Source organism: Acidobacteriota bacterium, assembly GCA_039683095.1.
Taxonomy (GTDB): Bacteria; Acidobacteriota; Aminicenantia; order Aminicenantales; family Saccharicenantaceae; genus RBG-16-66-30.
The window spans coordinates 440,051-647,791 of record JBDKSB010000001.1; the positions used below are offsets into that span (position 1 = coordinate 440,051).

Annotated in this window: 163 protein-coding genes and 1 tRNA gene (1 of these 164 running past the window's edge); 58 read left to right on the top strand and 106 right to left on the bottom strand. The window is 66.9% G+C overall.

Annotation, left to right across the window (positions count from 1 at the left end):
- Both ABFD52_01960 and ABFD52_01965 read right to left on the bottom strand, forming a co-directional pair.
- Positions 1-291 carry the start of an ATP-binding protein gene (locus ABFD52_01960; protein ID MEN6559525.1) on the bottom strand. The gene continues 1,116 nt to the left of window position 1, outside the view, so the window shows 291 of its 1,407 coding nt (coding positions 1-291); its start codon is at positions 289-291; its stop codon lies off the left edge, out of view.
- The gene (locus ABFD52_01965) at positions 288-959 is read right to left on the bottom strand and encodes a response regulator transcription factor (GenBank protein MEN6559526.1); all 672 of its coding nucleotides are present in this window, start codon (positions 957-959) and stop codon (positions 288-290) included. Before ABFD52_01965 ends, ABFD52_01960 begins: the two co-directional genes overlap by 4 nt.
- A 216-nt stretch (positions 960-1,175) precedes the next feature.
- On the opposite strand from ABFD52_01965, the gene ABFD52_01970 reads away from it, so the two are divergent.
- A complete protein-coding gene (locus ABFD52_01970; GenBank protein ID MEN6559527.1) occupies positions 1,176-1,787 on the top strand; it encodes a LuxR family transcriptional regulator in 612 nt (203 codons plus the stop codon).
- Positions 1,788-1,932: 145 nt separating this feature from the next.
- On the opposite strand, the gene ABFD52_01975 is transcribed toward ABFD52_01970, so the two are convergent.
- Positions 1,933-2,553, bottom strand: a complete 621-nt coding sequence (locus ABFD52_01975) for a hypothetical protein (GenBank protein MEN6559528.1) — start codon at positions 2,551-2,553, stop codon at positions 1,933-1,935.
- A 179-nt stretch (positions 2,554-2,732) separates the two neighbouring features.
- On the opposite strand from ABFD52_01975, the gene ABFD52_01980 reads away from it, so the two are divergent.
- The gene (locus ABFD52_01980) at positions 2,733-3,710 is read left to right on the top strand and encodes a hypothetical protein (protein MEN6559529.1); all 978 of its coding nucleotides are present in this window, start codon (positions 2,733-2,735) and stop codon (positions 3,708-3,710) included.
- Between the two features lie 429 nt (positions 3,711-4,139).
- Here ABFD52_01980 and ABFD52_01985 read toward each other — a convergent pair whose 3' ends face one another.
- The 4 genes from ABFD52_01985 to ABFD52_02000 all read right to left on the bottom strand — a co-directional run bounded on the left by ABFD52_01985 (position 4,140) and on the right by ABFD52_02000 (position 13,351).
- Positions 4,140-4,913: a methylenetetrahydrofolate reductase gene (locus ABFD52_01985; GenBank protein ID MEN6559530.1), complete on the bottom strand. Its 774-nt coding sequence runs from the start codon at positions 4,911-4,913 to the stop codon at positions 4,140-4,142.
- Positions 4,906-5,781 carry a dihydropteroate synthase gene (locus ABFD52_01990; protein ID MEN6559531.1) on the bottom strand — a complete coding sequence of 292 codons (876 nt, stop codon included), beginning with the start codon at positions 5,779-5,781 and terminating at the stop codon, positions 4,906-4,908. The genes ABFD52_01985 and ABFD52_01990 overlap by 8 nt, the downstream gene beginning before the upstream one ends.
- A 76-nt stretch (positions 5,782-5,857) precedes the next feature.
- Positions 5,858-9,943 (bottom strand): hypothetical protein, encoded by a 4,086-nt coding sequence (locus ABFD52_01995; GenBank protein MEN6559532.1) that lies wholly within the window; start codon positions 9,941-9,943, stop codon positions 5,858-5,860.
- A 24-nt stretch (positions 9,944-9,967) separates the two neighbouring features.
- Positions 9,968-13,351 (bottom strand): hypothetical protein, encoded by a 3,384-nt coding sequence (locus ABFD52_02000; protein MEN6559533.1) that lies wholly within the window; start codon positions 13,349-13,351, stop codon positions 9,968-9,970.
- A 496-nt stretch (positions 13,352-13,847) separates the two neighbouring features.
- Between ABFD52_02000 and ABFD52_02005 the strand changes: the two genes are divergently transcribed.
- From ABFD52_02005 to ABFD52_02015, 3 genes are all read left to right on the top strand, one after another.
- The gene (locus tag ABFD52_02005; GenBank protein ID MEN6559534.1) at positions 13,848-14,138 is read left to right on the top strand and encodes an RNA-binding protein; all 291 of its coding nucleotides are present in this window, start codon (positions 13,848-13,850) and stop codon (positions 14,136-14,138) included.
- A gap of 276 nt (positions 14,139-14,414) precedes the next feature.
- A complete protein-coding gene (locus ABFD52_02010; protein MEN6559535.1) occupies positions 14,415-14,969 on the top strand; it encodes a hypothetical protein in 555 nt (184 codons plus the stop codon).
- Positions 14,966-17,773, top strand: a complete 2,808-nt coding sequence (locus ABFD52_02015) for a family 78 glycoside hydrolase catalytic domain (protein ID MEN6559536.1) — start codon at positions 14,966-14,968, stop codon at positions 17,771-17,773. Before ABFD52_02010 ends, ABFD52_02015 begins: the two co-directional genes overlap by 4 nt.
- 11 nt (positions 17,774-17,784) lie before the next feature.
- Here the strand turns inward: ABFD52_02015 and ABFD52_02020 are convergent, their stop codons facing one another.
- From ABFD52_02020 to ABFD52_02055, 8 genes are all read right to left on the bottom strand, one after another.
- Positions 17,785-18,801, bottom strand: a complete 1,017-nt coding sequence (locus tag ABFD52_02020) for a hypothetical protein (protein ID MEN6559537.1) — start codon at positions 18,799-18,801, stop codon at positions 17,785-17,787.
- 4 nt (positions 18,802-18,805) lie between these two features.
- Complete coding sequence (locus ABFD52_02025; protein ID MEN6559538.1) at positions 18,806-19,117, bottom strand: hypothetical protein; 312 nt, start codon at positions 19,115-19,117, stop codon at positions 18,806-18,808.
- A complete protein-coding gene (locus ABFD52_02030) occupies positions 19,114-19,674 on the bottom strand; it encodes an RNA polymerase sigma factor (protein ID MEN6559539.1) in 561 nt (186 codons plus the stop codon). Before ABFD52_02030 ends, ABFD52_02025 begins: the two co-directional genes overlap by 4 nt.
- Positions 19,675-19,763: 89 nt before the next feature.
- Positions 19,764-20,279, bottom strand: coding sequence for a hypothetical protein (locus ABFD52_02035; protein MEN6559540.1), 516 nt, complete (start codon positions 20,277-20,279; stop codon positions 19,764-19,766).
- Positions 20,280-20,483: 204 nt separating this feature from the next.
- Entirely contained in the window at positions 20,484-21,791 is a 1,308-nt protein-coding gene (locus tag ABFD52_02040) for a hypothetical protein (protein MEN6559541.1), read from the bottom strand.
- A gap of 176 nt (positions 21,792-21,967) precedes the next feature.
- Positions 21,968-23,371, bottom strand: a complete 1,404-nt coding sequence (locus ABFD52_02045; GenBank protein ID MEN6559542.1) for an outer membrane protein transport protein — start codon at positions 23,369-23,371, stop codon at positions 21,968-21,970.
- Positions 23,372-23,506: 135 nt separating this feature from the next.
- Positions 23,507-26,104, bottom strand: coding sequence for a glycoside hydrolase family 38 C-terminal domain-containing protein (locus tag ABFD52_02050; protein MEN6559543.1), 2,598 nt, complete (start codon positions 26,102-26,104; stop codon positions 23,507-23,509).
- Between the two features lie 16 nt (positions 26,105-26,120).
- The gene (locus ABFD52_02055) at positions 26,121-27,065 is read right to left on the bottom strand and encodes a hypothetical protein (protein MEN6559544.1); all 945 of its coding nucleotides are present in this window, start codon (positions 27,063-27,065) and stop codon (positions 26,121-26,123) included.
- A gap of 182 nt (positions 27,066-27,247) precedes the next feature.
- Here ABFD52_02055 and ABFD52_02060 point away from each other — a divergent pair, with 182 nt between their 5' ends.
- Positions 27,248-28,090 (top strand): carbohydrate-binding family 9-like protein, encoded by an 843-nt coding sequence (locus ABFD52_02060; protein MEN6559545.1) that lies wholly within the window; start codon positions 27,248-27,250, stop codon positions 28,088-28,090.
- A gap of 244 nt (positions 28,091-28,334) precedes the next feature.
- Positions 28,335-29,696, top strand: a complete 1,362-nt coding sequence (locus ABFD52_02065) for a M24 family metallopeptidase (protein ID MEN6559546.1) — start codon at positions 28,335-28,337, stop codon at positions 29,694-29,696.
- A 213-nt stretch (positions 29,697-29,909) separates the two neighbouring features.
- Here the strand turns inward: ABFD52_02065 and ABFD52_02070 are convergent, their stop codons facing one another.
- Positions 29,910-30,632, bottom strand: coding sequence for a lysophospholipid acyltransferase family protein (locus ABFD52_02070; protein ID MEN6559547.1), 723 nt, complete (start codon positions 30,630-30,632; stop codon positions 29,910-29,912).
- 11 nt (positions 30,633-30,643) lie between these two features.
- The gene (locus ABFD52_02075; GenBank protein MEN6559548.1) at positions 30,644-31,546 is read right to left on the bottom strand and encodes a diacylglycerol kinase family protein; all 903 of its coding nucleotides are present in this window, start codon (positions 31,544-31,546) and stop codon (positions 30,644-30,646) included.
- Between the two features lie 185 nt (positions 31,547-31,731).
- Between ABFD52_02075 and ABFD52_02080 the strand changes: the two genes are divergently transcribed.
- The 3 genes from ABFD52_02080 to ABFD52_02090 are packed head-to-tail and all read left to right on the top strand — an operon-like array spanning position 31,732 to position 36,300.
- Positions 31,732-33,783 (top strand): alpha-galactosidase, encoded by a 2,052-nt coding sequence (locus ABFD52_02080; protein ID MEN6559549.1) that lies wholly within the window; start codon positions 31,732-31,734, stop codon positions 33,781-33,783.
- A gap of 19 nt (positions 33,784-33,802) precedes the next feature.
- Positions 33,803-34,534, top strand: coding sequence for an ABC transporter ATP-binding protein (locus ABFD52_02085; protein MEN6559550.1), 732 nt, complete (start codon positions 33,803-33,805; stop codon positions 34,532-34,534).
- Positions 34,531-36,300, top strand: a complete 1,770-nt coding sequence (locus tag ABFD52_02090) for a hypothetical protein (protein ID MEN6559551.1) — start codon at positions 34,531-34,533, stop codon at positions 36,298-36,300. Before ABFD52_02085 ends, ABFD52_02090 begins: the two co-directional genes overlap by 4 nt.
- A 12-nt stretch (positions 36,301-36,312) precedes the next feature.
- Here the strand turns inward: ABFD52_02090 and ABFD52_02095 are convergent, their stop codons facing one another.
- The 3 genes from ABFD52_02095 to ABFD52_02105 are packed head-to-tail and all read right to left on the bottom strand — an operon-like array spanning position 36,313 to position 38,401.
- Positions 36,313-36,780: a DsrE/DsrF/DrsH-like family protein gene (locus ABFD52_02095; GenBank protein ID MEN6559552.1), complete on the bottom strand. Its 468-nt coding sequence runs from the start codon at positions 36,778-36,780 to the stop codon at positions 36,313-36,315.
- A 15-nt stretch (positions 36,781-36,795) separates the two neighbouring features.
- Positions 36,796-37,113, bottom strand: coding sequence for a TusE/DsrC/DsvC family sulfur relay protein (locus ABFD52_02100; GenBank protein MEN6559553.1), 318 nt, complete (start codon positions 37,111-37,113; stop codon positions 36,796-36,798).
- Between the two features lie 34 nt (positions 37,114-37,147).
- Positions 37,148-38,401: an FAD/NAD(P)-binding oxidoreductase gene (locus ABFD52_02105; protein MEN6559554.1), complete on the bottom strand. Its 1,254-nt coding sequence runs from the start codon at positions 38,399-38,401 to the stop codon at positions 37,148-37,150.
- Positions 38,402-38,658: 257 nt separating this feature from the next.
- Between ABFD52_02105 and ABFD52_02110 the strand changes: the two genes are divergently transcribed.
- Both ABFD52_02110 and ABFD52_02115 read left to right on the top strand, forming a co-directional pair.
- The gene (locus ABFD52_02110) at positions 38,659-39,183 is read left to right on the top strand and encodes a DNA-3-methyladenine glycosylase I (protein ID MEN6559555.1); all 525 of its coding nucleotides are present in this window, start codon (positions 38,659-38,661) and stop codon (positions 39,181-39,183) included.
- Between the two features lie 4 nt (positions 39,184-39,187).
- Entirely contained in the window at positions 39,188-40,465 is a 1,278-nt protein-coding gene (locus tag ABFD52_02115; protein MEN6559556.1) for an MFS transporter, read from the top strand.
- A 58-nt stretch (positions 40,466-40,523) separates the two neighbouring features.
- Here ABFD52_02115 and ABFD52_02120 read toward each other — a convergent pair whose 3' ends face one another.
- A complete protein-coding gene (locus tag ABFD52_02120; GenBank protein MEN6559557.1) occupies positions 40,524-43,274 on the bottom strand; it encodes a DUF5916 domain-containing protein in 2,751 nt (916 codons plus the stop codon).
- A 163-nt stretch (positions 43,275-43,437) separates the two neighbouring features.
- On the opposite strand from ABFD52_02120, the gene ABFD52_02125 reads away from it, so the two are divergent.
- Positions 43,438-44,442, top strand: a complete 1,005-nt coding sequence (locus tag ABFD52_02125) for a uroporphyrinogen decarboxylase family protein (GenBank protein MEN6559558.1) — start codon at positions 43,438-43,440, stop codon at positions 44,440-44,442.
- Between the two features lie 12 nt (positions 44,443-44,454).
- On the opposite strand, the gene ABFD52_02130 is transcribed toward ABFD52_02125, so the two are convergent.
- Positions 44,455-46,572, bottom strand: coding sequence for a glycoside hydrolase family 9 protein (locus tag ABFD52_02130; protein ID MEN6559559.1), 2,118 nt, complete (start codon positions 46,570-46,572; stop codon positions 44,455-44,457).
- Positions 46,573-46,643: 71 nt separating this feature from the next.
- The gene (locus tag ABFD52_02135) at positions 46,644-48,110 is read right to left on the bottom strand and encodes a C45 family peptidase (GenBank protein MEN6559560.1); all 1,467 of its coding nucleotides are present in this window, start codon (positions 48,108-48,110) and stop codon (positions 46,644-46,646) included.
- Positions 48,111-48,318: 208 nt separating this feature from the next.
- Between ABFD52_02135 and ABFD52_02140 the strand changes: the two genes are divergently transcribed.
- Entirely contained in the window at positions 48,319-49,212 is an 894-nt protein-coding gene (locus ABFD52_02140; protein ID MEN6559561.1) for a hypothetical protein, read from the top strand.
- A gap of 10 nt (positions 49,213-49,222) precedes the next feature.
- On the opposite strand, the gene ABFD52_02145 is transcribed toward ABFD52_02140, so the two are convergent.
- The 15 genes from ABFD52_02145 to ABFD52_02215 form a co-directional block, all read right to left on the bottom strand.
- Positions 49,223-50,122 carry an NAD(P)-dependent oxidoreductase gene (locus ABFD52_02145; protein ID MEN6559562.1) on the bottom strand — a complete coding sequence of 300 codons (900 nt, stop codon included), beginning with the start codon at positions 50,120-50,122 and terminating at the stop codon, positions 49,223-49,225.
- Positions 50,123-50,125: 3 nt separating this feature from the next.
- Positions 50,126-51,124 carry an NAD-dependent epimerase/dehydratase family protein gene (locus tag ABFD52_02150; protein ID MEN6559563.1) on the bottom strand — a complete coding sequence of 333 codons (999 nt, stop codon included), beginning with the start codon at positions 51,122-51,124 and terminating at the stop codon, positions 50,126-50,128.
- A 13-nt stretch (positions 51,125-51,137) separates the two neighbouring features.
- Entirely contained in the window at positions 51,138-53,387 is a 2,250-nt protein-coding gene (locus ABFD52_02155) for a polysaccharide biosynthesis tyrosine autokinase (protein ID MEN6559564.1), read from the bottom strand.
- A 27-nt stretch (positions 53,388-53,414) separates the two neighbouring features.
- Complete coding sequence (locus tag ABFD52_02160) at positions 53,415-54,293, bottom strand: polysaccharide biosynthesis/export family protein (GenBank protein ID MEN6559565.1); 879 nt, start codon at positions 54,291-54,293, stop codon at positions 53,415-53,417.
- Between the two features lie 45 nt (positions 54,294-54,338).
- Complete coding sequence (locus ABFD52_02165; GenBank protein ID MEN6559566.1) at positions 54,339-55,649, bottom strand: outer membrane beta-barrel protein; 1,311 nt, start codon at positions 55,647-55,649, stop codon at positions 54,339-54,341.
- Between the two features lie 45 nt (positions 55,650-55,694).
- The gene (locus ABFD52_02170; protein MEN6559567.1) at positions 55,695-57,101 is read right to left on the bottom strand and encodes a sugar transferase; all 1,407 of its coding nucleotides are present in this window, start codon (positions 57,099-57,101) and stop codon (positions 55,695-55,697) included.
- A 38-nt stretch (positions 57,102-57,139) separates the two neighbouring features.
- Positions 57,140-57,619 (bottom strand): acyltransferase, encoded by a 480-nt coding sequence (locus ABFD52_02175; GenBank protein ID MEN6559568.1) that lies wholly within the window; start codon positions 57,617-57,619, stop codon positions 57,140-57,142.
- Between the two features lie 10 nt (positions 57,620-57,629).
- On the bottom strand, positions 57,630-58,649 hold the full coding sequence (locus ABFD52_02180; protein MEN6559569.1) for a Gfo/Idh/MocA family oxidoreductase: 1,020 nt from the start codon (positions 58,647-58,649) through the stop codon (positions 57,630-57,632).
- Positions 58,642-59,745 carry a DegT/DnrJ/EryC1/StrS family aminotransferase gene (locus tag ABFD52_02185; GenBank protein ID MEN6559570.1) on the bottom strand — a complete coding sequence of 368 codons (1,104 nt, stop codon included), beginning with the start codon at positions 59,743-59,745 and terminating at the stop codon, positions 58,642-58,644. Before ABFD52_02185 ends, ABFD52_02180 begins: the two co-directional genes overlap by 8 nt.
- Before the next feature lie 164 nt (positions 59,746-59,909).
- Positions 59,910-61,322 carry an O-antigen ligase family protein gene (locus ABFD52_02190; protein MEN6559571.1) on the bottom strand — a complete coding sequence of 471 codons (1,413 nt, stop codon included), beginning with the start codon at positions 61,320-61,322 and terminating at the stop codon, positions 59,910-59,912.
- A 4-nt stretch (positions 61,323-61,326) separates the two neighbouring features.
- On the bottom strand, positions 61,327-62,538 hold the full coding sequence (locus ABFD52_02195; protein MEN6559572.1) for a hypothetical protein: 1,212 nt from the start codon (positions 62,536-62,538) through the stop codon (positions 61,327-61,329).
- Entirely contained in the window at positions 62,535-63,410 is an 876-nt protein-coding gene (locus ABFD52_02200; GenBank protein ID MEN6559573.1) for a glycosyltransferase family 2 protein, read from the bottom strand. Before ABFD52_02200 ends, ABFD52_02195 begins: the two co-directional genes overlap by 4 nt.
- Before the next feature lie 9 nt (positions 63,411-63,419).
- Positions 63,420-64,490 carry a GNAT family N-acetyltransferase gene (locus ABFD52_02205; protein ID MEN6559574.1) on the bottom strand — a complete coding sequence of 357 codons (1,071 nt, stop codon included), beginning with the start codon at positions 64,488-64,490 and terminating at the stop codon, positions 63,420-63,422.
- Entirely contained in the window at positions 64,487-65,476 is a 990-nt protein-coding gene (locus tag ABFD52_02210; protein ID MEN6559575.1) for a hypothetical protein, read from the bottom strand. The genes ABFD52_02205 and ABFD52_02210 overlap by 4 nt, the downstream gene beginning before the upstream one ends.
- A 9-nt stretch (positions 65,477-65,485) precedes the next feature.
- Positions 65,486-66,523, bottom strand: a complete 1,038-nt coding sequence (locus ABFD52_02215; protein ID MEN6559576.1) for a GNAT family N-acetyltransferase — start codon at positions 66,521-66,523, stop codon at positions 65,486-65,488.
- 278 nt (positions 66,524-66,801) lie between these two features.
- Here ABFD52_02215 and ABFD52_02220 point away from each other — a divergent pair, with 278 nt between their 5' ends.
- The 5 genes from ABFD52_02220 (at position 66,802) to ABFD52_02240 (ending at position 71,752) form a co-directional block, all read left to right on the top strand.
- The gene (locus ABFD52_02220; GenBank protein ID MEN6559577.1) at positions 66,802-67,080 is read left to right on the top strand and encodes an acyl carrier protein; all 279 of its coding nucleotides are present in this window, start codon (positions 66,802-66,804) and stop codon (positions 67,078-67,080) included.
- Positions 67,081-67,106: 26 nt separating this feature from the next.
- A complete protein-coding gene (nadE, locus tag ABFD52_02225; GenBank protein ID MEN6559578.1) occupies positions 67,107-68,078 on the top strand; it encodes an NAD(+) synthase in 972 nt (323 codons plus the stop codon).
- 11 nt (positions 68,079-68,089) lie between these two features.
- The gene (locus ABFD52_02230) at positions 68,090-69,037 is read left to right on the top strand and encodes a hypothetical protein (GenBank protein ID MEN6559579.1); all 948 of its coding nucleotides are present in this window, start codon (positions 68,090-68,092) and stop codon (positions 69,035-69,037) included.
- 115 nt (positions 69,038-69,152) lie between these two features.
- Positions 69,153-71,003, top strand: a complete 1,851-nt coding sequence (locus ABFD52_02235) for an asparagine synthase-related protein (protein MEN6559580.1) — start codon at positions 69,153-69,155, stop codon at positions 71,001-71,003.
- The gene (locus tag ABFD52_02240; protein MEN6559581.1) at positions 70,997-71,752 is read left to right on the top strand and encodes a ChbG/HpnK family deacetylase; all 756 of its coding nucleotides are present in this window, start codon (positions 70,997-70,999) and stop codon (positions 71,750-71,752) included. Before ABFD52_02235 ends, ABFD52_02240 begins: the two co-directional genes overlap by 7 nt.
- Positions 71,753-71,773: 21 nt before the next feature.
- Here ABFD52_02240 and ABFD52_02245 read toward each other — a convergent pair whose 3' ends face one another.
- Together ABFD52_02245 and ABFD52_02250 are read right to left on the bottom strand one after the other, a co-directional pair.
- A complete protein-coding gene (locus tag ABFD52_02245) occupies positions 71,774-72,907 on the bottom strand; it encodes a hypothetical protein (GenBank protein MEN6559582.1) in 1,134 nt (377 codons plus the stop codon).
- A gap of 78 nt (positions 72,908-72,985) precedes the next feature.
- On the bottom strand, positions 72,986-74,533 hold the full coding sequence (locus ABFD52_02250) for a lipopolysaccharide biosynthesis protein (protein ID MEN6559583.1): 1,548 nt from the start codon (positions 74,531-74,533) through the stop codon (positions 72,986-72,988).
- A 140-nt stretch (positions 74,534-74,673) separates the two neighbouring features.
- Here ABFD52_02250 and ABFD52_02255 point away from each other — a divergent pair, with 140 nt between their 5' ends.
- Together ABFD52_02255 and ABFD52_02260 are read left to right on the top strand one after the other, a co-directional pair.
- Positions 74,674-74,823, top strand: a complete 150-nt coding sequence (locus ABFD52_02255) for a hypothetical protein (GenBank protein MEN6559584.1) — start codon at positions 74,674-74,676, stop codon at positions 74,821-74,823.
- Between the two features lie 5 nt (positions 74,824-74,828).
- Positions 74,829-75,887 carry a hypothetical protein gene (locus tag ABFD52_02260; GenBank protein MEN6559585.1) on the top strand — a complete coding sequence of 353 codons (1,059 nt, stop codon included), beginning with the start codon at positions 74,829-74,831 and terminating at the stop codon, positions 75,885-75,887.
- 31 nt (positions 75,888-75,918) lie between these two features.
- On the opposite strand, the gene ABFD52_02265 is transcribed toward ABFD52_02260, so the two are convergent.
- Complete coding sequence (locus tag ABFD52_02265) at positions 75,919-76,830, bottom strand: glycosyltransferase (protein ID MEN6559586.1); 912 nt, start codon at positions 76,828-76,830, stop codon at positions 75,919-75,921.
- Positions 76,831-76,963: 133 nt separating this feature from the next.
- Here ABFD52_02265 and ABFD52_02270 point away from each other — a divergent pair, with 133 nt between their 5' ends.
- Together ABFD52_02270 and ABFD52_02275 are read left to right on the top strand one after the other, a co-directional pair.
- Positions 76,964-78,235: a glycosyltransferase family 4 protein gene (locus tag ABFD52_02270; protein MEN6559587.1), complete on the top strand. Its 1,272-nt coding sequence runs from the start codon at positions 76,964-76,966 to the stop codon at positions 78,233-78,235.
- A gap of 15 nt (positions 78,236-78,250) precedes the next feature.
- A complete protein-coding gene (locus ABFD52_02275; protein ID MEN6559588.1) occupies positions 78,251-79,381 on the top strand; it encodes a hypothetical protein in 1,131 nt (376 codons plus the stop codon).
- Here ABFD52_02275 and ABFD52_02280 read toward each other — a convergent pair.
- Positions 79,287-81,149, bottom strand: coding sequence for a right-handed parallel beta-helix repeat-containing protein (locus ABFD52_02280; GenBank protein MEN6559589.1), 1,863 nt, complete (start codon positions 81,147-81,149; stop codon positions 79,287-79,289). The genes ABFD52_02275 and ABFD52_02280 overlap by 95 nt on opposite strands.
- 41 nt (positions 81,150-81,190) lie before the next feature.
- Positions 81,191-82,453 (bottom strand): MBOAT family O-acyltransferase, encoded by a 1,263-nt coding sequence (locus ABFD52_02285; GenBank protein ID MEN6559590.1) that lies wholly within the window; start codon positions 82,451-82,453, stop codon positions 81,191-81,193.
- 268 nt (positions 82,454-82,721) lie between these two features.
- On the opposite strand from ABFD52_02285, the gene ABFD52_02290 reads away from it, so the two are divergent.
- The 3 genes from ABFD52_02290 to ABFD52_02300 all read left to right on the top strand — a co-directional run bounded on the left by ABFD52_02290 (position 82,722) and on the right by ABFD52_02300 (position 89,735).
- Entirely contained in the window at positions 82,722-83,837 is a 1,116-nt protein-coding gene (locus tag ABFD52_02290; GenBank protein MEN6559591.1) for a PKD domain-containing protein, read from the top strand.
- 10 nt (positions 83,838-83,847) lie between these two features.
- Positions 83,848-86,064 carry a PKD domain-containing protein gene (locus ABFD52_02295; GenBank protein ID MEN6559592.1) on the top strand — a complete coding sequence of 739 codons (2,217 nt, stop codon included), beginning with the start codon at positions 83,848-83,850 and terminating at the stop codon, positions 86,062-86,064.
- Between the two features lie 161 nt (positions 86,065-86,225).
- Entirely contained in the window at positions 86,226-89,735 is a 3,510-nt protein-coding gene (locus tag ABFD52_02300) for a PKD domain-containing protein (GenBank protein ID MEN6559593.1), read from the top strand.
- A gap of 6 nt (positions 89,736-89,741) precedes the next feature.
- On the opposite strand, the gene ABFD52_02305 is transcribed toward ABFD52_02300, so the two are convergent.
- The 5 genes from ABFD52_02305 to ABFD52_02325 all read right to left on the bottom strand — a co-directional run bounded on the left by ABFD52_02305 (position 89,742) and on the right by ABFD52_02325 (position 95,674).
- Positions 89,742-91,310, bottom strand: coding sequence for an AMP-binding protein (locus ABFD52_02305; protein MEN6559594.1), 1,569 nt, complete (start codon positions 91,308-91,310; stop codon positions 89,742-89,744).
- Between the two features lie 34 nt (positions 91,311-91,344).
- A complete protein-coding gene (gene nadE / locus ABFD52_02310) occupies positions 91,345-92,310 on the bottom strand; it encodes an NAD(+) synthase (GenBank protein MEN6559595.1) in 966 nt (321 codons plus the stop codon).
- Between the two features lie 101 nt (positions 92,311-92,411).
- Positions 92,412-93,242: an SGNH/GDSL hydrolase family protein gene (locus ABFD52_02315; GenBank protein MEN6559596.1), complete on the bottom strand. Its 831-nt coding sequence runs from the start codon at positions 93,240-93,242 to the stop codon at positions 92,412-92,414.
- A gap of 181 nt (positions 93,243-93,423) precedes the next feature.
- On the bottom strand, positions 93,424-94,497 hold the full coding sequence (locus ABFD52_02320; GenBank protein MEN6559597.1) for an ATPase: 1,074 nt from the start codon (positions 94,495-94,497) through the stop codon (positions 93,424-93,426).
- A gap of 13 nt (positions 94,498-94,510) precedes the next feature.
- The gene (locus ABFD52_02325; protein ID MEN6559598.1) at positions 94,511-95,674 is read right to left on the bottom strand and encodes a hypothetical protein; all 1,164 of its coding nucleotides are present in this window, start codon (positions 95,672-95,674) and stop codon (positions 94,511-94,513) included.
- Positions 95,675-95,810: 136 nt separating this feature from the next.
- On the opposite strand from ABFD52_02325, the gene ABFD52_02330 reads away from it, so the two are divergent.
- The 4 genes from ABFD52_02330 to ABFD52_02345 all read left to right on the top strand — a co-directional run bounded on the left by ABFD52_02330 (position 95,811) and on the right by ABFD52_02345 (position 98,254).
- Positions 95,811-95,886: transfer RNA gene (locus ABFD52_02330), tRNA-Val, on the top strand.
- A gap of 91 nt (positions 95,887-95,977) precedes the next feature.
- Positions 95,978-97,018: a DUF5009 domain-containing protein gene (locus ABFD52_02335; GenBank protein MEN6559599.1), complete on the top strand. Its 1,041-nt coding sequence runs from the start codon at positions 95,978-95,980 to the stop codon at positions 97,016-97,018.
- 93 nt (positions 97,019-97,111) lie between these two features.
- Positions 97,112-97,963, top strand: a complete 852-nt coding sequence (locus tag ABFD52_02340; GenBank protein ID MEN6559600.1) for an exosortase/archaeosortase family protein — start codon at positions 97,112-97,114, stop codon at positions 97,961-97,963.
- Positions 97,964-98,050: 87 nt separating this feature from the next.
- Entirely contained in the window at positions 98,051-98,254 is a 204-nt protein-coding gene (locus ABFD52_02345) for a PEP-CTERM sorting domain-containing protein (protein MEN6559601.1), read from the top strand.
- 112 nt (positions 98,255-98,366) lie between these two features.
- On the opposite strand, the gene ABFD52_02350 is transcribed toward ABFD52_02345, so the two are convergent.
- Positions 98,367-99,761 carry a UDP-glucose/GDP-mannose dehydrogenase family protein gene (locus ABFD52_02350; protein ID MEN6559602.1) on the bottom strand — a complete coding sequence of 465 codons (1,395 nt, stop codon included), beginning with the start codon at positions 99,759-99,761 and terminating at the stop codon, positions 98,367-98,369.
- Between the two features lie 126 nt (positions 99,762-99,887).
- Between ABFD52_02350 and ABFD52_02355 the strand changes: the two genes are divergently transcribed.
- Positions 99,888-100,625: a vitamin B12 dependent-methionine synthase activation domain-containing protein gene (locus tag ABFD52_02355; protein ID MEN6559603.1), complete on the top strand. Its 738-nt coding sequence runs from the start codon at positions 99,888-99,890 to the stop codon at positions 100,623-100,625.
- 19 nt (positions 100,626-100,644) lie between these two features.
- The gene (locus tag ABFD52_02360; GenBank protein MEN6559604.1) at positions 100,645-101,559 is read left to right on the top strand and encodes a M55 family metallopeptidase; all 915 of its coding nucleotides are present in this window, start codon (positions 100,645-100,647) and stop codon (positions 101,557-101,559) included.
- A 339-nt stretch (positions 101,560-101,898) separates the two neighbouring features.
- Here ABFD52_02360 and ABFD52_02365 read toward each other — a convergent pair whose 3' ends face one another.
- Positions 101,899-103,443: an aminopeptidase P N-terminal domain-containing protein gene (locus ABFD52_02365; protein MEN6559605.1), complete on the bottom strand. Its 1,545-nt coding sequence runs from the start codon at positions 103,441-103,443 to the stop codon at positions 101,899-101,901.
- A gap of 397 nt (positions 103,444-103,840) precedes the next feature.
- Here ABFD52_02365 and ABFD52_02370 point away from each other — a divergent pair, with 397 nt between their 5' ends.
- The 3 genes from ABFD52_02370 (at position 103,841) to ABFD52_02380 (ending at position 107,191) form a co-directional block, all read left to right on the top strand.
- Entirely contained in the window at positions 103,841-105,067 is a 1,227-nt protein-coding gene (locus ABFD52_02370) for a DUF362 domain-containing protein (GenBank protein MEN6559606.1), read from the top strand.
- Positions 105,068-105,132: 65 nt separating this feature from the next.
- The gene (locus tag ABFD52_02375) at positions 105,133-105,495 is read left to right on the top strand and encodes a hypothetical protein (protein ID MEN6559607.1); all 363 of its coding nucleotides are present in this window, start codon (positions 105,133-105,135) and stop codon (positions 105,493-105,495) included.
- 424 nt (positions 105,496-105,919) lie between these two features.
- Positions 105,920-107,191 (top strand): hypothetical protein, encoded by a 1,272-nt coding sequence (locus tag ABFD52_02380; protein MEN6559608.1) that lies wholly within the window; start codon positions 105,920-105,922, stop codon positions 107,189-107,191.
- A 13-nt stretch (positions 107,192-107,204) separates the two neighbouring features.
- Here the strand turns inward: ABFD52_02380 and ABFD52_02385 are convergent, their stop codons facing one another.
- The 8 genes from ABFD52_02385 to ABFD52_02420 all read right to left on the bottom strand — a co-directional run bounded on the left by ABFD52_02385 (position 107,205) and on the right by ABFD52_02420 (position 116,366).
- A complete protein-coding gene (locus ABFD52_02385) occupies positions 107,205-108,125 on the bottom strand; it encodes a CAP domain-containing protein (protein MEN6559609.1) in 921 nt (306 codons plus the stop codon).
- A 10-nt stretch (positions 108,126-108,135) separates the two neighbouring features.
- Positions 108,136-109,407, bottom strand: a complete 1,272-nt coding sequence (locus tag ABFD52_02390) for a thioredoxin domain-containing protein (protein MEN6559610.1) — start codon at positions 109,405-109,407, stop codon at positions 108,136-108,138.
- A 24-nt stretch (positions 109,408-109,431) separates the two neighbouring features.
- Positions 109,432-110,925 (bottom strand): hypothetical protein, encoded by a 1,494-nt coding sequence (locus ABFD52_02395; GenBank protein ID MEN6559611.1) that lies wholly within the window; start codon positions 110,923-110,925, stop codon positions 109,432-109,434.
- A gap of 114 nt (positions 110,926-111,039) precedes the next feature.
- Complete coding sequence (locus ABFD52_02400; protein MEN6559612.1) at positions 111,040-113,676, bottom strand: M20/M25/M40 family metallo-hydrolase; 2,637 nt, start codon at positions 113,674-113,676, stop codon at positions 111,040-111,042.
- 19 nt (positions 113,677-113,695) lie between these two features.
- Positions 113,696-114,412, bottom strand: a complete 717-nt coding sequence (locus tag ABFD52_02405; GenBank protein ID MEN6559613.1) for an RluA family pseudouridine synthase — start codon at positions 114,410-114,412, stop codon at positions 113,696-113,698.
- The gene (locus tag ABFD52_02410) at positions 114,409-115,176 is read right to left on the bottom strand and encodes a TRAP transporter TatT component family protein (protein MEN6559614.1); all 768 of its coding nucleotides are present in this window, start codon (positions 115,174-115,176) and stop codon (positions 114,409-114,411) included. Before ABFD52_02410 ends, ABFD52_02405 begins: the two co-directional genes overlap by 4 nt.
- A 147-nt stretch (positions 115,177-115,323) precedes the next feature.
- The gene (locus ABFD52_02415; GenBank protein ID MEN6559615.1) at positions 115,324-115,623 is read right to left on the bottom strand and encodes an antibiotic biosynthesis monooxygenase; all 300 of its coding nucleotides are present in this window, start codon (positions 115,621-115,623) and stop codon (positions 115,324-115,326) included.
- A 95-nt stretch (positions 115,624-115,718) separates the two neighbouring features.
- Positions 115,719-116,366: a hypothetical protein gene (locus tag ABFD52_02420; protein ID MEN6559616.1), complete on the bottom strand. Its 648-nt coding sequence runs from the start codon at positions 116,364-116,366 to the stop codon at positions 115,719-115,721.
- A 158-nt stretch (positions 116,367-116,524) separates the two neighbouring features.
- On the opposite strand from ABFD52_02420, the gene ABFD52_02425 reads away from it, so the two are divergent.
- A complete protein-coding gene (locus tag ABFD52_02425) occupies positions 116,525-117,538 on the top strand; it encodes a hypothetical protein (GenBank protein ID MEN6559617.1) in 1,014 nt (337 codons plus the stop codon).
- Here the strand turns inward: ABFD52_02425 and ABFD52_02430 are convergent.
- On the bottom strand, positions 117,535-119,382 hold the full coding sequence (locus ABFD52_02430) for a sodium:solute symporter family protein (protein MEN6559618.1): 1,848 nt from the start codon (positions 119,380-119,382) through the stop codon (positions 117,535-117,537). The genes ABFD52_02425 and ABFD52_02430 overlap by 4 nt on opposite strands.
- A gap of 225 nt (positions 119,383-119,607) precedes the next feature.
- On the opposite strand from ABFD52_02430, the gene ABFD52_02435 reads away from it, so the two are divergent.
- Both ABFD52_02435 and ABFD52_02440 read left to right on the top strand, forming a co-directional pair.
- Positions 119,608-120,894, top strand: coding sequence for a serine hydrolase domain-containing protein (locus ABFD52_02435; GenBank protein MEN6559619.1), 1,287 nt, complete (start codon positions 119,608-119,610; stop codon positions 120,892-120,894).
- A 33-nt stretch (positions 120,895-120,927) separates the two neighbouring features.
- The gene (locus ABFD52_02440) at positions 120,928-122,142 is read left to right on the top strand and encodes an MFS transporter (GenBank protein ID MEN6559620.1); all 1,215 of its coding nucleotides are present in this window, start codon (positions 120,928-120,930) and stop codon (positions 122,140-122,142) included.
- 3 nt (positions 122,143-122,145) lie between these two features.
- Here ABFD52_02440 and ABFD52_02445 read toward each other — a convergent pair whose 3' ends face one another.
- A complete protein-coding gene (locus ABFD52_02445; GenBank protein MEN6559621.1) occupies positions 122,146-123,912 on the bottom strand; it encodes a phosphoenolpyruvate carboxykinase (GTP) in 1,767 nt (588 codons plus the stop codon).
- A 54-nt stretch (positions 123,913-123,966) separates the two neighbouring features.
- Positions 123,967-124,293, bottom strand: a complete 327-nt coding sequence (locus ABFD52_02450) for a hypothetical protein (protein MEN6559622.1) — start codon at positions 124,291-124,293, stop codon at positions 123,967-123,969.
- A 157-nt stretch (positions 124,294-124,450) separates the two neighbouring features.
- Between ABFD52_02450 and ABFD52_02455 the strand changes: the two genes are divergently transcribed.
- Positions 124,451-125,383: an isocitrate lyase/PEP mutase family protein gene (locus tag ABFD52_02455; GenBank protein MEN6559623.1), complete on the top strand. Its 933-nt coding sequence runs from the start codon at positions 124,451-124,453 to the stop codon at positions 125,381-125,383.
- A 116-nt stretch (positions 125,384-125,499) separates the two neighbouring features.
- On the opposite strand, the gene ABFD52_02460 is transcribed toward ABFD52_02455, so the two are convergent.
- The 11 genes from ABFD52_02460 to ABFD52_02510 all read right to left on the bottom strand — a co-directional run bounded on the left by ABFD52_02460 (position 125,500) and on the right by ABFD52_02510 (position 141,833).
- The gene (locus ABFD52_02460) at positions 125,500-126,534 is read right to left on the bottom strand and encodes a BtrH N-terminal domain-containing protein (GenBank protein MEN6559624.1); all 1,035 of its coding nucleotides are present in this window, start codon (positions 126,532-126,534) and stop codon (positions 125,500-125,502) included.
- Positions 126,535-126,554: 20 nt separating this feature from the next.
- Positions 126,555-128,198, bottom strand: coding sequence for an L-lactate permease (locus ABFD52_02465; GenBank protein MEN6559625.1), 1,644 nt, complete (start codon positions 128,196-128,198; stop codon positions 126,555-126,557).
- A 1-nt stretch (position 128,199) separates the two neighbouring features.
- Positions 128,200-128,856, bottom strand: coding sequence for an HD domain-containing protein (locus tag ABFD52_02470; protein MEN6559626.1), 657 nt, complete (start codon positions 128,854-128,856; stop codon positions 128,200-128,202).
- Positions 128,853-130,094 carry a DUF1015 family protein gene (locus ABFD52_02475; GenBank protein ID MEN6559627.1) on the bottom strand — a complete coding sequence of 414 codons (1,242 nt, stop codon included), beginning with the start codon at positions 130,092-130,094 and terminating at the stop codon, positions 128,853-128,855. The genes ABFD52_02470 and ABFD52_02475 overlap by 4 nt, the downstream gene beginning before the upstream one ends.
- 55 nt (positions 130,095-130,149) lie before the next feature.
- Positions 130,150-132,213, bottom strand: a complete 2,064-nt coding sequence (locus ABFD52_02480) for a diguanylate cyclase (GenBank protein ID MEN6559628.1) — start codon at positions 132,211-132,213, stop codon at positions 130,150-130,152.
- Between the two features lie 51 nt (positions 132,214-132,264).
- Complete coding sequence (locus ABFD52_02485) at positions 132,265-134,832, bottom strand: HD domain-containing phosphohydrolase (GenBank protein MEN6559629.1); 2,568 nt, start codon at positions 134,830-134,832, stop codon at positions 132,265-132,267.
- Entirely contained in the window at positions 134,825-138,373 is a 3,549-nt protein-coding gene (locus ABFD52_02490) for a PilZ domain-containing protein (GenBank protein ID MEN6559630.1), read from the bottom strand. The genes ABFD52_02485 and ABFD52_02490 overlap by 8 nt, the downstream gene beginning before the upstream one ends.
- 196 nt (positions 138,374-138,569) lie before the next feature.
- A complete protein-coding gene (locus tag ABFD52_02495; protein ID MEN6559631.1) occupies positions 138,570-139,484 on the bottom strand; it encodes an alpha/beta hydrolase-fold protein in 915 nt (304 codons plus the stop codon).
- Between the two features lie 56 nt (positions 139,485-139,540).
- Entirely contained in the window at positions 139,541-140,194 is a 654-nt protein-coding gene (locus ABFD52_02500) for a class I SAM-dependent methyltransferase (protein MEN6559632.1), read from the bottom strand.
- Positions 140,195-140,279: 85 nt separating this feature from the next.
- Positions 140,280-141,278, bottom strand: coding sequence for a hypothetical protein (locus tag ABFD52_02505; GenBank protein MEN6559633.1), 999 nt, complete (start codon positions 141,276-141,278; stop codon positions 140,280-140,282).
- A gap of 399 nt (positions 141,279-141,677) precedes the next feature.
- The gene (locus ABFD52_02510) at positions 141,678-141,833 is read right to left on the bottom strand and encodes a hypothetical protein (protein ID MEN6559634.1); all 156 of its coding nucleotides are present in this window, start codon (positions 141,831-141,833) and stop codon (positions 141,678-141,680) included.
- Positions 141,834-142,027: 194 nt separating this feature from the next.
- Between ABFD52_02510 and ABFD52_02515 the strand changes: the two genes are divergently transcribed.
- The 3 genes from ABFD52_02515 (at position 142,028) to ABFD52_02525 (ending at position 144,831) form a co-directional block, all read left to right on the top strand.
- Positions 142,028-143,473 (top strand): cation-efflux pump, encoded by a 1,446-nt coding sequence (locus ABFD52_02515; protein ID MEN6559635.1) that lies wholly within the window; start codon positions 142,028-142,030, stop codon positions 143,471-143,473.
- Positions 143,460-143,945, top strand: a complete 486-nt coding sequence (gene ybaK / locus ABFD52_02520; protein MEN6559636.1) for a Cys-tRNA(Pro) deacylase — start codon at positions 143,460-143,462, stop codon at positions 143,943-143,945. Before ABFD52_02515 ends, ybaK begins: the two co-directional genes overlap by 14 nt.
- Before the next feature lie 97 nt (positions 143,946-144,042).
- Complete coding sequence (locus tag ABFD52_02525; protein ID MEN6559637.1) at positions 144,043-144,831, top strand: hypothetical protein; 789 nt, start codon at positions 144,043-144,045, stop codon at positions 144,829-144,831.
- A 10-nt stretch (positions 144,832-144,841) separates the two neighbouring features.
- Here ABFD52_02525 and ABFD52_02530 read toward each other — a convergent pair whose 3' ends face one another.
- The 8 genes from ABFD52_02530 to ABFD52_02565 form a co-directional block, all read right to left on the bottom strand.
- Positions 144,842-146,533 (bottom strand): PTS sugar transporter subunit IIA, encoded by a 1,692-nt coding sequence (locus ABFD52_02530; GenBank protein MEN6559638.1) that lies wholly within the window; start codon positions 146,531-146,533, stop codon positions 144,842-144,844.
- Complete coding sequence (gene kdpC, locus ABFD52_02535; GenBank protein MEN6559639.1) at positions 146,520-147,113, bottom strand: K(+)-transporting ATPase subunit C; 594 nt, start codon at positions 147,111-147,113, stop codon at positions 146,520-146,522. Before kdpC ends, ABFD52_02530 begins: the two co-directional genes overlap by 14 nt.
- Before the next feature lie 21 nt (positions 147,114-147,134).
- Complete coding sequence (kdpB, locus tag ABFD52_02540; protein MEN6559640.1) at positions 147,135-149,156, bottom strand: potassium-transporting ATPase subunit KdpB; 2,022 nt, start codon at positions 149,154-149,156, stop codon at positions 147,135-147,137.
- A 12-nt stretch (positions 149,157-149,168) separates the two neighbouring features.
- Positions 149,169-150,914, bottom strand: a complete 1,746-nt coding sequence (kdpA, locus tag ABFD52_02545; protein ID MEN6559641.1) for a potassium-transporting ATPase subunit KdpA — start codon at positions 150,912-150,914, stop codon at positions 149,169-149,171.
- 13 nt (positions 150,915-150,927) lie between these two features.
- Entirely contained in the window at positions 150,928-151,011 is an 84-nt protein-coding gene (gene kdpF / locus ABFD52_02550) for a K(+)-transporting ATPase subunit F (protein MEN6559642.1), read from the bottom strand.
- A gap of 78 nt (positions 151,012-151,089) precedes the next feature.
- The gene (locus tag ABFD52_02555; protein MEN6559643.1) at positions 151,090-152,934 is read right to left on the bottom strand and encodes an ATP-binding protein; all 1,845 of its coding nucleotides are present in this window, start codon (positions 152,932-152,934) and stop codon (positions 151,090-151,092) included.
- A gap of 193 nt (positions 152,935-153,127) precedes the next feature.
- Complete coding sequence (locus ABFD52_02560) at positions 153,128-154,495, bottom strand: sigma-54 dependent transcriptional regulator (GenBank protein MEN6559644.1); 1,368 nt, start codon at positions 154,493-154,495, stop codon at positions 153,128-153,130.
- A 78-nt stretch (positions 154,496-154,573) separates the two neighbouring features.
- Positions 154,574-155,371: a PhzF family phenazine biosynthesis protein gene (locus ABFD52_02565; protein ID MEN6559645.1), complete on the bottom strand. Its 798-nt coding sequence runs from the start codon at positions 155,369-155,371 to the stop codon at positions 154,574-154,576.
- 91 nt (positions 155,372-155,462) lie between these two features.
- Here ABFD52_02565 and ABFD52_02570 point away from each other — a divergent pair, with 91 nt between their 5' ends.
- Complete coding sequence (locus tag ABFD52_02570; GenBank protein ID MEN6559646.1) at positions 155,463-156,260, top strand: class I SAM-dependent methyltransferase; 798 nt, start codon at positions 155,463-155,465, stop codon at positions 156,258-156,260.
- Between the two features lie 27 nt (positions 156,261-156,287).
- Here the strand turns inward: ABFD52_02570 and ABFD52_02575 are convergent, their stop codons facing one another.
- From ABFD52_02575 to ABFD52_02600, 6 genes are all read right to left on the bottom strand, one after another.
- Positions 156,288-159,200: a prolyl oligopeptidase family serine peptidase gene (locus ABFD52_02575; GenBank protein ID MEN6559647.1), complete on the bottom strand. Its 2,913-nt coding sequence runs from the start codon at positions 159,198-159,200 to the stop codon at positions 156,288-156,290.
- 99 nt (positions 159,201-159,299) lie between these two features.
- Positions 159,300-161,054, bottom strand: coding sequence for a sodium:solute symporter (locus tag ABFD52_02580; GenBank protein MEN6559648.1), 1,755 nt, complete (start codon positions 161,052-161,054; stop codon positions 159,300-159,302).
- Between the two features lie 99 nt (positions 161,055-161,153).
- Positions 161,154-163,853, bottom strand: a complete 2,700-nt coding sequence (locus ABFD52_02585) for a beta-propeller fold lactonase family protein (protein ID MEN6559649.1) — start codon at positions 163,851-163,853, stop codon at positions 161,154-161,156.
- A gap of 21 nt (positions 163,854-163,874) precedes the next feature.
- Positions 163,875-164,642: an ABC transporter permease gene (locus ABFD52_02590; protein ID MEN6559650.1), complete on the bottom strand. Its 768-nt coding sequence runs from the start codon at positions 164,640-164,642 to the stop codon at positions 163,875-163,877.
- Positions 164,639-165,556, bottom strand: coding sequence for an ATP-binding cassette domain-containing protein (locus ABFD52_02595; protein MEN6559651.1), 918 nt, complete (start codon positions 165,554-165,556; stop codon positions 164,639-164,641). The genes ABFD52_02590 and ABFD52_02595 overlap by 4 nt, the downstream gene beginning before the upstream one ends.
- Positions 165,557-165,566: 10 nt before the next feature.
- Complete coding sequence (locus ABFD52_02600) at positions 165,567-167,720, bottom strand: protein kinase (protein ID MEN6559652.1); 2,154 nt, start codon at positions 167,718-167,720, stop codon at positions 165,567-165,569.
- 168 nt (positions 167,721-167,888) lie between these two features.
- On the opposite strand from ABFD52_02600, the gene ABFD52_02605 reads away from it, so the two are divergent.
- Positions 167,889-168,101, top strand: coding sequence for a hypothetical protein (locus ABFD52_02605; protein MEN6559653.1), 213 nt, complete (start codon positions 167,889-167,891; stop codon positions 168,099-168,101).
- A 25-nt stretch (positions 168,102-168,126) separates the two neighbouring features.
- Here ABFD52_02605 and ABFD52_02610 read toward each other — a convergent pair whose 3' ends face one another.
- The 6 genes from ABFD52_02610 to ABFD52_02635 all read right to left on the bottom strand — a co-directional run bounded on the left by ABFD52_02610 (position 168,127) and on the right by ABFD52_02635 (position 173,538).
- A complete protein-coding gene (locus ABFD52_02610) occupies positions 168,127-168,636 on the bottom strand; it encodes a hypothetical protein (GenBank protein ID MEN6559654.1) in 510 nt (169 codons plus the stop codon).
- A 14-nt stretch (positions 168,637-168,650) separates the two neighbouring features.
- Positions 168,651-169,661: an inorganic phosphate transporter gene (locus tag ABFD52_02615; protein ID MEN6559655.1), complete on the bottom strand. Its 1,011-nt coding sequence runs from the start codon at positions 169,659-169,661 to the stop codon at positions 168,651-168,653.
- 5 nt (positions 169,662-169,666) lie between these two features.
- Complete coding sequence (locus ABFD52_02620) at positions 169,667-170,293, bottom strand: DUF47 family protein (GenBank protein ID MEN6559656.1); 627 nt, start codon at positions 170,291-170,293, stop codon at positions 169,667-169,669.
- Between the two features lie 52 nt (positions 170,294-170,345).
- A complete protein-coding gene (locus ABFD52_02625; GenBank protein ID MEN6559657.1) occupies positions 170,346-171,296 on the bottom strand; it encodes a GWxTD domain-containing protein in 951 nt (316 codons plus the stop codon).
- Between the two features lie 131 nt (positions 171,297-171,427).
- On the bottom strand, positions 171,428-172,687 hold the full coding sequence (locus ABFD52_02630) for a DUF5009 domain-containing protein (protein MEN6559658.1): 1,260 nt from the start codon (positions 172,685-172,687) through the stop codon (positions 171,428-171,430).
- Positions 172,688-172,707: 20 nt separating this feature from the next.
- Entirely contained in the window at positions 172,708-173,538 is an 831-nt protein-coding gene (locus ABFD52_02635; GenBank protein ID MEN6559659.1) for a sugar phosphate isomerase/epimerase, read from the bottom strand.
- 162 nt (positions 173,539-173,700) lie between these two features.
- Here ABFD52_02635 and ABFD52_02640 point away from each other — a divergent pair, with 162 nt between their 5' ends.
- Positions 173,701-175,269, top strand: a complete 1,569-nt coding sequence (locus tag ABFD52_02640; protein ID MEN6559660.1) for a hypothetical protein — start codon at positions 173,701-173,703, stop codon at positions 175,267-175,269.
- Between the two features lie 107 nt (positions 175,270-175,376).
- Positions 175,377-176,231, top strand: a complete 855-nt coding sequence (locus ABFD52_02645; protein ID MEN6559661.1) for an NYN domain-containing protein — start codon at positions 175,377-175,379, stop codon at positions 176,229-176,231.
- 12 nt (positions 176,232-176,243) lie between these two features.
- On the opposite strand, the gene ABFD52_02650 is transcribed toward ABFD52_02645, so the two are convergent.
- The gene (locus ABFD52_02650) at positions 176,244-176,504 is read right to left on the bottom strand and encodes a hypothetical protein (GenBank protein ID MEN6559662.1); all 261 of its coding nucleotides are present in this window, start codon (positions 176,502-176,504) and stop codon (positions 176,244-176,246) included.
- 28 nt (positions 176,505-176,532) lie between these two features.
- Positions 176,533-178,152, bottom strand: a complete 1,620-nt coding sequence (locus ABFD52_02655) for a sodium:solute symporter family protein (GenBank protein MEN6559663.1) — start codon at positions 178,150-178,152, stop codon at positions 176,533-176,535.
- Between the two features lie 190 nt (positions 178,153-178,342).
- Here ABFD52_02655 and ABFD52_02660 point away from each other — a divergent pair, with 190 nt between their 5' ends.
- Positions 178,343-179,938: an alpha-L-fucosidase gene (locus ABFD52_02660; protein MEN6559664.1), complete on the top strand. Its 1,596-nt coding sequence runs from the start codon at positions 178,343-178,345 to the stop codon at positions 179,936-179,938.
- Positions 179,939-180,198: 260 nt separating this feature from the next.
- Here ABFD52_02660 and ABFD52_02665 read toward each other — a convergent pair whose 3' ends face one another.
- The 3 genes from ABFD52_02665 to ABFD52_02675 all read right to left on the bottom strand — a co-directional run bounded on the left by ABFD52_02665 (position 180,199) and on the right by ABFD52_02675 (position 181,848).
- Positions 180,199-180,498 carry a hypothetical protein gene (locus tag ABFD52_02665; GenBank protein MEN6559665.1) on the bottom strand — a complete coding sequence of 100 codons (300 nt, stop codon included), beginning with the start codon at positions 180,496-180,498 and terminating at the stop codon, positions 180,199-180,201.
- 127 nt (positions 180,499-180,625) lie between these two features.
- On the bottom strand, positions 180,626-181,426 hold the full coding sequence (locus tag ABFD52_02670) for an RHS repeat-associated core domain-containing protein (protein ID MEN6559666.1): 801 nt from the start codon (positions 181,424-181,426) through the stop codon (positions 180,626-180,628).
- Between the two features lie 149 nt (positions 181,427-181,575).
- Positions 181,576-181,848 (bottom strand): hypothetical protein, encoded by a 273-nt coding sequence (locus ABFD52_02675; protein ID MEN6559667.1) that lies wholly within the window; start codon positions 181,846-181,848, stop codon positions 181,576-181,578.
- 253 nt (positions 181,849-182,101) lie between these two features.
- Between ABFD52_02675 and ABFD52_02680 the strand changes: the two genes are divergently transcribed.
- Complete coding sequence (locus ABFD52_02680) at positions 182,102-183,508, top strand: ABC transporter permease subunit (protein ID MEN6559668.1); 1,407 nt, start codon at positions 182,102-182,104, stop codon at positions 183,506-183,508.
- Positions 183,509-183,518: 10 nt separating this feature from the next.
- A complete protein-coding gene (locus ABFD52_02685) occupies positions 183,519-184,262 on the top strand; it encodes an ABC transporter ATP-binding protein (protein ID MEN6559669.1) in 744 nt (247 codons plus the stop codon).
- A gap of 93 nt (positions 184,263-184,355) precedes the next feature.
- On the opposite strand, the gene ABFD52_02690 is transcribed toward ABFD52_02685, so the two are convergent.
- Positions 184,356-184,634, bottom strand: a complete 279-nt coding sequence (locus ABFD52_02690; protein MEN6559670.1) for a hypothetical protein — start codon at positions 184,632-184,634, stop codon at positions 184,356-184,358.
- Positions 184,635-184,690: 56 nt separating this feature from the next.
- A complete protein-coding gene (locus tag ABFD52_02695) occupies positions 184,691-185,299 on the bottom strand; it encodes a hypothetical protein (GenBank protein MEN6559671.1) in 609 nt (202 codons plus the stop codon).
- 140 nt (positions 185,300-185,439) lie between these two features.
- Here ABFD52_02695 and ABFD52_02700 point away from each other — a divergent pair, with 140 nt between their 5' ends.
- From ABFD52_02700 to ABFD52_02725, 6 genes are all read left to right on the top strand, one after another.
- Complete coding sequence (locus ABFD52_02700) at positions 185,440-186,681, top strand: aldo/keto reductase (protein MEN6559672.1); 1,242 nt, start codon at positions 185,440-185,442, stop codon at positions 186,679-186,681.
- Between the two features lie 129 nt (positions 186,682-186,810).
- Positions 186,811-187,698 carry an SPFH domain-containing protein gene (locus ABFD52_02705; GenBank protein MEN6559673.1) on the top strand — a complete coding sequence of 296 codons (888 nt, stop codon included), beginning with the start codon at positions 186,811-186,813 and terminating at the stop codon, positions 187,696-187,698.
- Positions 187,699-187,711: 13 nt separating this feature from the next.
- On the top strand, positions 187,712-187,882 hold the full coding sequence (locus tag ABFD52_02710) for a hypothetical protein (protein ID MEN6559674.1): 171 nt from the start codon (positions 187,712-187,714) through the stop codon (positions 187,880-187,882).
- Positions 187,883-188,030: 148 nt separating this feature from the next.
- Positions 188,031-188,936, top strand: coding sequence for a methyltransferase domain-containing protein (locus tag ABFD52_02715; protein ID MEN6559675.1), 906 nt, complete (start codon positions 188,031-188,033; stop codon positions 188,934-188,936).
- Positions 188,933-192,022 (top strand): PD-(D/E)XK nuclease family protein, encoded by a 3,090-nt coding sequence (locus ABFD52_02720; protein MEN6559676.1) that lies wholly within the window; start codon positions 188,933-188,935, stop codon positions 192,020-192,022. Before ABFD52_02715 ends, ABFD52_02720 begins: the two co-directional genes overlap by 4 nt.
- Positions 192,022-195,417 carry a UvrD-helicase domain-containing protein gene (locus tag ABFD52_02725; GenBank protein ID MEN6559677.1) on the top strand — a complete coding sequence of 1,132 codons (3,396 nt, stop codon included), beginning with the start codon at positions 192,022-192,024 and terminating at the stop codon, positions 195,415-195,417. The genes ABFD52_02720 and ABFD52_02725 overlap by 1 nt, the downstream gene beginning before the upstream one ends.
- 25 nt (positions 195,418-195,442) lie before the next feature.
- Here the strand turns inward: ABFD52_02725 and ABFD52_02730 are convergent, their stop codons facing one another.
- The 3 genes from ABFD52_02730 to ABFD52_02740 are packed head-to-tail and all read right to left on the bottom strand — an operon-like array spanning position 195,443 to position 199,100.
- On the bottom strand, positions 195,443-196,339 hold the full coding sequence (locus ABFD52_02730) for a hypothetical protein (GenBank protein MEN6559678.1): 897 nt from the start codon (positions 196,337-196,339) through the stop codon (positions 195,443-195,445).
- A gap of 35 nt (positions 196,340-196,374) precedes the next feature.
- Positions 196,375-197,778 carry a pitrilysin family protein gene (locus ABFD52_02735; GenBank protein MEN6559679.1) on the bottom strand — a complete coding sequence of 468 codons (1,404 nt, stop codon included), beginning with the start codon at positions 197,776-197,778 and terminating at the stop codon, positions 196,375-196,377.
- Positions 197,775-199,100, bottom strand: a complete 1,326-nt coding sequence (locus tag ABFD52_02740) for a pitrilysin family protein (GenBank protein ID MEN6559680.1) — start codon at positions 199,098-199,100, stop codon at positions 197,775-197,777. Before ABFD52_02740 ends, ABFD52_02735 begins: the two co-directional genes overlap by 4 nt.
- Before the next feature lie 280 nt (positions 199,101-199,380).
- Between ABFD52_02740 and ABFD52_02745 the strand changes: the two genes are divergently transcribed.
- Positions 199,381-200,070 carry a CDP-alcohol phosphatidyltransferase family protein gene (locus tag ABFD52_02745; GenBank protein ID MEN6559681.1) on the top strand — a complete coding sequence of 230 codons (690 nt, stop codon included), beginning with the start codon at positions 199,381-199,383 and terminating at the stop codon, positions 200,068-200,070.
- On the opposite strand, the gene ABFD52_02750 is transcribed toward ABFD52_02745, so the two are convergent.
- On the bottom strand, positions 200,012-201,097 hold the full coding sequence (locus tag ABFD52_02750; GenBank protein MEN6559682.1) for a lysylphosphatidylglycerol synthase transmembrane domain-containing protein: 1,086 nt from the start codon (positions 201,095-201,097) through the stop codon (positions 200,012-200,014). The genes ABFD52_02745 and ABFD52_02750 overlap by 59 nt on opposite strands.
- 67 nt (positions 201,098-201,164) lie before the next feature.
- Between ABFD52_02750 and ABFD52_02755 the strand changes: the two genes are divergently transcribed.
- Complete coding sequence (locus ABFD52_02755; protein ID MEN6559683.1) at positions 201,165-202,838, top strand: DUF3943 domain-containing protein; 1,674 nt, start codon at positions 201,165-201,167, stop codon at positions 202,836-202,838.
- Positions 202,839-202,966: 128 nt separating this feature from the next.
- Here the strand turns inward: ABFD52_02755 and ABFD52_02760 are convergent, their stop codons facing one another.
- From ABFD52_02760 to fusA, 3 genes are all read right to left on the bottom strand, one after another.
- Positions 202,967-203,644, bottom strand: coding sequence for a haloacid dehalogenase-like hydrolase (locus ABFD52_02760; protein ID MEN6559684.1), 678 nt, complete (start codon positions 203,642-203,644; stop codon positions 202,967-202,969).
- 360 nt (positions 203,645-204,004) lie between these two features.
- Positions 204,005-204,736, bottom strand: a complete 732-nt coding sequence (locus ABFD52_02765; GenBank protein MEN6559685.1) for a hypothetical protein — start codon at positions 204,734-204,736, stop codon at positions 204,005-204,007.
- Between the two features lie 13 nt (positions 204,737-204,749).
- The gene (gene fusA, locus ABFD52_02770; GenBank protein ID MEN6559686.1) at positions 204,750-206,843 is read right to left on the bottom strand and encodes an elongation factor G; all 2,094 of its coding nucleotides are present in this window, start codon (positions 206,841-206,843) and stop codon (positions 204,750-204,752) included.
- 391 nt (positions 206,844-207,234) lie between these two features.
- Here fusA and ABFD52_02775 point away from each other — a divergent pair.
- Positions 207,235-207,741 (top strand): class I SAM-dependent methyltransferase (locus ABFD52_02775; GenBank protein ID MEN6559687.1); only part of this gene is annotated, 507 nt, incomplete at its 3' end.

Here is a 207,741-nt window from a genome sequence, read left to right on the forward strand (position 1 = left end):
GATGTCCGAGATGTTGAGGTTGGCCGGGCCGAGCTGCTGCTGAAGCTTGCCGTCGGCGTCGTAGATCAGGACCAGCTCGTCGAGCTTCCGGTCGAAGACGATCCTGTCGCCCTCGAACCGGATGGTCCCCTTGAGCTCCAGGACCCGGGCCTTCAGCGATTCGTCCAGGTTGCGGTAGAGGTTCCTCGAGAGCATGTAATAGGCGACCGTGCCGAAGACCACGAGCAGCAGGGCGAAGGCCAGCAGGTACCAGACGGTCAGGCGGAACTTGATGCTCTTGTGGGCGATCATGGCATGCGCAGGCGGTAGCCGGCCCCCCGGACGGTCTGGATCAGGCTCGGCTGGCCCTCCCGGTCGATCTTCTTGCGGAGGCGCCGGACGTAGACGTCGATGATGTTCGAGAGGCCGTCGAACTCGTAGTCCCAGACGCTCTCGCCGAGCATGGTCCGCGTGACCACGGCGTTGGGGCGGCGCATGAAGTACTCGAGGATGGCGAATTCCTTGGCGGTCAGGTCGAGGCAGGCGCCGTCGTGCCAGACCTCCCGGCTCTGGGGTTCGAGGGTCAGGTCCCCGACCTGGACCTTCTGGGCCTTGGGCAGGACCTCGCGCCGGAGCAGGGCCCGCAGCCGGGCCAGGAGCTCGGAGAAGGCGAAGGGCTTGACCAGGTAATCGTCGGCGCCGGTGTCGAGCCCGGCGACCTTGTCCTCGACGCTGTCCTTGGCGGTGAGCATGAGGATCGGCGTGTGGACGTTCTTGGCCCGGAGGTCGCGGCAGACGGCCAGGCCATCCTTCTTGGGCAGCATGATGTCGAGGACGATCAGGTCGAAAGGCGTGGTCTCGGCCATGAACTCGGCTTCTTCGCCGTCGTAGGCATTGTCGACGGCATAACCTTCCTCGAGGAGGCCCCTCTTGATGATCCCCGCCAAGCGCCTCGAATCTTCGACCACCAGGACTCGCATGCTCTTCACTCCTGCCGCTGCTTAGAGACGCTCCCAGCATACTCCTTTCATGATGAATATATTATGAAAAACATATGAATTCTTCAATATCAATTTTAATCTAAAATTAATGTTTTATTAATTGGCGATTCATCTCTTGCTGGTACCCTGGACGTCCGGGGCACTGATACCGGCTCCCCCGGCCGGCGCCCCGCAATAACCATTCGGAGGAGCGGCATGAGCGACGTCCTGGAGAAACACAATTCCCTGATGGAGAGGATCATCCGGGATTACGGCGCCATGATAACCTTGACGGTCAACAAGGCCCTCGGCGGCGCGCCCCGCGTCGAGGACATCGTGGCCGAGGTCCATTTCGCCGTCTTCACAACCCTGCGGAAGCTCGGCGAGGGCTGGGCGCCGCCGCGGTCGTTCGTCTCGACCATCGTCAAGAACAAGGTCAACGATTTTGTCTGGCAGCACTACTGGGACAGCGACGACATCGACACGCTGAAGAAGCGCCAGGCCGAACAGATCTGCCAGAAGGAAGAGGTCATGGCCCAGATCCACACGCTGACCCAGTCGGAATTCAAGGTCTTCCGCCTGCTCGGGCTCGGGCTGACCAACCAGGAGATCGCCGAGACCCTCTTCATCTCGCCCCTGACGGTCCGGACCCACGTCAAGAGGATCCACGCCAAGTGCGACATCAAGGGCCGGGCCAAGCTGGCCCTGGCCGCCTATCAGACCTGCTACCACGAAGCGCCGGAAGGCCGGGGCCTCGACGCGGCGTCGGCCTGCGCCGATCCCGGCAGCTTCGTGCGCCCGAGCCTGACCGCCCACCAGGCCAACTGAGCGAACAGGGATCCCCGGTTCCCTCTGCGGGCTAGGAAGCCAAAGGGTTCAGTGTGCCGACTGAATTGCGAATCCCCGACCTGCGGACTTGAACTCCGTTGCTGATCATTGTTGTATTGCGCCCAATTATTGTCCCTACAATAAGTCAGCGATGATGACGGAATGGCGAACCGGGATGGCGATTCGGTCTTCGGTCATATTGAAGGCAACCCTTAGTCGATTCCTGTTTTTTGATTGATTGATATCCGTTCGTCGCCACATTCCCGGTCCCTGACAAGAGAACGTAGGCTACAGCCAGAAGTGCCAACGTGGGAATACCTAGTAAGACAATTGACAACGGAACGCGTATGAGCTTCCAGATTGGGGGGCCGACGTCAGTTTTAGGCGACGTCCTGCTAGTACCGAAGCTCCAACAAGAAGTTTCATAAGCATCGCCAACGGCACCTATTCTTTCATACTCGCTTCTCAACACTTTGAGGCTAAAAATCCCAAGAATTAGTCCCAAAAGAGGGAATGCGAGCGAAAACCAATTTAACATCGAAATGATGCTATTCTTTATGACTGGTAATGTACTGATGATCGCGGTTACAGAACTAACTAGGTAGAAGGCATTCCAAAAGTGAACGTGACGATATTTCCATTGTTCCCAGAGGAGTTTAGCCTCATCAATCGGCATCGGTTTTAGGTAGGGCGCCGAAGCTGAATCCGAAAGGGGCGTATCCTGGGGATTCTTGCGCTTAGAATTGAAAATATCGCCGATACCCATCGGCCCCTCCCTAAAAATTCTTATAAAGCCAATTGAGAGCTAGTGTCAACTCATTGTTCTCGCCAATTACATTAGTGACACCGTGGATTGAGGATGAAGTCTAGGTCAAGCCCGATGACCCCCTCGATGTTTTCCTGTGGAGAGATGGAAAACCTCGCCTCGCGGAAAAGAGCAACGTAATGGAATTACTGAGAGAAATCAACAAAAGAGAAATTAATAAATTGCTATCTCCAAAGATAAAGCGAATAGAGACCCGTCGCATCCAAATGAGGAAACTTAGGGATGACCTTGAGGGAATGTATATTACTTATAAGTACGATAAAAGCCCATTAACGGTGGGGGAAATCGTCGATTGGGATGTAATAAATGATGATTTTATTCGAGACGCTGCCCGGGACATCGTAAAACACAAAAAAGAATTTGAGGAGATAAACAAGAATTTTTTAAACGGTATTCATAAAGGGAATACTGTTTTTATTGCAAATGATTATCGTCCCAGAACCGAAGAATATGTGCTGAGATATTCCGCTCCCAGACTGACCTTCAAAGAACAATTCTTCAATTTGCTTCCTATAATTCCGGGAGCCGGCGAAAAGATCATTCTGGTTAACGGAGGCGGTTCGTTCTTATCGGAACTTGAAGAACGAATATATTATCCTACCATGGTATATGAGAACCTATCTCGGGACTTTGTTTTTCTTAAGATCCGCCCCGAATATGCAGAATGTTATAGCCTAAAATACTTAATAGCCTACTTCAAATCTGTAGCATTACTTTGGTATAGCTATAGTATTTATGATTCGGTTAATCTCTACAAAGCTAATATTCTAACCAAATTGCCCGCCCCGCCAGAATGCGACAAGAAGACTGAAGTAGAGAAGTTAGTATCCGAGATCCTTGATTTAGAGGGGAAGCACTTAAGAGATGAAGAAGAATTGAAGTTCGTTATAAGCAAACAGGGCCATGATATTGATAAGACAACAAAAAGGTTAACCGAAAAGATAGGTTATCACAATGATCTGGTTGGCGAAAAACAGCTAGCACTGGATGATATATTCTTCCAATTGTTTAATATTGACAAAGAGGAGATTAGCTTGATGTGCAGGGTTTTAAAGGGTAAACACATATTTACTAACGAAAAGCTAACCGGCCCGTAATGGCTCCTATCCTTGAAGGGCAGCATTATTTCCGAGCCAAATTGGGGCAGAGGATTAGCGGCACTGCGAAGCAACCCCGGATAGTACCGAGCTGAAAACGATAGGCAGTTTTTTTGTGACGTAAGCACTAAATTGGAAGAGGAAATCCCCTAAGGTCATAGCTAAGTTTGTAGTTTTTTTTTGCCCCAACTGAATAGCGCAAGGCCTCCCTTCCCAAGGTGAACCTCGACTGTCTATGATGTTTCCCATTGTGCAGTGGTTGTGCTGTAGAGCGGTTAAAATTGGCATAAAAGAGTAGAAAAGCGCGACTGCGCGAGGGCCTGTGCAGAATGTGAAAAACCGCAATCTTCTCGGGAAATATGGGGAAAAAGGAGAGCGCGCCTGGCCCGATTCGAACGGGCGACCTGCGGATTCGAAGGGCCCGGCGGCCTAGGCCCAGAGGCCCTGCAGCAGGGGGTATTGCGTCTTGAAGCCCAGGATGGCCAGGTACAGGCCGTAGTCGGGATAGTTCCGCCGCAGCTCGCGCAGGTTCTCCATCGGATCGTAGGGCGTACCCTCGGGGATCTCGTGGCCGACGCATTCCGACAGGAGATGGAGTTTTTTGGACATCCAGGCGTCAAGGATGACCGGCAGGCGGAAGGTAACGAGGCCGTCGAGCCGGGCGTCGCGGCCGAGGATGGGCTGGGTGATGATGAAAGACGCGCCGGCGCCGGCCTTGCGCTTCATCTTTTCGATCTCGGCGTCCTGCGGCTCGTAGGGATTGAAGGCCACGCCGCAGGTGAAGCGGCCCGGGTACTCGCGGTCGATGTAGCGCAGGAGCTCGACCGAGGTCACGGTCCGGCAGTCGATCCCGATCTCGTCCGGCTCGAGCCGGTGGAGCCGCTGGCTGCCGTCGCCGGAGACGACCAGGAGCTGCCGTCCGCCCGCCGCGGCGAACGACTGGAGGATGGCGTCGAGCTCGGCCCGGGGGTGGAACGTGTTGAGATGGACCATGAGCTGCTCCGGGCGGACGGGCAGGCCGAGGAGCTCGATCGTTTCCATCGACCCGTAGCTCAGCAACCCCATGGGGTTGTCGGTGATGCAGACGGACCAGCCGGCCTCGATGACCTTGCGGTACTTGTCCTCAAAAACCTGGAGGTCCTTCTCGACGTCCTCGGAGGAGCGCTTGGGGGTCTGGAGCTCGACGTGGAAGATCTTATCCATAGAATTCCTTCAGCCGCACGAGGGTTTCGATGCCCTCGAGCTTGAGTATGTCCTCGAGGCAGCAGAGGGCCGGATGGCCGGCCGGCAGGATCTCGTACTTGCGGACGGTCGAGCCGATGATCATGTCCAGGCCGCGGGGCATGGCCAGGGTCAGGAAGGCGCTCTCGAGCGGCCCCTTGACCGGCGCGCCGGCCTTCGTCTTCGACGGCAGCATGACCGTGAAGTTGCTCAGCCCGACCGACATGTGGACGCCGGCGAAGAACGGATCGTCATGGATGAGGGCCAGGGACTCGAGGACGCGCTTGAGCTGGCCCTCGCAGTCGCCGCCGACCGGGGCGATGCCCGGGTCGATGACGGCCTGGTCGTTGGCGAAGCCGGGGATGCGCCGCCTGGCCTCCTCTAGGAGCGCCCGGGCCGTCCGCCGCGTGTCCTCGGCCGTGCGGTTGGCGCTGGCGCAGCTCGCCCCGGGCTCGAACCGCTCCGAGGACATGAGGATGGGCATGAACGGCCGCGCCGCCCAGAGATCGAACATCGCCAGGCGCAGGGGGGAGATCGAGTTCAGGATGGGCGGCCGACCGCCGGCCCGGCCCGGGTCGTAGGCCCGCAGCCCGGCCTCGGCGATGGCCGGGTCGGGCGTGTCGATCGAAAGCGGCCTGGCCGTGACCGATTGGATCCGGCCGACGAGGTCGGCCATGAACTCCGGCGGCCGCGAGCCGACGTTGACGTCGATCCAGGCCGCGCCCTTCTCGTCCTGGCTCCGGGCCAGATCGAGCAGGCCGGGGATGTCGTTCCCGTCGAAGAGCGCCTTCGTCGAGGGCACGGAATCGTTGATGGACTCGCCGATGATCGTCAATCCCGGGATGGCCATGGCGGTAAAACTCCTCTCGGGCGGAAGATATAGCCGCCCGCCGTTCTTGTCAATAATCCGGCCGTCCGGCCGGGCCCTAGAGGTCGAAAAGCGGGAACGTCTCGGCGAAGACGAGGCGCCGGACCCGCTTGAGCGGCGCCGCGGCCGTGATCGTCGTCGTCCGGGCGGGCCGTTCGACCTGGTCCGAAGCGAAGATCTCGTACTCCCGGACCGCCACGCGACAGGCCTTGAGCTTGAGGTCGGACGGCAGGCCGAGCTTTCCGGACCAGAGGAAATTGCCCGGCTCGGCGCCGGCCACCCGTTGGGCCTTCAGGATCGTCGCCGCCCCCGGCACTGGCGTCCAGCCGATCTCCTCCGGCAGGGCGAGGCTGCGCGTCTCGACCGAGACCTCGATCTCGCCCGGACCGCTCCCGGCCGCCGCCTGAACGTAGGACGGGCCGCCGACCGTCACGGCGATCTCCTTCAGGTTCGAGCGGTTGAAGGCGACCGAGACCGTGCGGTCGGGCGCGAGCTGGATGAAATCCGCCGTGACCACCTTGGACAGGTGGGCGCCCGGCACCGAGATCGGCTGGAAGCGGGCCAGGGCCAGCCGGACGAACGGGAAATAGGCGTCGTGGGGATCGATGTCGATGTCGCAGAACCACAGGCCGCGCTCCTCGTCGAACTCGACCTTGTGGCCGGCCGCGCAGAAGCCGGCGACGCCCGGCAGATCGGGCAGGGCCAGGCCGCCGCGGACCTCCTCGGCCAGCCCGAAGTCGCCCGGCAGGGGATACTCCGGCGTGGCGATGGCCCCCGCCCTCCACAAGGGATCTGTGCCCCAGAGCGTGACATAGGGCCTCATGCCCTCGGGTACGGCCGGCGCGGCCAGCCCGGCCGCCGCGGCGAGCGCCGGCCTGGTCGCGGTCTTCGGCCGGATCTGTGTCGCCCTGACGTTCTGCGTCCGGGCGTCCGCCGCGCGCGTCGGCTCGGCGGCGGCCCGGAGCGCCGGCTCGGCCGGCACGCCGGGCGTCGGGGGCAGGACAACGCCGAGGAGCTCGCCGTCGCCGCTCGAGAACCACGGCCGTTCGAGATAAACGCGCAGGCCGCCGCCCTTGCGGCGGCTGGTGAACTTGCCCGGCTCGCGCTTCCGTTCCCAGCCGAAAGTCGGCACGATATAGACGACGCCGGGGATCGCCGGCGGCGCGGCGTTGGGCACGTCGATCGTGACCGGCTCGCTTTTCCGGATCAGGAGCTCCGGGCTCCCGGCGATCTCTTCGGGCATCTGCTCCCGGAAGCGCGTCGTCTCGGTCAGCTCGTAGGTGACGCGGCGGTACTTCGTGTCGCCGAACTCGTGGCGGTGGCCGGTCCGGGCGGTCATGGCGAAGGAGGTCAGGCCGCGGCCGAGCGGCTGTTCCAGGACGTGGGCCGCGCCGTCGAGCGTCCGCCAGGTCTTTTCCCGGACGTTGTCGACCGGCTCCTTCCAGACGGCGGCCAGGTCGAACTTCTGGCTGCTCGAGCCGTGGACGTTGAGCTCGGCTTCGAACACGGCGTGGGTCTCGCCCAGTCCCCTGCGGACCCCGAAGGCCTTCGCGCCCGGCCGGCCGAGCGGCTGCTGGACGGCGTGGACCAGGGTCACGGTCCGGGAGGGCGTCATCATCCAATGGGCGCCGTCGAGGGCGATCTTCCGGATCCGGGCCAGGTCGATCTTCGGCAGCTGGAAAACGGGCCCGAGCTCGACGGGCTTGATTTGCGGCTGCGCCGCCTGGGACTGGACCTTCGCCGCCTGGACGCGCGGGGCCTGGGCCCGGACGGCCTGGGGCGTTTCCGCCGCGGCGGCCGCCGGACGGACGGCCTCCCTCACGACGGCCGGCTTCAGCCCGGGCGGGGCGACGAGCAGCGGCGCCGTCGCCTGCGGCGCTTGGAGGATCTTCGGCGGCAGGACGAGCTCGGGCTTCTCGAGCCAGCGGTAGAGCCCGATGCCGGGGAGGACAGGCTGAGGGAACCAGCAGCTCAGCTGGAGCGTCACGACGTCGGACTTTTTCAAGGGCACGGTCAGAACGCGGGACGAGGCGTCCCACGCGGCCGGCTGGTCGCCCTCCTCGATCCGCAGGCGGAAGGGCCGCGTCGACGGCCAATCGCCGGAAAAGTCGATGCGCAGGGGCTTGCCGGCGGCGAAGCCGGGCAGGCCCCGGACGACGACGCCCTGGGCCCAGGGGTCGGGGAAGTAGGGCAGCTCGATCTCCTGGCCCGGCTCGACCTCCCGGAGCTGGCCGGGGTCCTTGGCGCAGAGGAGGCCGTAGACATCCTTGCGCAGTCCTCCGGCCGCGGCGTCGAACATGCCGTGGGTCTCGGCCGCGAGCTGGGAGGTCTTGGGCGGCACGATGTGGCGCTCGGCCGATTCGCCGGTCGCCGCCGCGTCCTTCTCGATCCGGTCGTTGAAGCTGCGGATGACGACGGCATCGACGGACTCGCCGCGCTTGGCCGCCTCGCGCGGCACGACGACCGGCGGCGGGACGGGATCGAAGCGGGAATAGACGTACGGCTCCCTGGGCGGGGCGGGGATGGCCTTGGACGCGTCGGCCGACTCCGGCCCGACGCTGTTGCCGGCCAGGTCCACGGCCCGGGCCCGGAGCCGGTAGCTCTGCCCGAAGCGCAGCCGGGGCAGCGAGCCGGCCGGCGGCGTGAACCGCGCCTCCAGCCGGAAGGCGGTGGCGGCCCGGCTCTGGATGTCCGCCGTCTTGTCGTCCTCGTCGATCGTCCGGCCCGGCCGCGGCGCGACCAGGCTCCAGCCGTTCCAGGTGAAGATGGATTCGTGGGTGAAGAGGTCGTCGGACGATCCGTCCGCGGCCTGGGTCACGCTCTCGGAGACGAAGCCCTCGTCCTCGAGGGTCACTTCCCGGCCGTTGCGGAGGAAGCCGTACGTCCCGACGCGGCGGCAGAGCGAGCGCCAGGTTCCGCCGGCCTGGTCCCAGACGTCGACGCGGTAGCCCTGGACGAGGTCCTCGCTGTACATCGTCAGCTCGCGCCGCTTTTCGAAGACCTGGTTGAGCTCGAGGGCCGCCCGGAAGGCCTCGGCGATGAAGACGGCGTTGCCCGTCCGGACGACCGAGAGCCCGCCCGAGCGAAGGGCTGCGAGCTCGCCCGCGTCGGAATCTTCCGCCTTGTCGGCCAGGTCGGCGGCCTTGAGCGCCGCGCCGTCCACGTCGAGCTCGACGATGTCGTAGCGCTCGTCGTCGGAGAGATCGAGGAAACCGTCGACGACGTCCGGCCTGGACTCCCGGGAGGCCGCCCGGAATACGCCCTTGGCGGGCTCGAGCGCGAACTTCGTCCAGGCGGCGCGGTCGTCCCGGCCCCGCGGCGCGACGCGGACCAGGCCGCTCGCCGGCAGCCGGCCGGCCGGCAGGTCGATCTCGAAGTCGATCGCCAGCCCCAGGAGCCTCATCAGGGCCGGGTAATTGGCCAGGTGCGAAACGGCCTGGTGGAAGTCGAGCTCCGGCGGCTTGATGGGCACGCGCGGCACGACCGGCCGCTTGGTCTTGGGATCGACGACGGCCTTGTTGTGGGGCTGGTGATAGAGGCGCAGCAGATAGAAGTCCTGGGGCGGGGAGGGCTTGGCCGACACGGGCACGGCCCGGGCCTTCTGGCCTTCGGCCTTGGTCCGGACGCTCTGGGCCAGGCCCTGCGGCGTCCCCTGGGTCTGGACAGCCCCGGCGAACCGAAGGTTCGAGATCGGCTTCAGCCGGATCTGGGCCAGGCCCTCGTTCCGGAACACGGTCTCCATGGCCGGCGGGGCCTCGGGCGACTCGGCGGCCACGTTGATGTATTGCTGGGCGAGGAAGGACCGGACGTGCCGGACCGGAAAGGCGAAGACCGGGCTCTTGGTCAGATCGGCGAAGCGATAGGGCAGGACCGGCGAATCCGGCTGGAAAATGGCCTGCCACAGCTCCGGGTCGGGGTCGGGGCTGGTCCGCCTGGCCGCGACCGGCGCGCCCTTCTCGAACTGGAGGTCGAAGGTCATCCCCTTGACCGCCGCGGCCCAGTCGAGGATCTCGGGGAAGAGCCCGAGGTTCGGCGCGGGGCCGGCCGCCTCGGGCAGGCGGATCGACACCGCCGCCGAGAACTTCAGCTTGCCGTCCTGGATGCCGTTCGGCAGGAAGGCCCAGAGGATCTCCGGTTTGGCCATGGCGTCTCTCCCTCTCCGCGGCCCTTAGGCGAAGGCCTCGCAGTAATCGAGCCAGTGGCTCTCGTCCATCATATCGGCGAACAGCGGCGCCGGCGAGTGGCCGAAGGACCGCTCGACCGAGAGCGTCACCTTGGTGCTGAAGAACAGGACCTTGACCTTGACCGTCAGCGAGGCCTGGCCCCAGACCCGGTTGGTGGCCTGCTCGTAGGTCAGGGACAGGTAGAACTCGGCCGAGATGCTGATGAGGCCGAGGACGTCCAGGCAGCCGACGCAGCGGACGTAGCCGCTGATGGTGACATTGTCGTTCTCGTACTTGAAGTAGATGCCGACCATGAGCGTCACGCCGCCGCTGGCGACGCCGAGGTTCATGGCGAACGAGCCGCCGAACTCGAGCGAGCCCTCGATGAGCTTGATGCCCTGGGGCTGGAGCTCGATGGCGAAGAAGCCGCCGCCGCCGAACAGCGACACGGTCAGCAGGAACGGGTTGGAGCGCTCGTTGAAGGCGAAGCGGAAGGTCAGCGGGTCGCCGGTGAAGGGCAGGGTCACGGCGGCCGTGAACTTCATGCTCTGCAGGCTGAACACGCCGAAGGCGACGGTCGGGATGTTGAAGGTGTAGCCTAGCTGCGCCCCGGTCGCCCCGATGTCGATGATGGGCCCGCCGAGCCCGCCGCCGTCCCCGCCCGAGCCGGGCAGCTGGATCGTGTCCAGGATCTCCTTGACGAATTCTAGCGGCCCGGCGAACTCGAGCTTGGCGATCTTGGGATCGAAGTCGGTCTTCTGGCCCTTCTTCGCGGTGAAGGCGAAGCGGTCGAACTTGATCCGGATCAGGCTGATGATGGGATTGACGAGATCGAGGGTGAAATCCTTCAGGACGCCCTTGAGCTCGTAGTCGGGCTCCCGGCCGTCGAGGTAGACGACGTTCTTGACGTCGATCGTCAGGCTGGCCTTGGTCCCGTCGCGGCCGGCGACGAAGATGGTGAAGTCCTGCAGGTCGGGCTTCCAGGTCATGTATGTGCGGACCGCGGACGGCAGGCCGGCGGCGTCCTGCTGGACCTCGTTCTTGATGGTCAGGGCGGCCTCGCCGCCGGACATGAAGTCGGCCACGGCCCGGACGATGTCCTTGAGCAGGATGCCGCCGAGCAGCTTGGCCTCGTCGTTGAAGAACTTGGCCGGGTCGAAGCGGCCGCCGATCGCGTCGCCGAGGGCGCTCTCGGCCGCGGCCAGGGGATCGCTCGCGCCCTCGGGCAGCAGGCCGCCGACCGGGCCCAGGGCCCGGGACAGCCCGACGATGGGGAAGCTCGGCGAGGCCACCCCGCCGGACTTGTCGCCCTGGCCGGCGAAGTCGAGGACGGGCGCCGCGGCGATGGCCGCGAAGACCTCGCCCTTGTTCGCCCCGCCCAGGCCGCTCTCGAGGTAGGCCTTGGGATAGCTGATGGCCGTGCCGCCCAGGCCGACCATGGCCTTCAGGGCCGGGATGGAGACGGCCGCTTCCTCCATGACCGGGAAGAAGAGCGGCTGGTCCTGGTCCCGCCACTCGGCCGGCGTGACGCGGCCGGCCGGCGTCCGGGCGGCGAAGGTGATGGACTCGACCTCAAGGTCCGTGTCGCCCTTCTTGTCGCTCGCGGCGAAGGCGACCGTCTGGCCGTGGAGGGCCGGCCGCCGGCGCCCGAGCTCGGACTTCCGGCTGTATGTCGGGGCGACCGACTGCATCTTGTCGGGGTCGAAGGCGTAGGTGGCGTCGACGAAGGCCATGGGCATGGCGAACTCGACGCGCTCGCCGGTCCAGTCCGCGGCCGCGCAGTGGAACAGGAAATCCCTGTTCTGGACGCGCGGCCAGAAGGCCGACTGGAGGGCGCCGGGCAGGATCTCGCTGGCGCCGGGGTCCTCGAGGGGCGGGGTCAGGAGCGTCGTGATGCGGACCTCCCGGAACGGGATCTCGCGCCCGCCGGAGGGCTGGAACGGCGCCGGGAAGGCCTTGTCCGGGTTGCGGACGACGATGTACATGCGCTGGAACAGATAGGCGATCTGCCGGCCGTCGGTGCCCTTGCGGAACTTCCGCTCGGTGACCTTGATGAGCGAGGCGGCGTGGCCGAACGGCATGAGGAAGCCCTTGTAGACGACCTTGACGTATTGGTCGCGGCCGAGGGTCGCCTTGTGGCGCCACTCCTCGACGGACAGGGGCGTCGGCAGCCATTCGCCCGAGGAATCGAGCCAGCCGCCGAGGGAGGTCAGCATCAGCCGGTCGACCTCGACGGGCTTGGGCTCCCACGGTTTCGTGCCGAGCTTGAGCGCGAAGTTGCTGGTCAGGTGGACGATCTCGTGGCGGTCCTGGCGGTCGAGCGACATCCGGAAAGGCGCGTTGGAATGGCCCGGGCCGGGCGCGGGCGCGTCGACCCTGCAGTCGGGCGACCAGACGGCCCGGACGGCCATGAGCGGGGTCCCCGCGTCGGCGATCGTCCCGTCCGGGTTGGCCGCGGCCAGGCGCGTATGCCAGAGCTCGGTCCGGCCGCCGCGGGTCACCGGCTCGACCGCGTGGGCCCAGACGTTGAGGGCATGGGGCGAGAGGAAGAGCCGGTAGGGCAGCTCGAGGGCGGTCTGATGGGCCGCCGGCTCGGCGATCTTGAGCAGGGCGGCGTTGATCTGGGCCGGGGTCAGGGCGGCGCGGGCCTGGTAGAGGTTCCGGTCCCTTGGGCCTCCGGGAAGGGCGACGGGACGGGAGTACGCCGTGAGGCGGGACGCCGAGCCGGCCGGACGGGCGCCGGCCGCGGCGGACCTGGCCTGGGCCCGGCTGACGATCTTCGGCGCCACGGCCACAGGCACGAGGCTCGGCTCGAGATCTTCCCAGGCCAGGAGCGATCGGAGCGTGAGCGGGATGGAATCTACGGCCTCGGGGACGAGGAAGGCCAGCCGGGAGGGGCCCGCGATCCGGGCCAGCACGGGCGGCGGCGCCGGCGTTTCGGCCGTCGTCGGCTCGGCCGGCGACTTGGGATCGGGCTTGAATTCGGGCGTGGTCTCGAAGAAGGCCTGCTCGGCGATGTGCTGCGGCGGGAAGTGGACGATGAGGTAGGCCGGGGCCGAGGCTTTCTGCCGGACGAGCCGCGGCGGCGCGCCGGGCTTGACCGTCAGGTTGACGCACTCGATGTCGAGGGCCAGGAGATCGTCGGGCCGCAGGATCGGGATGTGGAGGCTCGAGGCGGACGGCGTGGCCTTGCCGGAGAGCTTGGGCCGGACGGCCTGGGGCCTCGTCCGCGTGATCTGGTCCGGATCGAGCCCGCCGAAAACCGGGCTGACGCCGGCGATGCCCGCCAGGTACAGGAAAGTGCGGCGGGAAAGCTCGGCGGTCCGGCCGTTCTTCTCCGTCTCGTCCTGCGGCAGCGCGTCGTCCCGTTCTTCCTCGTCTTGGCTCATGACAACCCCCGTCCAAGCGGATGGAGCCCCGGTTCCGGGATGGATGCAAGGAGAAAAGATCCGGAAGCGATACGGCGGCCCGGTCGGAGACTCGCGCGCATGATTGTTCGTATCCTTATAAATGAATTGCCCGGCCGAGTCAACTGGGAGAAAGCCGAAGCTTTCCGCCCCGTTGTAATTGATTGAAAAACAGGCAGTAAGGCTCGAGCGGAAGAGGGAAGCGCCGGCGCGGGAACGGACGCGATGGCGCCGGTGACGCCGATGCGCCGGGGACAGGGCCGCTTTTCCGCTCCCGGCGAAAAATTTTTTTTATTTTGTTCGCGCCGGGTTTTATGGTAACCTATCGGTCCCCTCCCTAACGGGGGGCGCGGGTCGAATAAAGGCACGGAGGCCTGAGGCCCAAACAGCCGGCGATCTCCTCTCCTTTATTGCGATCGATTTTTTGGAAAGGGCCGTTCGCTTGCCAACGGACGGGCCCTTCGTCGAAGGAGACGAGATGAATATTTACGTCGGCAACCTCTCTTTTAACCTGTCCGAGGACGACCTTCGGGCGGCCTTCCAGGCCTACGGCACGGTCGAAAAGGCGGCCATCATCACTGATAAGATGAGCGGCCAGTCGCGCGGTTTCGGCTTCGTCGAGATGCCGAACAAGGAAGAAGCCGTCAAGGCCATCGAAAGCCTGAACGGCAAGGACCTCAAGGGCCGCAACCTCAAGGTCAACGAGGCCCAGCCTCGTCCGGCCGGCGGCAACAGGGGCGGGTTCGGCGGCGGCCGCGGCCGTTACTGAGCTCGGCTTAATCCCGTCCCGGGAACGGGGACGACCCGAGGGAAGGGTCCCTGGGGACCATTCCCTTAAGGCCGGCGCAGACCGCGTCGAGCGGTCCGCCCCGGCCGGAACGTTCCATTCTGTTCGCAGATGAAGGCGGACGCTCCCGCAAAGGAGCGTCCGCTTTTTTTTTGCCGCAGCATAAGCCGTGACCGGGCGGCCCGCCCCGGCGGTCGCATCGTCCGCCTTGACATGAAGTCCCGGGCCTCGCTAAAGTGAGGGGCAGGGAGGTTGGCCATGATCGCTCCGGCAGGTTTGTTGAGAGCCCTTGCGCTTACGGCTGCTGTCGCCGCGCTTGCGGCGGCCGCCGGCGCCGCCGACAAGATCTCCGACGATGCCAAGGCCTATCAGGCCGAGCTCGAGGCGATGAAAGGCCAGGCGCCGCCGAAGGTCCTGGACAAGCTCGCTTCCTGGAAATTCGAGCTCATGGACGCCTGGATGGCGGAGGGCGCCGCGTCCCCGGATCTCAAGATGCACAACAAGGGGAAGACGAAGTTCTCCAAGAAGGAGATGGCCGAACTCCTGACGCCGGCCGGAAAGTACAAGTTCGCGCTCTACGGGATCCAGGTCGCCGCGGATTCCGCCACCATGGGCACGATCGACGAGCTGGGCATGAGCTATCAGAAGGACGCCACGGTCGATCTGCGCGTCTTCACCGTCGTCCGCATCACCTTTCGGGACGACCAGCTGGTCGACGTCCGGACCTGGCCCAAGCTGGAAAGCTCCTCGATCGGCGGCGGCACCTGGTATCTTCGGCACGGGCCCGGGCAGCAGGGGCCCCTGTTTCAATGAGGCTCCGGGCCGCCGCCCTCGTCGCCGGGATCAGCATCGCCTCCGCGCTCGCCTGCGACGGCGGGATCTCCGTCCGCAACCTGACCTGTGACAACCGTCCGGAGGCCGCCGGCGTCGGCGTCGACCGGCCCGTTTTCGGCTGGGAGATCGCTTCCGGCGCCAGGGGAGAAGCGCAGCGGGCCTGCCGCATCCTCGTGGCCGCCTCTCCGGAGCTTTGCCAGCCCGGCCGGGCCGATGTTTGGGATTCCGGGCGGCTCGAGACGTCCGAAAGCCAATTCGTCCCCTACGGCGGGAAACGGCTCGACGGCGGCCGGGCTTATTTCTGGAAGGTCGGCGTCTGGGGCCGGCGGGGCCGGGCGGCGGCGTGGAGCGCGGCCGCCCGCTTCGTCACCGAGCTGGCCGGCCCAGGTGATTGGTCCGGGGCCCGCTGGATAGCCTACGAGGAGCTGCCGGAGGCCCTGAAGATCGTGCCCGGCGTTCACGGCGGCGGCGACGATCTCGGCGAGCGGGGCCGGCGGCGGGCGGTCGTCCCGGCCTTCCGCAGGGACTTCGTGGTCCGGAACGAGACCGTCGCCCGGGCCCTCGTTTTCGTCTCCGGGCTGGGCCATTACGAGCTGCGCCTGAATGGGCGGCCGGTCGGCGACTCCTTTCTCGCGCCGGGCTGGACCGATTACCGCAAGACCTGCCTTTACGACACGTATGACGTCACGGACCTCGTGAAGGCGGGGCGGAACGCGATCGGGGCCATCGTCGGCCCGGGCTTCTTCAACGTCAGCCGGGAGCGCTACCGGAAGCTCGTCATCGCCTACGGCTGGCCGATGCTCGTCGTCAAGCTCGACCTCGCCTATGCGTCCGGACGCCGGGAGACGATCACGAGCGGCCCGGATTGGCGGACGGCCCCGTCGCCCGTCGCCTTCAGCAGCATCTACGGCGGCGAGGACTACGACGCCCGGCTCGAAGCGGCCGGCTGGGACGCCGCGGGCTTCGACGACTCCGGCTGGCGCGCGGCCCGGCCCGTCGCCGGGCCGGAGGGCGCGCTCGAGCCGGAGCGGGACTTCCCTCTAAAGGTCGAGGAGCGGATCGAGGCCCGGCGGATCCTCGAGCCGCGGCCGGGCGTCTTCGTCTATGATTTCGGGCAGAACGCCTCGGGGATCGTGGCCCTGAAGGTCCGCGGCCGGCGCGGCGCGACGGTCACGATCTCGCCGGGCGAGCTGCTGAGCGGGGACGGCACGATCGATCAGCGGATGTCGGGCGCGCCCTACCGGCTCGTCTACACGCTCAAGGGCGAGGGGGACGAGGAATGGCGGCCCCGCTTCACCTACTACGGGTTCCGCTACGCCCAGGTCGAAGGGGCCGCGCCCGGAGGGACCGACGGGCCCGCCGATGCGCCCCGGATCCTCGGCCTGACGATGCTGCATACCCGGAACTCGGCGCCGTCCGCAGGGTCGTTCTCCTGCTCGAAAGAGCTCTTCAACCGGACCTTCGCCCTCATCGATTGGGCCATCCGCAGCAACCTGGCCAGCGTGCCCACGGATTGCCCTCACCGGGAGAAGCTCGGCTGGCTCGAGCAGACCCACCTCATGGGCGGCTCCATCCAGTACAACTACCGCATCCTGACGCTCTATCGGAAGCTGGTCAGGGACATGATGGAGGCCCAGCTCGACGACGGGCTCGTCCCGGACATCGCCCCGGAATTCGTGCCCTTCGTCGGCGGCTTCCGTGATTCGCCCGAGTGGGGGAGCGCCGCGGTCATCCTGCCCTGGCTCCTCTACGAATGGTACGGCGACCGCGAGACCATGGCCTCGGCCTTTCCGATGATGAGGCGCTACGTCGATTATCTCGACACGAAAGCCGACGGTCACATCCTGTCCCACGGGCTCGGCGACTGGTGCGACCTCGGGCCGCGGGGGCCGGGCGAGGCCCAGCTGACGCCCAAGGCGCTCACGGCGACGGCCATGTTCTATCGCGACCTCGACCTCCTGGCGCGGATGGCGTCGCTCCTCGGCAGGGCGGACGAGGCCGCCTCGTTCGCGCGCCGGGCGGAGGACGTCCGCCGGGCGTTCAACGGAAGGTTCTACGATGCCGCGGCCAAGGTCTACTCGACCGGCAGCCAGACGTCCTTCGCCATGCCGCTCCATTTTGGGATGGTCGAGCCGGCGGACAGGCCCGGGGTCTTCGCCAATCTCGTCCGCTCGATCCGCGCGGGCGGCGGCGCGCTGACCGCCGGCGACGTCGGCTTCGATTATCTCCTCAAGGCCCTCGAGGATGGCGGCGCCTCGGACCTCGTTTTCGAGATGAACGCCCGCGAGGACGTGCCCGGCTACGGCTATCAGCTGGCCCGGGGGGCGACGGCCCTGACCGAGTCCTGGGCCGCCCTCAGGGAAGTCTCCAACGATCACATGATGCTGGGCCACCTCATGGAGTGGTTCTACTCGGATCTCGCGGGCATCAGGCAGGCGGCCGGCTCGAAGGGCTTCGAAACGGTCGAGATCGCGCCCCGCCCCGTCGGGGACATCGCCTGGGTCAAGGCCCGTTATCATTCGATCCGGGGCGAGATCGCCTGCGACTGGCGGATGGAGAAAGGCCGCTTCTTCGCCGACATCGTCATCCCCGCGAATGCCAGGGCCCTCGTCCGCATCCCGGCCGCGTCCGCGTCGTCCGTCGAAGAGGGCGGCGTTCCGGCCCCGCGCGCCGCCGGCGTCGCTTTCCTCAAGATGGAGGACGGCCGGGCCGTTTTCGCCGTCGGCTCCGGGTCCTACCGCTTCGCTTCGAACGTCGGAACGGCCGCCCCCCGCCGCCCCTAGCGCCGGACGGCTTACTTGACCGTCCTCTCCATCGGCGTGACGACCATGATGAAGGTCAGGATGAGGAAAATGAAGGTCAGCAGGGGAAAGACGGCCCAGAAGAGCCGGCTGAGCTGGGAGGGCCGGTCCCTTCGGCCGTCCATGACCTCCCGGTCCTCGAGCGGCCCGGCCACGGCGACGAGCCCCAGGAGCGAGAGCGTGGACGCCGAGATGATGAAAGCGCACGCGGACGCGATCTCGGCGATCTCCCTGTGGACGAAGCCGAAGAGGGCCTGGATGAGGCCCATGAGCAGGCCGGCCAGGCCGGTCAGGGCGAAGCCGATGGTCCAGGCTCGGGCCCCGGCCCCGCCGCCCATGAAGAGCGCCAGGGCGACGGTCCCGCCGATGACCGCCAGGATCGCCGGCGGGTGGAACAGGACCTTGCCGAGGGGCAGCGGGCCGCCCGGCCGCTGACCTCCGACGAGCAGGAGAATGGTCAGGACGATCACGGCCGCGAAAAGAACGTAGCCCGCGATCCGGCCCAGGCTTGCGGTCCGGCCGGGCGCCGCCGCAGGCCCCGTCGGCCCGGCGCTTCCGGCCTTGCCGGAAAGCTTGATGGCCGGCACGAGACAAACGATGGCCGCGACCAGGCCGTAGAGCGTGACGATGAACGACCGGATCATCCGGCTGCCGGCATCCGCGATCCCCTCGCTGCCGGTCCCGAGGACGATGGTGAAATTGATGGCGCTGCCCATGGCGCCGAGGATCCAGGCGTTGCGGGCGGCCGCTTCCCAGAAATAGGCGGACCTGGCAAGGGCCGCCGCGGGACCGTCGTGCCCCGCCGCATGGCCGAAGGCCGCGGCGATCTCGCGGCCGGTGAAACCCATCAGGCAGGCCGCGGCGCCTCCGAACAGGACATAGAGCAACCCGGCTTTGTTCGTCAGGCCCGGAAAGAGCCCGGAGGCGACGATGGCGACGATCAGGGCGGCGGCGAAGACCCAGCGCCCGGCGGCCAGGCCCTTGGCGGAACGGCTTCCGGCTTTTGTCATGGTCCTATCTCCTTGTCGTATCGAGGATCGCATACGCCGCCTTGAGCGACGAGATCCGCTCGGCCAGTGGGGTCGAGGGCTTTTTGCCCTGGAGGAGGATGCCCGCGAGGAGCATCAGGATCGAGACGGCGGCCCAGACGGGCTTGCGGGCATACCAGGCCCGGGCCGCTGCCCGCCCCGCCGGCGCCCGGTTTTCGGCGAGAACGCGATCGATCCGTTCGCGCATCCCGGCCTGGGCCTCGGGCGGAAGGTCGTCGGCCAGGGCCTTTCGCAGCAAGTCATCAACGCCGGCCTCTTCGCGCCTTTGTTCGATCATGATCTCGACTCCCTGCCGGCCCGATCCGGCCTCCCGGCGCAGCCGGGGAACTGGCGGGACAGCCGCCGGGCCAGGCCGGCCCGGCCGCGCATGACGTGGACCCGGGCCGTCGATTCCGAGCAGCCCATGGCCCGGGCGATATCCTCATAGGAGCGTTCCTCGATGACATGAAGGAGGAGCGCCGTCGCCTGCCGCCGGGGCAGCCGGCCGATGGCGGCGAGGACAGCCGCCCGGAGTTCCCGGTCTTCGAGCCCCTTTTCGGCCGTAGCCGAAACCCCGTCGTCCCCGGGATCGGTCAGGCCGTGGACCTCGTGGCGGAGGAAGCGCCGGCTCTTGCGCACGGCGTCGTAGGCCGAGGAGACGGCGATCCGCAGGATCAGGGCCTCGGGCCGTGGATGCCGGGCGATCGCCTCCCGCTTCTTCCAGACGACCGTCAGGGCGTCCTGGAGGGCGTCCTCGGCCGCCTCCCTCTGGCGGACGATCCGCCAGATCGAACGCATCATCCGCGGCTCGAGCGGCCGGACCAGGGCGTCGTAATCGAATTCCCGGCTCTCCACCGCGTCCGCCCTTTCGGGGACAATGTAATCCATGGACGCGGGAGAATCAAACCCCGGCCCGGGCGCGGCGCCATCTCCGTTTGCCGGCCTCACTTCTCGATGGGTGTGACGACCAGGATGACCATGCCGAGAAGGTCGCGGACGGCCTCCTGGCTCCGGCCCGCTTTGTGCGCGGCCAAGGCGGAATCGAGAAGCCGGCCGCAGATCTTGACGGCCAGATCGATGCCCTTCGCCGGCTCCTTGACGGACTTGAGCTCCTCGGGGATCGTCCAGGCCGTGCCGCCCGAGACCGATCCGTAGGCCAGGCCGAGGTCCCGGTACGCTTCGTCGGAGAAGAGCCCGTCCGCCTCGACGATCTTTTTGACACCCTCGATCCGCGACCGGGTTCCTCCGGCCTGGTCGGTCCGGGGAAGGATCAGGAGCGAGGCGTCCAGGGCGTCGACCAGGGCCCTGGTGATGGCCTCGCGGCCGGGGTCGGGGGTCATGACGACGGACCGGGCCCGGGCGATGAGGGCCTCCGGCCCGGTCTGCGCGCTTCCGGCGGCGGGGATCGCGGCGAGAAGAGCGATGATCGCGATGAGAACGGACGTGCGCTGCCTTTTCATTGCGGCCTCCCGGAAAAAGGTTGACGGTCTTTCATATCCACCCGATAACCGTCCGCCCCCCCGTTATTGTTTACAAAATGGGGGACACGATACCTATTTCCGATTTTCCTGCCTGATTAAAATGCGGGACATGATATCCACTTCTCTTTTCCTGGCCCATATCGGGGGAGAGGCACCCGCCGCCCGAAAAATAGGAAATAGGTATCATATCCCCCATTTCAGGATGGAGACGCTTGTGAGATACCCGGCCGTGAGCGCCGGCCCGACGGCCAGGGCTCCGACTATCTTCAGGACCAGGACCATCAGGACGAAAACCGCGGTCGTTATGGCCAGCTGGGCGCCCACCGCGATGCCGATCGGGGCGGTGCGGTGAGCCCGGACGAGGACGCCCCTCTCCAGCGACAGGATGGACTCGAGGAAGGGGAGGAGCGAGAGCATGGCGCCGGGCACGACGGCGAAGGCGGCCAGGTCCGGCGCCAGGCCCGAGACCTGCCGGTACCAGACCAGGCCCAGGGGGGAGACCGTGACCAGGGCCAGGGCGACCGTGGAGATCGCGCCGAGACGGACGGTGAAGCGGCCGAGGACGCTCCGGCCCGCGCCGTCGTCGCCGAGGAGGGCGATGACGACCTCCTGCATGGCGATCCCGGCCGAGCGGAACACGAAGGCCAGCCCGGTGATGACCGGCAGCGCGGCCAAAGACTCGAGCGGCATGCGGCCGCGGGCCAGGAAGAAGGTCGTCAACGGATTGATGAAGAAGGTCAGGAACGAGGTCAGGGCCAGCGGCACGTAGAAGCGCAGGATGCGGACGGCGGTCAGCGCGCGGCCGAAGGCGCAGGCCGCCTCGTCCTGGCGGAGAAGGCGCCGGACGGTCCGCCGGGCCATGAACCAGCTGGCCGCGGCCTCGGCCACCACGCCGGCGCCGAGCGCGCCCGTGCCGACGCTGGCGCCGGGCAGCCGGACGACGAGGGCCAGGAACAGGCCGGTCGCGGCCATGGCCGAAAGGCGGATGACCGTGCCCCAGGTCACGGCCTGCGGCCGGCCGTCGCGGATGAGGACGCCCTGATAGAACCGGCGGAAGCCGATGGCCCCCGGCCAAAGGACGAGGAAGATCATCGACCGGCTGGCCAGTCGGGCCAGGTCGGGCGAGAGGCCCATGACGCCCCGGGCGACGAAGCCGAAGACGGGCGGCGTGATCAGGACGATCATGACCGCCGTGACAGCCGCGTTCATCGCGTTCGAGAAGCGCCGCATCTTCCGGCAGGCGACGCCGTCCCCGACGAGGGCGTTCGAGGCCGAGAGCATCATGATGATGGGCGATTCGACCATCCAGGCCAGGGCCGTGGCCACGGCGAAGGCGGCCAGGTTCTCCTTCGGCGAGGCGAGACGGGCGATGACGGCGGCCACGAACGGCCCCTCGGCGGCCATCATCAGCCAGGTGGCCTCCAGGGGCAGCCAGAAGCGGGCGACGCGGCGCGGCGTCAGGTCGTTCGGCGAGATGTAGTGGGCGCGCATGTTTGGCGCAATAGGATAGCACGTCGAAGCCGGCCCGACAAACGGCCGCCCGGGATCGGGAGGGCGATTTACCTCAACGACGGCGCCTTCGACCGGATCTTTTTTCTGGCTGCCGGTTTCCGCATCGACCAGCCGGCAAAAGACGGGCCGGACCGGCCGGGTCGCGAACGTTCCCGCTAGAACGCGATGCCCGCGCCGACCCCGAAAACGAGCCGTTTCGAGCCGTAGTCCATCTCGCCGCCCGGATAGGCCGAGGCCCCCCGGACGGCCGAGGCGTAGCGGAGGAAGACGTCGAACGACAGGTCGCTGACCCTCTCGCCGTCGTCCCAGATGGAGAAGAGCGGGCCCTCGTACCCGAAGCCGAGCGAATAGACGTTGCGCTCGAGGTCGGGATAGACGGGCGTCCGGCCGGTTTCGTCGACCGAGCTCCGCAGGCGGGCATAGCCGGTCCGCAGGGCGAGGTAGCGCCCGGGCCGGATCTCCAGCCCGGCTTTGATGTCCCGGGTGTCCCTGAGCGCCAGGGCCACGCCCTGGACGCCGTAATCGAGCGACAGGCCGTAGAACTCCTGGTAGTCGGGCGTGAAGGATGGATTGAGAGCCTGGCCTTCCGCGTTCGAACGGAAGATCCAGTCGCCGAAGCCGCTCCAGCGGTTCCATTGGACGTCGAGATAAAGGGAGACCGGCTTGACGGGCGTGAGGGCGATGCCGCAGGCGATCTCGCGGGGCAGGGTCAGGCGGGCCGTGACGTTCTGCGTGGCGTAGTAGAAATCGATGAGATCGGAAACGCGGCGCGACGGCCTGTAGGGATCGGGCACGGTGGCGCCCGAGATGTCCAGCATGCGGTTGAACACGTCCGTGCCGGCATAGTCGATCGAGACGCTCTGCTGGAACCGGGCCCCGATCTGGAGGGCCGGCAGGACCTTCCACAAGGCTCCGGCCGTGAAGCCCAGGCCGTGGCCGCTCAAGGCCTGGCTGCTCTCGACGTCGATGTCCCGGTCGAGCGGATAGGTCTCGAGGTTGAAGGGGATGATGTGCCGCCAGCGCAGGCTCGACGACACGACGTCGACGCCGGCGCTCACGGCCAAGCCCTTGACGACCTCGACGGCCAGGGCCGTCCGGAAGAAGAGCGTCCGCAGGCGGTTGCGGGTCACGGCGCCCTCGGCGTCCCAGCCCGGCGACCAGTACGATTCGTAATTGAACGGGGAGAACAGGCCCGTGGCGACGGTCACGCCACGCAGGAGCTGCCAGGCCACGGCGAAGTCGCCCAGGAACTCGGACGGCTCCGACCGCCAGGTCCGGCCGCCGTCCGGCCAGGCCGCCGACGTCTTGCGGTTGTCGAACATGATGTTGGTCTTGAGGCGAAATCCGGACAGGAAGGCCAGCCCGGCCGGATTATAGAATAGTCCGGTGGCATCGTCGGACCGGGCCGTGAACGCGCCTCCCAGGCCGGTCGCCCGGGCGCTGGGCTCGTGGAACGTCAGGTCGTCGGCGCCCAGCCGGAACGGCAACGGAACCAGGATGAGCGCCAGGATGAGGGTCAGGCGGGGACCGCGAAGGAGCTTCGCCCGGATCATGTTCATGATGCCTCCGCTTCTTAAAGGACGGCTATCTTACCATTCGCGGCGGGGAATATGAAGGAGCCATCGATCGACAGCGGCGCGGTCCGGCCCAACGACGGTCCCGGCCTGAGGCGGACATGCGTCCTCGCGGCGGGCTCATTTCCTGACGACGCGGATCGTCCTGATCTCATACGGGGCGAGGGTGACCGCGATCGAGGGGCCCGAGCCGATCACGCCTCCGGCCGGACGCTCTATGAGGTCGGCCTCGCGGGCCTCGACCGGCCAGGGCAGCTCGATCTTCGCCTCGGTTTTCCGGCCCGCCGTCTCGTAGAGCCGGAGGATGAGGCCGCGCTCGGCGTAGCCCATCTCCTTCTTGAGCGCGGACAGGACGACGTTAGACGGGCCGACCCGGATGAACGAATGGACCGGCGGCAGTTCCCCGCCGTGGACGAGAGGCACGCGGGCGATGAGCGGGTTGCCGAGTTCGTAGCCCCGGCGCGTCACCTCGGCGGCCCTCCAGTCGCCGCGGTGGGGGACGATCGAGCAAAGAAGCTCGTGGCGGCCGCGGTCGGCCTCCGGGTCGGGATAGGTCGAGCCGTGGACGACGGACAGGCGCATGACCCCGCCCTTGACGTCGAAGCCGTACTTCGAGTCGTTGAGCAGGGCCGCGCCGTACTCGCCCGACCCTTCCGAGACGTCGATCCAGCGCAGGGCCGGCACCTCCGTGCCGTCGGACGGGCGGGCTATCGAGCCGTAGGGGATCTCGAAGCGGGCGGCCGCAGACTTGAGGGCGAGCGGGAAGGCGGCCTTGATCATGATGTTCCGCTCGCGCCAATCGAACCGCGTCCGGAAGTCCAGGCGCGGCAGGCCGGCGCAGAGGGTCAGGTCCTGCTCGAAGGTCGAGTCGCGGAAGCGGGACTTGACCCGGAGCACGGCCCGGACCGGGCCCTTCTCGACGAGCTCGACGGCGGCGCCGGTCTCGCCGATCCTTCCGGCCAGGCCCTTGAGGCCGAGCTCCCAGGCCGACATCTCCTTGGGATCGTCGATGAACGCCTCGAGGACGTTCCCCGGCCCGGCCAGGACCTCGCGCCCGGCGGCCTTGTCGTACAGGCTCGTGATCCAGCCGGTCTTCGGGTCGACGCGGACCTTGAGGAACTCGTTCTCGAGCTCGTTCGCCCCGACCCTGAGGCCCGCCGCCGCGCCGCCGCCCGCCGCGCCCGCCGGCTCTTCCGCGGACACGCCGGCGGGGACCGCGCGATAGAGCCTGTAGCCCAGCGAGGGCACGTCGCGGGCCAGGAACAGGACGCGGAGGATCGCCGTATCGCCCTGGGCGCGCCTGTCGAGGACCTGGGCCGGAATGCTCCGGCCCCCGCCGTCGGTCAGCCGAACGGTCCCTTCCCACGGCTTCGCCGTCCCGGCGTCCGGCGGCACGGCGATCTCGGCGATGACGGGCTCTGTCCGGTCCCAGAAGAGCGGATTGTAGACGACGACGGGAAAGCCCTCGCCCCGCGTGTCGATCCGGCTCGAGATGGTCTCGAGCGAGAAGTCGAGGGCCCGCTCGCCGCGCATCCGGGCCTGGCGGTAAAAGCCGGCGACCTCGTCGTAAACGGGCCCGATGCTCGAGCCGTCGAGGATGTCGTGGAACTGGTTGCGGAGGACGATCTTCCAGGCCTCGTCGAGGTCCCGCTCGGGGTAATAATCGCGGTAGCCCGAGGCCACGGCGACGGCCGAGAACTTCTCCGCCGTGACGAGCAGGCTCTCGAGCTGGCGGTTGCTCTTCTTGGCCGCCGCCTGGGTCGTGTAGCAGGCCGGGAAAGTGAAGTTGAGCTCGCGCGAAACGAGCGGGAAGCCGGCCCCGTTCGCGGCCGCGTTCTCGAGGAAGGCCTGGGGAACGTCGAAGACGAGCTGCGGCTGGCCGGGATCGCCGCGGAACTTCTCGATGGCGGCGATGTCCGCGTCGCGCGGCCCGCCGCCGTGGTCCCCGGCGCCGTAGAGGAGCAGGAAGTCCTTGACGGCGGTGTTCTTGCGGGCCTCCTCCAGGATCTTCAGGGTCCCGTCCTGGAGGCTGACGTTGTACCAGCCCGGCGGGACGTAGCCGAGGACGCGGGAGCCGTCCATCCCTTCCCACCAGAAGAAGGGAGTCGGGTCGGGTCCCGGCGCGCAGCGGCCGAAGACATAGGAATCGATGCCGGCCCGTCGCAGGATCTGGGGCATCTGCCAGTTGTGCCCGAACGTGTCGGGGTTCCAGCCGACCTTGACGTCGACGCCGAACCTGTCCAGGAAGTAGCGCTTGCCGTAAAGGAGTTGGCGGGCCAGGGCCTCGCCGTCGGGCATGTTGGCGTCGGGCTCGACCCACATGCCGCCGACCGGCACCCAGGTCCCCTCCTTGATCTTGCGGGCGATGCGGGCGAAGAGATCGGGCGACTCCCTCTCGATCGCGTCGTAGATCGCCGCCTGGCTCTGGGCGAAGGTCAGGCCTGGCAGCCGGTCCATCTGGGCCAGCGTCCCCCGGAAGGTGTGGACGGCGATGTCGGCCACGGTCTCCTCCCAGCGCCAGAGCCAGCTCAGGTCGATGTGGGCGTGACCGACGAGATGGGCGGTCAGGGACCGCGGCGGAACGGCCGCGGGGGCGGCGGACCGCTTCTGCCCGGGCGCGCCCGGGCCGGCGGCGGCCCGCGCGGCCGGCCCGGCCGAGGCCAGGACGGCGGTGGCGATCAGCAGGACGGGCAGGGCGGAACGAAAGCTGATCCTCATGGCGGGACTCCTCGCTTCAGTCGCGGACGTCGAACGTCACGGCGGAGAACTTGAAATCCTTGTAGACGGCCTCGGTCGTCGACCGGACGAAGGGCTTGCCGGAGTCCTTGAGATAAGCTTCCTCCACGGACAGGCGGCCGGGGAAGCGGAGGCCGTTCTGCTCAACGCCGAGCTCGGCGCGGAAGGTCAGCCGGGGCGTCCGCTTGAAGAGCTCGCCCCGCCTGACGAAGACGTCGAAGCGGCCGGCCCGGCTCTCGCTCCACTCGATCCTGAGGATGTCGCCGGTGGCCGGATCGACCCAGGCCTGTCCGTGGAGACAGCGGCCGGCCGGGACGCCGGGCCTGGGCTTGGCCTCGATGACGACGGCGTCGACCGAGCCAATCCGGTCCCGTCCGGCGATCGAGAAGTCGAATCCCGGCTGGACCCGCTCGCCGAAAAGGCCGACCGGCCCGAGAAGGGCGGAGCCGAAGACGTCGACGGATATCTGGAGCTCGGCGTCGGGAACGACCTTGCTCTTGCCGTTCTCCTCGAGCTGGGCGCGGACCTCGCGGAAGGCCCGCCCGGCCCGGACGCATCGGTAATCGTAGACGAACGAGCGCTTTATCTTCCTGACGGTGCTGATCGTGAGCGTCGGTCCCAGGAAGGGCGATGTGCCGGATCCGGACGGCGGCGCCGCCGGCGAACGATCGAGCTTCGGGTCGATCGTCTCCCGGATCTCCTCGCGGCAGGCGAGATCGAAGGCCGAACTCTCGAGCCTGCGGCAATATCCGGCGGCCTTGGCCAGGAGCGAGGCCAGCTCGGCGGAAGCCGGCGGGGCGGTCTCTATCTTCTGCGGCGGCCGCTGGGGAAGGCGATGGTCCGGCGCCGGGACGGCCGCCACCGCTCGGATCGAGAGAAGAACGAGGGCCGCGCCGGCCGATGCCGCGGCCGCGACGGTTCCGGCGTGGCGAGACCTTCTCATGCGCGATCCTCCTCCGGGAACGACGGTTTTTCGCCGCCCGCGGACCAGGATAGGCCCGCGCCCCGGGGAAATCAAGCTTGGGGGTTGGCCGGGAGTCCCGGGGGGAGGCCCGGTGCGTCGGGAAGGTGCAGGGTTGAGCGCCGGGGTGATTCATAGGATAATGTGGCGGCCGGGAGGACCCGATGGCGATGCGATACGGATGCGACGAGAACGATCTGGCCCATTATACGTGTTATCGAACGCTCCATAAGCCGCCGGTCGACGGCCGCCTGGACGGGCCGGCCTGGCGGGAGGCGCCGAAATCCCGGCGCTTCGTCGATCTCGTCAGCGGCGTGCCCGGCTTCCTCGAGACGCGGCTGGCCGCGCTCTGGGACGACGAGGCCCTTTACGTCGCCTTCTGGGTGAGCGAGCCCGACGTCCAGGCCCGCCTGGCCGAGCGCGACGCGCTCGTCTGGACCGAGAACGACGTCGAGATCTTCATCGGCGGCGAGGACTGCTACTATGAATTCCAGATCAACGCCCTGGGGACGATCTACGAGGTCTTTTACGTCTGGCAGGACGCGCTGAAGAAGGGAAGCCGGTTCGACGCGCCGGAGTTCGACCTGCGCGAGCGGCGGGTCGACGTCATCGGCGGCTTCCAGGACGGCCTGCGCTACGGCCGGCACCCGCGGGGCCGGCGCTGGGCCTTCATGGACTGGGACTTCCCGGGATTGCGCGCGGCGGTCCAGGTCCGGGGCACGCTCAACGACGCGTCCGACGTCGACGAGGGCTGGACGGCCGAGATCGCCTTTCCCTGGAGCGGCATGAAGCATCTCGCCGGCGGCCGGCCGCTGCCGCCGCGCGACGGCGACGTCTGGCGCATGGACTTCTCCCGCTTCGAGCTCCTCCGCAGCTGCGGCGTGACGGTGGAACCGCACCCGGGTTGGGCCCTCAACAAGCACGGGATCTACGACTCCCATATCCCCGAGTGCTTTTCTTTTATCCACTTCCGAGCTGCCTTGGCTAACGCAAACGGCTCTAAATAAAACAGATAACCGGAAATTGGGCCTGCCCATAAGCTGTTGATCCTGGCTTTTTAGGCCCTTTTTCGCGATTCCGAGGCCCATATTCACATCGGCATAGCCTGGAAAGCGTTGGTCCCAAGGCCGGGCCGGCAGGCGGGACTTTTTGCGTATGGGCGGCCGGGCTTTCTATAGTACAATCCGCGTCATGAACGCATCGCGCCGATCAGGATACGTCTTAGGATCAGCCATCCTCGCCTTGGGGCTCATGACCGCGCTCGCCGGATGCGGCGGGCCGGATGCCAAGCCGGGCGCGCCTGGCTCCGCCGGAGCCGCTTCGGCTGAGGGGGCCGGACTGCCCGGCCTCAGGGACCGGGCGGCGCTTTACAACGGCTGGCTCAAGGAGCGCTTCGACCGCATCCTGCCGGAGATCATGCGCCGCGAGGGGATCGATATGTGGGTTGTCGTCTGCCGCGAGCACGCCGAAGACCCGGTCTATCCGACGCTCATGCCCCAGCCGAACATGTTCGCCTGGCGCCTGTCGATGCTCGTCTTCTTCGACCGGGGCGCGGCGGCGGGAGTGGAGCGGCTTTCCGTCAACCCTTTCGGCAGCGGCGACTTCAACAAAGAAATCGGGGACTATTACGCGCCCGGCTGGACGAGCCAGGCCGAGGACCCATGGGCCCGCCTGGCGCGGATCATCCGGGAGAGGAACCCGAAGAAGATCGCGATCGACGAATCGGGGACGTTCGCCTTCGCCGACGGGCTGACGGCCGCGCTCAAGGCGGAGCTCGTCGCCGCCCTCGGGCCCAGGCTTGCGGCCCGCCTCGTTTCGGCGGAACGGCTGGCCGTCGGCTGGCTGGAGAAGCGGACGGCCGGGGAGATCGACTTCTACGCCCGGCTGGCCGCCATGAACCGCCGCGTCGCGGCCGAGGCGCTGTCCGATAAGGCCATCCAGCCCGGCGTCACCACGCTGGCCGACCTCTCCTGGTGGACGCGCGAGCGCTATGCCGCGCTGGGCGTCGAGCCCTGGTTCCAGCCGAGCTTTTACATCGTGCGGCGGGCCGGCGGCCCTGCCGACGAAGCCCTGCGCCGGACCATCCTGCCAGGCGACCTCGTCCGCTGCGACATCGGCTTTTCCTGCCTGGGGATGACGACCGACATCCAGGAAGCCGCCTATGTCCTGCGCGAGGGCGAGACCGAGGTTCCGGCCGGCCTGCGCCAGGCGATGCGGCTAGGCAACCGCCTCCAGGACATCCTGGCGGGCGAGTTCGCGGAGGGCCGGACCGGCAACGAGGTCCTGGCGGCGGCCCTTGGCAAGGCCCGGGCGGAGGGGATCAAGCCGAAGATCTATTCGCACCCTCTCAATTATTACGGTCACGGCGCCGGCCCGAAGATCGGCCTGGGCGACATGCAGAACGGCGTGCCCGGCGTCGGCGACTATCCGCTCCACGCCGACACTTGCTGGGCCGTGGAGCTCAGCATCGGCGCGCCGGTTCCCGAGTGGGGCGGCCAGGAGATATCCTTCGCCCTCGAGCAGAGCGCCGTCTTCAACAGGGCCGGCGTCGTCTTTCCCGCCGGCCGCCAGACTCTTATTGGAGCCTTGGCTAACGCAACACACACAAAATAAATGCAATAAGCCCGATCAGGAAGAATACCGTATCTTAAAGTCCTTGGTTTTCTGCCCGTTTTTCCGCATTTTCACATTTTTGCCTTTGGCATTTTAATCGTCAGGTTTGGGAAAGCAGGAAATTGTCCGAAAAAACCCCGAAATAAGCTGATCGGGCCCTTCGTTTTCTGAGCTATTGTTATTCTAATGAGCAGGTTGCGTTAGCCAAGGCAACTAAGACCCCAGCCGTTCGAGGAAGACGCGGCGGACGCGCTCGATGAGCTCGCCGGCCGTCTCCCTGGTATAGCCGGCCGTCGGCACGGCCGGCTCGATGGTCACGTTGACCAGCCCGGGCCGGATGACCAGGCTGCCCTTCCGCGCGATCTCGAAGGCCCCCTGCTGCACGATCGGCAGGATGTCGACGCCCGCCTCGATGGCCATCAGGAATCCGCCGCGCTTGAAGGGGGAGAGCCGCCCGTCGAGCGTGCGCGTGCCTTCGGGCATGATGCCGAACGAGACCCCCGGCCGCTCCCTGATCCAGGCCGCGGCCCGGCGCAGGGTCTGGACCGCCCTGGCCGTATCCTTGCGACTCAGGGGGAACATGCCCATGCGGCTGAGGGTCGCGCCGTAGACGGGCCAGCGGAAGTGGCTTTCCTCCTCGGCGCCCCGCAGCGGCGGCGGGAAGGCGACCTGGTAAACGAGCGGGTCGAAAAAATTGACGTGGTTCATCATGGCGATGTACTGCCGGCCGGGGACGATGTTCTCGCGGCCCCGGACGCGCAGGCGCACCCCGGCCGCCAGCAGGACGGCCCGGCAGCCGCCCTTGATGAGGGCCTCGAGCGCCCGGCCGCGGCAGAGGAAGGAGCCGATCACGATGCCCAGGCAGGCGGCGACGAACACGGGCAGGGTGACGATCCAGACGAAAAGCGACCGCAGCTCGCCGAGGCTCTCTCTCATTGGGCGCACGGTCAGGCCAGGAAGTCGAGTTCGTCCGGCAGGACCCTGATCCGCAGCGGCGTCCAGCCGACGAGCTCGCCGTCGGCCATCAGCCGCAGCGGCGGGTCGGCCTCGATCCCGATCGCGGCGGCCTGGCGCATGTGGACCCGGGGATGATCGGCGTGCTTGCCGGAAAAAACGCCCGAGAAGATGGAGACGATCTCGCGGCGGTTGACGTTGTTGAAGAGGACGATGTCCGCCCGGCCGTCCCCGGTCTCGGCCTTCGGGGCGATCATCATCTTGCCGCCGGTGTACTTCGAGTTGGAGACGACCAGGGCGCTGTTCGCGGCCTCGAGCCGCCGCCCGTCGGCCTCGATGACGATGCGGTTGGACATGCCGCGGGCGAGCCGGGCCAGCACCGCCACGCTGTAGCCGGCCGCGCCCAGGAACTTGAGGCGCTCGTTGGTCAGCCGGAGGATGTCGGCGATGAGGCCGACGCCGATGATGTTGAGGGAATAGCGCCGGACGGTCCGGCCCCGCTCCCGCTCCTCGAACTCGACGAGATCGACCTTGCGGCGGCGCCCGGCCAATATCGCGTCGAGGGCCTGGTCCGGCGTCTCGATGCCGAAATCGCGGATGAACGAGTTGCCCGTCCCGGCCGGGATCTGGCCGATCTCGGGCCGGCGGCCGGGTCGGCCCTCGGCGTAGAGGCCGTTGATGAGCTCGTACGGCGTGCCGTCGCCGCCGAGGCAGACGATGCGGTCGTAGCCGGCGCCGGCCGCCTCCCGGCCGATCTCGACCGAGTGGCCCGGGTGCTCGGAGAACCGGACCTCGAGGCCGGGGAAGGCTCCCCGGAGGCGCGGCTCGAGCCGCTCGAACACCTTCCGGCCCCGCCCATGACCGGCGGCCGGGTTGACGAGAAGAAGCGTTTTCATGGCCCTACCCTATAGCACAAGCCCCGGAAAATGAAAAGCGCCGGCGCGAGTCCTGGCCCGGGCGCGGCCAGGGTTGAGCCCGGGCCCCGTTTTGAGCTATTGTGAGCGGGTCGGCCCGCGGGCCGGAGGACGGAGATGCGCCCGTCGCGGCCGGCCGGATGTCGCGGAGCATGGGAGGACTGATCATGAAGCGGGTTATCGGAGGAGCGATCGTGATCCTGGGAGCGGCCGTCCTGACCCTCTTTGCGGCGGCCGGCCCGCTGGCCGGCTGGGACCCGGCGGCCGCCCACGACCGGGCCGCCGCGGACGCTTTCGCCGCCGCCCACGCGACGAAGGGCTCGCTGCCGCCGTTCTCGTTCATCTACGGCGGCCAGGCCTCTTCCGGCCTCCTGGGACGCTGGACGGTCACCGCCGAGGAGAAGGCCGATGGCCCGAAGCTGGTCCGGACGTTCGTTTACGCCGATCCGGCGACCGGGCTCCGCGTCACGGCGGTCTACACGCTTTACCGCGATTTCCCGGCCGTCGAGTGGGTGGTGCGGTTCAAGAACGCGGGCCGGGCCGACACGCCGGTCATCGAGACGGTCCGGTCCTGCGCCGTCTCGCTGGCTGGGTTCGCGGAGTCGGCCGCGGGGCCGGTCATGCTCTACCGGGCCCGTGGCAGCGCCGCGGAACGGTCCGACTTCGGCCCGATCAACGAGCCCCTGGCGGCTAAGGCCGAGATCCGGTTCGGGCCGGCGGCCGGCCGGTCGTCGGACACGAACGCCCTGCCGTTCTTCAACGCCGCCGCGCCCGGCCACGGCGTCGTCGCGGCCATCGGCTGGAGCGGCCGCTGGGAGGCCGCGGTCGGTCGCAAGGGCGCCGACCCGCGCTCGCTCGAGCTGGCCGCCGGCCTGGCCGAAACGCACTTCCGGCTCCATCCTGGCGAGGAGGTCCGGACCCCGTCCATCGCGCTCCTCTTCTGGAAGGACCCCGACCGGATGGCCGGGCACAACCTCTTCCGCCGCTTCGTCCTGGCCCATCATATGCCGCGGCGGGACGGCCGGCCCGTGCCGCTGCCGATCGCCCACGGCGTCGGGTTCGGCGGGCCCCTGCCGTGCAACGAGTACGTCTGCGCCACCGAGAGCTACGCCATCGGCATGATCGAGCGGCTGCACCAGTTCGGCATCGAGCCCGACGCCTGCTGGATCGACGCCGGCTGGTACGAGAACCCGACCCCCTACTGGTGGTCCGGCGTCGGCACGTGGACGGTCAACACGAAGAACTTCCCGCGCGGCCTCAAGCCCGTGACCGATGCGGCCGGGAAATACGGCCAGGGGTTCGTCGTCTGGTTCGAGCCCGAGCGCGTCTACGAGAAGACCTGGCTCGACCGCGAGCACAAGGATTGGCTGACCGTGCTGCCGGGCAATCCCAACCGCCTGCTCGACCTGGGCAACCCGAAGGCCCTGGCCTGGCTCGTCGACCACGTCTCGAACTTCCTGCGGGACGAGGGCGTGACCATCTACCGGCAGGACTTCAACTTCGATCCCCGGCCCTATTGGAAGGCCATGGACGCGCCGGACCGGGTCGGTATCGCCGAGATGAAGCACATCGACGGGCTGTACAAGTTCTGGGACGCCCTCCTCGGGCGCAACCCCGGGCTCCTCATCGACAACTGCGCCTCGGGCGGCCGCCGCATCGACCTCGAGACGACGAGCCGGAGCATCCCGCTCTGGCGGACGGACTATAACTACTGGGAGCCGAACGGCTATCAGTGCCATACCTACGGGCTCCATTTCTTCCTGCCGGCCAGCGGCACCGGCAACGGCGACCCGCGCAAGTACTGGTTCCGCAGCTCGATGGGCGGGGCCGTGGTCATGGGCTGGGAGCTCACGTCGAGCTTCAACCTTCGCGCCGCCCTCGAGGACGTGGCCGAGTTCCGGGCGCTCCGGGATTATCTCTACGGCGATTACTACCCGCTGACGGGCTATGCGACGGGCGACGACGCCTGGGCGGCCTTCCAGTGGGACCGGCCGGAAGCGGGCGACGGGATCGTGCTGGCCTTCCGGCGGCCGCAGGCGCCGCAGGCGGCCATCGCGGTCAGGCTCGGCGGCCTCGAGGCGGGCGCGGATTACGAGGTGAGCTACGAGGACTACGGGGTCGCCGTCATCAGGAGCGGCCGCGAGCTGGCCGACGGCCTGACGCTCAAGATCGCCGAGGCCCCGGGCTCGATGCTGATCAAGTACCGGCGGGTGCGTTGAGGGCGGGAAGGAGGGCGGCGTGATCGAGCTGACGAACGTTTTCAAGAGCTACAACCGCGGCCGGATCAAGGCCGTGGACGACCTGACGCTGACCGTGCGGCCGGGCGAGATCTTCGGCTTCCTGGGGCCGAACGGCGCCGGCAAGACGACGACCATCAAGATGATCGTCGGGCTGCTGCGCCCCGACGCGGGGCGGATCGCGGTCGACGGGTTCGATATCGCCGCGGACGGGCTCCGGGCCAAGCAGGTGACGACGTACGTGCCGGACATTCCGGCCGTCTACGAGCGGCTGACCGGGCTCGAATACCTCAACTTCATCGGCGACGTCTACGGCGTGCCGCGGGAGGAGCGCCTGGATCGGATCGGCAAGTGGCTGGAGGTCTTCGAGCTGGCTTCGGCCGTCACGAACCCGATCCAGAGCTATTCGCACGGCATGAAGCAGAAGATCGTGCTCGCGGCGGCCCTGCTGCCCGCCCCGCGGGTCATGGTCCTGGACGAGCCGCTGGTCGGGCTCGACCCGCGGGCGGCCCACCAGATCAAGGAGATGTTCCGCGAGCACTGCGACGCGGGCAAGACGCTCTTTTTCTCGACCCACATCATGGAGGTGGCCGAGAAGCTGTGCGACCGGATCGGCATCATCCATCGGGGCCGGCTGGTCGCTTGCGGCACGATGGCCGAGCTCAAGGCCCTCGACCGGACCGAAGCCGGGTTGTCGCTCGAAGATATCTTCCTGGAGCTGACGGACAAATGAGCGGGGAGAAGGCGTCGGTGCCGGGAGCGGCGGCCGGGCCGGCTGGCGGCGTGGGGGCCCCGCGGCGGCTGGCGGCCGTCGTCCGGGCGGGCCTGCGGTCGAGCTTCGGGCTGGCGACCCTGAAGCACCGTCTGTTCCGGGAGAAGAAGGACCGCTGGCTCGTGCCGCTCGTCGGGGCGGCCGCGCTGGGCGCCGTGCCGATGTTCTACGGCTTCATCCTGCTCATCGAGAACGTCTACCTCGCGCTCAAGCCGATGGGCCAGGAGCGGGCGCTGCTGTCCTTCGGCCTCCTGGCCGGGCAGCTGCTGGTGCTGCTCTTCGGCATCTATTACGTCATCGCGGCCTTCTATTTCTCGCGCGATCTCGAGCTGCTCATACCGCTGCCGCTGCGTCCCGGCGAGGTCATGGCCGGCAAGTTCGCCGTCGTCGTCGTCAACGAGTACCTGACCGTCGCGGCCGTGGTGCTGCCGGTCGTCGTCACGGTCGGCGTCCTGGCCCGGGCGGGGATCGGGTACTGGGCGAACGCCGCGCTGGTGTACCTGGCGCTGCCGGTCATCCCGCTGGCCCTCGTTTCGGCCGCGGTCGTGGTCATGATGCGGCTGGTCAACGTCAGCCGGAAGAAGGACGCGCTCATCCTGGCGGGCAGCCTCCTTCTCATCGCCGTCTCGTTCGGCCTCCAGTTCGCGCTCGGGCGATCGCAGGGGGCGGGCGGGCCGGCGGCCAGCGCCCGGTCGATCGCCGCGTTCTTCACCTCGCCGAACAGCCTGCTGAACAGGGTCGGGGCCGTCTTCCCGCCGGGGATCTGGGCGACCAAGGCGATCGCCGGCGGGTTCAGCGCGGAGGGGCTGGCGAACCTGGGCCTGCTCCTGGGCGTGTCGATCGCCCTTTTCGGCGGCCTGATCGTCGCGGCCGAGAAGCTCTTCTATCGCGGCGTCATCGGGCTGGGCGAAACGACGGGGAAGAGACGGCGGCTGACGCACGACGAGATGTCGAGGCGGGTGACGTCCGGACGCCGGGCCTTCGCGGCCATCTTCGGGCGCGAGTGGAAGATCATGAACCGGACGCCGATCTTCCTGCTCAACGGCCTCCTGGTCAGCGTCTTTGTGCCGGCCATCTTCATGCTCATGGCCACCCTCGCTCCCGGCTCGGGAGGTCACGGCCGGGGCGGCGACCCCACGGCCCTCATCAGGGCCATGATGGCGGCCGATCCGCTCGTCGTCATCCTGGGGGCGGCCCTGTTCATGACCGTCTGCGGCAGCCTCAACGGGACCTCGTCCTCCACGTTCTCGCGGGAGGGCCTTCAGTTCTGGATCTCAAGAACGATCCCGGTCGCGCCGAGGGAGCAGGCGGCGGCCAAGTTCCTGCATTCCTACATCGTCGCGCTCGTCGGCGTGGCCACGGCCGGGATCGTGGGGGCGATCTTCCTCCATCTGAAGGCAGCGTCGCTGGCGGCGGCGGCCGGGCTGTCGCTGGTCGCGGGGGCGCTGCTGACGGCCGTGGGCATGATGATCGACCTGGCCAGGCCGCTCCTCGATTGGACGAACCCGCAGAAGGCCATCAAGCAGAACCTCAATGTCCTCCTGGGCATGCTGGCCGACATCGGCATCCTGACGGCGGTCTATTTCGGGATCAGGCCGCTGATCAGGGCGAAGCTCGCGACCGGCCTCGTGCTGGGGATCGTCTTCGTCGGCCTGGCGGCGCTCGCCGCCGCGGCTTACGCGGCCCTGCTCCGTTTCGCCGACCGGCGCTATCCCGAGATCGAATGAGGCGCCGATCGATCAGGTGAAGATGATCTGGCCGCCGGCCGAGATCCCGTAGAACGTCCCGACGTTGATGATCGAGTCGACCTGCGGACAGAAGTCCTCTTTCTTCAGCCCGAACATGTCGACGGTGGCCTTGCAGGCGTAGAGCTTGCATCCGGCGTCGGCGACCATCCCGATGAACTCGGGCACGGGCGGGATGTCGATCTTGTCCATGGCCTTCTTCATCATCGACGTGGCCAGGGCCGAGAGGCCCGGCAGGATGCCGATGAGCGAGGGCATGTGCAGGCCCGGGTTGCCGACGGTGGCGACCCTGATCCGGCCCATCCGCTTCGTCGTGATGGCGTCGAGGCCGAAGAAGGTGAAGAACAGGTTCGCCTCGATGCCCTCCATGCGGGCCCCGTTGGCCATGATCAGGCCCGGGTAGACGCCGTCCAGCCCGCCCTTGGAGATGATGATCGAAACCTTCTTGATCTTGTCGTCCATGATCCCCTCCCGGCCTCAGACGCAGCCCTCCGGCTTCTTCAGCCCGGCGATCCTGGCCGCCTTTTTGGCCGGGCCGCCGGGGAAGAGGGCGTAGAGGTCCTTGACGCTGATGACGCCGCTCTTGCTGAGGCGGCGGATGCTCGGCGCCTGGCCGGTCTCCCGGGACTCCTTCTGCATGTACTCGAGGACCTTCCAATGGGCCGGCGTGAGCTCGGCGATCCCCTCCTCCCGGGCGATGGCCGCGGCGATCTCGCGCGTCCACCGCGACGGGTCGGTCATGAAGCCCTCGGCGTCGACTTCGACGACGGCCGTTCCATACTGTTTCTGCGGCATTGTCACTCCTCCCTCCGGTTCGGTCCGGTTCTCTCTATCCCGTAGCGCCCGCGGCGGACGGGCGTTTCTTGCCGGCCATCGTCATCCGGTCGGAGATGAACGGCAGGGGCCGCCCCCGGATCATCAGACGCCAGTAGATCGGGCGGAAGGCGAGCTTGGCCCAATGGTTGAGGCGGCTCGGCTTGAGGAGCGGCAACGGGCCGACGACCGGGAAGGGGAAGCGCCCGGGGAGCGGCTCGACCTCGTAGTTGAAGTCGATCAGGATGGCCCGGCCGCGACCCGTTTCGATGAAGCAGTTGGCGTGCCCCTCGAACTCCGCCGCCAGGGGCCGCCCGGCGACGGCCCGCTCGACGTTGCCGGCCACCGTCCGGGCCTGGAAGTGGACGACCGAGCCGGCCTTCGACGCGGGCACGTTCGCCGCGTCGCCGATGACGAAGATGTTCTCGTGCCTCTTCGACCGGAGCGTCCTCGGGTCGGCCGGCACGAAGCGCAGCTCATCGCCCAAGCCGGAGGCCCCGATGACCTCGTCGCCCATGTTGGTCGGCACGGAGACGAGAAGGTCGTAGGCGACCTCGCGGCCGTCGTAGCCGACGAGCTTGCGGGCCGCGGCGTCGACGCGCTCGGCGACGAAATCGGGGACGACGCGGATCCCCCTTTCCTCGAGGAGGGCGCCGAGGGCGGCCGAGGCCGCGGGCCTGGTGAAGGGACCGGGCAGGGGGGTAACGTAAACGATGTCGACCGCGTCCCGCCGGCCGCGCCGAAGGAAGTGCCAGTCGGCGAGGAACGCGAACTCGAGCGGAGCGACCGGGCACTTTATGGGCATCTCGTTGACATGGACGGCCAGCGTCCCGCCCGTGAACGACTCGAGCCGGCGGGCCAGAGCCGCGCTGCCGCCGGGCGTATAGAAGTCGAAGGCCGTCTCGCGCCAGGCGTGGAGCAGGCCGGGCGTTTCCCCAGGCGCGATGTCGCAGCCGGTCGCGATAACGAGGATGTCGTAGGGAAGGGCCTCGCCGCCGCCGATCCGGACCTCGTTCCCGGCCGGGTCGATCCCCTCGATCGGGGCGATGACCAGCTCGACGCCGCCGGGCAGGAGCCCGGCCCGGTCCCTGACCAGCTGCCGGGGGGCATACAGGCCGAAGGGAACGAAGAGGAACCCCGGCTGGTAATAATGGTCCATGCTGCGGTCGACGACCGTGATGGCCCAGGCGGCCGGGGAGAGGCGCCGGCGGAGGATGTGGGCTATGGCGGTGCCGCCCGTCCCGGCCCCGAGGATGACGAGTCGTTTCATGGACAGCCCCTTTTGCCCCTCCGGCCCTGAAATACTACCATTATTATAGGATTAATTCAAGAGACCGGCGGCCGGGCGCCGGCGCCGCCGCTGTGCTAAGATGGCCGGCGGCGAGGTGCCGTATGAGCGGACGAGCGAAAGGACAGGCGCGGACGGCGTCCGGGACCGGGACCGCGGCCGCAGCTGGGACGGGAGCCCGGGCAGGCCGGAGCCATGGGGACAGGACCCGCTGCTGGGGCGCGCCCGACGATCCGTTGATGCGGGATTACCACGACTTCGAATGGGGCACGCCGCTCCACGACGACCGCAAGATCTTCGAGTTCCTCGTCCTGGAAGGCATGCAGGCCGGCCTGAGCTGGAAGCTCATCCTCGACAGGCGGGAGAACTTCAGGCGGGCCTTCCGGGAGTTCGATCCGGAGAGGGTGGCCCGGTTCGCCGGCCGGGACGTGCGGCGGCTGCTGGGGGACGCGGGGATCATCCGGAACCGGCTGAAGATCCTGGCTGCGATCAACAACGCCCGCCGCTTCCTCGAGGTCCGGAGGGAATTCGGGACGTTCGATCGCTACATCTGGGGCTTCGTCGGCGGGAAGCCGGTGCAGAACGGGCTGCGGTCGTTCGCGGCCATGCCGGCGCGCACCCCCCTGTCCGACGCCATCAGCAGGGACCTCAAGGCCCGGGGCTTCAAGTTCGTCGGCTCGACCATCGTTTATTCCCATATGCAGGCGACCGGCATGGTCAATGACCACCTGGTCACCTGCTTCCGGCACCGGGAGCTCCGATAACGGCATGACCCGGCCTTTTCGACCGATCCGCTTCGTCGCCGGCGAGTACGCCCGGGCATATCGCGGCCTGCCTCGGCGAGCCTGGATCCTCTTCGCGGTCAACCTGGTCAACTCGTCCGGTTCTATGGTCTTCTTCTTCCTGTCGCTCTACCTGACCCGGAAGATCGGCCTGACGGCGGCCCGGGCCGGCCAGGTCCTCAGCCTGTACGGCTTCGGCTCCCCGGCCGGGGCCTTCGCCGGGGGCTGGCTGGCCGACCGGATCGGGTCCATCCGCGTCCAGAAGCTGAGCCTGGCCGCCTGCGGCGTCCTGCTCATCGCCCTGGGCCGGGTCCCGACGCTGGCCGGGATCGTGCCCCTGCTCTTCGCCATGGCCCTCTTCGCGGGCATGCTCTTCCCGGCCAACGCGACATCGATGTCGAAGATCTGCCCGCCGGAGCTCCGGGTCAAGGGATTCGCTCTCAACCGGCTGGCCAACAACCTGGGGGCGACGATCGGCCCGGCCGTCGGCGGCGTGCTGGCCGTTCACAGCTACGGACTTCTCTTCTGGGCGGACGGGCTGACCTCGCTCGCGGCGGCCGCGCTGTTCGCCCTGCTCTGGAAGGGCGCGCGGCTTGGGGCGGGACCGGCGGGAGAGCCGGCGGACCGGGCCGCCGGCCTGGCCGACCCCGAAGGCCCCGCGGCTCCGCTCCCGGCGGCGGGCGCGCCGCGGGCCCGCTCGCCCTGGCGCGATGTCCCGTTCCTCCTGATGATGCTCATCTTCTTTGTCTGGAGCCTCGTCTTCGTCCAGGTCCTGACGACCTTCCCTATCTATATCCGGAACGTCTACGGCCTGGCCGAGAACCGGATCGGACAGCTTTACGCGGTCAATACCGTCCTGATCGTCCTCCTGGAGATGGTCCTGATGGAAAAGATCCGGAAGTATCCGCTGACCAGGATGATCAACCTGTCGTTCGTGCTGCTGGGCGCCGGACTGGGATCGATGCCGCTCGGGCGCGGGTTCGCGTTCGGGGCCCTGACCGTGGCGGTCTGGACGTTCGGGGAGATGCTGAGCATGCCGCTGGTGACGGCCCTGATCGCCGGGCGGGCCGACGACTCGAACCGCGGCCGCTACATGGGCTTCAACAGCTTCGCCTTCTCGCTGGCCTTCATCGTCGGCCCCGCCGCCGGCACCGCGGTCTATGACGGCCTGGGCCCCGACGCGGTCTGGTATGTCTGCGCGGCGGCCTGCGCCGTGATCGCCGCGGCCTTCGCCGCCTTGCGGCCCCATCTCGAACGGCGCTAGCGAAAAGAGGGGGTCAAACCTGACCCCTTCCGAAAAACCCCCTCTGAAATACCGCCGGCTAGATGTTCCAGCGATAGGAGACCTTCAGCAGGAAGATGTTCTCGCCCGGGGCCGAGAACAGGTCGCCCAGGTCGCGCCCCAGCCGCAGGTCCCCGGGATTGGCGAAGTCGGCCCGGTTCTGGGTCCAGACGAAGTACAGCAGCGAACCCGGCCGGTACTCCCAGCGCAGGACCACGGTGCCGCGCAGGGACTTGTAGTTGAAGTCCGGATTCCCGAAGCTGAACGGCGCGGCCGCTCCGGCCGCCCCGTCCGGGTCGACGGTGTAGATCCCGCTCGCTTCGTCGTAGGCGATCGTCGACGGGCCGCCGCCCGCGCCGTACACGCTGTAGGCATACGTTTTCGGCGCGGCCAGCTCCTTGAACATGTCATAGCGGCCGACCGCGAGGTAGGGCTGGATGTAGGCCTGGAGCGTCAGCCTGGGCGTGAACGTCCAATCGACCCTGATCTCGCTCCCCAGGACCTTCTCGTCGATCCGCCCGAACACGTAGCGGCGGCCGTAGGTCGCGGTCATCAGCGCGTCGTCGACGCGCGTCACCCACTGGATGTCGTTCTTCGAGAGCTCGAGCGTCGGGCCGACCGACAGGCTCAGGTTCGACATCGGCTTCCACCGGGCCGCGAGCTGGCCGCTCCATTCCGTCCCGGCCCGCGGCCTCTGGTATGTCGTTCCGTAGATCTCGAACACGACCGGCTTCCGGCTGTCGGTGTTGACGCCCAGGTTCACCTGCCAGCCCGAGGGCATGAGCGCCAGCGGCCCGCCCCGGGTCAGGTTCTTGCTCATGGTGTCGGGGTTGTAGGCGAACATCGTGTCGAACGTCCAGAAATTCCTGAGCTGGCCCTGGAACTCGACCAGGCCGCCGTCCCAATTCTTGTTGCCGCCGAAATCGTAGTTCCGGAACAAGCCGCCGATGACGAGCGCGTAGCGGAAGACCTTGCCCGGCTTCGTCCACTGGTAGCCGGGGACGATCTGCAGGTTGACGATGTCGGACGCGCCGTATTGGAAGCCGATGTCGTTCGGGTCGAACCCCGGCGAGATGGCCCCGACGTTGGCCAGGAAGAGGAAGTTCCCGTTCTGCTTGGCCAGGTTGAACCGGCCCGCCCAGCCGCTCAGGCTCCTCGCCGCCGGGTCGACCTCGACATGGGTCGCGTCGGGCCGCTGGAAGTAGTGCATGGACGAGTTCTGGAGGCGGAGGATGTCCGCGGCCGTGCCCTCGACGCGGGTCGCCCCCGCCCAGCCGCCGACGACCCAGCTCTTCTTCTTGTCGAGCGAGATCCAGCCGTCCGCGGCCAGCGAGAAGGCGTTCCTGTTCAGCAGGCCGGCGAGCGTCCCGTCCCCGGCGCCGGAGCCGCCGAGGTCGCGCATGACGGCCGTGGCCATGAGGCCCAGGCCGTTCCGTCCCTCGTTGAGATCCTTCTGGATGCGCAGCGCGCCGTAATAAGAGAGCGGTTCGACCTTCTGCCGCAGGCGCGTCCCGAGCCGGTCGATCTCGGCGAACTCGTTCCCGGTGACGGCGTTGAGCCAGCCGACGTTCCAGCTGCCGCCCAGCTTGCCGGTCAGTTTGGCCGCGCCCAGGATCGTCGTCCGGTCGGGGGCGCGATAGAACCCTTCCCCGGTCACGTAGCCCTGCGGCTCGCGCCCGATCCGCCGGCTGTAGAAGAAGGTCGGCATCGGCCAGTTGATGTTGGCGTTCATGAAGACGCCGCCGCGGCCGAAGTTGTTGAACAGCGACGCGCCCTCGATGAAGAAGGGCCGCTTCTCCTCGTAGTAGGTCTCGTAGGCGGAGAGGTTGAGGACGGCCGGGTCGACCTCGACCTGCCCGAAGTCCGGGTTGACCGTCGCGTCGAGCGTCAGGTTGCTCTTCAGGCCGACCTTGAGGTCGAAGCCGGCGTTGGCCAGCGCCCGGTGCCCGGTCTCGAACGGGTTGCCCTCCTGGGCCGGCCGGAACTGGGCCTGGGCCACGGCGTAGGGCATGAACTCGATCCGCCCGCCCGGGCTGATGCCGCGCAGGCCCTCGAGCCGGGCGAACCGCGAGACGAAGGCCGTCTCGCTCTTGGGCACCCAGCTGAAGCTCGACTGCTCGTTCTTGCGCCGGATCATGCGGGCGAAGTTGATGCCCCAGACGTACTCGTCTTTTTTCGGGAAGCGGATCTGGTTGAAGGGGATGCGGATCTCGATGGTCCAGCCGTCGCCGTTGACGGCGGCCTTGTTCTCCCAGACGCCGTCCCAGGAATCGTCGTTGTTGACGTCGTTGGAGAGCGCCGCGTCGGTGATGGCCCCGGCCGGGTTCGCGTAAAAGGCGTAGCCGGAGCGCTTGTCGAAATAGGGATCGACGGCGACCATGAACCAGTCGGAGTCGGTCTGGGCGTCCCGGCGGCCGAGGCGCCGGCGGATCTTCGAGGGCTCGGAGTCGTGGCAGAAGGCGGCGACGTAGAGGGCGTGGTCGTCGTAAGCGACCCAGACCTCGGTCGATTCGGTGGCCGGGGCGCCGTCCTGGGGATCGTTCTGGGTGAAGCCGGAGGCGGCGGGCGCGGCCTTCCAGACCGCCTCGTCGAGGCGCCCGTCGACGGCGATGGGCCCGGCCGCGCGGACGGCCTGGACGCTCCTGGCGGGCAGGGGGGCCTGCTGGATCCTGGCGGCCGGCTTCCCGGCCCCGCGGGAAGCGGGCGAGGCCACGGGGGAAGCCGCGAGCGGGACGGACGCGCAAGCCAGGGCGAGTCCCAGGGCCAAAGTGCGGAAAACGCGGTTCTTCATGGTCGGCTCCTGATCGGCGAACGGTCGACGGTCCTTATGCGCAGGCCCCCCGGGCCGGATGGTCTGGAAGCGCCCTTTCCATAAAGGAATACGAAACGGCGAGCCGGAATGTTGCCTTGCCGGTTTGACCCCCTCCCGGGCTTGAGTTAAGATACCGGTTGAAATGGACACACGCTTCGCGAGATTCGTCAGGGACTTCCCGGGGCGGCTGGCCATGCCCCTCTGCGCCTTCTCCGGGCTGGCTATCACCGGAGAATCGGTCGAGGACATGGTCAGCGTGCCGGGCTCGCAGTTCAAGGCGGTCATGGCCCTCCAGGACCGCTATCAGACGCCCGTCCTCCTCACGGCCGTCGACGTGACCGCCGAGGCCGAAGCCTACGGTGTCGAGGTCAGGCTGGCGACCCGCGAGGCGCCGTCCGTGGTCGGGCGCGCCGTCACCGGCGCCGCCGACATCTCCTCGCTGGCCGACCCCTTGCCCGGCGATGCCCGGACCCGCGTCCCGCTCGAAACGGCCTGGCGCCTGACCGCCGAAGTCGGCGAATCCGTTCCCGTCCTGGGCGCCATGCTGGGGCCGTTCACGCTGGCCACGCAGCTGTTCGGGCTCAAAGAAGCCCTGGCCGCCGTGCCGGCCGATCCCGACACGATCGAGGCCCTGCTCGACACCGTCACGGGCTTCCTCTGCCGCTACGCCCTGGAGTTCCGCGAGACGGGGGCCTGGGGCATCCTGGTGGCCGAGGGCGCGGCCGGCCGCCTGGCGCCCGAGGACGCGGCCCGGTTCTCGACGCCCTTCGTCAGGCGCATCGTCAAGGCCGTCGAGACCCCGGATTTCGCCGTCGTCCTCCACTGCTGCCGGGCCTCGAACGCCCACGTGGACGCGCTCCTCGAATCGGGCGCGGGGATGTATCATTTCGGAGGGCGCGTGGACATCGCCGCGGCGCTCGGGCGGGTCGCCCCGGAGACGGTCCTGCTCGGCAACCTCGACGCGGTGAAGCTCTTCGAAAAGGGGACGCCGCAGGCGGTCGGGGACGCGGCGCGGAGCCTGCTGGAGGCCACTCGTCCCTATAAGAATTTCGGCATTTCGTCCGGCTGCGAGCTCCCGCCGGGGTCGCCCCTGGCCAACCTCAACGCCTTCTTCCGCGCCGTCGCGGAATTCAACAAGCAGGCCTGATCCCCTCCGGCGTCATTCGCCGATCGATACCGCCACCAGGTACCAGGCGGCGTGGGGCAGCCACTGCTCGGCCCAGCGCCAATCGTCGTCCTTGCCGGTCTGGGCATAGCGCAGGCCGAAGTCGATGCCGTCGACGTCGCCGTCCGCGTATCCGCCCGTGACGCCGTTGCAGATGCCGCCGGGCGCGTTCGTGTACTCGGGGGAATCGAAGAACATGTAGGCGATATTGTTGCGGCCGTGGCCTTGGAGCATGCAGGCGTCATAAGGATTGAGCCCCAGGATCCAGTCGAGCTGGGCCCGGCCGAAGGCGCGCAGGCGGCCGGCGAAGCCCGGGCTGCCGACAGGGCCGGCGGGCGGCTTCACTCCGGGCGGACCGGCCTCCCCGGCCGTCCCGTCGAGCCCGGCCGCGGAGAGCGATCGGGCCGCCAGGCCCGCGGCCGCGGCCATCGACCCGAGACGGGCGTTCTCGCCCTGCCACCAGGGCGCGGTTTCGGTGTCGTGGGGGAAGAAGAAGGCCGACCGGCGGCTGGCCGCCCCATCTTTCGACTGGACGAGCTGGCGGCTGTAGCCGAAGGGGTTGGCGACCTCGCCGCTGATAGCCAGCTCGAAGGCCAGGGACTTGCGGACGGCCTCGAGCGCCCGGGCCCGGGCCGGCCCGTCCGCGACTTCCGCGTAGGCGACGAGCGCGACGACGGGCAGGCCGGCGTCGACGGGGTGGAAGAAGGGGCGGTCGCCTCCCGGGCCGTCGGCCCGCCAGTAGTTCTCGTAAGCCGCCCCGCCGCGGCTTGTCCAGGACGTCGATCGCGCCTCGAGCGAGGCCGCGCGCCGGTCCGCGGCCTCCATGTAGACGGGCTTTCGCGTGGTCCGGTAGAGCTCGACGGCCGCGACGAGAGCGCAATAATCGTCGACGATGTTCTCCCGGCCGTCGTTCGTGAACGTCAGGTTGTTCTTCTCGAGGAAGGCGAAGGCGTCCTCGGCCGCCTTCAGGTAATCGGTCGCCGCGAAGTCGCCTTCGCCCCGGCTCATCCCGTAGCCCTCGCTCCCGGGGGCCCCGGCCGGTCCGCCGCGCGCCGCGGCCATGGCCAGGGCGGCGATGCCCAGGCCCGCGCCTTCCCGGTAGCCGGCCTCGTACGCGGCGTCGCCCGCGATCCGCTCCCGCCCGTAGTCGCGGAACTTGTCCTTGGTATCCGGCGTCAGGATGATGTGCCGTCCGGCCTTTGGGGCGATGCGGCGATCTTCCGGCTTCTTCTCCGGGCCGCGCCCGGAGACAGTGATGTAAAAAGACCCGCGCGGGTCCTTGACGCGGACGAGGTAGTCGGCGCCGAAGAGGGCCTCGTCGAGCAGGCGCTTCCGGTATTGCCTGAGGGCCGGGCCGTCGCGCCGCTCGATCTCTCGCAGGGCCGTGAACAGGCCCCAGGCGGCGAGCGAGATCTGCTGGGGATTGAAATAGGTCGAATACGACAAGTGCGAAAGGTGCTTGCCGTAGTCGCCGGTCGCGTCGAACCAGCCGCCGTGGACGTCGACGACGCCGGGCCGGCCTTCGAACGTCATGGTCCGGTCGGCCTTGTCCCAGAGGCCGGACGAGCGCTGGCCCTTGAAGTAATAGAGGACGTCGGACAGGGTGCTGAGGGTGAGGGCGTTCTTCCGGACGAGGATGGGCTGGGAGCGGAGGAGGGGAGCGGGATCGGGAAAGGAGGAAGCGGCCCGTGACGGATCGGCCGAGGCGCCCGCCCGGTTCGCGCCGCCGGCGACCTCGATAATATATGCGCCTTCCGCCGTGACCGCGCTCCAATCGACCGTCCAGAAGTCCCAGCCCTTCCACTTGGCGACGGGCCCGGCATGGACGGGCAGGCCGCTGAGGACGGTCTCGCCGCCGGGGAAGCTCCTGACCGTGAACGAGGCGAACGAATCGCCGTCGCTGCCCTGGATGACGGCTTTCTTGGCCCCGCCGGGCTCATAGCCGACCTGATTGACCAGGATGCGGGCGGCGGGCGGCGGGACCTGGGCCTGAGCCGGGCGGCCGGCTTTGCCCGGGTCCCCCGACGGGCTCGAACCGCAGCGGGCCAGGCCAAGACAGAAGAGAGAGCAGAGAGCCAAAGACAGGGGCGTTCTCTTGAGTGCCGGAGGCATCGGACCCTCCTAAGGCAAGGTTGCGGCCCGACGGGGCCGAGCTCATTCTACACTAACCCGGGAGGAACGGATCAATGCGATTCCCGCCCCCCTGTTTTCCCTGCTTCGAACAAGGTCCAGGGTTGGGCTTTCATGTCCTTCAGATACGGCTTCTGCCAGGCGAACTCGGGATGCTTGGCCAGGAAATCAGCCGCGATGAAGTCCCTCCCGCACGGATGGCCCATGTGGGCCCAGATCTTCATCTCTTTGACCAGGGCCGTCGATGTCACCTTGCCCTGGACCGAGCCGGCCGGCGAGAACGGGGCCCAGCTGAACTCGGGGGTGCCCTTGGGATCCTCGTCGACGTGGCCGCAGAGAACGTTGCTGTTGGATCCCGTCCGGCCGGTCGCCAGGTCGACATGGTCCGCCTCGAAGAGCTTGCCGTCCTCGACGTCGATGTAGCCCCTGTATTCGGCCATCAGCTGCTCCCAGCGGGCCTTCCGGACGAGCACGGACTGCCCTTTGTTCGACGGATCGAAGGTGGTCTCCTCGGCGACGACCTTCTCGTCGCCGGGGAAGTTCGAGCCGACGAAATAGCCGTCCCTGGTCCGCCAGAGCCTCTGGTTCTTCAAGCCCAGCTCGTACTTGGCGATCTCGCCCGTCTTGGTGTCGCCGACGAGCCAGTCGTTGGCGTAGGCGCCGTTGCTGTCGGCGCTCATGATCCGGACGAAATCGTTGATCGAGGCCGCGTACTGGGCCGCCTTCCGGGCCCTCATGAACTCGGGCGTTCCTCCTTCGCGGAAGCCCTTGAACGTGCCCATGGTCGTCTCCGTGTAGACGAGCCCGGCGCCGTTGACGACGAAGTCGTCGCCGCTGTGGATGGCCCCGGGCAGGCAGTCCATCAGGATGCGCCGGCCCGAGGCCGGGACGATATCGGCGATGACGTTCCAGCGCGCCCCGACGGCGTAATCGACCCAGTTGTTGTGGCCGATGACGATGCCGCCTCCCTCGGTCCAGCTGCCCGTGGCGATGAAGGCGCTGCAGTAGCCGGGGGCCTTGTTGTCGCCGGCGCCCGCCTCAGCCTGGCCGTCGAGGTAGGGGACGTAGTACCAGGCCAGCTCGATCCAGCCGTTGAGGGCGGTGATGTCGGTCCGGTCATACGCGGAGCGGGGGAGGCGGGCTTTCAGTCCCGCGGCGATGCCCTCGATCTCCGCCTGATATTCCGGCTCCAGCTTGGGCCAGAACATCCGCTCGGCCGAGGCCCTGAAGAAGGCCCAGTCCCGCCTGGTCGAGCCCTGGAGGAAATGGGCCAGCGTTTTCAGCAGGTCGTCGATCTCCGGAGCCAGCAGCCAGCCGTGCTGGAAGCCGATCTGCCGCGGCGTGCCCTCGAGATGGATGTTGATCCAGCCGTTGGTGTCGGCGCGCGAGGCCCCGGCCAGCTCGGCCGGGGCGGCCGGCCCGGCCTCCTTCTTCGCGCAGGCGCAGGTGAGGGCCAGGAAACCGCAGAGCGTGACCAGGATGACGGCCGCGCCGGTCCGTGCACGGGTCTTTGATCGCATGGATGACTCCTTCCGGCCCCCGCATCTCTCCGTCCCGCCGTGCCGGCGGAGGGCGGGCGAGGCGGGCGGCGTCGATGACGGGGCCGAGGATACAACGGCCCGGGCGATTATTCAAGCCGCCCGATCGACGTCCCGTTGGGGCGAACTTGCCAAGGCCGGGGCCGCTCGTTTACAATGGCCCGGCGCGCAGGCGAGGAAAGGAACGCCGATGAGGGGAGCTCCGAAGTTCCGGCCCGGGGATCGCGTCACCGTGCGTCCCCTCGGGGAGATCCTTCGGACCCTCGACGGGACCGGGGCTCTCGAAGGCCTGCCGTTCCTGCCCGAGATGGTGAAGTACTGCGGCCGCACCTTCACGGTCCGCCGCCGCGTCGAGAAGCTCATCCAGGAAGGCGTCGGGTCGAGCCTGCGGCGCATCAGGAACGCCGTGCTGCTCGAGGACACGATCTGTGACGGCCGGGCCCACGGCGATTGCCGGAGGGCTTGCTTCCCCTTGTGGAAGACCGCCTGGCTCGCGGGCCCCGGCCTCCCGCCCGCCGGCCGGCCTGCGGCGTCCCCGGCGCCGGCCTCGCTCCCGTCCCGCCGGGGCTGCCAAGTCACGGACCTGATGAGGGCGACGACACCGCTCCGGGTCTGGGATCCTATCCGCTATATCCTCGACGTCACGTCACGGACCTATTCGCTCCGGGAATATGCCGCTTATGTCCTGGGCGCCCTATATCGCAAGACGGTCAAGCGCCTGGCCGGCACCGGCCGGAAGGCCGCGGCCCCGGCCGAAGCTTTCCTTCCCGGCGATTTGGGCCTGCGGCCGGGCGATATCGTCGAAGTGAGGTCCGCCGCCGAGATCCGGGCCACGCTCGACGCCGAAGGCAAGTGCCGGGGCCTCTATTTCATGCCCGGCATGTGGGCCCACTGCGGCCGCCGCTTTCGGGTCCTCCACCCGGTCGAGCGGATGATGAGCGAAAGGACCGGGGAGATGCGGGCCCTGAGCCGGACCGTCATCCTCGAGGGGGTGACGTGCGACGGCAAGGCCAACGGCGGCTGCCAGCGGGGATGCCTGGCCTTCTGGAAGGACGCCTGGCTGCGGCGCTGCGGGGAGGAGTGAGAGGGCCGGCCTAGGAAGAGAACGCCAGGATGTTCCGGATGGCCTTCTCCAGGGACATCCGTCGGGTCCAGGCTGCCTGGAGCCTGGGGATATCCGAGAGGTAGACCGGATCCTGGACCCCGGGCTCGAGGTCGACGTACTCGGCCGGCACATCCCGGCCGGCGATCCGGCCGAACAATTCGGCGACCTGCTCGTTCCGGACCCCGGGCGCGACGATATTGTAGCGGCCGCCCCGGCCGCCGTGCGCGGCCTGGATGATCAGGTCCACGGCCTCTTCGATGGGGATGAGATAGGCGAGATGGCCCGCGTTGATGCGGACCGTCCTGCGTTCGAGCACGCCGGCCGCGAGCTGGCTGACGAGCTGAGAGGGATGCCCGCCGGCGGTCATGACCGAACAGAGCCGGAGGTGGAGGACCGCCGTGCCGGTCCCCTCGAACGCGGCCTCCAGATACTTCTCGGCCGCCAGCTTGGCGATCCCGTAGGGCGTCGAAGGGCGAGGCTCGGTCTCAGACGAGATCGGGCCGGCATTGAGATGGCCGTAGACCTTGAGGCTCGAGATGTTGGCCAGGGCGCGGGCCCCCGACCGGGCCAGCCAATCCCAGAAGCCCTCCAGGGCCCGGATGTTGCGGTCGATCTCGAAGGCCAGCTGCCCGGCCCTCGAAAGCTCCCTCCGGACCTCCCAGTGGGCGTTGATCGCCAGATCCGGCCGCGGCAGCCCGCGCAGGTCGTCGTCGCCGCGGACGCGCAGGGGCGTCGCCCGTCCCGGCCAGGGGATCCTCTTCGGGCGGTCGGGGTATCCTCCCAGAACGACGGGGACCACGTCCGCGCCGAGCTCCTCGAGGCGGGCCGTCAGCTCCGCGCCGAGCCGGCCGGTAGCCCCCGTGACCAGGACCGTCGAACCCGAGAGCATCGGCTATTCCCAGGACTTGAGGACCTCTTCGGACAGCATCGCCTCCGGAGCGTAGGGCAGGCTCCGGAACCAGGCGATCGTGCGCGCCAGCCCTTCCTCGATCCCCACGCGGGGGGCGAATCCGAGAAGCGCCTTGAAGCGAGAATTGTCGCCCAGGTGGCGCAGGACGTCCCCGGGCCGGGCTGGGTGGAACTCGATGAACTTCCCGGGATCGAGCGAGAACGCCTGGCAGACAAGCTTGGCTATCTCGAGGACGGACGTCTCGACGCCCGTGCAGAAATTCAGCTGCTGCCCGCGGCAGGACTCGTTCGCGGCGACCGCCAGGATGGCCTGGGCCGCTTCTTCGACGTAGATGAAATCGCGGGTCTGGGACCCGGCGCCGAAGACGCCCAGGGGTTTCCTGTTCATCGCCCGGACGATCATCTTGGGGATCAGCTCGCCGCGCTGGCCCTGCCAGTGGGAATTAGGGCCGTACATATTGAACGGCCGGACGGTCGCCCACGGCAGCCCGTAGGTCCTTCCGTAGCTCGCGACGTACATGTCCTGGGCGACCTTGGCCGCGGCGTAGGGCGTTTCCGGGTTCAGGGGATGGCCCTCGTCCATGGGGATCCTCAGCGCCGTGCCGTAGACCTCGGACGAGGAGCAGTTCAGGAACAGGCCGACGCCGGCGCGGCGGGCGGCCTCGAGGCAGCTGATCGTCCCGTCGACGATCACGTCGTTGACGGCCCGGGGATCCCTGATGGACTCGCGCAGGCAGAGCACGGCGAGATGGACGACGGTCCGGCATCCCTCGAAGGCTTTCTGTACGTCCCGGGCCTCCCGGATGTCGCCGCGGAGGACTTCCAGCCGGGGATGGCCGGCGACGGCCCGGAGGTGCGCTTCCTTGCCGTTCGAGAAATCGTCCAGGATCCGGACCTCGCGGCCCTGCTCGAGCAGGAGGCGGACAACGTGTGAGCCCAGGAATCCGGCTCCTCCCGTCACGGCGACTCTCTCGACGGCCATGATGTCCTCTCGATCAGCGGTAATATTTATAGTACTGCCTGGCGTAATAACCGTCCTGCTCGACGATGTTGACGCCGTTCAGGATGACGCCGAGGCTCTTGAGCCGGTGGGCATCGAGCTTCTGCTTCGCCTGCTTCAGGGCGTTGATGGGGGTCCGGCCGCCCCGGGCGACCAGGATGACGCCGTCGACGAGAGGGCCGAGGGCCAGGGCGTCGGACACCGCCAGCAGCGGCGGGGCGTCCATGAGGATATGATCGAAGTTCTGCTTGAGGACGGCCACGAGGTCGTCCATCTTGCTGGAGTTCAGGAGCTCGATCGGGTTGTCGACCGCGGGACCGCTGGTGATGATGCTCAGGTTCGAGAAGCGCGTCGGACGGACGAAACCCGTATAGCCCGCGGGCGACGCCAGGAGCGTCGAAAGGCCCTCCCGGTTATCGATCCCGAAGATCTTGTGCTGCTTCGGCCGGCGCAGGTCGGAGTCGACGATGACGACCCTCTTGCCGGCCTGGGCCAGGGTCACCCCCAGATTGGAGACCGTCGAGGACTTCCCCTCCCGCGCCAGGGCGCTGGTGAACAGGACCGACTTGATCCGGCCGGGCGGCGAGGAGACGAGCATGGTCGTCCGGATAGACCGGAAGTTCTCGGACTGGATCGAGCCCGGACTCTGGGAAACGATCAGCTCGATGCATTCGCCGTCCCCGCGGTCCTGCCGTTCCGGCAGGATGTTCTCGGCCAGGCGGCTCGACGGCCGCCCGTGATCCCACAGCTTCTCCCGGGAGTACGGCCTCGAGCCGTCCCGGCTCAGGAGCAGGTCCCCCAGCCGCCGGAACTCGGCCCGGGGCGACCGGGTCGCGATCTCGTGATCGAACGCCGGGATGACGCCGAGCGTCGGGAGGCCAGTGCTGGCGGCGATGTCACGCGATGTCTTGACTGATTGGTTCAGGAACTCGATGACGAAGGTCAGCCCGATCCCGCCCAGGATCCCGAAAGCGAGGCCGAGGGCCAGGTCCCGCCGCTTGTTCGGCGACGTCGGCCGGAGGGGCAGCGAGGCCCGGTCCACGATCCAGACGTTGCTCGACTTCGTCGATTCGAGCCGCGAGGTCATGTCGGTTTCGCTCTGCCGGGTGATGAGCGCGCTCAGCAGGCTCTTCTTGTTCTCGATCTCGGCCTTGAGGCTGTTATAGACGATGGAGTTGCTCTGGGCGCTGAAAGCCTGGGTCTTCTCCTTTTCGAGCAGCTGCTGCAGTGACTGTTCCTTCGCCAGGGCGGCCTGATAGTCGGAGAAGGCCGCCCCGATCATGTTCTCCCTCTCCTTTTGCAGGGCCGTGTTGATGGACTCCATCTCGGACTTCATCCGCACCATGTCGGGGTATTCCGGCCGGACCGTGGCCAGCTTGCGCGCATACTCCTGGCTGATCGTCGCGTACTGCTCCCGCAGCCTCTGGATGAGCGGGTTGTTCCGGGACGAGGGGATGTTCTCCAGCGTCCCGGCCTTGAGCAGGAGGTATTCGTCGTTCTTCTTCACCCGCTCGACCGTGGCCTGGGTCAGCTCGCGGCTGAACTCCGCGATCCGGCTGACCGTCGGGGTCTCCGCCTGGGTGAGGGGGAGGATGTCCTGCGCCGAGCCCATGGCATTGAGCTTCTTCTCGCTGTCCGTGAGGTCGTTCCGGACGGCGTCGATCTGGGAGTTCAGGAACTTTGAGGCTTCCTCCGTGGCCTGGAACCTCTGGCGGGCGACCATGGCGATATAGCCGTCGAACAGGGCGTTCAGGGTGTCGGACGCGAATTTCGGGTCGCTGTCGTCGAATTGGACCTCGACGATCCGGGTCCTCAAGAGGGGGGCGACCGCGATCCGGCTGATGAAATTATCGACCAGTTCTTCGCGGAAGAACGGATCCTGGGGATCCACGGACTTCTTGCCCTTGCGCTCCCCGACGAAATGGGGGTTCTGGTAGAGCTTGAGCGTCTCGATCGTCTGGGCCGCCAGGGCGCGGCTCCGGAACAGCTTGGAGTGGCTTTCCAGGAAGCTGCCGGCGTCATAGCGCAAAACGTCCTCGAAGGGCAGGATATTGGGGTCGTTCTCGATCCAGACCCGGCCGACCGCCGTGAAGACAGGCGCCCTCAGGAACGTATAGGCGGTCATCGCGGCCACGATGATCAGGGCCGTCGCGAAGGCCGTCCACTTCCACTTGAGGATGACGGCCAGGACGTGCTGGAGCGACGTCAGAAGGCCGCCCTTCCCCTCCGTTATCTGGTCTGTCATGACAACCTCTTCAGGGACGGCCGGGGCCTAAGGGATGATCACGACGTCCCCGTCCTCCAGGATGATATCCGAGAGCTTGTTGCTGATGATGTTCTTCAGGTTGACCGGGATCTTGATCTCCTTGCCGGTCTGGGGGTTCTTGCGCGTGATCGTGACCTTCGACCTGGACGCCCACTCGGTCGGGCCTCCGGCCTGGGCGATCGCCTGAAGGAGCGTGATCTTCTTGGACGCCTTGTACTGGAGGGCGCCGGGGTTCCGGACCTCGCCGTAGACGAAGACCGTCAGCGTCTGGTCCGCCGGGATGAAGATGACGTCCTTGGGCTGCAGGGTGACGTTGAGGTCGTATTTCCCGTTGATGGTCAGGTCCCTGATGTTGACGGAGAGCCGGGTCTTGCGGCCGTTAGGCTCGTCCCGGTAGATGTACAGCTCGTTGGCGGCTTCGGTCGTCATCCCTCCCGCCTGGGAAATGATCTGGAGCAGGTTCGTCGGCCCGACGATCTCGTACTGACCGGGACGTCCGACGGCGCCCAGGATCGAGACCCGCTGGTATTCCTGGATGAACACGGTCACCTGGGGGTCGTTTATGTACTTTTCCTTGAGCAGCGCGACGAGCTTCTTCTCCAAGTCCTGGGCCGTCAGCCCCGAAACCGCGACTTTGCCCAGCAGGACGAGCGTCACGGACCCGTCCTCGGAAACCCGGACGGTCTGGTTGAGCTCGGCGTGCTCGAAGATAGTGATCTGCAGGAGGTCCCGCGTGCCGATCCGGTAGTCGATGACGGGCAGCGAAGCCTCCTGGGCATCCTGGCCGATCCCGAACGCCGGCAGGATCGAGAGGATCAATCCCAGGGAGAAGAGGACCTCGGCCCGCCTTCGCGGACCCGATACGGGACCCCTCGAGTTCTTCATGATCGCTTTCCCTTGTCTTCCCATTCTAGCATAACTCGCCCGCTCTCAGCGGGCGGTGGGATCGACGATCGCCGTCGTCGCCCCCGGCGAAACGCCGTAGCTCAGGCCGAAACCGAAGAAGTTCCGCCCGCCCGGCCGGATCAGGACGCTCGAGCTCCTCGTGGAAAAGCTCGCGAGAAGGTTGAAGAAGAGGTTGCGCTTCAACTGGGTGCCGAGACGGATGGAATGGACCCGATAAGCGCTCCGGAGCTGGGAGGACGGCTCCTCCGAGGAGCCGCTCTCGGGGTAGGACAGGCGGCTCATGGCGAAATCGTAGGACAAGGTGATGCGCCGGGTCAGGGCCCTCGTCACCCCTCCCCCGAAGCTCGTCTGGAGAAAATAGGACATCCCCGCGAAGACCGAGAACTCGGCCCCCCGCTCGAAGAACCCGTTCGCCGACGTGTGCCGCATCAGGGGGATGGTCAGCCTTGCGCTGCCGGCCAGCCCGGCAAAGTCCATCTGCGCGGGATCGCGCAGATCGAACTTGCCGTACCCGAGCCGGATCGCCCCCGTGATCTGCCGGTTCAGCGGATTGGTGGCCGCCTCGGGGTTGATGTCGACGCACGCATAGGCCCCGTAGCTCCGGGCGTCGCGGAAGTGCGTGGGGTCCTGCGTGAACGAGAAATCCCCGTATTCCCCGTCCAGGTAGTACCTGACCTTGGCGATCTGCCTCAGGTAGGCCCGGACGTTGATGTAATCCTCGATCCGATTCAGCCTCTCCCGGATGCCCGTCTCGCCCGTTTCGCCGTAATTATAGGCCGCCCTCCGGTATTGAAGGGCCAAGGATGTCTGCTTGGAGACCTGCCAGAGGGCCAGCCCCGTCAGCGCCGCCTCCTGCCGCCGGATGTTGACGTCCAATTCCGGCCCCAGGCGCTCCCGCATGTTCCGGTATTCGCCTCCGGCCAGAAAGTAAAGCCGATCGAGGACCAGGTGCAGGCTGCCGCTGGCGATCCCGTTGAAGGCCCGCTCCCCCCTGGTGCGCAGGAAGAAGAGATACTCGGGGGTGGCCGAGGCCTCGGCGATGAGCTTCCGGCTTAAGGGCAGCATGCCCCGGACGCTGGCGCCTGCCGTGGCCGTATAATCCGGGGTCGGCTCGGGGGTCGAACCATAGAAGATGTCGGAGGAGTAGCCGGCGTTCCCCAGGGTCAAGACCCCTCCGCCCCGCAACAGGCCCGATCGCCAGCGCAGGGCGTTATAGGCCTCTTCGAGATCGATGCCGATCCAGGTGTTGCCCCAGCCCCGGGCCTCCTGCGGCCGGCACAAGGCCAGCGCGAGGGCGGCCAGGGCGATCTTTCGGAGGGTCGGTCTCGCTCTCATGGGCTCACGCGTCCGCCGTGATGATATCCGATGCCCGGAACCGCATCAATAGGCGCCGATCCCGAAAATGACGACGGGGACCGTCTTCAGCAGGATCTTGATATCCAGCCAGAGCGACCAGTTGTCCAGATACTCGAGGTCGAGCCTCATCCAATCCTCGAACGAGAGGTTGTTGCGGCCGTTGACCTGCCACAGGCAGGTGATGCCGGGCTTCATCGAGTGCCGGCGTCGCTGCCAGTCCTTGAATTTCTCCACTTCGTCGGGGACGGTCGGGCGCGGGCCGACGATGCTCATGTCCCCGATGAAGACGTTGATGAGCTGGGGCAGTTCATCGATGCTGAACTTCCTCAGGATGCGCCCGACCGGCGTGATCCAGCTCAGCTTCTTCCTCCGGAACTCGGGGCTGGACATGTCGTTGAGATCGGAGACGCCGTTGAGCTCCCGCTCGGCCCCGGTCCTCATCGTCCGGAACTTGTAGAGAGTGAACTTGCGGCCCGAGAGGCCCAGCCGCGACTGCTTGAAGAAAATGGGCCCCTTCGAGGTCGCCTTGATCATGATGGCGCTGGCTAAGAGGATCGGTGAGAGGATGACGATCCCGAACCCCGAAGTGATGAAATCGAAGATCCGCTTGAGCAGGAGCTCCCATTCCTTGGCCAGGGTCGTCTTGAAGTGGAGGAGGGGCAGGCCGTCGAGCTCGGCGACCGAGGACCGGGCCAGCTTCGTGTCGAAGAGGTCAACGGCGATCGTCACCACGACCCCCTCCGTCTCGCAGTCGTCGATCGCGCCCTGCAGGGCGTTCAGGCGCGACCGGGGGACGACGAAGACGACCCCGTCGACCGCGTCCCGATGGAAGGTCCGGGGGATATCCTCGAGAGTCCCTATGACATCGAGCCGCCCGACCTTCTGGATGCCGCGGCCGGGCTCGTCGTCGATCGCGCCGAGCAGTTCGAAGCCCCATTCGGGATGCTGGTCGACCTTCTTGATGAAGGCGATCGCCCGCTTCCCCGTACCCACGATGAGGAGGCGGAGCGTGTTGAGGCCCTGGCGGCGGACGTAATGGGAGCTCATGAAGATGATGGACTTCTCGAGCCCGATAAGGAGGAAGCTGAAGCCCATGAAGAGGAGGAAGAAGAGCCGGCTCATGAACGTCAGCTTGAACAGGAAGATGAAGGTCCCCATGAGCAGGAAGGTCACCGTGGCCGCCTTGATCACCGCCCAGAGGACCTCCAGGTAGGTTCGGGTCCTCATCGACTGGTACATGCCGTTGGCGTAAAGTGTCAGGCACCAGTAGGGGACAGCGAACGTGAGGGCGAGCCAATATTTCCAGAGGGGGGCGTGAGCCTCGCCCAGGAGATGGGTGAAAAGCGAGGCGATGAGATAGGCGACGGCGATCACGCAGGCGTCGGCGAAGATCAGGAATCTGCGTAGAGCCTTCTCCCTTTCCTTGAACATTGGTTTGGACCCCTCTGTCTAAAAAGCCCTCTCATTATCTATTTTTTTTCGATCGTGCGCAAGGGCCTGGCCGGGTTGCCGGCCACGATCGTCCAGGGGGCGACGTCCTTGGTGACGACCGCGCCCGCCCCGACGATGGCCCCCTCGCCGACCGTCACGCCGGCCAGGATCGTGGCGCTCGAGCCGATGGAGGCGCCCTTGCGTATGAAGGTCGGCACGACCTTCCAGTCGGCCTCCGTCTGGAGCTCGCCGCCCTCGACCGTCGAGCGCGGATACATGTCGTTGATGAAGGTCACGTTGTGCCCGATGAAGACATCGTCCTCGACGGTCACGCCCTCGCAGATGAACGTGTGCGAGGAGATCTTGCAGTTCTTCCCGATGAAGGCGTTCTTCTGGATCTCGACGAACGTGCCGACCTTGGTGTTGTCGCCGATGGCGCAGCCGTAGAGGTTGACGAAGGCGAAGATCTTGACGTCCTTCCCCAGCTTGACGTCGGGCGATACCCGGCAGAATTCCATGGAAGCTCCTTTACAGCTCGACGCGCTTTCCGCCGGCCTTGAGGGACTTGTCCGCGGCTTCCAGGAGGCGGACGACCTGGAGCCCGGCCTGGCCGTTGTTGAACGGCTCGGCGCTCTGCTCGACGCATTTGACGAAATACTGGGCCTCGGCCTTGAGGGCCTCGGTCGCCTCGAGCCGGGGGATGTGGACGTCGCCCGACCGGTAGCTCACGAGAAGCTCGTGGATGCCGTCCTTGGCGCCGTTGGCGCTCCGGACATCGACGCCCCGATCATAGATCTTGACCTTCTCGTCGGCGCTCAGGTCGTCCCAGACGAGCATCCTCTTGTCCCCGCTGATCAGGGTCTGGCGGATCTTGACCGGGCTGAGCCAGTTGACGTGGAAATGGGCGATGAAGCCGTTGCCCTCGAACTCGATGGCGACGTAGGCCATGTCCTCGAGGCCGTGCGGGAAGTGGATGGAGCCGTGGGCCGAGATGGCCTCCGGCTTCTTGTCGATGACGTGGGCCATGATGGACAGGTCGTGGGGTGCCAGGTCCCAGATGACGTTGACGTCGTGCTGGAAGAGCCCCAGGTTGACCCGGACCGAGTCGTAGAACAGGAGCTTGCCCAGCTCGCCGGACTCGATGACCTGCTTGATCTTCCGCACGGCCCCCGTGAAGAGGAAGGTGTGGTCGACCATGATCCGGAGGTTCTTGCCGGCCGCGAGATCGATCAGCTCGCGGGCCTGGGCGCTCGTCGTCGTGAACGGCTTCTCGACGAAGACGTGCTTCCCGGCGAGGAGGGCCGCCTTGGCCATCTCGTAATGGGCGAAAACCGGCGTGACGATCGCTACGGCGTCGATCCCGGTCGACCGGATGAGCTCCAGGGGGTCCTTGATCACCTGGATGGAGGGAAAATTGCTCCGGGCCAGGGCCAGGCGCTTGTCCGCGACGTCGCTGACCGCGACGAGATTGGCGCCGGCCAGGCCGTGGAAGTTGCGGGCCACGTTGGGCCCCCAATAGCCGTACCCGATGACGCCGATATTAAGCATGGTAGAACTCCTTGATCGATTCCGCGACGTGGGCGATCATCTCGTCCGTCAGCTCGGGGTACATGGGCAGCGACAGGATCTGTTCCTGGCAGGCGTAGGCGACGGGGAAGTCCGCCGGGGTGTGGCCGAGGTACCTGTAGGCGGGCATCAAGGGCAGGGCGTAGGGGTAGTGGATGCCCGTGGCGACGCCCCTGGTCTTTAGGAAGGCGGCCAGGTCGTCCCGGCGCTCGGCCCGGATGACGTAGAGATGGAAGATGTGGAAGGTGTCGGGGCGGAGCTTGGGAGCCTTGACCTGCTCTACCCCGGCGAGAAGCTCGTTATACTTCAAAGCATGGCTGTTCCGGGCCCCGTTCCAGTCGTCGATGTGGCCGAGCTTGATCTTCAGGACGACGGCCTGGAGGGAGTCGAGCCGGCTGTTGATGCCCTCGATCTCGTGGATGTACTTTTGGAGCGAGCCGTGGCAGGCGAACATCCTGGCCCGGCGGGCGAACTCCTCGTCGTTCGAGATGATCGCGCCGCCGTCCCCATACGCGCCGAGGTTCTTGCCCGGGTAGAAGCTGAACGTCCCGACGGCGCCGACCGTCCCGGTCTTGCGGCCCTTGTAGGTCGAGAAGTGCGACTGGGCGCAATCTTCGATGACGCGGACCCCATGCTTTTCGCAGATGGCCTTGACCGCGTCCAGGTCCGCCGCCTGGCCGAAGAGGTTGACGGGGATGACGGCCTTGGTCCTGGGGGTGATCTTGGCCTCGATCTTGGCGGGATCGATGTGGAAATACTCGTCGATGTCGACGAAGACGGGCTTGGCGCCCGCCTGGGTGATGGTCTCGGACGTGGCGATAAAGCTGTTGGCGGCGGTGATCACCTCGTCCCCGGGGCCGATGCCCAGGGCTTTGAGGGTGATGTAGATGGCGTCCGTGCCGTTGGCGCAGCTGACGCAGTTCTTGACCCCGAACTTCTCGGCGAAGGCCTTCTCGAAGCCGTCGACGTACTTGCCTCCGACGAAGGCGGTCTCGTTGAGGACGTTCTGGATGGCGGGATCGATCTCGGACTTGATGGACTGGTATTGGGCTTTAAGATCGACGAACGGAACGTTCATGGTGATCTGTCACTCCTTGCCTTTCGAGATCAATGGTGTCCAAATATCGGACATACATATTCGGTCTCCGACTTTTCAGGCATAGGCTAGAGGATGTCCTCCCTCCTCTACCATCACCGCGGGGGGGTATTTCTGGGGTGATATTCCCCCTGAGTTTATCACCCCTAAAGGGGAGGTCGCAAGGGCGCTCCAAGATCCAGGTTCTTGGCGGGCTCTTCCCATGGCGCCGGGCTCGGCCGGGCCGTCGCGCCGGGCCAGACCATGATGGAACTCAGGAGGAACAGGAGCCAAAGCAGCGAATTGGGCTTTCCCAAGCTCGTCTCGGTGAAATTATGGAAGATGACCATCGCGAAGAAGACGATCTTGAGCTTTCCGAAATCCGGCTTTTCCCGGGACGTCCGCATGATGTTCTTGTACGTCTGGATGATCAGCAAGAGCAGGCCGAGTAGGCCGACGATCCCCAGATCCAGGAAGGTGTCGAGATAGCCGTTGTGGGCGGTCGTCGGGGTCCAGTCGACCCTTCGCCAGACTTCCATGACCCGGTTGGTGTCGAGCCAGAACGAGGCGAAACCGGAGCCGACGAAGGGGGACCGCGCGCCCATCTTGACGAGTTCCTGCCATAGGGGGACGCGCCCCGTGAAGCTGGAGTCCCGTCCGGCCGACGCGAAGAAGGCCGGCGCCAGGGACTTGTTGAGGACGGTGACCGCCAGGGACTGGACGACGAAGACGGCGATCAGGGCCGTGACGACGCCGCGATTGAACTTCCGGACATCGCCCTTGATCCGGGACTGGACGACCAGCAGGCCGACGCCCAGAAGGAAGACGATGATCGACGTCTGGCTCTTGGCCCCGACCAGCAGATAGCCGGTCAGGGCGAGAAGCACAATATCCAGGGGGTCGACCTTGGGCCATTTCTTGAGGCTTCGCCAGACCAGGGCCACTCCAGTATAGGCGCAGAGCATCCCCAGCTGGTTCTTGTGGCCGGTGACCCCCACCCACATCTGGGTGCCGTAGGTCGTGTAGATCCGGCCTAGCTGGCCGTAGTACCGGATGAAAAGGACCGACAGGGGAAGCAGGATGATCGCGACCCGCCGGATGATCTGGTCGGTCATCTTTTCCGGGTCGACGTCCGTCAGGATCAGGAGGATGGCGACGATGTCCCCGACGAAGCGGATCCAGCGCTTGAGGGCCACGCCCTGGTAGTCCGACCAGGAGATGCTGACGAGCGCGAACGCATAGAAGGCGAAGAGCCAGCCGTTGTCCTCGAAGGTGAGACGGAAGCGGCCGTGCCGGCGGATCAGGGCGATCAGGCCGAGACCGATGAGGGCGATCATCAGGTTCCGTTCGAGCGGATTGTTCTGGATCAGGTCGATGCTTTGCTGCTCCCAGGCGAGCCTCTGATTGAAGGCCACGGCCTGGCTGGGATAGACCCAGTAATTGATTGATCTCGAGGCGCCCAGGGCGATCCAGAGAAAGGAGATCCAGGAGGCCGGGTCCGACCGGCCATGTTCGCGGGCATCGCGCCTCAGGGCGTAGACGATGAACGCGATGGTCACGAGAAGGGCGATCTGGGCCAAGGCATCACTCCGCGGCGCCCCGGCCGGACCGGGGGCCCGCCAGCCGGGCGAAGAGCAAGGCCAGGCCCTTGTACATCGTCGCCTGGGCCCAATGCAGCATCGGGGTCCGGTCGACCAGCCCGGTCCGGTAGCGGCGGAAGTAGAAATGACCGCTCTTCCGGTCCTGCATGGCGTCGATGGCCCAATCGGCGACGCGGACGGCCAACGGCAGCGCCTCGGGATCGTCGCCCGCGAACTTGGCCAGCGTCTCGACGGCCTGGCTCATGCACTGGCTGTCGATCGGGTAGGTCCGGTCATGGTAGTACCTGGGCGTCCCGTCGGGAAGGAAAAAGCGCTCCTTGAAGAAGGCGAAGCCCTTCTTCAAATGGTCCCGGTAAACGCTGTCGCCCGTCGCCTCGATGTAGCACTTCAGGCTGTCGAGATTGTAGGCCGTATGATAATTGTCGATCCAATGGAGGTCGGGGGCTTCCCCGTACCACCAGGAACCGTCGGGACGCTGCCGCGAACAGCTGTAGAGCATGGCTTCCCGGGCGGCCGGAACGAGCCGCGTGTCGGACAGATAGCCCGAGGCCCGGGCCAGCAGGGCGGCCCCGAGCATGTTCGAATTGTGGATCGACTCCTGGGTGTAGGCCACGTAGCTCAGACAGGATCCGGCGCTCGTCCTCTCCCGGGGCAGGGCCAGGATCCAGTCGCAGGCGCTCCGGACGACGGCCAGGGATCTCGGCTGGCCCGTCTGCTCGTAGGCGTCCAGGAACGTCTGGCCGATCAGGCTCGTCCAGACGATGATCGGCTCGTCGGCCGGGAGCCGGCCGGTCCGGCTCGAGAAGGGGAAATAATTCCCCCAGCTGTGGCCGGCGTATCCCTCCGCCTTGTGCCGGTCCAGCCAGTCGAGGCACAGCTCCGCCTTTTTCAGGTAGTCCGGATCCCCCGTCACCCGATGCATGGCCAGATAGCCCGCGGCCATGAAGCCCCGCCCCTTTGTTGATTCCTTTTGGGTCACGCCGATCAGGGGCCGGATATTGACAGGGGACCAGCGGACGGCCTGCTGGAGGAGCCGCTCCAGGAAAAGGTTGTCGAAGGTCAGGGCCTGCAGGGGGGAGGACAGGCCGTCGAAGGGTTCGTATCCCCGGTAGCCGTGGCCTTCGACCCACCGTTCCAGCCGCTTCAGGCTGTCGTAAAGCTTCGTCGTGAAGGAGGTCATGTAGTTCCCGCTCATCGGGGGGTCCTTCGGAGACCGAAGGCCGAGCCCAGCCTCCGCATCTGCTCCCGGCGGCAGAATCTGACGACCTCAGGAGGCGCCGGCCTCTCCATGCGGGTGACAAGCGCGGCCAGATAGCCCGCCAGGATGGTCATGCCGCCGACGCCGAAGGGCTTGAACTTCATCTGATAGACAGCCCGGAAGGCCTCCCAAAGCGGATGATTGCCAAGATAATAATCCTTGTTCCCCTGGCGGTAGAGGGCCCCGAGCGCCTTCTGCGTCCCGGTCCCGATCTTGCGGTGATGGAGGACGGTCCTTTCGGTGAAGGTCCGCGTCCTCCAGCCCCTCATCCGGGCCGTGGTGACGGCCAGCCAGTCGATGCCCCCGCCCTTGATGGGCTTGTATCCCCCGATAGCCTCGAAGCACTCCCGCCGGAACAGCTGGCAGGCCCCGGATACGTGCTCGATGTTCGTGAACCGGTAATCGTACGGCGCTGCGGTTTCCTCGACGAACGGGACGCCGGCCACGCCGAGTTCCGGGTCGGCGGCGAACCGGTCCATGAGGAAGGCCATGGCGTCGGGCGCGAAGGTGAGATCGGCGTCGAGATTCCCGATGACCTCATAGGGCGCGTCCCCGACCAGGGCCTGGCCCGCGGCGAAGGCCTGGGCCTTGGCCGCGAACTGGCGGTCGGCGTGCTCCGGCCGTCTAAGGTAGCGGATCCAATCGTGGGCTGCCGCGTAGGCCTTGATGATCTCGTCGGTCCGGTCCGTCGAGCCGTCGCTGACGATCACCCAGCGTTCCGGACGGACGGTCTGTCTCGTGACCGAGAGGATGGTCCCCTCCAGGAAAGCCTCTTCGTTTCGGGCGGGCGTGATCAAGACGTAGCGCATGGTCCTCCGTCACCCCATGTGGCGATAGCAGAATTCGCCGACCCAGCGCGACAGGGGAGCGGGGATCCTCTCGGAGGAGAAGAAGCGCGCCAGCCGGTATTTCCAGGACTTTTCCAGCCGCTCCGTTCTCAAGGCCGCGTCGGCCGGATAAAAAAAGTGCGGCAGCTCCCGGACGGACGTCCCCCAATGCCGCTTGAATTCGAGGAGGCTCGCGTTCGCGGGGGACGTCCTCCCGAAATCGAAAGTGCGGTATCCCTGCTCATGCGCCCATCGGATCGCGTGCCAGAAGAGGCCGTGGACCGGGCTGAGGCCGTTGAACGCGTCGTCGGAGCCGAGGATCTCCGCCGAGACCCGGTCCTTGTAGACGAGCAGGACCAGGCCGGCGGCGATCCGGCCGTCCTTTTCGGCGAGCAGGAGACGGAGCTTGCCGTCCGGTCCGAACACGTTCCAGAGCGACTCGATGAACCGGTAGGGCTGAGCCGGCAGGGACCTCCGGCGCCTCGTCAGCGTCAGGACCCTGTGAAAAGCCCGCAGGTCCGCCTCTTCCCGGCCGGCCCGGATCTCCAGCCCGCTCGACTCGGCGCGCGAGATCCTCTGGCGGACGCAGGAGCGGTGGAACGATCTCCAGAGGCCGTCGAGCGGCTTCCCGAGGTCGAGGGCGTGGGTGAGATAATAGCGCGATTCCCCGAATCCCCTCCCGGCCAGCCATGGCCCTGTCTCCAGGGTCCGGATCTCGATATAACCGGCGCGGGCCTGCCGCGAGAGCGCCCGGGCCTCGTCCAACAGGGGACCCAGGTCGTCCGGCCCCGCGACCAGCGGGTCCATCAGCGTCGCGAACGGCGCCGAGATCAGCCGGGTGCCGGTCAATCGGCTTCGGACCACGTAAAGCGGAAGCCCCGTCCTTATGTCCCCGTTCCGGTCGTCGCAGGCGGCCAGGAAACGGCCGCGGATATGGCCGAAACAGGATTCGAGGACCGTCTTCCAGCCCGACAGGTGGTAGATCCGGCCCAGCGGATGGGCGTCCACGAAGCGATCCCACCGGGGAGCGTCGCCGGGGCCGAGCTCGATGACGCCGCTCATGCCAGACCGGAGCGGCGGGAATTCTGTCGGGCCCCGTTCAGGGCGTTCAGGATGCCGGAACTCGACTCGCGGGGGAAGTCCTGCGCCGCCCAGAAGGCCGCGAGCTCCCTGGCCAGAGGCTGCCAGTAACGGCCCCGGTAACGGTCCTTGACGTACTCGAGGAAGTCCTCGTAATAGGCGATGGGATATTGTTCCGGCCCGCGCCGGCCTCCGCCGAAATCCATGTAGTCCGGATGGGCGTCGACAAGGGCCATGCCGCCCTTTTCCGCGAGCCAGTCGAGCTTGCCCTTCCAGGTCCGGTTGTCCTTGTGCCTGAAGATGATGAACAGGCTGTGGTCCTGGGGCAGCGTGTAGGGGATCTCTATGAACCCGCCGTCCCGGGATTGGCGGGGGACCCAGAAGGGGAAGATCGTGCCGGCGCCCTCCGGCTGGGGCTCGAACGGGTCCGTGTCGAACGTCGAGATGCTGTAGGCCATGTCGAGGTCCCCGATCCAGGCCAGGTTCCTGTGCATGGACGGCGAGCTGAACCCGACGGCGTCCCAGTCCTTCAGGTAGCGGTTGACCCTCCCGGCGCGCTCGTCGAAGATCTTCCTGGAGCGGAACATCTTCCCGTCGTGCCGGAGCCCGTGGACCCCGACGTCGAACCCGGCGTCCTTGATCTCGCGGCGGAGCTCCGGGGAGACGGCGTAGCCTTCGGGAACGAAATAGAAGGTCGACCGGAAGCCCAGCCTCCTCTCCACCTCCAGGAGCCGGAGGCAGTTCTCGCGGCCCCGCATCGTGTCGACATCGTGGCTGAGGACTAACGCGAACATCTTGTTTTCGGGCCAGCCCGACCAGCCCAGCGGCGGCCGCGCCGCGCGCGCATCGATCGGCCAGACCGCCTTGTGCCGGACGAGCTTGACCCGGGCGATGACCCGGCGCAGGAAGATCTGTACCGGTCTCGGGATCATCGGCTTGATAACGTAGTAGGCGTCGAGCATCGTCATGGCGTCTTCCTATCCGATGTGCCGGTACGCCAGGGTGCCGAAAAGCCGCAGGAGGGGGAGAGGGGCCCGGGCGGCCAGCCGCGACCAGATCTCCGGGCGCGGCCTTCTGCGGCCGGTGACGAACGCTTCCGCCTTGAAAGAATATTGATGATAGTCGACGGTCGATTCGTCCCCTCCCCAGGCCCGCTTGAAGCGCAGAAGCCCGTCGTTCTCGGGCTCCGTCCGTCCGAGGTCCAGGTGCGTCTGGCCGTTCGCTTTCAGCCACAGGATGGCGTCCCACATGAGCAGGTTGTTCGGCCGGAGGTTCTGGCGGGACCGGTCCGAGGCCCCGTATTTGAAGATCGCCCGGCCGCCGAACAGGAGGAACACCGAGCCGGCGACGGCCCGGCCGGCGTGGTGGGCCAGGGCGACGATCCCGAGCCCTTTTGAAAGAACGTGATCATGGAGCTTGTCGAAGAACCGGAACGGCTGAGGCGGTAGGCCGTGCCGCCGGCGCGTCCGGCAATTCAGCCGGTAGAAGGCCTCGAGCGAACGCATCGACCCGTCGATGGAGGTCGAGACGCCTTCCCGCATGGCCTTCCGGATATTCCTTCGATTGGCGGCCGGCAGGCCCGCAAAAAGCGCCGATTCGCTCTTCCCGAGGAAAATGTCGTGCCGGAAATAGGTCTCATGCGCGGCCGGGCCGGCCCCGGCCGGAGCCCCGTCCCTCCACTCGATGAACCGCCAGCCGGCCCGCCTCCCGTATTCGAGCGCCCTGGCGCGGGCGGCCTCGATCAGCCGCCCGTCGACCGCGAAGGGCGGGCAGAGGTCCGTGAACGGCAGGGAGACGCCCCGCGAACCCGTAAGAATGCTCCGGACCTCCATGAGGGGCATGACGAGCGAGAACTTGGCCTGGTCCCTGCCCGCCAAATAGAGGGGAGTGAACTGATACGTCTCGGCCAGGACGGCGGCCCAGGCCGCGGAGTGGAAGAACGTCGGATCCCCGCTCGCAAGGAGCGCGGCATCCCAGCCGGGTTCCGACCGGGGATCCACGATCTCAATATCCATGGGGACCTGGCGTCATCCTCCCATCGTCTTCCATCGTCAACCGACGGCCGCAATCTATTATTTTTCGGCGGCCAAGTCAATATCGGACGCGCCTGCCGGAGCGTTGCGGGGAGTCCGGAATCCGGATATAATCTCCCCGCCGGAGGTGATGGTGGAGGGGCCAAAATCACCCCGGAAATCACCAGCGCGGGCGATTTCGAGCCCGCAGGCGGGCCGTTTATGCTAGGTCCCGCGAACATCGGAAGGGTTCGGCGGCCCCGGACAAGAAGGAGCACGATATGGACATGGTCAAAACGGATGATGCGAACATTAAATCGTCCTTGAGGGAGTTCCTGACCGCCTCGGTCCTGCCCTTGGCGAGGGTGGACGATTTCCAGGACGGCGATTCGTTCCTCGAAAAGGGGATCCTGGATTCCACCGGCGTGCTCGAGCTCGTCGGCCACATCGAGACGCAGTATGCTATCCGGGTCGAGGCCGACGAGATCACGCCGGATAACCTCGATTCCCTGGACAAGCTCGTGGCCTTCGTCGCCCGGAAGACAGGCCGCGCCAGCTGACCGGCCGGGAGCCAGGAGGGACCCCGATGAACTTCCACAAGGATGTCCTCGTCATGGACGCCGGCCGCGAGGCCGACCGGATCGTCTCCTTCATCCGCGATTACGCCCGGTCCGCGCGAAGGAACGGGGCGGTCATCGGCCTCAGCGGCGGCATCGATTCCGCCCTCGCCTCCGAGCTCTGCGTCCGGGCCCTCGGCAAGGACAACGTCCACAGCCTCATCCTCCCCGAACGGGACTCGAACCCGGTCAGCGCCGAATACGGCCTGAAACAGGCCCGGAAGCTCGGCATCACCTCGGAAACGATCGAGATCACGCCGGTCCTCGAAGCGCTGGGCGCCTATGAGAAGCGGGACAGCGCGGTCCGGAAGTTCTTTCCCGACTACGAGCCGGGCTGGACGATGAAGATCAGCCTGCCGCCGGATCTGCTCCACAAGGAGGCGTTCAACGTCTTCACCCTGACCGTGACGGACAGCCGCGGCCAGGTGCGGACGGCGCGGCTGGACAAGGACGGTCTCAACGGGATCGTGGCCGCGACCAACACGAAGCAGCGGACCAGGATGGTCGAGCTCTACCTGGCCGCCGAGCGCCGGAACTATTTCGTCTGCGGAACGACCAACCGGACCGAGAACCTTCAGGGATTCTTCGTCAAGTACGGCGACGGCGGCGTGGACATCGAGCCCCTGGCCCACCTGTTCAAGACCCAGATCTTCCAGCTTTCCGCGCACCTCGGCGTCATCGGGGAGATCCTCCGCCGCAAGCCCAGCCCGGACACCTACAGTTTCGCCGTCAGCGATGAGGAGTTCTTCTATCGGATGCCCATCCCGACGCTGGACCTCCTCCTCCACGGCTGGGAGAACAAGGTGCCGGTGGAAGAGGTCGCCAAGGTCATGGACCTCACGGAGGACCAGGTCAAGCGGGCCTTCCGCGATTTCGCCAGCAAGTTCAGCGGGACGGAACACGTCCGCCAGGCCCCTCCGACGCTGCCCGATCCCAGATGATCGCGGGTCCCATGTCCCAGACAACGAAGACGATCAGCTACAAAGGCAAGGAGTATCGTCTTCGGGCCCTGCCCCTCGGACCGGACCTGGATATCGTCATCCAGGGGAGGATCATCAAGATCGGGAAGATCCGGAACGAGTTCTGGATGCGTTCGAAGGACATCCCGGACATCCCGGCGATGGTCGAGCAGCTCCGGGGAATGCCCGGCCGGCCGGACCTCCTCATGGTCACCCAGAAGCTGCCGGACGTCCGGGTCCGCTATCCCTATCGTCTCGAATGGGACAATCTGGCGGTCGCGCATTTCGACAGCTATGACGAATGGTTCAAGGACCAGGTCGCCCGCGACGCCAGAAGCCAGATCCGGAAAGCCGGGCGGGAAGGCGTGAGGACCGAGGTCGTGCCGCTCACCGACGAGCTGGCCGAAGGCATCTGCGCGATCTACAACGAGATCCCGGTCCGGCAGGGACGGAAGTTCTGGCACTACGGCAAGGACGCCGCGGCGGTGAAGCGCGAGAACAGCAGCTACCTTGACCGGAGCCTGTTCATCGGCGCCTATCATGGCCAGGAGCTCATCGGCTTCATCAAGCTGGTCTTCGACGGCCAGGTCGCGCACATCCTCCAGATCCTCTCGAAATCCTCCCACTTCCTCAAGCGGCCCAACAACGCCCTGCTGGCCAAGGCCGTCGAGGTGGCCGTCTCCCGGGGGGCGCATGACCTGACCTACGGCGGCTTCGTCTACGGGAAGAAGGAACACAGCAGCCTCATCGAGTTCAAGAAGAGCCTCGGGTTCCAGAGGGTGGACGTCCCGCGCTACTGGATCCCGCTGACCGCCAAAGGACGGCTGGCCCTCAAGCTGGGGCTCCAGCGGGGCCTGAAAGAGCGCATCCCGGCCTCCCTGATCTATTTCGGATCGGACCTTCGGCTCAAGCTCTATCGTCTCCTCGGGAAAAGCCGTTGACCTTCGCCGCGGCGCCAGGGAGGGCTTGTGTCGCCCGGACGGATGTTCGAAGATATTCCCCCGGGCGGGCCGAAGCTTCGGGCGCCGAAGGGGATCCACGGATGCTGGGGCGATCATGACGGGACTCTGCGGGATCGTGGGCGGAAAGCGGCCGGACGTCTGCGGCCGCCAGCTCGAGATCATGCTTTCCTCGATGCGCGATGAGGATTTCCATCGCTCCGGAACGTTTCGGCAGGAGGAGATCGGCCTCTACGCCGGCTGGACCTGCCATCCCGGGTCCTTCGCCGACGGCCTTCCCGTCGCCAACGAGACCGGCGACGTCCTTGCGCTGGTGGCCGGCGAGATCTTCCCCTCGCCGGACGAGGTATCCGGACTGAAGAAGGCCGGGCACGCGTTCGAGGGCTCCGGGCCCGATTATCTCGTCCATTCGTACGAGGAGCTCGGGCCCGCCTTCGTCGGGCGGCTGAACGGCTGGTTCCACGGCCTTCTCTTCGACCGGAGAAAAGGGACCGGCTATCTTTTCAACGACCGCTTCGGCATGAGGCGCCTCTTCGTTCATGAGGAGGACGGGCAGATGTTCTTCGCCGCCCAGGCCAAGGCCATCCTCGCGGCGCTGCCGGCGACGCGCGATTTCGACCCCTCCGGCCTCTCCGAGTACCTGGCCTGCGGCTGCACCCTGGGCGCCCGATCCCTGTTCAAGGGGATCGAAGTCCTTCCGGGCGGGACCCTCTGGACGTTCGGCCGCCGCGGACCCGAGAAGCGGGCGCTGTATTTCGACCGCCGGGAGTGGGAAGACCAGCCCCGGCTCGAGCCGGACCGCTATGCCGAGGACATGCGCGCGCTCATGCCTCCGGTCATCAGGGCCTATGGCGGGAGAAGGCTGCCCCTGGCCGTCTCGCTGACCGGCGGCATCGATACGCGGCTGGTCATGTCCTGCCTGGACCTGCGCCCGGGGGATACTCCCTGTTATACGTTCGGCAGCATGTACCGCGACACCTTCGACGTTTCCCTGGCCCGGCGGATCGCGCATCGCTGCGGCCAGGACCACTCCTCGATCGTCCTGGGCCGGGAGTTCCTTCAGGATTTCCGGCCCGGTCTCGACGCGGCCTGTCTACGGTCTGACGGCTGCCTGAGCCTGTCCGGGGCCGCCTACCTCCATGTCAACAGGCTGGCCCGGCGCATCGCGCCCATCCGCCTGACGGGGAATTTCGGGAGCGAGTTGCTGCGGGGGGTCCGGACCTTCAAGTCCCAGAAGCCGAAAGTGCCGTTCTACGATCCCGCGATCGCCCCGCATCTGGAGGCCGCCCGGCGGACCTTCGAAGGCCTGGCCGCGGTCGACCCGATCTCGTTCTCGCTCTTCTTCCAGGCGCCCAACCTTGGATACGGACTCCTGTCCGTCGAAGAATCGCAGCTCGTCATGCGCACGCCCTTTTTGGACAACGAGCTGGCCAAGCTGGCCTACCGGGGGCCCCGGTCCTATGCCGCCGGACTCGACCTGTCCGTCGCGGTCATCCGGGACAACCGTCCCGAGCTCCTCGACATCCCCACGGACTTCGGCTACCTGGGAAGGGGAGGCCGGCTCGTCCGCTCGGTCCGGAAGGCGCATCACCAGGCCCTCTTCCGGGGCGAATACCTGGCCAGCCACGGGATGCCGCGCAGTGTCGCCCTGCTGATCAAGCTGGCGCCCTGGCTGTCGCCGGAGAAGCTGCTGCTGGGACGCCACAAGTACCATCACTTCCGGACGTGGGTCCGGCGGGAGCTCGCGGTAGACATCCGCGACGTCCTGCTGGCCGGGCCGGATTTCCCTTCCTGCCTGGACAGGCGCTCGGTCGAGGGCATGCTGGAGGCCCATCTCGCGGGGCGCGATAATTTCCTCGATGAGATCGAGAAGGCGCTGACCGTCGTTCTCGACCACCGGCTGCTGTTCCATCCGGCCGCGGACCGCCCGGGGGCGGACCCGTGCTGATCATCAACGCGGACGACCTCGGACGGGACCGGGCCGCGTCGGACGCCTGCTTCATCGGCCATGAGCGCCGCGTCATCACTTCCGCCAGCCTCATGGTCTTCATGGCGGATTCGGCCCGGGCCGCGGAGCTGGCCCGGCCGGCCCGGCTCGAGACGGGCCTTCATATCAACCTGACGCAAGCCTATGACGGGCCCGGCGTTCCGGCCGCCGTCAGGGAGTCCCAGGAACGCGTGGCGCGCTACCTGCGACTGGGAAAGTGGCCCCAGGTCGTCTATAACCCCCTGCTGAAGGGAGCCTTCGCTTCGACCTTCGCCTGGCAGCTGGAAGAATACCGGCGCCTGCTCGGGCGGGACCCGGACCATTACGACGGCCATAACCACATGCACCTGAGCATGAACATGATCGTCGGCGGCTTCATCCCGGAGGGATCCAGGGTCCGACGCAGCTTCACCTTCCGCCGCGGCGAGAAGAGCGCCCTGAACAGGCTCTACCGCCGGCGCCTCGACGCCTGGCTCATCGGCCGGCACACCACGACCGGCGCCTTTTTCAGCCTCGATCCCGTCGGCGACCGGCCCCGGCTGCAGAGGATCGTCGACCTCGCCCGGACGGCCGACGTGGAGCTCATGGTCCATCCCTGGAGGGACGACCAGTTCGCCCTCCTGATGAGCGGCCCGTTCAGGGACCTTGTCGGCTCCGTCCCCTGCGGCGCGCAGGGCGATCTCCAGCCCGGTCAGGCCAGGCGCGCCTGAGACGCCCGGGGCGGGCCCGGATCACTGCTTGGTGAGCTTGTGATAGATCGCCCGGACGGGATGTTTCTTCTGCGTCCGGAAACGGCGGATCGTCGTCCAGTCCCGGGTCAGGGCCAGGAACTCCTGTTCGGTCATCCCCATTTCCTTTAGGAAGGGCTCCAGGGCGGCCGGCCGGCCGGCCCGGGCCCGTTCCTCGGCGTCCTCGGCCAGCGCGGCGGCCCTCGTGATCTTGCCCATGCGGACAAGCCCCGCCCGATGTATGGTATGGCCGGCCAGGTCGGGGAACTTGAGGCTTTGAATGTACCCGGCGACGCCGTGGAGCGTGCAATCGAGATGCTCGGCGTTCGTTTCGTCTCCCGCGCTCCAGCCCATCTCCTTCTTGATGATGCCGTAGATCTTTTCGTAATCCGGTTCGAAATGGTCGTAGAGCCGGGCATAAAGCGACCGGGACAGCTGGGGCCGGTTCAGGACGCGCCCGGCGATCCGGAGGAGCCGGTCGACGTTCCAGGAGCTGACGTTCTGGAGCAGCGGGGCGATCTCTTCCCGGATGGGCTCCCCCCCGACGACGTTGCGGAAGAAATCGACCTGGCCCTCCTGATAGACCTCAGGGACCCCGGCCAGATAAGTGACCTGCCATCCCGTCCCCGACACGGTCAGGGGGATGCCGTATTTCGGCGCGACGCTGAGGGCCAGGCCGATGCCCCGCAGGCAGGCGGGACAGAAGGTCCCGGTCTTCTCGAGGAACAGCCGGTAGAGCCTGAGCATGGTCGGCCGGTTGACGGTGATCATCATGTGGTCGGCCCGGGTCGAGCGGATCGCGTTCCGGATGTTCGCCTGGGCGTGGGGGGAGAGGAAGCCGTTGTCGAAGGTGACCCCGAGGCACTTCAATCCGTAAACCCGGTCGCAGAGATAGAGGGCGTAGGTGCTGTCCTTGCCCCCGCTGAGCGGGATCAGGCAATCATAAGGGCGGCGCAGGCGCCGGGCCCGTTCGACGATGGCTTCGAATTCCCGGCGCTTCCTCTCGCCCGCGTCCAGGTACTCCTCCTGCCGTTTCCGGTAGTCAGCGCAGAGAGGGCACAGGCCGTCGTCGTTCAGCCTGACGCTGGGCAGGCTCGCGGGAAGGATGCAATTCGCGCAGCGGATCCCCTCTTCCATGGTACTCCACCTCTTGCCCGGAGTTTACGAGGGGAGGCCGAACGTGTCAAGGGCCGGCTCAGCGCCGCGAACATGGGCCTAGCGGGCCAGCATGTCCCTGATCAGTCCCCGGAACATGAGGATGGGCTTCAGGCCGCCGAACAGGGCGATGACGGCGGCCAGATAGAAGGCGGGATAGGCCGCCGTCCCGATGGCGATCCTCACGAGGGGAGATAATCCTCCGTAAAAGACGGCAAGCGGCTGGATCTTGTCGAAAACAGCCCAGAAGAGCAGGCTGGAAACGGTCGCCGCGGCCCAGTATCTCCAGAGGATCCCGACGCAGAAGCGGGCCCCGATCCCGGCCGGCCGGCCGGCGTACGAGAGCGCGGGGATGAGCAGGACATAGAACATGACGGAATAGGCTATCGCGACCCCATAGGGGCCGAACTGAAGGCCGATGAAGTAAGCCCCCAGCGAGACCCCGAGGACGATGAAACCCCATTTCAGGAGGCGGTCGGCCCGGCCGAGCGAGATGTGCAGCCAGACATTGGTGTTGTAGATCACGAACGCGCCGATGCCCGGACCTAGAGCGGCGAAGATCGACCCGGCGATGCTCCAGCGGTCGCCGAGGAGGATGATGATGATGTCCTTGCCCAGGATCGTGAACAGGGCGCTGCCGGGGAATCCGATGAAGGCCAGGACGGACAGCGCCTTGGAGAAATAGGTCCGGTATTTCGGGGGATCGTCGACCAGGCGGCTCAGGGTGGCGATCCCCACGCCCGAGAGGGCGACGGTCAGCTGGTTCGGCAGGACCGAGGAGAGCTGCGAGGCCCGGTCGTAATGACCGAGAGGGGTCTTCCCGAAAGCCCGGCCGACGAAGATCTTGTCGAGGTTGTTCCGCAGATAGCCGAGAAGGTAGTTCCCGTAGGTTTTGTACCCGAAGGTCAGGATCGACCGGATCGACGTCCCTTTGGCCGGGGCCCCGGGCTTCCAGCGGCAGAACAACCAGGCGAAAAGGGTCGTGACCAGGGGAAGGGAAACGCGGCGGGCCACCAGCGACCAGAAGCCGAATCCGCCCACGGCCATGGCGATGCTGAGCCCCGTGCTGATCACCGCGGCCAGGACCTGGGCGATCGCCGAGAGATTGAACTTCATGTTCCGGCTCAGCAGCGCCAGGTGGCATGTCCCCAGGCCGCTGAAGATGATCGACAGGGCCATGCCGGCCGAGATGCTCTTGAGCTGGGCCTCTCCGAAGAACCAGGCGATGGCCGGGGAGATGGCCACGAAGAAGACGGTCAGGCCGATCATGATCAGGGCGTTCACCCAGAAGAGCTTCCTCATCTGGTCATCGGTCAGGTCCCTCTTCTGGATGATGGCCTCGGTGAAGCCGTTGAGGCCGAAGTTCTGGACCAGGATGCTGAACGTGGCCACCATGGAGACGAGCCCGAAATCCTCGGGGCTCAGGATGCGGGCCAGGATGATCGTGCCGACGGTCTGGACGCCGTAGTTGAAGGTCTGGGCGAAGACGGAGAAGCCGGCCCCGACAAGGGCCTTTTTCTTGAGCCCCTCGCGCAGGTGGCCCGCGTCCAGGAGGTCGCCTGATCGCGTCCCTGCCTTGCGCGCGTCATCGTCGTTGTCGCTCCTCACGGTCCTCCGCTCCTCAGGGTCCCTAGACAATAACATAATCCCCGGCGTTCGTGCCAGCCCCGGCAGGGGCCGGCCGGGGCGGTCCGGCGGCGGACCCCCGATGTTGATAAGTCCCCCGAAAAAACCTAGAATATCAGCGCATGATGAAATCTCTCCGGGCCTGGGCGGCGGCCAACCGCCGGACGATCATCCTGACGTTCGAGATCTTCTGGATCGTCATCTTCCTGCTCGACCGGGTAAGCAACGTCAATGCCGTGGACATCCCCCAGTTCATCTACGTGAATTTCTGACCTCGATGCGGAAAAAAGCCGGCGCCGCGATCCTGACGGTCCTGGCCTGCCTGGTCCTGCTGGAGCTCGGGCTCCGGGCCATCGGCCGGGCCCCGACGAACATGGCCGACGGCATCGCCGACCAGTGGGGCGACTCCTTCCGGCTCAAGAAGAACATCACCAAGGTCATGAAATTCCCGGCGTTCACCTACACCGTCCATACCGACGAGTACGGCTTCCGCGACAAGGCGACCGGCCCGCGGCCGCTCGACGGCAAGCCCTTCTGTGTCTTCCTGGGGGCGTCGGACGTGTTCGGCAACGGGGTCGATTTCGAGGATTCCTTCGTCGGGGTGTTCGCCGCCGAGGCCGGGAAGCGCGACTTGGAGGTCCTGAACCTGGCTGTCGGCGGGCATTTCTTCCTGGACCAGGAAGCGCTCCTGAGGGATTTCATGGACTCCACCCGGCAGAAGCCCCGGACGGTGTTCCTCTGCGTCAACGCCCTCCACATCCCCAAGTTCGACCGGCGGAACCGGAATATCATCGTCAAGAGCGGCTATGTCATCGACCGGTCAGGCTGGCGCATCACCTATGCCAGGCTGATGGCCGGGAACGTCTCCTCGGCCTTCTGCTTCTTCCGGGACGGGATCCGGAGGATCCAGGAGCGCTACCTGCATTACGAGGTCGGCGAGAAATCCCCCGAGTTCCTTCAGATCTACGACAAGCGCAACGCGATCCGTCGGCCGGAGCGGGTCGGCCGGTTCAACGAGTACCTGACCGGCTTCGAGACATTCTGCCGGCAGAACGGCATCGAGCTGGTCTACGTCTATATGCCCCTGTCCGACAGCTTCCGGCTGAAGGAGATGGCGAAACAGATGGGCGTGGATCCCGACGGTTATGACGCCTCGTTCTACGAGGACCTGATCCGTTCCCATTGCGAGGCGAACGGCAAGCGGCTGGTCGATCCCCGGCCGGCGCTCGAGCAATGCTATCGGGAAGGGAAGGTCCTGAGGTTCAAGCTCGATCCCCATTTCAACGCCTTCGCCAACAGGATCATCGGGGAGTACCTCGCCGGCCAGATCTTCTGAGACCCCCGCCGGTCCACCCCGGGGAGGCAGCCTAGTAGGGCCTTTCCTTGACCAGCCGGATCCCGGCGTGGGCCAGGACCTTGGAGAGATGATCGCATTCCTTGATAAGGTAGCGCGCGTATACGTGCGCGCCCGCCAGCCGGGCGAACGGCAGGAGCAGGGCGTAAAAGGGGACCGCGGCCAGGGACCGGAGGGTGCTGAGGCTCAAGACCGGATTGTCCTGCGCCTCAGTCATTCCCCGGGTGAAAGCGCGCTTGACGTAATAGGACCGGACCTGCCGCTCGGGGGGGACGGTCTCGTAGACGACCGCCTCGTTGCACCAGACGAAGGCGTGGCCCTTTTGCATCATCCGCTTGAAGAAGACGGCGTCGCTGCCGCCGGTCCGGCCGAAGCCCGGGTCGAAGCGGTCCGCCGGATCGGCGAAGAGCGATCCCCGGACGAGGACGTTGCCGGTCCGGGTGAAGCGGGCGTCGACCAGCCTTTGCCCGGTCGCGAATTCGCGCCGGTCGAGGAGCCCGCTTTTGGCCAGCCACGCAGGAGGCGGGCTCTCGAAATGGGCCCGCACCGGTCCGAGGACCCCGGACGCCCCCGAGCTTTCGAGCGTGCGGAAATGGCGGACGAGCCATTCCGGTTCGGGGAACTCGTCGTCGTCGATGAAGGCGATCAGGTTCCCCCGCGCGTTCTCGACGGAACGGTTCCGGGCCAGGGCGATGCTCCGCTCCGGCTCGAGATGATAATCGACGGCGAAGGGCGACGTCGCCCGGGCGGCCTCGACGACGCCGCGGCCGGACTCCAGGCCGTCGTTGTCGACGACGACCGCAGACAATGAGAACAGGCCCTCCGTTTTGAGATCCCCCATCCTGTCCAGCAGCCTCTTGAGAAGCGCCGGGCGCTTGAAGGTGCAGATGCAGACGCTGATATGGTCGCCGCCGCTGCCCGCCATGGCGGCATCGTAGCCCTGAACGGGAAGGGCTGTCAACAGGCCTGACCGCCCTCGACAGGGGGGCGGGTTGAACGGATCCCCGACTTCTAATAGAATGCCCCACGTCGGGGGGCCGGCCCCCGGAGGAGTGAGAATGAGTCCGAGGAGCGGCCAGTCGAACCGAACGAGCGCCCGCGTCGGGCCGGGCCGTTGCGCCCTGATCATCGTCGAGAACCAAACCTATATCACGGATACCCGGGTCAAGGCCGAGGCGACGTCCCTGAGGGAAGCGGGCTGGCGCGTGCACGTCATCTGTCCGGCGCCGCCCGGGGCGGCCCCGGGGCCCGGGCGCGCGGCGGCCTATGCGGAGACCGACGCGGGCGGGATCGTCGTCCACACTTACCGCATGAAGTTCGCCGCCCGCGGCGTCTCGCGTTACATCAAGGAGTACCTCCTCTCCCTGTTCCATATCTCCCGCCTGGCGCTGCGGATCGACCGGAAGGAGCGCTTCGAGGTCGTCCATCTCTGCAATCCTCCCGACCTGCTTTTCGTCGTCGGCGCGCTGCTCAAGCTCCGGGGCGTGAAGGTCATCTTCGACCATCATGACCTCTTCCCGGAGATGATCCTGTCCCGCCACAAGGGCCCGTTGGGGTGGGCCTTCTTCCGGCTCTCGCGGCTCCTGGAATTCCTGACGTTCCGGACGGCCGACGCGGTCCTGTCCACGAACGAATCGTACCGGGACGTCGCCATCCGCCGGGGCCGCCTGGACGGGCGCGACGTCTTCATCGTCCGGAACGGGCCGTCTCCCGAAGAGATCCGCCCGGTGCCGCCGGAGCCGGCGCTGAAAAGGGGCTTCCCCCTGATGGCCTGCTATGCCGGCATCATGGGGCCGGAGGACGGCGTCCTGGAGCTCATCGAGGTCATCCGGGACGTCGTGGAGCGGCAGGGACGGGCCGACATCCTATTCTGCCTCCTGGGCGACGGGGCCGCGAAGCGGGAGGCCGAGGACCGGGCCCGGGATTGGGGCGTCGGGGACCACGTGGTCATGCCGGGCATGGTCCTGGACCGGGCGCTCTTCCGCCGCTACCTGTCGACGGCGGACATCATGCTCGCCCCGGAGACGTCCAATCCCCACAACGACAAATCGACCTTCATCAAGATCGCGGAATACATGGCCATGGGGAAGCCCATCGTGGCCTACGACCTGAAAGAGACCCGGTTCACGGCCGGGGACGCGGCGGTCTACGCCCCGTCGGGCGACATCCGGGCCTACGCGTCCGCGCTCGTGGGCCTCATGGAGGATCCCGCCCGGCGGGCCCGCCTCGGCGAGATCGGGGTGGAGCGGATCCGGGACCTCTTCCAATGGGAGCATCAGAAGGTCCATCTCCTCGAGGCCTATGACCATGTCCTCCGGACGGACGGCTGATCGGCGGGGCGGAAGATGAGCACGCTCGATCCGGGTTATGCCGCCGAGGTTGACCTGATCGACAAGACCGGCTGGCACGCCCTGCTGCCCGAGTTCGACGACGCGACCTTCTACCAGACCTGGTCCTATGGCGAGGCATCCTGGGGCGCGGGGAATGCCAGCCGCCTCGTCCTTCGCCGGGACGGCCGGGCCGTCGGCCTGGCCCAGCTGAGGATCGTCCGGTTCCCGCTCCTCCGGACCGGGGCGGCCTATCTCAACTGGGGGCCCCTGTGGAAGCCGCGGGGGACGGTTCCGGACCCGGCCTGCCTCCGGAACATGCTCAGGGCCCTGCGCAGCGAATACGTGGACGGCCGGGGCCTGTCCCTGCGGGTCCTGCCCAAGATCTTCGACCTGCCGGAGAACGCGGAGGCCGCCGGGGCCTTCGCTGCGGAAGGCTTCTCCCGCCGGCCGGACCCCTTGCGGACCTTCGTCGTCGACCTCCGTCCTTCGCTCGAGGAGATCCGGCAGAACCTGCACAAGAGCTGGAAGGGCTCTTTGAAGTTCGCCGAAAAGCAGGAGCTGGAGATCTTCGAGGCCGGGACGGGCGAGCACTTCGCCTTGGTCGCCGACATGAACCGCGAGATGAAGGATCGGAAACAGTATTTCGGGGGCGATATCCCGAAGCTGCTCGAGATCAACCGGGACCTGCCGGAGCCCCTGAGGCTGAAGATCCTCCTCTGCAGCCATCAGAACGAGGTCATCTCGGCCCTGGGGTGGTCGAACATCGGGAAGGTCAGCTTCCCCATGGTCGGCGGGACGGGCAATAAGGCTCTGCAGTTCAAAGCCTCTTTCTTGCTGTTCTGGAGGATGGTCCAGCGATCGAAGGAGGCCGGGTTCCGCTATTGTGATACCGCCGGCGTCCACCCGAAGAGGAACCCCGGGGGATACTTCTTCAAGCGCGGGCTGGCCGGAAAGGACGCCCAGGAAACGGCCTACATCGGGTCCTTCGACGCCTATCGAAGCCGGTCGGCCTATCGCCTGTTCAAGGCTGCCATGTCGCTCCGGACGGGGCTCACGAACGCGGCGCGGAGCCTGAGGGCGCGGTTCCGGCTGCCGTCCCGTTCCGGCCGCCCGGCGCCGGCCGGGCCGGACCGACGTTCACCGTGATCCTGGCGCTCCTCGTCGGGGCAGCCTGGGCGCTCCGCAAATAGGCCCGGGCTTCGATCTCGTGGCTTCCGGGTTTCAGGCCGGAGGCTTCCCACGCGAATTCGTAGGGGGGCGTTTCGACCTGTCCCGCGGGGATGCCGTCGGCCAGGAAGACCACGTATCTCACGTCGGCCGGATCGGAGACGTCGGCTCGAACGCAGACCGGCGTCGCGACGGCGGCCCCTGGCAGCGGGGAGGCGATGCGGACGTCCGTCTCCCCCCTGCCGTCGACGCGCTCCAGCCCGCCGATATCCGGCGCCTTGCCGGCATAATCGTACGAGACGGGGGCCTTGGCGGCCCACGATATCGGCCGGTCGATCTCGATCGAGTTCCCGTCGTAGTCGGCGCGGAGGACCCGGACCGGCGGGGCGGTCCCGATCCGGACGATATCCCCGGCGGTGATGCCTCCGCCGTCCGAGAAGAACCCGGCGTCGAGGACCGGGACCCGGGTCCCCTCGCCGGCGGCGACGGTCGTGGTCAGGGGAACGCCGGCGTCGACGGCCGGGGACCGCTCCAGGAGGTCGAAGCGCCCCTCGGCCGGGGCAGCGAAAGCCGGATCCTTCTCCAGGCCCCGCTGCTGGACGGGCCGGCCGGAGCTCTCCACGAGATTGCCGGCCGCCAGGAAGCCGGGCATCGAGGTCCCGTCGACATAGATGGTCATGCCGCCCGGATGGGCCGACCGGACGAAGATGTTGTTGAGGACCTTGGCGTCCGTCGATCCGCCGGTGATCTGAAGGCAATAGCGGGCCTTGGGGGTCTGACGGTGGACCATGTCGACGAAGGTGTTATGCACGACCCTCAAGCCCGGGAACCTCTCGATCAGGATGGCGATGGCCCCGTTGCGGACGGCCACGTTCCTCCGGAAGAGGAACTCGGAGCTCGGATGGCCGGCGACATTCCTCATCAGGACCAGGTGGCCGTGGGGCACGTCGTTATCGACGATGAGATTGTCCTCCATCACGGTCCGGACGAGGGGGGCGACCGCGTCGGAATAGTATTGGAGGCCGTCGATGTGATGGCCCTCGGGGTTCCGCCGGATGAAGTCGGGGAAATCGGCCAGGGCGTTGTCGTGGAAATAATTGTTGCGGATGATATTGCCCCGCCCCCAGACGTTCGTGAAATCGGCGGCCTGGGAGACGTCGTTGTACTCGACGATGTTCGCGTCGCCGGCCACGACGATGGCGATCTCCCCGGTCTCCTGCCCCGGAACGGAGCCGATGAAGCTCATCCGGTTACCCCGGACGATATTGTGGTGCGACGGGGCGCGCTTGTGGAAGAAGATCCCGATCGTCGACGTGTGATGGATGCGATTGTCCAGGATCTGGCAATGATCCGATCCGGCCACCAGGATCGCCGGATCGCGGAAGGCGGCCGTCTGCGTGATCTCGAAGCCCACGATCCGGACGTAGGAACAGGATTCGATCTGGAATCCCCGGACCGTGACCGGGCCGGCGGCTTTGAAGGTCACGAACGCGCCCGGCTTCCCGGACGCGGTCACCGGGACCGTCTCGTCATAGGTCCCGGGGCCGACCCAACAGGTGTCGCCCGCCCGGAGCATCCCGGCCGCCTTCCGGATCGTCCGCCACGGGGCATCCCGGGTGCCGGGATTCGTGTCCGCGGCGCGGGGATGGGCCTGATCGACGAAGACGTCGGCCGCCCGGGCGGAGCCGGCGGCGAGCGCGAGAAGCAGAACCGCGGCGAGAACGTTTGAGGACAGGGACTTGCGCATGACCGCCCTCCTTGGCCGATCCCATTATAGCAAAAACAAGATCAAAGCCGGGACAGCACGGCGGCCGCCAGGATCCCGAGCTTCCTGATGTCGAGGACGAAGAGGGACAGGCCGAAGGCGAAGAAATTGAAGGTCAAGAAGACGCCCAGGGCCAGGCTGAGCTTCGACCGGAAGTACTTCTGGAGCGCCGCCGAGCGGACCTTCCTCTTCTCCCTCTGATAAATGGTCAGGGCGGCGATGCCGATCCCGTGGTAGGCGCCCCAGAGGATGAAGTTGGCCGTTTCGCCGTGCCACATGCCGCAGCCGATGAACGTGATGATCATGCCGAGATTGGAGAGGAGGACCGCGTGCCGCCGGAAATAATCTAGGCTCCTGAGCTTGCGGACGATCGGCCAATAGATGTAGTCGACGAGCCAGCTGGTCAGCGACATGTGCCAGTTCGTCCAAAGCTCGCGGATATTCCTCTTGAGGAACGGATTGTCGAAATTCTCCGGGAGCTCCAGGCCCATCAGGCGGGCGCAGCCGATGGCCAGGTCCGAGTACCCGGCGAAATCGAAATAGAAGTAGAAGGCATAGGCGTATAGCCCCAGGGCGGCCTGCCAGAAGCTCATGCGGCCGAGGAGATCGGCCTGGGTGGACAGGATATGAGGATAGAGGGCCTGGGCCAGGACGAATTTCTTGAACAGGCCGTGGACGATGCGCTCGCCTCCCGCCCGGAGATCCGCCGCGGGCTTGGATCGCGCCGCCGAGCGGACCTGGGAAGCGAAGGGGTTGTAGCGGTTGATCGGGCCGCTGATGAAGGCCGGGAAGAAGATGACGTAATTGACGTAGGTCAGAGGGTCCAGCCCTTCGATCTTCCCCCGATAGGCCTCGACGAGGAAATGGATCATGCGGAAGGAGAAATAGGAGACGCCGATCATCCGGGCCAGGCCGCCGCCGGCCGGTCCGGCCGCCGTCCTGAACAGCCCCTGGACGAACCCGTACTTGAAGAAGGCCAGGAACGCCAGCACGGCCGTGATGCCGAGGGCGGCCAACGCCTTTCTCCGGCGGCCGGGGGCGGAGGGCGTCCTGACCAGGGCCGCGCCCAGAACGTAGGTCAGGACGGCCAGGCCCAGGACCAGCGCCAGATGCCCGGGACCGAAGCCGGGAAGGGCCAGGAGCATCAGGGCCGACAGAATGGCGAGGGCGAAGCCCCTGGCCCGGACCGACTTGTCGAGGAGCCGGATGACGATCGCGCTGACGGCGAGCGCCGCCCAGAAGGGCAAGCTGCTATAGAAGTCGAAATGCCAAAATCCCGGATTCACGGAACTGTCTGAAATCTCCAGAGATAGCGACCCCGGCCGTACCTTGGAACGGCTCTCCGGGGCGGCGAATTATATAAACAGGCCGGGGCGGATGTCAAATCGGCCGTGTTGACGCCGGGACGTCCATGGTATAATGAAAATCCAGGGGAGTGGAGAACCCTTCAGTTGGATTCCTTGCCTCCGCTCCTGTGTCGCGGGAGATCTGATCCGCCTTTCCCGCGGCCGGCGGGACTTCCCGCCTGGCCGGGACAGGCGACGAGGTGATGAGATGAAAGAACGGACCAAGGGTTTGCTCCTGATCGGGGCGGTTCTCCTCGCGGCGGCCTGTTCGTCCACGCAAAGCCCCGGCGAATCGGAGCTCCAGGCGTCGTTCACCGTCAGCCCGGCGTCGCCGAAGGTCGGTGAATCGGCCGCTTTCAGTGACGCCTCGAAGGGGGATCCGACCTCGTGGCAATGGGATTTCGGCGACGGTTCCACGAGCACGGAGCAGAACCCGACCCATACCTTCACGGCCACGGGCGGAAAGACGGTGACCCTGACCGTCAGCAAAGGGACCGAGCACGACTCGGAGGTCAAGACCGTGGCGGTCCTGTCCGCTTCCGCGATCCTGATCGGCCACGGGACCGACAAGCTGGCCGATATCCCCCTCGCCTGGATCTCCCAAGCCCGGCAGACCCTTCATATCGCTTATGGGCATACCTCGCATGGGAGCCAGATCACCGACGGCATGACCGGATTGGCCCAGTGGAAGGGCTCGGATTATGCCTGGAACTCGGGCGGCACGGGCGGCGCCTTGGACCTCAGGGACTATTACAATGATTTCGGCGGCCTTGGCCTCGCCAACGATCTCGGCAACCCGAACCGGACCGCCTGGGAGCAAGCGACGCGGACCTATCTGGCCCAGAACCCGGCCGTCAACGTCATCATCTGGGCCTGGTGCTGGCAGGTGAACGGGACCGAGCAGGAGATCCAGACCTACCTCGACCTGATGAACCAGCTGGAGATCGATTTTCCGAACGTGAAGTTCGTCTACATGACCGGTCACGTCAACGGCGGCCCGCTGACGGACGGCTACCACCAGCGCAACCAGCAGATCCGCGACTTTTGCGTCAGTAACAACAAGATCCTCTACGATTTCGCCGACATCGAGAGCTACGATCCGGACGGAGCCTATTACGGCGACAAGCTCGTCACCGACGGGTGCGACTACGACAGCGACGGTGACGGCACGGTGGACCGGAACTGGGCCGTCGACTGGCAGAACGCCCATCCCGGGGAATGGTACAATTGCGGGTCCGCCCACAGCCAGCCGCTGAACGCGAACATGAAGGCCTATGCGGCCTGGTGGCTGTGGGCCCGGCTGGCCGGCTGGGCCGGCCGGTGAAGTCTCCATCATGGCGCTCCCTAAGGCCGCCGGGCTCGTGGCCGTCATCGTCCTGCTGGCCTGGGGGTGCGGCGTCGACAAGAACAACGAGAATCCCGGCACCCCGCCCGCCGCGGCCTTCTCGTTCTCCCCGTCGTACCCGGCCATAGGCCAGGAGGTCGCGTTCTCGGACGCCTCCACCGGCAGCCCGACGGCCTGGAGCTGGGATTTCGGCGACGGCGGGTCCTCCTCGCTCCAGAACCCGAGCCACGCTTATGCCTCCTCGGGAACGAGGACGGTCCGGCTGACCGTCCGGAACAGCGCCGGCTCCGACAGCGCGAGCCAGACGGTCACGGTCGCGGCGCTGGCGGCGTCCTTCATGTTCCGGCCCTTCCTTCCGGCGCCGGGACGCGCCGTGCAGTTCACCGATACGTCGCTCGGCGGGGCGACGTCCTGGACCTGGGCCTTCGGGGACGGAGGGTCGAGCACCGCCGAGAATCCCAGCCATGCCTACGCCGCCGCGGGGACCTATGAGGTCAGCCTGTCCCTCGCCAGCGCGTCGGGAACGAGCTCGACGGTCCGAACGGTCTGCGTGACCGCCGACGCGGTCCTGCCGCCGGACCGGCTCATCGACTGGACCCCGGCCGGGATCCCGGGCGGGATCCCGGGCCGGACGACCGTCTTCCGGACGCTGACGCCGTCGAATTCCCTGGCCGAGATCAACACCGCGATCGCGGATTGCCCCTCGGGCCAGGCCGTCTTCCTGACGGCCGGATCCTACAGCCTCGGCAGCATCTCTTTCGGCTCGAAATCCGGCGTCACGCTCCGCGGGGCCGGGCCCGGTCGCACCGTGATCAACTCGACGGCCCTCGACGCCGTCGCCTCCGCGGAGCTGAGCTTCATGGAGGACGACGGGATCGCCCTCAACTCCGGGTTCACGAAGGGCTCGACGAGCATCGTCCTGGCGTCGTCGCCGTCGTCCCTCTTTCGCGCCGGGAACCTCGTTCAGATCACGCAGGCGGATGATCCGGGGGCCCTGGGGAATCCCGGGGTCGGCGTCTACCACCGGACCGGCTTTCCGGGCGTCTGGGGCATGTCGAAGACGAGGAACCTCCGCTTCACGTCCCGGATCGCGGGTGTCGCCGGCAATACGATCACGCTGGCCACGCCCATCCCATATTCCTACTCGGCGGCCCTGGGCCCGAGGGCCTATCCGTTGAGGGACGGGCCCGGCCCGTCCCTTTGCGGGCTAGAGAGCCTGACGATCCGCGGCGGCGCCGGGACGGACAAGGCGCTCAACTTCTCCGGCGCGGACCGGTGCTGGATCAAGGACGTGGAAGTCTCCGGCGCCATCGGCCAGATCGGGATCGTCTATTTCCGTCATTCGTCCCAATGCGAGGTCCGGCGCTGCTACGTCCACGACGCCAGGGGCTTCCCCAACCAGGACGATGGCTACGCGTATTTTCTTTATTACGGATGCTCGTACGGCCTGGTCGCGGATTCCATCGCTTATCGCGTGGGGGACGGCGTGATCATCAACGGCTCGTCCGCGAACGCCGTCCTCTACAACCTCATCGACGAGGCCCGGCGGGCCGGGCACGCCTGGGTGGACCAGGGCGTCATCGTGAACCACGGCCCGCACGGCATCATGAACCTGATCGAGGGCAACGTCACGCAGCGATTCCAGAACGACGGCTACCACGGCTCGACCTCCCATTCGGTCCTGTTCCGCAACGCCGTGACCGGGGTCCGGGCGGGCGCCGTCGAGCCCCGGCGGCCGGTCGATCTCTGCCGGGGCAGCTACGACCACAGCGTCGTCGGGAACGTCATCGGCGACGAGAGCTGGTCCCCGGCCTACTACGACATGCCCGCCGACCCGTCGAGCGTCTCGGCCGTCTATATCCTGGGCTTTCCCGGGATGGATAGCGTGAGCATGGCCGCCTATTCGGGCGTTCCCTGGGACAGCTGGGCGAAGTCCACGGCCGTCCCCGATCCGGATGTGGCGGGGACGCTCCTCCGGCACGGGAATTACGATTTCTATCATCGCGACGTCGTCTGGGACGGCGATATCGTCTCCCACGCCATCCCGGCCAGCCTTTTCTACTCTTCGAAGCCGGCGTTCTTCGGATCGCTGGCCTGGCCTCCCATCGGCCCTGACGTCCCGGGCTTCGTCACCGATATCCCGGCCCTGGCACGCTGGAAAGCGTACCTGTCCTCCGGCAATCTGGACGACCTTTTCGGGGACTGACGGGGCCATCGACCGGGTCCGGCCCCGCGGTTAGCCATCTTTCCGTCTTAATACTCTAGGATATCCCCCTTTGGGGTGATTCGGCCTCTTGCGGCCCCTGCCGATAATGGTTCTGACCCTGACACCGATCGGGGCAAATGAAATCGACGGAGGCATATGAAATGGCGAGAACGCCGAGCTTTAATGGAAGCGCTCATAGGGTCCATCTCGGCCTGATCCTTTTTGCGGTTTGTTCATTCTTCCTGCCGGGGCGCATCCTGGCCCAAAGCAAGTCGAGCGAGAGCCTGCTGACCCGCCTGGCCGTGAAGGCCACCGGCAATCTCAGCGTGTCCTTTACGTACACCCCCCGGTACCCGACGCAGGGACAGCCCGTGCAGTTCACGGCGAAATCGTCGGGAGCCCCCCAGGCCTTTGCCTGGGACTTCGGTGACGGGACCTCGAGCAGGGAACAGAATCCCGTCCACGTCTATGCGGAAACGGGCTTCCGGAAGGTGACGGTCGTGGCCTCCACCACCGCGGCCTCCCGGAAGGCGAGCCGGACGCTCACCGTCCTGCCCGCCGCGGCCCAGGCGACGTTCGTGTTCAGCCCGGCCACACCCGGGCCCGGCCAGACCGTCCAGTTCTCCGACACCACGTCCGGGACGCCGACATCCTGGCGGTGGAGCTTCGGGGACGGCGCGACGAGCACGGTAAAGAACCCGAGCCATGCCTTCGCCGGCGAGGGGACCTATACGGTGAATCTGACGACCGGCGGGGGGACCGGCACGAAGCAGGGCAGCCGGACGATCAGCGTGGCCTCGATGTCGGTCCTGGCCGCATCCTTCACCTATTCCCCGGCCTTCCCGACCACGGGCCAAGCCATCCAGTTCGCCGACACCTCGACAGGCTCGCCGACGTCCTGGCTCTGGAACTTCGGGGATGGGACGACCAGCTCCGCCCAGAATCCCAGCCACGCCTACGCCGCGGCAGGCTCCAAGACGGTGACCCTGACGGTCACCAGCGCCACTTCGTCGAACGCCTCGACCCGGACGATAACCGTGGCCACGCCGCTCGCGGCTTCGTTCAGCTTCAGCCCGGCCGCCGCGACCGCCGGCCAGGCGATCCAGTTCACGGACGCTTCGACGGGCTCGCCGACATCCTGGCTCTGGAACTTCGGGGACGGGACGACCAGCGCCGTCCAGAATCCCAGCCACGCTTACGCCGCGGCAGGCTCCAAGACCGTGACCCTGACGGTCACCAACGCCACCGGGTCGAACAGCGCCTCGCGGACGCTCTCGGTCTCGGCCTCCCTGACGGCGGCCTTCACGTTCTCGCCGGCCTCCCCCGTGGCCGGTCAGTCCGTCCAGTTCACCGATGCTTCGACCGGGAGCCCTACGGCCTGGTCCTGGAGCTTCGGCGACGGCGGGACGAGCACGGCCCAGAACCCCAGCCATGCCTTCGCCTCGGCGGGGACCTACACCGTGAGGCTGACCGCCTCGAACGGCTCCGGCCAGAACGAGGTCAGCCTGGCCGTGACGGTCACGGCCTCGAACACGGTGACGGCCTCTTTCGGCTTCAGCCCGAGCGCGCCGGCGGCGGGCGACACCGTGCAGTTCACCGACTCCTCGACGGGGTCGCCGACCTCGTGGCAATGGAGCTTCGGCGACGGCGGGACGAGCACGGCCCAGAATCCGAGCCATGCCTACGCGGCCGCGGGGACCTATACGGTCAGCCTGACGGCCGCGTCCGGCTCCTCCAGCGCCACGGCCACCAGGGCGGTCACGGTGGCCGCCGCCGCGGCCCTGGACGCTTCGTTCTCCTATGCCCCGACTTCTCCGGCTCCCGGCCAGGCGGTGTCCTTCACCGACACCTCGACGGCGTCGCCGACCTCGTGGCAATGGAATTTCGGCGACGGCGGGACGAGCGCGGCCCAGAACCCGAGCCACACCTTTGCGGCCGCCGGCTCCTACACCGTCACCCTGCTGGCCGCCGGCCTGTCGGGCTCGGACACGGCCAGCCGGACGATCACCGTCGCCACGTCGACGAGCCTCCTGCCGGACGACCGGATCATCGATTGGACCAGCGTCGGCGTCCCCGGCGGCATCCCCAACCGGACGACCGTCTATAGGACGCTCACGCCCTCGAACACCCTGGCCGAGATCAACGCGGCCATTGCCGCCTGCCCCTCCGGCCAGGTCGTCTTCCTGGCCGCCGGCAGCTACAGCCTCGGCCAGATCACGTTCGGCTCGAGGTCGGGCGTCACGCTGCGGGGGGCCGGCGCCGGGCGCACGGTCATCAACGCGACGTCCGGCTACGCCATCTCGGCCACCGAGCTGAGCTTCTTCGAGGCGGACGGCGTGGACGTGGCCAGCGGCTATGTCAAGGGCTCCACGACCATCACCCTGGCCGCGACGCCTTCGTCGGCCTTCGCCGTAGGCAATCTCATACAGATCACCCAGGACGACAGCCCGGACGCCCTCGGCTCGGCCGGCGTCGGCGTCTACCACCGGACCGGGTTCCCCGGCGTCTGGGGCATGTCGGCGACCCGGAACGTCCGCTTCACCTCCCGGATTACGGCCGTGAGCGGCACCCGGATCACCCTGGCCACGGCCGTTCCCTATACTTACCAGGCGTCGCTCAATCCCAAGGCCTATCCGCTGAGCGGCGGTCCAGGCGCCACCCTGTGCGGCGTCGAGAGCCTGACCCTCCGCGGCTCCGGCAGCACCGACCGGGCCGTCAACTTCTCGGGGACCGACCGCTGCTGGGTCAAGGACGTCGAGGTCGACAACATGGTCGGCACGACCGGCATGATCTTCTTCCGTCATTCCTTCCAGGGCGAGATCCGGCGCTGCTACGCGCATGACGCGGCCGGCTTCCCCAGCCAGGCGGACGGCTACGCCTATTTCTTCTATTACGGCTGCTCGAACTGCCTCGCGGTCGACAACATCGCCTGCCGCGTCGGCGACGGCCTCATCATCAACGGCTCGTCGGCCAGCGCCTGCCTGTACAATCTCGTCGAGAACGTCCAGCGGGCCGGCCATGCCTGGGTCGACCAGGGCATGATCGTCAACCACGGGCCGCATGCCATCATGAACCTCATCGAGGGCAACGTCCTCCAGAGGTTCCAGAACGACGGCTACCACGGTTCCACATCCCACACGCTGCTCTTCCGCAACAACATCCACGGGCTCCGGGACGGGGCTTCCGGCGTCCGCAGGCTGATCGATCTCTGCCGCGGCAGCTATTATCACACGCTTGTCGGCAACGTCATCGGCGACTCGAGCTGGACCCCGGCCTACTACCAGCTGCCGGCCAACCCGACGTCCGTGTCCGGCGTCTACGTCCTCGGCTTCCCCGGCATGGACAGCATCAGCATGGCGGCCTATACGAGCGTGCCCTGGGACAATTGGACGAAATCGACGACGGCTCCCGACGCCGACGTCGCCGCGACCATTCTCCGCCACGGCAACTACGATTACTACAATAGAAGCGTGGTCTGGGACCAGGCGATCTCCTCGCAGGCCATCCCGGCCAGCCTGGTCTACAGCTCCAAGCCGGACTTCTTCGGGACGCTCCAGTGGCCGCCGATCGGACCGGACGTCAGCGGGCTCGCGACCAGCATCCCGGCCAAGGCCCGTTGGAACGCCTATCTGGCGTCGGGGGATCTGGCCGACCTTTTCAGGGTCTTCTGACCCAGATCACCGCAGCTTGAGCTTGAGGACCTTGCCCGCTTCGTTCTTGGGCAGGGCCTGGCGGATCTCGTAGAGCTTGGGGATCTTGTAGACGGCCAGGTGCTTCTGGAGGAAGGCCGGGAGCTCCTCGGCCAGGCCCTCGGGGGCCCCCTTTTTGAGGACGAGGAACGCCTTGGGGGCCTCTCCGAGGACCTCGTCCGGGACGCCGATGACAGCCACCTCGGCGACGGATGGGTGCTCGTGGAGGGCTTCTTCGATCTCCTTGGCGCTCACCCGGTTGCCCCCGATCTTGATCATGTCCTTGGTCCGCCCGACGACGAAGAGGAAGCCCTCCTCGTCCATCCGCCCGATGTCGCCGGTGTAATAGAGCCCGTTCCGCAGGACCTTGTCCGTTTCCTCGGGGTGGTTCCAGTAACCTGACATGATGTTCGAGCCCCGGGCGGCGATCTCGCCCTCCGCGCCGGCGGGCAGGGGGCGGCCCCGGTCGTCGGCGACGAAGAGCTCGACGTTGGCGATGGGCTTGCCGATGGAGCCCCACTTGCGGGGCAGGTCGGCCGGGTCGAGATACGAGAGCCGGGCCGAGGCCTCGGTCGCCCCGTACATGATGAACAGGCGGGCCGGGGCGAAGGCCTTGGCCACCTCCTTCTGGACGGACGGGGCCATGGCGCCGCCGGCCTGGGTCACGTAGCGGAGCTTGGGGAACGACATGGCCTTGAGATTGGACCGGCTCAGCAGGATGCTGTAGGTCGACGGCACGCCGGCGAAACCGGTCGCCTCCTGGTCCCGCATGGTCTGGAGGATGACGTTGGGGTAGAGGAACCGGTTGTCCACGATGACCGAGCCGCCGACGCAGAAATGGGTGTTCAGGAGCGACTTGCCGTAGATGTAATAGAAGGGCAGGACGGCCAGGACCCGGTCGTCGGCCGTCAGCTCGAGGTAGTCGACGATCGAGCGGGTGTTGGAGACGATGTTGAGATGCGACAGCACGGCTCCCCGCGGCTTCCCCGTGCTGCCCGACGTGTAGACGATGGAGGCGACGTCGAGATCGATCTGGCGCACGCCGGGATCGCCGCCGGGCCGGCCCTCCATGGCTTCGGGCAGGCGGATGAGCGCTCCGCCCGGCAGGCCGGCGGGCGCGTCCTTCGGCCCGTTCCAGACACAGACGGCCTCGAGCGGCCAGCCGGAGAGGGGACCCGCGCCGTCCGGTCCGGCCGCGGCGGGCGAAAAGGCCCTGGCCGCGAGCCGGTGGCTGGCCACGAGGAACCGGACGCCGCAATCCCGGACTATATAGGCGACATCCTCCGCGGTGTTCTCCGTGTTCAGGGCCACCGTCGTGCCGCCCGCCTTGAGCGCGGCGTAATAGCTCACGACGTACTCGGCGGAGTTCTCGATGAACAGGGCCACGCGGTCGCCCCGCTTGAGGCCGCGGTCGATCAGGAGGCGGGCCAGCCGGTTCGCCCGGCCGTTCAGGTCGCCGTAGGCGTGCCAGATCCCCCCGGCGAAAAGGGCCGGCTTGTCCGGCCGCCGGGCGGCGGAATCCTCGAGGAAGTCATGAACAAGCTTCGTATATCCCATGGATCGTTCCCCGGCCCGCCGGGCCGGCGCGGTCCTAGCCGATGTGCCGGGGCTCCGCCCTCAGGTACTCGGTGGCCTTGATCTTGCGCCTGATGTCGTTCTGGATGTTGACGACCCGGGCCTCGTCCAGCCCGAGCTCCCGGGCCGCTTCGCCGGCCGGGACGTTCTTTTCCATGGCGTACCAGATGAGGTCGCCGATCTCGAAGGGGACGCGGAAGAAGAACTCCTCCTGGGTGCATTCGGCGCTGTAGGTGTCGGTCGTCGGCGTGCGCTCCTGGATCTCCCGCGGCACCCCCAGGTAGGCGGCCATCTGGAAGACCTGGGTCTTGAAGAGATGGGCGATCGGCTTGAGATCGGCCCCGCCGTCGCCGTACTTGACGAAGAAGCCCTGCTCGTGCTCGTTCTTGTTGCCCGTCCCGATGACGGCGTAATTCAGGCGGTCGGCGTGGTAATAGAGCATGGACATCCGGCTGCGCTGCTTGAAGTTGGAGGCGGCGACGATCTGGAGGTATTCCTTGAGCGGGATCCGCTCGGTCTTCTCCTCGCCCTCGGGCGAGATGATCTTAAGCCGGAAAACGTTGATCTGGTCCTTTTCGCCGAGCGCCGAGGGCAGGATGATCTTGGCCCGGTACGTGGAGTCGTACTCGGGGAAGACGTTCTTCATGGCCTCGTCGCGGCGGCGATAGGTCCCGAAGCCGGCCAGGGCCGAGGTCATGTCCTCGACGATGTACGGGACGCCGTATTGACGCGCCAGCTTCCTGGCCAGGACGGCGCTGAGGGGGTTGGAGTCGGACTCGGGCATGGTGATCCCCAGGACCTTCTCCGGGCCGAAGGCCCTGGCGCTCAGGGCCAGGCAAACGCTCGAGTCGATCCCGCCGCTGATGCCCACGACGGCCCCCTGCCGATGGAGGTCGCGGCCGACGATCTGCCGCATCCTCTCGACTATCCGGGCGGCTTCGGCGGCGGCGTCGATCTTGATATCGTTCTTCGAAAAAGGCATGTGATCCTCCCGTGATGCGCCTGCTACGATATCCCAGCGCGGCGGAAAGTGTCAAGGCGTGACCGGGCGGGCGAGGGCCTTCGGGAACGGCGCCGCGGGGGCTAGCGGCCCGGCCGCTCGGCGAGGAAGCGCAGAAGCTCGATCGCGACGATTTGCCGCCCCGCGGCGTTGAGATGGCCGCCGTCGCTGGTATAGGGGCGATAGAGGAGTTCGTAGCGCCGGCCGTCCTTCTCGAAGGTGGCCTTATGGTCCCCGTCGATCCGCGACTCGATCGAGGCCAGGTCGAACAGGGACCCCCGGAACCGCTCCCTCAGCAGGTCGTTGTAGGCGTTCCTCTTGACGTTGTCGGCTTCTTCCCAGGGCAGCCTCCCCAGGATCCTCTTCAGGCGGGCCTTGATCCCGACGGGACGGGAGGTCAAGGGAACGGTGACCGTGATGAAATCGACGCCGGGATGATCAGCTTTCAGGGCGGCCAGGGCCTCCGCGTATTCCTTGAAGAGCGCCTCGACGTCGGTCGTGTGGTCGATATCGACGAAGCAGAGCTTCATGAAGGCGACGTCGACCGAGCGGCCGACCCCGCTGTCCATGATCTCCCGGAACCGCCGGATCTTCGAGCCCGGGTCCCTGTTCGCCCCGATGAGGGCATGGGCGAAGACGGGGCCGGAGAAGTCCGCGGGGTCAGCCGTCTCCCGGATGTTCAGCCTGATCGCCGGACGACGCTCCATGACCTCCCGGAGGCCCTGGACGATGTTCACGCCGACGGACTTGTGGCCGAAAAAGACCTTCTTCTGTGAAAGGGCTTCCCACTTCGTCCCGGGCACGGCATCCAGATCGGCTTGGATCCGATGGAGATAAGCCATGTTATTTCCCCCGCAGGCCGCTAAAAGGATCATGGGCAGGGCCAGGAGCGGACGGTAGCTCGACTTCGCCATCTCGGTCCTCCACGCTTTCGCGGCCGGTATCAGCCCGGATCAAACGACCGGGATATGAGTTTACCTTCTGAAAAGGCGTCCAGTCAATCGGACCGACGCTCGACCATGAGCGTCATTCGCCGGCCCAGGATCGGCGGGCGGGGTAGGCTCGGGCGGCGAAGGAAGGCGGCAGGCCCGGAACCTAACCGAGCGGCAGGTCGTCGGACTTCATGTCGACCTGGCGCAGGACGTCCTCGATGACCGCCGGATCGACCCGGTCCTCTTTTTCGAGCCGGGCGGCCGCCTCCTCGCGCGTCATCATGCCTTCCCGGATCATCTTGCTGAAGAGGTCCCGGAGCTCGGTCACGCCGACGGTCGCGGCGTACATCTTCCGGCGGACGTAATCGAGCCGGCAGTCGAAACGCCAGGAGGATTCGACCTCGGGCGATCTCTCCCAGCCGAGGAAGGCCTTGGCCTTGTCCTCGACCTCGCGCTCGTTCCAGGGGAGATAGTCGAAAAGCCGGATGACCTGGATGTCCTTGTACCGCTTCCGGAGATAGGGCGAGCTGTGGCTGGCCCCCAGGTACATCGACAGGATGAGCGGCCACGACAAGGTCAAATAGCGGGGATTGGCCGCGAGCTCCTTGGCCGTCCGTCCGATGATCCGGGGGATGTTCGTGAGCTTGTGGTAGGTCCGGGACCCGCCGAAGGCCGCTTTCTTGAACGAGGCCGTCTCCAGCGGGTTGCTGCCGATGACGATGAGCGAGATGTCGTTCTTCCGGGCGATCTTGAAGATCGTCGGCCACCAGTTCTTGCAGTGGGCGCAGACGATGGGGATGAGCGCGGACGACGGCCGCCTGGCCCAGATGCGCAGCGCCTTCTTGGTCGCGCGGACATGCTCACCCTGGGGGAAACCCCAGCCGACGACCTCGACGCCGAGGGCTTCCGAGGCGCGCCGCATGTTCTCGACGGCCTGCGGCGAGGTGAACGGATTGTCGTAGTGGATGCAGAGGACCCGCATCCCGTAGTCTTTGACCAGCTTGTAGAGGGTGTAGGTGCTGTCGCGGCCGCCGCTCAGGCCGACCATGCAGTCGTATTTCTTGTCCTTTGTCTTCTCCTTGTACGTCCGCAGAAGCTCCAGGAGCTTGTCCTCCCCCTGGACGTTCAGCTTGGACTCATAGGTCGCGCAGTAGTTGCAGACCCCGTCCGCGTCGAATGAGATCCCGGGGGTCGTCTCGGTGAGAAGACAGCGGGTGCAGGTCCTTTTTTCGGCCATCTGCGTCCCTCCTTCAGATCCTTGTCAGAAGATTGGCCAGCGCTTTGTACGTCGTCGCCTGGCCCCAGTGCAGCATCGGCGTCCTGTTCGTCGCATAGGGCAGCTTCTGGTAGTAGAAGTGCCCGTCGGGCGCCTGCATATGGGCGATCGTCCATTGCGCGGTCCTCAGGGCCAGGGCGAGGCATTCGGGCCGGCCCGGCGAGAATGTCGCCAGGGTGTCGATGGCCTGGGCTGCGCACTGGCTCTCGATCGGGTACCTCCGGTCGTGATAGTACCGGGGGGCCCCGTCGGGCTCGAAGAAGTGGGCCAGGTAAAACGCGAGGCCGCGGTCCAGCGCCCCCGCGTAGCGCGCGTCGGCCGTCGCGTCGATGTAGCATTTCAGGCTGTCGAGGTTGTATCCGGTGTGGTAGTTGTCGATCCAGTGGCAATTGGCGGATTCGGCGTAGAACCAGGAGCCGTCCGGGCGCTGGTGGGCGCAGGCGTAATCCATGGCCTGGCGGGCCACGGCCATGAGATCGTTGCGGCCGAAGAGCGCCCCGGTCCGCGCCAGCATGGCCGCGCCGAGCATGTTGGAGTTGTGGACCGTTGACTGGTCGAAAGCGACGTAGCTCAGGCAGATCCCCTCCGGGGTGCTCTCCCGGGGGAGGCCGAGGATCCATTCGCAGATGCTCAGGCTGATGTCCCTGTAGCGCGGATCCTTGAGAAGCTCGTAGGCGTCGAGGTAGGCTTGGCCGATCAGGCTGGTCCAGACGATGATCGGCTCGTGAACCTTCGTCCGGACCTTGCGGCCGGAGAAGTCGAAATGGTTCCCCCAGCTGTGGTGATCGTAGAACGGCGAGCGGTTCCTGTCGAGCCAATCGAGCTCCCGGACCGCCCGGGCCTTATAGCTTTCGTCGCCGCTGAGACGGTACATCGTCAGGTAGCCCCAGGCCATGTAGCCCCGGCCTTTGGTCGATTCCAGGGGCTTGACCCCGAACAGGGGCCGGATGTTGACCGGGGACCTCTTGAAGACCTGCTGAAGGACCCTCTCGGCGAAGTAATTATGGAAGGTCAGGGGGCGGAGCCTGGAGGACAGGCCGTCGAACGGCTCATAGGCCTTGTAGTCGTGGTCTTCGACCCATTTTTCGACGGCGCGCAGGCTGGCCAGGAGCGACCCTTTTTCGGCTTCTTGGATCATCGGGTTTCCGTATTGACAGGATTTCGATGCGAATGGCCTTGGCATGAGGCATCTTATAGGAATGATAGGGATTTTGTCAAACCCCGAAGCTTGACAGGTCCCGGCGGCTCGCTTAACATATCGCCATCAGATGTCCAGGCGCGTAGCTCAGTGGTAGAGCGCTTCCGTTACACGGAGGAGGTCGGGGGTTCGAATCCTTCCCGCGCCTACCATGATCCCTTGGCCAAGACGGACGCGGGCCCCTTTTATCCCTCCGCCCCTCCCGAACGGCTCGTTTCCCTGGATTTCTTCCGGGGCTGCGTCATGTTCCTTCTGATCGGCGAGGCGACGGGGCTCTACGATCTCCTGCTCGACCCGAGGCTCGCGGGGACGATCGTCGGCGCCGTCGGCCGCGCGCTTCAGCACCAGCCCTGGAACGGCCTGCGGCTATGGGACCTCGGCCTGCCCTTCTTCCTCCTCATCAGCGGCGTGGCCCTGGCGGTGTCCAGCGCGAACCGCTCCAAAGACGGGCAGGGGGGAGGCCTGGGGCGGATCCTTCGGCGTTCGCTCCTGCTGTTGCTCTTGGGCTGGGCTCTCTATCTCGTCAGCCCCGTCGAGAGCAACCCGCGCGGGGCCTTTCTATACGACGTCCTTCCTCATCTGGCCTTCGGAGGCCTGGTCGCGTTCCTCCTCCTCAGGCGCAAGCCGGCGGCGCAGCTGGGCGTCGCCCTCGGGCTCCTGGCGCTGACCGAAGCGCTCTACAGGCTCTGTCCGGTTCCGGGGTATAACCAGCCCTTTGTGCCGGACCACAACTTCGGGTCCTGGGTGGATCGATTGCTGACGGGGGAGCTCTCGGAAGGTCACTGGGTGGCCTGGAACATAGTCCCCTCGGCCGCTTTCGTGATCTGGGGGACGATGGCGGGACGGCTTCTCCTGAACAAGACTTCCGTGGCCCGGAAGATCCGGACTTTGGTCGCCGCCGGCCTGACCGCCCTGGCGGCGGGACTGGCCTTGAGCGCCGTCACCCCGATCATCCGGAGGATCTCGACGAGCTCCTTCGTCCTCGTCGGCGGCGGGCTGGGCCTGCTGGCCCTGGCCTTCGCCTGCGGGCTCGTCGATGGGCTGTCCTTGCGGAAGGTCCCGGCGTTCTTCGCCGTCGTCGGGGCGAACCCGCTTTTTATCTACCTTTTCACGCAGTCGGGAGGCGCCGAGTGGTTCCAGCGGCTGGCCTCGCCCTTCACGGGGGCCTTCGCCGGCTGGATCGGCGCCTGGCCGTCCGCCGTCCTGACGAGCCTCGCCGTGTGGGGCGGCCTATGGTTCGTGTGCTTTTGGCTTTATCGGAGGAAGATCCTGATCCGGATCTAGAAGCCCCGGGAGCGGTCCCGCCCGCGGGATTGACAGGCCCCGGGGGCTGTCCTATCATTCACGGGACTTGCCGCACAGCCTCAGGGAGTCGTGATGAGATCAGGCGCCAAAGCCATCTGGTCCTTCGCCGCGTGCACGCTGGCCGCGGCGGCGATGGGGATCCCCCCGCTCGTTGACCTGCTGCGGCACGCCCATCCTTCCTGGTACTACACGCATATTCCCGTGATCCCGGCCATCAGCGCCTGGTTCCTCTACCGGCGCCGGAACGAGGCCTTCCCGGCGACGGGGTCCCTGTGCTGGCCCGGATTGACAGGCATGGCCGCCGGCGCCGCGCTCTTCGCCTTCGGCCGTCCCGCGGGGGCCTCGCTGAACGCCGCGGGCTTCGTCTCGGTGTCGGCAGCCCTCGTTTTCTGGTGGGGCTCGTTCCTGCTGTTGTTCGGGGCCCGGGCTTTCCGGAAAGCCCGTTTCCCGATGCTGTTCCTGATCTTCGCCGTGCCGCTTCCCACGGTCGTCATCGAGGGCATTATCAAAGCCCTGGTTTCGGCGTCGGCCGAGGTGACAGGTATCCTCTTCGCCGGGCTCGGAGTCCCCTTCGTGCGCGAGGGATCGGTGTTCCATCTGCCGGGCTTCAGCCTCGAGGTCGCCAGCGAATGCAGCGGGATCCGCTCGACGCTGGCCCTGCTGATCACGAGCATCCTGGCGGGCCAGCTCTTCCTGCGGGGGCCGCTGAAGAAGATCGTCCTCGCGGCCGCCGTCTTCCCCGTTTCCGTCTTCAAGAACGGGGTCCGGATCATGACGCTTTATCTCCTTTCTTACTTCGTGGACATGCGGATCGTCGACGGTGGGTTCCTTCACAGATCGGGGGGATTTCTCTTTTTCGGCCTGGGGCTGGTCGTGCTGGGATATGTCCTCTGGGTCCTAAGAGACTCAAAATACAGATGTTAGAGCGGTGCCGGGGCTCGTCTTGACTTTGGGCCGGCCTTTGAAGATAATAATGACGCCTAATGGGCTAAGGGAGTTAGGGAGGATCTCATGAAAAGAGCGCTAAACCTGTTGATCGCAATGCTGGTCGTCGTGTCTCTGGCCAGCGCCGCGAGCCTCGGCCCGCGGCGGCCGCCGCGGCATGGCGGCGGCCCCATCAGGTCGGTCGCGGAACCAGCCACGATCGCTCTGCTCGGGGCCGGATTGGTTTCGCTGGGCATCTACGCCAAGCGGAAACGCGGCAAGAAGAATTAGGTTTCGGCTTGTTCTTCCCCCGCCCGGGGGTTCTGCCGTTGTTGGTTCTCGAGGGGGGTGCCGTGCTCTTTGAGGCCGGGGCAGCGTTGTCCCCTGAGCCGCGCAACTGACGTCAGGCTGTTTTCGGCCGTCCGATCCCCTCATAAGCGAAGCCGGCGCCCTTCACCTCGGCCGGCTCGTAGATGTTCCGGAAATCGAAGAAGAACCTGCCCCGCATCGACAACGCCATCCGGGGAAGGTCCAGATGGCGGAACTGGTTCCACTCGGTCAGGATCACCACGGCATCGGCGCCCTCGGCCGCGTCGTATTCGTCGGCGCAGTACATGATGCTGTAGGGGCCGGCCAGGAACTCGCCCTCGACCAGGGAGTTGTGCCGGCTGCTTTCGGTCGCCGGGATGTCGGCGAAGGCCGTCCTCTTTGCGTTCTCCATGGCAAAGGGGTCGTAGATCTTGACCCGGGCGCCCTTCTCGAGAAGCTCCCTGATTATGGGGATCGCGGAGGCCTCCCGGATATCGTCGGTGCCCTGCTTGAAGGCCACCCCGAGCACGGACACGACCTTGTCCTTCAGGCCGGACATGCGGGCCTCGATCTTCTCGACCATGTGGTGCTTCTGCCGAGCGTTCGAACGGACGACCGCCTCGATGATGTTCATCGGCTGCCCATGTTCCTGCCCGATCTGAACCAGGGCCTTGGTGTCCTTGGGCAGGCAGCTGCCGCCGTACCCGGGCCCCGGGTGCAGGAAATACTTGCCGATGCGGCCGTCCATGCCCATGGCCTTGGCGATGTCCCGGACGTCCGCGCCGACCGCGTCACAGAGGTTGGCGATCTCGTTGATGAAGCCGATCTTGGCCGCCAGGAAGGCGTTCGACGCGTACTTGACGAGTTCCGCCGATTCGAGGGAGGTGAAGATGAACGGGGTCTCGATGAGGTAGAGGACGTTGTAGATCTCGCGGATGATCTCCCGGCTCTTCTCGTTGTCCCCCCCGATCACGACCCGGTCGGGGTGCATGAAATCGCGCACGGCCGTCCCTTCGCGGAGGAACTCCGGATTCGAGACGATGTCGAAATCGACGGCCAGGCCCCGGCGGGCGAGCTCCGCCCGGATGACCTCCTGGACCTTCCGGCCGGTCCCGATGGGCACGGTGCTCTTGTTGACGACGACCTTATAGCCGGTCATGTGCCGGGCGATGGCCCCGGCGGCGGCCAGGACGTGCTGGAGATCGGCCGAGCCGTCCTCGTTGGGCGGGGTGTGGACGGCGATGAAGATGACCCGCGAGGCGGCGACCGCTTCGGCGATATCCGTCGTGAAAAGCAGGCGCCCGGCGGCGACGTTCTTGGTGATGAGGGGAGCCAATCCCGGCTCGTAGATCGGGACGATGCCCTGCTCGAGGTCCCGGATCTTCGAAGCGTCGGTGTCCATGCAGATGACCTTCAGCCCGAACTCGGACAGGCAGGTGCCCGTGACCAGGCCGACGTATCCGGTGCCGATGATGGAAACGGAATTCATGTTGCACCTCGCCCCTATTTTGCACATTTTCGGCGATTTATAAAGGCCCCCGCGAAAGCGGCCGTCCGGCCGCTCCGAAGTCCCTTGATTCTCCCGTTCCCTTGGGTTTAGTATGGAACGACCGCCATGGGAACATGCGCCTCGATCCCCGTCGGCCTGGACCCGGCCGAGACGGCCGCCCGTCTGAGGTACGATCCGGCGCGGGCTGGCCTCGACAGCCTGGACGGGCTGATCTCGCTGGCCTTGCGCCTCATGCGCCCGCGCGCCCTGTACGAAGTCGCCTTTGTCGGGGCGAAAGCCGAGAGCGCCGTCGAGGTGGCCGGGGTGACCTTCAACAGCCATATCCTCGGCGAGAACCTCGATCGGGCCCACAAGGTCTTCCCCTACATCATCACGATCGGGCAGGAGCTCGAGCGGGCGGCCTCCGCCCAGGGCGACCTCCTCAAGCAGTATTACCTCGAGGAGATCGCGAACATCGCCCTGGAGAAAGCCGCCGCCTGGCTCGCCGGTCATCTCGAGGAGCGCTTCGGGGTCCGGGGACTCTCCAGCCTCAGCCCAGGGTCGCTCGCCGACTGGCCCATCACCGAGCAGCCGAAGCTCTTCGCGATCTTCGGCGATACGGAGACGCTCATCGGCGTGCGGCTGACCGACAGCCTGCTCATGGTGCCGCGCAAGTCGGTTTCCGGGATCTTCTTCCCTTCGGAGGAGGGATTCGTTGCCTGTGAGCTCTGTGACCGCGAGCGCTGTCCGGGCCGGAAGGCGCCTTGGCTAGGCCAACAAAAAGAAAACAATAAAGATACCCCGAATAACGAGCCCGAAACACCCGTCAAATCAGGCTTTTCAAGCCGAAAAAAAGCAAATTGAGATTTCTACAGGAGCTAACATGAAAAGATCCCGTATCACCCTTGGTGTTTTCACCGCTCTGGCGCTGGCCCTGGCCTTGCCTTCCCCGGCTCAGCCCAAACCCAGGCCGCCCCTCAAGGTCTTCATTTCCGTTGACATGGAAGGCATCTGGGGAGTGGTCAACTCCGACCAGACCTCGTCCGGCACCCCGGATTACGGCGCCGCGCGGAAATGGATGGCCCGGGACGTCAACGCGGCGATCCAGGGAGCGTTCCTGGCCGGGGCGACCGAGGTCGTGGTCAATGATTCCCACGGCTCCATGCGGAATATCGACGCCGGCGACCTCGACCCCCGGGCGTCCCTCATCACCGGCACCCCGAAGCCTCTGTCCATGATGCAGGGGATCGATCCTTCCTTCCAGGCCTGCCTCCTCGTCGGCTACCACGCCAAGGCCGGGACTGAGAACGCCATACTCGATCATACGATCTCAAGCAGCGTCGTCCGTGGCATCAAGGTCAACGGCCTCGAGATGCCGGAGCTCGGCCTCAACGCCCTGATCGCCGGCTGCTACGGCGTTCCGGTGGTGCTCGTCACCGGCGACACGGCGGTCTGCCGGCAGGCGACCGAGATCCTGGGCCGGGACGTCGTGACGGTGGCTGTCAAGGAGGCCTATGGCCGGCTGGCGGCCAAGCTCCTGCCGTTCGACGAAGCCCGCCAGGAGATCGAGGCCGGCGCCAGGGAGGCCTTGGCCAAATTGGCCGCCGCCAAACCCTATAAGCTCGCCGGCCCCTATCGTTTCGAGCTCGCCTACCACGTCTCCGCCCAGGCCGACATGGGGGCGATGATCCCGGGCGTCACCCGGGTCGACGCCCGGACCCTGGCCTTCACCGCGGACGACTATCTCCAGGGCTTCCGGACGCTGAGGGCGATGATCTCGATCGCTCCTGCCCGGTAGGCGGAGGCCCGTTTTCTGACGCCCCTCCTTCGTTCTTGACATTCGCGAAGGCCGGCGTAAATATAACGATAGGCCGGCACTTCCGCTCAGCGGAAGAGGGGAACAAGGTGAAGATCCGAAAAAGGGGGGGGGTGTTTTCCCTCTTGGCCGCGGCTTTTATCTTTCTGTCGTCGGCGGCGCGTGGAACGGCCGGGCTTCGAGCCTTCGACCCCGGCGCGAAGCCCGGGGGCCAAGGCGGCTCTTACGCCCGAATCGAGCCGGCGGGCCTCGCTCTCATGACGGCGGGCCTGGTCGGCCTGGGCATCTGGGCGAGATACAAGCGCAGGAAGCCCTGATCCCCTAGTCGTTGAACCGGCTCTTCTCCTTCATCAGCTTCTCGATGTCGGAAATCTCCTTGGGCACGCGCCCCGAGAGGATCTCGCTGCCGCCCGCGGTGATCAGGACGTCGTCCTCGATGCGGACGCCGATCCCGGCATATCTCTTGTAGACCGGCCCGACCTTCTCGCGGAAGGCCGCGACCTCGGCTTCTGGAGCCTGGCCCTTGAGCGTGTCGAGGAAGGCGTCGAAGCGGGCCTCGGGGAAATAGAGCCCCGGCTCCATGGTCATGACCATGCCCGGGGCCATGGCCACCTTGTCGAGGCGCGGGCTGTGCCAGCTCCAGACGTCGTGGACGTCGAGCCCGATGCCGTGGCCGAAGCCGTGCTGGATGTAGAGGCGCCGCTGCCAGGCGCTCCGGATGTCCGAGACCAGGCCGAGCTTCTCCAGCCCGGCCATCAGGATATCCTCGACCCCGGTCTGGACGGCCTTGAAGGTGACACCGGGACCGAGCTTGGCGCAACCGGCCTTCTCGGCCTCGAGGACGAGCGAGTAGATGGCCCGCTCCTCCTTCGTGAACCGCCCGCTAGCCGGGATGGTCCGGCTGATGTCCGAGGTATAGCCGCTGATCCAGGCCCCGACGTCGAAGACGACGAGGTCACCGGCCTCGAGGGGGCGGGCCGTGGCCCCGAAGTGGATGTTGGTCGAGTTCGGGCCGGACGCGGCCTGGAGGAACGAGTCTTCGGTCTCCCGCAGGTCGAACGCGTAACGGAGGATCGCGGCCAGGTCGATCTCGCGCATCTTGGGCCCCGCGGCCCGGAACGCTTCGTTCAAGGCTTCGGCCGTGAGGTCGATGGCTTCGCGCAGGACGGCGATCTCGCCGGCGTCCTTGGTCAGGCGCAGCTCCGAGATGGCCGGGTCGATGTTGAGGACGGCCTCGGATTGCGACAGGGGATTGGGCAGGCCGGCCGCGACGAACGTCCGGGACAGGAAATCGAGGTCGGAGAACGGGAGATAGACGCGGGTCAGGCGGCCGGCCATGGCCAGGCGGAAGAACTCCGACGGAAGCTGTGTGTTCGGCTTCTCGACCAGACCCTGGTCCGCAGCGGCGCCGCCGGCCGCCGGGGCTTGTCCGTCGCGGGCGCCGGGGCCGCCGGGCCTGGCCGGCGCGATCATGGCCGCCGCTTCGCCCGTCATGCCCCGCCCTCCCGGCCCGCCGGCCGGCCGCCGGAAGATCGTCTGGCGCGGCGCACCGCCGGGATCGAGGACGAGGACGGAGTCGGCCTCCTTCAGCCCGGTGAGGTAGAGGAAGTTGAGGTTGTCGCGCAGGCCGTCCCGGGTCTTGTATTGCGACGGGATGATGATGATCCCGTCCTTGACGGTTTCCATCAGCCTGGCCCGGCGCGCCGCGACCGCCGGCGCCTTGGCGGCGTCGAGCGAGGCCCCCGGCCGTCCGGGCATGTCCTGGGCGGCGAGCGGCCCGGCCCAAAGAAGGACCGTGAAGGCGAAAGCGCCAAGCGGAAGGCCATGAAGAACCGGCTTCTTGACGGACCGACGTGCTGCTGTCATGTGCGCTCCTTCCCGTATGACCATTCCGCCGAATCATAAACCCGAAGGAGGGTCCAGGTCCACTCTTTCCGTCTCGGCCGCGACGGCCAGCGCCACCCGGCGCCTCAGCCCCCTGAATGCGCCGCTGAACGCCAGGTCGTAGAGACGGCCCGGCAGGCACCGGCAGCCCGTTCGGCGGCGCGCGCGCATCGCGAGTATTTTAATCGACGCCGCCGCGAAGGCCAGGAGGGCCGCCCCGCTTCCCGCCGCCTTGACAATCCCATTTGAATTGAATAACTTGTGATCGGGTCAGCACGGAAGGCGGATCCGGAGCGCCGGGATCCGGTCCGCGTGGAGCGGGGAGATCCCATGATCTATCCGGCTCGGACGACTCAGCCGATGAGGGGACGGTGAGCCGATGAAACGGCGGGATTTCGTCAGGCTCGGCGGGAGCTCGGTCCTGGCGGCCGCGCTGTCGTTCGATCGCTGCGGGCGATCGACCTCTCCCGGAGGGCCGGCAGACGCGCGCAACGCCATCTTTCAGGTGACCCGGATCCCGGCCGATCCCTTCACCTCGGGGAACCGCCACGCCGGCGTCGATACCCTTCTGAACCTGATGGGGCAGAACGGCCTCAAGTTCTACCGGACGTCCGTCGCGGGCGCGCTGAACGGGACGAACGGACTGATAGCCGCCGATGACGTCGTGCTCATCAAGGTCAACGCCCAATGGAAGTACCGCGGCTGCACGAACAGCGATCTCGTCCGGGGGGTCATCCAGCGGATCCTGGAGCATCCCGACGGGTTCCGCGGCGAGGCGGTCATCGTCGAGAACGGCCAGGGCCGCGGCAGCCTGGCCTGCGACACATCGAGTTCGTACGAAGGCAACGCCGAGGTCCACGCCAACGCCCAGGATGAGAGCCATTCGTTCCTCTGGCTCGCCGACAGCCTGTTCGACGACCCCAGGGTCTCGGCGTTCCTGCTCGATCCCGTCCGGGCGAGCTTCATCGGCGCCGGCGAGCACGCGGCGAACGGCTACCGCGTCTTCGAGAACGTGTCCTACCCCTGCTTCACGACGCCGGGCGGACGGCGGGTCGAGCTCCGCGAAGGCGTCTGGAGCGGGAGCTCCTACGACGAGAACCTCAAGCTCATAAACATCCCCGTGCTCAAGCACCACGACACGGGCGGTTCCGAGATCACCGGGGCCATCAAGCACATGTACGGCCTGGTCTCGATGTCCGACGGCCAGTCGGGCTTTCGGCACTACGCCGGGCTCGGAGAAACCTGCGGCAAGATGATGGCCTCGGTCCTGACGCCGGTTCTCAACATCATGGACGCCATCTGGGTCTCCCAGGCCGCCCTGATCGGGTACCCGGCCTCGGCCACCACCCGGGTTGACACGATCCTGGCCGGTCAGGACCCCGTCGCCCTGGACTATTGGTCGGCGAAATACGTCCTTTATCCGATCGACGGCAACGAACGGCACCATCCCGATTACGCCGGGGTCGAGGCCTGGCTGACGGCCGCGAGGGACACGATAGTCGGCCGCGGCGGTTTCGCCCAAACGGACCGAGGCATCCTGGTCACGAAACCGACGAAGACCGAGTCCGAGATGGTCCTTCATCAGGCCGTCGCCGGAAGCCTCTGAATCCGGGAAACCTCGAGGAAATTACTCCTTGGTATTGTTTTTTCCTTCGCATATAATGGTCCGGGATGAAGATCCGCATCGATCAGAAAAAGGCGCTGACCTGGAGCCTGACCGCGCTCGTACTGCTCTTCGCCGTCTGGCTCGTCTCGCCCCTGTTCCATATCGACGCCTCGGACGAGGCCCACGGCCGCGTCTTCAGCTACCGGCTGTTCCTGGGCCTGATGATCATGATCGGCTTCGTCGGGAAGTCTCTCTGGGACGTGCTGGCCCCCCAGGGCCTGGCCAAGAAGGTCTCGACCTCGAAGGCTGTCATCCTCGTCGTCCTAGCCATTGTCGTCCTGGGATTCGTCATCCTGACGGTGGCCAAGGCCCTCGATTTCTACCTGGGCACGGCCATCTCCCAGGACGCCGCGAATTTCCTGCCCTGAGCGGCGGGGCCGAGCTTGATCCCAAGCGTGCCTGCTCTCCCTGACGGTCTCTTTTTAGGGCGCGGCCCCTGCTCAGAAAAACCTCCTCATTTTTGGCCTGGATGGCGGCTTTTTCTTGACGAATGGACCAGGTTTTCCCGCAAATCCGGTTGAGAATCCGGACCCGGCGGCATCCTCCGGTCAGGTCTTAAGGCGGGGCGGCCGGCGACGTTTCATCCGATTCCCGCCGAAATCTGCAAAAAAGGGCTATTTAGGGCCCTTTCGCTGATAAACCGGGCCTCGAAATGGAAAAATCCCGACATCCAAGCTGATGGGCCCGGCGCGGCGCTTCAGATACGTACGCCGCACCGGCCCCCCGCAGGTCCGGCCGGCGCGTTGACACCCTCCTGGCGGTATGTCAAGATGGGGCGGGAAAAGCCGGGTGATGGAACGAGGACCCGCTCTGCTTGTCCGAGCGCTGGCGGCGCTCTTCGCGCTGGCCTCGGCGCTGTCCGCCTCAGGTCAAACCGTCCCGGCCGCGCTGCTTCCTCTGTTCCTGAACTTGTCCGCCCTCGCCGGGCCGCCCCGCCCGCCCGCCTCGTTCAACGCCCAGGAAGCTCCGGCCAAAGCTCCGCCAGGCCCCAAGTGGTTCGATATGATCAGCCTGTCCGGCTACCTGGCCGGCGAGGGCCGCTGGAGGAAGGCCGGCGACGGATCGTCCCCGGCCGCCGCGACGGACCTCTACCTCCGGGCCTTCGAGCTCGGCGTCGAGGCCGACGTCGCCGATTGGCTGTCGGCCACGATCGTCATCAACTCCGAATGGATCGGAGATCCGCTCAACGGCGGCGATCCCGGCGTCGCCGTCGACGAGGCCCATTTCGACATCACCCTGCCGCACACGCCGATCTATCTCGTCCTCGGCAAGCGGATCCAGCCCTTCGGGCTGTTCGAAACATATCTGGCGAGCGACCTCCTGGTCCAGGACGCCTACGAGACCAAGGCCGTCGGGCTGACCGTGGGCGTCAAGGCTCCCGGTTCGACCGACCTCTCGCTCACGGCCTATAAGGGCCGCGTCGGCGCGGACCACCTGGCCCGGTCGGGGCTCCTGGGCCCGGCCGTGCCTGATCTTCCCGAGATCGCCGCGGCCGGCGTGGGCTCCTGGATCATCTCCGGCGTCTCGAGCCCGGCCGGGGACGATTGGCGGATCTCGGCCGCCCTCGCCAGCGAGCCGGGCCAGGCCCGCCGCCTGACCACCCTCAACATCGGCTCTTCTTTGAGCTTGCCCTGGTTCGAGCACCTCGAGTTCAGCGCCGAATATATGAAGGCCCTCCGCCGCGACGATGTCCCCGGCCTGGGCCGGAGCTTCCGCGAATCGGCCCTGTCGTTCACGGCCGCCTACCTGGTGATCACGCAGGAGATGAAGGAGACGGCCGGCCGCAACTACCGGGCCCGCCGGAGCCGGCGTTTTGCCCATCCGGCCGTCGCGGCCGTCCGGTTCGAGGCCCTCGCCGACGGATCGCGGGCCGCCGTTCTGGGCGCCTGGTCCGTCCGGAACCGCCTCAGCGCGGGCGGCCGCTACACCTTCTACGAACAGGGGGATGTCGAAGCGACCCTGACCCTGGAATACCGCCGGCAGGCCCTCCGGATCTCCCCCCTCTTCGCCGGCCCGGCTCCCGCGAGCCACGAGGTCTTCGTCAGGTTCGGCCTGGACTTCTAGGCCGGCTGCCCGCTCATTCCACGAAGATCAGAACCAGGATGATGGCGTTCGTGACGAGGTCCGGACGCGTGCCCTGGGCGATGCCGATCCCGACGCGCCTGGCCCGGGCTCTCTTGGTGTCGGGGCCGAGCTCCTTGACCGCCTCCTCGAGAGAGCCGACGGCCAGGAAGGTGGCGGCGGCCGACCGGATCTTCGGCCTGGTTTTCTCCAGCCGACGCCTCAACCCGTCCATCACGCCGCTCCGGGAAAGGCCGGGATCCTTCAGGAACTCGAGGGCCGTCCCGAGGGCCATGCCCGTCAGCGCGGCGTCCTCCTCGAGCGCCGCGAGGCCGGCCTCCCGGCGGAGCCCGTTGAGATCGAGCAGGAGGAGGGTTTTTGCCTCGGGGCCGAGCGCGGGGATGCGCCGGATGAAGAGCTCGGTGACGAAGTAGGCCTCCCGGTCCCCCTCCTTTTTCGACGCGACGCCGATCCCGACGTGGGTCGCTTCCGGGTGGAGGATGGCGCCGCGGTGGCCGGGGCTATTCATCATGTCCCGGTGGATCTCGTCTGGGGAGTAGCCCTTGGCGACGTTCTCCGCGGCCAGGAGGGCCTTGACCCCGGCCGCGCGCAGCCGTTCTTCGGAGCCACCCTTCCTCGGCGAGAGGTGGCCGACAAAATCGTTGTCGCGCATGTCCTCGCTGTGCCGCAGGGCGATCGCGCCGAGCTCGGCGTCGAGCGTCAAGGCGTCCAGGCCGGCCCGGGCCCGGTCCCCGTTGATAAGATCGAAGAGACGCTGCTGCATCTGACCCGGCCGCGGGGAGGCCCCCGGGGCTTCGTTGATGCGCGCCTGGGGCCGGCCCGGCGGGGCGGCCGCGGCGGCCGGCGGCGTCAGGAGCGCGAGGCCGAACAGGCCGGCGGCAGCGGCGGCTGCGAGACGGCGGCCGGCCGGCGGCATGGCGGCGCCCCTATTTCTTCTTCCGCGACGGCTCGACCCAGTTCTCGATGAACTTCTTCGCGCCGCCCTGGCGCTCGTCGATCAGGGCCTGGAAGATGGCCTTGAGATGGTCGTAGGGGAGCGTCCCGATGATCATCCGGTTGTTGATGATCATGGTCGGCGTCGAGCGGATGCCGTGCGCGAACTTGTCCGAGGTCTTCTCGTACTCGGCCCCGGTCTCGATGATCTTCTTGACGAGATCGCGCAGGGCCGGGTCGCCGGCCGCGTTCTCCGTGCCGTACTTCTTGGCCAGCGCCGCCCGCCAGGCCGGGTCCTTGCGCTGGGCGAAGTTGGCCCAGAGCTCGTCATGGATCTCCGGGAAGCGGGCCGGGTTGCCGGCGGCAAGATAGGTCAGCTCGCACGCTCCGGGATGGAGGTTGGCCTTTTCCGGAACGACCGTGTTGCAGGCGCCGTCGAGCGGGAAGAACTGGATGGCCACGTTGATCTGGCCGGCGAACTCCTTCTTGAGCTTGTCCAGCTGCTGGCTCAGGTAGTGGCAGTCGGGGCACATGAAATCCGTGTATTCGACGATCTGGATGGCGGCGTCCTCGAACTTCTCGGTCGACTTCACCGACCAGTAGGGCGAAAGGAACGAGGGCGGGGCGACCTTGGGCAGCTCGAAGTACTGCTTGACGATGTTGACGGCCGTGCCCGACTGGGCGTCCTTGCGGGCGTTGTGGTACAGGATCATGCCGTAGGCGCCGGCCGCGGCGGCCAGGGCGAAGACGAAGATGAGCTTGATCGACGGCCGGGCCCAGCGCCGGATGAGGCTCCCGGCCTCGTGGTCGATGCCGTAGACGGCGAAGAGGATGAAGTTGAAGATCGAGAAAACGTAGAAGCCCGAGCAGAGCAGGCAGAGGCTGCCGAGGTGGAGGACCGAATAGAGGAAGAGCGTGATGACCCCGGCGACGTTCAGGAGCGAGAGCGACTTGTTGGTCCGTTCGAAGGCCTCGGACGGGAAGACCGTGCCGAGCACGATGAGCAGGCCCATGAACAGGCCGAAGAAGCCGAGCGGCACGCCCATGATCTGGGAGATCTCCGAGAAGGCCGAGCTGTCGCAGTTGAAGAAGGCGCTGACGTCGCAGAACGAGCCGGTGAAGATGGTCTTGGGATAGTTGGCCTTGAAGAAGTGGTCGATGGTCAGGACCGAGGCGGCGACCATGCCCGACCCGGCCAGGAAGCTCAGGAAGCGGCGCGGGCGGTAGCCGTCGAGGGTCAACGTTCGGCCGGGCGAGGTGCTCATGGACGTGCTCCTTGATCAGGGATGTCAATCCGCCGGGGGAGGGGGCGGAACGGTTTTCTTTTTCCGGCGGTGCCGGTGGGGCCGAGATCTCGGCCGCGTGCCGAACCGGTCCCGGTAGATGACCGAAAAGGGGTCGTCGCAGGATCCGAAGGTGCCCTCGACGAGGAGGGAGGCGATCCGCGATGCTTCGGGATAGTGGGGCCGTTCCTTGAGCGCCCAGCGCATCTTGCCGTCGGCCAGGGCCCGGAGCATGTGATCGACGATGACCAGGGTGTGAACGGTCTCGAGGAGCAGGGTCTTCGGCACGGTGGCCGTCGCATGGGCGCCCCGGAAGGCATCGTAGAGGACCTTGGGCTTGTCGCCGCGGATGGCCGCGAGCAGGGGCTCGGCCCAGGGCCAGAGGAGGAGCCCGTAGGCCACCTCGGGCGGCGGCGCGCCGCCGGCCTGGATGGAGGCGTCGAGGGCGCCGAGGAGGAAGGTCAGGCGCTCGAAGGCATTGTCGGAGGCCTGATAGATCTCCCCGACGTTGCCGAGGAAGCGGGGCAGCAGGCCGTAGGTGCGGCAGGCCTGGAAGAACGGCCTGGCGCTGCCTGACTTCATGTCCTTGTTGAGCTCCTCGAAGATGCGGGCCCCGGAGCAGGCGTCGAGGCGGCGGATGTGGCGGGGAATGGCCTCCGCCGTCTTTTCCTCGATGCCGAACCCGAGGCGCGAAGCATGGCGGAGGACGCGCCAGATCCGGACGGGGTCCTCGACGTAGCTCGTGTCCGGATCGCCGATGATGCGGATGCGGCCGGCCCGCAGATCCTCCAGCCCGCCGACATAGTCGATGACCGAGTACGTGGCGATGTCGTAGAAGAGGGCGTTGACGGTCAGGTCGCGGCGGAAGGCATCCTCGCGCGGCGTGCCGTAGGCGATGGGCTTGAGCGGCAGGCGGCCGCGCCGCGGACCTGCCGCGGCGGCGTCCGGGATGTCCGGGCCTTCGGCCGGCGCCGGGGCTCCGGCATCGCCCGGGCCGGGCTCTGCGGGTCCGGCCTCCTCGGGCTCTTCCATGGCCGGCGCGGCGATCCCCTCGGCCGTCCCTTCCGTCTCGCCGGCCGCTTTGCCGGCGCGCGCCGCCTCCTCCTCGCGCTCGGCGGCCAGCTCTTCCTCGTCGGGCTTGCGCCGGAAGGTAGATACCTCGATGACCTTGCCGCCCTGGAAGCGGACGTGCGCCAGCCGGAAGCGGCGGCCGATGAGGAAGGCGTTGCGGAAGAGCTTCTTGATCTGGTTGGGGTGGGCGTTGGTGCCGACGTCGAAATCGGCCGGCTTGCGGCCGAGCATCAGGTCCCGGACCGCCCCGCCGACGAGGTAGGCCGTGAAGCCGTGGTTGCTCAGGCGATAGAGGACCTTGAGACAGTCGGGGTCGATGTCGCGGCGCGAGATGCTGTGCCTGGACCGGTCCAGGATGACCGGCGCCTCCAGTTCCGTCTCGGGCGGGGCCGCGTCGGGCTCTGCCCCGAATTCAGGATCATCTGTCATGGGTTCTCGAGATCATAAGATACCAGTTTATCGATTTCGGCGCCAAAAACAACCGTTTTCGGCGCGGCTCCCTGAGCGGCCCTCCCCGCCGGGGACGGCCCCGCCGGCCCGGCCCTATTGGCCTTTGGCCTTGTCGACGGCCTGGAAGACCCGCAGGAAATTGCCGCCGAGGATCTTGCGGATGTCGGCCGGCTTGTAGCCCCGGCGGACGAGCTCCTTGGTGATGTTGGGCAGCAGGCCGATGTTCTCGAGCCCGGCCGGCGTGTCGGTCGTCCCGTCGTAATCCGAGCCGAGGCCGACATGGTCGCAATCGCCCGTGACCTGGACGACGTGGTCGATGTGATCGACGACCGTGCCCACGTCGACGCGCGGCCGGGCCTTCAGGGACTCCGGCATGCCCGCGAGGGCGCTGTTCAGGAACTCGGGCAGCGCCGTGATGCCGATGACGCCGTTCTTCTCGGCCAGTGCCTTGAGCATCTCGTCGCTCAGGTTCCGATGATGGGGCGAGAGGGCCCGGCAGGCGGAATGGGAGGCGATGACAGGCGCCTTCGACAGGCGCAGGACGTCCCAGAAGGTCTCGTCGCCGGCGTGCGAGACGTCGACGATCAAGCCCAGCCTGTTCATCTCGGCCACGACCTTCTCGCCGAACTCGGTCAGGCCGCCATGGACGGGCTTGGGGTCGCCCGAGGCGTCGGCCCAGTCGGTGGCGGTCCAGTGGGTCAGGGTCATCAGCCGGACGCCGGCCCGGAAGAACTCGCGCAGCAGGACCAGGTCGTTCTCGATGGCGTAGCCGCCCTCGATGCCGATCAAAACGCCGGTCTTCTCGTTCCGGACGGCGTTCACGTCCTGGGGAGCGAGGACCAGGGCCAGCTTGTCCGGGTTCTTGCCGACGAGCTCGTGGACCGCCTCGATCTGGGCGAAGACCCCGCGGGAGGACTGGAGCTTCTCCGCCTCGTTCCGGGGCGGAGGGGCGAAGCAGGCGAAGACCTCGAGGTCGACGCCGCCTCGTTCGAGCTTGGGGATGTCGATGTGCCCCTTGGGCAGGTCCCTGGCCAGGTCCTCGCCGGCCATGGCCCGGGCGATGGTATCGCAGTGCATGTCGACGACCAGGGCGTCGCGGTGGAGGAACATCGTCCGGTGGACGGGGTCGAGCAGGTTGTCGCGGCACGAGGCCAGATAGCGGAGGATATCGACGTGGTACTGGGCGGCCTCGCGCAGCCGCTCGGGTTCGATAAGGGCCGGCCCGTCGCCGGGCCGGTGGTATTCGGGATGCTCGTCGTCGAGCTTCCCTGTCAGGGCCTCGCCGCTGCGGAGGCTGACGGCCGGCACGTTCTTGCTCCAGAACGAGGTGTGGTCTGAGCCGCGGTAGTTGGGCCGGGGCTTGAGGCGCTTGATCGTCTCCGCGTCGAGCCCCTTCTTGGCGATCCCGTAGAGCTCGGCGAACTCGGTCATGCCGCCGACGAGAAGGTCGCTGTCGCCGCTTCCGACCATGTCGATGTTCATGTACAGGATGGTCCTGTCGAGCGGGATGACGGGATGCTCGGTGTAGTAGCGCGAGCCCTGGAGGCCGAGCTCCTCGCCGGCCCAGGCGCCGAAGACGATGGTCCGGGCGGGCTTGAAGCCTGCGGCATGGAGGGTTCGGGCGGTTTCCAGGACGGTCGCGGCCGAGGTGGCGTTGTCGTCGGCCCCGGGGTAGATCCAGCCGTCGATGCCGACGCCAAGATGGTCGAGGTGGCCGCCGATGACCAGGGCCTCGCCCTTGAGCCTGGGATCCGTGCCCCGCAGAACGCCGACGACGTTCGGGGCCGTGCGCTCGCCGGAGACGAAGTGCGCCTCCATCTCGGCCTCGACCTCGAGCCACTTGGGGAACGGCTTCTTGAGCCGGAGGGTCTTGCTGACGAGGTCGCGCCAGCTGCCGCCGGCAAGATAGAAGGCGTCGTCGAGGAAATCGCGACCGGCGCGCAGGACCACGAATCCGTCCGGGGCGGCGCCCGGAGCGAGGAACCCCGGCTGCGGCCTGGGGCCGGAGGGCGGGCCCGGCTGGCGCGGCTCGCCCGGCGCGCTCAGGTCCATCTCGATCAGGCCGACGGCGCCCTTCTCGGCCGCCGTCTTGACCTTCCGGGCGAAGGTCCAGGCGGACCTGGCCGTGTCGCCCAGGGAGTCGGGCAGGCCGGGCATGACCACGATTATCCGGCCCTTCGGTTCGAGCCCGGCATAATCGTCCCAGCCGTCATTCGCCGAGGCGACGCCGTAGCCGGCGAAGGCCAGCCGGCCGCGGACCAGGCCCGAGCCCGTGCCGTTGACAGGGACGAAGTCGCGGGCGCGCCCCGCGAAATAAGCGCGATGAGAGGGGGCGACGATCTCGAGGCGGGTGGGCGGCTCGAAATCCGTCCAGGGCTTGAACGGGACCTCCTGGAACCAGGTGCCGTTCTCTCCGCCCGGCTCGAGGCCGGCCTTTTTCATTTCGGCAGCCACGTATTCGGCGGCCCGTCGATATTCGGGCCGGCCGGCCTTCCGGCCCCTGAGATCGTCGGAGGCGAGGAAGGCGACATCGGCGAAGGCCCTGGCGCCGTCGGCGGCCGGCCGGAGGGCGGCCTTTCGGGGGGCGGCGCTGGCGCCGGTCAGGGCCGCGGACGGCGGCAGCGCGAGATAACCGGTCAGGGCGGCCAGCGAGACGATCAGGACGAACTTGAGCATGGAGGGACGGCCGGCGCGGCCGGCGCGCGCGGCGCGAACGGAATCTCGGGTCATGGTCAGTTCCTTTGCGGGCTCACGCTTTTCTAGGCTTCTCTTCCTTCTTTCCAGGCGAGGCCCGGACGGCCGGGGGGCGCCGCAGGCCGGCGACGACCGCCTCGAAGGACGGGGGCGGGGGAGCTTCGACCGTCACCCGCTCGCCGGTCGGGAGGGCGAACTCGAGCGACAGGGCGTGCAGCATGAGCCGGGGGAAACGCTCCTGGCGGGCGCGTTCGCCGTAGCGGAGATCGCCGAGGATGGGGTGGCCGGAGTGATAGAGGTGGACGCGGATCTGGTGCCGGCGGCCCGTCGACGGGGAGACGCGGAGGAGGGTCGCACCGTCGAGCCTCTCGGCCACTTTCCAGCCGGTCGAGGACGGCTTGCCGCGCCTGGGATCGACGCCCATGCGGCCGGAGCCGAATTCTCGGAGCGGGGCGTTGACCTGGCCGCGGCTCCCGGCCACGGCGCCGTCGACGACGGCCAGGTAGGTTTTGCGGACCTCGCGGCGGTCGAACTCGCCGTTGAGGTGGCGGTGGGCCGCGGCGTTCTTGGCGAAAACGATGATGCCCGAGGCGTCCCGGTCGAGCCGGTGGACGGGGAAGAGCCGGCCGGGAAAAACGTCCTTGAGCAGCCCGGGCAGGCCGCCGCGGCCCGCCTCGGCGATGGATACGACGCCCTCCGGCTTGTCGACCGCGAGATAATCGTCCGTTTCGTATAGGACCCGGGGGGCGGGTCCCGTCGCTGACCCGGTCATTTTTTCTTGAAAGGCTTCCTTTCGAGTCGTTCGCGGGCCTGGGCCTGCTCCTCGGCCGTCTCGGGCAGGAGGTCGGGCAGGGGTTCCAGGGTCAGGATCGTCTCGAGGGTCTTGCGGGCGTCCTCGATCCGGTCGAGCGAGATGTAGGTATCGGCGAGGTAGAGAAGGTTGAGGCCGACGCGAGGGCCGTGTCCGACCGCCTTGAGGAGGTGCTCGAGGGACGTCTTCTCGCTGCCGCCGGCGATCCCGGGGACCTCGTGGAAGACGCGGCCGAGCACGCGGTCGGCGCCTCCGCGGTCGTAGGCCGGGTCGATCTCGAGGACGCGGCGCATCTCCGCCTTGATCGGCTTGACCAGGGCCAGGCTCTTGAAGACGCCCTTGGCCTCGCCGTAGACGCCGTAGCAGACACCCAGCCAGAAATGCCCGTCGGCCTTGTCCGAGCCGAGCTCGACGGCCTTCTTGGCGTGTTCGACGCCCTGCTGGAAGATCGTCTTCTTGGCGTCGTTGCCCGGGGTGTGATCGCCGATCCAATAAAGGACGCGGGCCAGCCGCCAGTTGGCCCCGTAGTCGTCATCCTTGGCGGCCAGGGCGGCCTCGTACTTGGATCGGGCCTCCTTGGCCTTGGCCAGGTCGGCGCGCTGGGCGTAGAGCTCGTCGCCCTGCTGGACCAGGTTGCTCGGGGACGGGGTCTGGGCGCTGGCGGAGATAGCGGCCAGGACGGCCAGGAACAGGATGCCGAGAGCAGGTCTCTTGATCGATGTCATGGCGTCACCTCGTTTTCGGAGGATTTATAACACAATCGGCCGGCCCGGCAAAGCGCCCCCGACAGGGCTTGGCCCGAGCGGAAAAGCGGCTGTCTGGATGTTCGACGAGGAGGACGGTCGTTTTCGGGATCGGAGGTCGCCGGCCGCTTATCCGCGATCGACGACCGCGATCTCATAGGACTCGCGGACGAGGCCGTGATGGAAGAGCCCCAGGAACTTCATGAGCTGGGTCTGGAAGAAGCGGTTCTCCTCTGTGGCCAGCATGTCGCCTTCGGTGTTCCAGAGGGTGACCGGCACGCATTCGCCGACCTTGCGGTCGACCAGGAAGTAGGAGCCGCGGTAGCCGGGCTGGCTGCGGCAGCCGGGGACGACCTCCTCGGAGAACAGCCGGGCGGCCTCGTCGATCCGCTCGGGCTTGACCTGCATCCGGATCATGCGCGCGTGCATGGCGATCCCCTTTCCGTCAGGCGCGGTCCCTTCGCGGGGATATAGTAGGTCGTTCCCTGCCGGCGAGTCAAACGAAAGGGTCGCGCCGCCTCCGGCTAGACCAGCCGCAGCAGGGCCAGGAGGCCGAGGGACAGGGCGGCCGTCGCCGGCGGCAGCCAGCCCAGGCGGACCGGACGGCCCTCGAGCCCGGCCAGGGCGGCTCCGGCCCGCAGGCCCAGCGGCGCCGTGAGGGCCGAGAGGGCTACGGCGACCGGCGCGTAATAGAGCGAGAGCGGATAGCCCGTGCCGGCGGCGCAGGCCGTGACGCCCGTCACGTACCTGACGAGAGGGAAGAGGTTGACGGCGACGAGGGCCGCGAGACCCCCGGCCAGCCCCTGTCCGGCCGTTTTCCGGGCCACGGACGGGCTGATCACGCCGAGGATCAGGCAGAAGGCCGCGCCCTCCATGATGATGGCGAAGATCGGATTTCCGATGGCCCCGTGGAGGACGGGCAGGCCCAGGAGAAGGGCGTCGAAAAGCTTGAAGCCGGCGGCCGCCGCGGCTATCGCGCCGATCGTCTTCAGGCGGGGCGAGACGGCCCAGGCCGCGGCCAGGAAGAACAGGGCCGCGCCGGTCATGACCGAGCCGGACAGGGTCGAGGCGCATTGGCGCAGGAACATCCCCAGTGCGGCTTCCGAAAGCCCCCAGAGGCTGCCCAGGACGAGGATCGGGCCCCAATTCGCTTTCTGCGGCGTCTGAGACATCATTCCCTCCGGATCGGGATCTTTGGGGGGTTCAATATACGTTGTTTGAACCCGGGACACAAGACATGCCGATGCGGAGCCGAGGGAACCATTTCCGGATTGGCTTCGTCTAACGATCTGGCGTAGGATTCTGTAGCGAGAAGACAAAGGAGCGACCCATGCGCGCCATCAAGCCGGCCGCCGCGATCCTTCGGACCGCGTCGGCCATGTTCCTTTTAATGTCCCTGTTCCTGGGACCGTCCCTGGCCGGAGGCGTCTTCGCCCAGAGCCTGGACGTTCCTTCGCGAAAGTGGGGGGTAAGCTTCGGCAACTCAAAAGACTTCACCGGCCTGCGCTTCAATTTCCGCGACCGCGGGGTCCGGAGCGTCACCGGGGTCAACGTGACCCTGTGGCAGCCGTCCCGGGACAACAAGGATGCCCTGATCACCGGCCTGTCGGCCGGGATCGCGCCCGGCGGCGGCCGCCTCCGCGGCATCCAGGTCGGCCTTCTCGGCGCCATGGCCGAGACGAGCCTGGCCGGCCTCAGCATCGGGGGCTTGGGCGTCGGGGCGGGCGAAAGCGTCAAGGGCCTCATGATCGGCGGCCTGGGCGCGGGCGCGGGCGAGAACCTGGCCGGCGTCGCCCTCGGCGGGCTAGGCGTCGGGGCGGGCGAGAACGCCGTGGGCTTCCTGGCCGGCGGATTAGGGGCCGGCGCCGGCGGCAGCGCGACCGGCGTCATCATCGGCGGTCTCGGCGGGGGAGCCGGCGAGAACATAACCGGCCTGCTCGTCGGGGGATTGGGCGGCGGCTGCGGCGAGAAGCTGACCGGGGTGGCCGTGGCCGGGCTCGGCGTCGGGGCCGGCGAGTCCATCGACGGGATCGTCTTCTGCGGCCTGGGCGCGGGCGCGCCGAAGATCCGCGGCCTGGCCGTTTGCGGCTTCGGCGTCGGCGGCCAGGACCTGAAGGGGATATTCCTGGCCGCGGGCATGGTCCGCGTGGTCAAAGACGGCCGTCTCGCGGGACTGGCCGCGAGCGCCTTCAATTATTGCCAGGGCCCGGTCAAGGGCTTGAGCCTCGGCCTCGTCAACTACGCCTGGAGGATCGAGAAGGGGCTCCAGGTCGGGGTCGTCAACATCGTCCGCGACAATCCCAGGGGACTCCGGGTCCTGCCGGTCTTCAATACCCGGTTCTAGCCCAGGTTGGCCGCGGCCGGCGCCTTCACGGCGCCCTTGTCGTTCTTGCCGTTGTTCGCCCAGAGCCGGTTGATCACCCTGAGCAGGACGAACCCCGCCACGATGAACACGGCCAGGAGCACTCCGGCGTAGACCCAGCGCCCGTAGAGGATGTTGCCGACCGTGAACAGGGCCGACCAGATAGTCAGCGACCCGGAGACCCAGCCGGCGAGGGCGAGAGGGAAGTTGTCGCAGGTGGCCTTGGCTTCGGCCTCGGAGATGCCCGCCCGCTCGCGGATCTTCTTCCAGCCCGGCCCGAAGGGATGGACCTTCTTGTAGAACCTGATCAGCGTCTCGGGGTCGGTCTTGGGGCCGAGGAAGGCCGTCAGCATCCAGGTGATGGTGGTCACGACGACCGTCAGGATCAGGGCGTAATGCGTCGGGACGAAGACGCCGAACTTGCGCAGGACGAGCAGGAAGATGGAGAAGGCGAACGACGAGATCATGGCGTTGACCTCGCACCAGGCCGTCACCCGCCACCAGTACCAGCGGACGAGGTAGAGCAGCCCGGTCCCGGCCCCGACCTGGAGGATGATGTCGAAGGAGTCCTTGGCCGTGTCCAGGATGAACACCAGCCCGCCGGCGCATAAGAAGAGGACAATCGTGGCCAGCCGGCCGACCATGACGTAATGCTTTTCGGTGGCCGTCTTGTTGATGAAACGGCGGTAGAAGTCGTGGACGAGGTAAGAGGCGCCCCAATTGAGGTGGGTCAGGTTGGTCGAGGAGTTGGCCGCGATCAGCCCTCCGACCATCAGGCCGATGAAGCCGACCGGCAGGAACTTGAGCATGGCCGGGTAGGCGATGTCGTGGCCGATGAGGCTCGGGTTGAGGTGGGGGAAGGCTTTCTGGATGTCCGAGAGCTGCGGGAAGACGATGATCGAGGCCAGGCCCACGAGGATCCAGGGCCAGGGCCGGAGGACGTAGTGGGCGATATTGAAGAAAAGGACGGCGCCGAGCGAGTCCTTCTCGGATTTCGAGGCCAGCATGCGCTGGGCGATGTAGCTGCCGCCGCCGGGCTCGGCCCCGGGGTACCAGACCGCCCACCATTGCACGGCCAGGGGCATGATGAAGATGGCGATGGCCAGGTCCCAGTTGCTCTTGAAGTTCGGCAGCATGCTCAGGAAGTTGATGCCGCCCGGGCCCGGCGTGGCCGAGAGCTTCGAGATGAGGGCCGGCATGCCGCCGACGGCGCGAACGGCGAAGTAGGCCGCGGCGATGACGGCCGTCATCTTGACGAAGAACTGGATCATGTCGATGATGAGAACGCCCCAGAGGCCGGTCAGGGCGGCGAAGACGACGTTGAGCAGGCCGACGAAGAGAAGCGTCTGCCAGCGCTCGAGCCCGAAGAGCACGGCGGCGATCTTGCAGGCCGCCAGGTTGACCGTGGCCATTATGATGCAGTTGAAGAAGAAGCCGAGGTAGACCGAGCGGAACCCCCGGACGAAGCCGGCCGCCTTGCCCGAGTAGCGGATCTCGTAGAACTCGAGGTCGGTCAGGACCTCGGAGCGGCGCCACATCCGGGCGTAGAAAAAGACCGTGGCCACCCCGGTCAGGGTGAAGGCCCACCAGACCCAGTTGCCGGCGACGCCGTTGCGGCGGACGATGTCGGTGACCAGGTTGGGCGTGTCGCTCGAGAAGGTCGTGGCCACCATGGACAGCCCGGCCAGCCACCAGGGCACGGCGCGTCCCGAAGCGAAGAACTCCGACGTGCTCGTGCCGGAGCGCTTGCGGAAGAACAGGGCGGGTCCGAAGCAGATCAGCATGATAACGGCGACGATGATCCAGTCGATGACCTGGAGATGCATGCGTTATCGTCCTTTCTCCGAGCTCGCCGGGCGGGGCATGGCCTCCCATTATACGAATATCAGGGACCAGGAACAAGCCGCCGGGCTCCCGCGTGGTTGCCGGGCAATAATGTCACCTCGGACTGCCAGGCTAATAGGACCCCCCCGGTCCGACCCCGGCTCTTTGACGGAATGTCGGCCGTTCTGGTATAAGCAAAGATGATCGCGAGATGAACGGAGGCCCGCATGAACCGGAATAGATCGTACAGATTCATGGTGCTGGCGGCTCTGATCGGCCTGGCGCTGCCGGCGCTGGCGGCCGACCTGCCGAGGGCGCGGCCGGAGATCGTGGGCTTATCGACCGAGCGGCTCAATCGCATCGGCGCGGTCATGCAGAAGTACGTCGACGAAGGCCGGCTCGGCGGCGTGGTGACGCTCGTCGCCCGCGGCGGCAAGGTGGCTTACCTCCAGGCCTGCGGCACGCTCGACCCCTCGACGGGTGCCCCCATGACGACTGACGCGATCTTCCGCATCGCTTCGCAGAGCAAGGCCCTGACCAGCGTCTCCGTGATGATCCTGTCCGAGGAGGGCAAGCTCCTGCTCAGCGACCCGGTTTCAAAGTACATCCCCGAGTTCAAGGCCACGACGGTGGCCGTCCCCGACGGGTCCAGGAAGGGGCCCGGCTATAAGATCGTCCCGGCCAGGCGCCAGATCACCATCCGCGACCTCCTGACCCATACCGCGGGCATCTCCTATGGAAACGGCCCGGCCAAGGACCTCTACAAGGCCGCCGGGCTCCAGGGCTGGTTCCTGGCCGACCGGCCGGAACCCGTCGGCGTCTACATCAAGAAGCTGGCCGGGCTGCCCTTCGACGCCCAGCCGGGCGAGAAATGGATCTACGGCTACAACATCGACATCCTCGGCTATCTCGTCGAGGTCGTCTCGGGCATGAGCCTGGCCGATTTTATCCGCACGAAGATCACGGAACCGCTGGCCATGGCCGATACCTCGTTCTTCCTGCCCGAGGATAAGGCCGGCCGCCTGGCCGCTGTTTACGGCATCGGCAAGGACGGCAAGGCCGGGTTCGTCGCCGACCCGAGAGAGCGGGCCTATCTCAAGGGGCCGCGGCTCTGCTACGCCGGCGGCGCCGGGCTCCTCTCGACGGCCGAGGACTACGCCCGCTTCCTGCTCATGCTCCAGAGCGGCGGCGAGTGGGGCGGCGTCCACATCCTCAGCCCGAAGTCGGTCGAGCTCATGACGGCCGACCATTGCGGGCCGCTTTACAACAACCCCGGCAGCGGCTTCGGCCTCGGCTTCTGGGTGACCAGGGAGCTCGGCCGGAACGGCGAACCCGGCTCGGTCGGGGCCTTTGGCTGGGGCGGCGCCTACCATACGACCTACTGGGTCGACCCGACCGAGAAGCTCGTGGCCGTCTTCATGACCCAGCTCCTGCCGGCGACCGGCAGCGACGCGCAGGCGAAGTTCAAGGCCCTCGTCTACCAGTCGATCGTCGAATCCTACGAAGGGCGATAGGCCGGGCCCGGCCTGGCGAACGTGACCTCGGCCGTGAAAAAGAAGATCCTGCTGTCGGCCTCGCTCTTTCACCCCCTGACCGACGCGGCCACGGTCATCACGCCGATGGTCTTTCCCCTCCTGCTGGCCCAAAAGTTCCTGATCACCAACTACGCCCAGATCGGCGTGCTGTCCAACCTCGGCCTGCTGACCTCGCTCGTCGTCCAGTTCCTGGTCGTCCGGCTGTCGTTCCGGAAGGAGTACCGCACCCTGATGGTCCTCAGCGGGCTGGGGCTGTGCGCTTCGCTCGCCGTCATCCCGCTGGCCCGGTCCTACGCCGCGCTGCTGTTCCTCTTCCTGGCGCTGCGGATCTGCGCCAGCTTCTATCACCCCATCGTCATCGCCTGGGTCTCCAAATCGCAGGCCGGGTCGGGCCGGGAGCTCGACGACGCCATGGGCATCCAGAGCGGTTCGGGCAACCTCGGCGTCGGCCTGGCCTACCTGACCGTGGGCTTCCTGGCCCAGCGCTGGGGCTGGCGCACCCCTCATTTCGTCTGGGCCGTCTTCGGCCTGGTCCTGGCCGGGCTCGGGGCCTGGATCCTGCGCGGCGTCTCGTCCCGGAGCGAGGAGCGGCCGTCCCTCAAGCCGGCCAGCTGGTGGCGTTCGCTCCGGTCCATCCGACGGTTCGTGCCGGGGTTCTTCTTCGGCGGGGCCGGCTGGTCCGTGGCCGTCTACTATGCCCCCTCGCTCCTCAACCGCAAGTACGGCATCCCCATGGGCCAGACCGGCCTGTTCCTGGCCCTCTGGATCGGGCTGGGGACCGTGACCGGGTACGGCTACGGTGTCTGGAGCCGCCGCTTCGGGCGCAAGCCCGTCTTCCTGGCCAGCCTGGGCGGCGCCGCGGCGGCGCTCTTCATGCTGGGCTTCGCCCCGACCCGGGGCCTGGCCGTGGCCGGCCTGCTCGCCTTCGGGGGCTTCCTGCTGATGACCTACCCCTCGCTCCACACCTTCGTCGGCTCGAGCGTTCCCGCGGCCGGCCAGACCATGGCCTTCAGCTGGGTCAGCAACATCCAGCTCGTCTCCGGGGCGCTGGTCAGCCTGGTCTCCGGCATCCTGTCCGACGTTCTCGGCATCGCCTTCCCGTTCGTCTTCACCGGCGTCGTCTCGCTCGTCGTGCTGGCCTTCTACGCGCCGCGCGGGCCGGAGTTCTTCGGCGGGAAGATGCAGGGACGGGCCGGATCGCCCGTGTCCCGGGAAGGCGCCGTTTAGGCGTCAGCGGACCTGGCGCTCGAGCTTCTCGTACTGCTCGCGGATCTCGGCGGGGAGGCGGCCCTTGTAGGGCTTGATGAAGTCCCGGATGCCGTCGACCTCGGACTTCCAGTCCTTGATCCGGACCTCGAACAGCTTATCGAGCCTGTCCTTGGGGATATCGAGGCCGTTCATGTCCAGGTCCTCGGTCCGGGGCACCAAGCCGGCCGGGGTCTCCCTGGCCGGGACCTTCCCGTTCACCCGGTCGATGATCCATTTGAGGACGCGCATGTTGTCGCCGAAGCCGGGCCAGATGAACTTGCCCCGGTCGTCGACCCGGAACCAGTTGACGGAGAAGATGCGGGGCGGCCGCGACATGCGGTTGCCCATGTTGAGGTAGTGGCGCCAGTAGTCGGCCATGTTGTAGCCGCAGAAGGGCAGCATGGCCATGGGATCCCGCCGGACGACGCCGACCTGGCCCGTGGCCGCGGCCGTCGTCTCCGAGCCCATCCGGGCGCCCATGAACACGCCGTGGGCCCAGCTGAAGCTCTCGGTGACGAGGGGGATGAGCTGGGTCCGGCGGCCGCCGAAGATGATGGCCGAGATGGGCACACCCCGGGGGTTCGCGGCCTCCTTGTCGAGCATGGGCGAGTTGATGAGCGAGGCCGTGAACCGGGAGTTCGGATGGGCGGCCTTGGTGCCCAGCGCCGGAGTCCAGGGCCGGCCCTGCCAATCGAGCATGTGCTCCGGCACGGGCCCGTCGATCCCTTCCCACCAGGGCTCGTTCGTTTCGGTGTTCAGGGCGACGTTGGTGAACAGCGTCGGGTTGAAGGCCCCGCGCTTGATCGTCTTCATCATGTTCGGGTTCGTCTTCATGGACGTCCCCGGCGCGACGCCGAAGTAACCGGCCTCGGGGTTGATGGCCCACAGCCGGCCGTCCGGTCCGATGTTGAGCCAGGCGATGTCGTCGCCGAGCGTCCAGACCCGGTAGCCCGGCAGGGCCGATTCCATCATGGCCAGGTTGGTCTTGCCGCAGGCGCTCGGCAGGGCTGCGGTGATGTAGGTCTTGCGGCCGTGCAGGTCCTCGATGCCCATGATGACCATGTGCTCGGCCAGCCAGCCCTGCTTGTAGCCGAGGTAGGAGCCGATGCGCAGCGAGACGCACTTCTTGCCGAGCAGGGCGTTGCCGCCGTAGCCCGAGCCGACGCTCCAGACCAGGCCCTCCTCCGGGAAGTGCATGACGTAGCGGCGGTCGGGATCGAGGTCGCCGATCGAGTGAAAGCCCTTGATGAAGTCCTCGCGGTTGCGGAGCTTCTCGAAGATCTCCGTGCCTATCCGGGTCATGACCCGCATGCTGATCGCGACGTAGGACGAGTCGGTGACCATCAGGCAGGCCTTGGCGTAGGGCGAGTCGGGGTGGCCCATCATGTACGGGATGACGTACATCGTCCGCCCGGCCATGCAGCCGTCCGAGAGCCCGGTCATGAGCTTCTTGGCCTTGCCGACGTCCATCCAATTGTTGTTGGGTCCCGAGGCCTCCCTGGTGGGATGGCAGACGAAGGTGACCTTCTCGGTCCGGGCGACGTCGTTCGAGGCGGACCGGTGGAGGTAGGCCGTCGGCCAGGTTTTCTGATTGAGCGGCTGGAAGACCGGCCCGTTGAGGCGCTCCTCGCTCATGCCGATCTCGAGCAGGCGCCAGGCCTCGCCGTCCGACCCGTCGCACCAGTAGACCCGGGCCGGCTTGGCCAGGCGTTCCTGGTCGGCGACCCAGCGTTCGGCGGCGGATTCCATCTCAGGCCTCAGCCCATCTTATTATCAGGTCGATCGCGGACTGTCAAACAACGCTCAGCGGACATTGTTGATGGCGTTCTTGGCCGTGCCGTGCTTGTCCTTCAGGATGTTCTGGATCAGGGAGAACTGCCGGTTCTCGCGGGCGATCCTGTTCTGAAGCTCAAGGTACTGGAGATTGAAGCTCGTCTGCATCTCCTGCATCTCTTCCGCGGCCCGGTACAGGCGCTTCGCCGCCTCCTTGCCTGCTCCCCGCTTCCGGGCGGCCGCGGGATCCAGTGCCTTCGGCCGCGTCGTCCCGGACTGGCCCGGCTCGGCGGGGAAGGCGGCGAGCGCCGCGGCCGGGATGAGGGCCGCGAGGGCAAGACTTCTCGACCGTTTCATGGGGCCTCCTCGGAATGGCGTTCTCCAGGCGCCGCGGAGATGGGCCCAGTCTTCACGAACAGGAGCGAATTGTCAAGACGGCGGCAGGCCCCTTTTCACGGGCTCCCCGATGATGTAAAATAAAAGACCGTTTTTCAATCAAAAGGAGTCCATCATCATGAAGAAATCCACAATCCTGCGCAAAGCCATCATGGAACGCCGGGCCGTGGCCGTCCCCGGCTGTCACGACGCACTGAGCGCCAAGGCCATCGAGAAGGCCGGCTTCGAGGCCATCCAGGTCTCGGGCTACGGGCTGGCCGGATCTTACCTGTGCAAGCCCGACGTCGGCCTCATCCGGATGAAGGACGTCATGGACATCACCTGGAACATCGCCCAGGCCGTGAACATCCCGGTCATGGCCGACATGGACACCGGCGGCGGCAACGCCGTCAACGCCGCCTGGCTGACCGAGCGGCTGATCGCCATGGGCGTCGCCGGCATGAATCTCGAGGACCAGATCTTCCCCAAGCGCTGCGGCCACATGGCCGGCAAGGAAGTCATCAGCGCCGAGGAGATGGCCGGCAAGATCAGGGCCTGCGCCCAGGTCCGTGACCGGCTGGACAAGGACTTCATCATCAATGCCCGGACCGACGTCTTTGCCGGCATGGGCATCGACGAGGCCATCCGGCGCTGCAACATGTACCTCGCAGCCGGGGCCGACCTGGCCTTCATCGACGGCATCAGGAGCCGGGCCGACATCGAAAAGGCCATCAAGGGCATCAAGGGACCGCTGTCGGTCAACCTGATGGACGCCGTCAGCGGCATGAAGACCGAGCTCATCCCCATCCCCGAGCTGGCGAAAATGGGCGTCGGCCGCGTCTCCATCCCCGTGGCCTCGATCATGGTCGCCCAGAAGGCGCTGATGAATTTCTTCCAGGCGCTCAAGGCGTCCCCGACCGGCATCCTGGCCGGCCAGACCCAGTGGGTGGCCTCATTCGAGGAGTACACCGACTTCGTCGGCCTCAAGGACTACCGGGCGATGGAAAATGAGTACCTGCCCAAGGAACGCATCGAAGGCAAATACAAGGGCACGGCGAAGATCGTCGGCTGATCGTCAGGCCCCCACCGGCCTGATCCGAATTTCGAAAGGGGCATGCGCCCGGCGCGCGTGCCCTTTTTTTATGTTTCCGATAACTCGGGCCGTCGGGCCGGGGAAAGGCTTGCGGCTCAGGCTCCGGCCCATTCGCGCAGACGCTTCCAGGCGGCCTCTTCCCGGTCGGCCAGAGCCAGCAGAGGAGACGCGCACTCGCCCATTCGTGAGGCCGGGGCGGTGGCTCGCGAAGCGTCGAGAAACCACCGGCCCAGCGCTTCCCAGCGGTCGCCGATGTCCTTGAATTGATCGGCGCAGACCGTCAGCATCTCGTCTCCGTCGGCGGCCGCCGCCTCACGCAGAAAACGGCTGAACATCAGCCGGAAGAGGCCGCCGCCCGATCCGCCCGTGGGAGAAATGAAAATCCAGGCGTTGAGCAGCGCGTCGCGCAGAGCATCTCCACCCATGACGTCCGGCCATTTTGGCGTTCTCGCCGCCGCTTTGCGGATGCCCTCGATGCCGAGGTTGGAGATGGGCGGCTCCAGCATGGCTTTCGCTTGTTCGGCGACGGCCCGCCGGACTTCTTCCGCAGCCGGTTGGTGCTTGCCGCCGAAATCGAAGGCGTACCATCGATGATCGGGTGGAAAAGGCCGATGTTTCGAAGCGCGCGCTTCGGCCAGGACCTGGAGCGCCACCGGATGCGGGACGCCGTCCCGGTCGGCGATCAAAACCTCGCCTCCAGCCGGATCGAACCCGCAGGCCACGACCACATGCCCGCCGAAATGATACTCTTTGCCGTGGAAATCGAAATAGGGTAGATAGCCCATATCCACCTGCAGCATCACCGGCCGTCCTGCGCCGAGCATCTCGAGCAGAGCCGCTTCCGCCTTTTTAGCGCTGGCGGTGCGAAAAGATGCGACCAGGACTCCGGTTCGCCGTCCGGCTGTTTTTTCCAATCCCTCCTCACCGGGCCTCCCCGCGTTGCCCCGCCCTCCGATAAACGGCGGTTGGCCTTTGGCGTGCCAATAAACGAAACTCACTCCGGCTCCGAGTCCGAGCAGCATCTCTTCGCTGATCGGGTGGCCGTGGAAATCATAGATGTGCCGCATCGATCCCGTGACGCAATGATGCGTCCTGAAGAATCGGAAATTGGGGAAAGGCGCGAGACTCATGGAAAACTCCCCGTTGACGATTACTTCACGACCATCCGTGTGAACGGAACGACGTAGGCCTGGAGCAGGACGAAGAGGCCCATGAGGGCGGCCAGGGCCAGGCTGTGGAAGAAGACGAACCGGAGGATCCGGCCTTCATGGCCGTACCAGCCGGTGGCCGTCGAGGCGACGACGATGGACTGGGCGTCGATCATCTTGCCCATGACGCCGCCGGCGCTGTTGGCCGAGGCCATGAGGACCGGGCTCAGGCCGAGCTGCTGGGCCGAGATCTTCTGGAGGCTGCCGAACAGGACGTTGGACGACGTGTCCGAGCCGGTCAGGGCGACCCCCAGCCAGCCGAGCATGGTCCCGAAGAAGGGATAGAGGACGCCCGTCCGGGCGAAGGCCAGCCCGAGAGTCGCGTCGAGCCCCGCGTAGCGGGTGACGTAGCCGAGAGCAAGCATCGCGGCCACGGTCAGCAGCGAGAAGCGCACCCGCTTGAGCGTCCGGCCGTAGGCGCGGACGAGCCTAATCGGCGAGAATCCCATCAACAGCCCCGAAACGAGGGCCGCGGACAGGATGCCTGTGCCCGTGAAGGAAAGCCAGTTGAACGCGAAGACGGCTGGTTCGGCGGCTTCCGCCGGCACGACCGGCGGCATCCGGAAGACGAGCCGGTCCAGGCCGGGGACCGGGAAGCGGACGGCCGACAGGCCGTCGAGCAAGGCCTTGAACTGGGGTGTGCCCCAGAGGAAGACGAACAGGCTCAGGATGATCCACGGCAGCCAGGCCCGCAGGAGCTCGCCGGCGGTACGGCGCCGCGCGGCCGGCGGCGGGTCAGCGGTCCCGGCGCCCGGCTCGCTTTCGAGGATGGTCTTGGGGCGCCAGCGCTTGAGGAAGAGGACCAGCGCGGCCATGGAGATGACGGCCGCGCCGACCCCGGCCAGCCACGGGCCGTGGAGGTTGGAGATGAGGAACTGGGGCACGGCGAACGAAACCCCGGCCGTGAGCAGGGCCGGCCAGACCTCCGTCATCTTCCTGAATCCGCAATAGGCCCAGACCAGCCAGAACGGGATAAGCACGGAAAAGAACGGCAGCTGGCGCCCGACCATGGCGCTGAGCTGCCGCAGGTCGAGGCCGGTGACGCCGGCCAGCGCCACGATGGGCGTGCCCAGGGCGCCGAAGGCCACGGGGGCCGTGTTGGCGACGAGGGACAGCCCCGACGCCGTGAGCGGCGCGAAGCCGAGCCCGATGAGGATGGCCGCGGTGACGGCCACGGGCGTCCCGAAGCCAGCCGCGCCTTCGAAGAACGCGCCGAAGGAGAAGGCGATGAGCAGGAGCTGGAGCCTCCGGTCGCGGGTGATGCCGGTCAGGCTCTCCTGCATGACCTTGAAGTGGCCCCTCTCGCAGGTCAGGTCGTAGAGGAAGATGACGTTGAGGATGATCCAGCCGATGGGGAAGAGGCCGTAGGCCGCCCCCAGCCCGGCCGTCCGCGCGGCCAGGCCGAGGGGCATGCCGAAGGCGAGGACAGCGACGAGGAGCGCCGAGGCCAGGCCGGCCAGGGCGGCGACATGGGCCCGCAGCCGCAGAACGGCCAGCCCGCCGAGGAGCAGCACGATGGGCAGGGCCGCGACGAGCGTCGACAGCAGGACGTTGCCCAAGGGGTTGTAAACCTGGTGCCAGGCCATCTCAGAGGGTCCCGTCCGTCTCCTTGTTCAACCGGGCGAAAAAGGCGGCCATGAAGCGGTGCCGGCCGGCGGCCAGGCGCCGCCCCTCCCGGGTCGTCATGCGGTCCCGGACCCGGCCGAGCTTGACCAGATACTCCCGGTAGGCCGTGTCTTCCCGAGAATAGGGTTTCGTTCGGGCGACGTCGATATCCTTGTCGTGGAGCCGGGCCCCGACCTCGCCGGCGAAGAGGAAGGCCCGGCCGACGCCCACGGCCCCGATGGAGTCGAGCTTGTCGGCGTCGAAGAGGATGCGGGCCTCGAGCGTCCGCGGGGCGCCGCCGCGGCGGAAGCGGTGGGTCCGGATGCAGCCGGCCACGGCCCGGATCACGGCCCGGTCGCAGCCCTGGCGCTCGAGGATGGACCGAGCCAGGGCCGCGCCGCTGCGGGCATGGCAGAGCCGGCCGCGCGACCGGTCCTCCGCTTCGCGTCCGATGTCGTGGAGGAGCGAGGCCAGCTCGAGGACGCCGAGATCGGCCTTCTCCTTCCGCCCGATCCTGAGGCAGAGCGTGCGGACGCGCTCGGTGTGGTCCCAGTCGTGGCTGCCGCGGGCGCCGCGAAAGAAGGCCCCGGCCTCTTTCCGCACGCGGGCGACGAGGCCGGGAGGGATCGCGGGGCTCATTCGTCGATCATGTGGACGACGAGGCCGTCCTTGAGCTTGGGCTCGAACCAGGTCGACTTCGGCGGCATGGTCTTGCCGGAGTCGGCCACGGAGAAGAGCTGCTCGATGGTCGTCGGGTAGAGCGAGAAGGCGACGCGGAAGCCGCCGCCGCGGACCTTGCGCTCGAGCTCGGCCGTGCCGCGGATGCCGCCGACGAAATCGATCCGCTTGTCCGTACGGGGATCGGCGATCCCGAGGATGGGCGCGAGGAGGTTCGCCTGCAGGATCGAGACGTCGAGGGCGCCGATGGGATCGGCCGGATCGTACGTCCCCGGCCTGGCTTCGAGGCCGAACCAGCGGCCGTCGAGGAATACGGCGTAATCCCGGCTCCGGACGGGGACAGCGGGGCTGTCCGGCCGGACGACGAACTTCTCCGCGACCCGGTCCAGGAAGGCCTTCGGCTCGAGGCCGTTGAGGTCGCGGACGACCCGGTTGTAAGGCAGGATCTTCATCTGGCTGTGGGGGAAGATGACGGCCAGGAAGAAGTTGTCCTCTTCCTCCCCGGTCCGGCCCGGCCGCTCGCGGTCCCGTTCGACCTTGATCCGCGTCGCGGCCGCCGAGCGGTGGTGGCCGTCGGCGACGTAGAGGCAGGGGATCGCGGCGAAGGCGGCCTGTATCCGGCCGACCAGGGCCGGCTCGTCGATCACGAAGAAGACGTGGCGGACGCCGTCGGACGTCGTGATGTCGACCTCGGGAGCGCGGCGCATGGCTTCGGCGACGAGGGCGTCGACGGCGTCGTTGCGCCGGTAGGTCAGGAAGACCGGCCCGGTCTGGGCGCCGAGCGTCTCGATGTGGCGCATGCGGTCGTTTTCCTTGTCGATGCGGGTCAGCTCGTGCTTCTTGATCACGTTGTCGAGGTAATCCTGGCACGAGGCCGCGGCGACGAGGCCGACCTGGACATGTTCGCCCCAGACCTGCTGGTAGATATAGAAGTCGCGGGTCTTGTCCTGGACGATCGTTCCCTCGCGGAGGAAGCGCTCGAAGTTCTCCTTGCCTTTGGCGTAGACGGCGTCCGCGTAGAGATCGGTCGCCGGGGGCAGGTCGATCTCGGGCTTGCCGACGTGCAGGAACGAATAGGGATTGCCGGCCGCCATCTCCCGCGCTTCCTCCGACGTCAGGACGTCGTAGGGCGGGGCGGCGACCAGATGGGCGATGTCCTTGCGGGGACGGACGCCCCGGAAGGGTCTGATATGGGCCATGGGTACCTCCGAAAAAGGAGCCATTATAACACAGGCGGCGCGGGGTCGGGCAAGGTCAGCCGCGCACGGTGTTCCGGCCGGCGGCCTTGGCCTGGTACATGGCCCGGTCGGCGCGGGCGATGAGGTCCTCGAGGGTCTCGTCCTCCTCGCGGCGCAGCGCGGCGACGCCCAGGCTGACCGTCAGGGAAAGCGTCCCTCCGGCCGTGACGACGGTCATCCGGGAGATCTCCTGCCGCAGCCGCTCGGCCATGGCCAGGGCCTCGTCCCGGTCGGCTTCCGGCATCAGGGCGATGAACTCCTCGCCGCCGTAGCGGCAAACGATGTCGGTCGCCCGCGTCGTCCGCGTGACCAGATCGGTCAGGACGCGCAGGACGTGGTCGCCGATGAGGTGGCCGTGGGAATCGTTGACGTCCTTGAAATGGTCGATATCGAAAAAGATGAGGGCCAGAGGCCGCTGGTAACGCCGGGCGCGCCCGACCTCTTTCTCGCCGGCGAGGGCGAAGGCCCGCCGGTTGTAGAGCCCGGTCAGCCCGTCGGTGATGGCCTGCTTCTCCATCTGCTCGAGCCGCCGGGAGTTGTCCATGGCGATGGCCACCTGGCTGGCGAAGAGCTCGGCGATCTGGGCGTTCTCCTCGGCGAAGGCCCGCTCGCCCTGGTTGTAGAGGGCGATGAGCCCGATGACCTGGTCACGGAAGACGACCGGGACGCCGAGGAACGAATGAACGCCCAGATCCGGCCGGATCGGCAGCAGGATGTCCTCGGGGCCGGCGATGGCGCTGATCAGAGGATGCATCCTCTGCACGGCGATGTTGCAGAGCCGCGACCCGGCCAGGGGATAGGTTTCGCCGATGAGGTTCCGGTGCTCCGTCGGCCGCTTGATGGCCGCCAGCCGCAGCTCGCTCCCATCGACGGTCATGAACGCGCCGATGTCATAGGGGATGACGCGCCGCAGGAGGTCGAGGATAAGCGCGGAGATCTGATTGAAGTCCAGCTTCGAGCTCAGCGTCAGGCCGGCCTGCCGGAGCGTTTCGGCGATGTTGCGGGCCTCGATAGCCGCGGTCTCCGCGTTCTTGATCCGGGTGATGTCGTAGAGGATGGCCACCCAGCCCGTCACCAGGGTCGTGTGGCTGAGAAGAGGGGACAGGCGCAGGTCGAACGAGCGCGGGGCGCCGTTCCGGAAGACGATCTCGCGCTCGGCGGAGGCCGGCTCGCGGAGGGCCGCCGCCAGCTCCGGCCAGCCGGGCACGAGCTCCCCGGCCGGCTTGCCCAGCAGCTTGCCCTCAGGCACGTCCTCGGCCGGGCCGCCGGCTTCGGCGATCAGCCGGCGAGCGGCCGGATTGGCCGCGGCCAGCCGCCCGGCCTCGTCGAGGATTAGGAGCGATTCGCCCATGCTCTCGATGACGCGCTCCCGGGCCACGGGCACGATATCGACGAGTTGGAGCCGGAACATGGCCCAGAGGAGGAAGAACCCCGAGAAGGCGAAGCCCACCGGCGTGAAATCGTAGCCCCTTTCCGAGAAGGAGAACCCGGAGATGTAAGAGACATTGGCCGCCGTCGGGAGGGCGAAGGCCAGGAGCAGAGCCAGGGCCTGCCGGCGGAAGAGCCCCTTGAACCGGACCGCGGCCGCGATGAAGAGGCCGGCGGCGGCGAAGAGGAGGGCATACGAGTAACCGACGTGGACGGCGAAGTAGGATCCGTGCCCATAGATCAGGGGGCCGGCCGCTCCGTCCGGGCCCGGCGTGATGCTCGACCAGAGGAGATGGTGCCGGTCGTTCGTGAACGCCATGACGATCGTCAGCGCCGGGACGGCCCAGAGGGCCAGGGACCAGCCCCGGGAGACGGTCTGGCCGGGATGCAGGAACCTGAAGGCGAAAAGGAAGATCAGGCCGGGGACCGTGGCGATGCCGAGGTACGCGATCTTTGACATCAGCACCTGGCTGTCCTGGCCGGGCACATACGCTTCCACGGCCGCGGCCAGCGACCAGACGAAGACAGCGGCCATGAGCATGGCCAGGGAGCGCCCGATGGGCGTGGCGGCCCGCCGTGAGGCGACGACGGCGACCAGCCCGGCGATCATCGCGCCGACGAACAGGCTGAGGGCGTAATAGCTGATGTGCATGCGCGTCCTCTCGTCCGGCCCTGCCCTGTCCCGCTTCGGGGACGGGCCGTCTCAGGCCCCGCTGTCCGGCTGTTCCTTGTCCCGCTCCTTGTCCTGTACGAGCGTTCCGGCGATCTCCAGGAAGTTCTCGACAACCTCGGGATCGAACTGCGTTCCGGAGCAGTTGATGATCTCCTTGACCGCGTAGCGGTGGGAGGCGGCCTTGCGGTAGGGGCGCTCCGAGGTGATGGAGTCGTAGGTGTCGGCGATGGCCATGATCCGGGCGCCCAGGGGGATCTCGCGCCCCTTCAGCCGGTCGGGATAGCCCGTCCCGTCGTAGCGCTCGTGGTGGGCCCGGACGACCCGCGCGATCTCCTTGAGCTCGATGACCGGGCTGAGGATGGCCTCGCCCCGGGCCGGGTGGTCCTTGATCAGCTTGAATTCTTCGTTGGTCAGCTTGCCCGGCTTGTGCAGGATGCTCTCCGGGACGGCGATCTTGCCGACGTCATGGAGCACGGCGGCCAGCTCGAGATCGCTCAGCTCCTTCTCGCTGAACCCCATCTTGGCCGCTATCTTGAGCGAGAAGTCCGTGACCCGGGTCGAGTGATGGCGCGTGTACTCATCCTTGGCGTCGATGGCCGAGGCCAGGGACTTGACCGTCGACAGGAACAGCGACCGCTGCTGCTCGACGAGATCGGAGGTCCGCATCTTGAGGTTGCGGTTGACCAGGGCCAGCTCCGATTCCATTTCGCGGATGCGGAGCAGGGCCCGGATGCGGGCCTTGAGCTCGGTCGAGTCGAAGGGCTTGGAGATGTAGTCGTCGGCGCCGGCCTGGAGCCCCTCGTTCAGCATTTCCGCGCCCGAGCGGGCGGTCACCAGGATGATGGGGATGTGCTTCAGGGCGGCATCGGACTTGACCGCTCGGCAGAACGTGTGGCCGTCCATGCCCGGCATCATGACGTCGCAGAGGACGAGGTCGGGGTTCTTCTCCCGCAGGAATTTCAGGCCCTTCTCGGCCGAGGTCATGAGCTCGAGATCGAACTCGTCGGCCAGGAGCATCTTCATGAGCTTGAGGACCTCGGGATTGTCGTCGATGCAGAGGATCAGGGCGTCGTGGATCTTGGCCTGGTCCACCCGTCCGCTTTCGATATCCACCTTCTCGAGATCGACCAGCTGGAGGCGGCGGTAGTCCGTGACGATGTCCTGGACGCGCGGCTCTTCGGTGTCGGTCGTCCGCCGTTTGAGGCCGATGGGCAAGTCCTCGATCCGGCGATCGAGCACTTCATCTTCGAAATGATCCTCGCCCTTGAGAAGCTCGACGATGAAACGAGAACCGCGGCCGAGCTCGCTTTCGGCGTGGATCGTCCCCTTATGGAGGAGGACGATCTCCCGGGCCAGGGCCAGCCCGATACCCGTTCCTTCCTGGGCGCGCGACTTGGAGCCGTCGACCTGGGAGAAGCGGTCGAAGATCGTCTCGAGCATCTCGGCCGGAATGCCGATGCCCGTGTCTTCGACCGTCATGGTGGCCGTGTGATCACGGTCCTCTATATAAACCGTGATCTTGCCGCCCTTGTTCGTGAATTTCAGCGCGTTGGAAAGAAGGTTGAAGAGGACCTTCTCGAATTGATCGGCATCGAGGGTCAGCTCGACAGGGTGCGGGGGATGCTGGTAGTAAAGCCGGATCTGCTTCTGGTCGGCCAGCGGCTTGACCGAGGCGAGGATCGGCGGGATGAACTCGACGAGGTTCAGGGCGTTGACCTTGAGCCGCATTTTCCCTTCCTCGAGCTTGTTCAGATCGAGGAGGTTGTTGATCAGCTTGAGCAGCTTGTAGCCGTTGCGCTGCATTGTTTCGTAGGTGTCCTTGAGAATGGGGGTCAGGTGGCCCATCTTGCCTTCGAGAAGGGACCTGAGGGGGGCCAGCATGAGCGTCAGCGGCGTCCGGAGTTCGTGATTGACGTTGGCGAAGAACTGGGTCTTGAGCTCATCAAGGCTTTTGAGCTTGATGTTGGATTCCTTGAGTTGGCTCGTGGTGGCCTCGAGTTGGAGACGGCTCCGGAGTTCCCGTTGTCGGAGCTTATCCATAAAGAACGACCCGATGCCGCCGATGATCGAGATAGAGGTCAAAAAATAGATGTTTGTAACGACGTCGCGCCAGTTGACGTGCCCCCTGTTGAGGTTGAGGAAGCTGGGGACGAGATAGGACGCTGCGGTCACGGCTAAAACGAAGTTCGTGTCCCGGAAGGACAACGGCAGAGCGATGAACGAACCGATGATGATGATATAAAGTCCCTGAACATAGGCTGAGGCGAATCCGCCCAGGAGATAGATCATGACCCCGATGCCTACGACGTCAAAGGACCCTACGACAATGATGATCCGGGCGCAGGCGCGGTTCGTTTTCGCCTGGCCTAGGAGGAAGAACAGGATGATGTGGGCGACGAGGACCGCGATGCGGATAGCCAGGAATATGCCGAAGAGCGTCTGTGGGGCGTGGACCCAATCGAGGAAGATGAACGAAGCGTAGAGAAGGGCGCTTAGGGTAATGACCAGCCGGCCTCGGCTCTTGAGACCGTACTCCTGATAAAGGCGCTCTTCGAACTCGGGGTCCCGTGCGGCCTTTAGAGTTTCTGCCTTAGTCATGGGTCACTCTCGGTTTGGCTACGACGATATAGCCCTGGGGTGGGTCGCCATAGGTCACGATCCTCCGGACCGTGACCCAGCCGGCTTCATCCAGCAGGGTTTCGAGCTTCTCAGGGTCGAAGAAATCGAATGTGCCCGCCTCTTCGAGCTCGTTGAGTTCCTGAACGTCGTTGAGGAACGAACGCAACGAATCAAGCAGGAGCGATTTCGGCATTTCGGACGGCAGGGATTCGTCGGGCATGGCCTCGATCCGCTCAAGCAACCGGGTAAAGGGCCCCGAGGCATCTGTGTCTGGCCGCATGCTCGACAAGACGAGCAGGCCGCCCGGCTCGATGATCCGCCTGACTTCGCGGAGCGTCTCTGCCGGGTTGAAGATGTAGGACAGGACAAGGCTCATCAGCACCTTGTTGTAGCCGCCGGACCCGAATGGCAGGCGGCATGTTCCCTCCAGGTTCCCGGGCAGGATAAGCCTACGGTATTCCGGAGCTGCCTGATCCAGGCGACGGACGAAACGAGCGGCAGAATTGAAGTCGGTGATGATCCGGTATTCATAGAGATCGAAGCGGGTCTTTAGCCAGTCGTCATGATCCCCGGTAATCCTTTCGCCACGAAGGATACGGTGCAGGCGAGGCGAGTAGTCTTCCTGGATCTTCCGGGCACTCTCGAGGGTCAGGTTCTCAACCTTATCGGCCATTTCCTCGAATGTGCCGATCTCGCCGTCGAGGAAGCGGCGGACGGCCCGATAGCGGCTCATCTCCAGATCGAGGGCGACGAAATTGACGCGCCCGCGCTGATCTGCAGGGACGCCGAGGGTCCGAAGCTTCTCTTGGGCTTGGGCCATTGCATCCGGGACGAGGTCGGCGATGGTGATCTCGACTGGAATACCGCCGTGCCCCTGGACGACATGCTCGAGAAAGTTGCCAGTTCCGCCGCCGAGGTCGAGAAGCCGGTCGCCGGGACGAAGGTCCAGCGCGCGGAGCTGATCTCGCATTAGCTGCTGATACTCCTCGGCCATGGCCATGACGCCGAAGCCCAGCAGGTGCCCCTCGCCGACGAGGTAGTGACGCCAATAGCTCTTCTTGTTCTTGAGGTCCCGAGGCGGCAGCCGGTCCTTCTCGGCCCGGCGCATGATCTCCATGTCTTTCCGGCTCGGCATGAGCGGCTGGATGGTCGAGCCCTCGAGGAACCGGTGGATGAGCGACGTGACTGTGCCGAACACGCGCAGGGCCTCGCGCGAGGTCCTGGCGTTATGGCCAATGGGTACGGCGATGACCTCACGGGGGACATCAACCTGGACGCTCATCACATCGCGGACGAATTCGTGCTTGATCCACTTGTCGTGTTGGCCGTAGATCCAGGTCACAGGCAGACTTACCCGGCCCATATCTTCGCGGGCCTGCTCAAGCGTGCCAACCCCGTTGGCGATAATATCCGACGCATATGGCATGTGGCGGATATGGTTCCCCAGGATAGGATAGACGCCTAGGTCGATGCCGAGTTGGTATTGTTCGAGGAGGTCCAGGCCACAGTTGATCCGGTTCATCATGTGCCGGAACTCGAGGGCCCCCATGCAGGAAATCCAATAGTGAATCCGCCCTCGATATTCGGGGTCCCGGAGAACGACCCGGGCTTCCAAGGCTGCCAGGGAAAACGTGGCCAGGATGACGGGACCGGCCTTGAGCTTGGGATTAGCGTGTATCCAATTGATCACCGCCCGGATATCATCAGCGCCTTGGCTGGTGCTCGAATTGAGGGTTTCCCATGGTGGCTCGGATGCTTCCGGGTCCTTGTAACTCTCTCCCTTGCGCCGTATTCCGTCATAGCGGAGGACGGCCAGGGGCTTGCCCATGGCCCGGAAATTCTGGACTAATGTCAGCGCCAACCCGAACAGGATCTCCTTTGTCTTGCCGAAAGCAGGTGGGACGATGACGACCGGAACGGGCTGGTTATCCAGAGGCAAGGATGTATTCAGCAAGCCGACGATCTCTTCGCCGCGAGAATTCTCCATGCGGACAACGTGAGGGGTCGCCAAGTCTATTGCAGAGACATCGGCCGGCAAGACCGGTGCGATCCGGACGACGTCCGATTCGGAAGTCTCGTCGCTGCGCCGGGCAAAATCCGCGTCGGGGGCGTGGACGGACTGGATGCTCATGCGGCTGATGCCGAACTGGACGCCGTACTTCAGTCCCGGACCCTCGTCCCGGCCGGCCCGGGCCACGTAGCGGACCTCGCCGGTCTCCTGCCACAGGACCTGGTCGCCGTCGAGGATGGACATGGTTTCGATCGGCGTCCCCTTGAGGAGGACCGGCGTGTCCCCGTTGGCGACGAAGCTCACGCCGTTCGGGCTGATGTCAGTGATGACGCCCCGGACCTTGCGGTCATACGGGGGCGGCAGGGGGATCTCGACCCGCAGGTCGCCGGCCGGGGTGATCCGCCGCTCGGCCCGCTTCTCCGAGTAGAACATGACCCGGGGGTAGAGACAGACCATGGTCTGGCCGTCGGCGGCGATCCGGGCGATCATGGTCTCGAAATTGTAGGTGGCGTAGCCGATCTGGTAGGAGACGAAGAGGAGGTCGGAAGTCTTGAACTTGACGTCCAGCTTCTCGCCTGCGATCTGGCAGACCGACGGGGCATCGATCTCAGAGAACGAAAGGATCTCCGGAGTTCCAGCCGACCGGGCCGGCACCGCGGCCACCTCGACCTTGCGGGCCAGGGCCTCGCGCATGAGCGATTCGATCTTGACCGAATCGGTGAACAGGACCATCTCGTCGGTCTTGAGGAACGGGTAACGCAGCTTGAGCTCGTCGAGGTCGCGGATGGCGACATAGTCGGCCATGAACTGGAGGATCGATAAGCGGCTGGCGTCGTCGAGAGATTGGAACTCGACCGCGACCCCGCCCTGGTCGGCGTCCTGGCGGACTATCCGGCTTTCGAGCGTGTACCGGCGCCCATCGGGAAGCGAAATGTGCAGGGGGACGGCCGAGCCCTCGGGCGTGGGCGACAGGGTCCGCAGGAACATGCCGTTCTCGCTGAGGTTGACCAGCGTGGCCTCGCCGAGGGCCTCGGTCTCGATGAGGATGTCCTTCGAGTCGTCCAGGGTCACGCGCATGGATGAGCGCTTCTCGCGCGACCGCTGGGCGATGAGGAAGCTGACCTTGCGCCGGATGACGGCCGGATCGGAAGGCTTGGCCAGGCAGCAGTCGATGCGGCCGTAGCTGGCCAGGTCGATCGTCGTCCCGTTCGAGGCGTTCTCGGTCAGCAGGATCTTGATGATGGCGTCGGAGTTCTTGAAGATCTCGTTGAGGAAGCGCAGCAGCTCGGTGCCCTTCATCCGGGGCAGATCCTCGTTGACCACGAGGACGTTGACCTCCGGCAGGGACTTGATCAGATGGATGGCCTCGACGCCGCTGGTCGTGGTATGGACCGTGTAGTGGTCGCGCAGGGTGCGCTGGAGCTTCTCGAGATAGGCGAGGTCGTCATCTACGACAAGAACGACGGGCAGGCCGCCCGCCGGCGTCTTTTCCGTGTGTTCATGGGCCATTTAGGGGCCAGCCTCTCTATATCCAATGATGATATTTAGTCGGCCGAGCCGCTTCGCCGGGCGGCAAGCCCGGACGGGGCACAATGCAGGACCCCAAAAGTAGTTGCTGGCCATTGTAATCCACACTAAATCTAGTATATAAGCGGCGAGACTGTCAAGAATTTCTTGGCCGGACAGGCGGCCGGGCCGGCGGATCCTAGCGGTTGAAGCTCTGGCCGATGAACCTCAGCCCGTCGACGATGCCGGTCCGCCAGTACGTCCAGGTGTGGCCGCCGTCGCGGACCCGGAACTCGTGGGTGATCCTACGGTCAGTCAGGAGCAGATGCAGGGCGCAATTGCCCCTGATCAGGAAATCGTCGTCGCCGCAGTCGATGTAATAGCGCACCTTCTTCAGCGAGTCCTCTGGCAGCGATCCGGCCAGGGCGAGAGGGCTGACCTCCCGGAAATGGGGGCTCAGGCGGTCGCGGCCCGCCTTCCCCGCCGCTCCGAACAGGGGGCCGAGGAGGCCGTCCCAGTCCTTCTGCTTCATGCCGGCGATGTCGTCATCGGACCAGACCGCCGCGCTGAAGGCCGCCCCGGCGGCGAAGAGATCGGGATGGCGGAACGAGTAAACCAGCGTGCCCCAGCCGCCCATCGACAACCCGGCGACGCCGCGGAACTCGCGGTCCGGCCGGGTGCGGTACGTCCGGTCGATGTACGGGATGAGCTCCCGGACGAACATGTCCTCATAGCGGACCTTGCCCGCCGCGTCGTTGATATAGAACGTGACGCCGCCATCGGGCATGACGATGATCATCGGCGGGATCTCCCGGTCGGCGATGGCTCGGTCGGCGGCCAGCTGGATCTCACCGAACTGGATCCAGCCGGATTCGTCGTCCGTGTAGCCGTGCAGGAGATAGACGACGGGGAATCGCCGGGTCGACGCTTCGTAACCCGGCGGCAGATAGACGGCGTAGGCGACGTCGCGGCCGAGGATGGCGCTCGGGAGCTTGAGTCCCTCGAGGACCTGCCCGGACGGGGCGTCGGCGGCGAGCGCGGGCCGGGGCGCAAGGGCCAGCGCGGTCAGGGCGCCGGCCAAGAGGAGAACGCCCGAAATCTGGCGAGGCTTCATGAAGGTCTCCTTTCGCGCCGGTTCCAGGGAATCTTAAGGGGAGAGGGGGCCCGGGGTCAAGCCGGGGCCTTCTTCCTGAAGCTCAGGGACATCCCGCCGCTCGCGGCCCCGTCGATGGTCGTGTCCATGAAATCGAGGCCGCGGACCTTCTCCAGGAAATCGCGGATGCCCTTCATGTAGCCCAGGCTCGAAACGTTGTGGACGGCGAAGCAGCCGCCCGGGGCCAGCTTGGGGAGCAGAACCTCGAAATAGTTGAGGGTCCAGTTCTTGTCGGCGTCGATGAAGATGAGATCGAACGGCCCGTCGAGCCCCGCGACGATCCGGCGGGCGTCGCCCAGGCGGGCGTCGATGAGGCCGTCGAGCCCGGCGGCCTTGAAGTTCCGGACCGCGGCCAGGTGGCGGAACTCCTCGATCTCGACGGTGATGAGCGAGCCGCCGGTCTTGCTCAGCGCCCAGGCCTGCCAGATGCCCGAGTGGCCCGTGGAGGTGCCGATCTCGAGGGCCCGGGTGTAGCGCTTCTTGAGGATGAGGTCGTAGAGCAGCCTGCCGTCGGTCTCCGTGACGTTCTCCTCGCGCCACTGGTCCTTCTGGGAGTCGAGAAAGCGGCGGACGCGGTCGTCGAGCGACTGGCCGGGGCCGGAGGATCGAGCGGCAGCGAGCAACGAAAGGGCGAAACCGATCAGGAGCAGGGGTCCGACAGCTTTTCTCATCGTGGGCCGCCCGCAAGCATCATAGGGGAGGGCCGGAGGGTTGTCAAACGGGGGGCACGGGCCCGTCGCCCGTGCCCCCTTGACGCTATTTCTTGGCCATGGCTTCCTGGATCTGCTTGACGAGGTTCTCGTATTGCTGGATCGGGAAGCCCTCATATTTAGCGGCCATCGGCTTGACCAGCTCGACGGCCTTCTCCGCGGCCTTGAGGGCCTCGGGGTAATCCTTCAGCTTGAACAGGACCTGGGCCAGGACGAAGTTGTTGTAATAATCGGAGGTCAGCTCGACCGACCGCTTGGCCGCGGCCAGGGCGCTGTCCAGGTTCGTCCCCTGGCGGTTCCAGAAGCCGGCATAGCTCGCCAGGGCCCCCTGATCGTCCCAGTTCTTCTTGGCGATCTCCGGGCCGTAGACGGCCAGGGCCTTGTCTCCCTTCTTGAGCTTGCCGAAGATGCCGGCCACCTGGGACAGGAAGTAGGCCGGGGCCTCCTTCATGGCGCCGATGCCGGCCGCCGCGATATCAGCCGCCTCCTCAGCGCTGTCGAGGTTCCGGCCCTGGTCGATCCAGAAGCTGGCATAGCCGGTCAAGGCGGAGATCACGCTCGTGACGTAGCTCGAGGCGAAATCCTGGCCGTATTCCTCGTCGGCCTTGGCCGCATCCTCCTTGAGCGCGTAGAGCTGGGCCAGGTTCTGCTGGTAGTCCGGGTTGGGGGGATAGCCGGCCATCTCCTGGAGCTTGAGGGCCAGCCCGATGCCCTTGTCGAGCGGGTCCTTGTCCTTGATGATGCGCTCGACATAGCCGTTGAGCGCGGACTTGTTGTCCGGGTACTTGGCCGTGTACTCGTCGAAGAACTTGTCCGCATCTTCCTTGACGGCCACTTGGCCATAGTAATAACCGAGGTAAGCATATGCGTTCTTGACGAACGGGCTGTTCGGGCGCTTCCCGATGAAGGCCCGGAGGGGCGCCGGGTCGGGCTTGCGGCCGAAGGCGGCCGCCTGGCCGAGCGCGAATTCGGCGGCCTCGACGTAGGGCACCGTGGCCTTGAGATTCTCGTCATAGAAGGAGGCCGTCCGGCCGTCGATGTCCATGGTCAGGATCTTCTTGTAGAGATCCTGGGACCGGGCCGTCAGCGCGTCGGAATAACGCTCGCTGCATTTCTCGGCCAGCTTGTAGGCGACTTCGATGTTGGCCGGGTCCTTGGCGTAGAGCGCGTTCAGGGAGGCGTAGGTGTCGATGCCGGCCAGCGACTTCTTGACCCGTTCGAGGCGCTTGTCGGCGGGCGGGCCGTAGCCGACGATCCAGTCGACCTCCTGGCCGTTCTTGTCGACGAAGAGCTCCGTCGGGGTGGCGTTGATCTTGAACCGCTCGTAGATCGCGTCCCCGATCTTGTCGCCCCGGGTGGCCCGGTAGAGGATGACGTTCTTGTTGAGGAAATCGGCGTACTTGGGATTGTTGTAGAACTGCTGAACCAGCAGTCTGCAGCTCCCTCAGCCACCCGAGTAGAAATCGAGCAGGATGAGCTTGTTCTCTTTCTTGGCCTTGGCCAGCGCCTCGTCGAAAGGTCCGGAGAGGACCGTCGCCGTCTGGGCGGCGGCGAACGCGGCGACGAGGAGGAGGCTGGCGAACGCGGCAACCTTCTTCATGTCGACCTCCTGCGGATTCGGTCTCGCGTGACGAAGAATACAGGATGCGGCGGACACGGTCAAGACCTTTTCGGTCCCGGTCCTGCCGGGCCCTCGAGGGAGCGGCAGGCCAAAAAGGCGCCGGGCGCCCGGGCCGCGTTGCAACGGCCGGCCGCGCATGCTAACATCATTCCGAGTCCGCCAAGGAGCGAGCGATGTCGAACGTCGATGCGATGCCCTCCGAAGCCGACCGGAGGGAAAAGCGCGGGGCCGCCTGGAGCTCCGTCGGCGCGGCCGTCTGCCTGACCGGGATGAAGCTCGTCGTCGGGCTACTGACCGGATCGCTGGGCATCCTGGCGGAAGCGGCGCATTCCGGCCTCGACCTCGTGGCCGCGGTCGTCACCCTGGTCGCCGTCAGCATCTCGGACCGGCCGGCCGACGAAGGCCATCCGTACGGCCACGGCAAGATCGAGAACTTCTCGGCCCTCATCGAAACCGTCCTGCTCTTCGTCACCTGCGCCTGGATCATCTATGAGGCCGTCGAGCGCATCTTCTTCCGCCCGGTGCCGGTCGACCCGAGCCTCTGGGCTTTCCTGGTGGTCGTCGTCTCGATCGCCATCGACGTCACCAGGTCCCGGATGCTCCTGCGGGCCGCCCGGAAGCACCGGAGCCAGGCCCTCGAGGCCGATGCGCTGCACTTCTCGACCGACATCTGGAGCTCGGCAGTCGTTCTCGTCGGCCTGGTCCTCGTCTGGACCGGCAAGAACGTCGCCCCGAAGCACGCCGCCGTGCTCAACCGGGCCGACGCGGTGGCCGCCCTGGGCGTCGCCGTGCTCGTCCTTTTCGTCAGCTACAAGCTGGGCAAGCGGACGGTCAACGTCCTGCTCGACAGCGCCCCCGACGGGCTCAGGGACAAGATCGCGGCGGCCGCCGGCGCGGTCGAAGGCGTCATCAAGGCCGGCCAGGTCCGGCTCCGCCGCTCCGGCCCTCAGGTCTTCATCGACATGACCATCGAGGTCGACCGCAACCTGACGGTCGAGCGGACCGACGCCATCGCCAGCGGCGTCGAGGCCCGCATCCAGGGCCTTGTCCCCGGCGCCGATGTCGTCGTTCACACCGATCCCGGCGAGGTCGAACGGGAGAACCTGGCCCGGCGCATCCGCGGCATCGCCGAGCGGAACCAGATCCCGGCCCACAACATCAGCGTCCACGAGGAAAACGGCGAGATCCACGTCGATCTGCACATCGAGGTCGACGATCATCTCCTGCTTCACCAGGCCCACGATCTGGCCAGCCACGTCGAGCAGGACCTCCGGGCCGAGATCCCGACCCTGGCCCGCGTCACGACCCATATCGAATCGCGCGGCACGGGCGTCTCGACCGGCCGGGACGTCACGGCCGAGGAGGGGCCGCTCGTCGAGCGGATCAGGACCGTCACGGACGTCGTGGCCGGGCGGGCCTGCTGCCACAGCATCGTCGTCCGCCGCCTGGGCGATCGGCTGGCGGTCTCCCTCCACTGCGGCTTCGACCGGAACCTGCCGGTCCGGGAGGCTCACCGGACGTCGACCCGGATCGAGGAAGCCCTGAAGGCCGCCGTCCCCGAGATCGAACAGGTCGTCGTCCATACCGAGCCGGAGCAGCGGCCCGATGGGACCCGATAAGACGCCGATGACGCCGGCCGTCCGGGCTCTCCGGCAGGCCGGGGTCGAGTTCAAGGGGCAGCCGTATGCCTATGTCGAGCACGGCGGCACCGCCGCGTTCGCGGCCCAGAGCGGCATAGACGAACACGGCGTCATCAAGACGCTGATCATGGAGGATGAGGCCAAACGGCCGTTCGTCATCCTCATGCATGGCGACCGCGAGGTCTCGACCAGGGAGATGGCCAGGATCCTGGCGGTCAAGTCCGTGCATCCCTGCGCGCCGGAGACGGCCGAGCGGCACTCCGGCTACCAGGTCGGCGGCACGTCTCCCTTCGGGCTGCGCAAACCCCTGCCGATCTATGTCGAAGCGTCCATCCTCGAGCTACCGAGGATCTGGATCAACGGGGGCAAGCGCGGCTTCCTGGTCGAGATCGATCCCCGGGACCTCGTCCGCGTCCTCAAGCCCACGCCCGTCCGCGTCGCCATTCCCTAGCGAAACCCATCGGCCGGCGCAGACGCCGGATTCCCATTCTCCGGGGATTGGACTAAAATAGATGCGGTTTCATCTGAGGACGGTGGCAGGGGGTTCCATGACACTCAAGAAGAAAATGACCCTGGGCCTGGGTTTCCTGTTCTTCATCATCTTCGCTCTTGTGATCTTCAGCGCCTATCATATTGGCAGGCTTTCGCAGGACGCGGCGAACATCCTCAAGGACAACTACAATTCCCTGGTCTTCTCCAGGAACATGACCTCAGCGCTCGAGGACATGCGGACGGCCGTCGGCAACATCGCGCTTAATCCGGCCGGGACGGAGAAGGCTTCGGACTACCAGGTCAAGCTCTTTGAAGCCGCCCGGACAGAATTCGAGAGCAACTTCAACTCCGAACGCGGCAACATCACCGAGATCCACGAGCAGGAATACGTGAACTCGGTTAAAAAGGGCTATGGGCTGTACGCCGCCATCTGCTTTCGGATCCTCAAGGGGGAGGGCGGCCGCGCCCTGTACTTCGACGAGTACCTGCCCGCCTTCGAGGGGCTCCGGCGCACGGTCTCCAACATCACCGACCTCAACATGCAGGCGGTCGAGCGGAAGAGCCTGGCGGCGAAGAGCGATTCGGAGAGGATCATCAGGCTCATGGCCGGGGTCGGGGTCCTCGGCCTGATCCTGGCATTCGGCTATTTCTGGTATTTTCCGTTCTACGTCTCCAACTCCATCGCCTATCTCGCGGACAGGATGAAGGCGCTCCTGCATAACTCCGGCCTCCGGGCCGAGATCAAGACCGACGACGAGGCCTTCGTCATCCTTCAGGGGATCAATCTTCTGGAGAACAGGCTGGAGGGCAAAGACAAGCCCGCCGGGACGGGCGCCGCCGGCTGAGGCCGCGGGATCACTCCCGGCTTTCCCGGGCTTCCCAATCGCAGATTGCCCGGACGGCCTCCTCCGGCGTCCGGACGGACCGCAGGACCTGCATGAGGCGCCGGTTCTGCGCCGCCCGGCTGGCGAGGCCCAGGAGCCTGACCTGGGCCTCGGGGACCTCGGCGGGGGACAGGAGGAGGAAGACGATCTCGATGGGCTTTTCCGCGGCCACGCCTATGACCCCTTCCTTCGTCAGCCCGAGCGCGACGACGGGCCCGGCCAGCCCCTCGACGCGAACGTGAGGGAAGGCGACGCCCTCGTTGAAGAATGTCGATCCCTCGCTCTCCCGCTTCATGACGGATCCGAACAGGGTTTCCGCATCCCCGTCCCCGGCCTCCGGTCCGACGGTCGAGGCCAGGGCCCTCAGGACCTCCGCCTTGCCCGCGGCCGTTTCCCAGATGACGATCCGCCGGGGGGACATCCACCGGCTCAGCCGCCCGCTGCCGGCCTCCGCCGCGTCCGAGAGGCCGGCGGTCGCGGTCTCGGCTGTCGCATCCTCGGGGACCTCGGGTTGGGGCCGGACGGTTCCCGGCGGCTCCGCGCCGGTGTCGAGGACGATGACGGTGATGCCCCGGGCGTTCCGGATGAGGGTCTCGACGATGTTCGTGTTCCGTCCGAAGCGCTTCCAGAGAGGCTTGGGCTGGGCCCGGCCGACGACCATGTGGCCGACCCGGTACTCCCGGGCGAACCGGAGCAGCGTGTCGGCGATGTCCTCGCCCTGATAGGTGAAGACCATGGCCCCGAGCGCTTTGGCCAAGGTCAGGGATTCGGAGAGGTGGCGCTGGACCGCGGCGTCGATGACCGTGGCTTCCTCCGACGGCGTCTGGACGTAGACGGCGTACCAGTTGCGGTTGAGCCGGCCGGCCAGGCGCGATCCGTAGCGCAGGAGCCTTTCGCTGTTCGGTCCGTGCGAGCTCAGGCAGACCATGACCAGGTCGGACGAGGCGCCCGCTTCCGCCCCCTGGGCCTCCCGCCGCCGCAGATCGATCTGCGAAGCGAGCTCGCGCAGCGTCATCTCGCGCAGCTTCTCCAGGTTGGACGGGGTGAAGAAGTTCGTCAGCGCGGCCTCGATCCGTTCGGCCGGGTAGATCTTCCCCTCCTCCAGGCGCTGCCTCAGGTCCGCGGTCGCCAGGTCGACGTCCACGATCTCGTCGGCCTCGGCCAGGATCGAGTCGGGGATGCGCTCGCGGACCTTGACCCCGACCGCATTCTCGACCACGTTGTAGAGGCTTTCGAGGTGCTGGACATTGAGGGTGCTGATGACGTGGATGCCGGCGGCCAGGATATCCTGGACATCCTCGTACCGCTTGGCGTTCCGGCTGCCGGGGACGTTCGTGTGAGCGAGCTCGTCGATGAGGGCGACCTGGGGCTTGCGGGCCAGGATGGCGTCGACATCCATCTCCTCGACGGCGATGCCGTGGTATTCCTGCATCCGCCGGGGGACCGCCTCAAGGCCCTGGGCCAGCTTGGCGATGTCGGCCCGGCCATGCGTCTCGAGGAGCCCGATGACGGCGTCGATGCCCTCGGCCTTGAGCCGGTGGCCTTCCTCGAGCATCCGGTAAGTCTTGCCGACCCCGGCCGAATAACCGAGATAGACCTTCAGGCGCCCCCGCTGGGCGTTGCGGATCAGGCGCAGGAAGGCGTCGGCCCTATCGTCCGCCACGGGCAACTCCATCGAGCGCGAGGTTCAGTGCCAGGACGTTGACGCGGGGCTCGCCGAGGACGCCGAGCGTCCGGCCCTCTGTCGATGCCTCGATCAGGGCGAGCACGCGGGCCTCGGCCAGGCCGCGGGCCCGGGCGACGCGGCCGGCCTGGAGCCGGGCGTTCTCGGGCGAGATGTGGGGATCGAGCCCGCTCCCCGAGGCGGTCACCGCGTCGGCCGGCAGGGGCGTGCCCGCGCCGAGCCCGTTCTCCGCCCGGTACTCGGCGGCGCGCCGGGCCACGGCCTCGACCAGCTTGCGCGAGAGCGGCCCCAGGTTCGAGCCGCCGGATCGCCCGGCGTCGCGGCCGCCGTCGGCCGCCGACGGACGCGGATGGAAATAGGCCGGACCCGAGAACCCCCGGCCGATGAGGTCCGAGCCGACGACGACCCCCTTCGCCGTCCGGAGGGACCCGTTGGCCCGGCCGGGGAAGAGAACCTGGGCCGCGACCCAAGAGGTCAGCGGATAGAAGCCGCAGAGGATGACCGCGAGGGCCGCCACGGCCATGAACGACCGCCGGAGTTCCGCGAGCCCGTTTGTCATGTCCGCGCTCCTTTCCTCCTGCTAGACAAGATGCAGGGCGTTGACAATGAGGTCGATGATCTTGATCCCCGGGAACGGCGCGACGAGGCCGCCCAGGCCGTAGATGAAGAGGTTGCGGCGGAGGAGGGCCGCCGCCCCAAGCGGCCGGAAGCGGACGCCGCGCAGGGCCAGGGGGATGAGGGCGACGATGATCAGGGCGTTGAAGATGACCGCGCTGAGGACGGCGCTCGCGGGCGAGCGGAGGCCCATGACGTTGAGCGGGGCGATAACCGGAAAGACGCCGACGAGCATGGCCGGGATGATGGCGAAGTACTTGGCGACGTCGTTGCAGATGCTGAAGGTCGTCAGGGCGCCCCGGGTGATGAGCATCTGCTTGCCGATCTCGACGACCTCGATGAGCTTGGTCGGGTTGGAATCGAGGTCGACCATGTTGCCGGCCTCCTTGGCTGCCTGCGTCCCCGTGTTCATCGCCACGCCGACATCGGCCTGGGCCAGGGCCGGGGCGTCGTTCGTGCCGTCCCCGGTCATGGCGACGAGATGGCCGGCCGCCTGCTCCCGGCGGATGCGTGCCAGCTTATCCTCGGGCTTGGCCTCGGCGATGAAATCGTCGACGCCGGCCTCGCGGGCGATGGCCGCCGCGGTCAGGGGATTGTCGCCGGTGATCATGACCGTCTTGATGCCCATCGCCCGGAACCGCTCGAACCGGTCGCGCAGGCCGCCCTTGACGATGTCCTTGAGCGCGATGGCGCCCAGGACCCGGCCGGCCTCGGCCACGAGGAGCGGCGTGCCGCCGTGGAGGGCGATATCGCTGACCGCGTCGTGGACCCGGAGGGGGACGTCCGCCCGGACGAAGGCCTGGATGGCGTCCGGCGCTCCCTTGCGGATGGACCGCCCCTGGAGGTCGACGCCGCTCATCCGGGTCTGGGCCGAAAAGGCGATGAAGGCCGCTCCCGGCAGGTCGGCGATGGACCTGCCCCGAAGGCCGTAGTTCTTGGCCAGGACGACGATGCTCCGGCCTTCCGGCGTCTCGTCGGCCAGGGACGCGAGCTGGGCGGCGTCGGCCAGCTCCTCGGCGGCCACCCCCGGGGCGGGGAGGAAGGCCGTCGCCTGCCGGTCGCCGAGCGTGATCGTCCCCGTCTTGTCGAGAAGGAGGACGTCGACGTCCCCGGCCGCCTCGACGGCGCGGCCGCTCATGGCCAGGACGTTCTTCTGGACCATCCGGTCGATGCCGGCGATGCCGATGGCGTTGAGCAGGCCGCCGATCGTCGTCGGGATGAGGCAGACGAGGAGGGCGACCAGGACCGTCACCGTGAGGGGGACGCCGGAATAGCGGCCGAAGGGGCTGAGGGTCATGACGACGACGAGGAAGATGATCGTCAGCGCCGAAAGGAGAATGGTCAGGGCGATCTCGTTCGGCGTCTTCCGCCGCTCGGCCCCTTCGACGAGACCGATCATCCGGTCGAGGAAGCTCTGGCCGGGGTCGGCCGTGACGCGGACCTTGATCCGGTCGGACAGGACCCGCGTGCCTCCGGTGACCGCGCTCCGGTCGCCGCCCGCCTCGCGGATGACGGGGGCGGACTCGCCGGTGATGGCGGATTCGTCGACCGTGGCAGCGCCTTCGATGACCTCGCCGTCGGCCGGGATCGTCTCGCCGGCGGAAACGGTGACGAGGTCCCCCTTCCGGAGCCGCTCGGCCGGGACAGGCTCGGGCGCCCCGTCCTCCCCGATGCGGTTGGCCACGGTCCGGGTCCGCGTTTTCCTGAGCTCGTCGGCCTGGGCCTTCCCCCGGCCCTCGGCCATGGCCTCGGCGAAATTGGCGAAGAGGACCGTGAACCAGAGCCAGAGGGAGATCTGGACGGTGAAGCCTGCCGGCTCGCTTCCCCTCCTCAGGACGATCCCGGCGGTCGTCAACAGGGCCCCGATTTCCGTGACGAAAATGACGGGGTTCTTCAGGAGATGGGCCGGGTCGAGCTTGCGGACCGCGTCGCGGGCCGCGCGGCCGACGATGGCCTTGTCGAAGAGAGAGCGTTTCAGGGCGGGCATATCTCAACCCTCCTAGAACAGGACGCCCGACCCGGTCATCAGGAAGTGCTCGACGATCGGGCCGAGGGCCAGCGCGGGCAGGAACGTCAGGGCGCCGACGATGACGACGGTCCCGACGAGGATGCCGATGAACATCGCCCCGCTCACCGGGAAGCTCGTCTCGCCGGCCGGGACGAGCTTCTTCCGCGCCAGGCTTCCGGCCAAGGCCATGACGGGCACGATCATGACAAAGCGGCCGCAGAGCATGGCCAGGGCCAGGGTGAGGTTGTACGCCGGCGTGTTCCCGTCGAGGCCGGCGAAGGCGCTGCCGTTGTTGCCCGCCGCCGAGGAGAAGGCATAGAGGATCTCGCTCAGGCCGTGGGGGCCGGCGTTGCCGAGGCCGGCCAGGCCCCACCGGCCGACCGAGGCCGCGGCGGAGAAGCCGAGGATGGCGAAGATGGGGACGAGGATGGCCAGGACGGAGACCTTGACGTCATAGGCCTCGATCTTCTTGCCCAGGTACTCGGGGGTCCGCCCGACCATCAGGCCCGTCAGGAAGACGGCCAGGACGATGAAGACGATCATCCCGTAGAGGCCCGAGCCGACGCCGCCGAAGACGACCTCGCCGAGCTCGATGTTGACGAGCGGGACGAGCCCGCCGAGCGGCGTGAAGGAGTCGTGCATGGCGTTGACCGCGCCGCACGAGGCGTCCGTGGTGACGGTGGCGAAGAGAGCCGAGGCCGGAACGCCGAAGCGGACCTCCTTGCCTTCCATGCTGCCGCCGCGCGGGTCGAGGCCGAGGGCCCGGAGGCGGAGATTGCCGGCGCTCTCGGCCTTCCAGCAGACGATGGCCGCGACGAGGAAGAGGAGGGCCATGGACGTCCAGACAGCCCAGCCGTGCTTCCGGTTCTTGACCTTGCGGCCCAGGTAATAGGTCAGGCCGGCCGGGATGAGGAAGATCGCGAGCATCTGGATGAAGTTCGAAAGGGGGGTCGGATTCTCGTAGGGGTGGGCGGCGTTGGCGTTGAAGAACCCGCCGCCGTTCGTGCCGAGCATCTTGATGGCGACCTGGGAGGCCGCCGGGCCCTGCGGCAGGACCTGCGCCGCGATCGCGTTGCCGGCCCCGGCGCCCGTCGCTCCCTCGACGGCCGCCGTTTTGACGTACGGCCGGAAGTTCTGGACGACCCCCTGGGAGGCGAGGAAGAGCGAGAGGACGAGCGACAGGGGGAGGAGCAGATAGAGGTTGACGCGGACCAGGTCGACCCAGAAGTTCCCCACCGTCCGGGACGCGTGCCGGGCGAGGCCGCGGACCAGGGCCGCTGCGACGGCGATGCCGGCGGCGGCGGAGACGAAGTTGTGGAAGACGAGCCCGACCATCTGGGAGAAATATGACAGCGTCGTCTCCCCGGCGTAGTTCTGCCAGTTCGTGTTGGTCGCGAAGCTGGCCGCGGTGTTGAAGGCGAGGTCGGGCGCCAGAGGCCCGAATCGCTGCGGATTCAACGGCAGGCGGTGCTGGAGACGGAGGACGGCATAGGTGAAGAGAAGCCCGGCCAGGCTGAAGAGGAGAAGCGAGCGGGTGTAGGCGTGCCAGTCCTGCTCTTTTCCCGGGTCGACGCCGAGAAGCCTGTACAAGAGGCGTTCGACCGGCTTCACCGGCCGGTCCAGCCAGGTCCGGCCGCCGGGGTCCAGGACCCGGTCCAGGCAGAGGCCGACCGGCTTGGTCAGGAGGAAGAGACATACCAGGAAGAGCGCCAGCTGGAGTCCGCCGAAGACGTTCATGCCTGTCGGCCTTTCAGAATTTTTCCGGCCGGAGGACGCTCAGCAGTAGGTAGCCGATGAGCAGGAGGCCGATGGCGAGGCCGGCGATGTCGATCATGGTCAAAGCCTTTCACCGGACCGGACGTACCGGTCGCAGTGTCCGAAGAAGGCGCCGGCGATGGGCGCGAACAGGAGATCACTCATGACGGGCCTCCTCCGCGCGGCCGCCGCCGGCCTTCTTCAGCGTGAAAAAGAACGTTGCGCCCTGGCCCTCACGGCTTTCGACGCCGACTTTGCCTCCGTGAGCCTCGACGATCTCCTTGGCGATGGCCAGGCCGAGTCCCGCCCCCTGGCTTTCCTTCCGGCCCGGGACGCGGAAGAACGGCTCGAAGACCTTGGGCAGAAAGGCTTCCGGGATGCCGCCGCCGGTATCCGAGATCGAGATGCGGACCTCCCCGCCCCTTTCTTCGGCGCTGACCGTGATCCTCCCCCCGGGCGGCGTATGCTGGAGGGCGTTCGTGATGATATTGCCGAAAACGAAGCCGAGGCGGGAGCGATCGACCCGGACGCCGGCCAGGTCGCCGGGGATGTCGGCGGCCAGGGTGACGCCCTGGTCCTGGGCGACCCGGCGGAATGGCTCGAGGGAGTCAAGGATAAGCGCCCGGGGCGAGACCATCTCGAGATCGAGGCGGGCCTGGCCCGCCTCCAGGCGGCTGATGTCGAGCAGGTTGTTCAGGATCACGTGGAGCCGTTCGCTGTCCTCCCGGGCCGCGACCAGGAGCTCGACCTGCTTTTCGTTGAGGGCCCCGATTTTCTCTTCTAGCAGGAGATGGATGGCCAGGCGCACCGACGTCAGGGGGGTTTTCAGCTGATGCGAAACGGTCCGGATGACGTTTCGCTTGATCTCGTCCTGCTGGCGTAGCTGGGTCACGTCCTGAAGGACGAGGATGACCCCCGTCGGCTGCCGCCCGGCGTCCAGGATCGGGACAGCCTCGGGCCGGTAAAAGCGCTCCTCGCCGCCGACGAACTGCTGGATGAGCTTCTGTTGGGAGCGCGGCGGCACCGGCCGTCCGTCGGCCAGGGCCCGGCCGAACAGGCCGTCAAGGTCCGGCGGCAGGTCGCGGACCGAGGCCCCCGGCCGCAGGCCGAAGACCTTCCGGGCCGACTCCGTGGAGACCTCGACCCGGCCGTCGAGGTCGAGGACGGCGATCGGGTCGGCCAGACGGTCGAACGCCTGCTCGGTCGCCCGCCGGACGCGAGCGAGCCTGGCCCGGTCGGACCGACGGAATTCCCGGAGGCTCGCCGCCATGGCGTTGAAGGACTCGGCGAGGTGGCCGATCTCGTCGTGCGAGCCGACCGGGACGACCAGGTCGAGGTTGCCGCGGCGGATCTCGTCGGCGGACTTGATCAGGCTCCGGACAGGCCGCAGGATCCAGCGCCGCGAGAAGACGACGAGCGCCAGGGCGACGAGCGTTCCCAGGCCGAGGAGCAGGTACATCTGCCGCCGGGCCGCCCGGGCGTCCTGCCGGGCCCGATTGTTGGCGTCGTTCATGTTCTGCTGATTCATCTGGAGGATGGCGTCGGCCGTGGCCTTGATCCGGCCGAAGAGAGGCAGGAGGGTCCGGAAGTAGGCATCCCGGCGGACCTCCGGCGGCGCCGTCGCGTCCTTGACCTTGTCGAGGGCCGCCGCATAACGCCCGTATTCGTCCCTGAGGAGCCGGGCTTTCTCGCCCTCCCCGGGGAGCGTGATCGTATTCATCTCGACCTGGAGCCCCGCTTCGAAGACGCCCTTGTTCTTCAGGATGAGCGCTTCTCCCTGCGGGGAGTCCCCGAGGAGCGTGAACAACACGCCGCTGTCGATGCGCTCCAGGGCCTCCTTCATCTCCTGGCAGGCGATGACGCTTCGGTAGTTCTCGCGCAGGATGACGTCAATGGACTGGCCGAGCCGCGACAGGTAGGCGATGCTTTGGGCCCCGATGACGGCGATGATGACAAGCAATCCTCCAAAGCCAAGCGATAATTTCTGACGGAGTCCGAGCATGATATGTTTTCCTTGGATTGGAATATAAGCAAGACCCATGCCAAGGCTTTATCCAATTAAAATGTTTATATTGAATAATATACGAAAAGACGCCGGGAGGGCATCGTGCATATCGCAAGTCTCGACCGGGTTGTTGATTGAAAGATGCAATGCATCTGCCGGAAGCCGCTATGGGAAAAGACGGGCTGCTTCGTCAGATGCCGTACTTCTTCCGCCTGCGCCAGAGCGTCGCTTGGTCGATGTCCAGCACGGAAGCCGCTTCCTGAAGCGAACGGGTGGCGGCCAGCACGCGCCGGATGTGCTGTTCTTCGAGCTTGTCCAGACTGACGCGATCCCCGATCCTGATCTCGGCGTCGCCGGCCGCGAGTCCCGGCGGCAGGCACTCGGCGCCGATGCGGTCCTCCCGGCAGATGATCGCGGCCCGTTCGATGGTATTGCTCAGTTCGCGAACGTTCCCCGGCCAGCCATAGCCGGTCAGGGCGCGGACGACTTCATCGGTGAAGCACAGGAACGTCCGATGATTGGCGCGGGCGTGGAAGGCCAGCAGCCGCTCGGCCAGCCCGGGGATGTCGCCGGGCCGGTCCCGCAGCGCTGGGATCTCGATGGGGATGACGCTGAGGCGATAGAATAGGTCCTCCCGGAAACGGCCGTCCCGGACCGCCTCTTCGAGCCGCCGGTTCGTGGCCGCGATCAGCCGAACGTCCGCCCTCCGGGTGACCGTATCGCCCACGCGCTCGTATTCCCGTTCCTGGATGAACCGCAGGAGCTTCGGCTGCAGCGCCAGAGGCAGGTCGCCGATCTCGTCCAGGAAGAGCGTCCCGCCTTCGCCCGCGGCGATCCGGCCCGGGTTGTCCCGGATGGCGCCGGTAAAGGCGCCGCGCACGTGGCCGAAGAGCTCGCTGTCCAGGAGGTCCGGCGCGAAGGACGGACAGGAGACGGCGATGAACGGCTTCCCGGCCCGGCGGCTCCAGCCGTGGATGGCCCGGGCCAGGACGGTCTTCCCCGTCCCGCTCTCGCCGAGCAGCAGGATCGTCGCCTCGGAAGACGCGGCCTGACGGGCCAGGGCCACGGCCCTCTGCATGGCCGGGCTCGTGCTCGTGAGGTCGATCTCGGGATGCTGGCGGCCCAGGTCCTCCTGAAGGGCCGCGACCTTCTGTTCGAGCGACCGGACCTCGAAAACCTTGCGGACGGCCAGGTCGATCTGGGCCGGGGTGAACGGCTTGGGGATGTAGTCGGAAGCGCCGCGGCGGATGGCCTCGACGGCCGTTTCGATGGACGCGTAGGCCGTGATGACGATGATCTTGAGCCCGGGCGTCGCGGCGAGAAGGGCCGGGATGAGATCGAGGCCGTCATCGACGCCGAGCCGCAGGTCGACGAAGGCCAGATCGAACGGGCGGCGGGAGGCCTCGGCCAGGGCATCCTTGACGTTGCTGACCGCGGTCACGGCGTGGCCCGCGGTTTCGAGGCAGAGCGCGAGCGTCTTGCGGATGTTGAGCTCGTCGTCGACGACGAGAATCTGGAGCTGCAAATCCGCCTTGGCCGGGCTTGTGTCAGGATCCATTTTGCCCCCTGCAGTCCCAGGATAGCGGACAATCTTGCGATATGCAAGGCCGGGCGGGCGGTCGCTATCCGGCGGCGATCAGACGAGGATCTCGCCCCTGACGACGGTGACGGCCCGGCCGGCTATCTTGACCCGGCCGCCGTCGAGGCGGAGACGCAGGATGCCGCCGCGGGCCGAGGCCTGATAGGCCGTGAAAGACGTCTTCCCCAGCCGTGCCGCCCAGTATGGCGCGAGGACCGTGTGGGACGAGCCAGTCACCGGGTCCTCGTCGATGCCGACCGCTGGCGCGAAGAAACGCGAGACGAAGTCGAAGCGGGGATCGGCGGACCGGCTGGTGACGATGACGCCGCGGGCCGGCAGGGCCCCCAGGGCCGCGAAGTCGGGCTCGACGCTCCGCACGGCGCCCTCGTCCATCGCCTCGAAAAGGACGTCCTCGGCGCTCAGGACGATGGCCCGGGGCTTGATGCCCAGCGCTCCGGCCACCGCGTCGGACCATGGCGGCGTCCCGGGGAGAGGCGGCCGGGCCGGGAAGTCGAGCTCGACGAGAGAGCCGTCGCGGCGGGCCGTCAGGACCCCGCTCAGGGTCTCGAACCGGGCCTCGCGGTCCGGGGCGAGCAGGCCGCGCTCCCAGAGGACGTGGGCCGCGGCCAGGGTGGCGTGGCCGCAGAGCCTGACCTCGGTCTTGGGCGTGAACCAGCGCAGGCGGAAGCCGTCGCCCTCGGCCAGAGGGAAGGCCGTTTCGGCCACGTTCATCTCGGCCGCGACGCTTTGCATCCAGCCCGGATCGGCCGGCGTCGGGATCAGACAGACGCCGGCCGGGTTGCCTTTGAACGGCTCCTCGGCGAAAGCGTCGACCTGGCAGATCGGGATGGCCATGGCCGTCCTCCTTCGACGATCTCAAGGGCCTCGGGGCAGCGCATTTGCCAAGACCCTTCATCTCCCGTATCATAACAAAAAAGGAGACCTCATGCCTGACAGCGCCAGCCAGCCCTCGCCTTACGAAGCGCCCGAGCTCTACGACCTGTTGTTCGACGGGCTCGATTTCGACCTGCCGTACTGGCTCGAGACGGCGCGAACGGCCGGCGGCCCGGTGCTCGAGCTCGGCTGCGGCACGGGCCGGGTCCTCCTGGCCCTCCGCCGGGCCGGCCTGGACGCCGACGGGCTCGACGCCAGCGCGGCGATGATCGAGCGCCTCCGCGACAAGGCCGCCGAGGCGGGCCTTCCGGTCCGGGCCGAGGTCGCCGATATGCGGTCCTTCGAGCTGGGCCGGCGCTATGCCCGCATTTTCTGCGCCTTCAACGGCTTCGCCCACTGCGAGACGAGCGCCGACCAGATCGCCTGCCTGCGGGCGGCCCTGGCGCACCTCGAGCCGGGCGGGGCGCTCGTCCTCCACTTGTCCTATCCCGGACCGGCCTACTGGCAGGAGCCGGAAGGCCGCTCCGTGTTCGAGCACGAGGCCCCCTTGCCCGGCGGCGGCAAGGTCCAAATGTGGGACAACCGGCATAAGGACGTCGTCGGCCAGCGGCAGGACTCGCAGGTCGAGATCTGGGAGCTCGACGCCGCCGAGCGCCCGAAGTCCGTTCATCAGTTCAGGATGTCCCAACGCTGGGTCTACCGGTTCGAGCTCGAGCTCCTCTTCGCCGCGGCCGGCTTCGCCCGCTGGGAGATCTTCGGCGGCTTCGACCGGCAGCCGCTCCGGACGCCCGACGAGCAGATGATCGCCTGGGCCTACAAGGCGGACGCCGCCGCCCCGGACGCCCGCTGAGCCGGGCCCGGCGACGGCCGGGCCAGGTCACTTCTTCGGCTCTTCGCCGCCCTTCGCCGCGGGCTCGAACAGCGCGTCGATGTCCCGCCGGCCGCGCTCGAGGTAGGGGACGCCCTTGTCCATCCACTCCGGCCGGGGCTTGCCCAGGAGGAAGTGGTCGAAGAACTCGTCCAGATGGACGGTCCAGTACTTCTGCGCCGGCCGCTCCCGCAGGCCGTGCTTCTCGCCGTTGAAGTTGAACATGTAGGCCTCTTTGCCGAGGCGGCGGAGAGCCGAGAAGAACTCGATCCCCTGGTACCACGGCACGGCGTCGTCCTCGTCGTTGTGGATGGTCAGGTACGGCGTCCGGACCCGCTCGACCCAGAAGAGGGGCGAATTCTCGATGAACTGCAGGGCCCGCGACCAGAGCGGCGCGCCGATGCGGCTCTGGGTCTTCTCGTACTGGAAGGCCCGGGACATGCCCGTGCCCCAGCGGATGCCGCCGTAGGCGCTGGTCATGTTGACGACCGACGCGCCGGCCTCGACCGCGGCGAAGAGATCCGTCTGGGTGATCATGTAGCTGATCTCGTAGCCGCCCCAGCTGTGGCCCTGGATGCCGATCCGCTTCGGATCGATGAAGCCCATCCCCAGGACCTTCTCGACGGCCGGGACCACGCATTTCAGGGCGCTCGGCCCGGGATAGCCGACCTCGTAGACGATGTCCGGGCTCAGCAGGACGTAGCCGTTGCTGACGTAGCGGGTGAAGTTGATGTTCGTCCCGGGCGCGGGCGGATAATAGCGGTTCAGGCCCACGGCCTCGGTCTCGTAGATATAGACCATCAGGGGATATTTCTTCGACGGGTCGAAGTCCTCGGGCTTGATGAGAACGGCCGGCAGAACCTTGCCGTTGCCGTTCGTGTACTCGACGAGCTCCGCTTTGCCCCAATTGTAGTCGGCCTGCTGCGGGTTGGCGTCGCTCGCGCGGCGCGCCGCGGCGAGATCGGGCCCGCTCACCCAGAGGTCGGGGAACTCGTCGAAGCGCTGCTCGGTGCGGACGTAAACATCCGCGTTCTTCGCCCTGCGCAGGCCGCCGAGCTGCTTATCCCGCATGACGATCCGGACCGGATCGCCGGGCGCCGCCAGGCTGACCCGATAGAAGCCCGTGGCCTTGGTCGTCTCGTTCGTCGCCGCGAGGAGGATCGGCTCCTTGGCCGGAACGGTCTTCCGCTCCGGGTCGAGGCTCACGTAGCGGAACGCGATCTTGTCCCGCCGGCCGATGCCGCCGGTGATCATCCGGGCCCCGGAACCGTCGGGCGCGACCTCCCAGACGTCGTAGCGGTCGTAGACGAGGACGGCGGCGTCGCCGTCGGTCCAGCCGCCCAGGCCGTACGGGTTCGGCTCGTCCGGCGTGTCCCAGGTCTCGTCGACGAGGCTGACGCCGAGCTTGGCCGTGAGATTGAAGGTCCTGCCGTCGGCGACGCGGTAAGCACGGTAGCTGCGGTCGTCGTCGTTGAAATAGGTCAGGTACTTGCCGCCCGGCGAGATCCGGGCGCCGTACGGGCTCTTCGCCAGCACCTGCTTCCGCGAGCCGTCGGCCAGGCTGACCAGGTAATCGTCCTCGTAGCCGCGGTCCCAGGACACGAGCTGGCGGTAGGGGAGATCGGACCTGCCCAGGGCCAGCTTGGCGTCCTCGGAGAGATCGATCTCCGGAACATCGGCCGTGGCCAGCCGGACGAATGTCTTGTCCTTGGGGCCGAGGTGCATGACGCACATCTGCGTCCGCTTCCGGTCCTCCTCGGCCTGGGCCTTCTGCATCGGCTGGAGGGTGGGATCCTTCCAGTTCCAGATATCGACCTTGACCGGCTCGGGCGCGTCCTTCGGCTCCGGCTTGGGGGCCTCGGCGATGCCGAAAAAGAGCCGGGCGCCGTCCTTGGAGAAGCGGGGCATGCCGTTCTCGCTGACGGCCAGGCCAGCCGGAAAGCCCTTGGCCAGCGCCGGCGCGAGCTCGACGGCCGCCGCGGCCATGGCCGTCCAATGATAGAGCCTGGAAGCCGGCTTCTCCGACTTGTAGTCGTCCCGGTCGCTGGTGAAGGCCAGCTGGCCGCCCTTCTCGTCGAAGGCGAAGTTCTTGTAATTGCCCAGGCCCCTGAGCAGGACGGCCGTACGGCCGGTCGCCGGCTCGAGGACGAAAGCGCCGTCGTTCTCGGGCGCCTTCGAGGACACGGAGTAGGCGAGCCGGCTGCCCGGCTTGTTCCAGGCGTAGTCGACGACTTCGGCGATCTTCGTTTCCTTGCCGGTCGCAAGTTCGCGCAGGACGAAGTCGGTGCCGGGCTCCTTCTTCTTTTCCTCTTTTTTCGGCTCGTCCTTCTTGGCTTCCCCGGCTTTGGCCGCCGGCTTTTCGGCCGGCTTGGCCTCGGGCTTGACCTCTTCCTTCTTCGCTTCGTCCTTCTTCTCGTCGGGATCCTTCAGCGGCGGCTCGAGCAGGTAGGCTACGAAGGCGCCGGACTCTTCCGGGACCTTGAAGCTCTTGACCCGCTCGATCGTTGTCACCTGGCCGGCAGCCAGGTCCATGATCCCCAGCCCGCTCTTGGGCTGCTCCTCGGGCTTCTTCTTGTCCTTCCTGGCCTTTTCGACGTCCGCTCTGGCCGGGGCGACGGCGAAGACGACGAACTTGCCGTCGGCGGTGACGACCGGCTGCTTGCCCCTCGCCGCGCGGAATTCCTTGTTGGCCTGCAGGTCGAGGGCGACGAGCTCGCCGTCCCCGTCCTGCGGGACAAGGGCGTAGACGAGCCAGCGGCCGTCCCGCGAGAGGTCGGTCCCCTGGATGGAGCGCCAGCCGTTGCAGGCGTCGTAGCCGAGGGGCTTCTTGACGGCCTGGGCGTGGCCGGCCGCGGCCGCGAAGGCCAGGACCAGGACGGCGGCGAAAAGGACGGACCTGGAGAGCGAGCCGATGCGTTTCATGATCGTCCCCCGAGGAATAGAGTTGTCAGGCCGATGGCCATGAGCCCGCGAGTATACCAGGGCGCTTCGCGGGCCGTCAACCCGCCGCGGCCGCCGTCCTCATCCGGTGAAGTAGATGTAGGCGGCGGCGATCAGGGCCAGGACGATGATGGAGCTGATGACGTCCGCCCTGGTCCAGCTGGCCCGCGATTCCTTCCTGTGCTCGGCCGTGACCGTGCCGTAGGTCAGGCCGCTGATCCTCTCGTAGGACGGCGCCTCGGTCGCGTAGCTGACGACGATCATGACCAGGACGCTGACGAGGAAGATGATCAGGCTGAAGTACTGGAAGAAGATGTGGTTGACGATCCACAGGAACGAGCCCTGGGGATAGGAGAATCCCGGGATGAGCTTGACCGGCGTGTCGACGGCCAGCCGGAAGAGGCCGAGGGCGAAACCCGTGCCGAGGGCGGCCAGGCAGCCTTTGGCGTTCAGCCGCTTCATGAAGATGCCGAAGAAGAAAACGACGAATATCGGCGGGGCCAGGTAGGACTGGACCCCCTGGAGGTAATCGTATAGCCCCTTGCCGCCGCGGATGACCGGGATCCACAGGAGCCCGATGAGGACCATGACGCCCGTGGCCACCCGGCCGACCCAGACGAGCTTCTCCTGGGTCACGTGCGGCTTCAATCGCGAGTAGAAGTCCATTGTGAAAAGCGTCGAGGCGGCGTTGAAGGCGCCGGCGAGCGAGCTCATGAGCGCCGCCAGCAGCCCGGCCACGACCATGCCCCGGACGCCGACCGGAAGAACGTTGGCGACCAGCATGGGGAAGGCCTTTTGGGCGTTGGCGCGGATGAGCTCCGTGCCGCCGCCGAAGAGCTCCTGACGCAGGGGCTGGTTCAGGCCGCTCTTGGCCAGGGCGAAGGCGATCATGCCGGGGATGATGAAGATGAAGACGGGGAGCAGTTTCAAGAAAGCCGCCGAGATGGCGCCGCGCCGGGCTTGGCGCTCGTTGGGGGCGCCGAGGACCCTCTGGACGATGTACTGGTCGGTGCACCAGTACCACAGGCCGACGATCGGGGCGCAGAAGAGCATGCCGATCCAGGGATAGTTGTCGTTGAAGTACCAGGCCATCCGCCCGGCCTCCTTGACCGGGGCCCAGGTCCCCTGGATCCCGTGGGGGACGAGGGGCTTCCAGAGGTTGAACATCTCCGAGCCGGCGATGCGGCGCAGCTCGCCCCAGCCGCCCAGGGCCTTCAGCCCGAAATAGGTCACCAGGGCCGAGCCGATGATGAAAATGAACGTCTGGATGGCCTCCGTGTAGGCGACCGCCTTGAGCCCGCCGAGGACGGTGTAGAGGCCGGTTATGAGGATGACCAGGATCGAGCCGATCCAGAAGCTGTCGAGGCCGAACCAGTTCAGCTCCGGCAGGAGGACGCTGAAGACGATGCCGCCGGCGAAGATGCCGACGGCCATCTTGGTCAGGACGTAGGCGACGAGGGAGATGAGGGACAGGACCGTCCGGGCCGTCGGCGAGAAGCGCCTCTCCAGGAACTCGGGCATGGTGAAGACCTTGGAGCGCATGTAGAACGGCACCATGACCCAGGCCAGGACGAGCAGGCACCAGGCGTGGAGCTCGTAGTGGGCCATGGCCACGCCGTCGGTCGCGCCCGAACCGGCCAGGCCGACCAGGTGCTCGGCGCCGATGTTCGAGGCGAAGATGGACGCGCCGATGATGAGCCAACCCAGGTTGCGGCCGGCCAGGAAATAGTCGGTCGAGGTCCGCTGCTTCTCGCGCATGACCTTCCAGGCGATGCCGAGAACGATGGCGAAGTAGCCGAGGACGATGAGCCAGTCGACGGGTTTGAGCACGCCCATGGGACGCTCCTTGGGTCCGGATTATGAGCCGCGCCGATTTTACATCATGTTCGTTACCGCAGGAAAGAGCTATTTTTACAGGTCCGCCGGCCCTTCAGCCTAATCGTCGTCCTCCTCGACCAGCGTCACGGCCCAGGCGGGGTAGGGGGCGGCGCTGCCCTTGACGGCGTGCCAGAGGATGCGGTTGAGCGTGTCCTCGGGACAGGCGTCGACCTGGCGGAAGTTCAGCCGGCCGGACTGGACGGCGTGGCGGCGCAGGAGGGCGTCGGCGATCTGACCCTTGGGCGGGTTCATCGTGTCGAGCGGGATGTTGTTGGGCACCGGCTCGAACGGCCTGAAGTCCGGCTCGGCCGTGAAGCAGTCGAACATCGGCGTGGCCGTGGCGTCGAACTGGTTCATGGGCGGCAGGCCGAGGATCTGCTCGATCGTCCGCAGCAGGCTGGTCGTGTTGTACTGGGTGCTGACCACGGCGCCGCGCCTGGTGTAGGGGCTGGCGCAGTAGGCCGTCGTCCGGTAGCCGCTGACGTGGTCCCAGCCGTTCTGGGGGTCGTCCTCGATGCCGAAGATCACCGTCTCCTTCCAGAAGGAGCTGCGGCCGAAGGCCTCGACGATGCGGGCGAAGGCCAGGTCGTTGTCGGCGGCGCAGGCCTCCGGTGTCGGCGACCCCTCGCTCGTGCCGCTGGTGTGGTCGTCGGGCAGGCAGATGAGGATGAGCTGGGGCAGGCGGCCCTCTTTTTCCCAGGCGGCGACCTGGTCGACGACGTAACGGGCCCGCCACTGGTCGGGGACGGCCATGTTCCAGCCGACCGTGTCGGCCGGGGAAAAGGGGGCGACAGTCGGGATGGCCGGCCGGCTGCCTATCCTCACCAGGCCGCGGCCATTGACGTACTCGTCCCAGTAGTCCGCCCACCTGGGCTCGCCCTTGAGAGCGGGGTCCTTCCAGCCGCAGTCCTGCATGGTGAACTCGCCGAAGTTCCAGATCGTGACGCCGTGCTTCAGGGCGTTGTCCCAGATGAAGCCGCTCGGAGCGTAGGCCAGGGCGTCGACCTCGTCCGGGCCCATGCCGTCAGGATAGCTCCGCGGCCAGCCGGCGAAGGAGCGCTCGAGGTAATCCGTGCCGAAGGCCGTCGTGGACCACTGGTGCCCGTCGGCGCTGAGGATGCCGCTGCAGTAGGTGTTGTCGAGGAGGACGAAATCCCGGACGAGCTTGTGCTGGTTGGGCGTCACCTTCTCGCCGAAGATGCAGAGGGCCGGATCGCCGTTCCCGGCGGCGACGTCGCCGAGGACCTGATCGTAAGTCCGGTTCTCCTTGATGACGTAGACGACGTGCTTGAAGACGCTCGGCTCGCCGATCCGTTCGGGCACGGGCCGGGCCGGCTGGCCCGGCCGGGCCGGCAGCAGGGCCCGGGCGATGCGGTCGCGGCGCTCGTTCGCGTAGACGATGGCGGTCAGGTCCCGGAGCTCCTGCCGGCGCGGCTCGGCGAATATCGAGACCGAGCCGTGATACTGGTGCGAATTGAAGCCCGGGGCGCCGGTCTGCTTGTACGGGATCTTTTCGACGGCGTGGCCCTTGATGTTGGCGACATAGAGCCTGCCCTGCCTGGCGTTCAGGGCCAGCGCGCCGGGGAACCAGCCGGCCGGGATGAGCCCCACCAGCCTGGATCTCCGCCGGGCCGGGCTGAACTTGATCGCGGCCACGGCGTTCTGGGTCCCGTTGGCGGCGTACAGGGTCTTGCCGTCGCCCGAGAAGGCCAGGGCGTTGGGCGAGGCGCCGAAGAGGTCGGCCGGCGAGGCCTTGACCCAGATCGTCTCGGCCACGGCGTCGGTCGCCGTATCGATGACGCTGAGGTTGTCCGAGGCGGCGTTGGCGCAGACGAGCCAGCGGCCGTTGGGCGACAGGGCCAGGGCCGAGGCGTGGAGCTGGACGAGGATCTCCCCGGCGACCGTCCCGGCGCCGAGATCGACGACGCTCACGGAACCCTCGCTGGCGATGTGCCGGACCGGGTCGACGCGGACCTCGGTGCCCTGCCCGGCCGGGCCGGTCAGGTCGCCGGGGGCGGGGCGCCGGCCGCCCCAGTTGCTGACGTAGGCCTTGCCCCGGGCCAGGACGACCGCGAACGGCGCCACGCCGACGTCGAACGTCCGCAGGACCTTGGCCGTGCCCGTGTCGATCTCGAGGAGCCGGTTGGACAGGTTGCCGCAGACATAGAGCCTTTGGCCGTCGGGCGTCAGGGCCAGGCCGGACGGGATCTCCTCGGCCCGCTTCGGCGCTCCGGCCAGGGGCAGGGGGATCGTGTGCGAAGGCCGGACCTCGCCGTCCGGGCCGACGGCGAAGACCTTGACGCTGCCGTCGACGTTGCTCATGTAGATCCGGCGGCCGTCGGCGGCGAAGACGAGGCCGGTGTAGCTAAGCTGTCCCTTCTCGTCGGGCTCGAGGATCATCGGGGAGACCGTCTCGGGGGGATAGTCCGCCTGCTCCTCGCCCGGCAGTGCGACCTGCTGTTTCAGCCGGCCGCTGCGGGCGTCGATGATGACCAGCTCGGACGTCTTGCCGGACACGGCCAGGAGCGTCCCGTCGGGCGACAGGGCCAGGGCCTGGGGCCGGAGCCCGGGCAAGGTCAGCTGGGTGCCGTAGGGAGTCACGACCTGGTTGACCGGCAGGACCGTGCGGCCAGCGCCCTTCGGCCCGACGGTCTCCTTGTCCTGGGCCGCCGGGACGCCGCTCCGGACGGACGCGGCGAGGAGAAGGATCATGATCGAGGCCGCGGCGGGGACGGCGCGGCGGGACCGGAATGCCATGGGACGCTCCTATGAGAAGGTCTATTTGATCAGGCGCTTCCGCATCATCCGGGTGGAGACCAAGAACGCGGCCGCGGCCATGACGACGAGCAGGAGCAGGCTCCAGCCCAGGCCCGGGGCCGAGTCGCCGGTGAAGACGGCCCGCGAGATCCGGACGGCGTGGGTCAGCGGGAGGAACTCGGCCAGGACCTTCATCCAGGCCGGGAAGTGGTCGAGCGGGAAGAAGACCCCGGAGAAGAACAGCATCGGGGTGATGACGAGCTCGGTGTAATAGCTGAAGAAATCGAAGCTCGGCGAGATCGAGGTGACGATCATGGCCAGGGAGCCGAAGAGGACGCCGACGAAGATCATGAAAACGACCAGGACGGCCGCCCGCCAGGCCGCCGCCGGGGCGACGCCCATGAACAGGGCCACGATCATCATCAGGCCGCCGCTGATCAGGCCCCGGAAGGAGCCCCAGGCGATGTCCCCGGCTACGGCGTCGTCGGCCGAGACCGGCGTGGCGATCAGGGAATCGTAGACCCGCTCGTGGACGATCTTGACGTAGGTGCCGTAGAGGCATTCGAACGAGGCGGACATCATCGCCGTCGAGGCCAGGACGCCGGGCACCAGGAAATCGAGATAGGGCTTGCCGCCGAAGGCGCCCATGTAGGCGCCCATGCCGATGCCGAAGGTGACCAGATAGAACAGCGGCTCGACGAGGCTGACCAGGAACGTCGGCAGGACGAAGCGCTTGTAGGAGTAGAGGTTCCTCAGGAAGACGTAGGCGATGCGGTAGGAGAGGCTCATTCGTGGAGGCTCCGTCCGGTGAGCTTGAGGAAAACGTCTTCGAGCGTGGCCGGCCGGTTCAGGGTGTTGGGCAGGTCGAGCTCGAGGAGCTTCTTCATCAGGCCGTGGCCGTCGCGGCAGTAGAAATAGAGGGTGTCGCCGACGCGCTCGTGGGCGCAGCCGAGGCCGGCCAGATAGCCGAGGATCCGGCCGTCGTCGTCAGGCGGCGTCCGGACCTCGACGACCTCGCGGCCGATCTCCTCCTCGACCAGCCGCGACGGCGTGCCCTCCTTGAGGATCCTGCCCTGGTGCATGACCACCAGCCGGTCGCAGAGCTGCTGGGCCTCCTCCATGTACTGGGTCGTCAGGACAAGCGTCGCGCCCTGGGCCTTGAGTTGGCGGAGCCGCTGCCAGATGAGGTGGCGGGCCTGGGGGTCGAGGCCGGTCGTCGGCTCGTCGGCGACGATGAGCCGGGGCCGGTTGATCAGGGCCCGGGCGATGAGCAGGCGGCGCTTCATGCCAGTCGACAGGTCCGAGATCTTGCAGTCGGCCTTGGCCTCGAGCTCGACGAAGCGGAGGAGCTCGGCCAGCCGGGCCTTGGCCTCCCGGCGGCGGATGTCGAAGAAGCGGGCGAAGATGATGAGGTTCTCCTCGACGGTCAGGTCGTTGTCGAGGTTGATCTCCTGGGGGATGACCCCGGTGATCATCTTGAGGGCCCGGTTGTCGATCCCGGACGGCAGGCCGCCGACCGTGAGCGTTCCAGCCGTCACCGGGGAGACGCAGTGGATCATTCGCACCGTGGTCGTCTTGCCGGCCCCGTTCGGGCCGAGGAAGCCGAAGCACTCGCCTTCCTCGATCTCGAAATCGATGCCGGCCACGGCGACGAGGTCGCCGTACTTCTTGGTCAGTCCGGAAGCTTTGACAAGCGTGGGCATGGGCGTTCGTTCACATCCTCTCGAGCAGGGCCTTGAACCTGGGGTGGCAGCGCAGGGAGTCGAGGTCGCCGTCGTGTTCGTACCAGCCCTTCTGGAGCAGCCCGCCGGCCGCGGCCCGCTCCAGGCAATCGATGGCCTCCTCGACGTCGCCGGCCAGGGCGTGGATGCAGCCGAGGTTGTAGAGCAGCATGGGGTCGTCGGGATCGATGCGGCGGGCCCGCCGGGCCCACTCCAGTCCCTTGTCCTTTTCGCCCAGGGCGACGAGGCCGTTGGCGCCCATGTACAGGGCCCTCGCGTCGTCGGGGTGGAGGTCGATGTGCTTCTCGACCAGGGCCACGCCGCGCTCGCGGGCGGCCCTGGCGTCCTCGGGGCGGCCCAGCTCCTGGTAGACCTGGGCGACGAGGAGGGGCGCGTAGAAATCCCCGGGCCGGACGCGCATGGCCTCCTCATAGAGCGTGCGGGCCTTGGGCAGGTCGCCGCTGGCGAAGGCCTGCCGGGCGTAGAAGTACCAGGCCTCGTAGAGCGTCGGGTCGAGCCGGATGGCTTTCTCGAAGGCGGCCTGCGCCTCCTCCTTGGCGGGGCCGAGCGAGAGAGCCGCGCCGAGGGAAGCCTGGGCCTGGGCGCATTCGGGGGCCAGCTCGACGGCCCTCCGGCCGGCCGCCTCGGCCTGGAGGCGGACGGCGTCCTTCCGCTCGGCATAAAGATAGATATATGACCAGCAGTCGGCCTGCCCGGCGCAGGCCATGGCGTATTCGGGGTCGAGATCGGTCGCCCGCGAGAAGAGCTGCAGGGCGAATTCGATGTCATGGCGGCCGTAGCGATAGTAGAAGCTGCGGCCGCGCAGGTAATAGTCATAGGCCTGGACGTGGCTCGTCGGGACCTCGGCCAGGGCCCCCTTCTCCTGCGGGCTGAGGGTGACCCGGAGCGACCGGACCACGGCGCGGGCGATCTCCTGCTGGATGGCGAACACGTCGTGGAGATCGCGGTCGAAGGATTCCGACCAGAGGTGGAAGCCGCGGGCGGCCTCGATCAGCTGGACCGTGATGCGCAGCCGGTTCCCGGACTTGCGGACGCTGCCTTCGAGGATGTTGTCGACCCGGAGGGCCAGGCCGATCTCGCGCAGGCCGGCCGACGAGTCCTTGAACTGGAACGAGCCGGTGCGGGAGGCGACCCGCAGGCCCTGCACCCGGCAGAGGGCGTTGATGATCTCCTCGGCGATGCCGTCGCAGAAATAAGCCTGGTCCTTCTCGCGGCTCATGTCGGCGAACGGCAGGACGGCGATGGATGGAAGCTCGGGCGGGCGCGGGCCGGCGCCGGCGGCCCGGAGCGCCTCGAGCGCGGCCCTCAGGTCCTTGGCCGAGGCCAGCCGCAGGAGGGGGTCCTTCTCGAGGCAGAAGCCGAGGATGCGGTCGATCTCGCGGGGAAGCCGGGGGTTGAGCTCGGCGGCCGAAAGAGGCTCGTCCTTGAGGACGGCGGCGATCCGCTCCGGCCCCGACTTGCCGGCGAAGGGCTGGCGGCCCGTCGCCCACTCGAAGAGGATGACGCCGAGCGAGAAGATGTCCGTGCGGTGGTCGAGCGGCTTGCTCCGCAGCTGCTCGGGCGACATGTAAGCGATCGTCCCGGCGAAATCGGAGTCCAGCGTGGCCGTGGACGGCTCGTCGGGGCCGAGGGCCCGGGGCAGCGGGGACAGGATTCGGGCCAGGCCGAAATCGAGGATCTTGGGCGTGCCCGCGGCGTCGATCATGATGTTCTGCGGCTTGAGGTCGCGGTGGATGATGCCCCGGGCGTGGGCGGCGGCCACGGCGCCCGCGAGCGGCAGGGCCAGCCCGAGGAAGCGGTCGAGATCGACGCCGCCCGGCTCGATCAGCTTCGAAAGCGGCTGCCCGTCGACCAGCTCCATGGTGAAGAACGTCGTTCCCTCGGCCTCGCCGACGGCGTAGACGGTGACGATGTTGGGATGGCTCAGGGCGGCGACGGCCTTGGCCTCGCGCTCGAAGAAGGCCCGCCGCTCGGGATCGCCCGCCGTGCCCTCGGGCAGGAGCTTGAGGGCGACATCGCGGTCGAGCTTGAGGTCGCGGGCCTTCCAGACGACGCCCATGCCGCCCGTGCCGAGCTCCTCGACCAGGCGATAGTTGCCGAGAACGAGATCTTTCTTGAGGTCCATCGCGGAAACGCTCTTCATGACACTACAAGAATAGCGGAACGCCTGTCAACCGCCAACCCGCCGGGCCGCTCCCGCCCGGGCGTGTCGTCCCCCCTGCCGGCCGCTTGAGACGGCTTCGGCGGGGTGATAAAATGGAAGGGAACGAGGTAGAAGAAGGGGAGGATAGTCATGTCCAGCGTGGTCTATGCCTGCGCGGTCTGCGGAAAGCAGGTCACCGTCTGTACGGGGAAGCCCGTGCCGCTGTGCTGCCGGAAGGAGATGGGTCCCCTGCCGGTCTGCACCTTGGCGCCGAATCCGGAGATGGCCCGGAACTACGACGAAGACGAGCCCTGCAACGACGGGACCCTGGCCGGGCCCAAGCCCGGGCCCAAGGAGAAGTGAGGCCGGCCGGGCCATGCGGCCCGGCTCAGCGCGCCCCGGCGGCCGCGGCCCTGCCCTCGGCGCCGCGGAGCAGGCCGTCGCAGGCGGCCCGGTCCGGCGCCTCCAGGACGACGATCAGGACCCGGCCCCGCCGGGCGGCCCCGGTCCAGTCGCCCGTCTCGATCCTTTCGACGAACCGGGGTGAGGCGCCGTCGAACGCCCCGGAGAAAAAATCACGCCCGAACCGCCCGTAGATCCGGCCGGCTTCGGCCGCCGACGGATAGACGGCGACGAGCAGGAGCGCTTCCCCCTCCCCGGTCCCGTAGCGGGCGAAGACCGCGTCGGTCTTCCGGCCGAGCCCGAGCACGGCCTCGTCGGCGAGGTAATAGTGGGCGTCGAGGTCTTTCGGTCCGCGCAGGACGGCGACGCTAGAAGCCGCGAGCCCCTCGGCCGGGAGGATATCGCGGGCCCGGACCGCGGCCGCGTCCAGGCCGGCCGTTCCCAGGGCGGCCAGGCCGGCGGCGAGGAACGCGACGAGGCGGATCACTTTTCGCACGGCCGGACCCTCTCCTAGAGGATGAACTTGTCGACGAGGTTGATGAGGAAGAAGAAGACGCCGCCGACCAGGGCGGCGCCGGGGATGGTGAAGAGCCAGGCCCAGACGATCCTCAGGGTCACGCCCCAGCGGACGGCCGTCAGCCGCTTGGCCGCCCCGACCCCCGAGATGGCCCCGGTGATAACGTGGGTCGTGCTGACCGGGACGCCGGCGTGCGTCGCGAAGAAGATGCTGATGGCGCTGGCCGTCTCGGCGCAGAAGCCGTCGATCGGCCTGAGCTTGGTGATCTTCTGGCCCATGGTCTTGACGATGCGCCAGCCGCCGGACAGGGTGCCGAGAGCGATCGCCGCCTGGGCCGAGAGGACGACCCAGAGCGGGATGTGGAAGGATCTTGTCCAGCCGGCGGCGAAGATCAGGCTGGCGATGATGCCCATGGTCTTCTGGGCGTCGTTGCCGCCGTGGCCGAGGCTGTAGAGGGCCGCCGACAGGAGCTGGAGCTTGCGGGCGGCCTTGTTGATGCGGGCCGGGTTCTTGCGGCGGACGACCCAGGTCGTGATGGTGATGAAGAGGACGCCGAGGAGCAGGCCCATCAGGGGGGCGATGAAGATGAACAGGACCGTCTTGACCCAGCCCGAGGCGATGATGACCTTCGGGCCGGCCTTGACGATGGCCGCCCCGGCGTAGCCGCCGATGAGGGCGTGGGAGGAGCTCGTCGGCAGGCCCATGTACCAGGTGAAGAGGTTCCAGCCGATGGCCCCGAGCAGGGCGGCGAAGATGACCGGCGGCGTCACGACCGAGATGTCGATCATGCCCGCGCCGATCGTGTGGGCGACCCTGGTGCCGAAGATGAGGAAGGCGGCGAAGTTGAAGAAGGCGGCCCAGAGGACGGCCTGGCGCGGCGTCAGGACCCGGGTCGAGACGACCGTGGCGATGGAGTTGGCCGCGTCGTGCATGCCGTTGGTGAAGTCGAAGGCCAACGCGACCAGGATGATGAAGACGACGAACAAGAAACCGGCGCTGGGCATGAGGCTCAGGTGGACTTGACGATGATCTCTTCGATGACGTTGGCCACGTCCTCGCAGCGGTCGGCGGCGATCTCGAGCCGGGAGTAGATCTCCTTGAGCATGATGAGATCCTTGATCTCGGCGGGCGTCTCGGCCTTGGCGAAGAGATCGGAGATGGCCTCCCGGCAGATGACGTCGGCCTCGTACTCGAGGATGTTGATCTGCTTGCAGAAGGCGTGGACATGGGCCAGCGATTTGAGGTGGTCGACGGCCTCGAAGATCTGGTCGACGGCCTGGACGATGATGTCGACGAGCTTCTTGATCTCGGGCGTCGGCCGGCCCAGCTTGTAGGTCCACATCCGGCTGGCCACGCCCTCGATGCAGTCGAGGACGTCGTCCAGGCCGCTGGACAGGCCGTGGATGTCCTCCCGCTCGAGCGGCGTGACGAAGGTGTCGCGCAGCCGGGCGAAGAGCTCGTGGGTGAGGTTGTCGCCCTGGTGCTCGATAGCCTTGAGGCGCTGGTACTTGCCCTCGACGTCCTCGTAATGGTCGACGAGGTCCTGCAGGGCCCGGGCGCCCTCCCGCAGATTGGCGGCGTCTTCCCGGAAGAGGTCGAAGAACTTGTGGTCCTTGGGGAACAGGTGCAGTTTCATGACGGTTGTCTTGTACCCGAGTCGCCAATAGTATCGGAGCTTCGGGGGGATGTCAATCCGCGGCCGCCGCCCCCGCCGCCCCGGCTGCGACCTTGATCTCGAAGATCTGCCGGATCTTTCCGCCGCGCTCGCCCTGGCCCATGACGATCACGTCGACAAAGTGCGTGCCGGGCTTCAGGGGCTGGGCGAAACGGAACTCGACGGTCTTGCGGGCGTCGAGCTCGGCGCCCGTCATCGCGGCCTTCCGGGCGTCGGCGAAGCTCCGCTTGTCCGCGCCTTCGTCGGCGTAGATGTAGACGAGGAAGCGGAGGCCGATCTCCTGGAGGCCGTCATCGTTCTCCCGGAAGATCAGGCCCTTGGCCGGGAGCCGGACCACGATCTCCCGGGCTGCGGGATCGTAGACCGTCTCGAACTTGACGAACGGGCTGGCGAAGACGTCGTCGGGCCCGACGCGGCGGCCGAGCTTCATGAGGTCCATGGCCCCGAAGAAATCGCCTTCGGTCTCCACGATGCGGAACCTGCCGTCGCCTTTCTCGTCGGCGAAGACCACGGCCAGCTGGCGGCCGTAGTAGACCCAGATGTCGGTGAAGCCGTGGACGGAGGTGGTGTAGTCCGGGTTGTACTCCTCGACCTTGTCCGGCGGGCCCATGAAGAGATAGACGCGGCCGCGGTCGGTGTTGTAGCCGGGGCCGCCTTCCTTGTTGAACCGCTTGTTGACATAGGCGACGCGGGCCTCGAACTCCCTGCGGAACTCGTTCTCCGGCGTGCCGGGATCGGGATCGCGCTTGAGCCAGAAGTCGGCGATGAACTCCCGGCGGCTCACGGCGTCAGGCAGCCGCGCCCAGATCCTGGACTCTTCCCTGGTCATGATCAGGCGGGCGGTCTCGTAGAACGTCCGGCTTTCGGGATCGAGCTTGGGCTTGGCCGCCGCGATGGCCGCGGCGGCGAGGGCCGCGAGGCCGAAGGCCAAAGGAACGACTGCCGCCAGGACGCGTTTTTTCATCGCTTCCTCCCGACCTGCTGTTTCTTTCATTCTACCACCCGGCGCGGCGCCGGAAAAGCGGCCCGCCGCCGGTGTGTGCTGGCCAGGATAAGGTTTCGCCTTCCGAAGGGAGGATGGCAGGCAGGAGCCGGTCAGAGCTTCAGGACGAGCCCGGCCCGGGTCAGCAGGGCCGTCAGCAGGAGGACGAGCCCGGTCATGACCGCCGCGTTGATCATGCCGGGGAGGCCGCCCGTCCCCGCCAGCGGCCAGAGCAGGCCGTCGATGTCGGCGTGAAGGAGCGTCCCAAGGAGGCCGGCCGCGTTCCCGATGAGCCCGGGCAGAAGGTAGGCCAGGAGAGGGTTCCGGCCTGCCGGGACGAGGAACCGGGCCGCTTTCCGGCCCTTGAGGACGTCGAGGCCCAAATAAAAAAGCAGGAAGAGAAGGCAGCAGAGGCCGGCCGTGGCCAGGCAATAGGATTCCGTGCCCCAGATCTTGCTGAAGCCGTGCAGCGGCCGGAGGATGAACCCGGCCAGGACGAGCGCTCCGCCGAGGAGACCCAGGAAGCGGGTCCGCCGGGCCGGCGTCCCGACATCGTTCCCCGGCAGGAAGACCGTCCCTGCCAGCATCCCCGACGTGACGATGGCCGCGTGGGAGCCGAACAGGCTGCCGATGTTGAGGAACTCCGCGACCGGGCCGAGGAAGTCGAGGGCGCCGTGCCGGGCCCCGATGTAAAGGGCCGTCATCAATCCGATGGCCCCGGCCAGGACAGTCCGGTCGCCGCGGCAGGCCAGAAAAAGCAGGCTCGCGGCCAGGTAGCACCAGCCGATCATGCCCAGGATGCCCCACCACGAGGTCTGGAGCGCGGTCACCCGGCCCTCGGCGCCCTGGCCCCGGAAGACGATGACGAGGACGAGAAGAACGATCGCGGCGGCGATCTTGAGGCCGAGGAGGGGGCGCCTCGTCCTCGCCGTCGCGCTTTTCGGGACGACGGTCCAGAGCGCGAAGACGGCCAGCGTGGCCAGGAAGTACCAGAGGTCCCGGCTCAGGCCCGTCGCCGCCGCCGAGAAGCGGTCCTCGTTGACGAGGATGACGCCCAGGAAGAGCAGGGCCAGGGTCCGGACGAGCACGTGGCCGATCAGGGCCGGGCCGGACCGGCCCTCGGCCCGCCGTTTCGTCAGGGCCAGGGGGATGGAGACCCCGACGATGAAGAGGAAGCCGGGGAAGACGACATCGGTCAGCGTGAAGACGTTCTGATCGGCTTTGGCGTGGCGAAGGATGAAGGGGATGGCCTTCATCCCGGCGATATAGTTGACGAAGATCATCGTCAGGATGTCGAAACCGCGGAAGGCGTCCAGGCTGGCCAGCCGCTCTTTTGCCGTGGCAGGGGCTGTCGCTCGACCGGGTGTTTCCATCACGGATCGCCTCCTCGGGATCAGGATCTTCTGTTCGAACCTCCGGCCATGGCCGCCAGCGCCCCACGGACGTAGCCGACGGATTCCGCCAGGCCGGGGAGGGGGTCCCGGCCGTCCTTCTCGTGCTCGAAAGCGAGCGTGCCCCGGTAGCCGATCCGCCCCAGGGCGCCGAGCAGGCGGGGGACGTCGATGACGCCCCGGCCCACCTCGACCGTGACGCCCTCGGCCGTCGCCGCGGAGACGTCCTTCATGTGAACGTCGAGGATCAGCGGACCCAGACGGGCGGCCTCCGCCGCCGGATCAAGGCCTGCCCGGGCGCAATGGCCGACGTCAAAACAGACCCCGATCCGAGGGTCGCGGCCGCCGATCCGTTCCAGGATCGACCGCGGCGTCGGGTAGCGGAGATCGCCCGGCCCATGGTTATGGATGGCCAGCCGGATGCCCGTTTCGCGGGCCCGCCGCTCGGCCCGGTCGAGCAGGCCGTGCTCGGGGACGCCGATCATGATCTCGAAGCCGCCGGCCCTGGCGTAGGCGAAGGCCCGGTCGACCTCGGCTTCGGTCGTCATGTAGATGACGCCGCAGCCGTAGGGGACGAATCCCTGGGCCCGGACCTTGTCGACCGTCGCCCGGATGGCCTCGGGCGGGCTCTCGAGCGGCAGGTGCATGTCCTTCAGGGTCAGGCGGGTGAGGCCGGCCCGGCGGGACTGGGCCAGCGTCGCGTCGAGATCGAACTCCCGGAAGGTGTAGGAGGCCAGGCCGAGCGCGAAATCCCCGGCCTGGGCCGGCCCGAAGTCGCCCGGCGCGGCGGCCGCCGCCGCTGGCCGGGACGCGGCGGCCGCGGCCGCGGCCAAAGACCCTCCGAGGAATCTCCGCCTTGTCAGCGTGTCCATACGGGCACTATAACGGCTTTTCGCCGGCCCGGTCAATTCTCCCGTTGACATCCCCTTCGGCCCTGAATTAGCATCGTCCGGGCGCCCGCGCCCTCATATCGCCAGACGAAACCGGGAGGTCAGATGAACAAGCGAAAGATCCCGTCAGGATGTTCCGGCTGCGCCTTGAGCCGTCGCCGCTTTCTGACCACGGCAGCCACGGCCGGGACCCTGGGCGTGCTGGCGCCGGCCGGCCTGTTCCAGGCCTGCTCCAGGGCGGAGAAGCTGAAGATCCGCGTCGTCTATGCCCTCCACGCCGTCGTCCAGCCCGGGCCCGACTGGCCCAATGTCGGCTTCGACTTCCGGCCGGTCATGGACCGGACCACGGCGGCCCTGCGCCAGGCTTTCCCGGGGTGGGAGCTCCTGACGGCCATGGCCAAGGGAGAGGAGGAGGCCAGGAAGATCCTGGCCGGCGACGCCGCCGCGCCCATGGATGGCTACATCGTCGTCCAACTCAATTGCTGGAACCGGGTTGTCCAGACGATCGCCGCGTCCGGCAAGCCCACGCTCTACGTCGATTTTCCGTACGGCGGGAGCGGCGGCTTCCTGGTCTACACGGCCGAATTTCTGCGCAAGAAGACCCCCAACCTCGGCTTCGTCGCTTCGTCGAGGCCCGAGGATCTCGTCGCGGCCTGCCGCGCGTTCGTCCAGGTGAAGAGAAGCGGCGCGGCGAACGATTTCGGCGGGCTTGTCGCCGCGGCCCGGCGCGCGGCGACCCCGGCCCCGGGCGATCTCACCGTGACGGCCGACGACGTCGCCGTCCTGGCCCCGGCCGACTGCCTGAGGAAGATGAAGGAATCGAGGATCCTGGCCGTCGGCGGCGGCTGGCCCGGCATCGCCCCGGCCGTCAAGGAGGGGATGGGCATCGACGTCGTCGACGTGCCCTTCGCCAAGGTCAACGAGGCCTGGGCCGCGGCCGACAAGGACGAGGCCAGGACCGTCGCCGGCCGCTGGGCAAGGACTGCGGCCAAGGTCGAGGGGGTCAGCCCCGAAACCCTCGTCACCTCGGCGGCCATGTATCTCGGCCAGAAGGCCGTCCTCAAGGAATACGGCGCCAACGCCATCACGATCAACTGCCTGGGCGGGTTCTACGGCGGCCACATCCACGCCTATCCCTGCCTCGGCTTCCACGAGCTCAACAACGAAGGGCTCGTCGGCGGCTGCGAGTGCGACGTCCGCTCGGCGGCGGCCATGCTGACCGTGAACGCCCTGACGAACGGCCGGCCCGGCTACATCTCCGACCCGGTCATCGACACGTCCCGGCGGGAGATCATCTACGCCCATTGCGTCGCCTCGAACCGGCCTTTCGGCCCGGGCGGCCCGGCCAACCCGTTCGAGATCCTGACCCACTCCGAGGACCGCCAGGGCGCCGCGGTCCGCTCGATCCTGCCCGCGGGCTATATGACCACCACGATCGAGGTCTCGCCGGAGCGGAAGCTCGTCCTCTTCCACCAGGCCAAGGCCGTCGGCAACTCGCCGGACGACCGGGCCTGCCGGACCAAGCTGGTCGCCGAGCCCGTCGGCGACATCGAGAAGCTCTTCGCCGAGTGGGACCAGTGGGGCTGGCACCGGGTGACCGTCTACGGCGACCTCCGGAAGCCGGTCTTCGAGCTGGCCGACGCCCTGGGCTGGAAGGCGCTCGAAGAGGCCTGAAAACGAGAACGTCCCCGAACCGCATCCGGGATTGACCAAGTTGAAGCCACGCGCCAATTAGGATAATATAAGGCGGGGATTGTCCAGAAACGAAAGGAATACCCTATATGGCCGAGCCGTTCATCGAAGAGAAAACGAGAAAGGTCGCCCTGCTCATCGACGGCGACAACGCCCAGCCCTCGCTCATCGGCCAGATCCTGGCCGAGGCCGGCAAATACGGCCTGGTGACCATCCGCCGCATCTACGGCGACTGGACGACCGTGAATATGTCCGGCTGGAAGAGCGCCCTCAACGACAACGCCATCCAGCCGATCCAGCAGTTCCGCTACACCATCGGCAAGAACGCCACCGACAGCGCCATGATCATCGACGCCATGGACATCCTCCACGGCCACCTCGTCGACGGCTTCTGCCTCGTCTCGAGCGACAGCGACTACACCCGCCTGGCCACCCGCGTCCGGGAGATGGGCTTCTTCGTCATGGGCGTCGGCAAGCGCTCGACGCCCAAGGCCTTCGTCAACGGCTGCAACATCTTCATCTACACCGAAAACCTCGTCCCGAAGCGGAGCGAGCGGGAGCCGCGGCGCCGCGACCGCGGCGGGTCCGGCCGCAAGGGCGGGGCCAAGGAAGCCAAGGAAGCGAAGGAAGCGAAGGAGCCGAAGGAGCCGAAGGAGGAGCGCGAAGAGCCCGAAGAGCGCGCCGAGGGGAGCGGCAAGTTCGACCCGGTCCCCCTGCTCAAGGGCGCCCTAGACATGGCTGTCCACGAGGACGGCTGGGCCAACCTCGGCGAGATCGGCTTCTATCTGCGCCAGCTCGATCCCGGCTTCGATCCCAGGACCTACGGCTTCAAGCAGCTGTCCCAGCTCATCAAGAGCCAGGAGAACCTCTTCGAGGTCCGGTCGCGGGCCGACGAGGCCGGCGGCGCGGCCATCTACATCCGCCTGCGCGAGAACCGCGACTAGCGGCCCTGGCGCTCAGGCCTTCTTCTTGCCGTTCCGCTTGACGAAGGCGGTCAGGAGGAAGCCGCAGCCGACCGCCAGCATCAGGATCCCCCAGACCAGGTTGAGGTTGATGCCGAGCGAGATCGCGTACATGGCTTTGTCCGAAAGCAGGCCGTAAACCGTCAGCAGGACGCCGTAGGCGCTGAGCAGCCAGCCGATCGGGAGCTTGAGGTCGAGGAAGTGGCCTTGGCTCATGCCCGTCCCGGTATCTTTGGTTTCGTTCGTGTCGTTCATGGTTGACTCCTGCGGGACGCGGCGTCCGTCACCAGAAGAGGATGTTGAGGAGGACGGCCAGCAAAATGGCCACGGTCCCCCAGACGGCCGGCCGGGCGTACCAGCGGGCCTCGGTCTTGGGCTTCGGCGTCAGGCCGAAGACCAGGCCGGCGAGCTCCTTGGGGTCCCTCTTGACCGTGAACAGGCTGACCGCGATCGTGACGCCGAAGTCGGCCAGCCAGGCCCACCAGGCCTGGTAGAAGTTGGCCGCCATGTCGCTGTGATAGCTCAGGATGCCGGCCTTGTAAAGGATGTAGTGCCCGGCCGCCGTCAGGATGCCCGTGAGCAGGCCCCAGAAGCCGCCCCAGGCCGTGGCCCCTTTCCAGAACATGCCCAGGAGGAAGGTGGCGAAGAGGGGGGCGTTGAAGAACGAGAAGATGAGCTGCATGTAGTCCATGAGGTTCTTGAAGCCGAGGGCGATGTAGGCCGTGCCGATCGAGATGAGGATCCCGACGACCGTGGCCCACTTTCCGACCTTGACGTAATGGGCGTCCGGGCGGCCTTTCCGGATGTAGCTGCCGTAGATGTCGTAGGTCCAGATGGTGTTGAAGGCGGTGACGTTGCCGGCCATGCCGGACATGAAGCTGGCCAGCAGGGCGGTGATGGCCAGCCCGAGGACGCCGTTCGGCAGGTAATGCTTCATCAGCAGGATCAGGGCCGAGTTGTAATCGGCCGTGCCCGCCGCGGCCTGGCCGATCTCGGGCAGGACGATCAGGGCGACCAGGCCGGGGATGACGACGATGATGGGCACGAGCATCTTCGGGAAGGCGGCCATGACCGGGGTCAGCCGGGCCGCGTTGAGGTTCTTCGAGGCCAGGGCCCGCTGGATGACCAGGAAGTCCGTCGTCCAGTAGCCGAAGGACAGGACGAAGCCCAGGCCCATGACCACGCCGAACCAGTCGACCCCGAGCGGATTGTTGCTCGTGCCCAGGTACTTGACGGAATGGAGGAGAGGCCCCTGGAGCTTGGCCGCGAGCCCGGCGACGCCGCCGACCTGCTTGAGGCCGAGCAGGACGACCGGCAGCAGGCCGAGCCAGATGAGGAAGAACTGGATGACCTCGTTGTAGATCGAGGAGGACAGGCCGCCCCAGAAGACGTAGACGAGGACGATCGCGGCGGCGAAGATGACCGACGTGCTGAACGGCCAGTTGAGCATCGTCTTGAAGAGCAGGGCCATGGCGTAAAGGCTGATGCCGCTCATCAGGATGGTCATGATGGCGAAGGAGATGGCGTTGAGGCCGCGGGTGGCCTCGTTGTAGCGGAGCTTGAGGTATTCCGGCACGGTTCGGACCCGGCTGCCGTAATAGAAGGGCATCATGAAGATGCCCAGAAAAACCATGGCCGGGATGGCCCCGATCCAGTAGAAGTGGACCGTCGAGATGCCGTACTTGGCCGAGTTGGCCACCATGCCGATGATCTCGAGGGCGCCGAGGTTGGCCGAGATGAAGGCCAGGCTGGTGATCCAGCCGGGCAGCGACCGGCCGGAGAGGAAGAAATCCTCGCCGGTCTTCATGTATTTCTTGAGCGAGTAGCCGACCAGGACCATGACCAGGACGTAGCCGGCGATGATGGCGTAGTCGACGGCGTTCAGAGTGATGACGGGGTCCATCGCGTTCTCCTTGGCTTGGCGGCGCCGGGGGGCCTCATGATTCGCGAAGGAGCATAAATCACGGTCGCCGCGTTGTCAAACGCCGCGGGGCTTGCCGGCGACTGAAGACCGGCCTCCGTTTTATCCTCGTCCCTCTTCCTGATATAGTGTCCGGCGGCGATCGTCGATCTCATCGGACGGTGGAGAGCGCATGAAGAAGAAAGCTTCCGGCCTGGCCCTCATTCCCGCCGCGCTGGCTATTGGCCTGGTCTCCCTGGCCGCGTGTCATCGGCCCGGACGTCCGGCGCCCGGGCCCGTCGCCATCGGGCCGGCCGATACCATCGCCGGGCTCGAGGCCAAGGCGGCCCGGGTGGTGCCCTCGGAACGGCAGATCCGCTGGCAGGCGCTCGAGTTCCAGGCCTTCGTCCACTTTGGCATGAACACCTTCACCGACCGGGAGTGGGGCGAGGGGACGGAAGATCCGAGGCTCTTCAACCCGGCCGATCTCAGTGCCGAGCAGTGGGTCGAGGCGGTAAAGGCGGCCGGCATCCGCGGGCTCGTCATCACGGCCAAGCACCACGACGGCTTCTGCCTGTGGCCGAGCCGCTACACCGAACACTCGGTCAGGAATTCGCCCTGGAAACAGGGGAAGGGCGACGTCGTCGGCGAGGCCGCGGCCGCGTGCCGGAAAGGCGGATTGGCTTTCGGGGTTTATCTTTCGCCCTGGGACCGCCACGAGCCGAGCTACGGCGACTCGCCCAAGTACAACCAGCATTTCAAGGACCAGCTCCGGGAGCTCCTGACGGACTACGGCGAGATCTCCGAGGTCTGGTTCGACGGGGCCTGCGGCGAGGGGCCGAACGGCAAGCGTCAGGTCTACGACTGGCCGGGCTATTTCGCCCTCGTCCGCGAGCTCCAGCCGAAGGCCGCGATCTCGATCGTCGGGCCGGACGCCCGCTGGATCGGGAACGAGGCCGGCGTGACCCGGCCGAGCGAATGGAGCGTCATCCCGGTCGCCGGCTCCGGCGACGGGCCCGACGGGAAGGATCCCGGCGGCTTCATTAGCCTGGACGCCCAGGCCCAGGACCTCGGCTCCATCGACCGGATCGCCGAAGTGGCGAGGCAGGGCGGGCGGCTGATCTGGTATCCGGGCCAGGTCGACGTCTCCATCCGCCCGGGCTGGTTCTATCACGCCGCGGAGGACGACCAGGTCAAGCCGCTCGACCAGCTGCTCGACATCTATTACACCTCGGTCGGCGGGAACGCCCAGCTTCTCCTCAACATCCCGCCGGACAAGCGCGGCCGAATCCACGAGAACGACGTCCGCCGGCTCAAGGAGCTCGGGGACCGGCTCGGGGCGACCTTCGCCGGGAACCTGGCGGCGGGGGCCCGGGTGACGGCGGCCGGGAGCTCGACGGCATTGCAGCGGCCCGGGAGGAGCGGGGCCGTTCACAACGGTGACCATCCCCCCGGGGAAGCGGGACAGCCTGAAGATCGGCATAACGCCGCCTGGATCTACGACCTGGGCGGGCCCAAGCTCTTCAACATCGCTATGATCGGGGAGGACATCCGTTACGGACAGCGCGTCGAGTCCTTCGCCCTGGACGCCTGGGACGGGAAGGATTGGAAGGAGATCGCCCGGGGAACGACGGTCGGCTACAAGAAGCTCCTGCGCTTTCCGGCCGTCGATACCGACAGGGTCCGGTTGCGCATCCTGAGGGCTCGGGGGGCGGTTTTACCCATCCTGCCGCCGGCGAGCTTCGGGGTCTTCCTGGATCCGAGCCGTCATTCTCTTCCGGCACGATAGCGGATATGCCGCCCAACCGCCGGAGGCGCAGTCCGCGACGGGCCCGAGCCGGCCGCGGATGCAGCTCTCAACGGCGGAATTCTTCGACGATCGGGATTTCGAACCGTTGCGCCTTCGGGTCAAGAAGGGTGGCCGGGACGTATTCGGCGACGAGCCGGCTGCCGACGCCCTTGTGGGTGTCGCTATAACGAATGTGAACTAGGCTATCTGATGCAAGAGATACCATGGATATGCCACAGGTGCGAATGGTAGGATCCCCTCTAATTCTTCCTATCCTTTTTCCTAAACACGGAGCACAACGCAAATGATCCGGCAAAGATGCCGAGAATCTCAATGGCTAGAATGTCATGACGGACAGGATAATCATATTCGTGGATCTTTATGTTCAAGGCCCCGGTGTCACGCGTTCTGGTGAGTCCCGATTGAGGCAATTTCCACCTTGTGTGATCCCCGATAGGCCGTCCGCTGGAATCCATATCGTATTCTCGATATGGCATGAAGATTAAGGCGATTCCAAGAAAAATAATGGCGCATACGATAACTATTCTGCACTTTTTCATAGGTCACTCCAGACAAAACGGCCCATTTCTCCCCAAGGCTTGCCCAAGGCGGTCCCTTCTGCTTCTGCGGCCATTATTCTTATCCCCATTAATAGCCCGCCATTATTTGCTGGCCCCGAACGGATTCCTACCAGATTTCATTCGGATAGTGAAGCCCCTTTGGAAGGACTTTATCCCAAATGAAACCCGCGATTTTCAAGCATATTTCCTCGTTCCTATCCTTGTTAAACCTACCCGCAGCACTTGTTGCTTCGTTTTCCGAACCAAATCTCATCTGTTCTAATTTTTCTGACGCCGCGACAACTCGCTTGAATGTCCTCACAAGATCGGTCAAATGGCAACCAATCTCATGGTTGATCACTTCGTCGACATTTTTAGGATCCGTGCTTTGAAATCCGTATACGGGATCATTGGCCTGGGGAATTAAAACTTCTGCCGAGACGGATATGGCGACCGTGACGCTCCAAGTCCCATCACTATTTTGCTTTGGCTTGCCTTTGGCATAAAAATTGCCGATTAAGGCTCCATCTCTACTTAGCTTACCTGTCCACGCATAATTGTCCCGGGAGGAGGCGAACGTAATTTTCAGCGTGAAGCTAATGACCGCTCTGCCATCGGGGTCCATATTGGAAATGGGATTGTTCCCAGAATATGTATAAAAATTCCACAGTTGGGAGTTGGCGATAGCTTTGCTTCTATCAAGAACCGGATCTAATGAAAGCCATCTATAACTTCCACTTGCATGACCGTCTGCCCATCCGGGAGCGGAATAATACCTCGCTCCGAAATAGTCCAGCCCCGTTTCTTCGTCCCGCTCCTTGTCCGAGAACTTGCGCTTCGGGTCGAACGTGTTCACCCAGGTCTTCTGGATCCCGCCGTACGGATCGTGGGCTTCGGCATAGACGACCGTCCCCGCATCGTCCGTCACGACACGGGTCGAGCCGATCTGGTCCTGGGCGTAATAAATAGTAATATTGGGATGTGGCCGGGACGAATTCCGCTACGAGACGGCTGCCCATGTAGATGTAGTCCCTGAGGCAGTTTCCGTAGATATCGTATTCCGCCAAGAGGCGGCCGTCAAAGGTGTAGATATAGAAACTTCCCGTCCGGGGGGTGGACATCGTCGCCATCGCCGCGGCCGATCCGGCGGCCTCCTGGGAAGCTGTGGTGAGCGAGGTTGCCTGGCTTGTTTGGGAAGCGCCCGCCGCTCGAAATGAAGGTGACAACCCTCCCGAAGCCGTCCGTGATCTTCTTCAGCGTCGGGTATTGACCGTAGACGATCGTGTTGTATTCGATCGGACCGAAATCGGGACGCTTTCGCGAAAAGACGGGTTTGCCCTCTCCCAACATCGGCCTCTCCTGATGATAAAGACATCGGAAACGGCCTTTTCTCCCCGTCGCCGAAAAATATTTCCGACGTCGCGCTCGTCTGCGGCGTTCCGGCCCGGAAGACCGAACGGCCGGCCCGGGCTCTGGATCGCGAGAGCATTCCGGCCGGCCAGGTCCCGGAGGGCCTGAACCGGCCGGGCCGTTTGTCGTATAATACCGGGGGGACTCGCGTGCGGGTCCCGCGCATCCACCCTTTCGAGCCAAGGAGGTCGGCATGCTCCGCGACATCATCCGGAAAGAGATCCTCGACAACATCACCAGCCCCAAGTTCGTCTTCACCTTCCTTCTTTGCACCATCCTCATCCTGCTCTCGGTCTACACGGGGACGACGAACTACCGGGCCGAGAAGAAAGAGTACGCGGCCTCGCTGGCCCTCAACAAGAAGAACATGGAGGCCCAGCCGAACTACAACTCGCTGGCCGGGCTGGGGGTCAAGATCAGCAAGCCGCCGCAAGTGCTCGGGACCGTCGTGATCGGCATCGAGGAGGCCGTCGGGCGGGTCGCGCCGGTCAACATCGCCTCCGACCCCAACCTCGTCGATTCGAAGTACAGCAGCAACCCGGTCTTCGCCGTCTTCGGCGCCCTCGACCTGATGTTCATCGTCAAGATCGTCCTCAGCCTCTTCGCCATCCTCTTCACCTACGACGCCATCGTCGGCGAGAAGGAGAAGGGGACGCTCAAGCTGGCCCTGTCGAACGACCTGCCGCGCGACCGGCTCATCCTGGGCAAGGCCATCGGCGGCTACATCAGCCTGCTGCTGCCGCTGCTCATCCCGCTCCTGCTCAGCTTGCTCTTCCTTATCATCATGCCCGACATCTCTCTCGGCGGGCAGGACTGGGCCCGGCTGCTGCTCATCTTCCTGATGTTCTTCCTCTACCTCTCGGTCTTCTTCAGCCTGGGCCTGTTCGTCTCGGCCCGGACCTCGCGCTCGTCGACGAGCTTCCTGGTCCTGCTCTTCGCCTGGGTGGTCATCGTCATGGTCATCCCCAAGGCCGCGGTCATCACGGCCGCCCAGGTCCGGCCCATCCCCTCGGTCCACGAGATCACGGCCAAGAAGGACGCCTTCCTCCAGCAGATCCAGGTCGAGGGCCAGAAGGGCGCCCGGGATTGGGTGACCAAGAACCAGGCCGAGGCGGCCAAGGACCCCAAGGCCTGGCAGGAGAAGTTCAGGCAGTTTATCCAGGACTATCAGCAGGAGCTGACGACGAAGATCGACCAGAACAACGCCGCCCTCGAGCGCGACTACCAGCAGAAGAAGAAGGTCCAGCAGGACCTGGCCGTCAACCTGTCCCGGATCTCGCCGGCCTCGGCCCTGACCTTCGGCTCGATGACCCTGGCCCGGACCGGCGTCGACGAGTACGACCGCTTTCTGGCCTCGCTCCGGGCTTACAAGCCGATCTACACCAAGTGGATCAACTCCAAGCTCGGCCAGAGCCTCAACTTCCAGACGGGCGAGCAGGCCAAGATCAGCCTCGACGACATGCCCCAGCATGTCTATCAGGAGGAGTGGTTGAGCCGGTCGCTCGTCCGGGCCATCCCCGACTTCGCCCTGCTCATCGTCCTGATCATCGCCTTCTTCGTCGGGGCGTACGTGTCGTTCCTGCACTACGACGTCCGCTAAGGAGATCCCCATGCTCGAAGCCATCAATCTGACCAAGCGTTACGAGGACGGCGAGCTGGCCCTCGACGGCCTGACCTTCAAGGTCGAGCCGGGCGAGATCTTCTGCATGTTCGGGGCCAACGGCGCCGGCAAGACGACGACCATCAACCTCCTGCTCGGCTTCATCCCGCCGACGTCGGGCACGGCCCTGATCGAGGGCGTCGACGTGGCCAAGGACCCGCTCCAGGCCAAGCGCCATGTCTCGTTCGTCTCCGAGAACGTCATGCTCTACGGCAATTTCACGGCCATCCAGAACCTCGACTACTTCAGCAAGCTGGCCGGAAAACGTGGCCTGACCAAGAAGGATTACGCCGCGGTCCTCGACCGGGTCGGCCTCCAGATGGAGGCCTTCGACCGCCGGGTCAAGAACTTCTCCAAGGGCATGCGCCAGAAGCTCGGCATCGCCATCGCCGTGGTCAAGGACGCCCCCAACGTCCTGCTCGACGAGCCGACCTCGGGCCTCGATCCGCAGTCGGGCCGCGAGTTCCTGGAGATCCTCGTCCAGATGCGCGACAAGGGCAAGTCCGTTTTCATGTCGACCCACGACATCTTCCGGGCCAAGCTCATAGCCGACCGGATCGGCTTCATGCGCAAGGGCAAGCTGGTCATGCTGAAGACGGCCAAGGAGCTGGCCCACGAGGACCTGACGGACCTCTACATCCAATACATGGAGGAGAAGCCGGCCCAGGCCGCCGCCGCCCCGTCCGGGATATAGCCCGCCGGGCCGTCGCCCTCGCGGATGTCGGGGGCGATATGGACCTTAAGCGGGATCCCGGGGAGCGCCGGCGCGCGTCCGCGATCAGGGCTTTTAGAGCAGCCGCATCTTTTTGAGGGCCATGTCGCCGCGGCTCATCTCCGGCCCTTCGCCGGGCAGGTAGAGCATGACCCCGCCCTTGACCGGCCGGAGAACGATCTTGCCCAGCCGGGCCAGCTCGTCCGTGGCCTCGACCGGGTTGGCGCCGTCGTAGTAGCTCTTGAAGGCGTCGTTGAAGCCGCTGTAGACCGAGTGGATGCCCTTGTAGTTCTCGAGGCGCAGGCGGCCGACGGCCAGCTTGACAAATTCCTCGGGACTAAGCTTGCTTTTCATGGGACCTCCCTTCATGTCGCGTCATGAGAGAGGACGTTCCGCGGGCCGGGTTTGTCTCAGGGCGCGGGGGAGGGGTCGGGCCGGCTCCGGGTCGGCTGCTTGATCTCGATCTCCACCAGCTCCCGGTCGGGATCGAGCCGTCCCTTGGTCCGGAAATACTCGCTGGCCTCCCACTGGGTCAGGGCCCGGGTCCCGGTCCGCCCGTAGCGCCCCTTGGCGAAGGCGTAGCGCGAGACGATGGACATGTCGCCGCCCTGTTTCCAGTAGGTTTCCAGCCGGGCGTAGCCGGCGTCGGTCTCGCGGCCGACGAAGATGACGGCGCCGATGATGATGCCGTGGCCCGTCTCGGTGACCGGATCGAAGACGAGCCATTGGTAGCCCCCGGATTGGGCCGGGACGCCGCAGAGCACGACCTTCTCGGCCTGGCCGTCGCCGTTGAGGTCGAGGGCGACCGACTTGAGCGGGCCGCCGTCGTCCTTCTCGAATTCCTCGCGGATCGCGTCCGGGATCGAGGCGTCGGGCGCGGCCGAGCGGACGGTGAAGTACGTCCGCATCGGGAATTCCGGGACGGGAGCGCCGACCTGGGCCCCGGACGGACGGCCGGGGACGGCCAGGAAGGCGACGGCCAGCAGGGCCGCGAAGGGAAGCGCGAATGTTCGTCTCATGGCCGCAACGAAGTATAGTCCCGGGGCGTGAAATGTCAAACCACGGCGGCCCGGGCCTTCCTTTGACATTCGGCCGGCCTCCGGTACAATGGACGCCCGCGCCAGCGGGAACGTATCGCCGAGGCCGGCCGGAGGAATCGATGACGGACGAGAACAGGGGATTCGGAAGAAGGAGCTTCATAAAGAAGGGGCTGACCGGATTGGCGGCCGCCGGGGCCGTGCCCGGCGCAGTCCGGGCCGCCGCGTTCGGGGCGCCCGTCGCGGGCCAGGCCGCCGCCGGGACGGCTGCCGGCAAGCCCATCGTCCGGACCCTGGGCAAGACCGGGCTCAAGATGCCCATCGTCAGCATGGGCGTCATGAACGCCGACAATCCCGCCGTCGTCCAGGCCGCCCTGGAGACGGGGATCACGCTCCTCGACACCGCCTGGGGCTACCAGCGCGGCCGGAACGAACAGATGATCGGCGAGGTCGTCAAGGGCCGGCCCCGGGACTCTTACCTGGTCGCGACCAAGATCCACGGCCCGTTCAGGGACAAGGCCCTCGTGGGCCTGAAGGGCGAGGCCTTCGAAAAGCCCTTCCTGGCCAAGCTCGACGTCTGCCTCGGGCGCCTCGGCCTCGATCACGTCGACATCCTGTACCTCCACAACAACACGGCCGCGGAGCACGTCCAGGACGAGGGCGTCATCGCCGCCTTCGAGAAGGCCAAGAAGTCGGGCAAGGCCCGGTTCGTCGGCATCACCACCCACGGCAACGAACCGGCCGTCATCCGCTGCACGATCGCCGCGAAGGCCTACGATGTCATCCTGACCGGCTACAACTTCATGATGGATTACCGCGAGGACCTGCGCCGGGCCGTGGCCGAGGCGGCCGCGGCCGGATTGGGCGTCATCGCCATGAAGACCCAGGCCGGCGTCTATTGGGACAAGGCCAAGACGCAGAAGATCAACATGAAAGCGGCCCTCAAGTGGGTCCTCAACGATCCCAACGTCACCACGGCCGTCCCGGGCTTCACGACGTTCGATCAGCTCAAAGAGGACTGGTCGGTCGTCTCCGACATCCGCCTCACGCCCGAGGAGCTCAAGGACCTCCGGCTGGGAGAGCCGGTGGCGGGGGCGGGCCTCTATTGCCAGCAGTGCGGGCACTGCGTCCCCGGCTGCCCGAAGTCCCTGCCGATCCCCGACCTGATGCGGGGCTACATGTACGCCTACGGCTACCGTAACCTCGAGGCGGCCCACGACCTCGTCAGCTCGCTCGAGATCGACGGCGATCCCTGCGGCTCCTGCGCGTCCTGCTCGGCCGTCTGCGTCAAGGGTTTCGACGTCGCCGGCCGGGTCAGGGACATCGTCAGGCTGCGGGCCGTCCCCGGCGACTTCTTCGCCTAGCGGCCGGGAGCGAAGCCCGGGAGTCCCTGCCTTGCCCCGGCCGGAGGCCCCAGTCCCGACAGGAACGGATAACCCCCTTGACAGTAATATCGTAATGATATTATAGTGATACTAACCAAGGAGGTCCTCATGAACGATATCCAGGAAAAGAACGTTTTCGCCCTCAACGGCTGGGTCATGGTCGGCATCGACCTCGTCGTCGGCCTTATCTGCGTCCTGCAGCTCGTCCCGGCCGTCGCCGACGCCGCCCGGCCCGGGCCGACACCCGTGCTGATCGGGTCCGTGCTGGGCTGCATCCTCGTGTTCCTGACCTTCGGGGGATTCTTCCTGATCCAGCCGAACGAGTCCAAGGTCTTCACCTTCCTCGGCAAGTACGTCGGCAGCGCCAGGACCGCGGGCTTCTTCTGGACCAATCCCTTCGTGGTCAAGAAGAAGGTGACCCTGCGCATCTTCAACTTCAACAGCGAGACGATCAAAGTCAATGACGCCCTCGGCAACCCGATCGAGATCGCCGCGGTCGTCGTCTGGCGCGTCGTCGATTCGGCCAAGGCCCTGTTCAACGTCGAGAGCTACCAGAACTTCGTGGCCATCCAGAGCGAGACGGCCATCCGCCAGCTGGCCACGCATTATCCGTACGACGCCCATGACAAGGACACCGAGTCCCTGCGGGCCAACCCCGACGAGATCGCGTCCAAGCTCAAGGACCACGTCCAGAACCGCCTCGACGCGGCCGGCATCCACGTCGTCGAGGCCCGGCTGTCGCACCTGGCCTACGCTCCAGAGATCGCCCAGGCCATGCTCCGGCGCCAGCAGGCCGAGGCCATCATCGCCGCCCGGGCCAAGATCGTCGACGGCGCCGTGGGCATGGTCGAGATGGCCCTGCGCAGCCTCGAGGCCCAGGGGGTCGTCAAGCTCGACGAGGAGCGGAAGGCGGCCATGGTCAACAACCTGCTCGTCGCCCTCGTCTCCGAGTCCGAGGCCCAGCCGATCATCAATACGGGGACGCTCTACGCCTGAGAGGCCGTGAGCCTTGGCCGATAAGAAGAAGTTCCTTCTGCGGCTCGACGCCGAGCTCTACGACGCCCTCGAGAAGTGGGCGGCCGACGAGATGCGGAGCATCAACGCCCAGATGGAATATGTCCTCAAGGAAGCGGTCCGGAAGGCGCGCCGCCTGCCGCGGGGACAGGAGAAGCCCAAATGAAGATCTTCGTCCGGGTCCTCGTCTGGACCGCCCTGGCGATCGTCGCCCTGCTCCTCGTGATGTTCTGACGGCGGGGAGACGCTCCGGCGCCGTTGACATCACGGCGGGCGTGTTCTACCTTTGAAAGGACGATCCCCGGGAGCGGGACATGAAGATGACAATGAGCCGGAAGCGCGTCGTTCAGGCGGTCATCGTCGCCGCCTTCTCGGTCCTGGCCGTCCTGGCGCTCTTCGTCGGGCGGCCGGGCCGCGAAGCGAAGAACCGGGTCGACCTGACGGCCGGCCCGGCCGGGCCGGCGCCGCTCCGCGAGGAGACGACCCTCCGGAACGTCACCAAGAAACCCGTCTCCTACACGATCATGCCCGGCCGCCCCGGCACGGTCGCCCATACCCGGACGCTGGCCGTCGGCGCAGTGGACCGCATCGCCACGGCCGACCCGGTCGAGATCAGCTTCGACAGCGGCCGGCGGACCATGACCTATCTCGTCCACCCGGGCAAGCCGTACTCCTTCCGCTATGACGAGAGCGGCGTCATCCGGATCTACCCGGGCTCCCACGGCCGCGAGGACGCGGCCGATCTCGCGCCGTTCGTCCCGACCCCTCCCGAGGTCGTGGCCCGGATGATCGAGCTGGCTGACATCGGCCCGAAGGACGTCGTCTACGACCTCGGGTGCGGCGACGGCCGGATGGTCATCGCCGCGGCCAAGGCCCGGGGCTGCCGCGGCGTCGGCATCGAGATCGATCCCGCGCTCCTCGACGAGTGCCGGGCCTCGGCTAAACGCGAAGGCGTCGACCATCTGGTCCGCTTCCTGCAGCTGGACGCCACGAAGGCCGGCCTGGCCGAGGCCACGGTCCTGCTGCTCTACCTGCTGCCGGAATCCCTCGAGGCCCTCACCCCCGCCTTCGAGCGGGACCTGCCGCCGGGGGCCCGGATCGTCTCCCATGATTACCGGATCCCCGGCTGGGACGCCCGCATCGTCCGGACCGAGGTCCTGCCCGGCCAGGGCGGCCGCGACCATCGGGTGATCCTCTATCGCTGGCCGGGGAAGCGATGAGCGCCCTGGTCCGCCGCCTGGCCGGGTTCTGCCGCGAACATACGCTCGACGAGAAGGTCCTGGTCGTTCCCTCGTTCGTTTCCGGCCGCGAGACCGGCGAGTCCCTGGCGCGCGAAGCGGGGGCCTGGGTCAACCTCCGCTTCGTCACGACGCCGGGGCTCGCGGCCGAGGCCCTGCAGTGGGGCGGGGAAGAGGCCGCGGCCCGGCCCATGACCGCCACGGCCGAGCTGGCCCTGACCGACCGGCTGTTCCGCGAGCTCCTGGCCGAGGGCCGGCTCGAGTACTTCCGCCGGGCAGGCGCGTCGCCGGGGCTGTCTCAGGCGCTCCACCGGGCCGTCCGCGAGCTCCGCCTCGACGGCCGGACCAGCGCCGACCTCCGGCCCGACCGTTTCCTGGTGAAGGCGAAGGGCCGCGAATTGGCCCTGCTCCTCGGCCGCTACGAGCGGGCCCTCGAGGAAGCGGGCCTCCTCGACCTGGCCGGGCTCTTCGCCGCGGCGGCCCGGGCCTCGTCCCGCGGCCCGGCCGACCGGCCGTGGCTCCTCTGTCCGGCGGACCTGCCGCTCAGCCGCCTCGAGGCCGACCTGGTCCGAAGCGCGGCGGCGGACCGTCTCGTCCTCGTTCCGGGCGAGCCTGTCTTCGGTTTGGAGGAACCGCGCTCCCCCTGGCCGTCCCGGCCCGCGGCGGATCCCGCGGCGGCCGGCCGCCTGTCCTGGCTCTTCGACCCGCGCCGGGCGGTCCCCGCCGGGATAGCCGGAGAGACGGAGATCGACATATTCCGGGCCCTCGGCCCGGCCAACGAGTGCCGAGAGATCCTGCGCCGGCTCTACGACGGACGCGTCCCCTTCGATCAGGCCGAGGTCCTGGCGCCTCCGGGATCGGCCCACGCGACGGTCTTCTACCTCCTGGCGGCCCGCACGAACCTGCCGGTCACGTTCGGGGACGGCATCCCCGTTTCCTTCACCTCGCCCGGCCGGCTGTTCTTCGGGCTGGCCGCCTGGCTGGCGGACGACTTCTCGAGCGACATCCTCTGCCGCCTGCTCGAGAACGGGGACCTCGTGCTCCCGGCCGGCCCGTCGGGGTCGCCGCTCGCGGCCCGCGCCGCCTGCCGCCATCTCCGGACCGCCATGATCGGGTGGGGCCGGGACCGTTATGCCGACCGGCTGGCCGCCCTTCGGGAGGGCAAGAAGGCCGACCTCGAAGCCCTGAAGGATCGCCCTGACGACGGCGAGGACGACGAGGCCGCGAACGGGGAAGGGCGGCGGGCCGGCCTGCTTGCGGCCATCGCCGAGATCGGATCGCTCGCATCAGCCGTCGACCTGATCCTGGCCCTCATCCCGGAGCCGGATGCGGCCGGCGAATGCGGCATCCAGAGCCTGGGCCGGGCCTTCTCCCGGCTCGTCCGGGACTTCGGCAGGAACGGGTCCGACGTCGACCGCCGGGCCGCCGAGATGCTGCTCGAGCGCCTGGACGAGTTCGTCGCGGACGACCGCTTCCCGCCCCTGCCGCTCAAGGCGGCCCTCGACCTCGTCCGGACCGCCGGCGCCTCGCTCCGGGTGGGGGCCTCGCCGCCCCTGCCCGGCCATCTCCACGTCGCCGGGCTCTCGACGGGCGGCCGCTCGGGCCGCCGGGTCACGTTCGTGGCCGGGCTCGACGAGTCCGCTTTCCCGGGCCGCGGCCTCCAGGACCCCGTCCTCCTCGACGAGGAGCGGGCGGCCGTCTCGCCGTCGCTCGCGACGTCGGCCGACGTGCTGCGGTCGCGCCTCTACGGGCTGGCCTCGACCCTGGCCGGCCGGCGCGGCCGGGTCGTACTGAGCTACTCCTCATTCGACCTCGTCGAGGGCCGGGCCTCGTTCCCGTCCTCGATCGTTCTCCAGGCTTTCCGGGTCCTGCGCGGCGACCCCGATCTCGATTATGCCGCCCTCGACGCCGGGCTGCCCGAAGCGTCCGGCTTCCTGCCCGGCGGGGCCGGCCGGGCCTTCGACGAGGCCGACTGGTGGCTCGACCGGCTGACCGCCGATCCCCGGCCCGACGGGCCTCTCACGGTCGCGGCCAACTTCCCCGGCCTCGCGGCCGGCCTGGCCGCGGCTGAAGCCCGGGCCGGCGGGAAGCTGACGGCCTACGACGGGCTCGTCGATATCGGGCCTCTCCGGGACGAGATCGATCCCCTGGCCGGCCGGAAAGCAGTCATGTCGGCGACGCGGCTGGAGCTGCTGGCCAAGTGTCCCTTCGCCTACTTCCTGCGCCACGTCCTCGGGGTCCGGCCGCCGGAGGAGGCGGTCTATGATCGCTCCCGCTGGCTCGATCCGCTCCAGCGGGGCAGCCTCATCCACGGCATCCTCTGCGATTTCATGACCGAGGCGGCGAAGAACGGCGAGGAGGTCGAGGCGGCGCGGCACGCCCCGCTCATGGACCGGATCGCCGCCAGGGAGATCGCCGCGACGCGCCGGCGGATCCCGCCGCCCTCGGGCGAGATCTTCGAGAGCGAGTGCCGGGACATCCGGACGGCGCTCGACATCTTCCTCGCCGCCGAGGAGAAACGCGAGCCCCGGGGCCGGCCGCTGGCCTTCGAGAAGCCGATCGAGGGCGAGGAGATCGCTATCGGCGACGGGAGATCGTTCCTGTTCCGGGGCTTCATCGACCGCGTCGACCGGCTCGGCGAGGACGCCTACCGGATCATCGACTACAAGACGGGGAGCCCCGCGCCCTACGAGGACGTCGTCCATTTCGGCCGCGGCCGGACCCTCCAGCCGGCCCTCTATGCCGTCGCCCTCGAGCAGATCCTGGCCCGGGAGCGGCCCGGGCGGGCGGCCCGGGTCGTCGAGAGCGGCTATCTCTTCCCGTCCCTCCGCGGCGAGGGCCATGAGATCATGGTCCGGAACTTCGACCGGGCCCGGCTCCGGCTCCTGCTCGGCGATCTCCTCGGCCTGCTCGAGAAGGGCTATTTCATCGCCGGCCCGGAGGTCAAGTGCGCCTATTGCGATTTTCTTCCGGTCTGCGTCTCCGGCGGGCCGTCGAGATCGGCCGCGAAGCGCGACGCCGATCCCGAGGTCTTCGCCGCCTACGACAGGCTGGGCGAGTATAAATGATGAGCGCCAGAAGGACTCCGCCGCCCGACCAGGCCGCCCGCGACCGCATCCGCGACGACCTCGGCACGACCTTCCTCGTCGAGGCCGGGGCCGGCTCGGGCAAGACCAGGAGCCTGGTCGACCGGATGATCGCCCTGCTGGCCTCGGGCCGCGCGCCCATCGAAACCCTGGCCGCCGTGACCTTCACCCGAAAGGCCGCGGCCGACCTCCGCGGCCGCTTCCAGGTGGCCCTGGAGCGGGCCCGCCTCGGGGAGAAGGACGCGGTCGTCCGGGGCCGGCTCGAGGCCGCCCTGACCGGTCTTGAACGGACGTTCATCGGGACCATCCACTCCTTCTGCGCCCGGCTCCTGCGCGAACGCCCGATCGAGGCCGGCATCGACCCGGACTTCCGCGAGCTCGAAGAGCACGAGGACACGGTCCTGCTGGAGAAGAGCTGGGACGAGTACCAGGCCCGGGCCCGGCTCGAGAACGAGACGGCCCTGGCCGGGCTCGACGGGGCCGGCCTCCAGCCGTCCGACCTCGAAGCCGCCTTCAAGGCCGTGGCCGCGTTCCCCGACGTCATGCAGGCACGGGGCCGGACCGCGCCGCCCGAGCTCGGGACCGTCCGCCGCGAGCTCGGGCGGCTCATCGACCTGGCCTCGGATCTCGTCCCCCGCGAGAGGCCGGCGAAAGGCCGCGATCCGCTCCAGGCCCTGTTCGTCCGCCTGTTCCGCCGGCGCCGCAACCTTGGCTTCGACGACCCGCGGCTGCTCATGGAGTCGGTCGAGCTGTTCGACAAGGAACTCGGCGTGACCAAGAACCGCTGGCCCGAGAAATCGGACGCCGAGCGGCTCCTGGCCGCGGCCCGCGAGTTCCAGGAGACGGCCGCCGCGCCCGCGCTCCGCGAGTGGCGCGAGTTCCGCCACGACCGGGCCCTGGCCTTCCTCGGCCCGGCCGTCGATTTCTACGCCGAGCGGCGGCGGGCCGAAGGCCGCCTGAACTTCCAGGACCAGCTCATGCTCGCGGCCAGGCTCCTGCGCGACAATCCCGAGGTCCGCGCCTACTTCCGCAAGCGCTTCCATCCGGTCCTCGTCGACGAGTTCCAGGATACCGATCCCATCCAGGCCGAGATCCTGTTCCTTCTCGCGGCGACGTCCGACACGGAGAAGGACTGGACCCGGCTGGTCCCCGCGCCCGGCTCGCTCTTCCTGGTCGGCGACCCCAAGCAGTCGATCTACCGCTTCCGGCGGGCCGACATCGATATCTACAACCTGGTCAAGGAACGGATCACGGCCGCGGGGGGAGAGGTCCTGGCGCTGAGCGCGAACTTCCGCTCCCTGCGCCCGATCGCCGATTGGGTCAACCCGGTCTTCGATCCTGGCCGCGGCGGGATCTTCCCGGCCGAAGCGGACGAGTATCAGGCCGGCTTCATGCCCCTGGAGACGGTGCGCGGCCGCGGCCGGGGAACGCTTTCCGGCGTCTTCAAGGCCACGGTCCCGGCGGTCTCCCGGCACGTCAAGGAGGAGATCACCGGGATCGACGCCGGCCGGGTGGCCGGGTTCGTCGCCTGGGCCCTGGACAGCCACCTCCTCCTCGACGACGGGGAAGGCGGAGCGCGGCCGGCCGAGCCGGGCGACTTCCTCATCCTTTTCCGCTACAAGGACCGGATGAGCAAGTACGCCCGGAAGCTCGAGGAGCTGGGCGTTCCCTTCGAGATCGCCGGCAGCGACGCCTTCGCCCAAAGCCCCGAGATCGCCGAGGTCCTGAACCTCCTCCGGGCCATCGACGATCCCGATGATCCGGTGGCCGCGGTCGCCGTCCTGCGCGGCCTGTTCTTCGGCCTGAGCGACCAGGAGCTGCTGGAGCACCGCGCCGCCGGGGGCGGGTTCTGCTGCCTCGAGATCCCGGAGGACGGGGCCGGCGCGGCCGGCGTGAGGCGGGCCCTCGGCGTCCTCCGCGACTGGCGCGATCTCGCGACGCGGGTGCCGCCGTCCGTGGCCCTGGAGACCATCCTCCAGCAGTCCGGCCTTCTCAACCACCTGGTCGCGGCCGAGACGGGCGGCAGCCGGGCCGGCAACGTCCTGAAGCTCGTCGAGGTACTGCGGAGCCGGGAGAACGAGGACATGACCACGTTCGCCTCCGCCGTCGCCTTCATGGAGGAATGGGTCGGCGCCCGGCCCGTCGAGGAGATGAGCCTGGCGCCGGGCCGCCGCGACGCCGTCCGGCTGATGAACCTGCACAAGGCCAAGGGCCTCGAAGCCCCGGTCGTCTGGCTGGCCAACCCGGCCGGGTGCGCCGATTTCGAGCCCGACCGGCACGTCCGCCGGACGGGCCGGTCGCCGATCGGCCACTTCCGCTTCACCAAGCCGGCGGGCGAATTCCGGACGAAGACGGTCTCCCAACCCGCCGGCTGGGACGAGAGCGCGGCCGAGGAGAAGAAGTACGGGGCGGCCGAGGAGGACCGGCTGATGTACGTAGCGGCGACGCGGGCCCGGGACCTCCTCGTCGTCAGCGCCTACGAGGGCGACCTGGGGGCGCGAAGCGCCTGGGGGCCGCTGGGCAAGGGCTTGTCCGGGATCGAGGAGCTCCCGGAATATCCGCCGGTTCCGGGCCGAGGTCCGTCGCGCCCGGCGACGCCTTCCGGAAAGCGGAGCGGCGTGAAGGCCGGCGAGGTGATCAAGGGCCGGGAGGAGCTGAGGCGGAAGATGGCCGGCGCCTCCCTCGCCTCTTCGCTCCACGAGACCGTGACCGCGCTGGCCCGGCGCGAGGCCGAGCCGCCGGCCTGGGCCAAGGGCGGGCTCGGCCTTTGGGGCTCGGAGGTCCATATCATGTTGAAGACCCTGGCCTCGTCCTGGCCGGGACCGGCCGCGGGCGGCGTTGCGGACGGCGCGCTTGTCCGTCTGGCCCGGAACGTCCTGGTCGCGGCCGGCCGGGGACCCGCGGACGCCGGGGAGCTGGCCGCCCATGTCGGCGGCATCCTCCGCTCGCCGTTCTGGACGAGGGCCATGCGGGCCGGCCGCCGTCTCTACGAGGTTCCCTTCTCGGTCGTCGTCGGACCGGGCGAGCCCGGGTACGAGGATCTGGCCGCGGCCGTCGGACCCGTCCCCGCCGCCGGAGGCCGGCCGGTCGTGCCCGTTCCCGGAGCGCCCATTTCGCTTGCCGGCGCGGTCGACCTGCTCTTTGAGGAGCCGGACGGCTGGGTCATCGCCGATTACAAGACCGACCGCCTGCCCGCGGCCGTCGAGGGGGCCGGGGCGGACGACCGGGAGAAGGCGCTGGCCGCGCTGGCCGGCCACTACCGTCCCCAGGTGCGGCTCTACACGCGGTTCTGGGGCCGGATCACGGGCGAAAAGGTCAAGGAATCTGGCCTATATTTCACCGCCCTCGACCGCTGGATCAGGATCGAGTGCGACTGAGGTCCGCCCGCCGGGACGCCGCCGGCTAGCGGATGGCGGGCATCGGGGCTTCGGCGTTGAGCAGGACGACCTCGGCGAAGGCCGAGAACGAAAAGGGGAAACTGGCCAGCCGCTCCTGCCCCTTCTTCATGACGAAGGCGGCGTCCGTCTTGAAATCCACGCGGTATTCGGAGAAGTAGCCCCGGTCGACATGGACCTGGAGCGACCCCGCGCCGACGCCCTCGCCCTCGAACACCCCCTGGGTCCCGCTGAGGTCCCTGGACCCGGAGACCGTGACCTTGTAGACCGACGAGACGAGGGCCAGCCGTCCGTCGTCGGCCGGCAGGATGTCGTCGAGCGTCGAGGTGATGGCCAGGTCGACCTGGAGGTCGAGGCCCTGGAAGGGGATGGTCAGGCGCCGGCTCTCGAGCCAGCTCTCGCCGCGGCTGACCGGCTGGGCCGGGAAGGCCGGGAAATAGTCGCGCAGGATCTGAGGGATGGAGATGTTGAAGGGATTGCCGCCGCCGAGGGCCTCGGGGTTGCGGATGGATTCCACCTTGCCGGTCCGGTTGAAGACGACGTCGAGGGGCTCTCCCTGGGTCGCGCCGATCTTCTGGGAGACGACCTTCTCCGGCAGGCGGATATTGACGTCGATGCCCGGGCTGGTCATGTCGGCCCGGACGGTGTCGCGCGGCGAGGGCTTGGCCAGGAGCCGGATCTCGCCCCGGGAGTCGGCGTTGAGGGCCAGGTCCGTGCCCATGAAATTCTTGCCGTCGACGTTGATGACGCTCGAAATGGTGTAGGTCAGGCGGACGCCCTCGGCCGGACCGAAACGCAGGGCGATCTTTTCCGGCGGGGCCAGCTCCTGGGCCGGTAAAAGGGCCGGGGCCGCGGCCAGGGCGACGGCCGCCAGGACCGCCGCGAGGGGTTTTCTCGGGATCATGGTCAACGTCCTCCTTGGCCCCTTTCCCTCCCGGGCTAGAACCCGGGGTCGCTGATCCTCTTCTCCTGCCAGGCGCCGTACTTGGCCAGGAGCGGCCGGATCTCCGCCGCCTTGCCGACGACGACCAGCACAAAATCATTCCGCGGCAGCAGCCTGGCGGCGGCCGCCTTCAGGGCCGCCGGGTCGAGCCTGCCGATCTCGTCGAGGTACTTGTCGTACTCGTCGAAGCCGCGCTTGTAGAAGGCCAGCCGCACGTAAGCGGCGGCCTTCCGGGCGTTGGTCTCCAGGGTCGGCGGGAACTGGCCGAGGATGTAGTTGCGGGCGCTCTCGGTCTCCTCCGCGCCGAACCCGCCGCCGGCCTTCTTGAGCAGGTCGAAGACGATGTCCAGCATCTCGCCGATCTTGTCGTTCTTGGTGTAGGAGCTGATCGTCGTGAGGCCGCCCGCGGCCCAGCTGCTGGCCCCGCTCCGCGCGCCGTACGTCAGGCCCCTCTTGATCCGCAGCTCGGTGTTGAGCCAGGAGGTGAACCGGCCGCCGAAGAGCGTGTTCATGGCCGAGGCCGCGGCCGTGATCTTGTCCCCCATGGCATAGCCGGGCGCGCCGAGCATGAAGTAGGCCTGGGTGGCATCGGGCTTGTCGATGAGGACGAGCTTCTTGCCGGACGGCCGGGGCAGGGCGGGGATGGCCGCGGCGGGCGCGGGCCCGGCCGGCCTGGCCATGCGGCCGAGGGTCTTTTCGAGCAGCGGCTTGAGCGCCTCAGCGTCGATGTCGCCGACGACTGCGGCGACGGCCCGGTCGGGCCGGTAATGCGCCTTATAGAAATCCCTGACCGTCTGCACGGTCATCTTCCCGAGGGCCGCCTCCGTGCCCGAGGCCAGGCGGCCCATCGGGTGGTCGCCGAAATAGGCCTTCTGGAAATAATAGCCGACGGCCGTTCCGGGATCGTCCTTGGCCGCCTTGAGGCCGTCGACGCGCAGGTCCCGCTCCTTCTTGAACTCCGCCTCGGCGAAAGCCGGGTCGGTGATGGCGGCCGCGGCGATCTCCAGGAGGCGGGGGAAGTGCTGGGCCAGGCTGTCGCCGTAAACCTGGGCGTATTCCTCGGCGGCGCCGATGCCGAAATTGGCGCCCATGAAGTCGAGCGCCTCGGCGACGGCATCCGCGTTCATCTTCGAGGTGCCCTTGGTCAGCAGCGCGGCCGTCAGTCCGGCGGCGCCTTCGGCCGAGGCCGGTTCGGCCGCCGAGCCGGCGCCGCCGATGAACATCCGGAAGCTCACGAGCGGCACGCCGGCATTCCGCAGGAAATAGACGGTCAGGCCGTTCCCGAGGACGATCCTGGCCGGGGCCGGCAGCTGCGGGGCGGCCGGCAAGGGCCGGACGGCGGCCGCCGTCAGGGCGACGGCCAGGACAAGGACCAGGGCCGCGCGGCTGAAGCGTCTCATTTCGCACCTCCCTCGGGAACGAGCCGGCCGACGGTCTTGTTAGTCTCGACCAGGTACTTGGCGGCGGCCTCCCGGACGCGATCGACCTTGACCGCGGCGTAGTCGTCCATGATGGTGAAGAGCCTGGCGAAGTCGCCGTAGAGGACCTCGGTCGCGCCGAGCTGGTTGGCCCGGCCGGCGGCCGTCTGCAGGCCCTGGTAGAATCCGGTCCGGATGATGTTCAGGGCCTTGTCGAATTCCTGCGGGGTGATGCCGCCCGTCCGGACCTTGGCCAGCTCCTCTTCGAGGACCCGCTCGATCCGGTCCAGGTCGGCCCCGGGCCGGGGCTTGATATAGATCGTGAACAGCTGGGGATCGATGGTCTCCTGGATGCCGCCGCCGACGTCGATGGCCAGCTCCTCCTCGCGGACGAGCCGGCGGTAGAGGCGGCTGCTCTCGCCCTCGAGCAGGGGCTTGGCCAGGATCGAGAGCGGCAGGAAATCGGGGTCCTTGACGCTCGGCCCGTGCCAGACGGCCAGGAAGGACGGGACCTGGGCCTCCTTGCGCATGAGGACGGCCTTGGGCCCGATCTGGGGCGGCTCGACCGTCGTAACCGGCGGCGGGGGAGGGGAGGACTTGACCGGGCCGTAATATTTCTCGATCAGGGCCATCGTTTTGGCGGGCTCGATGTCGCCGACCACGACCAGGATGGCGTTGCTCGGGGCGTAGAACGTCCGGTAATAGGCCATGACCTCGTCCCGGCGCCAGCTCAGGATGTCGCTCATCCAGCCGATGACGTCCCAGTGATAGGGATGGGCCATGATGGAGGTGGCCCGGACCGTCTCGGACAACAGGGCGTCGTTGTCGTTGTCGACGCCGAGGCGGCGCTCCGAGGCGATGACGCCCCGCTCGGACTCGAAGACCTCGGGGACGAAGGCCAGGCCCTGGATCCGGTCGGCCTCCATGGCGATCATGGCCTCGAGGGCGGCCGGCGGGAACCAGTCGGTGTAGGCGGTGAAGTCGTCGCCCGTGTAGGCGTTGTTGCTGCCGCCCCGGAACTCCATGCGGCGGTCGAACTCGCCCGGGCCGACGGCCGGCGTCCCGTTGAACATCATGTGCTCGATAAAATGGGAGACGCCGGTCAGTCCGGGCCGCTCGTTGCGCGACCCGACGCGGAAGAACGTGTACAGGGCGACGCTGGGGATGTTGTGGTCCTCGACGAGGAGGACCTTGAGGCCGTTCGCCAGCGAATGGACCTTGATGTCCTCTTTCGTGAAGGCCGCCCCGAGGGACAGGGCCAGGAGCGGCAGAGCCGCGGCCGCGAGCCAGATGTGCTTCCTCATGCGTACACCTCCGACGGTCAATGTCGACATTATATCATCCCAGGCCGAGGGATGTCGTCTCCGTCGATCGAAGACGGGACGGGATGATGACGCAGCGGCGTGGGGGGCCCCCCGCCCGCGCGCAGGCGCTGATGCCGGAGAGCGCTTTGAAGCGCCGAGCACGGCCGGGGGGTGACGCCGGGGGAGGAGTCATTCCGTCCCGGGGAGACGGAGAGGACGCCCGGGGCCGAACTTGACGGAATCGGCCGGGTGGATTATAAAACACGGCTAGGCCTGAAAGATGAGCGCGCCCGAGAGCGAGTACGATTTCCAGAGAGCGATGAAGCGCGTCTCGTCCTACCCCTTCATCCACAAATTCCTTCCGGCCGACCGGTACCTGGTCCGGCCGCCGGCCTCTCTCGTCGTCAAGGCCGTGTTCCGGACCGGGATCACCCCCAACCAGCTGACCCTGGCCTCGTTCGTCTTCGCCCTCCTGGCCGGCGCGGCCTATGTCGGCGGGAACCATGCCTTCTTCGCTCTCGGCGGCTGCCTGACCCTGGTCTCGACGATCTTCGACGCCGCGGACGGCATGCTGGCCCGGGCCAAGTCCATGACCAGCCGCTACGGCGCCTACCTGGACCTGTTCCTCGATCGCATAGCCGATTTCGCCGTCATGGCCGGGGCCTCCGCCGGGTACTTCCGGCACAGCGGGAGCCATGCCTTCCTCGTTTTTTCCCTGCTGACGATCGGCCTCTATTTTCTCCAGCTGGGCCTTTACTATATCAACCTGCTCTATACCCGCGCGGAGAAGAACGGCGAGGGGGCCGAGGCCAAGAGCCTGGCGGCCGTGATCATTTTCCTCGTTTCGGTGGCCGGCCACCCCGAGCTCATCCTGGCCGGGGTCTTCCTCATGGCCTTCCCCGGCGTGATCATCAAGCTGGTCCGGTTCCTGCGGAAGGGCAGGAATCCGGAGACGCCTGCGGCGCGCTGACGGCCTTTCTCGCTTTCTTCCGCACCAGGGGCATGAGCCCGAACCCCGCCCAGATCATCCCGACCAGCCGCCGGATCAAGATGACGGCCATGCCCGCGGACATCTCGATGTGGAGCAGGGCGAAGAGGGAGACGTAGGTCAGCTCGTAGATCCCGACCGATCCCGGGATGGGCACGAACGTGTAGAACGACCCCAGGGTGACGATCAGGAAGCAGAGGAACAGGCTCGGGCGCGCTCCCCCGAGGAAGACGAAGGTCAGGTAGATCTCCAGGGCCCAGAGCCAGGCCTGGCCGAAATAGGACGCGAAGAGGGCCAGGAACAGCCCCTTGTTCCGGTTGTAGAAATCGGAGATGTGGGCGTCGGTCTCCAGGATCTTGTCCCGCCGGTTCTCGAGGAAGGGGACGCGGATCTTGATCTTCTTCAGGGCGTCCATGGCCCAGGTGAAAAGCCCCTGCCTCTGCTTGAGGATCAGGAAGGCGAGGCCCAGCATCAGCAGGGCGATCGCGACGAATAGCTCGATCTCCTGGCGCCGGGGCAGGGCGAACTCGGTGATGAGGAAGACGACGGCCAGGGCGATCGTCGAAAGGCCGGCCAGGAACTCGATGGTCTTGTCGACGACGACCGTGGCCAGGATCTTGTTGCGGTCGGCGCCGTCGAGGCAAAGCACGCGGACTGTCTCGCCGCCCAGGTTCCCGGCCGGGGTCAGGTAGCTGACCGCGTAGCCGGCGATCCGGGCGCCGAAGATCTCGCGGAAGGGGAGGCGCTCGCCGGAGGCGTTGAGCAGGGCCCGCCAGTTGAGGGACCGGATGAGCCAATAGACGACCCGGAGGCCCAGGAGGGCGGCGATCTCGAACACGGAGAGCCGGGCGATGGCCCGCAGGATCTCCCTCGTCCCGGTCTTGACGATCAGGTAGATGAACAGGCCGACGCCGGCATATCCTATCAACCGGAAGACGAGGGCCCGGGCGCGGGATCCCCGCGTGGCGGACAGGCCGGGTTCCCGGCTTGCCGGCATGAGCTTGAACATCGCTTGACTCTCCAGGATGAAAGGCCTATTTTAATCCATTATTTCGAGGAAACAAAGCAAGTATCCCATGGACCGTCCGCTGATCCGATATCTTTCGGCCGCGTTCCTGGCCGTCATCCTGGCCGCCGCCGCGGCCCCGCCGTCTCAGGCCGCGGAGCGTCCCGCCTTCTGCCCGGCCGCCTCCGGCGCGCCCGGTGACGGAGAGGCCGTCCCGGCCGCAGTCGCGTTCTCCCTGGCGGCTTCGCCCGCGGCGGAAGGAGCCGGCTCGAAGGCCGCCGCCGCTCCCGCGGCCATGCCCAAGAAATGGCGCCGGTTCTTCGTCCAGGAAGGGCTAGTCGCGGCCGTCTCCACGGTCGAGTACTGGCTGTCCTATCATGACTGGATCGAGGACTGGCAGTTCGAGCTGACCTTCGCCGACCAGTACAAGCGTTTCCTGACCCTCCAGGCCGTCACCTTCGATTCCAACGCCTACCTCACCAACTGGATCCACGTGCCGGGCGGGGCCTTCTATTATCAGATGGCCCGGTCCAACTACCTGACCTGGCCCGAGTCGCTCCTGGCCACGTTCACCTGCTCCGCCATATACGAATATGTTTCCGAGTGGCGCGAGGTCATTTCGATCAACGACATGGCCCTTACGACATTCGGCGGCTATTCCCTGGGGGAGGCGTGGTTCCAGATCGGGGATTATTTCCACCACCGCAAGTCGCCGGTCCTCAAGATCCTGGGCCTGGTCAACCCGGTCAACGAGATCAACCAGTGGCTGGACCGTAAGAACCCGGCCTCCCGCGTCTATCAGGAGCCGGGCTGGGCCAACATGGTCTTTTCGGTCGCCGGCTGGCACTCCGCGGAAACCGGCCGCCAGTCCTACGGCGCCGGCCGGATCGATATCGAAACCCAGCTCCTCCGCGTCCCGGGATACGGCCGGCCGGGCACGTTCAAGAAGTTCCTCGCGGACACGTCGCTGAGCGAGCTCTCCATCGGCCTGACCCTGAGACAGCGCCGGCCGGAGGACGATCAGCTCAAAGCCGGGACGGCCGAGGAGGTCGACATCGCCGCCAGGGTCGTCGGGCTGAGCTGGTACCGGCAGTCCATCGACGAGCTCGGCCGCGGCTCGGCCTTCTCCATCGGGCTGGGCTCGGCCCTGACCTACTTGCGCAAGCGTCCGGCTGCTTACGACGCCCGGGGGGTCCAGGTCCACATCGACCCCCCGCCGGCGACTCCGACCGATTTCCGGGACAAGATGACGGTGGCCCATATGTTCGGTCCCGTCGTCGACTGGACCTGGTTCGGCCGCGGGATCAAAGTCCGGGCTGTCGCTGACGCCTACGCCGACTTCGGCATGATCAACGCCTTCGCCTTCAACGCCTATTCCGGCGATCATTCGATCGCGGGCCTGAAGACGACGCTTTCTTATTACGGCTACTATTACGCTTACGGCGGGACGACCTCGGCCCGCATCGACGTAAACTGGGGCAACCTCTGGGTCCGGGGCCTGGTCAGCGGCCAGGCCTGGGGGTCCTGGCAAGGGCGCGACCGGTACCAGGACTCCGTCACGAACAATGTCGGCGCCTCCGACACCCGAACCCGCTATCTCCTCCAGGCGGGCTGGCGCCTCGGCGCCGTCCCCGTTCGGTTCTTTGCCGGGATCGAAGGCATCCATCGCCGGGGCAAGATCGGGACGGTCAGCGCCGCCAGCCAGGAAACGCGGACCTTTGCCGGCTTGAGCTGCCTGTTCTAGGGTTCTCCGATCATATCGCCAGGCTCACCCTTCCGGCGCGGCGATGCCCTGGACCAAGCCGGAGAGAGGGGCTTCCCGCGATCTGGAAAAAAGCCGATTTCCGGATCGCCCGGGGGACCGTCCCGTTCCTAGCGCTTGCCGATGATCTCCCAACCCTTCCTGCGGGCCAGGCGCCGGAGCTTGCGGTCGCCGTGGACGGCCACCGGATGGCCGACGAGCTCGAAGACGGGCAGGTCGGAGATGCGGTCGGCCAGGGCCCAGGAGCCCGGCCAGTCGATCCCTTCCGGGTCGATCCGGGAGAACAGGGCGTCGATCTTTCTCCGGCCGTAGGCGAAAATGCCGGTCTTGCGGCCGGTCAGCTTGCCGTCGGCCGCTTCGAGACCGGTCCCGATGAGGACCTCCGCCTCGAGCCGCTCCCGGAGCTGGTCGACGATCATCTGGAGGGAGCCCGAGAGGAGCACGATGCGGCAGCCTCCCGCCCGGAGGCTGAGGATCTTGGCCCGCAGGTCCTCCGGCACCGCCTCCCGCAGGAAGCCGTGCCCGAACGCGACGGCCCAGGCCCGAACCTCCTCGGGGTCCCGGCCCCTGAGGACGAGGGCGTTGGAGCCGATGGCGTTCCGGAAGCCGATGCGCAGGGTGTCGCGGACGAGGGACAGCAGGAACCCGGCCATCTTGATCAGGCCGACCCGGCCGTGGACGAACAATCCGAGGTAGAAGATCCGTTCGGCGTTCAGGCCCTTGAGGAGCGTGCCGTCGAGGTCGATGACCGCCAGGCGCGTACCCGGCGGGAAGGTGATCCTGTCCATGGTCTCCGGTGGCCCGGCGCATTCTGCGCCCGGGCGCGATACCGGCCAGATATAGCACACCCGTCAGGGCGAGTCAAAAGGCAAGTCTCGTGATCTTAGCTCGCTTGAGAATGCCTCCAGGGAAAGCCCATCGGGCAAGCATCCCTCCGATGAACCGTGGGATAGAGAACTCAACTAGGGCCTCAACTTAGGCTTATCCAGCCGCTGGTCCCGACAAATCGAGCGAAATGAAACCCAATTCGCGTTCCTATCGGCTGGAAGCTCAAGGAAGTTTGTCTCCTGCCATCCGCGGCTCGAGGGGACCTGCTTCACTTCTGTTGACCAGGGGGGCCGTGTCGGGCCCTCGAACGAAAAGCCAGGCTAGGAAGCGCGGCGGCGCGGCTCCTTGGCGATGAGCAGCGTGGTCGGGTCGAGCTTGAGCCGGATGTCCTTGGCGGCCAGCCGGCCGTGGTCCTGGACCAGGTTGAAGTGGACGTGGTCGCCGTGGTGCTGCAGCGAGATCAGAACGTCGATAGTCCCGAGGAAGTCCTTCAGCTCGTAGGGGATGCCCTGCTCGTCGAACAGGGGCTCGTCCTTCTTGAGCGAGGCGCTGAACCAGACCTCGAGGCCGAGGCGGCCGGCGAAGTCCCGGAACTTGCGCAGGTCGTCCGGCCCGGCCTGGTCGAAGTCGAGCCCGTCGACGATGACCGTGCCGGCCCGGAAGTTGCCGTGGACGATCATGGCCTCGAGGCTGCGCAGGACCTGCTCCGTCCGGGCCCCGTCCTGCTTGAAGTTCATGATGACCCGGCGCCGGATGAGCTCGTCGAACTCGTCCAGGGCCGACCGCATCTTCGGCGCCTTGGCGAGCTCCTTGAAGATGTCCTCGTACCAGTTGACGATGTAGTCGACCCGGCTGGCGTAGGAGACGTGGATGACATACTGGTCCTGGAGCAGCTTGTCCGCGGCGATGTGGACGAGGCAGGCCGTCTTGCCGACGCCCTTGCGGCTGGCCAGGACGCCGACGTGGCCCTTGCCCAGCCCGCCGGATATGGATTTCTCGAGCACCCGCAGCGGGCTGCGCTTGATGATCTCTTCCTTGACCGTGATCGTCATGGTCGTCTCCTCGCTATCTCTGGGACTTCTTCCGCTCGGCCTCGAGGTGCTGCTCGGTCAGCATCTCGGCGATGTGCGGCGGCACCTTGCCGTACTTCAGGAATTCCATGGTGAACTCGGCCTTGCCCTGGGTCAGGGAGCGCAGGACCGTCGAGTAGCCGAACATCTCGGCCAGCGGCACCTCGGCGTCCACCCGCGAGAACGTGCCGTCCTCGACCGAGCTGATGATGACGCCCCGGCGCTGGCTGATGGTGGCGAAGACGTTGCCGGCGAATTCCGACGGCCCCTCGACCGAGACCTTCATGATCGGCTCGAGGATCTGGGGCTTGGCCTTCATGTAGGCCTGCTTGAAGGCCCCCTGGGCGGCCGTCTGGAAGGCGATGTCCGACGAGTCGACGGGATGGTACTGGCCGTCGTTGACGACGACCTTCACGCCGATGACCGGGAAGCCGATGAGCTGGCCCTTCCTGAGGGAAGCCCGGAAGCCTTTCTCGCAGGACGGGATGAACTCGCGGGGGATGCGGCCGCCCTTGACGTCGTTCACGAACTCGAAGGCGCCCTTGGCCAGGGGCTCGAGCCGGCCGATGACCCGGGCGTACTGGCCGGCGCCGCCGGTCTGCTTCTTGTGGGTGTAATCGAAGTCGACGGCCTGGCTGACGGCCTCGCGGTAGGCGACCTGGGGCATGCCCGTCTTGACCTCGGCCCGGTACTCGCGCTTCATGCGCTCGACGTAGACGTCGAGATGCAGCTCGCCCATGCCCTGGATGACGGTCTGGTTCGACTCCGGATCGACGTAGGTCCGGAAGGTCGGGTCCTCCTTGGTGAAGCGGTTGAGGGCTTTGGACATGTTGATCTGCGACTTGTTGTCCTTGGGCACGATCGCCAGCGAAATGACCGGCTCGGGGACATACATGGAGGTCATGGTAAGGTTGACGCCCGGGGAGACGAAGGTGTCGCCGGAGGCGCACTCGATTCCGAACAGGGCGCCGATGTAGCCGGCCGACACGGCATCGATGTCCTCCATCTGATCGGCGTGCATGCGCACCACGCGGCCGACCTTGACCTTCTTGCCCGTGCGCACGTTGACGATGGTCGAGCCCTTGCCGATGGAGCCCTGGTAGACGCGGATGTAGGTCAACTGCCCGTAGTGGCCGTCCTCGAGCTTGAAGGCCAGCGCGACGACCGGCTTGTCCGGGTCGCTTTTCAGCGTGACGGGCGCTTCGTTGTTGTCCGTGTCCAGGGCCGTGTTCTCCACATCCGAGGGGCAGGGCAGCAGCGCGTTCACGGCATCGAGAAGGGGCTGCACGGCTTTATTCTTGTAGGCCGATCCGATGAAGACCGGCGTGAGCTCGCGGCGGATCGTCCCTGCGCGCAACGCCGAGATCAGAAGCTCCTGGGGAATTTCGCGCTCCTCCAGGGCCGCCTCCATCAGCTCGTCGGAAAACATGGATGCCGACTCGATGAGTTCCAGCCGCTTGGCCGTTGCCTCTTCCCGATACTCGGCGGGGATGTCCTCGGCGCGGACCGTTTCGCCGTTTTCGCCGTCAAAGTACAGGGCCTTCATGGCGACCAAATCGACGACACCCTGAAAATCCATCTCCAGGCCGATGGGGATCTGCATGGCGACGGCATTGTGGCCGAGCTTCGATCTGAGCTGGGCGGTCACGCGGGACGGGTCTGCGCCGCTGCGGTCGCACTTGTTGATAAAGGCGATGCAGGGCACCTTGTAGCGCTTCATCTGCTGGTCCACGGTGATCGACTGGGACTGGACGCCGCCGACGGAGCAGAGCACCAGGATCGCACCGTCGAGGACCCTCAGGGAGCGTTCCACCTCGATGGTGAAGTCGACGTGCCCGGGGGTGTCGATGATGTTGATCTCGTGGCCCAGCCACTCGCAGAAGGTCGCCGCGGAGGCAATCGTGATCCCTCGCTCCTTTTCCAGCTCCATGGAGTCCATCGTGGCGCCGACGCCGTCTTTGCCCTTGACATCGTGAATGGCGTGGATGCGTTTGGTGTAGAAGAGGATGCGTTCCGACAGGGTCGTCTTGCCGGAGTCGATGTGGGCGCTGATCCCGATGTTTCGGACCTTCTTGATGTCGCTTTTCATGTGTTTTTCCCTGCAGTTAGTGTGTTGTTGTCCTTGTACCGAAAAGAAAACTCCCCGCATCTGATGGACTGAATCAAACGGGGGAGCCATCGAACCAAATACTGAAATATCCGGATCTCTAGCAACGCAATATGACGTAATCGATGGAATATATAGATCTATGAACAAATTGTCAAGAATTATTTAGGGGACATATCAGGCCCTATTGATCGTGAAGGAAGTGGGGGAAGTGAAAGAAGAGGGTATCCGGGGAATGAATTCCCTGTCATGGCCGCCGCGCGGCGGGGTCAAGGTCTTGTTTTTCGCCTGTATTTTTGATACCAGACAGGGAGGGGACAGCCCTCCGATCGAAGGTCCCGGCAGGGGGAGCGGCCCGTAAACAGGGAGGGGCATGAAGAGATCCTGGGTTTCCATCGGCCTGATCGGTCTTGCCGTCCTTGCACTTCTGGCAACCTTACCCGGAAGCCGATCCGATCTTGCCGCGCCGGAAGACACCGCTTTCCTGTGGGACGGGCTGTACCTTGGCAAGCAGACCTTTGCCGATGTCCCCTACGTGTCGACGCCGTATGAAGTCGTAAACGAGATGATTCGCCTCGCCGGCGTGAAGGCGAGCGATGTGGTCTACGATCTGGGGTGCGGGGACGGGAGGCTCGTAATCGAGGCGGTGAAGAAAACGGGCTGCCGTGGGGTGGGGGTCGACATCGACGCGGAACTCATCGCGGCAAGCGAGTCGCGCGCCAGGGCTGCCGGCGTCGAGGACCGGGTGCGGTTCGTGAGGCAGGATTTCTTCGAGACCGACATCCGCGAAGCGACGGTCATGCTGATCTATCTCTTCACCAATGTGAACATCCTGCTTCGCCCCAAGTTCCTGAGCGAGATGAAGCCCGGGAGCCGCCTG

Excerpts from the sequence above, each read along its gene's own strand:
- ABFD52_01965 (MEN6559526.1), bottom strand. The coding sequence starts at position 959 with ATGCGAGTCCTGGTGGTCGAAGATTCGAGGCGCTTGGCGGGGATCATC.
- ABFD52_01970 (MEN6559527.1), top strand. The coding sequence starts at position 1,176 with ATGAGCGACGTCCTGGAGAAACACAATTCCCTGATGGAGAGGATCATC.
- ABFD52_01975 (MEN6559528.1), bottom strand. The coding sequence starts at position 2,553 with ATGGGTATCGGCGATATTTTCAATTCTAAGCGCAAGAATCCCCAGGAT.
- ABFD52_01980 (MEN6559529.1), top strand. The coding sequence starts at position 2,733 with ATGGAATTACTGAGAGAAATCAACAAAAGAGAAATTAATAAATTGCTA.
- ABFD52_01985 (MEN6559530.1), bottom strand. The coding sequence starts at position 4,913 with ATGGATAAGATCTTCCACGTCGAGCTCCAGACCCCCAAGCGCTCCTCC.
- ABFD52_01990 (MEN6559531.1), bottom strand. The coding sequence starts at position 5,781 with ATGGCCATCCCGGGATTGACGATCATCGGCGAGTCCATCAACGATTCC.
- ABFD52_01995 (MEN6559532.1), bottom strand. The coding sequence starts at position 9,943 with ATGGCCAAACCGGAGATCCTCTGGGCCTTCCTGCCGAACGGCATCCAG.
- ABFD52_02000 (MEN6559533.1), bottom strand. The coding sequence starts at position 13,351 with ATGAGCCAAGACGAGGAAGAACGGGACGACGCGCTGCCGCAGGACGAG.
- ABFD52_02005 (MEN6559534.1), top strand. The coding sequence starts at position 13,848 with ATGAATATTTACGTCGGCAACCTCTCTTTTAACCTGTCCGAGGACGAC.
- ABFD52_02010 (MEN6559535.1), top strand. The coding sequence starts at position 14,415 with ATGATCGCTCCGGCAGGTTTGTTGAGAGCCCTTGCGCTTACGGCTGCT.
- ABFD52_02015 (MEN6559536.1), top strand. The coding sequence starts at position 14,966 with ATGAGGCTCCGGGCCGCCGCCCTCGTCGCCGGGATCAGCATCGCCTCC.
- ABFD52_02020 (MEN6559537.1), bottom strand. The coding sequence starts at position 18,801 with ATGACAAAAGCCGGAAGCCGTTCCGCCAAGGGCCTGGCCGCCGGGCGC.
- ABFD52_02025 (MEN6559538.1), bottom strand. The coding sequence starts at position 19,117 with ATGATCGAACAAAGGCGCGAAGAGGCCGGCGTTGATGACTTGCTGCGA.
- ABFD52_02035 (MEN6559540.1), bottom strand. The coding sequence starts at position 20,279 with ATGAAAAGGCAGCGCACGTCCGTTCTCATCGCGATCATCGCTCTTCTC.
- ABFD52_02040 (MEN6559541.1), bottom strand. The coding sequence starts at position 21,791 with ATGCGCGCCCACTACATCTCGCCGAACGACCTGACGCCGCGCCGCGTC.
- ABFD52_02045 (MEN6559542.1), bottom strand. The coding sequence starts at position 23,371 with ATGAACATGATCCGGGCGAAGCTCCTTCGCGGTCCCCGCCTGACCCTC.
- ABFD52_02050 (MEN6559543.1), bottom strand. The coding sequence starts at position 26,104 with ATGAGGATCAGCTTTCGTTCCGCCCTGCCCGTCCTGCTGATCGCCACC.
- ABFD52_02055 (MEN6559544.1), bottom strand. The coding sequence starts at position 27,065 with ATGAGAAGGTCTCGCCACGCCGGAACCGTCGCGGCCGCGGCATCGGCC.
- ABFD52_02060 (MEN6559545.1), top strand. The coding sequence starts at position 27,248 with ATGGCGATGCGATACGGATGCGACGAGAACGATCTGGCCCATTATACG.
- ABFD52_02065 (MEN6559546.1), top strand. The coding sequence starts at position 28,335 with ATGACCGCGCTCGCCGGATGCGGCGGGCCGGATGCCAAGCCGGGCGCG.
- ABFD52_02070 (MEN6559547.1), bottom strand. The coding sequence starts at position 30,632 with ATGAGAGAGAGCCTCGGCGAGCTGCGGTCGCTTTTCGTCTGGATCGTC.
- ABFD52_02075 (MEN6559548.1), bottom strand. The coding sequence starts at position 31,546 with ATGAAAACGCTTCTTCTCGTCAACCCGGCCGCCGGTCATGGGCGGGGC.
- ABFD52_02080 (MEN6559549.1), top strand. The coding sequence starts at position 31,732 with ATGAAGCGGGTTATCGGAGGAGCGATCGTGATCCTGGGAGCGGCCGTC.
- ABFD52_02090 (MEN6559551.1), top strand. The coding sequence starts at position 34,531 with ATGAGCGGGGAGAAGGCGTCGGTGCCGGGAGCGGCGGCCGGGCCGGCT.
- ABFD52_02095 (MEN6559552.1), bottom strand. The coding sequence starts at position 36,780 with ATGGACGACAAGATCAAGAAGGTTTCGATCATCATCTCCAAGGGCGGG.
- ABFD52_02100 (MEN6559553.1), bottom strand. The coding sequence starts at position 37,113 with ATGCCGCAGAAACAGTATGGAACGGCCGTCGTCGAAGTCGACGCCGAG.
- ABFD52_02105 (MEN6559554.1), bottom strand. The coding sequence starts at position 38,401 with ATGAAACGACTCGTCATCCTCGGGGCCGGGACGGGCGGCACCGCCATA.
- ABFD52_02110 (MEN6559555.1), top strand. The coding sequence starts at position 38,659 with ATGCGGGATTACCACGACTTCGAATGGGGCACGCCGCTCCACGACGAC.
- ABFD52_02115 (MEN6559556.1), top strand. The coding sequence starts at position 39,188 with ATGACCCGGCCTTTTCGACCGATCCGCTTCGTCGCCGGCGAGTACGCC.
- ABFD52_02120 (MEN6559557.1), bottom strand. The coding sequence starts at position 43,274 with ATGAAGAACCGCGTTTTCCGCACTTTGGCCCTGGGACTCGCCCTGGCT.
- ABFD52_02125 (MEN6559558.1), top strand. The coding sequence starts at position 43,438 with ATGGACACACGCTTCGCGAGATTCGTCAGGGACTTCCCGGGGCGGCTG.
- ABFD52_02130 (MEN6559559.1), bottom strand. The coding sequence starts at position 46,572 with ATGCCTCCGGCACTCAAGAGAACGCCCCTGTCTTTGGCTCTCTGCTCT.
- ABFD52_02135 (MEN6559560.1), bottom strand. The coding sequence starts at position 48,110 with ATGCGATCAAAGACCCGTGCACGGACCGGCGCGGCCGTCATCCTGGTC.
- ABFD52_02140 (MEN6559561.1), top strand. The coding sequence starts at position 48,319 with ATGAGGGGAGCTCCGAAGTTCCGGCCCGGGGATCGCGTCACCGTGCGT.
- ABFD52_02145 (MEN6559562.1), bottom strand. The coding sequence starts at position 50,122 with ATGCTCTCGGGTTCGACGGTCCTGGTCACGGGGGCTACCGGCCGGCTC.
- ABFD52_02150 (MEN6559563.1), bottom strand. The coding sequence starts at position 51,124 with ATGGCCGTCGAGAGAGTCGCCGTGACGGGAGGAGCCGGATTCCTGGGC.
- ABFD52_02155 (MEN6559564.1), bottom strand. The coding sequence starts at position 53,387 with ATGACAGACCAGATAACGGAGGGGAAGGGCGGCCTTCTGACGTCGCTC.
- ABFD52_02160 (MEN6559565.1), bottom strand. The coding sequence starts at position 54,293 with ATGAAGAACTCGAGGGGTCCCGTATCGGGTCCGCGAAGGCGGGCCGAG.
- ABFD52_02165 (MEN6559566.1), bottom strand. The coding sequence starts at position 55,649 with ATGAGAGCGAGACCGACCCTCCGAAAGATCGCCCTGGCCGCCCTCGCG.
- ABFD52_02170 (MEN6559567.1), bottom strand. The coding sequence starts at position 57,101 with ATGTTCAAGGAAAGGGAGAAGGCTCTACGCAGATTCCTGATCTTCGCC.
- ABFD52_02175 (MEN6559568.1), bottom strand. The coding sequence starts at position 57,619 with ATGGAATTCTGCCGGGTATCGCCCGACGTCAAGCTGGGGAAGGACGTC.
- ABFD52_02180 (MEN6559569.1), bottom strand. The coding sequence starts at position 58,649 with ATGCTTAATATCGGCGTCATCGGGTACGGCTATTGGGGGCCCAACGTG.
- ABFD52_02185 (MEN6559570.1), bottom strand. The coding sequence starts at position 59,745 with ATGAACGTTCCGTTCGTCGATCTTAAAGCCCAATACCAGTCCATCAAG.
- ABFD52_02195 (MEN6559572.1), bottom strand. The coding sequence starts at position 62,538 with ATGAGCGGGAACTACATGACCTCCTTCACGACGAAGCTTTACGACAGC.
- ABFD52_02200 (MEN6559573.1), bottom strand. The coding sequence starts at position 63,410 with ATGCGCTACGTCTTGATCACGCCCGCCCGAAACGAAGAGGCTTTCCTG.
- ABFD52_02205 (MEN6559574.1), bottom strand. The coding sequence starts at position 64,490 with ATGAGCGGCGTCATCGAGCTCGGCCCCGGCGACGCTCCCCGGTGGGAT.
- ABFD52_02210 (MEN6559575.1), bottom strand. The coding sequence starts at position 65,476 with ATGACGATGCTCGACGCCTACTACGTTATCAAGCCGATGATCCCGAGA.
- ABFD52_02215 (MEN6559576.1), bottom strand. The coding sequence starts at position 66,523 with ATGGATATTGAGATCGTGGATCCCCGGTCGGAACCCGGCTGGGATGCC.
- ABFD52_02220 (MEN6559577.1), top strand. The coding sequence starts at position 66,802 with ATGGACATGGTCAAAACGGATGATGCGAACATTAAATCGTCCTTGAGG.
- nadE (MEN6559578.1), top strand. The coding sequence starts at position 67,107 with ATGAACTTCCACAAGGATGTCCTCGTCATGGACGCCGGCCGCGAGGCC.
- ABFD52_02230 (MEN6559579.1), top strand. The coding sequence starts at position 68,090 with ATGTCCCAGACAACGAAGACGATCAGCTACAAAGGCAAGGAGTATCGT.
- ABFD52_02235 (MEN6559580.1), top strand. The coding sequence starts at position 69,153 with ATGACGGGACTCTGCGGGATCGTGGGCGGAAAGCGGCCGGACGTCTGC.
- ABFD52_02245 (MEN6559582.1), bottom strand. The coding sequence starts at position 72,907 with ATGGAAGAGGGGATCCGCTGCGCGAATTGCATCCTTCCCGCGAGCCTG.
- ABFD52_02255 (MEN6559584.1), top strand. The coding sequence starts at position 74,674 with ATGATGAAATCTCTCCGGGCCTGGGCGGCGGCCAACCGCCGGACGATC.
- ABFD52_02260 (MEN6559585.1), top strand. The coding sequence starts at position 74,829 with ATGCGGAAAAAAGCCGGCGCCGCGATCCTGACGGTCCTGGCCTGCCTG.
- ABFD52_02265 (MEN6559586.1), bottom strand. The coding sequence starts at position 76,830 with ATGGCGGGCAGCGGCGGCGACCATATCAGCGTCTGCATCTGCACCTTC.
- ABFD52_02270 (MEN6559587.1), top strand. The coding sequence starts at position 76,964 with ATGAGTCCGAGGAGCGGCCAGTCGAACCGAACGAGCGCCCGCGTCGGG.
- ABFD52_02275 (MEN6559588.1), top strand. The coding sequence starts at position 78,251 with ATGAGCACGCTCGATCCGGGTTATGCCGCCGAGGTTGACCTGATCGAC.
- ABFD52_02280 (MEN6559589.1), bottom strand. The coding sequence starts at position 81,149 with ATGCGCAAGTCCCTGTCCTCAAACGTTCTCGCCGCGGTTCTGCTTCTC.
- ABFD52_02290 (MEN6559591.1), top strand. The coding sequence starts at position 82,722 with ATGAAAGAACGGACCAAGGGTTTGCTCCTGATCGGGGCGGTTCTCCTC.
- ABFD52_02295 (MEN6559592.1), top strand. The coding sequence starts at position 83,848 with ATGGCGCTCCCTAAGGCCGCCGGGCTCGTGGCCGTCATCGTCCTGCTG.
- ABFD52_02300 (MEN6559593.1), top strand. The coding sequence starts at position 86,226 with ATGGCGAGAACGCCGAGCTTTAATGGAAGCGCTCATAGGGTCCATCTC.
- ABFD52_02305 (MEN6559594.1), bottom strand. The coding sequence starts at position 91,310 with ATGGGATATACGAAGCTTGTTCATGACTTCCTCGAGGATTCCGCCGCC.
- nadE (MEN6559595.1), bottom strand. The coding sequence starts at position 92,310 with ATGCCTTTTTCGAAGAACGATATCAAGATCGACGCCGCCGCCGAAGCC.
- ABFD52_02315 (MEN6559596.1), bottom strand. The coding sequence starts at position 93,242 with ATGGCGAAGTCGAGCTACCGTCCGCTCCTGGCCCTGCCCATGATCCTT.
- ABFD52_02320 (MEN6559597.1), bottom strand. The coding sequence starts at position 94,497 with ATGGCCGAAAAAAGGACCTGCACCCGCTGTCTTCTCACCGAGACGACC.
- ABFD52_02325 (MEN6559598.1), bottom strand. The coding sequence starts at position 95,674 with ATGATCCAAGAAGCCGAAAAAGGGTCGCTCCTGGCCAGCCTGCGCGCC.
- ABFD52_02335 (MEN6559599.1), top strand. The coding sequence starts at position 95,978 with ATGTTCCTTCTGATCGGCGAGGCGACGGGGCTCTACGATCTCCTGCTC.
- ABFD52_02340 (MEN6559600.1), top strand. The coding sequence starts at position 97,112 with ATGAGATCAGGCGCCAAAGCCATCTGGTCCTTCGCCGCGTGCACGCTG.
- ABFD52_02345 (MEN6559601.1), top strand. The coding sequence starts at position 98,051 with ATGAAAAGAGCGCTAAACCTGTTGATCGCAATGCTGGTCGTCGTGTCT.
- ABFD52_02350 (MEN6559602.1), bottom strand. The coding sequence starts at position 99,761 with ATGAATTCCGTTTCCATCATCGGCACCGGATACGTCGGCCTGGTCACG.
- ABFD52_02355 (MEN6559603.1), top strand. The coding sequence starts at position 99,888 with ATGGGAACATGCGCCTCGATCCCCGTCGGCCTGGACCCGGCCGAGACG.
- ABFD52_02360 (MEN6559604.1), top strand. The coding sequence starts at position 100,645 with ATGAAAAGATCCCGTATCACCCTTGGTGTTTTCACCGCTCTGGCGCTG.
- ABFD52_02365 (MEN6559605.1), bottom strand. The coding sequence starts at position 103,443 with ATGACAGCAGCACGTCGGTCCGTCAAGAAGCCGGTTCTTCATGGCCTT.
- ABFD52_02370 (MEN6559606.1), top strand. The coding sequence starts at position 103,841 with ATGAAACGGCGGGATTTCGTCAGGCTCGGCGGGAGCTCGGTCCTGGCG.
- ABFD52_02375 (MEN6559607.1), top strand. The coding sequence starts at position 105,133 with ATGAAGATCCGCATCGATCAGAAAAAGGCGCTGACCTGGAGCCTGACC.
- ABFD52_02380 (MEN6559608.1), top strand. The coding sequence starts at position 105,920 with ATGGAACGAGGACCCGCTCTGCTTGTCCGAGCGCTGGCGGCGCTCTTC.
- ABFD52_02385 (MEN6559609.1), bottom strand. The coding sequence starts at position 108,125 with ATGCCGCCGGCCGGCCGCCGTCTCGCAGCCGCCGCTGCCGCCGGCCTG.
- ABFD52_02390 (MEN6559610.1), bottom strand. The coding sequence starts at position 109,407 with ATGAGCACCTCGCCCGGCCGAACGTTGACCCTCGACGGCTACCGCCCG.
- ABFD52_02395 (MEN6559611.1), bottom strand. The coding sequence starts at position 110,925 with ATGACAGATGATCCTGAATTCGGGGCAGAGCCCGACGCGGCCCCGCCC.
- ABFD52_02400 (MEN6559612.1), bottom strand. The coding sequence starts at position 113,676 with ATGACCCGAGATTCCGTTCGCGCCGCGCGCGCCGGCCGCGCCGGCCGT.
- ABFD52_02405 (MEN6559613.1), bottom strand. The coding sequence starts at position 114,412 with ATGACCGGGTCAGCGACGGGACCCGCCCCCCGGGTCCTATACGAAACG.
- ABFD52_02410 (MEN6559614.1), bottom strand. The coding sequence starts at position 115,176 with ATGACATCGATCAAGAGACCTGCTCTCGGCATCCTGTTCCTGGCCGTC.
- ABFD52_02415 (MEN6559615.1), bottom strand. The coding sequence starts at position 115,623 with ATGCACGCGCGCATGATCCGGATGCAGGTCAAGCCCGAGCGGATCGAC.
- ABFD52_02420 (MEN6559616.1), bottom strand. The coding sequence starts at position 116,366 with ATGTCTCAGACGCCGCAGAAAGCGAATTGGGGCCCGATCCTCGTCCTG.
- ABFD52_02425 (MEN6559617.1), top strand. The coding sequence starts at position 116,525 with ATGCGCGCCATCAAGCCGGCCGCCGCGATCCTTCGGACCGCGTCGGCC.
- ABFD52_02430 (MEN6559618.1), bottom strand. The coding sequence starts at position 119,382 with ATGCATCTCCAGGTCATCGACTGGATCATCGTCGCCGTTATCATGCTG.
- ABFD52_02435 (MEN6559619.1), top strand. The coding sequence starts at position 119,608 with ATGAACCGGAATAGATCGTACAGATTCATGGTGCTGGCGGCTCTGATC.
- ABFD52_02445 (MEN6559621.1), bottom strand. The coding sequence starts at position 123,912 with ATGGAATCCGCCGCCGAACGCTGGGTCGCCGACCAGGAACGCCTGGCC.
- ABFD52_02450 (MEN6559622.1), bottom strand. The coding sequence starts at position 124,293 with ATGAAACGGTCGAGAAGTCTTGCCCTCGCGGCCCTCATCCCGGCCGCG.
- ABFD52_02455 (MEN6559623.1), top strand. The coding sequence starts at position 124,451 with ATGAAGAAATCCACAATCCTGCGCAAAGCCATCATGGAACGCCGGGCC.
- ABFD52_02460 (MEN6559624.1), bottom strand. The coding sequence starts at position 126,534 with ATGAGTCTCGCGCCTTTCCCCAATTTCCGATTCTTCAGGACGCATCAT.
- ABFD52_02465 (MEN6559625.1), bottom strand. The coding sequence starts at position 128,198 with ATGGCCTGGCACCAGGTTTACAACCCCTTGGGCAACGTCCTGCTGTCG.
- ABFD52_02470 (MEN6559626.1), bottom strand. The coding sequence starts at position 128,856 with ATGAGCCCCGCGATCCCTCCCGGCCTCGTCGCCCGCGTGCGGAAAGAG.
- ABFD52_02475 (MEN6559627.1), bottom strand. The coding sequence starts at position 130,094 with ATGGCCCATATCAGACCCTTCCGGGGCGTCCGTCCCCGCAAGGACATC.
- ABFD52_02480 (MEN6559628.1), bottom strand. The coding sequence starts at position 132,213 with ATGCACATCAGCTATTACGCCCTCAGCCTGTTCGTCGGCGCGATGATC.
- ABFD52_02485 (MEN6559629.1), bottom strand. The coding sequence starts at position 134,832 with ATGACTAAGGCAGAAACTCTAAAGGCCGCACGGGACCCCGAGTTCGAA.
- ABFD52_02490 (MEN6559630.1), bottom strand. The coding sequence starts at position 138,373 with ATGGCCCATGAACACACGGAAAAGACGCCGGCGGGCGGCCTGCCCGTC.
- ABFD52_02495 (MEN6559631.1), bottom strand. The coding sequence starts at position 139,484 with ATGAAGCCTCGCCAGATTTCGGGCGTTCTCCTCTTGGCCGGCGCCCTG.
- ABFD52_02500 (MEN6559632.1), bottom strand. The coding sequence starts at position 140,194 with ATGAGAAAAGCTGTCGGACCCCTGCTCCTGATCGGTTTCGCCCTTTCG.
- ABFD52_02505 (MEN6559633.1), bottom strand. The coding sequence starts at position 141,278 with ATGGACATCGACGGCCGGACGGCCTCCTTCTATGACGAGAATCTCAAG.
- ABFD52_02510 (MEN6559634.1), bottom strand. The coding sequence starts at position 141,833 with ATGAAGAAGGTTGCCGCGTTCGCCAGCCTCCTCCTCGTCGCCGCGTTC.
- ABFD52_02515 (MEN6559635.1), top strand. The coding sequence starts at position 142,028 with ATGTCGAACGTCGATGCGATGCCCTCCGAAGCCGACCGGAGGGAAAAG.
- ybaK (MEN6559636.1), top strand. The coding sequence starts at position 143,460 with ATGGGACCCGATAAGACGCCGATGACGCCGGCCGTCCGGGCTCTCCGG.
- ABFD52_02525 (MEN6559637.1), top strand. The coding sequence starts at position 144,043 with ATGACACTCAAGAAGAAAATGACCCTGGGCCTGGGTTTCCTGTTCTTC.
- kdpC (MEN6559639.1), bottom strand. The coding sequence starts at position 147,113 with ATGACAAACGGGCTCGCGGAACTCCGGCGGTCGTTCATGGCCGTGGCG.
- kdpB (MEN6559640.1), bottom strand. The coding sequence starts at position 149,156 with ATGCCCGCCCTGAAACGCTCTCTCTTCGACAAGGCCATCGTCGGCCGC.
- kdpA (MEN6559641.1), bottom strand. The coding sequence starts at position 150,914 with ATGAACGTCTTCGGCGGACTCCAGCTGGCGCTCTTCCTGGTATGTCTC.
- kdpF (MEN6559642.1), bottom strand. The coding sequence starts at position 151,011 with ATGATCGACATCGCCGGCCTCGCCATCGGCCTCCTGCTCATCGGCTAC.
- ABFD52_02555 (MEN6559643.1), bottom strand. The coding sequence starts at position 152,934 with ATGCTCGGACTCCGTCAGAAATTATCGCTTGGCTTTGGAGGATTGCTT.
- ABFD52_02560 (MEN6559644.1), bottom strand. The coding sequence starts at position 154,495 with ATGGATCCTGACACAAGCCCGGCCAAGGCGGATTTGCAGCTCCAGATT.
- ABFD52_02565 (MEN6559645.1), bottom strand. The coding sequence starts at position 155,371 with ATGGCCATCCCGATCTGCCAGGTCGACGCTTTCGCCGAGGAGCCGTTC.
- ABFD52_02570 (MEN6559646.1), top strand. The coding sequence starts at position 155,463 with ATGCCTGACAGCGCCAGCCAGCCCTCGCCTTACGAAGCGCCCGAGCTC.
- ABFD52_02575 (MEN6559647.1), bottom strand. The coding sequence starts at position 159,200 with ATGAAACGCATCGGCTCGCTCTCCAGGTCCGTCCTTTTCGCCGCCGTC.
- ABFD52_02580 (MEN6559648.1), bottom strand. The coding sequence starts at position 161,054 with ATGGGCGTGCTCAAACCCGTCGACTGGCTCATCGTCCTCGGCTACTTC.
- ABFD52_02585 (MEN6559649.1), bottom strand. The coding sequence starts at position 163,853 with ATGGCATTCCGGTCCCGCCGCGCCGTCCCCGCCGCGGCCTCGATCATG.
- ABFD52_02590 (MEN6559650.1), bottom strand. The coding sequence starts at position 164,642 with ATGAGCCTCTCCTACCGCATCGCCTACGTCTTCCTGAGGAACCTCTAC.
- ABFD52_02595 (MEN6559651.1), bottom strand. The coding sequence starts at position 165,556 with ATGCCCACGCTTGTCAAAGCTTCCGGACTGACCAAGAAGTACGGCGAC.
- ABFD52_02600 (MEN6559652.1), bottom strand. The coding sequence starts at position 167,720 with ATGGACCTCAAGAAAGATCTCGTTCTCGGCAACTATCGCCTGGTCGAG.
- ABFD52_02605 (MEN6559653.1), top strand. The coding sequence starts at position 167,889 with ATGTCCAGCGTGGTCTATGCCTGCGCGGTCTGCGGAAAGCAGGTCACC.
- ABFD52_02615 (MEN6559655.1), bottom strand. The coding sequence starts at position 169,661 with ATGCCCAGCGCCGGTTTCTTGTTCGTCGTCTTCATCATCCTGGTCGCG.
- ABFD52_02620 (MEN6559656.1), bottom strand. The coding sequence starts at position 170,293 with ATGAAACTGCACCTGTTCCCCAAGGACCACAAGTTCTTCGACCTCTTC.
- ABFD52_02625 (MEN6559657.1), bottom strand. The coding sequence starts at position 171,296 with ATGAAAAAACGCGTCCTGGCGGCAGTCGTTCCTTTGGCCTTCGGCCTC.
- ABFD52_02630 (MEN6559658.1), bottom strand. The coding sequence starts at position 172,687 with ATGGAAACACCCGGTCGAGCGACAGCCCCTGCCACGGCAAAAGAGCGG.
- ABFD52_02640 (MEN6559660.1), top strand. The coding sequence starts at position 173,701 with ATGAACAAGCGAAAGATCCCGTCAGGATGTTCCGGCTGCGCCTTGAGC.
- ABFD52_02645 (MEN6559661.1), top strand. The coding sequence starts at position 175,377 with ATGGCCGAGCCGTTCATCGAAGAGAAAACGAGAAAGGTCGCCCTGCTC.
- ABFD52_02650 (MEN6559662.1), bottom strand. The coding sequence starts at position 176,504 with ATGAACGACACGAACGAAACCAAAGATACCGGGACGGGCATGAGCCAA.
- ABFD52_02655 (MEN6559663.1), bottom strand. The coding sequence starts at position 178,152 with ATGGACCCCGTCATCACTCTGAACGCCGTCGACTACGCCATCATCGCC.
- ABFD52_02660 (MEN6559664.1), top strand. The coding sequence starts at position 178,343 with ATGAAGAAGAAAGCTTCCGGCCTGGCCCTCATTCCCGCCGCGCTGGCT.
- ABFD52_02665 (MEN6559665.1), bottom strand. The coding sequence starts at position 180,498 with ATGAAAAAGTGCAGAATAGTTATCGTATGCGCCATTATTTTTCTTGGA.
- ABFD52_02675 (MEN6559667.1), bottom strand. The coding sequence starts at position 181,848 with ATGTTGGGAGAGGGCAAACCCGTCTTTTCGCGAAAGCGTCCCGATTTC.
- ABFD52_02680 (MEN6559668.1), top strand. The coding sequence starts at position 182,102 with ATGCTCCGCGACATCATCCGGAAAGAGATCCTCGACAACATCACCAGC.
- ABFD52_02685 (MEN6559669.1), top strand. The coding sequence starts at position 183,519 with ATGCTCGAAGCCATCAATCTGACCAAGCGTTACGAGGACGGCGAGCTG.
- ABFD52_02690 (MEN6559670.1), bottom strand. The coding sequence starts at position 184,634 with ATGAAAAGCAAGCTTAGTCCCGAGGAATTTGTCAAGCTGGCCGTCGGC.
- ABFD52_02695 (MEN6559671.1), bottom strand. The coding sequence starts at position 185,299 with ATGAGACGAACATTCGCGCTTCCCTTCGCGGCCCTGCTGGCCGTCGCC.
- ABFD52_02700 (MEN6559672.1), top strand. The coding sequence starts at position 185,440 with ATGACGGACGAGAACAGGGGATTCGGAAGAAGGAGCTTCATAAAGAAG.
- ABFD52_02705 (MEN6559673.1), top strand. The coding sequence starts at position 186,811 with ATGAACGATATCCAGGAAAAGAACGTTTTCGCCCTCAACGGCTGGGTC.
- ABFD52_02715 (MEN6559675.1), top strand. The coding sequence starts at position 188,031 with ATGAAGATGACAATGAGCCGGAAGCGCGTCGTTCAGGCGGTCATCGTC.
- ABFD52_02720 (MEN6559676.1), top strand. The coding sequence starts at position 188,933 with ATGAGCGCCCTGGTCCGCCGCCTGGCCGGGTTCTGCCGCGAACATACG.
- ABFD52_02725 (MEN6559677.1), top strand. The coding sequence starts at position 192,022 with ATGAGCGCCAGAAGGACTCCGCCGCCCGACCAGGCCGCCCGCGACCGC.
- ABFD52_02730 (MEN6559678.1), bottom strand. The coding sequence starts at position 196,339 with ATGATCCCGAGAAAACCCCTCGCGGCGGTCCTGGCGGCCGTCGCCCTG.
- ABFD52_02735 (MEN6559679.1), bottom strand. The coding sequence starts at position 197,778 with ATGAGACGCTTCAGCCGCGCGGCCCTGGTCCTTGTCCTGGCCGTCGCC.
- ABFD52_02740 (MEN6559680.1), bottom strand. The coding sequence starts at position 199,100 with ATGAGGAAGCACATCTGGCTCGCGGCCGCGGCTCTGCCGCTCCTGGCC.
- ABFD52_02745 (MEN6559681.1), top strand. The coding sequence starts at position 199,381 with ATGAGCGCGCCCGAGAGCGAGTACGATTTCCAGAGAGCGATGAAGCGC.
- ABFD52_02750 (MEN6559682.1), bottom strand. The coding sequence starts at position 201,097 with ATGTTCAAGCTCATGCCGGCAAGCCGGGAACCCGGCCTGTCCGCCACG.
- ABFD52_02755 (MEN6559683.1), top strand. The coding sequence starts at position 201,165 with ATGGACCGTCCGCTGATCCGATATCTTTCGGCCGCGTTCCTGGCCGTC.
- ABFD52_02760 (MEN6559684.1), bottom strand. The coding sequence starts at position 203,644 with ATGGACAGGATCACCTTCCCGCCGGGTACGCGCCTGGCGGTCATCGAC.
- ABFD52_02765 (MEN6559685.1), bottom strand. The coding sequence starts at position 204,736 with ATGACGATCACGGTCAAGGAAGAGATCATCAAGCGCAGCCCGCTGCGG.
- fusA (MEN6559686.1), bottom strand. The coding sequence starts at position 206,843 with ATGAAAAGCGACATCAAGAAGGTCCGAAACATCGGGATCAGCGCCCAC.